Origin of the sequence: Microbacterium sp. HSID17254 (assembly GCF_003989315.1) — a bacterium.
Taxonomy (GTDB): Bacteria; Actinomycetota; Actinomycetes; order Actinomycetales; family Microbacteriaceae; genus Microbacterium.
This window is the reverse complement of sequence record NZ_RBLT01000001.1, coordinates 1-226357: the sequence shown is the minus strand read 5'-3', so window position 1 is coordinate 226357 and position 226357 is coordinate 1. Positions and strand designations below refer to the sequence as shown.

Here is a 226357-nt window from a genome sequence, read left to right as displayed (position 1 = left end):
TACCGGAGCCGGCGCGCCTTGGACAGCCGGATCCCGTCGATGATGGACGCGTGGTTCAACTCGTCCGAGATGATCGCGTCCTCGGCGGAGAACAGCGTCTCGAAGACACCGCCGTTCGCGTCGAAGCAGGAGGAGTAGAGGATCGCGTCATCGGTGCCGAGGAAGTCCGCGAGCCGACGCTCCAGTTCGAGGTGCTGCTCCTGCGTGCCGCAGATGAAGCGGACGCTCGCGAGCCCGTACCCCCACTCGTCCAGGGCCGTCCGGGCCGCAGCGAGGATTCGCGGGTCGTCGGCCAGCCCCAGGTAGTTGTTGGCGCAGAAGTTGAGCACCTCGGCGCCGTCGGCCGTGATCTCCGCCCGCTGCGGTCCGCGGATGCCGCGCTCGCGCTTGGTGAGCCCCGCCTCCTCGATTCCCGCCAGCTCCTGCGCCACATGGTCCTTGAAGGTCGCGTACATCACAGCTCCGTCCAGTCGAGGATGATCTTGCCCGTGCCGGCGGACTCCGCCGCCGCGAATCCGCGCTCCCAGTCGCGCGCCGGTACGACCTCAGCGATCACCCGGCCGATCGCTTCACGCAACGTCGCACTCGTCTGGAGCATCGCGCCCATGGCGTTCCACGTCTCGAACATCTCGCGACCGTAGATCCCGGTGATCGTGAGCATGTGCGTGACGAGCTTGCCCCAGTCGATGTCGAACCCGGTCGACGGCAGCCCGAGCATGGCGATGCGTCCGCCGTGGTTCATGTTGTCGATCATCGCCGGGAGCGCCGACGCCGCGCCGCTCATCTCGAAGCCGATGTCGAAACCCTCGCGCATGCCGAGCGCCCGCTGCGCGTCGCGGATCTCCTGGCGGGAGACGTCGACGACCTCGTCGGCTCCCATCCCGCGCGCCATCTCCAGGCGCGGCGCGCTCACGTCGGTCCCGACGATGAAGCGGGCGCCCGCATGCCGGGCGACGGCGATCGCCATCAGGCCGATCGGACCGCACCCGGTGACGAGCACGTCCTCGCCGACGAGCGGGAAGCGGAGGGCGGTGTGCACGGCGTTGCCGAGCGGGTCGAAGATCGCGCCGAGCTCCGGGGTGACCTCGGCGTGGTGGACCCACACGTTCGTCGCCGGCAGCGAGAGGTACTCGGCGAAGGCGCCGTCGCGCTGCAGCCCGAGTCCGATCGTGCGGATGCACATCTGCCGCCGCCCGGCACGACAGTTCCGGCAGGTGCCGCAGACGATGTGTCCCTCGCCGGACACCCGGTCGCCGACCGCGATGTCGTGGACGAGCGGCCCGACCTCGACGACTTCCCCGTAGAACTCGTGTCCCGGGATGAGAGGCGCGGCGATCGCGGAGGCCGCCCAGTCGTCCCATCGCCGGATGTGCAGATCGGTTCCGCAGACGCCGGTGCGGAGGACACGGATGACGACCTCGCCGGGACCCGCGACGGGGTCGGGACGCTCCACGAGCGCGAGGCCGGCGCCGGGTTCCTCCTTGAACAGAGCTCTCATGCTCTGATCTCATCGCATCCGTTGCTGTAGAACAATCGGCATCTTCTGCATCCTCCCTGTAGCAAGGACTAAACTGTCTTCGTGGAACTCCACCAGCTCCAGATCCTCCGCGAACTCGGAGCGCTGGGAAGCGCGCGACCGCCGTCGCCGAGGCGCTCCGGGTCACCCCCTCCGCGGTCTCGCAGCAGCTCGCCGCACTGCAGCGCTCCTTCCCGGCCCCGCTCACCCGTCGCCAGGGCCGTACCCTCGTGCTGACCGCCGCTGGCGAGGTCCTGGCAGCAGCCGGAGCCGAGGCCATCGACGCGATGGCGGCGGCGCGCCACGCCCTGGACGACTTCGAGGGCGCGGCGACGGGAGAGGTGAGCATCAGCGGCTTCCACAGCGTCGGTCAGGCGCTCTTCGGCCCACTCGTGCGGGAGCTGTCCGGCAAGGAGCACGCCCCGACCGTGCGTCTCACGGACGAGGACGTCGCGCAGAGCGAGTTCCCCGGGCTCACCGCGCGGTACGACCTCGTCCTCGCCCATCGGATGGAGCACTCCGCGCCGTGGCCGACCGAGGGTGTCCGCGCCGTGGGTCTCGTCCGCGAGCCTCTGGACGTCGCCGTCTCCGCCGAGCACCCTCTCGCCGGTCGCCGCACCCTCTCGCCGGACGAGATCGCCGACGAGCAGTGGGTGACGAGCCGTGTGGGGTACTCCCCCGACGACGTGCTCCGCGCCGTCGCCGCCGTCGCCCGCCGCCCGGTCGAGGTCCGGCACCGTATCAACGACTACGGTGCGGTGTCGGCGGTGGTCGCGGCCGGCGGCGTCCTGGGGATGCTTCCCCGGTTCACCTCGCGCAGCGTGGACGATCGCGCCATCGTGCGCATCCCGCTCCGAGGCGTGAGCACGCACCGCATGATCGACGTCCTGGCACGACCGGAGAACCTGCGCCGCCGCTCGGTCCGTGTCGTCGTCGATGCCCTGCGAGAGGTGATGACCCGTCTGAGCGCGGAGCGTTCCGGGGACGGCGATGGCTAGGCTCGGAGGATGAGCGACGCCACGAACCCGCTGCTGCAGCCGTCGACCCTCCCCTTCGGGCTCCCGGACTATCGGGCCATCCGTCCGGAGCACTACCTCCCCGCCTTCCGCGCCGGGTTCGCGGAGCAGCTCGCCGAGGTCGCGAACATCACCCGCGTGCGGTCGATGCCGACGTTCGAGAACACCCTCGAGGCGCTGGAGAGGTCCGGCGCGCTCCTCGACCGAGTGGCGCACGCGTTCTACACGGTGAGCTCCGCCGATGCCACGCCGGAGATCCAGGAGATCGACGAGGAGCTCGCGCCACTCATGGCCGCCCACCAGGACGCGATCACGCTCGATGCGGCCCTCTACGCGCGCGTGGCCCACGTGTACGAGCAGCGCGAGGCGCTCGACCTCGATCCCGAGCAGCGGTATCTCGTGGAGCGCTACCACCGCGAGATGACGCATGCCGGCGCCGCGCTCGACGACGAGGTGAAGGCGCAGCTCACGGCTCTGAACCAGAAGCTGTCGGTGCTCACGAACACGTTCGAGCGGAACCTGCTGAGCGATACGAACGACCTCGCCGTGGTCTTCGACGCCGCGGCCGACCTGGAGGGCCTGAGCCCGGGTGAGCTGTCCGCCGCCGCACGCGCCGCGGCCGACCGCGGGCTCGACGGCCGCTACTCACCCTGCCGCTGTTCACCGGCCATCCGGCGCTCGCCCGGCTCGCGGTGCGGGAATCCCGTCGCCGGATCATGGCGGCGTCCCGCGCGCGGGGCTCGCGGGACAACGGCAACGACAACCGTCCGGTGCTGCGCGAGATCGTGCGCCTCCGCGCCGAGCGCGCGCGCCTCCTCGGCTACGCCTCGCACGCCGCCTACGTCACCGCCGACGAGACGGCGGGCTCCCCCGAGGCCGTCGAGCGGATGCTGCGACGACTGGCCGCGCCCTCCGCGCGCAACGCCCGCGCCGAACGGGACGCGCTCCAGGCCATCGTCGACGAGACCGAACCGGAGCCTTTCCCCGTGGAGGCCCATGACTGGGCGTTCTACACCGAGCGCGTGCGCACCGCCCGCTACGACATCGACACCGCCGCCCTGCGCCCCTGGTTCGAGGCGGAGCGCGTGCTGCAGGACGGCGTGTTCTTCGCGGCGACCCGCCTGTACGGGGTGACCTTCCATGAACGACACGACCTCGCGGCCTACCACCCGCAGGCCCGCGTCTTCGAGGTGCGCACTGCCGACGACTCCCCGCTCGGGCTCTACGTGCTCGACCTCTACACCCGCGACTCCAAGCGCGGCGGCGCCTGGATGAACGCGATCGTCAGCCAGTCCGGTCTGCGCGGCAGCGCCCCGGTCGTGGTCAACAACCTCAACGTCCCGCAGCCCGGGGACGGCGAGCCCACGTTGCTGACGCTCGACGAGGTGACGACGCTGTTCCACGAGTTCGGGCACGCTCTGCACGGCCTGTTCGCCACGGTGACCTACCCGCACTTCGCCGGGACCAACGTGTTCCGCGACTTCGTCGAGTTCCCGAGCCAGGTGAACGAGATGTGGATCCTCTGGCCCGAGGTCCTCGACCACTACGCCCGGCACCACGAGACCGGCGAGCCGCTGGATCCCGCCATCGTGGAGCGGCTGCGGGCGACTGCGACCTTCGACCAGGGGCACGCGACCAGCGAGTATCTCGCCGCGGCGTGGCTGGATCAGGCGTGGCACCGACTCTCCGCCGAGGACACAGTGGACGATGTCGCAGGCTTCGAGGCGGCCGCGCTGGCGGACATCGGCCTCGACGACCCCGCCGTCCCGACCCGGTACTCCTCCACCTACTTCGCCCACGTCTTCTCCGGCGGCTACAGCGCCGGGTACTACTCGTACATCTGGAGTGAGGTGCTCGACGCCGACACCGTGGAGTGGTTCCGGGAGAACGGCGGCCTCACCCGCACCAATGGAGACCGCTTCCGCGACCGGCTGCTCGGCGTCGGCGGCTCGAAGGACCCGCTGGCCGCCTACCGCGACTTCCGCGGTCGGGACGCCGAGATCGAGCCGCTCCTGAAACGCCGTGGACTCGATTCCTGAGTCGTGAGACCCTGAGCGCATGGACGCATTCGCCGACGCTCCGTTCGGCCCCGCAGACACCCTGGAGCTGGGCGCCGTACCCCTGGCCGTCATCCGCCATGAGGGCATCCGGATCGCCGACCTCCGCGATGCCTTCGACTCCGGATACGCGGCGATCGGTGCCGCCTTCGCTGCGGGCACCCTGATTCCGGCCGGCCCGGCGCTCGCGATCTACCACGGCGATCCGATGGGCGTGTTCGACCTGGAGCTCGGCTTCCCCGTGCAGGCCCCACCGTCCGACCCGATCGCCACGGGCGACGGGGCAGCCATCATCCCCTCGACCCTGCCGACCGGGCAGGCCGTCGCGAGCAGCGTCTTCGGTTCGTACGACGGTCTCGGTGCCGGGTGGGCCGGGCTGGTCGCGCGCGCCGCGGAGGCGGGGCTGCACCCGCGCGGCGTCTGGATCGAGGTCTACGTCTCGGGCCCCGGTGTCGATCCCGACGAGCTCCGCACGGACCTGCTCATGCCCGTGGCCTGAGCAGGCGTTCAGGCGCTCTTGCGCTTGCGCTCCATCACGATGGTGGGCGGGGCGCCCTCGTCGACGGCGGCACGGGTGATGATCACCTTCGCGACGTCTTCGGCAGAGGGGATCTCGAACATCACCGGACCGAGCACGTCCTCGAGGATGGCACGGAGTCCGCGGGCACCGGTCTTGCGCTCGACGGCGAGGTCGGCGATCGATCGCAGCGCGTCCTCCTCGAACTCGAGCTGGACGCCGTCCAGCTCGAACATGCGCTGATACTGCTTGACGAGGGCGTTGCGCGGACCGGTGAGGATGTCGATGAGGGCGGCCTGGTCGAGCGGTGACACGTTCGTCACGACGGGCAGACGACCGATGAACTCCGGGATGAGACCGAACTTGTGGAGGTCTTCCGGGAGCACCTCGCTGAACAGGTCGAGGTCCTTGCCCTTGTCGTGCAGCGGAGCACCGAAGCCGACACCGTGCTTGCCCACGCGCGCCGAGACGATGTCCTCCAGACCGGCGAAGGCGCCGGCCACGATGAAGAGCACGTTCGAGGTGTCGATCTGCAGGAACTCCTGGTGCGGGTGCTTGCGACCACCCTGCGGCGGCACCGAGGCGACCGTGCCCTCGATGATCTTCAGCAGCGCCTGCTGCACGCCCTCGCCCGACACGTCGCGGGTGATCGACGGGTTCTCGGCCTTGCGGGCGATCTTGTCGACCTCGTCGATGTAGATGATGCCCTGCTCGGCGCGCTTCACGTCGTAGTCGGCGGCCTGGATGAGCTTGAGGAGGATGTTCTCGACGTCTTCGCCGACGTAGCCCGCCTCGGTCAGTGCCGTCGCGTCGGCGACGGCGAACGGCACGTTGAGGCGCTTGGCGAGCGTCTGCGCCAGGTAGGTCTTGCCGCAGCCCGTGGGTCCGATGAGCAGGATGTTGCTCTTGGCGATCTCGACCTCTTCGGCCTTCTGCTCAGCAGGCTGCAGGGTGCCGTGAGCGCGCACGCGCTTGTAGTGGTTGTAGACGGCGACGGACAGCGCACGCTTCGCGGGCTCCTGTCCGACGACGTACTCCTCGAGGAACGTGAAGATCTCGCGGGGCTTCGGCAGCTCGAACTCGGCGACGCCCTCGGCAGACGACTCCGCCATGCGCTCTTCGATGATCTCGTTGCAGAGCTCGACGCACTCGTCGCAGATGTACACGCCGGGTCCGGCGATGAGCTGCTGCACCTGCTTCTGGCTCTTTCCGCAGAAAGAGCACTTGAACAGGTCAGCGCTTTCACCGATGCGGGCCATGCGCGTCCTCCTCGGGGGGATCAGGATCGTTCTTCGAGCCTAACCGCTGCATACGACACCGGGCCGCATTGGCGACGAGTCGTTCGGCGGGTCCGGCGGACGACGGTGCCTCCACCGTCATTCCGCGGGGAGGCAGCCGCCGTCCATGATGTATCCGCCGACCTCGACACGGACCTCGTCGGGACGCAGTTCCCCGAAGACACAGCCGCCCTCCGGACCGTCGGCCCCGAACGCCACCGCGCGCGCATCTCCCCGGGCGACGTGATGGACGAGGCCGGCCTCGCGCAAGGCGTCCTGGACGGCGATCACGGAGATCGCGCTCTCCGTGCGCAGCGCTTCGAGACGCACGCGGAGATCCGCCACCGGCTGCTCGGCGGCCGCCCGTGCCTCGGCCGACATGTCCATCCGCTCACGATGTCGGTCGTTCTGCTCCATCGCGTGTTCCGGGTCGTACGGCGCGCACTCCGGCGGAAGCTCGGCGCCGTCCACCTGCGGGCAGGCGGCGGTGGGCGTCACGGTCGGCGTCGGCTCTCCGGCGGCGACGTCGGCCGGCGCCGCAGCGCAGCCGCCGAGAAGCAGGATCGCCGCCAGCACGAGCGTCACTCGCCCGGGGCGGGCGCGGACGCCGGAGATCGCCATCATGCCGCCATGAAACCACAGCACCGGCGTCACCCGCACGCTGCCCGCACGACGAGGGCCCCGCCGCGCGGTGCGCGACGGGGCCCTCGGTCATCCTGACGTGTCGTCAGACCATGCTCTTGGTGTGCCAGACCGTCTTGACCTCGGTGAACGCGGCGATCCGCTCCGGCGAGGCCACCACGTCGCCGGGGGCGAGCACGCGCTTCAGCGTCTCCGCCGCGGCGATCTGCATGTCGACCCACTCCAGCGCGCCCGCGCCGGCGAGATCGAGGGCGTTCACATCCTGGTGCGAGGCGAGCCACGGCGCGATCTCCGCCGGCGAGCCGGTGAGCACGTTCACCACGCCCCCTGGCACGTCACTGGTCGCGAGCACCTCGGCGAGACTGATCGCGGAGAGCGGGTACTGCTCGCTCGCGACCACGACGACGGTGTTCCCGGCGACGAGGGCCGGGGCGACCACCGACACCAGGCCGAGCAGCGCCGAGTCCTGCGGGGCCACGATGGCGACCACACCGGTGGGCTCGGGCACCGAGATGTTGAAGTACGGACCGGAGACGGGGTTCGCGTTTCCCGCCACCTGGGCGTACTTGTCGCACCAGCCGGCGTACCAGACCCAGAGATCGATCGCCTCGTCGACCTGCGCCGTGGCCGCCGAGGACGAGATGCCCTCCTGCGCCACGATCTCGTCGACGAACTGCGCGCGACGCCCTTCCAGGACCTCGGCGACCCGGTAGAGCACCTGGCCGCGGTTGTAGGCCGTCGCCCCCGACCAGCCTTTGACGGCGGCGCGCGCGGCGACGACCGCATCGCGGGCGTCCTTGCGGGAGGCCTTGGCGGCGTTGGCGAGGAAGGCGCCCTTGCGGGAGACGACCTCGTACGTGCGTCCGGACTCGCTCCGGGGGAAGGCCCCGCCGATCGCGAGCTTGTAGGTCTTCGGAACGGTCAGTCGCTTGCTCATGCTGCGGCTCCCTTGAGATAGGCGGTGAGGCCCTGGCGACCGCCCTCGCGGCCGTACCCGGACTCCTTGTAGCCGCCGAACGGGCTCGACGGGTCGAAACGGTTGAACGTGTTCGCCCACACGACGCCCGCGCGCAGCCGGTCGGCGACGGCGAGGATGCGCGAGCCCTTGTCCGACCAGATGCCGGCGGAGAGACCGTACGGGGTGTTGTTGGCCTTGGCGATCGCCTCAGCGGGCGTCCGGAAGGTGAGGACCGACAGCACCGGCCCGAAGACCTCGTCGCGGGCGATGCGGTGCGAGGCCTCGACGCCGGTGAAGATCGTCGGAGCGAACCAGAAGCCCTGCTCCGGGATCGCGCAGTCGGCGGTCCAGCGCTCGGCACCCTCGGCCTCGCCGATGTCGCTGAGCTCACGGATACGGGCGAGCTGCGCGGCGGAGTTGATCGCGCCGATGTCCGTGTTCTTGTCGAGCGGGTCACCGAGACGCAGCGTCGACAGCCGGTTCTTCAGCCGGTCGACGACCTCGTCATGGATGGACTCCTGCACCAGCAGGCGGCTGCCCGCACAGCACACGTGGCCCTGGTTGAAGAAGATGCCGTTGACGATGCCCTCGACGGCCTGATCGATCGGCGCGTCGTCGAAGACGATGTTCGCGGCCTTGCCGCCCAGCTCCAGCGTCAGCTTCTTGTTCGTCCCCGCCACGGCGCGGGCGATGTCGCGACCCACACCCGTCGAGCCGGTGAAGGCGACCTTGTCGACGTCCGGGTGACGGACCAGGGCGGCACCGGTCGCCCCGGCTCCGGTGACGATGTTCACGACACCGGCGGGGAGATCGGCCTGCTGCAGGATCTCGGCGAAGATCAGTGCCGTCAGCGGCGTGGTCTCGGCCGGCTTGAGCACGACCGTGTTCCCGGCCGCCAGCGCGGGCGCGAGCTTCCACGCGAGCATCAACAGCGGGAAGTTCCACGGGATGACCTGACCGGCGACACCCAGAGCACGCGGGTTCGCACCCAGCCCGGCGTAGTCGAGCTTGTCGGCCCAGCCCGCGTAGTAGAAGAACCAGGACGCGACGAGGGGCACGTCCACGTCGCGGCTCTCCTTGATGGGCTTGCCGTTGTCGAGGCTCTCGGCGACGGCGAGCTCGCGGGCGCGCTCCTGCACGAGGCGGGCGATGCGGAACAGGTACTTGCCCCGGTCGCGGCCGCTCATGCGCGACCAGACCTTGTCGTAGGCGCGACGGGCCGCGGCGACAGCGCGGTCGATGTCCGCGTCGTCGGCGGAGGCGATCTCGGCGATCTCCTTCTCCGTCGCCGGGGAGATGGTGCGGAAGGGGGTGCCGGAGCCGTCGACGAACTCGCCGTCGATGAACAGCCCGTAGCTGTCCTTGAGGTTCAGCACCGCCGTGGACTCCGGAGCCGGAGCGTATTCCAGGAATGACATGTCGGGTGTCCTAGTCGATCGTGACGTAGTCGGGGCCGGAGTAGTGGCCGGTGGTGAGCTTCTGGCGCTGCAGGAGCACGTCGTTGAGCAGGCTCGAGGCGCCGAAGCGGAACAGGTGCGGCTGGAGCCACTCCTCCCCCACGGTCTCGGCGACGGTGACGAGGTACTTGACCGCGTCCTTCGACGAGCGGATGCCGCCGGCGGGCTTCACGCCGATCCGCTCCCCCGTCCCGCGATACCAGTCGCGCACCGTCTCCAGCATGAGTAGCGTGGTCGGCAACGTCGCCGCCGGCTGCACCTTGCCCGTCGAGGTCTTGATGAAATCGCCGCCGGCGAGGATGCCGAGCCAGGAGGCACGCTTGATGTTGTCGTACGTGTTCAGCTCGCCGGTCTCGAGGATCACCTTGAGCGAGGCGTACGAGCCGTCCTCACGGCGGCACGCCTCCTTGACCTGAGCGATCTGATCGAACACCAGCCCGTAGCGGCCGGACAGGAACGCACCGCGGTCGATGACCATGTCGATCTCGTCCGCACCCGCGGCGACCGCTTCCGCGGTGTCGGCGAGCTTGATCGCGAGGGAGGACCGGCCGCTCGGGAAGGCGGTGGCCACCGCGGCGACCGAGATGAGGCCGTCGTCGGGGTCGCCGTGCAGGCTGCCGAGGGCCTCGACCGCTCCGGCGACCATGTCGCCGTAGACGCACACGGCCGCCACCCGAGGCGTGGACGGATCCGCCGCATCCGGGTTCTTCGCCTTGGCGACGAGCGAACGGACCTTGCCAGGGGTGTCCGCCCCCTCCAGGGTGGTCAGGTCGATCAGCTTGATGATCGTGTCCAGCGCCCACGCCTTCGACGTCGTCTTGATGGAGCGCGTGCCGAGGCCGGCAGCGCGCTGCTCCAGCCCGACGGCGTCCACGCCGGGGAGGCCGTGCAGGAAACGACGGAGGGTCGCGTCGTCCGGCTCACCGCCGAGGACGTCCACCGCCGTCCTGCGGCTGAGTTCTGTCGTCGTCACTGTTCCTCCAACAATGCTCGTGCTGTGGTCTCATCGGTCACCAGGACCCCGCACAGGCCGCTGGTCACGACCGTGCGCGCGATGTCGTGCTTGGCGGGACCCGCCGTCACGAAGATGGCCCGCGCGGCGCCGCGCAGGCGGTCGAGCGAGACGCCGACCGTGCGGGCGTCCAGCTGCGGGTCGACGATGTTGCCCTCGGCGTCGACGTAGCGCCCGAGGACGTCGCCGACGGCACCGCGACGTGCCAGCTCCTCCACGTCGGCGGCCGTGAGATAGCCGTTCTCGACGTGGGCGGAGGTCGCATCGCACGGTCCGGCGGTGAACAGGAACGCCTGGGCGTCCGCCGCCTCCTCCAGCACGGCCGCGACGGTGCGGTCGCCTTCGATGGCCTGCTTCGTCTCGACGTGCTCCAGGATCGCGGGGCTCGGCAGCAGCGAGACCTGGCCGGACGCGCGCTGGGCGATGGTCACCGCGAGTCCTGCGGCCCCTCCCGAGCGCCGGTTGAGGCTGACACCGCCGTTGAGCTGCACGACGGTGACGCCGTTCGCCCAGCCGTCGGGCAGGGCCTCGGCCACGGCGCGGAGGGTCTTGCCCCAGCTCACGCCGAGCGTGCGCGGAACCGGACGGAGGGCGGTCAGGAAGTCGGCCGCCGCCTGAGCGACGCGCTCCAGGGTGCCCTCGTCGCCCTCCGGCGAGGGGACGACCACCGCGTCGGTCAAGCCGAACCGCTCCACGAGCTCGCGTTCGAGGCCGAGCCGACGGGCGCGCGGGTGGACGATCTCGATGCGGACGATGCCGCGCTGACGCGCCTGCGTGAGGAGGCGCCCGACCTTCCAACGGGAGATCTTCAGGAGACCACCGATCTCGTCCTGCGTCTTGTCCTCGTCGTAGTACAGCTCGGCGACCCGGACCATGAGCAGATCTTCTTCCACGGTGTCCTCCTTCCTCCTCCAGGGTAGGCCGGATTCAGCGTTCGCGCACCCGTCTGCTCATATGCGCAGTCCCGCCATCCTCCCGCGCGCATCCGCCGGAGATGCGAGAAGGACGCCCGTCGATTCGACGGGCGTCCTTCTCTGCGGATGCGGACTACGCGCGCTTGCGCGAGGTGAGCACCTGGTCGACGATGCCGTACTCCAGCGCCTCGTTGGCCGAGAGGATCTTGTCGCGATCGATGTCGCGGTTGACCTGCTCGACCGGCTTGCCGGTGTGACGGGCCATGGTCTCCTCGAGCCAGGTGCGCATGCGGAGGATCTCCGCCGCCTGGATCTCGATGTCGGAGGCCTGACCGTGGCCGGCCTCCCCCATCGCGGGCTGGTGCATCAGCACGCGCGCATTCGGCAGGGCGAGACGCTTGCCGGGGGCACCGGCCGCGAGCAGCACGGACGCGGCCGAGGCCGCCTGGCCGAGCACGACGGTCTGGATCTGCGGCGCGACGTACTGCATCGTGTCGTAGATCGCCGTCATCGCGGTGAACGAGCCACCGGGCGAGTTGATGTACATGGTGATGTCGCGCTCGGAGTCCTGGCTCTCCAGGACGAGGAGCTGTGCCATGACGTCGTCGGCCGACGCGTCGTCGACCTGCACGCCGAGGAAGATCACGCGGTCTTCGAACAGCTTGTTGTACGGGTCCTGGCGCTTGAAGCCGTAGGCGGTGCGCTCCTCGAACTGCGGCAGCACATACCGGCTGGAGGGCAGGTTTCCGGCGGACTGGAACGTGGGTGTGTACATGGTGTCCTCTCGAATCCTTACTCGACGCCCGTGCCGCCGCCGCCGGTGACGTCGCTGGCGTGCTCGCGGATGTGGTCGACGAAGCCGTACTCGAGGGCCTCCTCCGCCGTGAACCAGCGGTCGCGGTCGCCATCGGCGTTGATCTGCTCGACGGGCTTGCCGGTCTGCGACGCGGTGATCTCGGCGAGGCGCTTCTTCATCGACAGGATGAGCTGCGCCTGGGTCTGGATGTCGCTCGCGGTGCCGCCGAAGCCGCCGTGCGGCTGGTGCAGCAGCACGCGGGCGTTCGGCGTGATGTAGCGCTTGCCCTTGGTGCCGCTCGTCAGCAGCAGCTGGCCCATGGACGCGGCCATGCCGATGCCGACGGTGACGATGTCGTTCGGCACGAACTGCATCGTGTCGTAGATCGCCATGCCCGCGGTGATCGAGCCGCCGGGCGAGTTGATGTAGAGGTAGATGTCCTTCTCGGAGTCTTCGGCGGCGAGAAGGAGGATCTTCGCGCAGATCTCGTTGGCGTTGTCGTCTCGCACCTCCGAGCCGAGCCAGATGATGCGGTCCTTCAGCAACCTGTCGAAGACGCTTGTCGCGACGAGGGGTTCAGCCATGTCAGCTCCTGCTTCCGTGTTTCAGTGATTCGAATCTACCGGCGCGCGCACAGCCCCTAGGTCGTGTTCGCCGTCGGCATATCAGGTGTCGCTGCCCGCGATCTCGTGCGCGTACGCCGTCATCGACCGGTGATAGCGCGGCAGGTGCGGGACGAGCGCGAGGATGGCCACCGACAGGCCCTGCGCGGGCCGGCCGGCACTCGCGAGGATGAGGGCGTGCACCACCGCGACCGCGTCCCGATACGGCCCGTCCGCCGCGATCTCCTCCTCGGCGCGGATCACCCGCAGCGCCTCGTCGTAGTCACCGAGGTTGCGCAGCGAGCTCGCGAGCTGGATCACGCACTGCGGGCGGTGCTCCTCGTCGAGGCCGAGCGCCAGGGCGCGGCGGTACAGCTCCACGGCCTCCGCCGGGCGCCCGGCGGAATCGCGAGCACCGGCGCGCTCGAACTCGGCCCTCGCGTCGTCCGCACCCCGTTCGGCGGCGAGGGCGTCGATGCGCGCGATCGTCTCGTCGCCGACCTCCTCTCCGGAGGCCTCCGCCCACACCTGCTCGATGCGGTCGTCCCAGCTCGTCATCCCGTCGTCCTTCCCTCGATGAGAAAGAGGGCGGATGCCGCAGCACCCGCCCTCTTCACTCGACCGCGCCGATCACTCGGCGGTGTCGGCGTCCTTCTTGGCCGGAGCCTTCTTCGCCGCCGGCTTCTTGGCGGCGGGCTTCTTCTCCGCAGCGGGCTTCTCGTCCGCGTCGGCATCCTTCTTGGCGGCCGCCTTCTTGGCGGGGGCCTTCTTGTTCGCGGCCGGCTTCTCCTCGGCCTCGGCGGGCTTCTCGTCCTCGGACTCGGCCTCGTCGTCGGTCACGACGAAGTCGGAGAGGTCGACGGCCTTGCCGTTGGTGTCCACGACCTTGACCTTGCCCAGGGCGATCGCGAGCGCCTTGTTCCGGGCGACCTCGCCGACCAGCGCGGGGAGCTGGTTCGAGGACTGCAGCGCCTCGACGAACTCCTGCGGCGCCATGCCGTACTGCGCGGCGGACTGGATGAGGTACTGCGAGAGCTCCTCCTGCGAGACCTGCACGTCGGCCTGCTCGGCGATCGTGTCGAGCAGCACCTGCGTGCGGAACTGCTTCTCGCTGGCCTCGGTCACCTCGGCGCGGTGCACGTCGTCCTCGAGACGGCCCTCGCCCTCGAGGTGGTTGTGCACCTCGTCCTCGATGAGCTGCGGCGGGACCGGGATCTCGATCTGCGCGAGCAGCGTCTCGACGAGCTTGTCGCGGGCGGCGGAGCCCTGCGTGAAGACGCCCTGCTGCTCGACGCGCTCGCGCAGGCTGTCGCGCAGCTCGGCGATCGTGTCGAACTCGCTCGCGATCTGCGCGAACTCGTCGTCGGCCTCGGGAAGCTCGCGCTCCTTGACGGCCTTGACGGTGACGGAGACCTCCGCCTCCTTGCCGGCGTGGTCGCCGCCGACGAGGGCGGAGCGGAAGGTGGTGTCCTCACCGGCGGTGAGCGACTCGACCGCGTCGTCGATGCCCTCGAGGAGCTCGCCGGAGCCGATCTCGTAGGAGACGCCCTCGGCGCGGTCGATCTCGGCGCCGTCGATGGTGGCGACGAGGTCCAGCTCGACGAAGTCGCCCTTGGCCGCGGGGCGGTCGACGGGGATGAGGGTGCCGAAGCGGGCGCGCATGTTCTCCAGCTCGGCGTCGAGGGCGGCCTCGTCGGCCTCCACGGCGTCGACCTCGAGGGTGATGCCCGCGTAGTCGGGGAGCTCGATCTCCGGCCGCACGTCGACCTCGACGTCGACGAGCAGGTCGCCCGAGAAGTCCTTCTCGTTCGGCCACTGCGTGATCTCGGCCGACGGGCGGCCGACGATGCGGAGCTTGTGCTCGGCGGTCGCCTCGCGGAAGAACTTGTCCAGGCCCTCGTTCACGGCGTGCTCGATGACGGCGCCGCGGCCGATGCGCTGGTCGATGATCGGAGCGGGCACCTTGCCCTTGCGGAAGCCGGGGATCTGGACGTCCCGCGCGATGTGCTCGTAGGCGTGCGCGATGCTGGGCTTGAGGTCGTCCGGGGTGACCGTGATGGTGAGCTTGACCCGGGTCGGGGTCAGCTTCTCGACGGTGCTGTTCGCCATGCTGGTGTGTTCTCCTTGTGGTTTCCGCGCAGAACGCGGCTGGAAGGTCGTGGGGTCGAGTCGGGGCGACAGGAGTTGAACCTGCGACCTCCCGCTCCCAAAGCGGGCGCTCTACCAAGCTGAGCTACGCCCCGGGGAATCCGCACGCAGATTCAGCCCAACCGAGTCTAACGGACAGGAGCATGCCCGACCGTCCGCTATGATCGATGGAGTCCGGACTCCGGTTCCGGGGGTGTAGCTCAATGGTAGAGTCTCAGTCTTCCAAACTGATTGCGCGGGTTCGATTCCCGTCACCCCCTCCACGTTGTCACCTCGGTCGAATACGCTGACAGGATCAGCTCCCGACCGGAAGGCCTGCCGAGATGAGCGCCTCGTGACCGCCCCTCCGCCGTCGGTTGCCGCGACCGCCATGGTGCCGGCTCCGGGTGGGCATCGCCTCCCGGCCGTCCTCTCCTCGCCGTCCGGCGTCCCCCGGCCGCCGCGCGACCGGCGATCGCTCAGGGGCGTCCTCGCCGGCACCGTCGGCACGGTCGCGGTGTTGACGGGTCTCGGCATCACGCAGCTCGTCGCGAACCAGGGGTACGACGAGGCCGCCAGCGGGGTCGAGGACGCCACTCGATCGGTGACCGCCCAGCAGACGGAACTCCGGCAGCGGACCGCCGATCTGATCGCGGCGACGGATGCCGGCCATGTCATCATCGACACCGGCGCGCCTGCCCTCGCCGTTCCGGAGGATCTCTGGGCGGCCCTGGACTCCGCCGTGGCGGAGGGCGAGACCACCGGCGGCGAGGCCGAGGACGTCCTCGCGACGCGGCTCCCAGCCGACGAGACGAAACCCGGCTGGTTCTGGGACCTCTTCGCCGCGACGAGCCGTCTCGCCGAGGACCAGAGCATCCTGCGCGACGTCGCCGAGTCGATGGACAGCGCCTCCGCGTCCGCCGCCGCGAGCGTGGACGCGGTGCGGACGACCGGCGTGTCCGTGCTCACCGCCGCGGCCGAGGCCGCGGGCGCCTTCGAGACCGCGCATCCGTCCACTCGCAACGCCGCCGTGATCGCTCTGCGCGGAGCCGCATCCGACGCTCTCGCCGTCACCGAGGTCGACGACGCGGCCGCGGCCGCCTATGTCGCCCTGCAGCAGGCCGCCACCGAGGTCGTCTCCGCGGAGAACGCCGAGCTCGCGGAGAAGGCCGGTCCGCTGCAGAACGCCCGCCTCGAGGTGGAGGCATTCGCGCGGTCTCTCGCGCCCGGCGTCCTGCTGGAATTCGACTGGGCCCCGCTCGTCAACGGCGCCGGGGACAACGGCAGCATGGGCGGGTACACCACCTGGTGGTGGGACGATCCGGGGCGCGCGGTCATCCAGCTGTCGGACTCGGTGGCGGAGCAGTGGCCCGCCGAACGCAGCCGCGCGCTCGTCGCCCATGAGGTGGGCCATGCCATCAGCGTGAAGTGCGAAGGCATGTACGACTCGTCCACCCAGGACAGCATCGAGAAGTGGGCGACGGCCTGGGCGATCAGCATGGGCTTCACGGACGACGCCAACGGGGTCTGGGCCTACGGGTATCCCCCGCAGAACTACATCGACGCGGCGGCCGGCTGCCGCTGAGACGGAAGAAGCCGCCGTGGTCACCACGGCGGCTTCTCCTCTCGCTCAGTCGGCGGTCACTGACCCCGACGCTCGCGAAGCTGGGTGAGGGCGTCCTCCAGGAGCTGGACGGCCTCCTCGTCCGTGCGACGCTCCTTCACGTAGGCCAGGTGCGTCTTGTACGGCTCGGCCTTGGCGACGGCAGGAGGGTTCTCCTTGTCGCGCCCGGCCGGAAGGCCGGACTGCGGGTGGTCGATGATCTCCGGGATCTCCTCCTCGGGGAGACCGGCGGCGAAGTAGCGGACCGTCTCGTTGCCGAGACCGTCCCAGTACGACACCGCGATGCGGTCGGCGTGGTAGCCGTGGTCCTGCTCCCCCATGGGACCGGAACCGACACGGGTACCGCGGATCGCGTTTCCACCGGTAGCCATCAGATCACCTCGAACTTCGTGATGAGGCCGAGCGCCACGATGGCGATGAACCACGTGAGCGCCAGGACGACGGTGAAGCGGTTCAGGTTCCGCTCCGCGAGACCGGAGGAGCCGACCGCAGTGGTCATGCCGCCGCCGAACATGTCGGACAGGCCGCCGCCGCGACCCTTGTGCAAGAGGATGAGGAGAGTCAGCAGGACGCTGGTGATGCCCAGCACGACCTGCAGGACGAACTCGAGAATTGCCACGGAAAGAGCCTTTCGCTGGGGCCGGAGCGCCCCCGTAACGGTCAAGTATACGGTGCAGCGGGGCCGGAGCCCCGCCGCACTCACACGCCGACGTGCTTCTCGAAGCGGATGATCGCCGCGAACTCGTCGACGACGAGGCTCGCGCCGCCGACCAGAGCGCCGTCCACGTCAGGCTCGCGCATGAAGCTGGCGATGTTCGCCGCCTTGACCGATCCGCCGTAGAGGATGCGGGTGCGGGCCGCCGCCTCGTCGCCGAGGACCTTCGCGATCACGCCGCGGAGCGCCGCGCAGACGTCCTGCGCCTGCTGTGGGGTGGCCGCCTGGCCCGATCCGATGGCCCAGACGGGCTCATACGCCACGACGATGTCGGCCGACGGGGAGACGCCCTGGAGCGCGGCCTCGAGCTGTCCGGCCGGAACGGCGCTGGCACCGAACTTCTCCAGGTCCTCCGCCGTCTCGCCCACGCAGATCACCGGGGAGAGGCCGTGCTTGAGCGCAGCCTTCACCTTGCCGGCCACGATCTCGTCGGACTCGGCGTGGTACTCGCGACGCTCGGAGTGTCCGATGATGACGTACTTCGCGTCGAGCTTCGCCAGGAACGCCCCGGAGATCTCGCCGGTGTACGCACCGGAGTCGTGCGCCGAGACGTCCTGCGCACCGAACGCGAACGGGATCTTGTCCGCGTCGATCAGCGTCTGCACGCTGCGGATGTCGGTGAAGGGCGGGAAGACCGCCACCTCCACGGATCCGTCCTCGTGCTTGGCGTCCTTCAGCGTCCAGTGCAGCTTCTGCACGAACGCCACCGCCTGCAGGTGATCCAGGTTCATCTTCCAGTTGCCCGCGATCAGCGGGGTACGGGAGCTCACGCCCATCCGAGGACCTCCAGCCCAGGTAGTTTCTTGCCCTCGAGGAATTCGAGGCTCGCGCCGCCGCCGGTCGAGATGTGCCCGAACTGATCGTCGGTGAACCCGAGCTGGCGGACGGCTGCGGCGGAGTCGCCGCCGCCGACCACGCTGAGGCCGTCGACCTCGGTCAGTGCCTGCGCGACCGCCTTGGTCCCCGCGGCGAAGGCCGGGAACTCGAACACGCCCATCGGGCCGTTCCAGAACACCGTCTTCGATCCGCGGATGACCTCGGCGAAGCGCGCGGCGGTCTCCGGCCCGATGTCGAGGCCGATGCCCGACGAGCCGAATGCCGTCTCCTCGATCGCGTCCGCGGCGGCCACCTCGTGGTCCGCGTCCGCACCGAAGGAGGCGGCGACGACCACGTCGGTCGGGAGCACGAGCTCCACGCCGCGCTCGGCCGCCTCGGCGATGTAGCCGCGCACGGTCTGGAGCTGGTCCTCCTCGAGGAGACTCGACGCGACGGCGTGCCCCTGTGCCTTCAGGAAGGTGAAGAGCATGCCGCCACCGACGAGGATGCGGTCCACCCGCGGCAGCAGGTGCGAGATGACTCCGAGCTTGTCGCTCACCTTGGATCCGCCGAGCACCACCGCGTACGGCCGCTCCGGGTTCTCCGTGAGGCGATCGAGCACATCGAGCTCGGTCGCGATCAGGAGCCCCGCCGCCGAGGGCAGCAGCTTCGCGAGGTCGTAGACGCTCGCCTGCTTGCGGTGCACGACGCCGAAGCCGTCGGAGACGAGCACGTCGCCGAGCTCCGCGAGCTGCGCCGCGAAGGCACCGCGCTCGGCGTCGTCCTTCGACGTCTCCCCCGGGTTGAACCGGAGGTTCTCGATCACGACGACCTGACCGTTCTCGAGGGACGCCACTGCGTCCTTCGCGGCCTCGCCCACGGTGTCGCCGGCGAAGGCGACCGGGGCGCCGAGCAGCTCGGACAGTCGCTGGGCGACCGGCTCGAGGCTGTACTGCGGGTCGGGCGCGCCGTCGGGGCGGCCGAGGTGCGAGCAGACGACGACGCGGGCGCCCGTGTCGATGAGGGTCTTCAGGGTCGGCAGCGAGGCGCGGACACGGCCATCGTCCGTGATGACCCCGTCCCGCAGGGGGACGTTCAGATCACAACGGACGATGACGCGCTTGCCCTCGAGCGAACCCAGTGAGTCCAGGGTGCGCAGAGTCATGTGTCGGAGCTCAGATGCGCTCGGCGACGTACTCGGTCAGGTCGACGAGACGGTTGGAGTAGCCCCACTCGTTGTCGTACCAGCTCGAGACCTTGATCAGGTTGCCGCTGACGTTGGTGAGCGTCGAGTCGAAGATCGACGAGTGCGGGTTGTGCACGATGTCGCTCGACACGATCGGGTCCTCGTTGTACTGCAGGTACCCGGCCAGACGCCCCTCGGCCGCAGCCTTCTTGTAGGCCTCGTTGACCTCGTCCACCGTGAGGTTCTCGCGGTCCGTGATGAGCGTCAGGTCGACGATCGAGCCCGTGGGGACCGGCACGCGGTAGGAGGAACCGCTGAGCTTGCCGTTCAGCTCCGGGAGGACGAGGCCGATGGCCTTCGCGGCACCCGTCGAGGCGGGCGTGATGTTGATCGCGGCGGCGCGGGCGCGGCGGAGGTCCTTGTGGGGACCGTCCTGCAGGTTCTGGTCGGCGGTGTAGGCGTGGGCCGTCATCATGAAGCCGCGGTCGATGCCGAAGGCGTCGTTGAACACCTTGGCCAGCGGCGCGAGGCAGTTCGTGGTGCAGGAGGCGTTGGAGATGATGTGGTCCGTCTCCGGGTTGTACGTCTCCTCGTTCACGCCCATGACGATGGTGCGGTCGTCACCCGTGGCCGGAGCCGAGATGAGGACCTTCTTCGCACCGGCGTCGATGTGCTTGCGCGCGGCGTCGGCGTTGGTGAAGAAGCCGGTCGACTCGATGACGATGTCCACGCCCAGCTCGCCCCACGGGAGGTTGGCGGGGTCACGCTCTGCGAAGGCCTTGATCTCCTTGCCGTCGACGGTGATGCTGTCGTCGTCGTACGTGATCTCGGCGTCGAGGACGCCGCTGACCGAGTCGTACTTCAGCAGGTGTGCCAGGGTCTTGTTGTCGGTGAGGTCGTTGACCGCGACGATCTCAAGGTCTGCTCCCTGCGCGAGAGCTGCGCGGAAGTAGTTGCGTCCGATGCGGCCGAAGCCGTTGATACCGATCTTGACAGACACTCAGGTCTCCCTGTTTCTCATGCGCCGAGCGCCGCCGTCGAGCGTGCGCCATGCGCGGGTTTTTTGGCTGAGATGGCGCCCCGACGAGCCGTGGGCCCGCCGGGACGCGACCCGATTACGACAGTACCAGCAGGCCGTTCGTCTGCTGACGGGCGACCTCGAGGCGCTGGGCGACGTTCTCCCAGTTGGCGATGTTCCACGCGGCCTTGACGTAGTCGGCCTTCACGTTGAGGTAGTCGAGGTAGAAGGCGTGCTCCCACATGTCCAGCTGGAACAGCGGGATGGTGCCCTGCGCGGTGTTCGACTGCTGGTCGAAGAGCTGCTGGATGATGAGGCGCGAGCCGATCGAGTCCCAGCTCAGGACGGCCCAGCCGGAACCCTGGATCCCGGTGGCGGCGGCGGTGAAGTGCGCCTGGAACTTCTCGAAGGAGCCGAAGTACTCGTCGATGGCCGCCTTGAGCTCGCCCTCGGGCTGGCCGCCGCCGTTCGGCGAGAGGTTGGTCCAGAAGATCGAGTGGTTGACGTGGCCGCCGAGGTTGAACGCGAGGTCCTTCTCGAGCTTGTTCACGTTCGCGAAGTTGCCGCTCTCGCGGGCCTCGGCCAGCTGCTCCAGGGCGGTGTTGGCGCCCGCGACGTAGGTCGCGTGGTGCTTGTCGTGGTGCAGCTCCATGATCTTGCCGCTGATGTGCGGCTCGAGAGCGGCGAAGTCGTAGGGAAGGTCGGGGAGCGTGTAGGTTGCCATATCGCATTCATCCAATCCGCGCCGCGCCGCGGCGCTTGCCGATGCTCCGCGTCGCCGATGTGCGACGGAGAGCGGACGACTTTCATCCTACTGACGACAACGCCTCGGGTGTCCGGATCCTTCCGGGGGTTGACACGCCGTCCAGGGCGGCGTCACCCGAGTCAGACGTCGAGACCGGCGGGGACGGCGGCCTCGGTCCCCGGGATGCCCTCCTGCTGCGCGCGCTTGTCCGCCATCGCCAGCAGGCGGCGGATGCGGCCGGCCACCGCGTCCTTCGTGAGCGGAGGGTTGGCGTGGTGACCGAGCTCGTCGAGACTGGCGTCGCGGTGTGCGAGGCGGAGCTCGCCGGCGACACGGAGGTGGTCGGGCACCTCGTCGGCCAGGATCTCGAGAGCGCGCTCGACCCGGGCGCATGCCGCCACGGCGGCCTGCGCGGAACGGCGGAGGTTCGCGTCGTCGAAGTTGACGAGACGGTTGACGCCGGCGCGCACCTCGCGGCGCTGTCGCAGCTCCTCCCACGCGAGAGCGGTGCGCTGGGCGCCCATCTCGCTGAGGATGGTGCGGATCGCCTCCCCCTCGCGCACGACGACGCGGGGAAGCCCGCGGACCTCGCGCGCCTTCGCGGCGACACCGAGGCGGTGGGCGGCACCCACGAGCGCCATGGCGGCCTCGGACGACGGGCAGGCGACCTCGAGCATCGCGGAGCGGCCCGGCTCGCTCAGCGAACCCGCGGCGAGGAAGGCCCCGCGCCAGAGGCCGGCGATCTCCGCACGGGATCCCGTGGTGAGGCGGTTCGGCAGTCCGCGGACCGGGCGGCGACGCTGGTCGAGCAGTCCGGTCTGGCGGGCAAGGGTCTCCCCCTGCGCGATGACGCGGACGGCCCAGCGGGCGCCGTCGTTGGCGGTGCTCGACTGCACCTGGGCGATCTCCGGGCGGACGCCGTAGATCTCGGCGAGGTCGCGGGCCACACGGCGGGCGAGGGTCTCGGCATCGACCTCCGCTTCCACCGCCACACGGCCGGCGATGGAGTGCAGACCACCGGCGAACCGCAGGATGGCCGTCACCTCAGCGACGCGCACCGTCGGGGGTGCATTGCGGATGCTGACGAGCTCAGCCTTGACGTCGGTGGTTAGTGCCACGAGACTCCTTCACGTTCACGCGCCGGGTCGCGACGCAAACCTCCAGCTTACTCGCTCGGGGGCCTATTCCCTGCCGAGGTCACGGTGGCGGACGTTGACCGCGACGCCCGGGATTCCCGCCAGTCGACGGGCGAGCTCCTCGGACATGGCGACCGAACGGTGCTTGCCGCCCGTGCACCCGATGGCGATCGTGGAGTGGCTCTTGTTCTCGCGCTGATACCCCTCGAGGACGGGCACGAGAGCCTTCGCGTAGGCGTCGAGGAACTCCTCCGCGCCGTCCCGGGAGAGCACGTACTCCCGCACGGTCTCGTCCTGCCCGGTGAGACCGCGCAGGTCCTCGTTCCAATACGGGTTCGGGAGGAAGCGCATGTCGGCCACGACGTCGACGTCGGTGGGCAGCCCGTACTTGAAGCCGAAGCTGAGCAGGGTGACCCGGTGCCGCGCCTCGCCCTCCTCCGAGAAGATGTCCGAGACCTTGGTCGCGAGCTGGTGGATGTTCAACGCCGAGGTGTCGATCACCAGATCCGCGGCCTCGCGGATCGGGGCGAGCCGGGCGCGCTCGGTCCGGATGCCGTCGAGGAGGGTGCCGTCGCCCTGAAGCGGATGCGGGCGCCGTACGGCCTCGAAGCGACGGACGAGGACGTCGTCCGAGGCGTCCAGGAAGAGCACGCGGATGGATCCCCTGGTGCGCAGCACGCGAGCGACACCCGGGAAGTCGTCGAAGAGGTTGCGGCCGCGCACGTCGACCACCGCCGCGACCTTCGGCAGCGCGTCGCCCCCCATGCCGGTGAGATCGAGCAGCGGTCGGAGGATCTGCGGCGGCAGGTTGTCGACGACGTACCAGCTGAGATCCTCCAGCGCGTTCGCCACCGTGGTCCGACCCGCGCCGGACATCCCGGTGACGATGAGGAATTCGCCCTGTTCCCCGTCAGACATCGCTCACTGCTCCTTCTCCCCCTCGGCCTCCCAGCCTAGCGAGTGGACAGGTGCGTATGGATGTTCTGGGCGAGCACCGGACCGATCCCCTGGACCTCCTGGATCTGCTGCGGTTCCGCGGCACGCAGCGCGGTGACCGACCCGAAGTGCTTGAGGAGGACCTTGATCCGCGAGGCCCCGAGACCAGGGACCTCGGCGAGCACCGTGGTGATGTCCTTCTTGCGCTTCTTGCGCTGGTGCGTGATGGCGAACCGATGCGCCTCGTCGCGAAGACGCTGGAGCAGGTAGAGGGATTCGCTGGTCCGCGGCAGGATGACCGGGAAGTCGTCTCCCGGCAACCAGATCTCCTCCAGACGCTTGGCGATGCCGCAGACCGCGATCTCCGTGTGTCCGGCGTCGCGCAGTGCTCGCGCGGCGGCTTCGACCTGCGGCTGACCGCCGTCCACGAGCAGCAGCTGCGGCGGGTAGGCGAACCGGGGCTTCCGGCGCACCCCCGCCTCGCCGACGTCTTCCGCCACCACCTCGTCGGTGGTGGGGTCGACGGTCTCCTGCTCTTCCGGGCGGTCGAGGTAGGCGAGCCGTCGCCGCAGCACCTGGTACATGGAGTCGGTGTCGTCGGTGGTCTCCGCGATGTTGAAGGTGCGGTACTGGTCCTTGCGCGGCAGCCCGTCCTCGAACACGACCATGGACGCCACCACGTTGGTGCCGCCGAGGTGCGAGATGTCGAAGCACTCGATCCGGAGCGGTGCCTCCTCCATCCCCAGCGCCTCCTGGAGATCGGTGAGCGCCTGCGTGCGCGCGACGTAGTCGCTCGTCCGACGCGTCTTGTGCCTGATCAGCGCCTGCTGGGCGTTCAGGGTGGCCGTGCGCATGAGGTCGGCGCGTTGGCCGCGATGCGCCACGGCGATCTCGACCTTCCGGCCCCGGCGCTCGCGCAGCCACACCTCCAGCTCGGAGGCGTCGTCGGGAAGCACCGGGACGAGGATGCGGCGCGGCACGTCCTGGGCCTCGCCGTACGCCTGCTGGAGGACCTGCTCCACGAGCTCCCCACCCGTGATGTCGATCTCCTTCTCGATCGTCAGGGCCCGGACGCCTCGAACGCGTCCGCCGCGGATGACGAAGTGCTGCACGGCGGCGGCGAGCTCGTCCTCCGCGATGCCGAACAGGTCGGCGTCCTCGTCGGCCGGGAGCACGAGGGCGCTCTTGCCGAGCACGGCCTCGATCGCCGAGAGCTTGTCACGGTATTTCGCGGCCGCCTCGTAGTCCATGGCCGCCGACGCCGCGAGCATGCGCTGCGTGAGCTCGCGGGTGAAGCGTTCGTCACCGCCCGCCATGAATGCGACGAAGTCGTCGACCATGGCGCGATGCTCCTCGATCGACACCGTCATCGAACACGGCCCGCCGCACTTGCCGATCTGCCCGGGGAAGCACGGACGCCCCGTCTGCATCGCCCGCTTGTAACTGGCGTCGCTGCACGTGCGGATCGGGAACGCCTTGATCATCAGGTCGATGGTCTCGTGCACCGCCCAGACCTTCGGGTACGGACCGAAGTAGCGGGCCCCGGGGATCTTCCGGTTGCGGGTGACCAGCACACGCGGCGCCTCGTCCCCGAGCGTCACCGCCATGAACGGGTACGACTTGTCGTCCCGGTACTTGACGTTGAACGGCGGATCGAACTCCTTGATCCACATGTACTCGAGCTGGAGGGAGTCGACGTCGGTGGGCACGACGGTCCACTCCACCGACGCCGCCGTCGTCACCATCCGGCGCGTGCGCTCATGCAGTGTCCGCAGCGGAGCGAAGTAGTTCGACAGCCGCTGACGGAGGTTCTTCGCCTTCCCGACGTACAGCACCCGGCCGTTGGCATCGCGGAACCGGTACACCCCCGGGTCGGTCGGGATCTCGCCCGCCCGGGGCTTGTACGGCAGCACGTCGGCCATCAGCTGGCCTTCCGCGCGGAGCGCCCCTCACCCAGGATCTCGGCGAGGAACTGGCCGGTGTGGCTCTCCTCGACCCGCGCGATCTGCTCCGGCGTGCCGGTGGCGAGGATCGTGCCGCCGCCGGAACCACCCTCCGGACCCAGGTCGATCACCCAGTCGGCCGACTTGATCACGTCGAGGTTGTGCTCGATCACGATGACCGTGTTGCCCTTGTCGACCAGACCGTTCAGCACCTCGAGGAGCTTGCGCACGTCTTCGAAGTGCAGACCCGTCGTCGGCTCGTCGAGCACGTAGATGCTCCGACCGTTGCTGCGGCGCTGGAGCTCGGTCGCGAGCTTCACGCGCTGCGCCTCACCGCCGGAGAGCGTCGTCGCGGACTGCCCGAGGCGCACGTATCCCAGCCCCACGTCGACCAGGGTCTTCATGTAGCGGTGGATGGCCTGGATCGGCTCGAAGAACTCGGCCGCCTCCTCGATGGGCATCTCCAGCACCTCGGCGATGTTCTTGCCCTTGTAGTGCACGGCGAGGGTGTCGCGGTTGTACCGCTTGCCGTGGCACACCTCGCAGTCCACGTACACGTCCGGGAGGAAGTTCATCTCGATCTTGATCGTGCCGTCGCCCGAGCACGCCTCGCAGCGTCCGCCCTTGACGTTGAAGCTGAACCGGCCCGGCTGATAGCCGCGGACCTTCGCCTCGGGCGTCTCGCTGAAGAGCGTGCGGATGCGGTCGAAGACACCGGTGTAGGTCGCCGGGTTCGATCGCGGGGTGCGGCCGATCGGCGCCTGGTCGACGTGCACGACCTTGTCGAGGTTGTCGAGCCCGGTCACGCGCGTGTGCTTGCCCGGCACCGTCCGCGCCCCGTTGAGCCGCGACGCGAGCACCTGATACAGGATGTCGTTCACGAGGGACGACTTCCCGGATCCGCTGACGCCGGTGACCGCGGTCAGCACGCCGAGCGGGAAGTCGGCCGTGACATTGCGGAGGTTGTTGGCGCGGGCGCCCACGACGCTGAGCATGCGCTTCTTGTCGATCTTGCGGCGCTTCGCCGGCATCGGGATCTCCCGACGGCCCGAGAGGTAGTCCCCGGTCATCGATTCGGTGTCGGCGAGCAGCGCCGAGTAGGGCCCGGAGTGGACCACGGCACCGCCGTTCACGCCGGCCCCCGGGCCGATGTCGACGACCCAGTCCGCGGCCTCGATGGTCTCCTCGTCGTGCTCGACGACGATCAGGGTGTTCCCGAGGTCGCGCAGCGTGAGCAGCGTCTCGATGAGCCGGCGGTTGTCGCGCTGGTGCAGTCCGATCGACGGTTCGTCGAGGACGTAGAGCACGCCGGTGAGACCGGAGCCGATCTGCGTGGCGAGGCGGATGCGCTGGGCCTCGCCTCCCGACAGCGAGCCGGCCGAACGGCTGAGGTTGAGGTAGGACAGACCGACCTGGAGGAGGAAGTCGAGGCGCAGGCGGATCTCACGGAGCACCTGCGCGGCGATCTTGGCCTCGCGGTCGGTGAGGTGCAGCTTCTCCATGAAGGCCCGGGCGTCGGCCAGGCTCAGGTGGGAGACCTCGGCGATGGAGTGACCGTGCACCTGCACGGCCAGCACCTCGGGCTTGAGACGGTCGCCGTTGCAGACCGGGCACGGGACCTCGCGGAGGTACTCGCCCCACCGGCTGCGCTGGGTGTCGGACTCGGCCTGCAGGTACTGCCGCTCGATGTACGGCACCACGCCCTCGAAACCGGAGGCGTAGCGCATCTCACGGCCGTAGCGGTTCCTCCACTTGACGGTGACCTTGTAGTTCTCTCCGCGCAGGACTGCTTCCTTGACGTCGGAGTGCAGTTCGCGCCACGGGGTGTCGAGGGAGAAGTCGAGGTCGCGGGAGAGTCCTTCGAGCAGGCGCTCGTAGTACTGGAAGAGCCCCTTGCCCTGCGTGGTCCACGGGATGATGACGCCCTCGCGGATCGAGAGGTCTTCGTCGCCGAGCATCAGATCGACGTCCACCGACATGCGGGTGCCGAGGCCCGAGCAGGCGGGGCAGGCACCGAACGGCGCGTTGAAGGAGAACGTGCGCGGCTCGATCTCGGTGAGGGTGAGCGCGTGGCCGTTCGGGCACGCGAGCTTCTCCGAGAACGTCTGCCAGGCGTCGTCGCCCTCGCCGTCCACGTAGTTGATCTGCACGACCCCACCGGCGAGACCGAGAGCGGTCTCCACCGAGTCGGTCACGCGTCCGAGGATGTCGGGCGAGGCGACGAGGCGGTCGACGACCACCGCGATGTCGTGCTTGTAGCTCTTCTTGAGCGTCGGAGGCTCGGCCAGCTGGATGAGCTCGCCGTCGACGATCGCCCGCGAGTAGCCCTTCGCCCCGAGCTCCCGGAACAGGTCGACGAACTCGCCCTTCTTCTGGGAGACGATCGGCGCGACCACCTGGTAGCGGGTGCGCTCCGGGAGCTCCATGAGCTGGTCGGCGATCTGCTGGACGGTCTGCCGCTGGATCTTCTCCCCGCACACCGGACAGTGCGGAACGCCGATACGCGCCCAGAGCAGACGCATGTAGTCGTAGATCTCGGTGATCGTGCCGACCGTGGACCGGGGGTTGCGGTTCGTCGACTTCTGATCGATCGACACCGCCGGGCTCAGCCCCTCGATGAAATCGACGTCCGGCCGGTCGACCTGACCGAGGAACTGCCGCGCGTAGGCGCTCAGCGACTCGACGTACCGACGCTGCCCCTCGGCGAAGATCGTGTCGAAGGCGAGGCTCGACTTCCCCGATCCGGAGAGGCCGGTGAAGACCACCAGCGAGTCGCGGGGGATGTCGATGTCGACGTTCTTGAGATTGTGCACGCGGGCGCCGCGGACACTGAGTTTTCCTGGGGAAGCAACGGGGACGATGGGCACCGAACAAGTCTACGAGGGGCCACGGACATCGGCTCCGAGAACGCCGAACGCCCCGGTTCCTGCGGCCGCCACGTCAGCCCGTCTCGCAGCGCGGACCGCGAGCAGGACCCCACCCAGCAGCATCGCCGCGGCGACCGGTGCCAGGAGCGCGGTCGTCCCGGTGATCTCCCGCTCGGTGAGCAGCCAGACTCCGAACGCGACCGGCTGGGTGAGCAGCTGGACCGTGAGGAAGCGGCCGGCGGTCGGAAGCAGGACCGGGAGGGCCACACGCGAGGACGGCGGCACCACGAGACTCAGCGACGCGCACACGTGCAGAGCGTGCACGCACAGCAGCGCCAGCGCCGTCCGGCCGGGATCCGGCTCCGTGAGTATCACCCCGAACGGCAGGCACGCGAGCGCCACCCAGGCGGCGAGGCTGCGCGGGATCGCGGCGGCGACGAGCGCGGCGAGCACCGCGATGCCCTGCCACAGCGGGAACGGGATGAGCAGCAGGGCCCCGCAGGCCGCCACGGCGACCATCGCGAGCCGGATGACGATGCCCGGCACCGCGGCGCCGGTGCGGAACGAGCGGACGGAACGACTCATCGGCGCCCCGTCCCCCGGCGCGTGAGACGACGCGCCGCCAGCCGCATCGCCGCATCGGCTCCGCTCGACCACGGCACCACCTCGACGCCCGCGTGGTCCAGCTCCGTCAGGATGTCGGCGCGTTCGGCGAGCAGCGTGCGAAGCGCGATCCGCTGTTCCCTGGTGAGGCGGGTCGCCTCCGGCACAGGGAGCACGTCGACCGCCACGACGGCGTGGCCCGCGGCACGCCAGCTCGTCGCCAGCCGCGCGGCGACCCCGTCGACGAACGTCGAGAGCACGAAGACGATCGAGCCGGGCGGCACCACCGGCGAGCGACGATACGAGGGGTCGGCGCCGAGGCCGGTGGCCGCGATGGCGCGGCGGAGACGGGCGAGGTGCCGCACTCCTCCACCGGACGGCAGCGACACCCCGTCCGGGGAGAGCGCGTGATAGGCGACCCGGTCCCCGACGCCGATGGCGGCCGTGGCGATCGCCAGGGCAGCCTCACGCGCGTGATCGAGCGACGTGACCCCGGAGCGATCGGCGTCGCCGCTCCCCCACGCGGCGACGACGGTACCCAGGTCTTCGGCGGTGTCGATCGCGATGACCACCGAGGAATCGCTCAGCGCATCGTCCCTGCGCACCAGCAGGTCGCCGGGGCGACGGGCGGCTCGCGCGGTCGCCCGCCAGTCCACCCGCCGGAGCTCATCCCCCGGGACGAAGGGCTGGATGTCGCGGAAGTCCCCACCCTGACCGGGGCGCGAGCCCGGATGGGCACCGTGGAGTCCGGTGAGTCGCGGCGCCACCGGGAGGGCGCTGATCCGCACGCCGCGCGGGGGCGCGTTCCAGACGACCGCCATCCGGGGAAGGAGCCCAGTGACCCACGCACCGTCGAGGTCGGATCCCCGCGCGGTCACGCCGAGCGGCTCGCTCGGACCGGAGTGCTGCAGAGCACTGCGGGCCGTGACGCACGCGGCGCCGGGCCGTACGTCCGCGAGGCCGGTGCGCCGCCCGTCCTGATCCACCGCGACCTGTACGGCGTCGGCCGTCAGCAGCACGTCCACGGTAGTCCGCACCTCCGGGCGGTCACCGTCGCCGACGGCCTGGGCCCGCAGCGCGATGCGTGCGTGTCCGGGACGGGGGCGCGAGAGGAGCGCCCAGCCCGCGGTCAGCGCCAGCGGCAGCCCGAGGGCGACGACGTCCGGACGCGAGGAGGCGAGCCCGACCGCCGCGAGGATCGCGGCGCCGGCGATGCCGAGCGCGATGACCGGCGTGCGCCGCCACGTGAGTGCGGCGGTGGACTCGGTCGCCGTCTCGTCCGTCACGGCGTCGTCGCGACCGTCGGAGGCACCGGCGTCCGAGCCAGCGCCGCGTCCACCACCGTCCGCGGATCGACGCCCTGCGCCCAGGCCTGCGGCGTCAGCGTCAGGCGGTGAGCGAGGACCGGCACCGCGATGCGCTTGATGTCGTCCGGCCGCACATACGCCCGGCCGTCCAGCGCGGCGAGCGCGCGGCCGAGGAGGACGAGCGCCTGCGAGCCGCGCGGGGACGCGCCCACGGCTACCGTCGCCGCCTCGCGGGTGGCGCGGGCGAGTTCGACGGCGTACCGCACGACGTCGGGATCGACGTGGATGCGCTCGACCGCGGCCTGGAGGCGCTGGAGGCCCTCCGCGTCTAGAACGGGTGCGACCTCGACATCCGGGCTCTGCCGCTCGACGCGGTCGAGGATGATGCGCGCCTCCTCCTCAGCGCCGGGATAGCCCACGGCGAGCCGCACCATGAACCGGTCGAGCTGGGCTTCGGGCAGCGCGTACGTCCCCTCGTACTCGATCGGGTTCGAGGTCGCGATCACGTGGAAGGGCCGTGGGAGGGCGAATCGATTGCCCTCCACCGTCACCTGGCGCTCGGCCATGGCCTCGAGCATCGCCGACTGCGTCTTCGGCGTCGTCCGGTTGATCTCGTCCGCGAGCAGCAGGCCCGTGAAGAGGGGGCCGGGGCGGAAGGCGAACTCTCCGGTCGAGGGCGAGTACACATACGAGCCGGTGACGTCGCCGGGAAGCATGTCAGGAGTGCACTGCAGCCGACGGAAGTCCAGGCCGAGGGCCCCCGCCAGACTCCGCGCGGCGAGCGTCTTGCCGAGGCCGGGGACGTCCTCGAAGAGCACATGTCCCCCGGCAAGGATCGTGGCGAGCGCCAGAGTCAGAGGCTCGTCCATCCCGACCACCGCTGTCCGGACGCCGGCGAGCACGCGGCGTCCGACGTCGGCGATCTGCGCGGTCTCATCGTTGGTCATGAAGTCTCCTCCGTGTCGGTCGGGATGCGGTCGAGGGCGTCGAGGACGCGCTCGATGTCGGCACGCTGCACGTCACGCGCGTGCAGGGACGCTCGAACGCCGTCCCCCAGAATCGCGTCGATGCGTGGGTGGTCGTCAGGATCGTCGAGGTCGAGGCCGCGATGGGCGAGGCGGCGCCTGACGACCCCCTGCACGCGCCGCACGACGACGTGCCCGGCGACGCCCGTGCGGGTGTTGATCGCCCAGGCCATCCGCGACACGTCCGAGCCGCGCGATTCCGCCCGCGGCGCCTCCGGCGGCCACACGATCGCCTCGTCGACGAAGACCTGCCGGGTGGCCGCGACCACCGCGAGCAGGAGGAGGGTCCAGGCCACGGCGAAGGCGGCAGGCACTCCGAGCACGAGGAGCACGGTGAAGAGAGCGGCCCCGATGAGGGCGCTGATCACCGTCACGACGATGCCCTTCACCGCCACCCCTCCTTGATGCCCCGGAGGGCGACCACGGCGCTCTGTCGGTCCTGCTCGTCTGCGACCAGCCCACCGAAGCGGACCCGCTCGTACAGCCCCTGGAGCCGGAGCACGTCGGCCGCGATGCTCCGGCGGGCACCGACCACCCGGGCCGTGAACTCCGCCGGCGTCTCGGCGGCTCCGCGACCGTGGCCGGCGTCGGCGGCGGATTCCTCCAGTCCGACCCACGCGGCGACGATCGCATCACCGGGATCGGGCCTCGCTGTCACGGTGCGCAACGCGGCGGAGACCCCGCGGCGGATGGCCTCCTCGTTCGGAGGTACCGCGGGAGTGCTGCCACCGTCCTCCCCGGCGGCAGCGGCGACCTCACGACGATCGAGCGGACGTGCCTGCCACAGCCGTCGGAGGAAGCGGAGGAGCTGACGCAGGACCACGAGGACGAGCGCGAGGACGGCCAGCGTCAGCAGCGCCCCGAAGACCACCCCGAGAATCTGTGCGAGAGCGGAATCACCCCAGGACTCCGGGTGCGGTGGTGTCCCGGTGGTCGACGGGACCGGGAGGACGAGGTCCTCCGGGGGCGGCGGCGTGCTCTCCGGTCGGGACGACGAGAACTGCGGGGTGCCCTGTCCCGCGGCAGCGAGCATGAGGACCCCGAACAGTCCGGCGATCGCGGCGAGGCCGAGCAGCGGCGCGGTCGCCCCTGACCGGCGCACGGCCTCCGGTGCACGGACCGGAGGCTCTGGGCGCGACATGCCTCCACCCTAGGGGCGCGGCCCGAGACGGCCCCGTTCCGCACCGGGGTGCCGCGGAACGGGTCAGCTCTGATCGGGGCGCCGCCCCGCGAAGGCCCCGAGCCCGTCACGGAGAGCGGCGATCTCGCCGATGCCCATCCCCACGGCGGCCATCACCTGCCGCGGCACATCCACGGCCCTCGCACGCAGAGCCGCTCCGGCATCGGTGAGCGTGATCTCCAGTCGGCGCTCGTCTTCACTGCTGCGCTGGCGCGTCACCAGGCCGTCGGCCTCGAGCCTCTTGACGAGGGGCGACGCGGTCGCGGGCTCCAGCGCGAGGTCGGCGGCGAGGTCGTTCAGGGTCCGCGGCGACCGCTCCCACAGGGCGAGCATCACCAGGTACTGCGGGTGCGTCAACCCGAGCGGCTCGAGGATCGGCCGGTAGATCGCCACGACGTTCCGCGCCGCCGTGACCACGGCGAAGCAGAGCTGATTCTCGAGCCGGAGCAGATCGTCGGTGTCAGTCACGGTCCCGACTATACATCTGCACGAATCATTAGTACACTAATGAACATGTCACGCGACTCCAGCCGCCCCCCTCTTCGCACCCGCATCCGCGAGGCGGGGGGCCTTTACGCCTGGGTGAACACCAACCTCGTGCGTCTCGCCGGTCCGGCCTCGGTCGGGCCGTACGAGAAGACGCCGCCGCCCAGCGCCGCGGAGCGCGCCGAACGGGCCTGTCCGCTGTGCGGCGCGCCGATGACCGAGCACGAGATCGATCGCTCGGGCCCGAAGACCCTGGTGCACTGCCCGTAAGCTCTCTCGGCGTCAGTCATCGTCATCGGCGAGCGTGGCGCCGACCGATTCTCGGGCCATGTCGATCCACGTCATGAGCGCGGCGTCGTCGGCGATCGCCGAGGCTGCGACATCGATCCAGCCGGACCCCATGGTGCGGGCTCCCATCACGGCACGCGCGGCCCCGGGCAGCGTCACGGCGACAGCCCCGTTCTCCTCATCCACGCGGACGAGAAGCGTCCCGTCCTTCCGGGCACCCACGAGGATGCGCCCCTCGTCGAGGAATGCCCTGGTCCCGAACATCCGGCGCTCCTCGATGGAAGGGTCGGCCCCGAGCAGTGCGCGGACGCGGTCTGCGAGTTCCTCTCCTGCGGCATCCATCTCGGCTCCGTCTACGCGTGCCCGGCCCGCTCCATCGACCGGAGCTCCTTCTTCAGATCCTGCACTTCGTCGCGCAGGCGCCCGGCGAGCTCGAACTTCAGCTCCGCGGCTGCCGCGAGCATCTGATCGGTGAGGTCCTGGATCGTGGCCTCCAGCTGCTGAGCGCCCTCGGCCGCGATCCCGGTGCGCCGCAGGTTCGGTGTCGGCGACTTGCCCTTGCCCGACGCGCGGCCCCGGCCGGACATCAGCTCCGCCGTATCCTGACCCTCGCGCGCCAGCACCTCTGTGATGTCGGCGATGCGCTTGCGCAGCGGCTGCGGATCGATGCCGTGCTCCTTGTTGTACGCGATCTGCTTCTCACGCCGACGGTCGGTCTCCTCGATGGCCTTGGCCATGGAGTCCGTCATGTTGTCCGCGTACATGTGGACTTCACCCGAGACGTTGCGCGCCGCGCGGCCGATCGTCTGGATGAGTGAGGTCCCGGAGCGGAGGAAGCCCTCCTTGTCCGCGTCGAGGATCGCGACGAGCGACACCTCCGGGAGGTCGAGTCCCTCGCGCAGCAGGTTGATACCGACCAGGACGTCGTACACACCGGCGCGCAGTTCGCTGAGGAGCTCGACGCGGCGCAGGGTGTCGACGTCGGAGTGCAGGTAGCGCACCCGGACGCCGTGCTCGCCGAGGAAGTCCGTCAGCTCCTCCGCCATCTTCTTCGTGAGCGTCGTGACGAGCACGCGCTCGTCCCGCTCCACGCGAAGCCGGATCTCTTCGAGGAGATCGTCGATCTGCCCCTTCGAGGGCTTGACGATGATCTCCGGGTCGACGAGGCCGGTCGGGCGGATGATCTGCTCCACCACGCCGTCGGCGATGCCCATCTCGTACTTGCCGGGGGTGGCGGACAGGTAGACGGTCTGCCCCACGCGGTTCTTGAACTCGTCCCAGCGCAGCGGTCGGTTGTCCATCGCGCTCGGCAGCCGGAATCCGTGGTCGACGAGGGTGCGCTTGCGGGACGCGTCGCCTTCGTACATCGCGCCGATCTGCGGCACCGTGACGTGGGACTCGTCGATGACGAGCAGGAAGTCGTCCGGGAAGAAGTCGAGGAGCGTGTGCGGGGGCTCGCCGGGCATGCGTCCGTCCATGTGACGCGAGTAGTTCTCGATGCCGGAGCAGAATCCGAGCTGCTGGAGCATCTCCAGGTCGAAGGTCGTGCGCATCCGGAGGCGCTGCGCCTCGAGGAGCTTGCCCTGACGCTCGAACTCCTTCAGCCGCTCCTCCAGCTCGTGCTCGATGGTGCCGATGGAGCGCTGGATGACGTCGGTGCCCGCGACGTAGTGCGAGGCGGGGAAGATCGGCACGGCGTCCAGCTTCTCGATGACCTCGCCCGTGAGCGGGTGCAGCGAGTAGAGCGCCTCGATCTCGTCGCCGAACAGCTCGATGCGGATGGCGTGCTCCTCGTACACCGGGATGATCTCGATCGTGTCGCCGCGCACGCGGAAGTTTCCCCGCGAGAAGTCGACGTCGTTGCGGTTGTACTGCATCGCGATGAACTGACGGATCAGGGCGTCGCGGTCGTACCGCTCCCCCACCTGCAGCGCGACCATGGCGCGCAGGTACTCCTCCGGAGCACCCAGGCCGTAGATGCAGGAGACGGTCGACACCACGACCACGTCACGCCGGCTCAGCAGGGAGTTCGTCGTCGAGTGGCGGAGCCGCTCGACCTCCGCGTTGATCGAGGAGTCCTTCTCGATGAAGGTGTCCGTCTGCGGGACGTAGGCCTCGGGCTGGTAGTAGTCGTAGTACGAGACGAAGTACTCGACGGCGTTGTTCGGCATGAGCTCGCGGAACTCGTTGGCGAGCTGTGCCGCGAGGGTCTTGTTGTGCGCGAGCACGAGCGTGGGACGCTGCACCTGCTCGACGAGCCAGGCCGTGGTCGCCGACTTGCCCGTTCCGGTGGCGCCGAGCAGCACGATGTCGGTCTCGCCCGCGTTGATACGGGAGGCCAGCTCGGCGATGGCCTGCGGCTGGTCACCGGCAGGGGCGTACTCGCTGATGACCTCGAAGGGGCGGACACTGCGGGTGGGCTGCATACATCAAGCGTATGCCGCCCCTCCGACATCGGGGCCGCGTCCGGCGGCGACACCGCTTCAGCTCGCGCGGAGCCGGTTCCAGAGCGCGTCCGTCTGGGCCAGCGTGTCCGCGATCGATCCTGCGGTGTCGATCACGACGTCGGCGATCGCGAGCCGCCGGTCGTCCGGAACCTGGGCGGCGATCCGTCCGCGGGCCTCGTCGGGCGTCATCCCGCGCAGGTGCACGAGCCTCTCGAGGCGAACCTCCTCCGGGGCATGGGCGACGACGATCGCATCCCAGGGGTCGTCGACACGAGCCTCCACGAGAAGCGGCACGTCGTACACGACGACGGCATCCGGATCAGCCTGGAAGGCGGCGTCGAAACGACGCTGGGACTCGGCCCGTACGGCCGGGTGCACGATGGCGTTCAGCTGTGCGAGACGGCCCGGATCGGCGAACACGGTCGCACCGAGAGCGGCTCGGTCGAGCGACCCGTCTTCGGCGATGACCTCGTCACCGAACGTCCGCGCGATCGCGCCGAGCACCTCGGATCCGGGCGCCTGCACCTCGCGCACGATCCGATCCGCGTCGACGACCACCGCGCCGAGTTCGGCGAGCCGGTTCGCGATGGTGGACTTTCCCGACGCAATGCCTCCGGTGAGAGCGATGAGCGGCATCCGACCATCCTGCCACGCCTGTCCGAGGGCGGCGCACGACGCTGCCGCGGAACAATCGGGAAAGCTTCGGTCCCTCTTGAGGAAGACTTGACGGTCCCCTGAGGTGCGCTGCGTAACGTCGAAGCCATGACGAACACGGATGCCCCCGCACGCCCTGACCGCACCGAGCGACGCTCCCGGCGGCGCCCGATCATGGCGTTCGCGCTGGCCGTGCTCGCGACCGGAGGGATCGGTGCCGCGCTCACGAGCGCCGCGTGGACCGACAACACCTTCTTCAGCGCCCCGGCCGCAGGAGCCACCTTCAACCTCCAGGGTTCCACCGACGGGACCACCTGGAAGGAGTCGGCCGCGAAGAACAGCATCGAGCTCGTCGTGCCCGCGGAGAAGCTGGCCAACCTGCTCCCGGGCGAGACCCGCACGATCAAGCTCTGGGTGAAGAACGCCAGCTCCGTCAACGCCGCACTCACCTCGACCGTCGAGTACGCCCCCGGCAACACGGCGACGGACTTCACGGTCAAGCCGACGGCGACGATCACCGGGCTCGCGGCGTCGCTGACCTCCTCCGGCTCCACGGCGACCGATGAGTTCGACCTCGTCGTCACCACCCCGGCCGACTGGCCGACGAGCAACCAGGGCAAGACCGGCACGATCCTCGTCACGGTCTCCGCCACCGCCACCAACTGACCCCTCGCCCCGCAGCAGAGAACGAAGAGACGAACCGTGGTGCAGATCCTCCGCCGGCTCGCCCTGCCCGTGCTCTGGGCGCTGGCTGCCACGGGCGTGGGCTGCGGCGTCGTCTGGGGCGCCACGGCGATCGGGCTCATCCAGCCGCTCGTCGTGATCTCGGGCTCGATGGAGCCCGGGATCATGACGGGCGATCTCCTCATCGCCACGAAGGTCCCCGCCGACTCTCTGGAGGTGGGCGACGTCGTCAGCCTTCGGAGCGCGCTGACCGACTCCCTGGTGACCCATCGCATCACCGCCATCGAAGCCGCCGACGGCGCGCGCACGATCACCATGAAGGGCGACAACAACGAGTTCTCCGACGCTCTCGACTATCCGGTCACCGGCGATGTCTGGAAGCCGGCGGTGCAGCTTCCCGGTTGGGGGACCGCCATCATGCGGATGACCACGCCCGCCGTCGCCGTCCCGCTGCTCCTCGGACTCCTGGGGCTGCTCGGCCTGAGCATGATGAGCCCTGGGGAGCGACCGGCGCGGAAGCCGCTGACCACGTGATGCCGGCACGACGGGTGTCCCCGATGGCCGGCTTCGCGGTCGCGATGGCGTTCGTCTTCCTGGCCGTCGCCCAGGGAAGCGTCTCGACCACTACCGCGGCGTGGACGGATCGGACCGTGGTCACGGCGACGGTGACGTCCGCCTCGGCATGGTTGTCGCCGTTCGCGGGGAACACGTGCAAGGCCTACAGCAGCCAGTCGGCAGCTCCCACCAGCTGCGCGATCACGGCGATCCGCTACGAGGAGATCAGCGACACCTCCGGCCACTTCTACATCAGCACGAACGCCCCGGGCGGGTCGCACCACGTCGACGTCGACGTGGATCTGAAGAAGGCGACGGGCCTTCCCCGGACGTGGACCTCGTGGACCGCTGCGGGGGTGCTCCCGGGCAGCCACGTCACGCCGGACCCCGCGTGGACGTGCTCCTCGTTGCCCCGGCTCACCGGCCGCAGCCTCGACTGGCACCTCACCGACCTTCAGGTTGCCGTGACGCTGCAGCGCACCACGGCGAACACGATCTGCACCTGAGCCTCCTGGGCACGGCGCGGCTCCCCTCAGCGCGCGAGCAGCTGCCGTCGGGAGCTGATCACCCCGGTGTCGAAGCCGGCGAGATGCAGGCCGCCGTGGAAGCGGGCGTGCTCGATCTTGATGCAGCGGTCCATGACCACCGAGAGCCCCGCCGCCTCCGCGATCGCGGCGGCTTCCTCGTTCCAGGAGCCGAGCTGGAGCCACAGGGTCTTCGCGCCGCTGTCGATCGCCTCCTGCGCGACCCCCGGGAGGTCGTCGTGACGACGGAACACGTCCACGATGTCGGGCTGCACGGGCAGGGCACTCAACGACGGGTAGACCGGCTGGCCGAGGATCTCGGTCTCCCTCGGGTTCACGAGATAGACGTCGTAGGCCGTGCTGGACAGCAGGTAGGTCGCGACGAAGTACGAGGCCCGTGACGGATTCCCGGAGGCACCGACGATGGCGATCGATCGCGCCCGCCGCAGCAGTCCGAACCGCTGCGGCTGCGAGGGCCCGGTCCAGGTGCGGCCCGGCTCCACGGCAGCGGGAAGCGCGCAGCTGGCGGCATCCGTGGTCGGCGGGATGGCGCAGGCGTCGCCGGCGGAGGTCGTGCTCATCGGTGGGCTCCCGTCGCGAGGGTGAGGGCCTGGTCGAGGTCCCAGATGATGTCCTCTGCGTCCTCCAGGCCGACGGAGATGCGGATCAGGTCGGGACGCACGCCCGCGGCGACGAGCTGCTCCTCGGTGAGCTGGCGGTGCGTGGTGGAGGCCGGGTGGATCACCAGGGTGCGGGCGTCGCCGATGTTGGCGAGGTGGGACGCGAGCTGCAGGTTCTCGATGAACGCCTCCCCCGCGGCGCGGCCGTCCTCGGCGGCGACCCCGAACGCGAACACGGATCCCGGTCCCAGCGGCAGGTACCGCGCGGCACGCTCGTGATGCGGATGACCTTCCAGCCCCGCCCAGGTGACGTAGGACACGCGGGGGTCGGCGGCCAGCCACTCGGCGACGACCCGGGCGTTGGCGATGTGGGCGTCGATGCGCTGCGGCAGCGTCTCGACGCCCTGCAGGAGCGCGAAGGCCGACTGCGGGCTCAGCGCCGGCCCGATGTCGCGCAGCTGCTCGGAGCGCAGCTTGGTGAGGAATCCGTACTCGCCGAAGTTCCCCCACCAGGAGATCCCGCCGTAGGAGGCCACCGGTTCGGTCATCTGCGGGAACTTGCCGTTCCCCCAGTCGAAGGTGCCCTTCTCGATGACCACGCCGCCGAGGGTCGTGCCGTGGCCGCCGAGGAACTTCGTGACCGAGTGGATGACGATGTCCGCCCCGTGTTCCAGCGGGCGCGCGAGGTACGGGGTGGCCAGCGTGGCGTCGACGACGAGCGGCACCCCCGCCTCATGCGCGACGGCGGCGAGACCCGCGATGTCGGCGATCTCGCCCGACGGGTTCCCGATCATCTCGACGTAGACGACCTTGGTCTCCGGACGGATGGCCGCGGCGAAGTCGGCCGGGTCGGAGGAGCTGACGAACGTCGTCTCCACGCCGAACCGTCGCAGGGTGACGTCGAGCTGCGTCACCGTGCCGCCGTAGAGCTGCGCGGCGGCGACGACATGATCGCCCGCGCCCACGAGGGCGGCGAACGTGATGAACTCGGCGCTCATCCCGGAGGCGGTCGCCACGGCCCCGATACCGCCTTCCAGCGAGGCCAGCCGCTCCTCCAGGGCGGCGACGGTGGGGTTGCCGATGCGCGAGTAGATGTTGCCGTACTTCTGCAGCGCGAAGAGGTTCCCGGCGTCGGCCGCATCGTCGAAGACGAACGACGTCGTCTGGTAGATCGGCACCGCCCGCGCTCCGGTGGCGGCGTCCGGTGTGCCGCCGGCGTGCAGAGCGCGGGTGCGGAACCCGAAGCGGTGGTCCTCGGTCATGATGTCCTCGATTCTGCGGCGAGAGCGCCGGCGATGTCATCGACGGCCCAGGGGTTCTGCAATGACGTCGTGTCGCCGAGGGCCTGCGGAGTGCGTCCCGCGCGCCGATCCTGTTCGGCATCCCAGAGCTGCGCGAGCAGGCGGCGCATGATCTTCCCCGAGCGTGTCTTGGGCAGGTCCGGCACGACGACGACGTGCTTCGGCTTCGCGACCGGACCGATCGCGCGGGCGACCTCAGCGCGCAGCGCGTGCGCGTCGATCTCCGCCCGGCCGGACGGGGTGACGAACGCCACGACCGCCTGCCCGGTGACAGGATCCGCCACGCCGGCGGACCCGGCTTCGCCGACCGTCTCGTGCGCCACGAGCGCCGACTCGATCTCGATCGTCGAGAGGCGATGACCGGACACGTTCACGACGTCGTCGAGCCGGCCCAGGATCCAGATGAACCCGTCGGCGTCCCGGGCCGCCCCGTCTCCGGCGACGTAGTAGCCGCCGTGCGCGCCCACGCCGGCGTACGCGGACCAGTACGCGTCGCGGTAGCGCTCCGGGTTCCCCCAGACGGTCCGCGCGATCCCCGGCCACGGGCGCCGGACGACCAGCGTCCCGGATCGGCCCGGCGCCACCTCGTCCCCGTTCTCGTCGACCACCGCGACGTCGATGCCCGGAAGCGGGACCGACGCAGAGCCGGGCTTCAGCGGCGTGATGCCGGGCAGGGGGGCGATCATCGCGGCGCCGGTCTCCGACTGCCACCACGTGTCGATGACGGGGAGCTCCTCCCGCCCGAAGTTCCGGCGGAACCACACCCAGGCCTCCGGATTGATCGCCTCGCCCACCGTGCCGAGCAGTCGCAGGGTCGACAGGTCGTGACCGCTCGGCAGCTCGTCGCCGAACCAGGTCATGAACGTCCGGATGAGCGTCGGGGCCGTGTAGTAGACCGTGACGCCGTAGCGCTCGATGATCTCCAGGTGCCGCTCGCGGCGCGGAGTGTCCGGCGTGCCCTCGTAGATGACCTGGGTGAGCCCGTTCGACAGCGGCCCGTAGATCTCGTAGGTGTGGGCCGTGACCCAGGCGAGGTCGGCCGTGCACCAATGGACGTCGTCGGGTTTGGCGTCGAAGTGCGCCCAGTGCGCCCAGCTCGCGTGGGTCAGGTAGCCACCGGAGGTGTGCACGAGGCCCTTGGGCTTCCCGGTCGTGCCGGAGGTGTAGATGATGAAGAGCGGGTGCTCGGCGTCGAAGGCCTCCGCCCGATGCGCGGTGGGAGCCGTGTCGACGACATCGTGCCACCACACGTCCCGGCCTTCGGTCCACGGGACGCTCTGTCCGGTGCGACGGAGCACGAGGACGTGTTCGAGGTCCGGCAGTCCCGCAGCGGCGGCATCGGCGGCGGACTTGACCTCGGTCGCCGTCCCCCGCCGGAACTGGCCGTCGCTGGTGACGAGCAGCTTCGCCCCGGTGTCCTCGAGCCGGAACCGCACGGCCTCCGCGGAGAACCCTCCGAACACGAGCGAGTGGACGGCTCCGATCCGCGCGCACGCGAGCGTGATGACCACGGTCTCCACGAGCACAGGGAGGTAGATCACCACGCGGTCCCCCGGTCGGATCCCGAGGTCTTCCAGCGCGTGCGCCGCCTGAGCCACACGACGCTGCAGGTCGGCGTAGGTCACCGAGATCCGGTCGCCGGGCTCCCCTTCGAAATGCAGCGCGACCTTGTCTCCGCGTCCGGCGTCGACATGACGGTCCACGCAGTTCACCGCGACGTTCAGCCGTCCGCCGAGGAACCACCGCGCCGCGGGGACGGCACCGTCGACGGGCGGCTCCCACTCGTGCACGGCCGTCCACGGCTCGGCCCAGTCCAGTCGGCGCGCCGCGTCCTCCCAGAAGGCCAGAGGATCAGCGGCCGCGCGCTCGTAGGCGTCCGCGGTCACGTTGGCGTCGAGGAACGCGGGCGACGGAGGATAGACCCGTTCCTCCTGCAGCCGAGCCTCGGTCGTCGTCACGTCCATCGCCGCAGCAGGTACTTCTCCAGCAGCGCGAGCACGCCGTTGGTGATCGTGCCGAGCAGCGCGAGCAGCACGATCGAGAGCAGGATGCGGTCGACGCGCCCCGTGCTCTGGGAGTCGGTCAAGAGGAAACCGAGCCCCATGGACGAGGCGATCAGCTCGGCGGCGACCAGGAACAGCCACGCCTGGGCGAGCGCGAGGCGCAGGCCCGCGACGACGGACGGCACGACGGCCGGGAGCTGCACGGTGCGGAACAGCGACCATCCGTGCAGGCTGAAGGAGCGTCCCGCCTCGACGAGCTGCGGGTCCACGTGCCGGAGCGCGGAGGCGACGGTCGTGTAGACCGGGAAGAACGCACCGATCGCGATGAGGGTCACCTTGGACTCCTCGCCGATCTGCATCCACAGGATCAGCAGCGGCACCCAGGCGAGCGACGGCACCGCGCGAACCGCGGCGAGGGTCGGGCTGAGCAGCACGTCACCCCAGCGTGAGAGCCCGACGATGCCGGCTGCGGCGAGGCCGACGACCGAGCCGATCGCGAACCCGAGCAGCACCCGCTGGACGGAGATGGCGATGTGGGTCCAGAGCTGTCCGGACTCGGCGAGTTCCACCCCGGCCTGGAAGACCGACGCCGGCGCCGGGAGGCGGTACGGCTCGATGAGACCGGCCGTCGTGACCACCTGCCAGGCGATGAGGATCGCGGCCGGGAGCAGGAGACCCGCGACGATCCGCACGACGGGCGGCAGACCACGCCGTGATCCTCCTGTCCCCCGCCGGGGAGCACCCTTCGCGAACTCGAGCGCGTCCCGCGATTCCGCCGGGACGACCACCCGATCCTCAAGACCGGTCACTCGTCTGCGCCCGCCTTCGTCGCGAAGGTGTCGTTGATGATGCTGGACAGCGCCTTGTCGACGGATTCCTGCCCACCCTGGACGTCGCCGGACTCGACGAGCACCGGAGCGATCTTCTCGAGCACCGCGAGCTGGTCGTCACCGGGGACGCCGTCCACGTCGAGGTTCGACCGCTCCTGGATGACCGTGGTCGCGACCTCGAGGTCGATACCGGCGACCTCTGCCAACAGGGCGGCGGTCTCCTCCGGGTTCTCCAGCGCCCACGCACGCGCCTCCTCGTAGGCGTCGACGACGGCCTGAGCGAGGTCGGGGTGGTTGTCGATGAAGTCCTCGGTCGCGTTGAGGAAGCCGTACGTGTTGAAGTCGACGTTGCGATAGATGAGCTTGTCGCCCGACTCCTGCTCCGCGGCGGCCATGATGGGGTCGAGACCCGCCCATGCGTCGACGGAACCGCCGTCGAGCGCCGCGCGCCCGTCGGCGTGCTGGAGGTTCTGCACCTCGACGTCGGCCAGCGACAGCCCGCCCTCCTCCAGGGCCTGGAGAAGGAAGAAGTAGGGGTCCGTGCCCTTGGTGGCCGCGACGGAGGCGCCCTTGAGATCCTCCACCGAGGTGATGTCGCTGTCGGGCCCGACGACGATGGCCGACCACTCGGGCTGGGAGAAGATGTCGATCACCTGGATGGGCGAACCGTTCGCGCGGGCGAGCAGCGCGGCCGAGCCCGCCGTCGATCCCACGTCGACCGAACCCGAGCGGAGGAGCTCGTTGGCCTTGTTCGAGCCGGCGGACTGCACCCATTCGACGGTGACGTCGTCGCCGAGGATGTCCTCCAGGATGCCCTGGTCGCGGATCACGAGGCTGAGCGGATTGTAGGTCGCGAAGTCGATGGACAGCGTGTCCGCCGACCACTCGCCGTTCCCGGCCGGGGTGGACTCGGCCTCGGCGGACGCGTTCTCCCCGGCGACGCAGCCGGTGGCGACGAGCATCATCGTCCCGGCGACGGCGATCGCAGGGATGATGCGGCGGGTGATGGTGCTCATCGGGTCTCCTCGGGGGTGTGGTGGTGCGTGTCGACGCCGAGCCCTTCGAGGAGCTCGGCGCGCAGGTCGGCGAGGCCGCGGTCGGCGCGATCTCGGGGGCGGATGCCGGGGACGCGGATCGTCCGCGCGACGGACGACGCGGTGTCGTCCGCGTCGCCGACGGTGCGCAGCAGCAGCACGCGGTCGGCGAGATAGAGCGCCTCCTCCACGTCGTGGGTCACGAGCAGCACCGTGGTGGGCTCGGCCGCGTGGATCTTCAGGAGCAGGTCGTGCATGCGGAGGCGCGTGAGGGCGTCGAGCGCGCCGAACGGCTCGTCGAGCAGCAGGACTCCGGGGTTCCTGGCGAGAGCCCGGGCGAGGGAGGCCCGTTGCGCCATGCCTCCGGATACTTCACGGGGGCGCTGGTCGGCGGCGTGCTCGAGTCCCACGAGCTGCAGGAGTTCGCGGACCCGGGCGCGTCCGGCGCGGCGGGAGACGCCCCGGGGAAGACCGAGCTCGACGTTCTGCGCGAGCGTACGCCACGGGAGCAGCCGCGGCTCCTGGAACGCGATCGCCGTGCGCTCGTCGACGTCGGCGACACCGGAGCCGTCCAGACGGATCGTCCCGCGCGTAGGGGTGTCCAGTCCGCCGATGAGGCGCAGCAGCGTCGACTTCCCACACCCGGACGGACCGACGACGGCGACGATCTCCCCTGCGGCGATATCCAGGTCGATGCCGCGGAGCACCTCGCGTCGCCCCTGAGCGAGCGGGAACGACCGCGCGACGCCGTCCAGGCGCACGGGTTGTGCGGAGCCCGACGTCGTCGGGGCCTCAGCGGTGCGCGACACAGCGGGCAGGAGGGCGGTCATGTCCCCATGCTGTCGGAGGCTCCGGAATGTTACGAATGCGGTCGTAACGTTGCGTCACGCAGCTGCTCCGCCGGATTCCGGCCATGCCAAAAGGGCCGCCACACCCGCCGTGAGGCGGGGTGACGACCCTTTTCGGAGTGGTGCTTAGGAGTTGCCGCCCGAGAGCTTCTCGCGCAGAGCCGCGAGAGCCTCGTCGTCGGCGAGCGTGCCGGCGCCGGCCGACTCGCTCGAGAAGGACTGGCCGCCGAAGTCGTCGCCGGCCGCAGCCTCGGCCTCGGCCGCCTTCGCGACCTGAGCCTTGTGCGCCTCCCAGCGAGCCTGGGCCGCAGCGTACTCCTGCTCCCATGCCTCGCGCTGGGCGTCGAAGCCTTCCTTCCACTGACCGGTCTCGGCGTCGAAGCCCTCCGGGTACTTGTACTCGCCGTTCTCGTCGTACTCGGCGAGCATGCCGTACAGGGCCGGGTCGAACTCGGTGCCGTTGGGGTCGACCGACTCGTTGGCCTGCTTCAGCGACAGCGAGATGCGACGACGCTCGAGGTCGATGTCGATGACCTTGACGAAGACCTCTTCGCCCACCGACACGACCTGCTCGGCCAGCTCGACGTGCTTGCTGGAGAGCTCGGAGATGTGCACGAGGCCCTCGATGCCGTCGGCGACGCGGACGAACGCACCGAACGGAACGAGCTTGGTGACCTTACCCGGCGTGACCTGACCGATCGCGTGGGTGCGGGCGAAGACCTGCCACGGGTCCTCCTGCGTCGCCTTCAGCGACAGGGAGACGCGCTCGCGGTCGAGGTCGACCTCGAGGATCTCGACGGTGACCTCCTGGCCCACCTCGACGACCTCGGAGGCGTGCTCGATGTGCTTCCAGGACAGCTCGGAGACGTGCACGAGGCCGTCCACGCCACCCAGGTCCACGAACGCACCGAAGTTGACGATCGAGGAGACGACACCCTTGCGGACCTGACCCTTGTGCAGGTTGTTCAGGAACGTGGTGCGCGACTCCGACTGCGTCTGCTCGAGCAGCGCGCGGCGGCTCAGGACGACGTTGTTGCGGTTCTTGTCGAGCTCGAGGATCTTCGCCTCGATCTCCTGGCCGAGGTACGGCGTGAGGTCGCGGACGCGACGGAGCTCGATGAGCGAGGCCGGGAGGAAGCCACGGAGGCCGATGTCGACGATGAGTCCACCCTTGACGACCTCGATGACCGTACCGGTGACGACGCCGTCGTTCTCCTTGATCTTCTCGACGTCTCCCCAGGCGCGCTCGTACTGCGCGCGCTTCTTGGAGAGGATGAGGCGGCCTTCCTTGTCCTCCTTCTGGAGAACCAGGGCCTCGACCTCGTCGCCGACCTTGACGACCTCGTTGGGGTCGACGTCGTGCTTGATCGAGAGCTCGCGCGAGGGGATGACACCCTCGGTCTTGTAGCCGACATCGAGCAGGACCTCATCGCGGTCGATCTTGACGATCGTGCCCTCGATGATGTCGCCGTCGTTGAAGAACTTCAGGGTCTTCTCGACCGCGGCCAGGAAGTCCTCAGCAGATCCGATGTCGTTGATGGCGACCTGCTTGGTGGCCGGGGCGGTCGTTGCGGTAGTCATGTAGTGGGTTGTCCTTGTGAATGGATACTCGGGCTGCGGAGCATGGCCGCGCACGGCCGGGATGTGCTTCGCAGCAGGTGGATTGTGGTGTGTTCGTCACCTGGGCATGCGTGTACACGCCACGAGTGACAGTTCAGGCTATCAGAAGTTGCCGTCCGCGAAAGAGCGGATTCGTGCGAGCTTCTCTGTGGATAACGTCGGCGCCGCTCCGTCCATTCCGCGTACGGTGGCCCGGTGATGTCGCCCACCGCTCTCCGCATGCTCGCCGTGCTGGCCCTCGGCGTCTCGGCCCTGTCCGCCTGCGCCCCCACTCCGGAGCCCACGCCGACCCCCTCCCCCGCCTTCGCCTCCGAGGAAGAGGCCTTCGCCGCCGCCGAGGCCACCTTTGCCGAGTATGTCGACGCGCTCAACCACGTCGATTTCTCCAATCCCACAACCTTCGATGCGGTCTTTGACGTCCTATCGGGGCAGGCTTCCGAGTCCACCAAGCGTGCCTTCAGCGAACTTCACGCGGAGGGAGTTCGCTCCTCGGGATCAACCAAGTTCACATGGGTAAAGGAGCTGTCTGCGGACGCCGACACTGGTGAAGTTCGAGCTCGCGTTTGCATCGATGTGAGTGGAGTGGATGTTGTCGACGAGCAAGGGGCATCAATCGTTGCCCCGGACAGACCCGCTCATCAGCCCACAGTGGTCACTTTTTCCGCCGGTGCCGAGAAAGCCTCAACCATCTCCGACTTACAAAATTCCGAGGAGTTCGCGTGCCCATCCTGAGGGTGATCGTCACCGCGACACTCTTCATGACCGGCTTCGTCGTGCCATCCAGCAACGGATGCAACGCCGCTGTGTCGTTCATCACAGGGTGCTCCGCAGGAAGCAGCCTGACGCTTGCCGCGAGCGACATGCACTCGGCTTCAACTCGGCCGGGTGCCGAGGTGTCAAAAGATCCCTCCGCCCCAGAACCAAAACGCGAACCGTGCAAGACGGACACGGCGCTGAGCCGGTCGTGCGGCATGTACGGAGTGCGGGTGACGGAGGAGTCCGAGCACCCGCTCACGATCGAGGACCTCGCACGGTTCGCGCCGGACCCCGTGACGACGACCGCGGAGCCCGGGAACGCCGGCGTCGTGGGGATGGCGACGAACTTCGTGGCGACCGTCGCGGCGCACACGGCGAGCGGCACACTCCTCGACCGGCCGGTGACGGTGCGCTTCACACCCGCACGGGTCGTCTTCGACCACGGCGACGGGACGACGGCCACCGCGCCGGACGGCGGCCGCACGTGGGCGACGCTCGGCCAAGCGCCCTTCACCGCGACCCCCACGAGCCACGTCTACACCCGACGCGGCATCTACACGACGAGGACGACGGTCGCCTACACGGCGGAGGTCGACGTCGGCGGGGGCTGGTTCCCGGTGTCCGGCGAGCTTTCGGTCGATGGCGCATCAAGGCAGATCCGCATCTACGAGGCGACCACCGCGCTCGTGGCACGGACGTGTGAAGAACGACCCGCGGCTGCGGGCTGCTGAGCACCCCGTGGGGCACGCTCTACCCTGAATCCATGACCCGCGCCGAACGCCTCATGCTGCTCGACACCGCCAGCCTCTACTTCCGCGCGTTCTACGGCGTCCCCGACAAGGTGACAGCCCCCGACGGCTCCCCCATCAATGCGGCGCGCGGCCTGCTGGACATGATCGCGAAGCTCGTGACCACCTATCAGCCGACCCACGTCGTGGCGTGCTGGGACGACGACTGGCGCCCGCAGTGGCGAGTGGACCTCATCCCCAGCTACAAGACGCACCGCGTGGTGGAGGTCGTGGCGGGTGCGCCCGACGTCGAGGAAGTGCCCGACCCGCTGGAGGCGCAGATCCCGCTGATCCGCGAGACGCTCGCGGTCCTCGGCATCCCGATCGTCGGCGTCGCCGAGCACGAGGCGGATGACGTCATCGGCACCCTCGCGACGCACGCGACGATGCCCGTCGACATCGTCACCGGCGACCGCGACCTGTTCCAGCTCGTCGACGACGAGCGCGACGTGCGTGTGATCTACACGGCGCGCGGCATGAGCAACCTCGAGGTCGTGACGGACGCCACTGTGGTCACCAAGTACGGGGTGCTCCCCTCGCAGTACGCGGACTTCGCGACGATGCGCGGCGATGCGTCGGACGGACTCCCGGGCGTCGCCGGGATCGGCGAGAAGACCGCCGCCACCCTGCTGCAGAAGCACGGCGACCTCGTCGGCATCCGGGAAGCCGCGGAAGCGGGCGAGGGCATGAGCGCCGGCATCCGCGCGAAGATCCTCGACGCGCAGGCGTATCTCGATGTCGCCCCCACGGTCGTCGCCGTCGCCACGGAGCTCCCGATCACCGCTCCCGATGTCGCGCTGCGAGCCCTCACGCCGGACGAAGCGGCGGAAGCCACGGCCCTCGCCGAGCGCTGGAACCTCGGAAGCTCGATGACACGGGCCGTCACCGCGGTCACCGCGGCCGCGAGCCAGATCACCGAGGGCTGACGCGGCCGGACCTCACTCCGCCCAGGCGAGGAGGCGCGACAGACCCCACGTCGTGACGATGCGCGACGCCGGCACCCCGGCGCGCTCCGCACGTTCGGCGCCGTGGTCCAGCAGAGAGAGCTGTCCGGGAGCGTGCGCGTCGGAGTCGATCGAGAAGAGGCATCCGGCCTCGAGCGCGATCGCGATGAGCTCGTCCGGCGGGTCCTGACGCTCGGGCCGCGAGTTGATCTCGACCGCCACCCCGTTCTCCGCGCACGCCGCGAACACCGCGGCGGCATCGAAGGCCGAGGGCGGGCGCGTGCCCCGGTCGCCCTGGACGAGCCGGCCGGTGCAGTGTCCAAGGACGTTCACCCGAGGATGCGAGACAGCCGCGATCATCCGCGCGGTCATCGCCCGTCCGTCCATGCGGAGCTTGGAATGCACCGAGGCGACGACGATGTCCAGGTCCGCGAGGAGGGCGTCCTCCTGATCGAGCGCTCCGTCTTCCAGGATGTCCACCTCGATGCCGGCGAGCAGTGTGAAGCCGTCCCCCGACTGCGCCCGCACCTGCGGGATCTGCTCGCGGAGCCGCTCCGCCGACAGCCCTCGCGCCACACGGAGGCGTGGAGAGTGGTCGGTGATGGCCTGGTACTCGTGGCCCTGCGCGCGGGCGGCAGCGGCCATCACCTCGATGGACGTCGTCCCGTCCGACCACTCGGTGTGGGCGTGCAGGTCTCCGCGCAGCTTCCCGCGGAGCACCGACACCTTCTCCGGTTCGACGTCACCGCGGAGCTCCACGAGGTACTCCGGCACCTCTCCTGCCTGCGCCTGGCGGATGACGGCGAAGGTCGACTCCCCGATGCCCTTGGCTGCGCGGAGACGCGTCGGGTCGCCCTGCACGTCGGACGGAAGATCCTGGAATGTGGCCGCCGCCTGGCGGAACGCCTTGGCCCGGTAGCGTGACGCCCGCTCGCGCTCCAGCAGCGAAGCGATCTCGAGCAGCGCGTCGACCGGGTCCATGCTCACTCCTTCGGCGCGGCCAGCTCGCGACTGACGCCGATCCACTGATCCAGCTTGGCCAGCGCGCGCCCGTCGTCCACCGCGGCGGACGCACGGGCGAGCGCATCGCGGAGCCGCTCGAGGATCGGCCGCTGCACCTGGGTCGCGTCCTGCGACAGCTCGAAGGCGACGATGCCGGCGGCGGCGTTGAGGAGCACGATGTCCCGTACCGGCCCCTGCTCCCCCGCGAGCGTCCGGCGGAGGATCTCGGCGTTGTGGGCGGGAGAGCCGCCGATGAGGTCGGAGAGGTCGGCGAGCGGGATGCCGAGATCACGGGGATCGAGGTCGTGCTCGTGGATGTCTCCACGGGTGACCTCCCAGATGCGGCTGTGCCCGGTGGTCGTGAGCTCGTCGAGGCCGTCGTCGCCGCGGAAGACCAGCGCCGTCGCTCCCCGCGTCCGGAAGACGCCGGTGATCAGCGGGACGCGCTCCATCTGGGCGACACCGACCGCGTTCGCCTCGGCACGCGCGGGGTTGCAGAGCGGGCCGAGCATGTTGAACACGGTCGGAACGCCGAGCTGCGACCGCACGGCACCGGCGTGCTTGAACCCGGGGTGGAACGCCCCCGCCCAGGCGAAGGTGATGCCCGTCCGGTCGAGGATCGAGGCGACCGCCGCGGGGTCGAGGGAGAGCTCGAGGCCGAGTGCACCGAGGACGTCGGAGGAGCCCGAGGCCGAGCTCGCGGCGCGATTGCCGTGCTTGACCACGGGGATTCCCGTGGCACCGATGATGACGGCGGCCGTCGTCGACACGTTCACCGTCCCGACGCGGTCGCCGCCCGTGCCCACGATGTCCAGCACGTTCGGGGAGACCGGCAGAGGCACGGCCGCCTCGAGGATCGCGTCGCGGAAGCCGACGATCTCATCGATCGTCTCCCCCTTCGCCCGCAGAGCGACGAGGAATCCGGCGAGCTGCGCCTCGGAGACGTCGCCGTTCATGATCTGGCGCATGGCCCACGTCGACTCCCACACGCTGAGGTCGCGACGCTCCAGGAGAGAGGTGAGCACATCGGACCAGGTCAGGGAATCAGCCATGTGTGCGATCCTATCGGCGCGGAGAAAACGTGCAGATCGATCCGGGCGAGCGCGCAGCCCGCGGAAGAGCGACGTTTCCCGCGTATTCACCGGGTATTCGCAGTGTTTTCTTAGGGTCCCCTAAGTCCTCGACGGGCGAATCGAGGGGCGCGGGTGCAAGAATCACGCCCGCGGATCGGCCATAATGGAGGGGTGACGACCTCAGCGACGTATGCCCCGGCGGCGAGAACCATCAAGCGGCCCAACCCGGTAGCTGTCGGCACCATTGTGTGGCTCGGCAGCGAGGTGATGTTCTTCGCGGGACTCTTCGCGATCTACTTCACCCTCCGCAGCACTTCCCCCGAGCTGTGGGCCGACCGTACCGAGCTCCTGAACGTGCCGTTCGCGGCAGTGAACACGGCGATCCTCGTGCTCTCCTCGTTCACCTGCCAGATGGGCGTGTTCGCGGCCGAAGACCTGCAGCCGTACAAGATCGGCAAGGGCCAGAAGAACGGCGCCGGCCGCCGTCGCCTGTTCGGCTGGGGCATGGTCGAGTGGTTCTTCCTCACCTTCGCCCTCGGCGCGATCTTCGTGTCCGGCCAGGTGTGGGAGTACGCCCAGCTCGTCGCAGAGGGCATGCCTATCCAGGCGGACTCGTACGCCTCGGCGTTCTACCTCACCACCGGCTTCCACGCCCTCCACGTCACCGGCGGACTCGTCGCGTTCCTCCTGGTGATCGGCCGCGCGTACGCCGTCAAGAACTTCCGGCACAAGGAGGCGACCTCCTCGATCGTGGTGTCCTACTACTGGCACTTCGTCGACGTCGTCTGGATCGTGCTGTTCTTCGTTATCTACTTCCTGAAATAAGAGCGGAGCTGATCCCCGAGATGGCACGAGAGAAGAAGCGCCGTTCGAGCGGTCGTCGCAGCCCACTGGCGGCGGCCGCGCTCATCGGAGCAGGCCTCATGATCACCGGCGCGGTGTACGCGGGTGCGACCGCGGCATTCGCCGCCAACGACGCCCCCACGGCATCGACGCAGCTGACGGTCGAGGACGGCGAGAAACTGTTCACGGCGAACTGCGCCACCTGCCACGGCCTCGACCTGGAGGGCACCCCCAACGGCCCGAGCCTCTACGGCGTCGGCGAGCTGGCGGTGGAGTTCCAGGTGTCGACCGGCCGCATGCCGCTGCAGATGCAGGGACCGCAGGCTCCGCAGAAGGAGCCGCAGTTCACCGAGGAGCAGATCCTCGCGATGGCGGCCTACGTGCAGTCCGAGGCCCCCGGCCCGACGTACCCCGCTGACGAGATCATCGACGGCGAAGGCGACGTGGCGCACGGCGCCGAGCTCTTCCGCGTCAACTGCGCGATGTGCCACAACGTGGCCGCCGCCGGTGGCGCTCTCACCGAGGGCAAGTACGCTCCGGCCATCACGGAGACCAGCGCGCTGCACATCTACGCGGCCATGGTCACCGGCCCGCAGAACATGCCGGTCTTCGGCGACATGAACCTGTCCGACGAGGACAAGCGCGACATCATCTCGGCTCTGCTCTTCCAGCAGCAGTCCGTCCAGATCGGCGGCTTCTCCCTCGGCTCGCTCGGACCGGTCTCCGAAGGCCTGTTCGTGTGGATCTTCGGTATCGGCGCTCTGGTCGCCATCACCGTGTGGATCACGGCGAAGTCCAACTGACGCTTATTCATCGAAGAGGAACGTACGAGGAGCACCATGGCACACGACGACGACTCGCAGGCTCTTGACAGGGCCTACCAGCCCTCTCCGGGGCTGGGTGTCGCAGTCAGCGATCCCGTGCAGAACCCCGGGCTTCCGCCGCACCGCGAGCGGATGACCGACAAGGACCCGCGCGCCGAGAAGGCCGCCGTCCGCACCGTCTACACGCTGTTCTACCTGTCGCTCGCCGGCAGCATCTGGGCGGTCGCCGCCTACATGCTGTTCCCGATCGAGAGCGGCGCTCTCATCGACATCCGTCAGAACAACCTCTTCATCGGTCTCGGCATCGCGCTCGCGCTGCTGGCCCTGGGCATCGGCGCGATCCACTGGTCGAAGGCCCTCATGTCCGACAAGGAGCACGTCGAGCTCCGCCACCCCACCCGGGGCAAGGACTCGACGCGTGAGGCGGCCATCAAGGCCTTCGCCGACGCCAACGAGGAGTCCGGCTTCGGTCGCCGCACGATGATCCGCAACTCGCTGTTCGCGGCGATCGTCGCGTCGATCATCCCCGGTGTGACGCTGTTCCGTGGCCTCGCCCCGCACTCCACGCCGGACGACCCCACCGCAGGCGACCCGGTCGCGCTGCTGAAGCACACGATGTGGGATGAGGGCATGCGCCTCGTCCGCGACCCCGACGGCACCCCCATCCGTGCCGCCGACGTCACGCTCGGCTCCGCTTTCCACGTGATCCCGGAGGACCTCGCGGAGCTCGGTCACGATGAGGGCTACCTCGAGGAGAAGGCCAAGGCCATCGTGCTGATGATGCGCCTCCGCCCGGAGCAGCTCATCGAGGCCGAGGACCGCAAGGACTGGTCCTACGACGGCATCGTCGCGTACTCCAAGGTCTGCACGCACGTCGGCTGCCCCGTCGCGCTGTACGAGCAGCAGACCCACCACCTGCTGTGCCCGTGCCACCAGTCGCAGTTCGACGTCACGGACCACGCGAAGGTCATCTTCGGCCCGGCCGCTCGGCCGCTGCCTCAGCTGCCCATCACCGTGGACGACGAGGGCTACCTCATCGCACGCAGCGACTTCACCGAACCCGTCGGCCCGAGCTTCTGGGAGCGCCATTGAGCACCGCAACGCTGTCCAAGGACGAGAAGGACACCAAGGCGCCTCTCGGCGGCCGCTTCGTCGGCGCCGCGTCGAACTACATCGATGAGCGCACGAGCCTCTCCGGCTTCGTCAAGGAGCTCGGTCGCAAGATCTTCCCCGACCACTGGTCGTTCATGCTCGGTGAGATCGCGCTCTGGAGCTTCGTCGTCGTGTTCCTCTCCGGAACCTTCCTGACGTTCTTCTTCCAGGCCTCGATGGTGGAGACCCACTACACCGGCGCCTACGCCCCCATGCGCGGTATCGCGATGTCCTCGGCTCTCGAGTCGACGCTGCACATCTCGTTCGACCTCCGCGGTGGCCTCCTGGTCCGCCAGATCCACCACTGGGCCGCGCTCGTCTTCATCGCCGGCATCGGCGTGCACATGCTGCGCGTGTTCTTCACAGGCGCGTTCCGCAAGCCGCGCGAGCTGAACTGGGTGATCGGCTTCGTGCTGTTCATCCTCGCGATGGCCGAGGGCTTCACCGGCTACTCGCTCCCCGACGACCTGCTCTCGGGCAACGGCCTGCGCATCATCGACGGCATGATCAAGGGTCTCCCCCTGATCGGCACCTGGACCTCCTTCCTCCTCTTCGGCGGCGAGTTCCCGGGCACCGACATCGTGGGACGCCTCTACACCCTGCACATCCTGCTGCTCCCGATGCTGGTGATCGCCTTCATCGCGGTGCACCTGATGCTCATGATCATCAACAAGCACACGCAGTTCGCCGGCCCCGGCCGCACGAACGACAACGTCGTGGGCTACCCGATGATGCCGGTCTACATGTCCAAGATGGGCGGCTACCTGTTCATCGTCTTCGGCACCATCGTGCTGATCGCGACGTTCTTCCAGATCAACCCGATCTGGAACTACGGCCCCTACGACCCCTCCCCCGTCTCGGCCGGTACGCAGCCGGACTGGTACATCGGGTTCGCGGACGGCGCGCTCCGCCTGGCCCCGTCGAACTGGGACATCGTGTTCCTCGACCACACCTGGTCGTTCGGAATCCTGGCCCCGGTGGCCGTGCTCGGTCTGTTCATCGTCATCGTCGCGATCTACCCGTTCATCGAGGCGTGGGTCACCGGCGACAAGCGCGAGCACCACATCGCCCAGCGTCCGCGCAACGCGGCCACCCGCACCGCGATCGGCGTCGCCGGCGTCATCTTCTACGCGGTCCTGTGGGCGGCGGCCTCGTCCGACCTCATCGCCACGCACTTCATGCTCACCATGGAAGGCGTCATCCACACGCTGCAGGCGCTGCTGTTCCTGGGCCCGATCATCGGCTACTTCGTCACGAAGCGCATCTGCATCGCGCTCCAGAAGAAGGACCGCGAGATCGTCCTGCACGGCTTCGAGTCCGGACGCATCGTCCGCCTCCCCGGCGGCGAGTTCATCGAGGTGCACCAGCCGGTCGACGTCTACGACCGCTGGAAGCTCATCGACGTCGACGGCTACGAGCCGCTGGTCGTCCGCCCGAACGCCAAGGGCCGCATCCCGTGGACGGAGAACCTCCGTTCTGCGATGTCCCGCTGGTTCTTCGAGGACCGTCTCGCCCCGCTCACGCAGGCCGAGATCGACGCCGCCGATGCGCACCAGCATCACGTCACTGCGGGGAACGAGGAGGCGGAGGCCGCCGAGATCCAGGGCGCTCACGAGCGTGCCGGGTTCCCGGACGCGCCGCTCACGGTCGACGAGACGCACGTCGACGAAACGCCGAACACACCCAGCACGGTGATCTCGACCGAGCCCGTCAAGAAGCCTCGGAAGAAGAAGTCGGAGGACGACGAGTAGTCGTCACTCCCCTTCGATGAAGGCCCCGTCCGTTAGGACGGGGCCTTCATCGTTCTCCCCTGATGAGAGGATCGTCTCATGTCTTCGGTCGTCCGCCTGCTCCGTGCTCCCCTCCTCGCCGACACCCCGTACGCGTACGCCGCCACCGCCCCCGCTGACGCGCGTCTGGTCTTCCTAGCCGGAGCCTGCCCGTTGGAGGACGATGGGACGACCACCGCCCCCGGAGACTACGCCGCTCAGGCGGCACGGTGTGTCGAGACGCTGCAGGGCGCGCTCACGGCTGCCGGCGCCACTCTGACGGATGTCATCAGCACGCGGGTCCTGGTGGCCTCCTCCGCGCAGCGGGACCTCGTCACGGCCTGGGACGTCGTCCACGCCGCGTTCGGGCCTCACGACGTCCCCAGCACCCTCCTCGGCGTGACTGTCCTCGGCTACGACGACCAGCTCGTCGAGATCGAGGCGGTCGCCGCTCTGCCCGCGGACCGTGCATGACCACCCTCATCCGACACGCGACGGATCAGGACCATGCCGTCCTGGAGGAGATCGAGCGCGCCGCTGACAGCCTTCTGACCGATCGCTTCGGTGCCGAGGACTGGCCCCCGCCGTCGACAGCCGACGACCGCCGGCGCGCCGAGGGATTCGTCCTGGTGGCCACCTCCTCCCCTACGACGGAGGCTTCCGGCGGACTCGAGGTGCCGGTCGGGTTCGTGCAGGTGCTGGAGGGACCCGGGTACGCCCATCTGGAGCAGTTGTCCGTCCACCCCGCCTCCGGTCGCCGCGGTATCGGTCGCGCCCTCGTCATGGCGGCCCAGGACGAGTCCCGCCGTCGGGGCCGCACACAACTCACGCTGCGCACATACGCGGACGTCCCCTGGAACGCCCCTTTCTACTCCCGCTGCGGCTTCACGGAGTCCACGCCGGACACCGACTTCCTCCGTGAGCTCGTCGCCGTCGAAGAGCGTCTGGGCCTGACCCGGTACGGACGGCGGATCCAGATGACCGCGGCGCTCTGACCGGCCACGACGGCAGGATTCGCGCGACGCACGACGGTATCCCTCGGTCGTCGGCGCCCGCGCGTCCCTAGTCTGGGCTCATGATCGATCGCCTTGACTACTTCGCCGCCCGCCTCGCCTTCGAGACCGACCCCAGCGACGTGCACGCCGACCGTGCCGCCGGCCGCGCTCTGGTCGTGGTTGACGTCCGCTCGAGCGAGGCGTTCGCTCAGGGGCGCGTGTCCGGCGCGCTCCACATGCCTCACAGCGAGATCGCGCACCGCGCCCCGGAGGAGATCCCGGCGGATGCCGAGGTCGTCGTCTACTGCTGGAGCCCCGGATGCAACGGCGGTGTCCGCGGCTCGCTCGAGTTCGCTCGTCTCGGCTATCGCGTGCGCGAGATGATCGGCGGTTTCGAGTACTGGGCCCGCGAGGGATATCCCGTCGAAGACGCCGAGGGTGTGCACCACCGTCCCGTCGACCCGCTGACCGGGATCCCCCGCATCCGCACCCGCGTGTGAGCGGATCGCAGGAACGACGAAGGCCCCCGGAGTGATCCGGGGGCCTTCGGGGTGTGAGGAGACTCAGCGGGCGAAGTTGCCGCGGTAGTACTCGTAGACCCAGCCGACGATCGCGACCACGAAGATCGCGAGACCGATCGGGAGGAGGAAGTGACCGACCGCCAGGCCGACGACGAACACTCCGGCGGAAGCCGCGAGCACCAGCGGCCACCAGGACCACGGGCTGAACTCGCCGAGCTCGGGGTCACCGTCGTCGATGTCCGACGTGAGGATGTCCTCGGGCAGCTCACCGTTCTGCGCCTTGTGCGTCCGGTCGAGGTAGAAGGCGACCATGGCGCCCATGAAGGCCGAGAAGAACAGGGCGACGGTACCGACCCACTCGACCTGGTTCACCAGCGGAAGCCCGGGGTGAGCCAGGATGTTCCAGCCCGTGTAGACGACGCCGACGAGGGCGAAGAACGCGGTCAGGACCCACCAGATGATGACGTTGTCGCGCATGGCTCAGTGGCCCTCTCGCTCGCCGGGTGCGGTGGTCGCGAACTCCGCGGCCTCCGGGTGGTTCAGGTCGAACGCCGGACGCTCGCTGCGGATGCGCGGGATCGACGTGAAGTTGTGCCGCGGCGGCGGGCACGAGGTCGCCCACTCCAGCGAGGCACCGTAGCCCCAGGGGTCGTTCACGGTGACCTTCGGCGCCTTGCGGGCCGTGATCCAGACGTTCAGGAAGAACGGCAGCATCGAGGCGCCGAGGATGATCGCACCGATCGTCGAGACCTGGTTCTGCCACGTCCAGCCGTCCGCCGCGGAGTAGTCCGCGTAGCGACGCACCATGCCGTCGACACCGAGCCAGTGCTGGATGAGGAAGGTCATGTGGAAGCCGACGAACAGCATCCAGAAGTGCACGTAGCCGAGGCGCTCGTTCAGCATGCGACCCGTCCACTTCGGCCACCAGAAGTAGAAACCGGCGAACATCGCGAACACGACCGTGCCGAACACCACGTAGTGGAAGTGCGCCACGACGAAGTAGCTGTCGCTGAGGTGGAAGTCCAGCGGCGGGGCCGCGAGGATCACACCGGTGAGGCCACCGAAGACGAACGAAACGAGGAAGCCGAGCGAGAACACCATCGGGGTCTCGAACGTCACCGAGCCGCGCCACAGCGTCCCGATCCAGTTGAAGATCTTCACACCCGTGGGCACCGCGATGAGCATCGTCATCAGAGCGAAGAACGGCAGGAGCACGGAGCCGGTGACGTACATGTGGTGCGCCCACACGGCGACGGACAGGGCCGCGATCGCGATCGTCGCGTAGACCAGGGTCTTGTACCCGAAGATCGGCTTCCGGCTGAACACCGGGAAGATCTCCGAGACGATGCCGAAGAACGGCAGCGCGATGATGTAGACCTCGGGGTGGCCGAAGAACCAGAAGAGGTGCTGCCAGAGCAGGACACCCCCGTTGGCCGGGTCGTAGATGTGCGCACCGAGCACGCGGTCGGCGGCGGCGGCGAAGATCGCCGCGGCGAGGACCGGGAAGGCCATCAGGATCAGGAGGCTGGTGATGAGCGTGTTCCAGCTGAAGATCGGCATGCGCCACATCGTCATGCCGGGAGCACGCATCGTGATGATCGTCGTGATGAAGTTCACCGCACCGAGGATCGTGCCGAAGCCCGAGATGCCGAGACCGAGCATCCAGAGGTTTCCGCCCGCTCCTGGCGAGAACGACGCGTTGGCCAAGGGCTGATACGCGAACCAGCCGAACGAGGCCGCACCCTGCGGGGTGAGGAAGCCGGCGACCGCGATGGTCGAGCCGAACAGGAACAGCCAGAAGGCGAAGGCGTTCAGACGCGGGAAGGCGACGTCCGGAGCACCGATCTGCAGCGGCAGGATCGCATTAGCGAAGCCGGCGAACAGCGGCGTCGCGAACATCAGCAGCATGATCGTGCCGTGCATCGTGAACAGCTGGTTGTACTGCTCCTTCGTCGGGACGATCTGCATGCCCGGCGCGAACAGCTCGGCACGGATCACCAGCGCCATCACGCCACCCAGGAGGAAGAACATCACCGAGGCGATGAGGTACATGTACCCGATCGTCTTGTGGTCCGTGGAGGTGATCCACTTGACGACGATGTTGCCCTTCTGCTCGACGCGGGAGGAGCTCATCAGAGCAGCCTGGCGCGCGGGCAGGGTGGTGGGACGGGAGCGAGGTGCCTCGTCGGTGCGAGGAGCTTCAGTGGTCGACATGGCTTACTCCTCTCCTTCCTCGGTGTCGGTCTTCCCGGAGGTGCCGGGGAGGTTCGAGAGACGGTCGTACGCGTCGGTGATGTCCCCGGTGTTGCCCTCTTCCTCGAGGGACTCGAGGTAGGCGGCGTACTCGTCCTGCGAGACGACCTTCACGTTGAAGAGCATCATCGAGTGGTACTCGCCGCAGAGCTCGGCGCACTTGCCGGCGTACTCGCCCTCACGGGTGGGGATGAAGGACCAGGAGTTGTCCTTCCCGATGAACATGTCCTTCTTGTAGAGGAAGTCGATGATCCAGAAGGAGTGGATGACGTCGCGCGACTGCAGGTTGATGGTGACCTTCTGGTCGACCGGCAGCACCAGGGTCGGCAGCTCCGCCTGGTCGATGTTGCCTTCCGCGTCGGGCTGGGCCTGGATGCCCATGGTCCACACGGTGTCTTCCTCGGTCTCGCCGTTGTACTGGAAGTCCCATGCCCACTGCTTGGCGATCGCGGTGATCTCGACGTCGGGGTCGTCCCACTTCGTCTCGATCTCGGTCTGGTCGCGAGCCGTGAAGAAGAACATGCCCAGCACGAGGATGAGCGGCACGATCGTGTAGAAGATCTCGATCGGCATGTTGTAGCGCATCTGCACCGGGAGGCCGGTCTGGCCCTTGCGGCGGCGGTACGCGATCGCAGCCCAGGCCATGAGGCTCCAGGTGACGACACCCACCGCGAGGAGCACGATCCAGGAGTTCACCCAGAGGGACGACACGCGCTCCGTCTGGTTGGTTGCTGCCGGACCACCATCCACGAAGCCCGGAAGAAAGCCGTTCAGCTCGGTGGGAGTACATCCCGCCAGAGCCACAGCTGCCACAACTCCCACAGGGAGTGCGGCCCAACGAAGGCGGCGTTTCGAGGGCACGATGCACCTTTCAGATCGCGGACAAGGCATGTCCAAGTCTAGAGCAACCTCACACCTGATTCATGCCAACCATGCAGGTTGAGAAGCGGAACGGCCGCCGTCACGGGACGTGACGGCGGCCGTTCGCGGGAAGAACGTGTCAGTGGAAGCTGTCGCCGCAGGCGCAGCTGCCCGCCGCGTTCGGGTTGTCGATGGTGAAGCCCTGCTCCGAGATGGTGTCCTTGAAGTCGATCGAGGCGCCGTCGAGGTAGGGAACACTCATGTTGTCGACGATGACCTCGACACCGTCGAAGTCGACGGTCTCGTCGCCTTCGAGGTAGCGCTCGTCGAAGTAGAGCTGGTAGATCAGGCCCGAGCAGCCGCCGGGCTGCACGGCGACACGCAGACGGAGGTCGTCGCGGCCCTCCTGCTCGAGAAGGTTCTTCACCTTCGTGGCGGCGGCGTCCGTCAGCTTGACGCCGTGTGCGCGGGTGGTCTCTGCGGACAGGGTGGTGTCGCTCATGTCGCTCCTCGTGACGGGTCCGGGTACGTGCTCTTCGACGATTCTACCGCCGGTGCGGACGGAAGGCTCAGATCTCCCGCGCGTTCATGCGGGCGAGGAGCAGGGCCTCGGTCGCCACGGCATGCCGGAAGGTGTCGAGATGCAGAGACTCGTTCGGGCTGTGCGCGCGGGAGTGCGGATCCTCCACGCCCGTCACGAGGATCTGCGCCTCCGGGAACTCGCGCACGAGGTCGGCGATGAACGGGATCGACCCGCCGACGCCCAGGTCCACCGGAGCGACCCCGTACCCGTCGCGCATCGCGTCGCGGGTGAGGGTGACCGCCCACCCGCTCGTGTCCACGAGGAAGGGGTTGCCGAGGTCGACGTCCGAGAAGGTCAGCTCGGCGCCGAACGGGGCGTGGGCACGGAGGTGCCGCTCGAGAGCCTCGTAGGCCTCCTGGCCGGACTGTCCGGGGGCGACACGTGCGCTGATGACCACGGTCACCTCCGGGAGCAGCGTGTTCGACGCCGCCGCGACGCTCGTCGCATCGATGCCGATCACGGTGACGGAGGGCTTGTTCCAGATGCGGCTGAGGATCGTGCCGTCGCCGATGGGCGTCGTCCCCGGGAGGAGCCCGGCCTCGTCGCGCAGCGTCTCCTCGGTGTACTCGGGTGTCTCGGCGTCCCGAGCGGTCATGCCCTCGACCGCGACGGAGCCGTCCTCGTTCCACAGGGTGGCGAGGAGACGCACGGTCGCCATCATCGCGTCGGGCACCGCGCCACCGAACATTCCAGAGTGGGACGCGTGGTCGAGCGTGCGCACCTTCAGGGTGAAGCGTGCGTTGCCGCGGAGGGAGACGGTCAGGCCCGGCGTGACGGAATCCCAGTTGCCCGAGTCCGCGACGACGATCGCATCGGCGCGGAGGGCGTCCTTGTTGTCGGAGAGGAATTGCGCGAAGGACCGCGAACCGTACTCCTCCTCCCCCTCGACGAACATCGCGATCCCGACGTCGAGGTCGTCGCCGAGCACGTCGGCGACCGCGCGGATCGCGCCGATGTGGGCCATGATGCCGGCCTTGTCGTCCGCGGCGCCGCGTCCGTACAGGCGGCCGTCACGCACCGTCGGCTCGAACGGCGGCATCTCCCACAGGGCGTCCTCCCCCGGAGGCTGCACGTCGTGGTGGGCGTAGAGGAGGATCGTCGGCTTCCCGTTCCGCGCCGCGCGCGTCGCGAGGACGGCGGGCTGGCCCTGCTCGTCGGTGCCGGGGATGTCGGCACGGAGCACCCTCACCTCGTCGAAGACACCGGTGCCGCGCGCGAGCGTGGCGACGGCGTCGGCGCTGCGCTCGAGCTGCGTCTGGTCGAAGGCCGGCCAAGCCATGCCGGGAATGCGCACGAGGTTCCCGAGGTCCGACAGCGCGGACGGGATACCGGTGGCGACTGCTTCGAGGACGGCGGCGTCGGACTCGCTGGGAAGTGCAGGTGAGGTCATGCGAGTAATCTTAAGGCGACCCACCCCAGCGAACCGAGGAACCTCGTGGCCACTACCCCCGCCTCCCCTTCGACGAACGACGACGCCCCCCAGACGCCTGCCGTCGGCAAGGGACGCGCGACGCCGACCCGCGCCGAGCAGGAGGCCGCCCGCCGCCGCCCCCTCGTGGCGAACACGAAGGAGGCCAAGGCCGCGGCCCGCGCCGAGCTCAACGAGCGCCGCGCGAAGGCACAGGCCGGCATGGCCGCCGGTGAGGAGAAGTACCTCCCCGCGCGCGACAAGGGCCCGCAGCGTCGGTGGGTGCGCGACTACGTCGATGCCGGCTGGCACCCCGCCGAGTTCGTCATGGGCGTCATGGTCCTCGTCATCCTGGCCTCGCTGCTGCCGACGAACATGATGATCTCGTTCTACGCGTACCTGTTCATGATGGCGTACCTCGTGATCGCGATCGGCGGCATGATCCTCCTCGGCATGCGGGTCAAGCGCAAGGCGGCCGCGAAGTTCGGCAAGGACCGCGTCGAGAAGGGTCTCGGCTGGTACGCCGGCATGCGGGCTCTGCAGATGCGCTTCATGCGCCTGCCCAAGCCGCAGGTCAAGCGCGGGCAGTACCCCGACTGACCAGTCCGCGGTTGATCTCGCGGCCCCAGAACGGGCCGCGGTAGAGGAACGCCGTGTAGCCCTGGACCAGGGTCGCCCCGGCATCCAGACGCTCCTGCACATCGGCGGCCGTCTCCACACCGCCCACCGCGATCACGCAGAAGTCCTCCGGCACCGCCGCACGGACGACCCGGAGCACCTCCAGCGACCGCTGCTTGAGCGGAGCCCCGGAGAGCCCCCCGGCACCCGCCGCTTCGACGACGGCCGCATCGGTCCGCAGGCCGTCACGGCTGATCGTCGTGTTGTGGGCGATGATGCCCGCGAGCCCTTCGTCGACGGCGAGCCGCGCGATCGCGGTGATCTCGTCGTCCGGCAGATCGGGGGCGATCTTCACGAGCAGCGGGGTGGACCCGGCCGCGTCACGGACAGCGCGCAGCAGCGGCGCCAGGGTCTCGACCGCCTGCAGGCCCCGCAGCCCGGGGGTGTTCGGCGACGAGACGTTGACCGCGAGATAGTCGGCGAGCGGAGCGAGTCTCGTGGCGGAGGCGACGTAGTCGGCGACCGCGTCCTCGACGTCCACCACGCGGCTCTTGCCGATGTTCACGCCGATCACCGTGTCCGGCGCGCCGCGGCGGAGCCGGGCGAGGCGGCGGGCTGCGGCATCCGCGCCCCGGTTGTTGAAGCCCATGCGGTTGATGACCGCCCGGTCCTCGACCAGCCGGAACAGGCGCGGCTTCGGGTTGCCCTCCTGCGGGACTGCCGTGATCGTGCCGACCTCGACGTGGCCGAAGCCGAGCGCCGCGAGTCCGCGGACCCCGACGGCGTTCTTGTCGAACCCGGCGGCGACGCCGAACGGGGACGGGAACGTGAGCCCGAGGGCCTCGACCCGCAGCGAGGGGTCCGGCCGGGTCATCGCACGGGTGGCCCACGAGAACGGCGGCACACCGAGGACGCGGATCACCGCCATGCCGGCGTGGTGGGCGAACTCGGGGTCGAAGCGCGAGAGGACGGCGCGGAAGAGCAGCGGATACATCCCTGCCAGATTACCGGTCCGCCGCCTCCGCCTTCGCGTGGTCGGCCCGGAGGTCGCTGATCGCGGACTCGAAGTCCTCGAGCGAGTCGAACGCCTGGTAGACGCTCGCGAAGCGGAGGAAGGCGACCTCGTCGAGCTCACGCAGCGGGCCGAGGATGGCGAGGCCGATCTCGTTCGTGTCGAGCTGGGAGACCCCCGTCTGCCGGACCGCCTCCTCCACGCGCTGAGCGAGGATCGCCAGGTCCGCCTCCGTCACAGGCCGCCCCTGGCACGCCTTCCGCACGCCGGAGATGACTTTCTCCCTGCTGAAGGGCTCCATGACGCCCGAGCGCTTGATGACGTTCAGGCTCGCGGTCTCCGTCGTGGAGAACCGTCCGCCGCATTCCGGACACTGACGACGCCGACGGATGGACAGACCGTCGTCGCTGGTGCGCGAGTCGATGACGCGCGAATCGGGGTGACGGCAGAAGGGGCAGTGCATCTGACAGATCCTACGCGGTGAAACGGGCCTCGATCGCCTCGCCGTGGGCGGGGAGCACCTCGGTGTCGGCCAATGCGACCACGCCCTCCCGGACCGCGGCCAGAGCGGCACGGTCGTACGAGACGACCTGCTGCGGGCGGAGGAACGTGTAGGCGCCCAGGCCAGGGGCGTAGCGCGCCTGCCCTCCGGTGGGCAGGACGTGGTTGCTCCCGGCCATGTAGTCGCCGAGGCTGACCGGGGTCTGATCGCCGACGAAGACGGCACCGGCGCTCGTGAAGGCGGCTGCCGCCTCCTCCGCATCCGCGAGGTGCAGTTCCAGGTGCTCCGGGGCGTAGGCGTTGCTGAACGCGACAGCCATCGCCCGATCGTCCACGAGAACGATCGCCGACTGCGGTCCGGACAGTGCGGCCGCGACGCGCTCGCTGTGCCGCGTGCGCCCCGCCTGCCGTTCGACCTCTCCCCTGACCTGCTCTGCGATCTCCACGGAGTCCGTGACGAGGACGGCAGAGGCCTGCTCGTCGTGCTCGGCCTGGCTCACGAGGTCGGCGGCGATGAGCCGCGGGTCGGACGTGGCGTCCGCGACGACCAGGATCTCGGTGGCCCCGGCTTCGGAGTCGGTGCCGACCACGCCCGCGACGGCGCGCTTCGCGGACGCGACGTAGTTGTTGCCCGGTCCGGACACGACGTCGACGGGATCGAGTCCCAGGCTCCCGACGCCGTGGGCGAGGGCTCCGATGGCTCCGGCTCCGCCCATGGCGTAGACCTCGGAGACCCCGAGCAGCGCGGCCGCAGCCAGGATGGTCGGGTGCACGCGGCCGTCCTCATCCGCCTGCGGTGGCGAGGCGAGGGCGATCTGCTGCACCCCGGCGACCTGCGCGGGCACGACGTTCATGACGACGCTCGATGGGTAGACGGCCTTGCCGCCGGGGATGTAGACCCCGACGCGGGAGACCGGCTGCCAGCGCTGCGTGATGGTCGCGCCGTCGCCGAAACGTGTGACCTGCGGGGCCGGCACCTGCGCGGCCGACGCCGATCGCACGCGTCGGATCGCCTCCTCCAGGGCCGCGCGCACTGTGGGGGCCAGCCCCTCCAGAGCTTCCTGGAGGTGGGACGCGGGCACCCGCACCGCGTGGCCGGTGACGCGGTCGAAGCGCTCCGCCTGCTCGCGGAGGGCCTCCTCGCCGCGCTCCCGGACATCGTCGACGAGACGCGCGGCGGTGTCCAGAGCCTCGGCCCGCGCCTGAGTCGCGCGCGGGACGGCCGCGAGCATGTCGGCGGGCGAGAGCTCGCGCCCCCGCAGATCGATCGTGCGCATGTCAGCCCTTCGTGATGCCGGCGATGTCGTGGAGGTAGCCGATGCGGCCGTCGTCATGACGGACCACGAACGCGCCGCCCCGATCCTCGATCACGAGGGCCCAGGCCGTCGGACCGATACGGAAGATCGGCTCGCCGCGCTCGTCGTGCACGTCGCGCTCCGTCGGCGCGAGGATCCAGAAGGGCTGCGCCACGTCCGCGCTCTCGCGCGGCGCGGCGTACCCGTCTTCACGGCTGTCACCGACGACCGGGTGCACGGCGGTCGCGTCGTCCGCCTCCGGTTCCCGGTATGCGGCGAGCTCTTCCTCGGTGAGCGCCTTGGCTCCGAGGAGGGACTCGATGCTGCCGGTGTCCGACACGATCTCGGGCTGCTCGCCACGGGAGCGACGCGAGTACGGCGGGGCGTACTCCGGCTCGGAGGAGACGGGAACGGTTCCGGTTCCCCCTCCCGAGGCGTGCGCGGTGAGCGGGACCCGACCCGCGTCGTCCGCGATCCCGTCGTCGGCGGCGTCATCGGAGCCTTCATCGGAGGCCGCATCAGCGGTGCGGGCCTCTGCAGGAGCGACTTCCGCCGTCGACGATGCGCTGTCGGGAGTCGCGATCACGGCGGTCTCATCCTCCGCCGGAGCCGCGGTGGCCACGGACGGCGACGCGTCGGCCTCCGCGGCGGCGGTGGTGTCCGTGGTCGTCTCGGGACGCGGACGAGGGATCACGGGACGGACCGGGTTCGCGTTGCGGTGCGCGAGAGTGACGAGCCGCCCCTGGAAGTCCTCCTTGACGCCCGGGATGAGCGGGGCGAAGACGGTGAGCACGACGAGCGCGGTCGACGTGATGACCTGCACGACGGCGTTCCAGGGCAGACCCCAGTTGCCGGTGGAGATGACGGCCGAGAGGGCGAGCCACAGGTTGCCGGCCCACACGCACGCCGAGACCGAGAAGGCCACGGAGGCGAACTGATCGATGCCGAGCGACCCCACGCGGCGGATGCCGTCGGGCGAGAACCGCCGGAGGACGAGGAGGAACACGGCGACCGTCGGCACGCCGATCGGCAGGATCCACTGGATGCCGATGCCCCAGAGCGAGATCCCCCCGCTGAGCGGGAAGAAGGACACGAGGAAGGAGACCAGCCAGACTCCGACGATCACCAGCTCGCGCAGCGTGAATCCGAGGATGCCGTACTCCGGCGTGACCTCGTCGTCGTAGAGGACGCCGTCCTCGTCGCTGAACACCGCCTCGGCATCCGGCTCGGGAAGATCCGTGCTCATAGTCGTCCTTTCCTCATCGGCGCACCACGACTTTCCGGTGCTCTCGACGGCTCCCGATCCTACCCGTTCACCCCAGACAGGTTGGTCCGAGCAGCGACTTGAGGTCGCCGAAGAGGTCGGCCGACACCTTCACGGGCATGGGCACCTCGAACACCTTCGCGGTGCCTCCGCGGTGCACGCGGAGCAGCACCTCGGTGTCGCCGCTGTGCCGTCGGAGCACCTCGGCCAGCTCGGTCATGACCCGTTCCGTCGCGCGCTGCTCGGCGAGGACGAGCGAGAGGGGCCCTGCCGCATCGAAGGAGCCGACGTCGGGGGCGAAGGCGGACTGGGCATGCAGGTTCAGGCCGTCGTCGCGGCGGGAGACGCGCCCACGCACGGCGAGGATCGCATCCTGCTGCAACGTGTGCTGGAACTCGAGGTATGTCTTTCCCATGAACATCACGGTGACCTCACCGTTGAAGTCCTCCACGGTGATCATGCCGTAGGGGTTGCCGCTCGCCTTCGCCACACGGTGCTGCACGCTCGTGACGAGGCCCGCCACGGTGACCTGATCGCCGTCCTGCAGATCCTCGGAGTTGTTGAGGTCGTGGATCGAGATCGAGGCGTGCTTGGCCAGCGGCACCTCGAGACCCGCGAGCGGGTGATCGGAGACGTAGAGGCCGAGCATCTCGCGCTCGAAGGCGAGCTTGTCCTTCTTGATCCACTCCGGACGCGGAGGGACCTTCGCGGGTGCCGCCTCCTCCATGCCGTCATAGAGACTGTCGAAGTCGAACCCGATGGCGCCCTGCGCCTCGTTGCGCTTCCTGTCGACGGCCGCCTCCACGGCGTCTTCGTGGATCTCGAGGAGCGCCCGACGGGTGTCCCCCATCGAGTCGAAGGCGCCGGCCTTGATGAGCGACTCCACCGTGCGCTTGTTGGCGACGTGCAGCGGCACCGTGTCGAGGAAGTGATGGAAGGAGGTGAACCGCTCATCCTTTCGCGACTGCACGATGCCGTCGACGACGTTCGTGCCGACGTTTCTGACCGCCCCGAGACCGAAGCGGATGTCGTCGCCGACGGCCGCGAAGAAGTTGATCGACTCCGAGACGTCCGGCGGGAGCACCTTGATCCCCATCCGGCGACACTCGTTCAGGTAGAGCGCCATCTTGTCCTTCGAGTCGCCGACGCTCGTGAGGAGGGCGGCCATGTACTCGGCCGGGTAGTGCGCCTTGAGGTAGGCGGTCCAGTACGACACGAGCCCGTAGGCAGCGGAGTGCGCTTTGTTGAAGGCGTAGTCCGAGAACGGCAGGAGGATGTCCCAGAGGGCCTTGACCGCTCCCTCCCCGAAGCCGCGCTCGGTCATGCCCGCCGCGAAACCGGCGTACTGCTTGTCCAGCTCGGACTTCTTCTTCTTTCCCATCGCTCGGCGCAGGATGTCGGCCTGACCGAGGCTGAACCCGGCCACCTTCTGCGCGATCGCCATGACCTGCTCCTGGTAGATGATGAGCCCGTAGGACTCCTCCAGGATCTCGGCGAGCGGCTCCGCCAGCTCGGGGTGGATCGGGGTGATCTCCTGCTGCCCGTTCTTGCGCAGCGCGTAGTTGGTGTGGGAGTTGGCTCCCATCGGCCCGGGACGGTACAGCGCGATGAGGGCCGAGATGTCACCGAAGTTGTCGGGCTTCATGAGCCGCATCAGCGAGCGCAGCGGCGGACTGTCGAGCTGAAAGACACCGAGCGTGTCGCCGCGGGCCAGCAGTTCGTAGACGGCGGGGTCGTCGAGACCGAGGTGCTCGAGATCGAGCTCCTCGCCCCGGTTCATGCGGATGTTGTCGAGCGCGTCCGAGATGATCGTGAGGTTCCGGAGGCCCAGGAAGTCCATCTTGATCAGACCGAGGGACTCGCACGACGGATAGTCGAACTGCGTGACGATCTGACCGTCCTGCTCGCGACGCATGATCGGGATGATGTCGAGCAGGGGCTCGGACGACATGATGACGCCGGCGGCGTGCACGCCCCACTGCCGCTTCAGCCCCTCGAGGCCGAGCGCGCGGTCGAAGACCGTCTTCGCCTCGGGGTCGGTCTCGATGAGAGCCCGGAACTCGCTCGCCTCCTTGTAGCGCGGGTGCGCGGAGTCGAACATGCCGTCGAGGGGCATGTCCTTCCCCATGACGGCCGGGGGCATCGCCTTGGTGAGCCGCTCCCCCATGCTGAACGGGAAGCCGAGGACACGACCGGCGTCCTTGAGGGCCTGCTTCGACTTGATCGTGCCGTACGTGACGATCTGTGCGACCCGCTCGGACCCGTACTTCCTGGTCACGTACTCGATGACCTCGCCGCGGCGGCGGTCGTCGAAGTCGACGTCGAAGTCGGGCATCGACACGCGGTCCGGGTTGAGGAACCGCTCGAAGATCAGACCGTGCTCGAGAGGGTCGAGGTCGGTGATCTTCATCGCATAGGCGACCATCGAACCCGCACCGGAGCCACGCCCCGGACCGACCCGGATGCCGTTGTCCTTGGCCCAGTTGATGAAGTCGGCGACGACGAGGAAGTACCCGGGGAAGCCCATCTGGAGGATGATGCCGGTCTCGTACTCGGCCTGCTTGCGCACCTTGTCCGGGATGCCGTTCGGGTACCGGTAGTGGAGGCCCTTCTCGACCTCTTTGATGAGCCAGCTGTCCTCGGTCTCGCCCTCGGGGACCGGGAACCGCGGCATGTAGTTCGCCGAGGTGTTGAACTCCACCTCGCAGCGCTCGGCGATCAGGAGCGTGTTGTCGCAGGCCTCCGGGTGGTCCCGGAAGAGCTGCCGCATCTCGGCCGCGGTCTTGATGTAGTACCCGTCGCCGTCGAACTTGAAGCGGTTCGGGTCGTCGAGCGTGGAGCCGGACTGCACGCACAGCAGGGCCGCGTGGGCGTCGGCTTCGTGCTGGTGGGTGTAGTGCGAGTCGTTGGTCGCCACGAGCGGGATGCCGAGGTCTTTCGCGAGACGCAGCAGATCCGTCATGACCCGGCGCTCGATCGACAGGCCGTGGTCCATGATCTCGGCGAAGTAGTTCTCCTTGCCGAAGATGTCCTGGAACTCCGCTGCGGCCGCGCGGGCGGCGTCGTACTGGCCGAGCCGCAGCCGCGTCTGCACCTCTCCGGACGGGCACCCCGTCGTGGCGATGAGTCCCTTGCCGTACGTCTGGAGCAGCTCGCGGTCCATACGCGGCTTGAAGTAGTACCCCTCCATGCTCGACAGCGAGCTCAGCCGGAAGAGGTTGTGCATGCCCTCCGTGCTCTGGCTCCACATGGTCATGTGGGTGTACGCGCCCGAACCCGACACGTCGTCGCTGCGCTGGTCTGCCGAGCCCCACTGCACGCGGGTCTTGTCGCTGCGGTGCGTGCCCGGGGTGACGTACGCCTCGAGACCCACGATGGGCTTGATGCCGGCGTTGCGCGCGGCGTTGTAGAACTCGAACGCCGCGAAGGTGTTCCCGTGGTCCGTCACCGCGATCGCCGGCATGCCGTAATCGGCGGCCGCCTGCGTCATCGCGTTGATCTTCGCAGCCCCGTCGAGCATCGAGTACTCGCTGTGCACGTGCAGGTGGACGAAGGAGTCGGATGCCATGCTTCGAGTCTACGTTCGGCCATCGACATCGGCCGGCCTCACGGCACCTCGTCCACCACCTCGGTGACGACGCTCGTCGTCGACTCCGGCGTGTCGCCGATGACCCCTCCTGACCCGTAGCCCTCCGCGATCGAGTCCACGAGTCCGTGATCCGTGTCGACGACGATGGTCGTCGTCCGGTGGCCGGGAACCGCATAGCGCAGCGTGGCCGTGCCGTCACCCTCGTCGACCAGCTCGAAGCCCGGGATCAAGGCGATCGCGCGGAAGAAGGCCGCTCTCAGCTCGGCCGGCATGAGGTTGATCGCGGACGGGTCGGAGAGGCTCGCCACCACCCACCGATCACCCTCCGCACCGGTCAAGCCGGAGCGGGCACGCAGCCAGTCCCGCAACGCCGACGGTTCCCGCGGCATCTCCTCGTAGTACGGGCGATAGCCGTCCGCCAGGTGCGGGACGGGTGCCGGATCGCCGTCGCCGACCGGCCAGGCGCCGCCCGGGAGGACCTGTACCGTGCCGCGCTCGCGGATCGCCGCTCCGGGTGACGAGGGCCACTCCTGTGCGGCGCGCGTGCCCTGCGCGCCGAACGACCGTACGACTTCGGCGTTCCCCCAGTCGTAGAACCAGTCCGCCGAGCGGTCGGCAGGGACGTACAGCACCCGCGTGTCCCTGACCAGGACGGCGGCGTCCCCCGTGTCGCGGGAGGCGTTGAAGGCGAAGGTGTCGTCGTCGCCGTCGTCGGCGGCGTCTCCATCCCAGAACTGGACGAACTCGTCGACGGTCTCGATCCGGATGTACTGTCCCGCGCCCGGGGCGAGGTCCTGGGCGTCGACGGTGACGCTCGCCGCCTGCTCGAGCACCGCCGCAGCGGCGGCATCGGGCATCACCGGGAACAGGAGGCCTCCGGCGCCCAGCGCCACCACCGCGGCTCCGGCCGTCAGCCCCCCGATGACGAGGCCGGTCCACACCCGCGCCCGTCGTCGCCCGCCCCGCGGAGCATGTGCGGCGGACACCGCGGTCGCCAGAGCGGCGCGGGCACGACGGACGCTCTCCTCCGACGGTTCCGCCTGATCCGCACCGAGGTCACGCACTCGTTCCATAAGCAGCATCGCTCTCCTCCTTCGCCATCCATGTCAGTCGGGTCTGCCCGCGCGAACCCGGCGGGGCGAGTCGTCGTCGCACCCGGTGGAGCCGCGACCGCACTGTCCCGACCGGGATGCCGAGGGCCTCGGCGATCTGCTCGTATGTGAGGTCGCCCCACGCATGCAGGAGAAGCACATCGCGGTCTCGGGCGGGAAGACCGGCGATGCGGGGTGCGAGCGCTCGCAGGGCCGCGTCGGCGTCCAGCCGCGCATCCGAGGCCGCGTACGGGTGCTCGCCGGGTCCGGCCGCGGCGGACGTGGCCTCGAAAGCCCGCCACTGCCGCACTTCGGCGGCACGATGCCGCTTGATCATCCGCGTGGCGATACCGAGGAGCCACGGGAGGGCCGACACGACATCGAGATCGAAAGACGCCCGACGGCGGAACGCGACCAGGAACGTCTCGCTGAGCACGTCGTCGACCGCATCCTCGCCGACCCGCCGCCGGATGTACCCGCCGACCGGGCGCACGTGCCGCTCGAAGATGGCGGAGAACGCCCGCGGCTCGTCGAGCGACCGGGCGATGACCTCGCTGTCTGTGTTCACACTCTGTATTGCCCGGGAAGCGGAATCCGGTTCACGCTTTCTCGCGGAGGTCCAGCCGCATGAGCACGCGAGGGAAGCCGTCGAGGACCGAACCCGTGTCCGCCGCCTTCTCGAACCCCGCGCCCTCGAAGAGCCGCCGGGTCCCGACGTACGCCATCGTGAGATTGACCTTCGCCCCGGCGTTGTCGACCGGATAGCCCTCGATCGCGGGCGCGCCTCGTTCCCTGGCATAGGCGACCGCGCCTTCGATGAGAGCGTGGGAGACCCCCTGCTTGCGGTGCCCAGGGCGGACCCGGAAGCACCACAGCGACCACACGTCGAGGTCGTCGACATGCGGGATGAGGCGATTGCGCGCGAAGCTCGTGTCGCGTCGAGGGTGCAACGCCGCCCAGCCGACCGGCTCGTCGTCGAGGTAGGCGAGCACGCCGGGAGGAGGATCCTGGTGGCAGAGCTCACGCACCCGCTCGGCCCGTGCGGGACCGCGAAGGGAGACGTTCTCCTTGTTGCCGATCCGATAGCTCAGGCAGAAGCAGACGTTCGACGTCGGTTTCTTCGGTCCCACGACCGCGGCGACGTCGTCGAAGACCGTCGCCGGGCGCACCACGATGCTCATGCGGTCAGTGTGGCGGAGACCACGGACACCGGCGCGCTGACGCCCCGGCGGATGGACTATTCCCCGCGCAGCACGTCCAGCGCGTGCTGGAAGTCCTCCGGATAGGGCGAGGCGAACTGCACCCACTCCCCCGTCGTCGGATGGGCGAAGGCCAGCTGATGCGCATGCAGCCACTGACGCGTGAGTCCGAGGCGGGCCGAGAGTGTCGGGTCGGCGCCGTAGAGCGGGTCCCCGACGCACGGGTGCCGGTGCGCCGCCATGTGCACGCGGATCTGATGCGTACGGCCCGTCTCCAGGTGGATCTCGAGCAGGGAGGCACCGGGAAAGGCCTCGAGCGTCTCGTAGTGCGTCACGGAGGGCTTGCCGTCCGGGACGACGGCGAACTTCCACGAGTGGTTCGGGTGCCGACCGATCGGGGCATCGATCGTGCCCACGAGCGGGTCCGGATGCCCCTGCACCACCGCGTGGTAGATCTTCTCGACCGTGCGCTCCTTGAACGCCCGCTTGAGAGCGGTGTAGGCGGCCTCGCTCTTGGCGACGACCATGAGTCCGCTCGTCCCCACATCCAGCCGGTGCACGACGCCTTGACGCTCCGGTGCACCGCTGGTCGCGACGCGGAACCCCGCGGCGGCGAGGGCACCGACGACCGTGGGGCCCTCCCACCCGAGCGAGGGGTGGGCGGCGACGCCCGTCGGCTTGTCGACGACGACGATGTCGTCGTCGTCGTAGACGATGCCCAGCTCAGGCACCGCGATGGGGACGATCTTCGGCCCCTCCTTCGGCTCCCACTCGACATCGATCCAGGCACCGCCCCGCAGGCGGTCCGACTTGTCGAGGGTGACGCCGTCCAGGCGGACGCCGCCGGACGCGGCCACCTCCGCCGCGAAGGTCCTCGAGAACCCGAGGAGCTTGGCGAGGGCGGCGTCGACCCGCGTGCCGTCGAGCCCGTCCGGGACGGGCAGCGAGCGGGACTCCACGCTCAGCGCCCCTCGGACGCGGCGGCGGCCTCGGCGTCCTCGTCGGTCTCGACCGGGGCGTGATCGCGCTCACGCGTGCCGTCGAACCGGAGGCCGAACACCACGAGCAGGGCGACCGAGATCATCCCGGTGACGATGAAGATGTCGGCGACGTTGAAGATCGCCGGCATCATCCACGGCATGGAGATCATGTCCACGACGTGACCCACGGGGAACCCGGGCTCCCGGAACAGACGGTCCGACAGATTCCCCAGCACGCCCCCGAGGAGGCAGCCGAGGACGACCGCCCAGAGACGCGACCGCAGGCCAAACGCCTTCCAGACGATGACGCCCGCGACGACCGCGAGGGCGATGGTGAAGATCCACGTCACGCCGGAGCCGAGCGAGAACGCCGCGCCGGGATTGCGCACGTAGTAGAGCTGCAGGAACTCTCCGAGAACCGGGACCGCCTCGTGCAGCGGCAGGTTCTCGATGGTGAGGTACTTCACAAACTGATCGGCGGCCAGCACGACCGCTGCGAGAATCGCAACGATCGCGCCGGCCGCCGACCGACGAAGGGGACGACGTCCTGACAAGAGGGCGCCTTACAGGCCGATCGCGGAGACCGGCGTCGAGTCCGTGGAGCCCGACTTCTCGTCCAGCTCGCGGAGCTGGCCCTCGATGTAGCCGCGGAGCTGCGAGCGGTAGTCGCGCTCGAAGTTGCGCAGCTCGGTGATGCGGGCCTCCAGCGTGTTGCGCTCGCGCTCGAGACGTGCGGTCTCCTCGCGCTGCTTCGCCTCGGCCTCGGTGCGGATGCGGGCGACCTCGGCCTCGGCCTCGGAGATGAGCTGGTCGCGCTTGGCCTCACCCTCGGCCACGTGCTCGTCGTGCAGACGCTGCGCGAGCTCGATGATGCCGGCGGTGGCGGTGGCGGAGCCGGTCGGTGCGGCGTCGGCGGCGGGGGCCTCGGCCGCGGGGGCCGGGGTGGATGCAGCGGCAGCCGGCTCGGCGGCGGCAGCGGGAGCAGGGGTGGAACCCGACTCGTACGCGGCGAGCTTCGCCTTCAGCTCGGCGTTCTCCTCGAGGGCCTTGCGCCACTCGATGACGATCTCGTCGAGGAAGTCGTCGACCTCGTCCGGGTCGAAGCCGTCCTTGAAGCGGACGTGCTGGAACTGCTTGGTGACGACGTCATCCGGGGTAAGTGCCATGGGTGGCTCCTCTTTCGATGAGTTCGATTGCCAGTACCGATGTATGGCGTGTTCGTGATGTGGCGCGAACCCGGGGCGCGCACCTGGGTGCCAGCATAGCCCCCGAGCCTTGGGGTCGCGATGCCACGACACCCAGGCTCGGAGAACTCGAGGCCGTCCCCGGGCGCGACACGCGGGGTGGTCAGCGGATGAACAACCGGACGATGTTCATCAGGATCAGGACGACCAGAAGGGTCAGCGCGAAGCCGAAGTCCAGCGAGAGCTGACCGATGCGCAGCGGCGGGATGATCCGCCGGAAGAACCGGATGGGCGGATCGGTGACGGTGTACACCGCCTCCGCGGCGACGAGGCCGAAGCCCTTCGGACGCCATTCCCGATTGAACATCGGGATGTAATCCAGGATGAGCCTCGCGAAGAGCACGAGGATGTAGACCAGCAGCACCAGATGGACGATGCTGGCGAGGACCGAGACCAGCTGCACGGTCTACGAGTGGTCGAAGCCCGCAGACTCGGCGTCTGCGTGCGCGATACCCCCGTGACCGGACACCGCGATGTTCTCCGGCGAGAGCAGGAAGACCTTGGAGGTCACCCGCTCGATCCGGCCGTAGAGGCCGAGGGAGAGACCGCTCGCGAAGTCGATGAGGCGGCGCGCGTCGGCGTCGCTCATCTGGGAGAGGTTGATGATGACCGGGACGCCCTCGCGGAAGCTCTCCGCGATCAGCTGGGCGTCGCGGTACTGCTTCGGGTGGACGGTGAGGATCTCGTTCACGGCTCCTGCTGCGGGCTGGCGGACGGCGACGGGACGACGGAGCGGCGTGACGGGGGCCGGAGCCGGCTCTTCGCGCTCACGCTCGCGCTCGCGCTGGGCGCGCGCGGGTGCCGGCGTCTCCTCTTCGTAGACCTCTTCCTCGTCGGCGAGGCCGAGATACACCATGGTCTTCTTCAGCGGGTTACCCATCGTGTCCTCCGGTTCGAACGTTTCGGGCTGGTCTTGTCACAGGTTAACCCCGGGCGGGGCGCGGTCCCGTGATTGCGGAACCGATCCGCAGGTGTGTCGCGCCGGCGGCGATGGCCTCGGCGAAGTCGCCGGTCATCCCGGCGGAGATCCACGTCGCGTCGGGAGCGACGGTCCGCACGTCGGCGGCGATGTGGTGCAGACGGGCGAAGGCGCTCGCGGGGTCCTCGTCGAGGGGCGCGACGGCCATCACACCCCGGAGCCGCAGCGAGGGCAGGCTGAGCACGTGCTCGGCCAACGCCACCGCCGACGCCGGCGCCACCCCTCCCCTGCCCTCGTCCTCGGTGAGGTTCACCTGCACGAGCACGTCGAGCACCTCGTCGGTCTCTGCGGCACGATGCAGGGCATCGGCGAACCGGTCACGGTCCACGGAGTGCACGACGTCGGCGCTCCGCCTGATCGCCGCGGCCTTGTTCGTCTGTCCCTGTCCGATGAAGTGCCACTCGAGGTCGAGCGCGGAGAGCTCGCCCGCCTTGGCGGTGAGCTCCTGCTGTCGGTTCTCCCCCACCGCGTGCACCCCGAGTGCGTGCAGATCGCGCACCAGCGAAGCGGGGTGGAACTTCGTGACGACGATCCGGGTGATCTCCGCGGGAGACCGCCCGGCGGCACGCGCGGCGTCGGCGATCCTGTCGTCGATCGCCGACAGCCGCGCGGCCAGATCCGATGGCGCCGAGGCGCCGACCGGTGTCGTCACTTCAGGAATTCGGGGATGTCGATGTCGTCGTCGGCGAAGGCCGGCTCGATGCTCGTCGCCGGCGTGCGCGGTGCCGCGGGCGCCGGGGCGGGCTCGGGCGTGCTCTTCTCGGCCGCAGGCTCGCTGGTCTCCGACAGCGCCACCTCGGGAAGGGACGCGGTCGAGGGACGCGAGACGACCATCGGGTCCAGTCGCAGCGAGGGCTCCCCGCCGTCGAAGCCCGCGGCGATCACGGTCACCCGCACCTCGTCGCCGAGCGTGTCGTCGATGACCGTACCGAAGATGATGTTGGCCTCGGGGTGCGCGGCCTCCTTGACGAGGTCCGCCGCGTCGTGGATCTCGAAGATGCCGAGGTTCGAGCCACCCTGGATCGAGAGCAGCACCCCGTGGGCACCTTCGATGGAGGCCTCGAGCAGCGGCGACTCGACGGCGAGCTCCGCCGCCTTGATCGCGCGGTCGGCGCCGCGGGCCGAGCCGATGCCCATCAGGGCGGATCCGGCTCCCTGCATGACCGACTTCACATCGGCGAAGTCCAGGTTGATGAGACCGGGGGTCGTGATGAGGTCGGTGATGCCCTGCACACCGGCGAGGAGGACCTGGTCGGCGGTGGCGAACGCCTCGATCATCGAGATGCCGCGGTCGCTGATCTCGAGCAGACGGTCGTTCGGGACGACGATGAGGGTGTCGACCTCTTCCTTCAGCTTCGCGACGCCCGCCTCGGCCTGGCTCTGGCGGCGACGCCCCTCGAAGGAGAACGGCTTCGTGACGACACCGATGGTGAGCGCACCGATCGACTTCGCGATGCGGGCGACGACGGGAGCGCCGCCCGTTCCGGTGCCACCGCCCTCTCCGGCGGTGACGAAGACCATGTCGGCGCCGGTCAGCGCCTGCTCGATCTCCTCCGCGTGGTCCTCTGCGGCACGACGACCCACCTCGGGGTCGGCGCCGGCACCGAGGCCGCGGGTGAGCTCGCGGCCCACGTCCAGCTTGACGTCGGCGTCGCTCATGAGCAGCGCCTGGGCGTCGGTGTTGACGGCGATGAACTCGACTCCGCGGAGACCGAGCTCGATCATGCGGTTGACGGCGTTGACGCCGCCACCGCCGACGCCGACGACCTTGATCACGGCGAGGTAGTTCTGGTTCTGGCTCATGGCCGGCCTCCGATTAGTAGAGCCTGGAAGGGGGAACCTTAAACCTCAACTAGAGGTGTAAAGTATTTCCCGGTATTGCGTTCTCTCAGATCGAAGGTAAGCGCCGCCCGCCCGCGCGCCCGCAACGCCGTGGGCGTGTCGCGCCATTCCTGCGGAAAGCGTTCAGCCGACGACCGCGACGTCGGGCGAGGTCACGTCGATCGACGAGGCCGTGGGGTTCTTCACGAGCGCCGCGGAGAGCGCGAGCGCCTTCAGCGCGCTGTCTTCCTCGCTCCCCCACACGACCGTGAGGCCGGAGTCGAGGGTGAGGGTCACGTCGTCCGCCGTCGAGGCACGGACGCCGGTGAGGGCGCTGCGGATGTCGGCGGGGAGGGCACGCACGACGAGCCCGGCGCTGCGGAACGCCGAGGACTCCACGCCGCCCTCGACCTCGACGAGCGGCTGACCTGCCGGGCGCTCCTCGGTCGTCGAGAGCGCGACGCCCGCGGCGTCCACGAGGGTGAAGCCGGCATCGGACTCGATCACGCCGATCGGTGTGCGCTCGACGATGCGGACCGTGAGGTCGTGCGGGGGTCTCGCCTCCAGCGCGTAGGTCTCGATGAGCGGGAAGGCCAGCAGCGCGGCCTTGACCTCACTGGTGTCGACGAGCGCGAGCGGCGTGCCCATCTGGTCCGCCAACGCACCCTCGATCACCGCCGGATCGATCGTGGTCGTCCCGGTGACCGTGATGCGCTCGACCGCGAAGAGCGGACTGTAGGCCGCCGCGACGCTTCCGCCGATCAGCAGCACGATCGCGCCGACGACGCTCAGCCAGGTGATGCGGCGCCGACGCGAGCGCTGGGTGAACCGACGGATCTCTGCGCGGAGGGCCTTGCGACGCGCGCGCGCAGCCCGCCAGACGTCCATCGAGGAGCTCGGGACGTCCGCTTCCTGCTCCCCCTCGACCCCGGGGGCGAGATCATCCTGGACAGCCTCGTCCGCCGGCGACGGAGCGGCACCGCGGCGGCGGAGGCTGCGCGCGGATGCGGCGTCCGTCTCCTCCGGTGCATCCGGGGCGCTCGGGAGCGGGGGCGGCCGGCGCATGGGCTACGCCCCGTCGGTCCGGCGCAGCGAGTCCAGCACCTGCGGGATGATCTGATAGACGTTGCCGCAGCCGAGGGTCACGACGAAGTCGCCGTCGGTCGCCACGGATGCCGTGTAGTCGGCCGCCTCCTGCCAGTCGGCGACGAAGTGCACGCGGGAGGGGTCGTGGAACGCGCCGCTCACCAGCTCGCCGGTGACGCCGGGCACCGGATCTTCTCTGGCGCCGTAGACGTCCAGCATCACGGTGTGGTCGGCGAGCTCCTCCAGGACGTCCGCGAACTCCTGGTACATGTGCTGCGTCCGCGAGTAGGTGTGCGGCTGCTGGATCGCGATCAACCGTCCGGAGCCGGCGATGCTGCGCATGGCTTCGAGCGCCGCACGCACCTCGGTCGGGTGGTGGGAGTAGTCGTCGTAGACCGTGACCCCGCGCTCCTCGCCATGACGCTCGAGACGACGGACGGTCCCCGCGAAGCCTTCGACGGCGCGCACGGCGTCGAGGAGCGGGTGGCCGAGCGCGAGCAGCACGGCGACCGCCCCGGTGGCGTTGATCGCGTTGTGCACGCCGGGGACGGCGAGCTGCATGCGCTCGGTCTCGCCGCCGTGCGAGACGACCGCGGCGACGGGACCTGCCGTGACGATCTCGCTGACCCGGACGTCGGCGCCCTCGGCCTGACCGAACGTCAGCACCCGTGGGTGGGACAGTCCTGCCAGCACCCGGAGCGCGCCGGGGTCGTCGCTGGAGATGACGACCGCCTCCGACGCGGCGTCCGCGAACCGCACGAAGGCGTCGTGGAAGGCCTCATCGGAGCCGTAGTGGTCGAGGTGGTCGGGGTCGACGTTCGTGATGAGCGCCACAGCGGTGTCGTAGAGGAGGAAGGTGCCGTCCGATTCGTCGGCCTCGATGACGAAGAGGTCGCCGCTCCCGGTCGCGCTGGACGTGCCGAGCTGCTCGATCACGCCGCCGTTGACGAAGTGCGGATCGGCGCCGAGGTCGCGCAACGCGGTGACGATCATGCCCGTCGAGGTCGTCTTGCCGTGCGCGCCCGCCACCGACACGAGACGCCGCGTGCCGATCAGCCAGTGCAGCGCCTGGGACCGGTGGATGACGTGGAGGCCCCGCTCCTTGGCGGTGACGAACTCGGGGTTCTCCGGCCAGATGGCGCCGGTGTGCACGACCGTGTCGGCGTCGCCGAGGTGGGCGGCATCGTGACCGACGTGGACCGTTGCCCCCGCGGCGGCCAGCGCCCGCAGGTTGTCGCTGTCGGCACGGTCGCTGCCGGAGACGCGGATGCCCGCGTCGAGGAACATCTTGGCGAGTCCGCTCATCCCGGATCCACCGATGCCGATGAAGTGCGCGGAGGTGATCGTGTCGGGGATGGGGAGGGAGAGGTCGGGTCTGATCATGTCCGCTTCAGTCTACTTTTCGTTCGCGTCCGGTCGGCGGCGTCACGCCGCACCGAGGGCACGATCGATCATCGCCACGACGTTCTCGGTCCCGGTGCGGGTGCCCGCGGACTCCGCGGCCTCCGCCATCCGCCGGATGCGGTCGGGATCGCCGAGCAGCGGCACGACGATACGCCGGACGGCGTCGCCGTCGAAGGTCGCGTCGTCGAGGAGCTGCGCGGCACCGGCGGCCACGGCCGACCCGGCGTTCAGACGCTGCTCCCCGTTGCCCACCGAGTACGGCACGTACAGCGCGGGGATGCCGAGCGCGCTGATCTCGCTGACCGTCGCCGACCCCGAGCGCGACACGATGAGGTCGGCCAGGGCGAACGCCAGATCCATGCGGTCGACGTACCGCCGGAGGGCATAGCCGGCGACGCCCGGATCGGGAAGGTCGCTGCGCTCCCCCGTCACGTGCAGCAGTTGCCAGCCGGCGGCGAGGATGTCGCGCCAGGAATCCGCCAGAGCGTCGTTCAAGCGCTGCGCTCCGAGCGAGCCGCCGAAGACGAGCAGCACGGGGCGATCGGGGTCGAGCCCGAAGTACTCCGCGGCCTCGGCGCGCCGTGCCACCCGGTCGAGCGTGATGACCTCGCGCCGCAGCGGCATGCCGACCACCTCGCTTCCGCGGAGGGGCGTCCCGGCGAACGCGACGCCCACGCCCGCGGCCGCACGGGCACCGAGCACGTTCGCCAGCCCGGGCTTCGCGTTGGCCTCGTGGACGACGAAGGGCACGCGCTCGCGACGCGCGGCGACGTAGGCGGGTGCGGAGGCGTAGCCGCCGAAGCCGACTACGACGTCGATGCCGTGCTGCCGGATGTGCGCGCGCACCTGCGCGATCGCCCGACGGAACCGCGCGGGGAACGCGGCGGCCTGCGCGTTCGGCCGCCGCGGGAACGGCACCTTGTCGACGATGAGCAGCTCGTAGCCGCGCTCGGGGACGAGGCGGGACTCCAGGCCTTCGGCCGTGCCGAGCACGAGGACCGTCGCGTCGGGGTCGCGCTCGCGGAGCGCGTCGGCGACGGCGAGCAGCGGATTGACATGGCCGGCGGTGCCACCGCCCGCGAGGAGGTACGAAGTCACCTCGCGACCCTACCCCGCTCGGCTGACTGCTTCTCGGCGACCGGGATGGTCCGCGCGAAGGCCAGCAGCACACCACACGCGATGAGCACCGCGAAGAGGGCCGTTCCCCCCTGGGACATGAACGGCAGCGGCACGCCCATCACCGGGAAGACCCCGATGACGACGCCGATGTTCAGGACCGCCTGGCCGACGATCCAGACCGTGATCCCCCCGGCCGCGACGCGGATGAAGGGGTCCGAGGTCTTGCGGATCACGTGGAACGCGCCCACCGTGAAGAACGTGAAGAGGGCGAGCACGACGATGCAGCCGATCAGCCCCAGCTCCTCGCCGACGATCGCGAAGATGAAGTCGTTGCCGGCGGCGGGCAGCCACCCGTACTTCTCCTGGGAATTGCCGAGACCGAGGCCGAAGACACCGCCGGAGGCCATGCCCCAGATGCCGTGGATCGACTGGTAGCAGTCCGTGTAGTACAGCGCCATGTCGTCGCAGGTGGCGGTGATGCGGCGCATGCGGTCCTCGCTGGAGAGCGCGTAGGCCAGCACCGCGACCACGCCCAGGATCATCGGGATGATGAACAGCCGCAGCTTCACGCCGGAGAAGAAGAGGCAGCCGAGGAGGATGAGGACCATCACCATCGCGGTGCCGAGGTCCTTGCCCGCGAGCACGGTGCCGATCGCCAGCGCGCCGACCGGCACGACGGGGATGAAGACGTGGTGCCAGGTGCCGAGCATGGTCTGCTTGCGCAGCAGCACCGCGGCGATCCACAGGGCGAGCGCCAGCTTGAGGAACTCGGACGGCTGCATCTGGAAGCCCGCCACCTGGATCCAGTTCCGGTTTCCGCCGTCGGCGATGCCGAGCGGCGTGAACACCAGGAGCTGGAGGGCCACTGCGCCGAACAGCGCCGGCCAGGCCATGCGCTTGAGGAAGTCCACGGGGAAGCGGCTGATGAGGAACATCATCGGGATGCCGAGCAGGGCGAACACACCCTGCCGGAGGGCGCCGTCCAACGGGTTCTGCGCGTTGGCCACGGCGGTGGCGCTCGTCGCGGACAGCACCATGACGAGGCCGAAGATCGTGAGGAGCAGGGCGGTCGACGCGATCAGCAGGAACTCGGTCGAGACCGGCGTGAACCGGCGCCCGAGCGAGACCCGGGCCGCGAGCCCGCCCGACTCAGACCGCGGAGGGCGAGCCACCTGCGTCATCGGTGCTCCCCCGATCGATCCATTCCTGCACCGCTTCGGCGAAGCGGTGGCCGCGATCCGCGTAGCTGGAGAACTGGTCGAAGGATGCGGCGGCGGGAGCGAGGAGCACGGTGCCCTCCCCGTCGACGATCCCCGCCGCGATCTCCACGACGCGGTTCATGACCTGTCCAGTGTCGCCAGCATCGACCTCGAAGACCGGCACCGTCGGCGCGTGTCGCTCGAATGCCGCGACGACGGCCGTGCGGTCCACTCCGATGACGACCGCCGCGCGCGCGGTCGAGCCGGCGTCCGCGACGAGATCGGCGATGTCGACGCCCTTGAGATCGCCGCCGACGACCCATACCGCGCCCGGGTACGCGCGCAGCGAGGAGGCGGCGGCGTGCGGGTTCGTCGCCTTGGAGTCGTCGATCCAGGTGATGCCGGCATGCCGCGCGACCACCTCGATGCGGTGCGCGTCCAGCCGGAAGCTCTGCAGCGCCCCGTGGATCGCCTCGGGCTCGACTCCGAGGGACCGGGCGAGAGCACTGGCGGCGAGGATGTTCTGCACGATGTGCGGGGCCGACAGACCGGCGGCCTCCAGGTCGGCGACCGTCGTCAGCTCCAGGGCACTGCGGGCCCGGTCGTCGAGGAAGGCCCGATCGACGAGCAGCCCCTCCACGACGCCGAGGTCGCTCGGGCCGGGGATGCCCAGGTCGAAGCCGATGGCACGAGCGCCCTCGACGACCTCGGCCTCCTCGACCATCCGCCGCGTGGCCTCGTCGGCCTTGTTGTAGACGCAGGCGACGCGGGTGTTCCGATAGACCAGGGCCTTCGCGTCCCGGTACGCCTGGGCGCTGCCGTGCCAGACGAGATGATCGTCGGCGAGGTTGAGGCAGACCGCGGCGTGCGGGAAGAGCTCCCCCTCCGGGCGCGACAGGCCGAGATACCAGAGCTGGTGGCTGGAGAGTTCGACGACGAGCACGTCGAAGCCGGCCGGATCCCTGACCGCGTCGAGCACGGGGACGCCGATGTTGCCGCAGGGTGCGGCACGCAGCCCGCCGGCGACGAGCAGCGTCGCCGTGAGCTGGGTCGTGGTCGTCTTGCCGTTGGTGCCGGTGATGAGCACCCAGTCGGCCGGCGTGCCGTCCGCGCGGAGGACCTTGTCACGCACGCGCCAGGCGAGCTCGACGTCGCCCCAGAGCGCGATGCCCTCGTCCTGGACCCAGCGGATGACGGGGTGCGACGGAGCGAAACCCGGGGAGGCGATGACGACCTCGGGCGCGAACGCCGTCAGCGCCTCGGGCACGGCGTCCAGCGGACCGAGCTCCAACCGGGCGCCGATGACGGGGAGCAGACGGGCGTACTCCTCCTCCGCCGACGCGCTGAGCACGAGGACGTCGGCACCGAGCTCGGCGAGGGTGTCGGCGACGGAGAAGCCGGTCATGGAGAGGCCGAGGACGGCGACGCGCAGGCCACGCCAGTCGGCGTGCCAGCTCGTCAGTCCGGCCAGGCGCTCAGCCGACACGGGTCAGCCATTCGACGTAGAAGAGACCGACGGCGGAGACGGCGAGCAGACCCGCGATGATCCACATGCGCACCACGATGGTGACCTCCGACCATCCCCGCATCTCGAGGTGGTGGTGGAACGGGCTCATGAGGAAGAGCCGCTTGCCGCGGGTGATCTTGAAGTAGGCGCGCTGCAGGATCACGGATCCGGAGGCGAGCACGAAGACACCGGCGATGATGAGGAGCAGCAGCTCGGTGCGGGTCATGACCGCCATCGCGGTGATGACGCCGCCGATGGCCATCGAACCCACGTCTCCCATGAACACCTTGGCCTTCGGGGCGTTCCACCACAGGAAGCCGATGAGGCTGGCGGCGAACGAGGCCGAGATGATGGCGAGGTTGAACGGGTCGCGCACCTCGTAGCAGCCGCCGAGGGAGCCGGGGTCTCCGCCGATGCAGGGCTGCTTGAACTGCCAGAACGCGATGAGGCTGTACGCACCGACGACGATCACGCCGGCGCCGGCGGCGAGGCCGTCGAGGCCGTCGGTGAGGTTGACGCTGTTGGAGGTCGCGACCCCGATGATCGAGATCCAGGCGAGGTAGAGGATCCAGCCGAGGATGACGCCGAACGCGAAGAGGTTCAGCCACGTGATGTCGCGGAAGAGGGAGATGGACGCACTGGCCGGCGTCTGCCCCCACTTGTTCGGGAAGTTCAGCGCCACGATCCCGAAGGGGATCACGACGATGAGCTGACCGATCACCTTGCGCCACCCGGAGAGCCCGAGGCTGCGCTGGCTGCGCACCTTCATGTAGTCGTCGATGAACCCGACCACGCCGAAGCCGACCATGAGCCAGATGACGAGGATCGCGGACAGCGCCGGGGTCTCGCCGCTGACGAGGACGCCGGTGAAGTAGCCGACGATCGAGCCGAGGATGAAGATGACCCCGCCCATCGTGGGCGTGCCGCGCTTGGCCTCGTGGCTCGGGTTGCCGGCGGCTTCCGGGGTGCGGATGACCTGCCCCCAGCCCCACTTCCGGAAGAGCCGGAGGAAGACGGGAGTCAGGAAGAGAGTGAAGGCGAGCGAGATGGCCGCCGCCATGATGAGGGACCTCACGAGAACAATTCTCCCAGACGATCGCCGAGATGCCGGAGGCCCACGGAGTTGGACGACTTCACGAGGACCCGGTCGCCGTCGCGCAGCTCGGTGCGGAGGTACTCGAACGCGGCGTCCTGGTCCGGCAGATGCACGGCCTCGCTGTCCCACGATCCCTCGCCGACGGCGGCGAGGTACAGCCGACGGGCCTCCGGGCCGACGACGACGATGCGCCGGATGTTGAGGCGCACCGCGAGGAGGCCGATGCGGTCGTGCTCCTCCCCCGCGCTCTCGCCGAGCTCGCTCATCGCGCCGAGGACGGCGACGGTGCGCTCGTCGGGGCCGGTGATCTGGGCGAGGGTCCGCAGGGCGGCTGCCATCGAGTCGGGGCTGGCGTTGTAGGCGTCGTTGATGATGCGGACGCGGTCGTTGCCCAGGGGCTGCATGCGCCAGCGCTCGGCGATCTCGACGGTCTCCAAGCGGGCGACGGCGTCGGCAGGGGCCACACCGAGCTCGACGGCCGCGGTGATCGCGGCGAGGGCGTTCGTGACGTGGTGCGCGCCGAGGACGCGCAGGCGCAGCGGCAGCCGCTGCCCCGCGACTTCGATCACGCACTGCGTGCCGGAGGCCGAGACCTCGATGTCGCGCGCGTGCACGGCGGCCGCGGCGGACTGGCCGAAGCCGACGACCCGGAGGCCGCGGCTCTCCGCGAGCTCGCGCATCGCCCACACCCGGGCGTCGTCGGCGTTGAGCACGGCCGTGCCGGGCACGCGGGCCGCGGCGACGAGCTCGGACTTGGCCTTCGCGGTGGCCTCGATGCCGCCGAAGCCCCCGGCGTGCGCCATCCCGACCATGAGCACGACGACGAGGTCGGGCTCGACGAGGCCGGCGAGCCGCGCGATGCTGCCCGGCGCGGCGGCGCCGAACTCGCTCACGAGGAAGCGGGTGTCGTGCGTGACGCGGAGCATCGTCACCGGGGCGCCGACCTCGTTGTTGAAAGACTTCACCGGAGCGACGGTCTCGCCCTCGTCCTCGAGGATGCGGGCGAGGAAGTTCTTCGTCGTCGTCTTGCCGTTGGAGCCGGTGATGCCGACGATGCGCAGGTTCCCGCCGGCGCGTACGCGCGCCACGACCTCGCGGGCGAGGTCGCCGAGCGCGGCGACGGCATCCGGGACGACGATCTGTGAAACCGCGACGTCGACCGGACGCTCGACGATCGCCAGCACCGCGCCGGCTTCGACGGCGGCGCCGACGAAGCGGTGTCCGTCCGTCTCGGCTCCGGGCTTGGCGACGAAGATCGACCCGGCCTCCATGGTTCGGGAATCGGTGTCGACGATGCCGTCGACCACCGTCTCCGGCGTGTGCTCTCCGGCCACGCGCAGCTCACCACCGACGGCGGCGGCGATCTCAGCGAGCGTCAGGGCGATCATGTCATCTCCATGCGCGGCTCTCGCCGGCTATCCGAACTTGGGGAGGAGCGCGTCCATCGGGACAGAGGACGGCATCACGCGATAGGTCTTCATCACCTGCGTCATCGCCTTCTGGAAGGCGGAAGCGGTGGCCGCGGACGATACAACCTTAGTCGGCTCGTCGAGGGTCACCACGACGACGTACTGGGGGTCGTCGACGGGAGCGAAGCCCACCATGCTGGTGTAGTAGACGCCCGCCTTGTAGCCGCCCTTGCCGTCGGAGACCTGTGCGGTACCGGTCTTGCTGGTCACGCGATAGCCGGGCACCTGGATGCGATCGGCGTTCCCGCCCTGCACGGCCACGTTCTCGAGCATGCGCGTCAGATCGGCCGCGGTCTGCTCCTTCACGATCTGCTCATGCTTCGGCTTCGGGGTCTCCGTGACCGTCCCGTCGGGTGCGGTGCAGGACTCGACCATCGTCAGGTCGATCTTCTCCCCGCCGTTGGCGATGGCCTGGTACGCGCCGGCGAGCTGGGGAGCCGTCACGGTGAAGTACTGGCCGAACGTCGTCGTGTAGAGCGACTGGCTGTCCCAGTCGCTCACCGGGTGGAGGATGCCCCCCACCTCGGAGGGGAAGTCCAGCGTCTTCTGACCGACGCCGAATCGCTGCAGGTAGTCGTAGCGGACCTCGGGGGCGACCATCGTGCCGAACTTCGACAGCGCCGTGTTGGACGAGTCGATGAGTCCGCCGGCCAGCGTGTAGTTGTACGCGGGGTGGCTGAACGCGTCGTTGACCACGGCGCCGTTGGGGAAGGTCTCCCGCGACGAGGCCGTGACGGTGCTGAGCGGAGTGAGGCCGGCACCCTCCATCGCCGCCGCCGCCGTGATCGCCTTGAACGTCGAGCCCGGCTCGAAGTCGCGGTGGAAGATCTGACTGTAACGCGTCTCCGGCGTCGAGGAGTCCAGGTCGTTGGGGTCCATGGCGGGCCACTCGGCGGCGGCGCGGATCTTGCCGGTGCCCACCTCGACCACCGTCACGGTCCCGCCCTTCGCGCCCTGCTTCTGGGCCTCCTCGCCGACCATCTGCTGGAGGTACCACTGGAGGTCGCTGTTGATCGTGAGCTGCACGGTGCCGCCGTTCACGGCGTCGGTGACGGACTCGCTGCCCGGGATCACGACCCCGTCCTTGCCCTTGCGGTACGTCTTCTCACCGTCCACGGGCGCGAGGCACGACTCCTCGAGCTGCTCCACACCGGCTTTGGCCTCGCCCGTGTTGTCGAGGAAGCCCAGCACGTTGCCGGCGACCGCGCCGTTCGGATAGACCCGCGTCTCGCGCGGCTTCAGCGCCAGGTAGGACCCGAGGCCGAGGTCGCGGAGCGCGATGTACTGCTCGGTGTTCAACCCGGTCTTCAAGGGCGCGTACTGGCTGTTCGGGTTCTCGGCCAGGGCGTCCGAGACCCGCTTGCGGATCTCGTCGCCCGGCACGCCCGTGATCTCGGCGATCTTCTCGGAGGCCTCGGCCCACGGCAGCGCCGGGTCCTTCTCCTCCGTGAGTCGGATCACCTGCGGGCTGAGCTGGGCGTCGTACACCATGACGCTCGACGCGAGGACGGTGCCCTCCGCGTCGACGATGGAGCCGCGCTGTCCGGGGATCGTCGACCCGTCCCCGATGTGCTCGAGGGATTGGCTGACGTGCTCGTCGGCGCTCACGACCTGGATGTCGATGAGGCGGACGACGAACGCCACCAGCACCGAGAGGATGACCGCCAGTGCGACGACGGTGCGTCGCCGCGGTCCGCGCGTGGCTCGTGTCGTCATGGGATCTCTCCGTCGATCGGGATGGTCAGTGGGTCGTGGGGCTGGGGAGGCCGTCGGTGAGGGCGGGCGGCAGATCCGTCGCGGGCGGAGTGCCGCCTGTGGACTCCTCCGCGGTCTGCTCCGCCGCGGGCGTCTCCTCGGTGACGAGGACGTTGCCGACGGCCGCCGGTCCGTGGGGGTCGACCGTCGAGATCCCCTCCGCGCCGGCACCGGCGCCGAAGACCGCGCCGTCGCTGAGACGCAGATACGAGGGCGCTCCCGCGACGACCATGCCGAGGTCGGCCGCATTGCCGGCGAGCACCTGCGGAGAGCTCAGACCCGTGAGCTCCTCCTTCAGTGCATCCGTGCGGAGATCGAGCTCGCGCTGCTGGGAGGTCAGCCCGGCGAGGGTGAACGAGTCCTGCGTGATGGCCAGGGAGAGTCCGACCTGCGCGGCACCGATCGCGAGGGCTCCGCCGAGGGCCACGAGCGCGTAGGCGAGCTTCGGCTTCCGCCGCCGCGCCGGTGCCGTCACGGGCTGGAGGCGGCGCTCCGGGGTCTTCTCCGGGACGACTGGCTGCAGCGGCAGGGTCGGCTTGCGGACTGCGTTCATGCTCATGCGCTCTCCCGCACCTTCTCGGCGGCGCGCAGGCGCACCGGTATCGCACGCGGGTTGCGTGCGCGTTCTTCGTCGTCGGCGAGTTCCGCCCCCTTGGTCAGGATGCGGAATCGGGGGGCGTGCTCCGGCAGCTCGACAGGGAGACCGGCGGGCGCCGTCGAGGAGGACGCGGCGGCGAAGGCCTGCTTCACCAGCCGGTCCTCGAGGGACTGGTACGACATCACGACGATGCGACCGCCGACGGCGAGAGCGTCCATCGCGGAGGGGATGGCGTCCGCGAGCACGTTCAGCTCCGCGTTGACCTCGATGCGCAGCGCCTGGAACACGCGCTTCGCGGGGTGCCCCGCACGCTGTGCCGCGGCGGGCGTCGCCGCCACGAGGATGTCCACGAGCTCCCCGGAGCGGGTGATCGGCTGCTTCTGGCGGGCGTCGATGATGAAGCGGGCGTACCGTGCGGCGAGCTTCTCCTCGCCGTACCGCTCGAAGATGCGGCGCAGATTCCCCTCGCTGTACGTCGCGATGACGTCGGCGGCGGTGATGCCCTTCGTCTGGTCCATCCGCATGTCGAGCGGAGCGTCCTTGGAGTACGCGAAGCCGCGTTCGGCCTCGTCCAGCTGCAGCGACGAGACGCCGAGGTCGAAGAGTATCCCGGCGGCGCCCTGGGCGTGCAGACCGATCTCGTCGTAGACCGTGTGGACGAGCGTGACGCGGTCGCGGAACCGGGCGAGCCGCTCCCCCGCGATCTTCAGCGCGTCAGTGTCGCGGTCCAGGCCGATCAGGCGGATGCCGGGGAAGCGCTCGAGCAGCGCCTCAGAGTGCCCGCCCATGCCGAGGGTGGCATCGACGAGCACGGCGCCGTCCTCCCGGAGGGCCGGCGCGAGGAGCTCGACGCAGCGGTCGAGCAGGACGGGGGTGTGGATGTCGCGGAGGTTCATGATCTCTCTCGGGTCCGACCTTCGGCTCTGATCCCCCTCCGCTTCTCGACCCGGCACCGGGGAAGTGTGTCGGGGCGGGAGCGGCGGGGCATCACAGCCGTGGTCAGAACAGTCCGGGAATCACCTCCTGCTCCAGCTCGGCGTAGGACTCCTCGCCGGCGGCGAGGTAGGCGTTCCAGCTCTCCGCATCCCAGATCTCGGCGTGGGCGCCGACTCCGGTCACGATGAGCTCCTTCTGAAGACCCGCGTACTGACGCAGGTGGGCGGGGATGGTGATGCGGTTCTGGCTGTCGGGCATCTCCGCACTGGCACCGGAGAGGAACATGCGCATGAAGTCACGCGCCTGCTTGTTGGCGAGCGGGGCCTGACGGATCCGCTCGTGCATCGCCTCGAACTCGGCCGTGCTGAAGACGTAGAGGCACCGCTCCTGACCCCGGGTGACGACGATGCCGCCGCCCAGGTCCTCGCGGAACTTCGCGGGAAGGATGACCCGTCCCTTGTCGTCCAGCTTCGGTGAGTGCGTGCCCAGCAGCATCGGCCATCACCCCCTCTCCGTCCGGCCAACTCGAGGTGCGCCCCACTTTACTCCACTTTCCTCCACATTCCTACGATGAATCCCGCGTATCGCGCCGCGGTTCGCAACCCGCACGCTCACGACCCGCGAGATTCCGCGGTGGAGCAAGGTGGAGGGCCAGTGGAGGGCCAGTGGAGGAGTCAGACGGCGTCAACGGACCGAAGACACGAAAAAGCCCGGATGCTCAGCATCCGGGCTTCGTGGTGGAGGAGAAGGGAGGGGGCTCAGTAACCGTCCTGGCGCCGATCCCACCGGTCGTTCATGCGATCCATGAAGGAGGAGGAGTCCTGCCGCTTCGGGGCGGTGCGCGTGCGGGTCTCTGCCGGACCGCTGCGCCGGACCGGGGTGACGGCCAGCATCACTCCGCCGAGCATGGCCGCGAATCCGATGACGCCGACCACGATGCCCCAGACGTCGCCGAGGATGACACCCACGACCAGTCCGCCGATGCCGGCGAGCAGGAGGAGGGCCCCGTAGACGAGGTTGCGATAGCTCAGCGTGCGATCACCCGACGGCGCGCTCACGACGTCGGCGTCATTGTGCAGGAGATGGCGTTCCATCTCGTCGAGCAGACGTTGCTCCTGTTCGGAGAGTGGCATCTCATCCCCCTCGGGTATCGTGCCCTCCAGTCTACGCGCGAGCAGCGTCCGGGGCTAGCGGTTCCCGCCTCACATCCTTTACGTATGCTGGGAGTCGTGCCGTCCCCCTCCCCCTCCGTCGCTGAGGCCGTAGCCGCGCGACTGGACCTCTTCCTCGACCGCATGCGAGCCGAGTCGGCCGAGTACGGCGAGGACGCCGCCGCCTTCCTCGCCGCGGCGGCGGACACCCTCTCCGGCGGCAAGCGCCTGCGCGCCCGGTTCTGTCACGCCGGGTGGCGTGCGGTCGCCCGGTTCCGCGATCGTCGCGCGGTCGAGGACGACCACCTGTGGGACGCCTGCGCCGCCCTCGAGATCTTCCAGTCCGCCGCTCTCGTCCATGACGACCTGATCGACAACTCGGACACCCGTCGAGGACGCCCCGCCGCCCACCGCGCACTCGAGTCCTCGCACCGCGCCGCCGGATGGTGGGGCGACGCCGCCGCCTTCGGGCGCGCCGGATCCGTCCTGCTCGGCGATCTCCTCGTGGCCTGGAGCGACGACCTCCTGGAGTCGGCGCTCGACGGGCACGCCGAGGCGAGGACCGTGCGGGCGGAGTATGCCCGGATGCGTCGCGACGTCACGACCGGGCAGTTCCTCGACATCGCCGAGGAGTCGGCGTGGAGCGTGAGCGACGACCGCGAGCACGCCGAGCGGGCGCTCCGCGTCGCCTCGCTGAAATCGGCGCGCTACAGCATCGAGCAGCCGCTGGTCCTCGGAGCGAGCCTGGCCGGCGCCGATGCCGAGCAGACGCGGGCGCTGCGCCGCTTCGGACATCCGCTCGGTCTCGCTTTCCAGCTGCGCGACGATGTGCTCGGCGTGTTCGGCGACGCCGCCGTCACCGGGAAGCCCGCGGGCGACGACCTGCGGGAGGGCAAGCGGACCGTGCTCATCGCCTTCACCAGGGAGCGCCTGGACACCTCCGCCCGCCGGGTGCTCGACGAGATGCTCGGCGATCCCGACCTGTCGGCGTCCCAAGTCTCCTTCCTGCAGGAGACGATCGCCGGGACCGGGGCTCTGGACCGCGTCGAGACGATGATCGCCGACTACGCCAGGGACGCCGACCGCGCACTGACCGGCGCGCGCCTCGACGACGCAGCGGTCGGCGAGCTGCGCGACCTCGCCAGGGCCGCCACCGTGCGCTCCTCCTGAGCAGGCTCAGGCGAGCGTGCGCGCGAGCCGGCGCACCTCGCTCTTGTGCCCCGCGAGGAGAGAGGCGATCGGCGAACGCCCGAGGGTCTCGTCCTCGGCGAGCAGCCAGTCGATGAGCTCGTCGTCGGAGAACCCGGCGTCCTGCAGCACGATGATCGTTCCGCGCAGCGAGCTCAGCGGCTGTCCGTCCACGATGAACACGGAGGGGACCGCGAAGACACCGCTGCGGCGCGAGCCGACGAGGTAGTGCTCGTCGATCAGGCGTCGCACGCGACCCAACGGCTCGCCGAGGACCTCGACGAGGTCGGGCATGGTCAGCCACTCGAGCGCGGAATCAGGGGTTGCAGCGACGTTCTCAGACACGGTGCCACTATCTCACCTCCACGGCCCGGTCGCATGTTCGTCACTTCCGTCCCATTCGTCACACCCGTCACTTCTGTTGACATCTCTATACATCCGTGTCAGCGTGAAGTGCTCGAAAAGGGGGCCCGACGTGATCCTGCAGACAGCCGTGGCCGGCGCTCTCGCCGCCACCCTGACGGCGACACCCGCCGCCGCACCCGCACCACCGCTCGCACCGCACGAACGCCAGCGCGTCGCTCCGACGCGCGTCGTCCCCACGCAGAACGTGCCGCCGGGGCACGTCGTGCAGCCGGGCGACACGGTCGCCGGCATCGCCGGTCGGTACGGGCTCCGGACCGCCGACGTCCTCAGCTGGAACGGGCTCTCGGTGCGCTCCGTGATCTACCCCGGGCAGACTCTCTCCCTGCGGGCACCTGCGGCGGCTCCGGCCCCGGCCGCGACGCCCGCCCCTGCCGCGGCGAAGACGCACGTCGTCGCGGCCGGCGACACGGTGTTCGCCATCGCCCGGACGTACGGGACCTCGGTGAGCGCCGTCCTCGCCGCGAACGGCCTGCCCCAGGGCGCGATCATCTACCCGGGCCAGAAGCTCGTCGTCTCCGCGGGCGCACCCGCCGCCCCCGCGGCCGCTCCCGCCGCAGCGCCGTCGACGCCCACCCCCGCACCGGCCGCCGCCACGCACACCGTGGCCGCCGGTGAGACGCTGTTCTCGATCGCCCAGAAGTACGGCACCACGACGCAGTCGCTCTTCGCCTGGAACGGCCTCGAAGCCTCCTCGATCATCTATCCCGGTCAGAAGCTCGCCGTCCAGGGTGCTCCGGCGCCGACGCCCGCCGCCGCCCCGAGCGGCCAGCGCACCGCCGCCCTGAATGCGGAGCAGGCGGCCAATGCCTCCCTCATCATCCGCATCGGCCGTGAGCTGGGCGCCTCCGACCGCGCGATCGCCACCGCGCTCGCGACGGGGATGGTGGAGTCGGGTCTGCGGAACCTCGACTGGGGAGACCGCGATTCGCTCGGCCTGTTCCAGCAGCGCCCCAGCACGGGCTGGGGCACGCCGGAGCAGATCATGGATGCGGAACGGAGCACGCGGGTCTTCTACGGCGGGACCGGCGACCCCAACGGCGATGTCACCCGCGGCCTGTTCGACATCCCGGGGTGGGAATCCCTCTCCTTCACCGACGCGGCGCAGGCCGTGCAGATCTCCGCCTACCCCGAGCGCTACGGGCAGTGGGAGACGCAGGCGTACGCGTGGCTCGCCCAGCACGGGTGACGATTCCGGAAATCCGGATGCGTCGAGGGGTGAGGCGTTCCCGGGGCTTTCAGCCAATCGTCCATAGACTTCTGTCGTGACGACCAACCATCAGGCCGACCCCCTCATCGGGCGGCTTGTCGACGGTCGCTACCGCGTCCGCGCGCGGATCGCCCGCGGCGGGATGGCCACCGTCTACGTCGCCACCGACCTGCGCCTCGAGCGCCGCATCGCCCTGAAGGTGATGCACGCGCACCTCAGCGACGACTCGGCGTTCCAGAGCCGGTTCATCCAGGAGGCCCGCGCGGCCGCCCGTCTGGCCGACCCGCACGTCGTCAACGTCTTCGACCAGGGGCAGGACGGCGAACTCGCCTACCTCGTCATGGAGTATCTGCCGGGCATCACCCTGCGTGAACTCCTCCGCGAGCAGAAGCGCCTGACGGTCGCCCAGACGATCACGATCATGGACGCTGTCCTCGCCGGACTGTCCGCGGCGCACCGCGCCGGGATCGTCCACCGCGACGTCAAGCCGGAGAACGTGCTGCTCGCGGAGGACGGCCGCATCAAGATCGGCGACTTCGGTCTCGCCAGGGCCACCACGGCGAACACCGCGACCGGCCAGCAGCTGCTCGGGACCATCGCGTACCTCGCCCCCGAGCTCGTCACGCGCGGCACGGCCGACGCCCGCAGCGACATCTACGCGCTCGGCATCATGCTCTACGAGATGCTCGTCGGCGAGCAGCCCTACAAGGGCGAGCAGCCGATGCAGATCGCTTTCCAGCACGCCACCGAGTCGGTCCCCCGCCCCAGTGTGCGCAACCCCGCGGTCCCGGAGCAGCTCGACGAGCTCGTGCTCTGGGCGACGGAGAAGTCGCCGGACGAGCGGCCCGACGACGCACAGCAGATGCTGGAGCGCCTGCGCGAGATCGAGCGCGAGATCGGCGTCGCCCCCGCGGTGACCCGGACGACCGGCTCCGCCCGTGACCAGGCGGACTCCGGCGACCTCACCAAGGTCATGCCGGGCACGATGGTGCTCCCGGAGCCGGCGACAGCGACCTCCCCGGGGATCGACAACGCCACCATCCTCCGTCGGCGGGCCTCGAAGCGCCGCGCCCGCGGCACCTTCCTGCTGTCCCTCGTGCTCCTGCTGGCGGTCCTCGCCGGCGGCGTGGGCTGGTGGTTCGGCTCCGGCCCCGGTTCGCTCATCGCGGTCCCCGATGTCGCGGGACAGACGTACGACGAGGCGGCGGCCGACCTCACGGAGGCAGGCTTCGAACCGACGCAGCGCGACGAGTTCTCCGTCGACGTCGACGAGGGCATCGTCATCGAGACCGATCCCGGTACCGGCGCCAGGGTCGACAAGGGCACCACGGTCGCCGTCGTCGTCTCCGCCGGCCCGGCCTCGCACGAGCTCGCCGCCGTCGCCGGGCAGTCGGCCGACGACGTCCGCGCAGCGCTGGAGGCGGCGAACCTGGAGATCACCGACGACGAGGAGTTCTTCACGGACGCGGCGAACGGCTCGGTGATCAACGTGCGCATCACGCCTCGGGACGGCGGAGACGCCTTCGGCTGCGAAGAGGGCTGCACGGTGCATGAGAAGGACACCGCGACCATGGAGGTCTCCCGCGGCGCCGTGCCCGACGTCACGGACATGACCGTCGCTCAGGCCACCGAGGCGCTGACCGGCAAGGGGCTCAAGGTCGCCGAGGAGAGCATCTACCGCGCGAGCGACTCCATCGGCAAGGACCGCGTCATCGGATACGCGGACCGCGCCGAAGAGGGAGCCTGGCGACCGGGCGAGACCATCCAGCTCATCATCTCGCAGGGGCCGCCGCTCTTCGACGTCCCCGATGTGTCGGGCATGACGCGCAACGAGGCCACCGCCGCCCTACGTGACGCCGGCTTCACGTGGAGCTACACGAGCAGCACCGGACTCCCCGACTCCGTCTGGGACCTCCTCGCGAACGAGAACACGCGGGTGGAGTCGTACAGCCCGACCGAACCGCAGCGCAAGGGCACGAGCATCACGCTCACCATGGGCTTCGCCGGCTGAGACCGAGACGACGAAGGGGCCGGAACATCGTTCCGGCCCCTTCGTGCATCCGCTTCGCGGATCAGCGCTTCTCGAGCTCCTCGGCCACGAGGAACGCCAGCTCCAGCGACTGCATGTGGTTCAGGCGCGGGTCGCACAGGCTCTCGTAGCGGGTCGCGAGCGCGGCCTCGTCGATCTGCTCCGACCCGCCCAGGCACTCGGTGACATCGTCTCCCGTCAGCTCGACGTGGATGCCGCCGGGGAACGTGCCCACCGCACGGTGCGCCTCGAAGAAGCCGCGGACCTCGTCGACGACGTCGTCGAAGCGCCGCGTCTTGTAGCCGGTCGGCGTGGTGATGCCGTTGCCGTGCATGGGGTCGGTGACCCACAGCGGCTGCGCGCCGGATTCCCGGACGGCCTCCAGCAGCGGGGGCAGCGCGTCGCGGATGCGTCCGGCGCCCATGCGCGTGATGAAGGTCAGGCGTCCGGGCTCGCGCTCCGGGTCGAGCTTGTCGATGAGCGCCAGCGCCGTCTCCGGCGTCGTGGTGGGACCCAGCTTCACGCCGATCGGGTTCCGGATCTTGGAGAAGTAGTCGACGTGCGCGCCGTCGAGCTCGCGCGTGCGCTCCCCGATCCACAGGAAGTGCGCCGAGGTGTTGTACGGGGTGTCCGTCCGGGAGTCGATGCGCGTCATCGGGCGCTCGTAGTCCATGAGCAGGCCCTCGTGCCCGGTGAAGAACTCGACGCGCTTGAGCTCGTCGAAGTCGGCGCCGGCGGCCTCCATGAACTTGATCGCCCGGTCGATCTCCGCGGCCATGCGCTCGTAGCGCTGGTTGGCGGGGTTCTGGGCGAAGCCCTTGTTCCAGGAGTGCACCTCGCGGAGGTCGGCGAATCCACCCTGCGTGAACGCCCGGATGAGGTTCAGCGTCGACGCCGCGGTGTGGTAGCCCTGCAGCAGACGACCGGGGTCGGCCTGACGCGAGCCTTCGGTGAAGTCGTAGCCGTTGACGATGTCGCCGCGGTACGCCGGGAGCGTGACCTCGCCGCGGGTCTCCGTGTCGCTGGAGCGCGGCTTGGCGAACTGCCCGGCCATGCGTCCCATCTTGACGACCGGCATCGAGGCGCCGTACGTGAGCACCACGGCCATCTGCAGCACCGTCTTGATGCGGTTGCGGATCTGCTCGGCGGTCGCGCCGGCGAACGTCTCGGCGCAGTCGCCGCCCTGCAGCAGGAAGGCCTGCCCCGAGGCGGCCCGGGCGAGACGGTCGCGGAGGTTGTCGACCTCACCGGCGAAGACCAGCGGCGGAAGGCTCGAGATCTGCCGGGAGACGTCGGCGACGCGGTCGGCGTCTGGCCACTGCGGCTGCTGCTTGATGGGAAGCGAGCGCCAGGCATCAAGGGCTTCGATGTGGTGCGGGAGCATGCGTCCAGCCTAGTGGGCGGCGACACCGCCGAGACGCGCCCTGGAGCCTATGTGACGCGGCTCGGGAGGCGGTCCTTGACGGTCGATGCGTAGACGTCCTCGTACTCCTGCTGACCGAGCCGCTGGAGCGCCACCATGATCTCGTCCGTGACCGAGCGGAGGATGTAGCGGTCGTTCTCCATGCCGGCGTACCGGGAGAAGTCGAGGGGCTCGCCGATGACGATCCCGACCCGCATGACGCGCGGGATCCGCCGGCCGATGGGCATGGCCGTGTCGGTGTCGACCATGATGACCGGGATCACGGGGACCTTGGCTTCGAGTGCCATCCGGGCGATGCCGGTGCGGCCTCGGTAGAGCTTGCCGTCTGGGCTGCGGGTGCCCTCCGGATAGATGCCGAGGAGGTCGCCCCCGCCGAGCACCTGGAGACCCGTGTTGAGCGATGCCTCCGAGGCCTTTCCGCCCGAGCGGTCGATGGGGAGCTGCCCGGTCGCCTTCATGAAGAAGCGGGTGGACCACCCCTTGAGGCCCCGCCCGGTGAAGTAGTCGCTCTTCGCGAGGAACGACATGGGCCGGTCGATCACGAGCGGGAGGAAGATCGAGTCCGCGAAGGAGAGATGATTGCTGGCGAGGATCGCCGCTCCGGTCGCGGGCACGTTCTTCCGCCCCACGATCCAGGGGCGGAACACGGCCTTGACCACGGGGCCGATCACGACGTACTTCATCAGCCAGTAGAACATCGAGGTGAAGTCTAGCGCCGTGTCGCGGATCGTCCCGCTGTTCCCCCTCGCCACCTCGGGAAAGCGACTCAGTTTCACCCTGACCGCGACCCGGTGCCATGCCCTAGACTCGGACCAACGCCCGTGCCCGACCGGTACCGAAGGAGCTGCCGTGGTCCAGTTTGAAGTCCCCGCGATCGTCCCCGCCGATCCCGACGCGAACGTCGCCGACCTGCTTGCGAAGCGCGTCGAGGCGACTCCCGACCGGGCGCTGTTCTCCGTCCCGCAGGGCGACGGATGGCGCGACATCACCGCCGCCGACTTCGAGACCGCGGTGATCGCGCTCGCGAAGGGCTTCGCCGCCGCGGGCATCCAGCCCGGCGAGAAGGTGGGCTTCCTCGCCCGCACCACCTACGAGTGGAGCCTCGTCGACTTCGCCCTCTTCTACGCCGGTGCGGTGATGGTGCCGATCTACGAGACGAGCTCGCCGTCGCAGATCCAATGGATCCTCGAGGACTCCGGCGCCATCGCCCTCCTGGTCGAGTCGCCGGAGCACTTCGCCCGCGTCGACGAGGTGCGCGGCGACCTGCCGCTGCTCCGGGAGGTCTGGCAGCTGCACCTGGGCGCGATCGACACGCTCACTGCCCAGGGGGCATCGGTCTCCGACGAGGAGATCCAGCGCCGCCGGAACCTCGCCGTCGGCTCCGACATCGCCACCCTCATCTACACCTCGGGGTCCACCGGGCGACCGAAGGGCTGCGTGCTCACGCACAGCAACTTCGTCGAGCTGTCCCGCAACTCCGCGAAGGCTCTCGACGAGGTCGTGCAGACGCCGGGGTCCTCCACCCTCCTCTTCATCACGACGGCACACGTCTTCGCCCGCTTCATCTCCATCCTCAACGTGCATGCGGGGGTTCGCACCGGCCACCAGCCCGACACGCGCCAGCTGCTCCCGGCCCTCGGCTCGTTCCAGCCGACCTTCCTCCTCGCGGTCCCCCGCGTGTTCGAGAAGGTCTACAACTCCGCCGAGCAGAAGGCCGAGGCGGGCGGCAAGGGCAAGATCTTCCGCGCCGCCGCCGACGTCGCGATCGAGCACTCCCGGCTGCTGGAGGAGGGCAAGAAGATCCCGTTCGGGACGAAGCTCAAGTTCGCGCTGTTCAACAAGCTCGTCTACTCCAAGCTCCGCGAGGCCATGGGCGGCAAGGTCGTCTACGCGGTGTCGGGCTCCGCTCCCCTGGGCGCCCGCCTCGGTCACTTCTTCCACAGCCTCGGCGTTGTCATCCTCGAGGGCTACGGTCTGACCGAGACGACCGCCCCCGCGACCGTGAACCTCGCCTCGAAGTCGAAGATCGGCACGGTCGGTCCCGCCCTTCCCGGCGTCGGGGTGCGTCTCGCCGACGACGGCGAGATCGAGGTGCGCGGCATCAACGTCTTCAAGGAGTACTGGAACAACCCGGAGGCCACCGCCGAGGCGTTCAGCGACGGCGGCTGGTTCCACACCGGCGACATCGGCAGCTTCGACGCCGACGGGTTCCTCACGATCACCGGACGCAAGAAGGAGATCATCGTCACGGCGGGCGGCAAGAACGTCGCCCCCGCGGCCCTGGAGGACCCGATCCGCGCGAACCCGATCGTCGGGCAGGTCGTCGTCGTCGGCGACCAGCGTCCGTTCATCTCGGCGCTCGTCACGCTCGACCCCGAGATGCTGCCGACGTGGCTCGCGAACAACGGTCTCGACGAGAAGATGACGCTGGCGGAGGCCTCGACCAACCCGCAGGTTCGGGCCGAGGTCCAGCGCGCGGTCGACGCAGCGAACGAGCGGGTGTCGCGTGCGGAGTCCATCCGCAAGTTCACGATCCTCGACTCGGAGTGGACGGAGGCCTCGGGCCATCTCACCCCGAAGCTGTCGATCAAGCGGACCATCATCATGAACGACTTCGCCGACGAGATCTCCGCGATCTACGACGAGCCCGTCGCCACCACCAACGTCGCGATCGGCGGCTGACGCCCCTCGTCGACCCACCCCCTTCTGACCGAACCGGCCCCTTGCGCTCGCGCGTAAGGGGCCGGTTCGTACGAGAAGGGGTGGGTCGACAGCTAGAACCAGGAGCTCTCGCGCACCTCGCGCATCGCGACCTTCCGCGTCTCCGGGTCGAGCCGGGAGAGGAAGAGCGTGCCGTCGAGGTGGTCGGTCTCGTGCTGGAGCGCCTGCGCGAGCAAGCCGTCGCCCTCGAGCACCACGGGCTGTCCGTCGAGGTCGATCCCCTCGACGCGGGCCCAGGGATGGCGCTGGGCGTCGTGCCAGAGTCCGGGGACGGAGAGGCAGCCCTCTCCCGTGGGCTCCGGCTCGCCGCGCACCTCCGTGAGCACGGGGTTGAGGACGTACCCGATCTCGCCGTCGACGTTGTAGCTGAAGGCGCGCAGCGCGACGCCGATCTGCGGGGCCGCCACGCCGGCGCGCCCCGGAAGCTCGACGGTCTCCAGGAGATCGGTTACCAGGGCGCGCACGCCGTCGTCGATCTCCTCGATGGGCGCGCATACCGTCCGCAGGACCGGGTCGCCGAAGATGCGGATCTCGCGAACCGTCATCAGGCGGCCTTCGTCCGGAGGCCCTCGACGAGGAGCGCGGCGAGTTCCCGCGCCGCCTTCCGGGTCTCGGGGAGGAGGTTCGCGAAGACGATCGTCCCGCCCGCGGCGATCTGCGGGTCGTACGGCACGCGCACGACGCTGCGGGCCCGCGACGCGAAGTGCGCCTGCAGCTCTCCGAGGCGGACGAGCGGCGTGCCCGGGGTCGACTGGTTGAGAACCACGATGGCGTCGCGCGCCTGGTGCGCGTACCCGTTGGTCTCGAGCCACGTGAGCGTCTCGGAGGCCAGCCGTGCCTCGTCGACGCTGAGACCGGAGACGATGACGATCTGGTCGGCGAGATCGAGGGTCGCCGACATCACCGAGTGGACGATCCCGGTGCCGGTGTCGGTGAGCACGAGCGAGTAGTAGTGCGCGGCGACGTCGGCGACATCGCGGTAGTCGCTGTCGCTGAAGGCTTCGGCGACACGGGGATCGGCGTCCGACGCGAGCACGTCGAGGCGCGTCGCATCCCGAGCCACGATCGCGGAGATGTCGTGGTAGCCGCGCACGTCGTCCCGGATGCGGACGAGGTCGCGCACGGACTTGCCGTGCGCGGCGCGCTGCACCCGGTCGGCGAGAGTTCCCCGATCGGGGTTCGCGTCCACCGCGATGACGCGGTCCTCCCGCGCGTCCGCGAGGGCCATGCCCAGGAGCGCCGTGACGGTGGTCTTGCCCACGCCGCCCTTGCGGGAGAGCACCGGCACGAAGCGGGCGCCGCCGGCGAGCGGGGCCGCGATGCGCGCGGTCAGCTCCTTGCGCTCGCGCGCACGGCGCCCGTCGCCGATGTTCAGCCGCCGACCGGACAACGTGTAGAGCAGGTGACTCCACCCGCCCTCGGGTTCGGGCTTGGCCACCCGGTGCGGGTCGAGGAGGCGATCGGTCGTGAGGAGGTCCGCGGACTCGCGAGCGGACTCCCCCAGCTCCCCCAGACGCTTCGCGGTGAGGGTCACATCCGTCCGGGGCGCCGGACGTCCGGGCGCGGAGGCGGCGGGTGTGTCGTCGGCTTCGGGCATCGTGGTCTCCTTCTGCACGGGCACCTGCGGGGCCCGCGCCGGTTTCGCGGCCGGGACCTCCGCACGGTCGGCATCGGCCTTCGCGAGGAAGAGGGCGGCCGCCTCCTCTTCGGCGGCCCGCTCCGGCGCGGCAACCACGGCCGGCACCGGCTCCTCCACCACGACCGCGTCGATCACCTCGTGGATGCGCGGCGGGTCGAGGACGGGCGTCGGCGCGGAGGGGAGGGTGAGGTCGTCGACGACGAGATCGATCCCGACCTCTCCCTCCACCACGCCGTCGTCGGCGAGGTCGTCGTCCTCCTCCGCCGGCAGGGTCACCCGCACCTGCGCGGTCCCGCCGAGGATGCCGATGCCGGCGGTGTCGACGGACGCGGCGTCGTCGAGCACTCCCAGCGGACTGTCCTCGGGGTCGGCGTTCTTCTTCGCGGTCACGTGTCACTCCCAACCTGTGCGGGCCTCGGGATGCGCCCAGGGTGCGCGGCCTCGCCCGCACAAGATTAGTGCGCCGGTCGGATCACGACCAAAAGATCACCCGCGTCCACCTGCTGCGTCTCGGCGATGGCATGCCGCTCCACGACCCCGTCCACCGGGGCGGTGATAGCGGCCTCCATCTTCATCGCCTCGATCGACGCGACCGGCTCGCCCGCCCGCACGGTCGCGCCCACCTCGGCCTTGAGCGTGACCACGCCGGAGAACGGCGCGGCCACCTGGCCGGGCACCGACGTGTCGGCCTTCTCCACCTCGTGCGCGTCGACCGCGATCGAGCGATCGCGCACGAACACGGGCCGGAGTTGACCGTTCAGAGTCGTCATCACGGTGCGCATGCCCTTGTCGTCCGCCTCGCCGATGGCTTCGAGACCGACGTAGAGCTGTACCCCTCGGTCGATCTCGATGAGGTGCTCCTGGCCGGGGACCAGCCCGTAGAGGTAGTCGCTCGTGTCGAGCACGGACAGATCGCCGTACTGCTCGCGCCGCTCCGCGAACTCGGCCGTGGGGGCGGGGAAGAGCAGCGTGTTCAGGCGAGAACGGCGCTGCGCGCTCGTCCCGGCCAGCTCCGCCTCGTCCTGCTCCGTCAGCGCCGTGAGCCCCGTGCGCACGGAACGCCCCGCGAGCACCTTGGAGCGGAAGGGCTCGGGCCAGCCACCGGGGAGGTCGCCGAGCTCTCCGGCCATGAACCCGACCACGGAGTCCGGAACGTCGTACTTCTCGGGGTTCGCCTCGAAGTCTGCGGGGTCGGCCTTCACTGCGGCGAGGTGCAGGGCGAGGTCGCCCACGACCTTCGACGAGGGGGTGACCTTCGGCACGCGTCCGAGGATGCGGTCGGCGGCGGCGTACATGTCCTCGATGAGCTCGAAGTCGTCCGCGAGGCCGAGAGCCTTCGCCTGCTGCCGGAGGTTCGACAGCTGTCCGCCGGGGATCTCGTGGTGGTACACGCGCCCCGTGGGCCCCGGCAGCCCGGACTCGAACGGCGCGTACTGGCGACGCACCGCCTCCCAGTACGGTTCCAGGTCGGAGACCGCGGCGAGGGAGATCCCGCTGTCCCGCTCCGTGTGGGCGAGGGCGGCCACGAGCGACGACAGCGACGGCTGACTGGTCGTGCCGGACAGCGGGGCCGACGCGGCGTCCACCGCATCGACGCCGGCGGCGCTGGCCGCGAGGAGGGTGGCGAGCTGTCCGCCCGGAGTGTCGTGGGTGTGCAGGTGCACGGGCAGGTCGAAGCGCTCCCGGAGCGCCGAGACGAGCTTCGCGGCGGCGGCGGGACGGAGCAGTCCCGCCATGTCCTTGATCGCGAGGATGTGCGCACCCGCGGCGACGATCTGATCCGCGAGGCCCAGGTAGTAGTCGAGGGTGTAGAGCTCCTCGGCCGGATCCAGCAGATCGCCGGTGTAGCAGAGCGCGACCTCCGCGACGGCCGTCCCCGTGGCGCGGACCGCCTCGATCGCGGGGCGCATCTGCTCCACGTCGTTGAGCGCGTCGAAGATGCGGAAGATGTCGACGCCGCTCGCCGCCGCCTCCGCGACGAAGGCCTCGGTCACCGCCGTCGGGTACGGCGTGTAGCCGACCGTGTTCCGGCCGCGCAGCAGCATCTGGATCGCGACGTTCGGCAGGGCCGCGCGCAGCTTGTCGAGCCGCTCCCACGGGTCCTCGCCCAGGAAGCGGAGCGCCACGTCGTAGGTGGCGCCGCCCCAGGCCTCGACCGACAGCAGCTCCGGTGTCAGCCGGGCGAGGTACGGCGCGGCGGCGACGAGGTCCTTCGTGCGGACGCGGGTCGCGAGCAGCGACTGGTGCGCGTCGCGGAACGTCGTGTCCGTGATCGCGAGCGCGCTCTGCGCACGCAGGCCGCGCGCGAACTTCTCCGGGCCGACCTCGAGCAGCCGCTGCCGGGAGCCGGGCGCCGGTTCGGCGGCCAGGTCGATCGGCGGCAGTTTGGTCGCGGGGTCGATGACGCCGGGATGCGCACCGTGCGGCTTGTTCACCGTCACGTCGACGAGCCAGTTGAGGATCTTGGTCCCGCGGTCCTTCGACTCGCGTCCGCGGAGCAGCTCCGGGCGCTCGTCGATGAAGGACGTGCTGACGTCGCCTCGGATGAACGCCTCGTCGTCGAGCAGCGCCTGGAGGAAGGGGATGTTCGTGGAGACGCCGCGGATGCGGAACTCGGCGAGGGCACGGCGCGCGCGGGCGACGGCGGCCGGGAAGTCGCGTCCGCGGCACGTGAGCTTCGCCAGCATCGAGTCGAAGTGCGGGCTGATCTGAGCGCCCTGGTGCACGGTGCCGCCGTCCAGGCGGATCCCCGCGCCGCCGGGCGAGCGGTAGGTCGTGATCTTCCCGGTGTCGGGACGGAAGCCCTGCGTCGGGTCCTCCGTGGTGATGCGGCACTGCAGTGCGGCACCGCGCAGGTGCAGGTTCTCCTGCTGCAGTCCCAGCTCGGCGAGGCTCTGCCCCGCGGCGATGCGCATCTGGCTCTGCACGAGGTCGACATCGGTGACCTCCTCGGTCACCGTGTGCTCGACCTGGATGCGCGGGTTCATCTCGATGAACACGACCTCGCCGGCGCGCTCCCCCGCCGTCTCCAGGAGGAACTCGACGGTCCCCGCGTTCTCGTAGCCGATCGAGCGGGCGAACGCGACGGCGTAGCCGTGCAGGGCCTGGCGCACGTCGTCGTCGAGGTTGGGGGCGGGAGCGATCTCGACGACCTTCTGATGCCGCCGCTGCACCGAGCAGTCCCGCTCGAACAGGTGCACCGTCTCACCGGTCTTGTCCGCGAGGATCTGCACCTCGATGTGCCGGGGCCGCACGACGGCCTGCTCGAGGAACATGCGGGGATCGCCGAAGGCGCTGCCGGCCTCCCGCATGGCCTCGGCGAGGGCAGGGCCGAGATCGCCCATCGTCTCGACGCGCCGCATGCCACGGCCGCCTCCCCCGGCCACCGCCTTGGCGAAGAGGGGGAACCCGATCTCCTCCGCCTGGGCGACCAGGGCGTCGACGTCGTCCGAGGCCTCGGTGGACCGGAGCACGGGGACGCCCGCTTCGACGGCGTGGCGCTTCGCCTCCACCTTGTTGCCGGCCATCTCGAGGACCTTCGCAGGCGGCCCGATGAAGACGATGCCGTTCGCCGCGGCCTTCTCCGCCAGCTCGGGGTTCTCCGAGAGGAAGCCGTAGCCGGGGTAGATGGCGTCGGCGCCGGCCTCGGTCGCGACGCGGATGATCTCGTCGACGTCGAGGTAGGCGCGGACCGGATGGCCGCGCTCGCCGATCTCGTACGCCTCGTCGGCCTTGAGCCTGTGGACCGAGCCGCGGTCCTCGTGCGGGAAGACGGCGACGGTGCGCGCCCCCACCTCCACGGCCGCTCGGAATGCCCGGATCGCGATCTCGCCACGATTCGCCACAAGGATCTTCTGGAACATGCACACCTCTGAGAGCTCGATGCACGGCCGAAGCACGCACATGGGGCGGGGCTGAGTGTTCCCCCAGCCTAGGGGAAGGTAACGTGGAGTCCGTGCACGTACTCAGCGTCAGCTCTCTCAAGGGAGGCGTCGGCAAGACGACCGTGACACTCGGGCTGGCCTCCGCGGCTTTCGCCCGGGGTGTCCGGACGCTCGTCGTCGACCTCGACCCGCAGTCCGACGTCTCCACCGGGATGGACATCCAGGTCGCGGGACGACTCAACATCGCCGATGTGCTGGCGAACCCGAAGGAGAAGACCGTCCGTCAGGCGATCACCTCCAGCGGCTGGGCCAAGGTCCACCCCGGCACGATCGACGTGCTGATCGGCAGTCCGTCCGCCATCAACTTCGACGGCCCGCACCCGAGCGTCCGCGACGTGTGGAAGCTCGAGGAGGCCCTCGCGGCAGTTGAGGCCGACTACGACCTCGTGCTCATCGACTGCGCCCCGTCGCTGAACGCCCTGACGCGAACGGCGTGGGCCGCCAGCGACCGCGTCATGGTCGTCACCGAGCCCGGCCTCTTCTCCGTGGCCGCGGCGGACCGTGCGCTCCGCGCGATCGAGGAGATCCGCCGGGGCCTCTCCCCGCGCCTCCAGCCGCTGGGCATCGTGGTCAACCGCGTCCGTCCGCAGTCGATCGAGCACCAGTTCCGCATCAAGGAGCTGCGGGACATGTTCGGTCCCCTCGTGCTCTCGCCCCAGCTGCCCGAGCGCACCTCGCTCCAGCAGGCCCAGGGCGCCGCGAAGCCTCTGCACATCTGGCCCGGCGACTCCGCACAGGAGCTCGCCGCCGACTTCGACCAGCTCCTCGACCGCATCATCCGCACGGGCCGCGTCCCGGTTCCGGAGAACGGACCGCAGAGCTGACCCCGCGGAACGACGAAACGGCCATCCTCTTCGAGGGTGGCCGTTCTTCGTGAAGCGGGAGGGGACGCGTCAGGCGGTGCGCTTGGCGCGACGGGCCGACAGCTCGTCGACGGGGTCCGGTGCGGTCGGATCGAACGCGACGAGCGTCGACTCCACCTCGCGGAGGACCTTGCCCACCGCGATGCCGAACACGCCCTGGCCGCGGCTGACCAGGTCGATCACCTCGTCGTTCGACGTGCAGAGGTAGACGGAAGCGCCGTCGCTCATGAGGGTCGTGCCGGCGAGGTCGCGGATACCCGCACGGCGGAGCTCGTCCACCGCGGTGCGGATCTGCTGCAGGGAGATGCCGGTGTCGAGCAGGCTCTTGACGAGCTTGAGCACGAGGATGTCGCGGAAGCCGTAGAGGCGCTGCGATCCGGAGCCGTTCGCACCGCGCACGGTGGGCTCCACGAGCTCGGTGCGAGCCCAGTAGTCCAGCTGACGGTAGGTGATGCCGGCGGCACGGGCCGCCACGGCGCCGCGGTAGCCGACCTCGTCGTCCATCGCGGGCAGACCGTCCGTGAAGAGGAGTTCGGTCACGAACCGCGGGTCGCCTGCGAGCTCATCCGCATTCATCTGAAATCCTCCCTGGAACGGTTATCTCCACGGTAGAGCAGGGTCCCGGCACCGGCAACGACATCCGTGCGACGCCGAAGGTGTGTCGCAATCAGTTCGTTACGAAAGGATCCGGGTGAGCGCGTCCTTCACGAAGAGCGTCCGCACATCGTCGATCCGCGTGGCCAGCTCCGGGGCCAATTCGTTGGCACGAGCACGGGACGCCGCGTCCGTGCGGCGCAGCAGCGTGGAGAGCGCCGACTCGATGAGCGACACCTCGCGCTCGGCGCCCTGCCGCAGGGAGCGCAGGTGCCGAGGCTCGATGCCATGCCGATCGAGGGCGACGAGCCCGCGGAGCAGCGCGACGGTGGATTCCGGGTACGTCTCCTGGGCGGTGATGACACCCGTGCTGATCGCGTCGTTGAGCAGCTGTGGTCCCGCGCCCGCCGCGGCGAGCAGCTCCTCACGGCGGTAGCGACGCGGCGCGGGGGCGATGGAGGGCGGCGGCGCGAGCGCGGCGGTCTCGCCGGACGCCTCCGCCTCATCGAGCTGCTCGCGGATCACGCTGAGCGGAAGGTAGTGATCCCGCTGCAGCGTGAGGCCCAGGCGCAGCCGCTCGATGTCGGACGCGGAGAACTTGCGGTAGCCGGATTCGGTGCGGGAGGGGCGGACGATGCCCTGCACCTCGAGGAACCGCAGCTTGCTGGAGGTCAGGTCGGGGAACTCCGGGGTGAGGCGGGCGAGCACCTGACCGATACTCAGCAGGCCCGCGGACGCCGAGCGTTCGCGGGCGGGAGTCGCCGCCATCAGGCGTTCGCCGCGCGGTCGAGCGGAGAAGCGAAGAAGTTCAGACGGAACTTGCCGACGCGCAGCTCGGAGCCGTCCGCGAGGGCGCTGCGATCGACGCGCTCCCCGTTCACGTAGGTGCCGTTGAGGGAGCGCTGGTCGATGATCTCGAACGTCGTCCCGGTGCGGGTGATCTCCGCGTGACGACGGGACACCGTGACGTCGTCGAAGAAGATGTCGGCCTCCGGGTGACGACCGACGGTGGTGACGTCGGTGTCGAGGAGGTATCGGGCGCCGGCGAGGGCGCCGGAGCGGACGAGCAGCAGCGCGGAGCCCGAGGGCAGCGCCGCGATGGCCGACTGCTCGACATCGGTCAACTCCACGCCGAACGGCACGAACGACAGATCGGAATCGTGTCCGAACGTCTGCGTCACATCGTGTCTCGGCTCGCCGGAGCGATGGATGGCGGCTTCACCGGCCGGTCGGCTGTCGCTGTCTGTCACTGTGCCCTCCTGGTGGTCCAGACTATCCGATCCGAAGGGGTGCGCGGGAGGCCGCTTTCGCACTCAGCGGTCCCATACCGGGGATTCATAGGCTGGACTCGTGAAGACCACAGCCCTGCGCCGCACGGCGGCCCCGATCGCCCTCGCGGCCACCCTCCTCGCCGCGTTCCTCGTCCTCTTCTCCCCGCTGTCGGCCTCGGCCCACGACGCCCTCGTGTCGTCGTCGCCCGCGGCGGACAGCAGCGTGGAGACCCTGCCGTCGGAGCTGACCCTGACGTTCAGCGCCAAGCTCATCGACGGGGAGGGTGCGACGGAGGTCGTCGTCACCGACCCGGAGGGCGAGTCCGTGACCGACGGCGCCCCGACGGTCGACGGCGCGATCGTGACCCAGCCCCTGACCGGTTCGGGACCCGCCGGCGAGTACCACGTCGTGTGGAAGGTCGTCTCGAGCGACGGTCACCCGACCTCTGAAGAGTTCTCCTTCACCGTCACCGTCGGCGACGAGGGCGCCGCGACGGACGAGCCCACCACCGCTCCCCCGACGGCGGCACCGACGACGGAGCAGACCGCCACCCCCGAGGCGACCGCGACGACGACGCCGGACGCCGGAGAAGACGCCGGAGCCGCTCCGGCATGGATCTGGGTGCTCGTGATCCTCGGCGCGCTCGCGGTGCTCGCCCTCGTCCTCTGGCTCACCCTGCGCGGTCGTCGGCGCCCCGCTCCGACCGATTCCGACGCCCCCTCGGAGCGATAGGCTTAAGGCATGCCACATTACGACGTCGTCATCCTTGGTGCAGGTCCTGGCGGATACGTCGCTGCGGTTCGCAGCGCACAGCTCGGCCTGTCCACCGCGATCATCGAGGAGAAGTACTGGGGTGGTGTCTGCCTCAACGTCGGCTGCATCCCTTCCAAGGCGCTCCTGAAGAACGCGGAGATCGCGCACACCCTGAACCACAAGGCCGACTTCTTCGGGATCTCCGGAGAGTTCACGATCGACTACGGCAAGGCGTTCGACCGCAGCCGCGTCGTCGCGGACGGCCGGGTCAAGGGCATCCACTTCCTCATGAAGAAGAACAAGGTGACCGAGTACGACGGCCGCGGCACCTTCACCGGCCCCAAGGCCATCTCCGTCGCGAAGGCGGACGGCTCCACCGAAGAGGTCACGTTCGACAACGTGATCATCGCGACCGGCTCCAAGGTGCGCCTGCTCCCGGGAGTGCAGCTCAGCGACAACGTCGTGACCTACGAGGAGCAGATCCTCTCCCGTGAGCTGCCGAAGTCCATCGTGATCGTCGGCGCCGGCGCCATCGGCATGGAGTTCGCCTACGTGATGACGAACTACGGCGTGAAGGTCACGATCATCGAGTTCCTCGACCGCGCCCTCCCCAACGAGGACGCCGACGTGTCGAAGGAGATCACCAAGCAGTACAAGAACTACGGCGTCGACATCCTCACCTCCACCAAGGTCGAGTCGGTCGTCGACAACGGCTCCTCCGTGACCGTCTCGTACACGGGCAAGGACGGCCAGCAGGCGTCGATCGAGGCCGACAAGGTGCTCATGTCGGTCGGGTTCGCCCCGAACGTCGAGGGCTTCGGACTCGACAAGACGGGTGTGAAGCTCACGGAGCGCGGCGCGATCGACATCGACGACCACATGCGCACCAACGTCGAGGGCATCTACGCCATCGGCGACGTCACCGCCAAGCTGCAGCTCGCCCACGTCGCCGAGGCGCAGGGCGTCGTCGCGGCCGAGACCATCGGCGGCGCCGAGACCATGACGCTGGGCGACTACCGCATGATGCCGCGGGCGACGTTCTGCTCGCCGCAGGTGGCCTCGTTCGGACTGACCGAGCAGCAGGCCAAGGACGAGGGGCGCGAGATCAAGGTCGCGACCTTCCCGTTCATGGCCAACGGCAAGGCCCACGGCCTCGGCGAGCCGGTCGGCTTCGTCAAGCTCATCGCCGACGCCGAGCACCTGGAGCTCATCGGCGCGCACATGATCGGCCCCGACGTGTCGGAGCTGCTTCCCGAGCTCACGCTCGCACAGAAGTGGGACCTCACGGCTCTCGAGCTGGCCCGCAACGTGCACACGCACCCGACGCTGTCGGAGGCGCTGCAGGAGGGCTTCCACGGCCTCGCCGGCCACATGATCAACTTCTGATCCGACGCCTCGAGAAGGCCCGGTCCGCGCATCGCGGACCGGGCCTTCTCGCGTCACAGACCGCGCATGGTGATGAGGCCGGTCGTCCACCCGCGCAGCGCTGAGGAGCCGAGCACGCCGACCAGGCCCTCCCGCGCGGCGACGACCGGCGCGATCGCCGGAGCACCCATCGCCATGAAGAACGCGGAACGACGATGCGCCTTCCGCGCGGTCCGCTGGACCTCCCGGGCGAAGCCGTCCAGGACGGGGACGGCGCCCCGGTCGGTCCGGCGCAACGCGTCCCGGAGCCGGAGCGCATCCGCCCAGCCGAGGTTCATGCCCTGACCACCGATGGGGCTCACCTCGTGCGCGGCGTCCCCGAGCAGGACGATCCGTCCGCGGTGCAGCCGTCGAGCCGCGTGCTGAGCGGCGCGGAACGACGAGACCGCCGCCGCGGGGTCCACGTCGAGGAGGTTCCCCGTCCGGCGCCCGACGATGTCCGCCAGCTCGCCGGCGGACGCCACCGTCCGGTCGCCGTCTTCGCGCACCACCCAGCGGCGCCGTCCACCCGGCAGCGGGAAGGACTCGACGAGACCGTCCGGCTCGAAGTACAGCACGGCGCGATCGTCGGCCTGCGGATCGTCGACGTCGAGCATCGCGTAGCCGGCACTCCCCGACCGCCGACCCCAGCCGGCGCCGAACGCCGCCCGCAGAGGACTCCGCACACCGTCGGCGACCACCACGACCGACGCCGTCTCCTCGACGGGCCCGTGCTCACCGTCGATCCCGACCCGGACGAGCGGACCGTCGTCCTGGACGGACCGGACGGCGGAGCCGAACTGCAGCGCATCGGGTCGCAGCGTCCGCAGGCGGTCGCGCAGCAGCTCCTCGGTGCGGGGCTGCGCCAGCGTGAGGATGGGACGCTCGGGAGGGAAGGTCAGGGCGGCGAGCCGTCGCCCGCGGCTGCGGACCTCGCCGCTCGACAGGCGGAGCGCCGCGGAGCGGACGTCGGCGCCCACTCCGGCGGCGTCGAGGGCATCGAGCCCCGGACGATGGATCCCGATCGCCCGCGTCTGCAGGCCGGGCGCGGCGCGACGCTCGCATACGCGCACCCGACGACCGTCCTGCGCGACGAGACAGGCGAGGAGCAGCCCGACCGGACCGCCCCCGACCACGAGGACGTCATGGTCGACCATCCCCACCCTCCCAGCGCAGCTCCAGACGAGCGGGCAGGTGCGAGCGCACCTCCCAGCCCGGCGGGGCGACGGCCGCGAGCTCCTGCGGCGTGTACGAGCGGCGGATACTCAGGAGACCGTCGACCCGGATGAAGGACCCGGCGAGGAGGTTCCGCGCGAACGGCCAGGTTCCTGCCGCGAACGCCCCGTAGGCCAGGCGGCTGCGGGCGATGTCGTGGTGGGAGATGAGTCCTCGGTCACCCACCAGCGCACGGGAGTCGTCGAGCACCGCGTGCAGTGCTGCGGCGTCGAGGTGGTGGAGGACGTGGTTGGAGAGCACGACGTCATAGGTGTCGCCCGCCGCCACGAGGTCGCCGGAGAGCGCATGGCGATAGTGGATGCCTGCGCCGTCGTCGTGCGCCGAGGCCCAGCGGATCGCACGCTCGTCGGCGTCCAGAGCGGTGATGTCGGCGCGGAGGCCGTCGCGTCGCAGTCTCCGGACGAGGTCGCGGCACAGGTCTCCCCCACCGGCACCGATGTCGAGGATGCGCAGCGGACGCCCGGCCACCGCCCGCGGGCGGATGTCCCGCCGATACAGCCGCCCGGGGCGGGAGACGACCGCGTTGACGGCGCTGAAGCGCCCGTACGTGCGACCGAGCGCCTCCTCGTCGGCGGCGGGGTCGTCCATGAGCTCGACGAGGTCGACGGCGCGCGCCGACAGATCCACGCTCACGGTGCGGGTGCGACGACGGTCAGCAGCGCGCTCTCGGCGGTGAGCCCCGGGCCGAAGGCCATCGCCGCCACACGGTCGCCGGGTTCCGCATCCTCCTGCTCGAGGATGCGCTTCAGTACGAACAGCACGGTCGCACTCGACATGTTCCCGTACTCCCGGAGCGTCTCCCGCGCCGGTCGCAGCTGCCCGTCACTCAGCGCCATCCGCTCCTGCACGCGATCGAGGATGCTCCGCCCGCCGGGGTGGATCGCCCAGTGGCGCACCCGGTCGCCCACCCGCCCGGCGGCGAAGGCCTCCGCCAAGCCGTCCTCCCGCCCGTAGAGCGGCGCGAGTGCCCCGATGATCGACTCGCCGATGATCTGCGGGACGGCGGTGGAGAGGATCATCTCGAAGCCGGAGTCGCCGATCGTCCAGGCCATGTCGTCCACGCCCTCCGGCACGATCGCCGTGTGGAAGCCGTCGAGCCGGAGCGCGGGGACGGTCGTGGGAAGGTCCCGTGCCGTCACGATCCCGGCGGCCGCCCCGTCGGCGAACAGGGAGGAGGCGACGATGGTGTCCGGGTCCTCGGAGGACCGCAGGTGCAGGGTGCACAGCTCGACGCTGACGACGAGGACGACGGCGTTCTCGTCGGCCGCGCAGAACTGGCCGGCGGCGCGGAGGGCCGGCATCGAGGCGTAGCACCCCATGAAGCCGAAGTGATAGCGCTGGACGGCGTCGGACAGGCCGAGCTCGCGCACGATCTCGTACTCGGGGCCCGGGGCGTGGAAGCCCGTGCAGGAGACCGTGATGACGTGCGTCACGTCCGCCGGGCTCAGGTCGGGGTCCGCCTCGAGGGCGCGGCGCGCGACCTCGACGAAGAGACGGGAGGCCTCGCGCGTGTAGACGTCGTTGCGTGCCCTCGTACCCGGCGCCAGCAGCTGCCCGGAGACGCGATCGTAGAACAACGGGTCGTCCGGGGAGGCGTCGTCGGCCAGCTCCGCGATCACGGTGTGGCGCGTGTCGATGCCGGAGACGTTGAACGACGTCGCCACGATGCGCTGCGCCAGCCGTCCCAGGCCGGGCTGGGCGGCGAAGACGTCGCGCACCTGCTCCTGCACGAGGACGGTCTCGGGGACGATCGTCTGCAGCGATCGGAGCACGGGCGGTCGACTCATGTGGTCACTCAACCACCCTGCGACCGCACGCGGAAAGGGGTTGCATCCGAGGAGTCGGCGGCCTAGAAGCCGAGAGCCCGGGCGAGCTTCGAATCGGAGCCCGCCTCACGGCCGCCGGCGGCGTGCACCGCACGCTCGATCGCCGCGAAGAACGCCGCACGACCGGCGTCGTCGGAGGGGCCTGCGGGGCCGAGCTCGACCTCCCACTCCCGCCAGGCTCGGCGAGTCCCGCTGCGCAGGTCGGTCGCGCGCACGTGGTCGTCCACGAACTCCGCCACGACGCCGTCCGGTCCGGTGAGGAGGTAGGCCGTTCGGTCGTTCTCGATGCGTGCGAGAGGCTCCAGCGGCGCAGTGGTCCAGGCGGCGATCACCGCGCGCACCGCCGTCGGGACATCCTCGCCGCCGAGGGGCCAGCCCTGCTCGACCCGGCCGTCGCCCTGCCGCGGGCCCTTGATGTGCCAGCCTTCGTCCGGTCCCCCGGAACGACGGCGCACCGCGACGCCGGCACGGGCCAGCGTTCCGTCCGCGGTGTCCAGGTAGCGGGCGTCGAGAGCGCGATGCTCACCGGGCGAGACCGCATCGACGCCGGGGATCGCCGTCCAGTCGGGCAGGGGCGTCCCGTCGTCGACGTCGTACTTGCGCTCGACCTCGACGGTGCGAGAGGGCTCAGTCATCCTCGAGCGTGAGGTCTTCGAGGGCTTCCTCGAACCAGTAGTCGATCTCGGTGGGGCCGTCGCCCTCTCCCGTGTTCTGCGGCTCGCCGCGGCGGTTGTAGACCACCTGCGTCTCGCTGTAGGGGACGATCAGCTTGTCGTCCGCATCGTCGTCGAGGGGGATGATCTGCCCGTCCAGCGGGCCGCCGTGAAGTCGCGCGAGTGCCATGTGCCCAGGGTAGCGCCGCCCTCCCCCATTCGGGGCGACCTGCGCGGTCAGCCGCCGAGGACGCCGAGGACGGCCCCCGCGATCATCCACGGCCCGAAGGCGATGCGGGTCCTCCGATCGGCCCGGCCCGCGGCGAGGAGCACGAGCGCGTAGACCGCTCCGAGCACGAAGGCGGACACCGCGCCGAGGAGGAAGGCCCCCCAGCCGTGCCAGGCGAGGACGAGCCCGATCACCAGGGCGAGCTTCACATCGCCTCCGCCCATGCCCGCCCGGCTGAGCAGCCGCAGGGCCGCATAGAAGCCGCCGAGCACGAGGGCTCCGAGCAGGCCCCGCCCCAGAGCGGCGGCGTCGGTGGTGACGACGGCGTCGGCGACCGCCGCCAGGAGCAGCAGGAACAGGGTCGGCAGCACGATGCGGTTCGGGAGCCGGTGTGTGCGCGCATCGATCACGGTCAGCAGGATGCCGATCGCGAGGAGGCCGCCGTGCACGAGGCCGAGGAGGGCGAGACGGATGTCCATCCCGGCAGGGTAGGGAGATCCGGGACGGCGCGGAGCGCCCTGTGGACAACCCGGAGGGCGATGTCGGATGTACGAACTAGCGTCAGTCGCGTCACTTGCTTTATTCGTACATATCTTCGAGGATGGACACATGGGGATCGGGCTCGATGCGATGACCGCGCTCTCTCCGACCAGCGATACCCGCGCCGGAGAGGTCCTGCGACTGCGCCGCGAGATCAGCCGGATGCAGCGGCGGCGCAGCGAGCACACCCTCCTCCCCCTCGATCCCGCCTTCGCCGCGCTGCTGCCGGACGAGGGACTGCAGACGGGAACCTCGTACACCGTCTCCCCCTCGCCCGCCCTCGTGCTCGCCCTGCTCAGCGCCTCCTCCGGCCGCGGGCACTGGTGCGCGGTGATCGGCATGCCCACCCTGGGGGTCGAGGCCGCCGCCGCCTACGGCATCGATCTGAGCCGCCTGATCCTCGTCCCCGACCCGGGAAACCGCTGGCTCGCCGTCGCATCCGCGCTGGCCGAGGTGGTGCCCCTGATCGTCGTGCAGCCCACGACGAGGGCACGCGACGCCGATGTGTCCCGGCTCAGTGCCCGTCTGCGCGACCGCGGGTCCACGCTGCTCGTGGCGGAGGAACCGGGTGCGGGGCGCTGGGCGCAGAGCGAGGGGACCATCCGGCTCCACGACCCGGACTGGCATGGGCTCGGCGAGGGGTGGGGGCTGCTCTCGGACTGCACGGTGACGGTCACGGCGCGGACCAGGCACAGCCCTCGCGCCTCGAGCGTGCGCGTCCGACTGCCCGGCGGACACGGAGCCGTGGAGACCGCGGCCGCGGAGCTGACCGCTCTGCCACCGCTCGCTCCCTCTGCGACGGGCAGCGCCGTGGCGACAGACGATGCTGTGGCCGGGTCGTCCGACCTCCTCTTCTGGGCGGAGGCAGGATGAACGCCCCGCTCCGCGTCCTCGTGCTCTGGTTCCCCGACTGGCCGCTGCGAGCGGTGCTGGGCGGAGGCCCGCACCCGCCGACGGCCCTGGTGCAGGCGAACACGGTCGTCGCCTGCACCGCATCGGCCCGCGCACACGGCGTCCGCATCGGCCAGCGCCGCCGCGTCGCCCAGGGCCTCCTCTCCTCCTTGCAGGTCCTCCCCCACGACGCCGAGAAGGACGAACGCGCCTTCGTCCCCGTGCTGCAGCTCATCGAGAAGCACGCCCCGGGTGTGACGCTGCTGCGCCCCGGCCTCGCGATCCTGCGCGCCCGCGGCATCGCCCGCTATCACGGCGGGGAGACCGAGGCGGCGACAGCCCTGTCCGCGGTCCTCGCCGCTGCAGGCTTCCCCGAAGTGCGTGTCGGCGTCGCCGACGGACCCTTCACCGCCGAGATCGCGGCCCGAGGAACGGCGTCCTGCACGGTCGTGCCCCCGGGCGGCTCCCGGGAGTTCCTGGCCCCCTACCCCGTGCAGGTGCTCCGCGACGAGCAGATCAGCGATCTCCTCCTCCGCCTCGGCGTGCGCACTCTCGGCGAGTTCACCGCGCTCGCCCCTCTCGACGTCCGCGACCGCTTCGGCGAGCATGGTGCCCGCCTGCAGGCCCTCGCCGCCGGCGCCGACTCCCGGCCCCTGGCTCCCCGGCCGCCCGACCCCGAACTGGCCAGGACCATCGAGTTCGAGTCCCCTCTCGGGGGCACCGACCAGGTGGCCTTCGCCGTGCGGCAGACCGCCGATGCCGTGATGCTCGCCCTGGCGGACGCGTCGCTCGTGTGCACCGAGGTGCGGATCGACCTGACCGACGACGACGGCGCCGTCCACTCCCGCACCTGGCTGCACCCGACGAGCTTCGACGCCGCCGACCTCGTGGACCGCGTGCGCTGGCAGCTGGAGGCGCTGGCCGCCCTGACCGCGAGCGCGCCCGTCGACGAGGCGAGGGCATTCGGGGGCATCGTGGCCGCCCGTCTCCTCCCCGTCGCGGTGGATGATGCGGCCCACCACCAACCGGGGCTCTTCGGCTCGGGTACCGATGAGCGACTGCATCACGCGGTCTCCCGGGTGCAGACCATGCTGGGGCATCAGGGCGTGGTCACCGCCGCCCTCTCCGGAGGGCGCTGGCTCGCCGATCGTCAGGTGCTCACGCCGTGGGGCGAACGCCCGGTCCCGCCTCGTGATCCACGGTCCCCCTGGCCGGGGAGCCTCCCCGACCCTCTCCCCTCCGAGGTGTTCCGCCCACCGCGCCCCATCGGCGTCGTCGCCGCGGACGGGAGCACGATCGACGTCGACGATCGCGGCGCCCTCACGCATGACCCCGCCCGCATCGACGGGGCGACCGTGCAGGCCTGGGCCGGGCCGTGGCCCGTGCACGAGCGGCGGTGGAGCACGGGCGGCGGCAAACGAGGCCACCGGCTCCAGATCGTCGACGACCGTGACCGCGCCTGGCTGGTCTTCCTGGCCGGCGAGCGCTGGTGGGCCGAGGGGAGGTACCGCTGATGGGCTGGCACAATCCGCCGTTGACCTGGGATCAGCTCGAGCGCACCCTCAGCGGCGAGCCCACGCCCGAAGCGACCTCCGCACCGCGGGGACTCCGCCCGGATCCCGGACCGGTGAGTCGTCCGCGGAAGCTCGTCCCCCCGATCCTCCCGGAGCGCCCGGAAGAGGCGGTGCCCTATGCCGAGCTGCACGCGCACTCGTCCTACTCCTTCCTCGACGGGGCGTCCTCCCCCGAGGATCTGCTCGCGGAGGCCGAGCGTCTCGGCCTGAGCGCGCTCGCGCTCACCGACCACGACGGGTTCTACGGCGCCGCGCGCTTCGCCGAGCTGGCGGAGCTCATGGAGCTGCGGCTGCAGACCGTCTACGGCGCCGAGCTCTCCCTCGATCTGCCCTCCGCTCCGCAGGGGGCCGCCGACCCGCCGGGCACGCATCTGCTCGTGCTCGCCCGGGGCCTCGAGGGGTACCACCGCCTGTCGGGGGCGATCACCGCGGCCCAGCTCCGCGGCGGAGAGAAGGGACGCCCGGTCTACGACCTCGACGAGCTCGCGGCGACCGCCGACGGGCACTGGACGATCCTCACCGGCTGCCGCAAGGGGGCGGTACGGCAGGGGCTGGAGGCCGGGGACGCCGCCGCGCCGCTGCGCCACCTCGTCGACCTCTTCGGACGCGACAACATCGCCGTCGAGCTCTTCGACCACGGCGATCCGCTGGACACCCGGCGGAACGACGCCCTGGCCGACCTCGCCCGCCGGATGCGGCTGCCCGTCGTGGCGACCAACAACGTGCACTACGCCCGCCCGGATCAGGCCCCTCTCGCCGAGGCGGTGGCCGCGGTCCGCGCGGTCCGGAGCATGGACGAGCTCGACGGCTGGCTCCCGGCCCATGGCGGCGCGCACCTGCGCAGCGGCGCGGAGATGACGGCGCGCTTCCGGCGGTACCCCGGTGCGATCTCGCACGGCCTGGAGCTGGCTGCGGCCTCGGCCTTCCCACTTCGGATGGCGCGCCCGGCCCTCCCCCGCCAGGACGTGCCGACGGGACACACCCCGATGAGTTGGCTGCGGCACCTGGTCTGGGAGGCGGTTCCGTCGAAGTATCCGCGGCTGGACGAGGACGGCCGTCGGCGCATCGCCCGCGAGCTCGACGTGATCGAGGAGAAGGACTTCCCCGGATACTTCCTCATCGTGCACGGCATCGTGGCGGAAGCCCGGCGACGCGGCATCCTCTGCCAGGGCCGGGGTTCCGCGGCGGCGAGCGCGGTCTGCTACCTGCTGGGCATCACCGCGGTCGATCCGATCCTCTACCGTCTCCCCTTCGAGCGCTTCCTCGCCACCACCCGCACGGAGGAGCCGGACATCGACGTGGACTTCGACTCACGGCGCCGGGAGGAGATCATCCAGTGGGTCTATCGGGAGTACGGCAGGGAGCGGGCGGCCCAGGTGGCGAACGTCATCCAGTACCGTCCGAAGAACGCGGTCCGCGACATGGCCAGAGCCCTGGGGCACTCCCCGGGGCAGCAGGACTCCTGGTCGCGGCAGGTGGACGGCTGGGGATCGGGACTCGAACCCGTCGAGGGCCACGACATCCCCGAGACCGTGCTCGACTACGCAGCCGAGCTGCTGAAGGCTCCGCGGCACCTGGGGATCCACTCGGGCGGCATGGTCCTCACGGCCCGGCCGGTCGGCGAGGTGGTGCCGGTCGAGCACGCCCGCATGGAGGACCGCACCGTCATCCAGTGGGACAAGGACGACGCCGCCTTCATGGGGCTGGTGAAGTTCGACCTCCTCGGCCTGGGCATGCTCGCGGCGCTGCAGCACTGCTTCGACCTAGTCCGGGAGGCGACGGGCGAGGAGTGGACGCTGGAGACCCTGCCGAAGGAGGAGGCCGGCGTCTATGACATGCTCTGTCGGGCCGATTCGATCGGCGTCTTCCAGGTGGAGTCCCGCGCGCAGATCGGGCTGCTCCCGCGGCTGCAGCCGCGGCGCTTCTACGACCTCGCCATCCAGATCGCCCTCATCCGCCCCGGGCCCATCCAGGGCGGCGCCGTGCACCCGTTCGTCCGTCGGAAGATGGCGAAGGACAAGGTGGACGAGGCCAACCGGGAACGGGAGGCCAGGGGCGAGCCCCCGGAGGAGTTCCCCATCCCCTACCCGCACAGCGACCTCGAGGACATCCTCGAGCGGACACTCGGCATCCCCATCTTCCAGGAGCAGCTCATCCAGATGGCCACGGCCGTCGGGGACTGCACGGCCGACGAGGCCGACCTGCTGCGCCGGGCGATGGGGTCGAAGCGGGGTCTGGAGAAGATCGAGAAGGTCAGGGACAAGCTGTACGCCGGGATGGCCCGCCGCGGGCTCGTCGACGAGGCCGCCGACCGGATCTACGCGCAGATCCAGGCGTTCTCGAACTTCGGCTTCGCGGAGTCCCATTCGCTGTCCTTCGCCCTGCTCGTCTACGCGAGCTCATGGTTGAAGCTGCACTATCCGGCCGCGTTCCTCGCGGGCCTGCTGCGGTCGCAGCCGATGGGCTTCTACTCCCCCGCGACCCTCACGGCGGATGCCCGTCGGCACGGCGTGGAGGTCCGGCGCCCGGATCTCCACCTCTCCGGCGCCACCGAGACCCTCGAACCCCTCACGCCCGACGCCGCAGGGACGACCGGGAGGGACGACTGCCTGGCCGACCCGCAGCCGCCCGTGCATCGGTTCGACCGGAGCGCACCGGACGAGTCCGCGGCGCACCGGCGGGACGGACGGTACGCGGTGCGCCTGGGGCTCAGCGGCATCCGCGGGATCGGAGTGCCGATGGCAGAGCGCATCGTCGCCGAGCGGGAAGCGCACGGCCCTTACCGCGATCTGCACGACCTCGTGCGCCGGACCGACGCCACGGCCGCGCAGTTGGAGGCCCTCGCCACCGCCGGAGCCTTCGCGTGCCTCGGGTTGGAGCGCCGGGAGGCCATCTGGCTCGCCGGGGCCGCTGCGGAAGACCGCGCCCGATTCCTCCCGGGGACCACGGTGGCGGTGCAGCCGCCGCTGTTCGCCGACCAGACCAGCTACGAGCGCCTCTCGGCCGATCTCTGGGCCACGGGCATCTCGACCGACGACCACCCGATGACGCACTTCCGCGACGACCTCCGGGCTCGCGGCGTCCTGACGGCCGCAGACCTGCAGCGCCACGAGACCGGACGACGCGTCGAGGTGGCCGGTCTCGTCACCCATCGACAGCGCCCCGCCACGGCCGCCGGCGTCACCTTCGTCAACCTCGAGGACGAGAGCGGGTTGGTGAACGTGATCTGCTCGACGGGGGTCTGGGGCCGGTTCGGTCGCATCGCCCGGGAGTCCCCGGCGCTCATCATCCGCGGCATCCTCGAGCGCTCCCCGGAGGGGGTCGTCAATGTGCTCGCCGACGCCTTCGAAGACCTCCGCACGGGGGTCATGCACCGCTCGCGGGACTTCCGATGACCCCGGTGCGGGAGGGGCCCCGGCCTCCGGCGGTCACCAGAAGCGTTCGGGCTCCTCCGGCGGGGGACGGTCCGATCCACCCCAGCGATCCGCCTCGGCCTTGGCCGCGTTGACCGCCGCATCCGCGCCGCGCAGAGCGATGCCCGCGCCGCTGGCCGACGGCCCGATGGGGTCGATGAGCAGCGACGTCCGCGGAGCGACGCCCACCGCCACCGTGCAGTCGAGGACACGGCCAATCCAGTGCGTCACCTCAGCTCGGGGCTCCTCGGCGCGGCGGTAGCGGATACCGGTGTCCAGGTCGAGCAGCGAGAGGACGACGGGCTCCTGCGTCTGGGGGTCGACGAGTTCGGAGACCTCGACCCGGTGCCCGACCGGGAGTGCGACCTGACCGGCGAAGACGAGCATCCTGTCCATGTCCCCACCCTACGGAACGGTCCGTATCGGCGACAGGGCCGGGAGCCGAGCAGAATTTTCGAAGAAACTTTTGTCCCCCAAATGGCGGACAAGAGGATTAAGGGATATTCTGCTCTTCGTAGCGGGGGCTACCGGCTGAATCTCTGGGGGATCGGCCGTAGAGACAGCGAGACTTCGCCGCCTCCCCAACCGTCCGGGTAGGACGGTGAGCCCTCTCGGCAGCACCGGGTTGGGGCGGTCCCGTCGAGAGGGCATACCCCGCGGCTAGCCATCGTCCCGCTGAGCGTCAACCCCGGCGAGGGAGCGCACCGCTCGGGCTACGGTCGTTCGTCATGACGCCTCTCCCCTGTCTCGAACGCCGCCCCGGCGCACCTGCTGCCGGAGGCCGTCAGTCGTCGGCGGGCTCGTCGAGGCCGTCCTCATCCAGCGGCACTTCGATGCGCTGCTCCGCGGCGTCCGCCGGGTCCGCCTCGATGGGGTGCAGCTCCGGCGCCGCGGGGGTCGGCGCTTCCGGATCCTCGGGAACCTCCTCGGCAAGCCGCTCCTGCTCCTGCAGGTCGGCCTCGGGCTTCACATCGTCGATCGGATGGTCATTGAGCGACATGGCTCGTCCTCCTTCGGTGTGGATGCCTCCAGCCTGCCGAGGCCGCACGACAGCGGCAAGGGGCTTGACCCGACGGAGCCGGCCATGAAGAGGAAGAGCACGCAGGGCCGGGTACGCATCGGCGTCTCCGGGTGGCGGTACGCCCGGTGGCGCGGCGACTTCTACCCGCGCGGCCTCCCGCAGCGTCGAGAGCTGGAGCACATCGGATCGCAGTTCCCCACCGTCGAGCTCAACGGCTCGTTCTACTCCCTGCAGCGGCCCGAGAGCTACCGCCGGTGGGGCGCGAGCGTTCCCGACGACTTCGTGTTCGCGGTCAAGGGCTCACGCTACGTCAGCCACATGCTGCGACTGCGGAACGTCGAGCAGGCACTGGCGAACTTCTTCGCGTCGGGCGTCCTCGCCCTCGGTCCCCGCCTCGGCCCGATCCTGTGGCAGCTCCCCGAGCGCCAGCGCTTCGACCCGGAGCTCCTGGAGTCCTTCTTCGACGCGCTTCCCCGGACGACGGCCGACGCTCTCGCGCTCGCCCGGCGGCATGACGAGCGGCTGCAGGACCGGGCGTGGCTGGAGATCGATGCCGACCGCCCGCTCCGCTATGCCCTCGAACCGCGCTCCGATTCCTTCGCCGACCCCTCGAGCCTGAGGCTCCTGCAGCAGCACGGGGTTTCCCTCGTCATCGCCGACACCGCAGGCAAATGGCCGCGATTCGATGCCCTCACCGCGGACTTCGTCTACATCCGTCTCCACGGCGCGCAGATGCTCTATCACAGCGCCTACACCGAGACCGAGCTGCGGGAGTGGGCGGCGCTCATCCGCGGGTGGGCCGACGGGACCGGCGCCGACGACGGGAGACCACGCGACGTCTTCGTGTACTTCGACAACGACGCCCGCGGGCACGCGCCTCACGACGCCCTGGCGTTGAGCGCGCTCGTGGCGGACGCGCCTTCCTGACGCGGCGAGCGCGGCGGCTACCGGTCGCCGACGTGACCCGGAGCGGTGAGCGACAGCACCCGCTCGACGAACGCCGCGTACTCCTCCATGTAGTGCGCGAGGAACTTCTCGGTGTCGGCGTCGTGCACCTGACCGTCGGCGCCGAAGACCTCGGGCCGGAACGTGATGTACGCCTCCGGGGCGTTCAGCTGCGGCGCGTTGAGGAAGCTCAGCACGCTCCGCATCGACGACTGCATGACCGCGGTGCCGATGGCTCCCGTCGAGGCGCCGATGATGCCGGTGGGTTTGCGTGCGAACGAGTTGTGACCCCAGGGTCGCGAGCCCCAGTCGATGGCGTTCTTCAGTGCCCCGGGGATCGAGCGGTTGTACTCCGGCGAGACGAGCAGCAGACCGTCCGCCTCCTCGATCGCGCTCTTGAACGCGGTGACCGCAGCGACGGGTTCGAGCTCGTCGTCGCGGTTGTAGAGGGGGAGGTCGCGGATCGGGATCTCCACGAGTTCGAGGTCCGGCGGGGCGAGCCGAACGAGCGCCGTGGCCAGGACGCGATTGATCGAGTCCGATGCGAGGCTGCCGATGAGGTAGCCGATCCGATGGGTCATGGTGAGGTCCCCTCGTCTCCGTGCATCTCCAGGATATCGCCGGGGTGGGGGCTTGCCACAAGGCCCCCCTCGGGAGGCAGAATCGACGGCTCGCGTGCCCCCGCATGCCCTCGCGAAGGAGATGTCCCGTGCTCGACCCCTTTGATCTGTCCGACGACCACGCGGCGAAATCCGCAGACGACCTCGTCGCCGCCGACCGCGCCCACCTCCGGCGCCTCGGCGCCGCTCTGTCCCGGGAACAGGACGCCCTGACCGCTCGTCTCGCCCTCGTGCGCCGGCAGGCCGCCGACGCGGGCGTCACGGCGGTCGATCGCGACCTGGAGATCCGCCGCCTCAGCGCGACGCTGCGCCTGCGGGAGCGCTACGGCATCGACATGTGCCTGGGCCGGATGACCCCCGCGGCCGGACCGCCGGTGTACATCGGTCGCGCCGGGGTGTCCGATGCGGACGGCACCCGCCTGCTGGTCGACTGGCGGGCTCCGGCAGCGGAACCGTACTTCGCCGCGACCTGGGAAGACCCCCGGGGCCTCCTCTCCCGGCGACGGTACCGGTGGAACCGAGGCAGGATCACGGACTACTGGGACGAGGCGCTGTCGCCGGAGGGCCTCGACGGCGCCGCCTCCCTCGACGACCAGTCCGCTTTTCTCGCGAGCCTCGACGCACACCGGACCGGGCGCATGCGGGACGTGCTGGCGACGATCCAGGCGGATCAGGACGCCATCGTGCGCGCCCCTTCGCCCGGCGCTCTGGTCGTGGACGGCGGCCCCGGCACCGGGAAGACCGTCGTCGCGCTGCACCGGGCGGCGCACCTCCTGTATGCCGAGCCGCGGCTGACCACCGGCGCCGGGGGCATGCTGCTCGTGGGACCGAACCCGCAGTACCTCGGCTATGTCGAGGACGTGCTGCCGAGCCTCGGCGAGGACACGGTGCGGCTGTGCACTCTGCGTGATCTCACTCCCGAGGGGGCGGGCGCCATCCCGGAGGCGGACCCCCGCGTGGCTGAGGTCAAGCAGCGCCTCGACCCGGAGCAGGTGCTCGCCGCGGCGATCTCCGCCCTGACCCGGCCGCCGCTGCACGCGCTCCGCCTCGAGGCGCCGTGGGCCGATCTCTGGGTGAGCCGAGAGGACTGGGCCGATCTGTTCGCCCGTGCGGATCCCGCGTCGCCGCACAACGAGGCTCGTGACGAGGTGTGGGAGGAGGTGCTGGAGATGCTGGTGGACCAGGTTCGCGATCCCGAGGTCCCGGAGTCCTCCGTCCGTCGGTGGCTGCGGCAGGACGACGATCTCACGACGACGTTCGTACGCGCGTGGCCGCTGCTCTCTCCGGCGGCGGTGGTCGCCGCCCTGTGGGCGTCTCCGGCGCTGCTCGCCCGGTGCGCGCCGGATCTCCCGGCGGAGGAGCTCGCCTTGCTGCACCGCGCAGAGGGGGCGCCGTGGACGGACGCCGACCTTCCCCTGCTCGATGCCGCGCACCGTCGGCTGGGCGACCCGGAGGCCGTGCGGGAGCAGCACCGCCGGCAGGTCGCGGCCGCGGCGGCGCGGGAGCAGATGTCCGCCGTGGTCGACCACCTCGTCGAGAGCGATGACAGCGAGATGAAGGTGATGTCGATCCTGCGCGGTGCCGACGCGCGGACCGTGCTCGCCGGAGCGGACGTTCCTCCTCCGCTCCCCCCGGACGAGCTCGCCGGCCCGTTCGGGCACATCGTCGTGGATGAGGCACAGGAGCTCACCGACGCGCAGTGGCGCACCTTGATCGCACGGTGTCCGTCCCGCAGCTTCACGGTGGTGGGCGACAGAGCCCAAGCACGGAGGGCGTTCACGGAGTCGTGGAGTGAGCGTCTGGAACGCCTCGGCCTGCGGAACGTCCGGGTCTCCTCGCTCCGGGTGAACTACCGCACGCCCACGGAGGTGATGGCGGTCGCCGCACCGAGTATCCTCGAGGCCCTGCCCGATGCCAACGTCCCGGTGTCCGTGCGGGAGAGCGGCATTCCGGTCCGGCACGGGAACGCCGTCGAGCGTGACGAGGTGGTGGCGGAATGGCTCGCAGCGAACCCGGAGGGAGTCGCCGCCGTCATCGGCGACCCGGGGTTCGCTCCGCGGCCCCGGGTGCGCGCGCTGAGCCCGGAAGGGGCGAAGGGACTCGAGTTCGATCTCGTCGTCCTGGTGCGCCCGGAGGCGCTCGGCGAGGGCCGGACGGGAGCGGTCGACCGCTACGTCGCCATGACCCGCGCGACCCGAGAACTGGTCATCCTGCGGTGAGCACCCCCTGGTCCCGACGGACCGGGAGCTCTAGCCTGGGGCGATGACGAACGGCGAGGGGGCGGCACCGCATTGCCCTGAGGACGATGTCGTGATGCTCGCCATCCACGGCGGCTGGAGGTGTCCGGAATGCGGACACCTCCAGCAGCCGCAGGATGTCGAGGAGCCGGAGGCTCCGGACGAGTTCACGCCGCGGCGGTGACGATCAGGCGTCGTCGGGTGCGCCGCCGTCGGTGATCGTGCCCGTCGGCTCACTGTGCTCGATCTCATGGCGGGCACCGTGCTCCGCCGCGAGGGCTTCCCCCTCCTCGATCGCCTCGTCGCGGCTGGTGTAGCTGCGAGAGAGTTCGGGGGCGCCGTCCACCTCGTTGACCCATTGCCCGTTCTTCGACCGGGTGACGATCGTCGTGATGGCCATCAGACGTCCCCCGGCCCCAGGTCGCCCTGACCTTCTTCGCCGAGATCAGCGAGGACCGGGTCCTCCCCCTGGCTCTCGGGCTGCGGGGCGGAACCCGGCAGGTCCTCCGCCGGCACCTCATCGTCGGGGTCGGGGATCTCGTCGGGATCACGGCCGGTGGCGGTCGACGCCTCCAGATCCTCCGGTGCCGCACCGTCGTCGAGGGCTTCCGTGCGCTCCCATTCCGCCTGCGCGGGATCGTTGCTCGGGTCGGCCTCGGTGGTCGCGTCGCCGTCGCGCAGCGGCTGACCGCCGACGTCGTCGGGTGTCGATTCCATGTCTCCTCCTTCGATCGGGCTGCCCCCAGTCTCCCGGCTGGAATCAGAGTGGCCGAGGGGCTTGAGGAGACCTCGCCGAGCAGCTAGGTTCCGGAGCCGGATGGGACGGTCAGGAGCGGGTCAGGCGTAGCCGAGATCGGGAGCACCCACCCAGAAGAGGCCCTCCCTCGCGCCGGCCGGGAGCAGGCCTTCTATCCATTCGGCGACGACCACGAGGACGGCTTCCTCCAGGCGATCCCGCGTCCATCCGCGCGGGCGCGAGGGCACCGCGGGCTCCCAGCCGTCCGCGGTCCACTCCACACCGAACAGGTGGCGCTGGTCGTCGAACCGCCGGTCCAGGTCGAAGGCGTCGGCCCCGTCGAACCGCGCCCAGACGTCGAAGGGGCCCTCGCCGTCCTGGTCGACGAAGACGTCGATGAGGATCGCTTCCACACCGCTCTCCGCTTCGACGGCGGCCCGATGTAGGGCACCCAGCGCGGCGGCGACGCGCTCGCTCTCCCGGTCGAGCACGGTTCGCAGGGCGCGGGCGTAGGGCTCGGTGCCGTCCGCCTGCTCTGCTGTCTCCGGAGCGCTCATGGAAGGTGTCAGGCCTCGGAGTCGATGAGCTCGAGGAGCTTCCGCAGCTCGTCCCTGATCTCCGTGTGGTCATACTGCCCGGCGCGGCTCTCCCCCGAGATCACGCCGGAACGACGCACCTTCCGGAAGTCGCCGAACGGAAAGCTGTACGCCTTCTTCGTCTCGAGGTTCTCGCTCTTGTCGATGCCGAGATGCCAGTGGGCGAACTCCGTCCACCCGTGCTCGTCGATGAAGCGGTTCTCTTCTTCGGCGCTGGGCGCCGCCTCTGACCAGTCGTCGCGTTCGTCCCGCACGACCTTGCCGTCGCGGACGAGGGAACGCGCGAGCTTCAGCGCCGGTCGGTTCAGTTCGATAGCCATGACTCCGACGTTAGGACGCGAGGCTGTGGCGTCGCACCCCCTTGACCCGTTCCACCGCGGCGGACGGAAAGCGGCGGCCTCCGGCTCAATCGCCGATCTGCGTGCGCACCGTCCGTCCTGCGAGCACGGCGTACAGGCCGATCGAGACCAGGAGTCCGACCGGCACCGAGAGGTCGAGCCCGCCCAGCGCCGCGCCGAGCGGGCCGGTCCACACCGTCGTCGACAGGAACATCGCGGTGGCGAAGCCACCGGCGACCACGGAGACGAGACCCGGGATGCCGAAGCCGCCGGTGTACCAGAACCTGCCGCCGGGCCGCTCGTCGAACAGGTCGGTCCCGGAGTACCGGTTGCGGCGCAGGACGATGTCGGCGACGTAGACGCCCATCGTGGGCACGGAGATGATCAGCAGGAACTGCAGCATCAGGTTGACGGCGCTGATCAGGTCGGATGCCACGACGAGCACGATCGTGAACGCGCAGCCGAGCGCACCGATGAGGATCGCGGAGGGGATGCGGCGGATCGGCACGCCGATCGACTGCAGCGCCATGCTCGCCGTGTAGGTCGTCATGCCGTTGAGCGAGATGCAGTTCACCAGGACGCCGAGCACGAACAGCGGTGCGAGCCACACCGGCAGCTTCTCGAGCAGGGAGTACTCGATGCCGTTCGCGAGACTGTCCGGCCCGATGGAGCCGCCCAGCACGACGCCGAAGGCGGTGATGAGCACCGCGGGGAAGAGCTGCCCCAGCGCGGTCGCGCCGATGATGCCGGACGCTTTGGTGTCGCGTGGCAGATAACGGGCCATGTCGGCGCTGTTGCTGAACGACAGCGGCGACGATGCCATCAACGCGAACGCGATCGTGACGCTCACCCACAGCGGCAGCCCGCTGATCGGTTCGGGCTGCGCGAATCCCCCATCCAGCGCGGGGGCGATGAAGCCGATGACGAGTGCGAAGATCACGAACAGCCCGATCGAGATCGCCAGGTAGGCCTTCAGGATGAGGGCGTGACCGTACACGGCGACGACCACGGTGATCGTCGAGACCACGACCGCCACCAGGATCGATGCCGCGATCGGATCGGGGAAGCCCCACCGCACGAGCAGTTCGCCGCCGATGAATGACGCCGCCACCCAGTTCAGCGCGAGGAAGACGCCCGAGATGAACCAGCCGTAGAACGCGATGGACGATCTTGTTGCCGTGGATGCCGTAGATCGCTCGCTGGACCACCGAGCCGGAGGTGCCGGCTGCCGGTCCGGAGATGGCGACGATACCCGGCAACAGAGCGAGCGCGCTCGATGCCAGAATCACGAGCAGCGCCTGCCAGATCTCCAGGCCGAGCACGAGCGTCATCGAGGCGCCGACCGTGATGTTCAGCACGCTCACGCCCGGTGCGCTCCAGACGAAGAACAGATCGCGCGCTCTCCCGTGTCGTTGGGCGTCGGTGATGAGTTCGATGCCCCGCGTCTCGGGGGTGCTCGCGGAGTCGACGAAGTCGGATTCGGATCCGGGCGCGACGGCACCAGGAGCGGGGATGGCGGATGTGTCGGACATGACGGTCCTTCCAGGACGGGCACCCTCCTGCGTCACTGCAGGGGGCGTTCGGGATTCAGGAGCGGGAGCTCATGGCCGCCGGTAGGCGACCTCGCCGTGCACGAGGGTGAGCAGCACGGCACCGGTGAGCAGGTCGTCGGTCGGCGCGGACAGCGGGTCGATGTCCAGCACGGCGACGTTCGCGAAGAAACCGGGCGCGATCCGGCCGTAGGCGTCGTCGATCGCACCGACGTGGGCCGCGCCGGACGTCGCCGCAGCGAGTGCCTGCGCGGCGGTGAACGCACGCTCGGGGTGGTACGGCGGCAGCGCGCGGTCGATCGAGGATCGCCCGGACATCGCGATGAACAGGTTGTGCAGAGCCTCGTGGGGTGCGGTGGGGGCGTCGGTACCCAGCGCGATGGGAACATCGACGTCGCGGAACCAGTTCCACGGGAAGCCGTCCTCGGCGCGCTGATCTCCGAGCATCGCCATCCAGTTGTCCAGGATGGCGGGGTCGCAGTGCACCGGCTGCATGGATGCCGCGATGCCGTGCGCGCGCATCCGTGCGACTGTCTCGGGCGCGACCGACTCCAGGTGCTCGATGCGCGGGCGGCGGGCGGTGCCGGTGCCGTTCGCCCGCTCACAGGCCTCGACGAGGTCGACGGCCAGTGCGCTCGCCGCGTCTCCGATCGCGTGCATCGCGAGCTGCAGGCCGGCGCGGTCGGCGGCGATCGCGACCGGCGTCGCGGCCTCGCGGCTCCAGATCGGGTCGGCGTTCGAGCCGTCGGCGTACGGGCGCACCATCGCGGCGGTGCACGCGTCGATCACGCCGTCGAGGATGAACTTCACTCCGACGACCTTCAGCCATGGCGTGCCCGTGGCCTCGAGCTCGTCACGCAGCTGGACCGCACGCTCGACCTGGGCGAGATCGGATGCCGGGTCGCCGGTGGAGCTCAGCCACCAGTGCGCGGTGACCGGGAACGGCAGCCGACCGTCGCGGTCGAGCCGACGCCGCAGCGCCGCCATCGACTGCTCTGTCATCCCCATGTCGGCGGCACCGGTGACGCCGGCCGCCAGATACGCGGCGAAGGCGAGCTCCAGGTGGCCGTCGACCTCCTCCTCGGTCCGGATGCCGTCGAGATAGTCCGCGAGCAGATCCATGGCCGCGGTCTCGAGCAGGAACCCGGTCGCCTCTCCGTCGCCGTCCCGCACGACCTGGCCGCCGATCGGGTCGACGGTGTCGCGGTCGATTCCGGCAGCGCGCAGCGCGGCTGTGTTCACCCAGCTGCTGTGGAGGTCGTTCGCGTCGAGGAAGACCGGGATGTCGTCGATCACCTCGTCGATCATCGCCGCGGTCGGCTGGGTGACGCCGTCAGGCAGAGCGTCGAACAGCCAGCTGACGCCCTCGATGATCGTCGCGTCCGGGTTCATCGCCCGCGCCTCGAGCAGCCGCTGCTGGATCTGTGCCACCGAGGTGCAGTCGCGGAGTTGCACCTTGCCCTGCGCGTGGCCGAACATCGCCAGATGCGCGTGCGCCTCGATGACACCGGGCATCACGAAGGCCCCGTCAAGGTCCACGACCGCGGCACCCTCCCCTGCCGCGGAGCGGATCTCCGTCTCCGTGCCGACAGCGAGGATGCGATCGCCGCGCACGGCGAACGCGGACTGCACCGGAGCATCCGCGAGCCCGTCGAAGACGGTGGCGTTGCGATAGACGGTGGCGGTGTCGGTCATGGTGGTCCCTTCGATCGGGTCAGAGCGCGAGCGCCAGATGCGGGCGGGTGGCGGTTTCAGCCGGAGTGCCGTCGAGCACGTCGGCCCGACGACCGACGGGGTCGAGCACGACGGTGGCCAGGCTGGCCCACCGCTGTCCCATCGGAAGCGCGAGGTCGGGTACGCAGGTCACCGGAGGCTCGCCGTCGCCGGTCACGAGCATCGCGCGCAGCTGCTCGGCATCCGTCGGCGCGCCGACGGACAGCAGTCGGTCTCGCAGGAACTCCCATCGCAGACCGGAGTCGGGCTGGTACAGCCAGGTCTTCTCGTGCGCCGCCGGCGCTTCGGTGAGGAAGTGATTCGTGCGCAGCCAGGTGCCCTCGGTGATGGCAGGCGCGGAGAACACGCCTTCGGGACTGATGTCGAGCAGCACCGCGTCGCCCGCGGCGTCGAAGAGCGCGAACGAGCCCGAGCTCGTGACCGGCGCCTCGCGCACCAGCTCGACGGCGTGCGCGACACTGGAGGCCTCCTCGAGCACGAGAGCGGCGAGCACGTGCATCGGCATGCCCTCGGGCCGGTCGGACCGGTGCCCGAGGATGTTGAAGTGCAGCGCGACGGCGGCGCTGTTCAGGCCGATCTTGCCGAGGATGCCGCATTCGGTGAGCCCGGCGTAGTCGTGGACGCCGCCGCGCGAGATGATCGTGTGCCAGTACGGCGCGATCTCCATGTGCCAGTCCCACGTCTGCACGCCGAGGGTGCGCGCGCGGCCGTCCGCATCGCGCATCGAGCGCACGATGGTCGAGCACTCTCCCGGCGGTACGGCGACGCTGCGGGACAGGATCTCCGTGCGGCCGTTCAATGCGGCGACGCGCCAGATCTCGGCGTCCGCACCGGCGGCGATGCCCTCGATCTGCGCGCGCAGCGCCGGACGATGGGCGTCGACCGCGTCGAGCAGCCGTTCGGCGTCGTCGCGCACGGTCTTCTCGTCGACGGCGCCGAGGCGGAAGAGCCGATCATACGCGTCGATCGTGCCGGGCAGAGTCTCCCGCAGCTGCATGCCGCGCTCGACGCCGCGCTGGAGCGGATCCGAGGCATCGGCCGTGATCTGCAAGCGCCGCTCCGGGCGCGGAAAGGGCGACGTCACGAGAGTTCCTCTCCGGGAAGAGCGGGAGTGCGCGGCGGTGCCGTGCGGCGCTCGCCGGTCGCCTCGAACGCGGCGGCGAGGCGCAGCAGGGCGGTGTCGTCCCAGCCGCGGCCCGCGATGGTCAGCCCCACCGGCATCCCGATGTCTGCCGTCGTGCCCATCGGCACCGTGACGGTCGGGATGCCGAGGTGACGGATAGCGAGATTTCCGTTCGCGACCCACACCCCGTTGCGCCAACCGGCGTCGGCGGATGCCGGGTTCACGTCCATGTCGGCGGGGCCGATGTCGGCGACGGCGGGGAAGATCACGGCGTCGAGGCCGAGCGCGTCCATCCACTCCTCGAGGTCGACGCGACGGGTCTCCTCGAGCCCGCGCACACCCTCCTGGAGATGCGGGATGTCGGTGAATGAGGCGTACGGGCGCTCGCGGATGAAGGCCGGATACCCGGCGATCTCGTCATCGAAGCCGGTGTAGCGATCCGGGAGGGCGCCTCCCGGATGCGGGAAGATACTCGCGCCGTCGACGAGTTCGAGCCGATCGAGCGCGGGGTCGCCGTTCGCGCGCAGGAAGTCGTCCCACGCCCAGGCAGAGAGATCCTCGATCTCGGAGCGCAGGAACCGCTCGGACACCAGTCCCCTGGTGCGCACGGTCGGCGCCCCGGCGCGGTCGCCCTCGTAGTTGGTGACGACCGGGAAGTCGACGTCGACCACGTGGGCGCCGGCGTCTTCGAGGTCTCGGCGCGCCTGCTCCCAGAGGTCGATGACGGACGCCCTGGTCACGATGCGCTGCCCGGTGGCGCCTCCGATGGTGGTGCCGGTGCCGGCATCCGGATCGGCATTGACGTACATGCGCGGCACGCCGAAGCGCCGGCCTGCAAGAGCGGAACGAGGGTCGGCCGCGGCGAGGTCGCGGTACGACGCCGGACGCACCTCGGATGCCGCAGGAATACGCACCCACGGCTGGGCGCGCCAGAAGTCGCCGCGGACGTCGGCGTCGTCGGCGACGATCACGTCGAGCACCTCGAAGAGATCGGCCATCGTACGGGTATGCGGCACCACGACGTCCATCGTGGGCACGAGCGGCCAGTTGCCGCGCACCGAGATGACGCCGCGGCTGGGCGTGTATGCGCAGAGGGCGTTGTTCGACGCCGGTGCCCGACCGCTCGACCAGGTCTCCTCGCCGAGTCCGAAGGCCGCGAAGCTCGCGGCGGTCGCGGTGCCCGATCCGTTGGAGGAGCCGGATCCGAATGCACTGGTCAGCCAGTCGGCGCTGTACGGGCTCTCCGCCCGTCCGTACACACCGCGCTGCATCCCGCCGTTCGCCATCGGCGGCATGTTGGTCAGCCCGAGGCAGATCGCCCCGCCGGCCCTGAGCCGTTCGATCGTGAACGCGTCCCGCTGCGCGACCAGATCCGCGAACGCCGGGGATCCACATGCCGCGGTGAGCCCGGAAACGAGGTAGCTGTCCTTCGCCGTGTACGGGATGCCGTCCAGCGGGCCGAGCGAGTGCCGGGCCGCCCTGCGGGCATCGGACGCCGCGGCTTCGGCGAGGGCGTCGGGGTTGCGGACGACGACCGCGTTGAGTGCGGTCTCGGTGCCGGGTGCGTCGTACGCGTCGATGCGGGCGAGATAGGCCTGCACCAGCGCGACGCTCGTCGCTGCACCGGACTCGAGTGCTCGCCGCAGGTCCGCGATGGATGCGTCGACCACGTCGATCATGCGGGCGCCTCGCTCGTTGCCGGCTGCTGCTGGGTGATGCAGTGGATGCCGCCGCCGCGCGCGAAGATCGGGCGCGCGTCGACGGTCACGATCTGTCGCCCGGGGTACGCGGCTCCGAGGATGTCCCGCGCACGGGCATCAGCGGCGTCCTCACCGAACCCGCACGCGATCACGGCGTCGTTCACGATGAGGTGGTTGATGTAGCTCCAGTCCACGAAGCCGTCGTCGTCGCGGAGGGTCTCGGGGGCCGGGACGTCGATGATCTCGAGCGGGCGGCCCGCGGCATCCGTCTGGTCCTGCAGGAACGCCCTCAGCTCCCGCGTGACGACGTGGTCGGGGTGTCCCGCGTCGTCCTGGCGGTGCAGCAGCACCCGGCCCGGAGCGGCGAACGCGGCGACGATGTCGACGTGCCCATTGGTGCCGAACTCGTCGTAGTCGCGCGTGAGGCCTCGGGGCAGCCAGATGGCTCTGGTCGCGCCGATCGTGCGTGCGAGTTCGGCTTCGACGCGGCCTCTGTCGGCGTAGGGGTTGCGGTTCGGGTCGAGCTGCACCGTCTCGGTGAGCAGCACCGTGCCCTCGCCGTCGACGTGGATACCGCCGCCCTCGTTCACGAGCACCGAGCTGATGTGCTCCGCTCCCACGTGTGCGGCGACGATGCGTGCGATGTCGGCCGACACCTGCCACTCGGCCCATGCGGGCGCACCCCAGCCGTTGAAGATCCAGTCGACCGCGCCGAGGACGCCTGGCCGATCGTCGTCGAGGACGAAGGTCGGGCCGAAATCGCGCATCCAGAACTCGTCCAGCGGCGACTCGACGATCTCGACGGCCGAGCCGAGCATGTCCCGCGCCCGCGCCATCTCGGTCGGGTCCACGACCATCGTCACCGGTTCGAACTCGGCGATCGCCAGGGCGACGTCGGTCCACGCGCGGTACGCGGTGTCGCGCCAAGCAGCACCGTCGCCCAGGGTGACGCCCACGCGCGGAAACGCCATCCAGGTGCGTACGTGCCGATCGCCCTCGTGCGGCATCCGCCAGCCCATGTCATCTCCTTTGCCGACAACGGCTTGTTGGTCACGTGACCAATACAGGAATGTTCCTACACTGGAGGCACCATGTCAACATCCGATACGCGTCCACGAACCAGGAAGACGCCGGAGCAGCGCGCCGGCGAGATCTACGACGCCGCGATCGCGATCGCCGGGGAGAAGGGACTGTCCGCACTGACGCTGCGGGCAGTCGCCAGCAGGGCAGGGGTGGCGCCGGGGCTCGTCTCGCACTACGCATCGAGCATGGATGAGTTGGTCGCGCGCACCTTCCGCGAGCTCACGGCATCCGAACTGGACGACGTCCGCACCCAGGCCGAGACCGAGAGCGAGCCGGCGGCACGGGTGGCACGGATGATCTCCACGGTCCTCAGCAGCGATCACGACGACATCACGCTCGTGTGGGTGGACGCCTGGTCCCTCGGCCGCGGCAGTGCAGCGCTGTCGGCGGCCATCGACGAGCAGATGGGCGCCTGGCAGTCGTTCATCGCGCAGCTCATCGAGGAGGGCCGGAGCTCCGGCGTGTTCCGCACCGACGACACGGATGCCGTGGCCTGGCAGATCCTCGCCATGATCGACGGCATCGCAGCACATGCGCTGACCCGCCGCACCGACGCGGGGCTGTTCGCCGCCCGGTTGGCACAGGCCTGCGAGACGCTGGTCGGCGCGCCCCAGGGGACGATCGCGGAGCTTCTTCCGACGCGCTGACGGTCGCGGAGGCCCGCGGAGGGCGTGCCCTCTTCGTGCCCTCGGCGATCCCAGGAATGCAGAAGGGCCGGAACCTCGTGCGAGATTCCGGCCCCGAAATGGTGGGCTGTTGGCACAACCCGCTGTGGCAAGGCTACGTACGTCGAACGTGAGGCCACTTTCCCATGAACCCCTCACCATTTTCCTGTGGTGCCGCCAGCCTCCGCAGCATCGTCCGGGCACGGGGACCAGTCCCGCTCCTGGGCAGTCAGACTACGGCCTGGTCACAGCTCCCGCGCCGGTTGACCATAGGTCTGCCTACGCGGTCACGCAGACGACGGATGCCGCTGGCTAGGAATGCTTCGAGATCTCGTCCACACTGATGGGAGCCTCATAGCTTCGACGCTCCCAGCGCAGTCCTACGGAGTCAGTGAACCGGACAACACCTTTACTCTCGGCGGGAGCGAAGAAGTCGACGAAGGGAACCGTCGCCGCTAGCGAGAAAGTCTGGGACACGCTTCCGAGGTCCTGCATGCTCTTCACCTCTGTGACACGCTCACCGTTCTTGACAGCCCACACCTCGAGCTGGGAGATGAGCAGCCCGCTGGTGTTCTGAACTTCCACCGTCGCTCCGTGGGTCAAGCCACCGCTGAACTCACCCCGCCACGACACGACTACCGCGAGAGCCTGCCTCATGACATCTCGCTGGTGGGCTAGTTCGAAGGTCGCTCGCTCATACTCCGCGGTCTTCTGTGCTGCGTCGGCAGCGTTGGCCGCATGCTCGGCCGATTTCTCGCCGACCCGCGCTGCGTCTCGAGCGGCGGTAGCGGCACGCCACGCGGCGACAGCGGCGAAGAGGCCGACGACGGCGGCAATTACAGACACTGCCAGCCCCAGTATTGCGAGGAACTCGTCGCCCACCACCTCCACTTGAACGGGCGGCGCCGCCATCGCGAACGGAGCGCTAGTAGGAGAAGGAAAAGGGCCGAAGATCACGGTCACAGTCTGCCAACACCATTCTTCGCGAACGTCCGTTCGACGCCTGAGCGAATGCATGTTCTCCTCGGTGCTGCGAGTCCATCGGTAGCGCGGGTGACCTCATCATCCCTGCCTCCGTCATTGGAACGAAGACGGTCCACCACAAAGTCGAGCATTCCTCGAATCCGAGCACTCAGTCTCTTGTGCCTTGGCAGTCGTCTAGCTAGCGAGGGGCTAAGCGCGTAGTACGTTGCGATGAAAGTTCGGCCAAGCGCCGTGCGCCGAAGGCGTTCGTCTCGGAACTCACGAAGCACCATCACCTCAGGCGCGTCGTAGCTTCCGTAGACGGCCGTAGCGATGTAGCACCCGCCTGTCGACTTCGGGGTCGCTGCAGACGTATCAACTGTTTCTCGCACGTTGGTTGCGCGAAGGTCGGCAACGATTTGCCGATATGGCCTAGGAAGCACGTAGTTGGGGTTCCCTGAAAAGTCGCGAAGCCGCGATGCGCACGACTCCTCTGTCTGCAAAGCGCCGAGAACGTCTGCCAGATCGTCTTGCGGCGGGTATGGCAACTGCTCGTACAGCCTCGCTGCGTCGTAACGCTCGTAGACAGAAACGGCGGCCCTAATGAGGGCGACCGCCCCTCGGGCATCACCGCCGCAGAGAGTTGTTTTCCACAAGTTCCTGAGGTTGCCGAGGTCAAAGTGGCCTTCTAGCCGAAAGGACTCGATGAGCTTCTCTGCGGACGCGAGGTACTCACCTCTGCGCTTCATAGCTGTGGCTTCGAGCCGGAGAGCCGCAGGATCGGAGTAAGTGAAGAGCATGCTCGGCTCAGCGCCAGACGAAGCCGCAAGTCCCCACCCGAGCTTTCCCGATGCTCTGTCAGCATCGGACATCTGTGTGAGCGTGACCGTCTCAGTCAAGCCTTCGTTGATGTAGGGCATTGCGGCTGTATCCAGCTCAGTTGCGAATGCACTCACGAGGGCCTTGAGCTTCTCGACCTGTGTGCTGTCGTACACCATCGCCTATTCCTTTCCTACTCGCGCGAGAACTTTGCCTCGAGCTGCTGCCATCATCATCGAAGTCCGTAGGCCGATGGCCGACTGCGTCACTTAGCTGGTGGTGCCGACAAGGTATCGCCGGATTCGGCGAGAACCCCGCGGGCAACGGCGCGGTCGACAGCTGCATTCACGCGCTGGTCTACGATGGCGCCCGTCCGCGTCCAGCCGAACTGGCGCGCGATGGCGTTCACCACCTCTGAACGTGACGCTCCACCGACGTCTCGTACGAGCATCTCGGCGGCGAGCGCGAACTCGTCGAGGTGGACCTGGTCTGGCTTGCGGTTGTGGTCGCGTGACCGCACCTTGGTTACCGCGCGGTCTTTCACATCGACGAAATCGCCTTCTCGGGCGAGGCCCGCTTTGGTGATGGCTAGGTCGATGTTTTCCTTGAGTCGAGCGGTGACTCGCCCGACGGACCACCATTCTCGGATCCGCTCGCTGACGGTGTCGAGGTGCACAGGGCCTTCAACCAGGACGAGCGCCCTGAGGGGTTCAACCAGGTGGAGATGGTTGCCGGGCTCTGCTGGCTGAACCCAGTAGGGCAACGCGACCGGTTCCGCCTCGATGTAGTCGACAGCCCAGGTGAAGGGCACTTCGACTTCCGCCGCGGTCGTCTCAACCGTCGCGCGCGGAATTGTGAAGTTCCGCTTACGGGTCGCAGTTCCCGTGACCGCGGCTTCGATGGCCGCCCGGAGGCGTTCTTCTTCCTGATGACGGTCTCGGTACCATCCGGTGCCCCAGATCCGGTGGAGGGTCCACCCGAGGCCTGAGAGCACTTGGTCCCTGAGCCGATCCCGGTCACGTGCGGCGGGTGCCGAGTGGTACTGGTAGCCGTCGCACTCGACGCCGAGGGCGAAGGAGCCGGGCTTGGCGGGGTGTCGCACACCGATGTCGATGCGGAAGCCTGCGGCCCCCACTTGGGGCTCCACGACATAGCCCCAGGACTGTATCGCCCGGATTACGGATTCTTCGAACGGGGAGTCCGGCATGAGCCCCGTCACTGAGGCTTGCGTGCCGAGTACAGAGATGCCTCTGCGTGCGAAGTCTAGATACGAGCGCAGGGCTTCAACGTTCTCATTCGTGGATTGTGGGATATCGCCTGCGTCTATGGATGCGACGACCTCGATGCGTTGCCTTGCGCGTGTGACTCCCACGTTGAGGCGACGCCATCCCCTGTCTTTATTGAGGACACCGAAGTTGGTGGAGATCTTGCCCGCTTCGTCTGGGCCGTACCCGATGGAGAAGACGATGACGTCGCGTTCGTCACCTTGAACCGACTCGAGCGACCTGACGAAGAATCCATTGAGTCGGTCGCTCTTGTCGAAATGAGGATCGAGATCTCTGTGCTGCCCACGAAGCTCGTCGACCGCGGCCACGACGGCGTCGGCCTGCGCGACGGAGAAGGTGACGACGCCGAGGGAGAGCCCGGGTCTTGTCCGGTAGTGCTGAATGACTCTTTCGGCGACGGCTTTGGCTTCCTTCGGGTTGTCTGCTCCCCCGCCTCGGCGATACATCCCGTCTACGTGGAAGAACTCGACTCCGACGTCTGGTCCTTCGTCCTGCGCGGACGGGTAGGTGACGAGGTGCCCCTCGTAGAACCGGTAGTTCGAGAAGGCGATGAGGGCTTCGTGACGTGACCTGTAGTGCCATCTGAGGCCCAGGTTTCGGAAGGCACCGGAGGACTTGGCGAGTTCGAGGATCGAGGTGAAGTCTTTGACGTCCGAGTCCTCTTCGTCGGAGTCGTCGGATTCCACCGCCCGTTCGAAGAATTGCGACGGTGGAAGCTGCTTGTCGTCGCCGGCGAGGATGAAGGATCTGCCGCGGTAGATGCAGTTGATGGAGTCGCCCGGGGTGACCTGGGATGCCTCGTCGAAGATGACGACGTCGAACTTCAGGTCGTGCGGAAGGTACTGCGAGACCGCCAGTGGAGACATCATGAAAACGGGCTTGATGGCTTGAATCGCGGTGCGCGCCTGGGTGATGAGGTTGCGAACCGCCATGTGGCGTTTCTGCTTCATGCCCTCCCGCCGGATGAGGGCGGGCTCTCCCAGCGAGGTGTTCGCGGGCCGCCGCGTGTTCGCGGACTGGATGATGTCGCTGGTGGCTGCTGCGACGATCTCTCGGTCGAGCTTCTGGAACTCGGCGACGAGGGCTTCTCGGTCTGCGGCGAGTAGTGGATGCAAGCGGGTGTCAGTTCGAATGTGCTCGTCCGCCCACGCGCGCAGCAATGCACGCTCGATGACTTTCGGAACGTCCGCAGCCTGCAAGCGCTGCTCGATACAGAAGTTGACGGTCTCATCGAGGTCGAGTTCGCGAAGCTCGGCGCGGATTGCCTGATAGTCGAACCACTCCTGTTGACCGATGGTGTCGGACTGGAAGTCGCTCAGAAGCTCGAAGGCAGTCACGAAGTCGCCGAAGTCCTCCCTCAGCTCGTCCGTCCGCGACGAGTCGAACGCGTTGAGGATCTCGTCGCGCGCGCTCTCCCACTTGCGGAGGACAGACTCAAGGCTGCCTACGGGAGAGGACTGGACCAGAGCAGAAACTTGGTGGGGCGATAGCGCAGCGCCCGCAAGCTCGCGAACTCTCCCCGCCCATCCCAGGGCCACGTCCACGACGGTGAGGTCGGTGCGGGCGCCTTGGTAAAGGTCTCCGAACTGGGCGCTCAGGTCGGTCGTCGCCAAGTCCAGCTCTCGCGTACAAGCGCGCACATCCTGGACTGCAGCGATGACCGCGTCAGCATCTTCAAGAGTGTGCTCTCTGCCGGTGTGGGCTGACACCGACTCGATCCGCTCAGCGGCGCTCCTCATGGGGGCGACGTGCGTGGACAGCCACGCGACCGAAGTCGCCGGTTGCTCGACGAGCAGTTCCGGTCGCCCGGCCAGAGCAGGAGGCGATGCAACAGTTGCTCGCCAGTTGACGAGCTCGAGACGCACGGACTCCGCAACTGCCGCCTCAGCGGGGTCAACCGTCGCGGAAGCCAGGTAGGCGACCGTCGAGCGAGAGACCATGTCACCGCTGAGAGTTATGGCTTCCTCGGCCGCTCCGAGGTATCGGTCGACCGCTTCCCAGTCGGTGGACCGTCCCTGCCACCATCGCCCGAGCAGATGCCCGGAGGCGACGCCGGCGGCCTCGAACTTTCCGACGGCATCGGACCAGGCGATGGCATCCGAAAGGTGGGCGATGCCTGACTTCACCTCCTTCGCGTCGGCGAGGAGCGCTCCGAGCGCCTTCTTGTCGGTACGGTACGCGCCGGACAGTTTTCGGAGTCCGGTGTGGAGGTTGGCGAAGCGCTCCTGGAGATCCCGCAGCGGTGCCGTGAGAGCGCTCGGGGTGAAAAGTCCGCTCGCTTGTGATTCGCTTCGCTCGAGCGCGAGAGCTTCGAGACGAAGAGTGTTTGCGGCTTCGCGGGCTGCGTGGAGACCGGAGGCTGTGAGCCAAGCGGCTTCGATGCCGGGGAACTCGCGATGTATTTCAGTGATGCGCACGACACGGTCTGCGTCAGCGAAGGAAAGAGGGGTGCCCACCCCGACGAGGTGCGCGAGGTTGCCGACGGCGTTGATCGCGGCTGTGAGCGATACCGCCCTGGCTGCGAAGGAGTCTGCGGTGCCTCTCAGCGTCTGCGCGGTGAGCCCGGCGAGGTCAACTGCCCCGCGAACGGCGATGGCCTCCGAGTGCGCGGGGAAGTCGATGGGCAGCTGCTCGTGGCCGACACCCGCCAGTTCGAGAACGAGGTCAGCAGCGCGCTGGTACGTGGTGACCAGATCGCCTAGGCGTTGACGATCTGCGTGGATGGAAGTCTGGTCGACTGCGGTCAGCCATGCATCGTTGACGAAGCCGGGACGGTGAACGTGTTGGAGATCCAGCAACTCCATCAACGTCGTCGTTTGGCGAGGCGTGCGCAGTCCGAACGAATCGACGACATCGTCATTGAGGCGAATCGTGCCTTGGAGCTCTTCCAGGGCGCTGACTGCGGAATAGAGGCGAGATTCGAGCGAGGAGGGATCCGTGACAGCGCGCCAAAGGAAAGTCGAGCCTTGCGCAGCGGGGCGCCATGTTCGTTCAAGGCGACTGAGAGTGTCGCCGAGTGCTGCGCGCCCCTCTTCTGACAGTTGGAGAGGTGGGCGACCCGGAGCGGGAGCAACGGGCACGTGGACGAGCTCGGCGAGTTCACCAAGGACATCGTGAAGCGATGCCTGCAGTGGTGAGCGAAGCTCGTTCATCGCCAGCGCGTAGGAGTTGAGTCGGCGGCGACGGTCTTCAAGGGCTGAGCGAGATGGGGCGCTCATCGCGTGGGGCGGTTGGGCGACGTTGTCGAGGGTGCGAAGGAGTTCGGATGCGACGTCTTTGCGGTTTGTCTTGTGAGAGTGCAGCTCGAGCAGGTAACTCTCGAGACCGCTGTCTTTGAGGCGGTTCTTCACCACATCGAGTGCGGCGATTTTCTCCGAGACGAAGAGCACCGACTTGCCGGCGTGCATGAGCGCGCCGATCATGTTGGCGATGGTTTGAGACTTCCCCGTTCCTGGCGGTCCGTCCATCACGAAGCTGCGTCCGGCCAAGGCGGCTGCGACAGCGGCACGTTGAGAGGAGTCCGCGTCGAGCACGAGCGGTGTGCGCTCCGGCGGGGCGACCTCGTCGATGTCGGCGGGATCAACAGGGTCGAACTGGAACTCATCGCTCTGACTCGTGGGACCGCCGTTCGCCAGTGCACGGACCACCGGGTGTTCGAGGATGGTCGCTTCGTTGTCGAGGAGGTCCTTATACATGGCCTCCTTGGCGAAGGAGAATGTGGCGAGATGAACTTCCGGCTCCAAGCTCCAGTCCTTGAAATCCTTCGCCTTGCCGAGTTCTGCGGTGAAGCGGGACAGGATCTCCGAGACGGTCAGCCCCTCGACCTCTTCGTACGTCGGAAGAGTGATCCCGAACTCGTTGAGGCGCAGCGGAAGGGCAGGGTTGAGGACGGCGTCGTCCTCACCGCCCTTGATCCTCGGGGTAGCTCGAGGCCCTTCCGGGACCAACTCAACGGGGAGCAGGTAGAGCGGACTGGTCATGTCCGTCTTGTCTACGTCTTGCCACTTCAGCATGCCGAAAGCGACGTAGAGCACGGAGAGGCCGCGGTCGAGGAACTCTTCGTTCGCGCGGCGCATCAGAGTGCGGACCACAGGACCGATCTCCGCGTCTGCGCGAGGAACGTGAAGAAGCGGCCCGGAGCGTGCCGGGCGCGCTTCGCCGCTGTTCGCGTCGATGATGTCGCCGACGAAGCTCTGCAGCTTTCCGGAACGGAGCAGTTCGAGGATGGCGTCCGCGGAGGGAGCATCGAAGCTCAGCGAGGATGTCCTGGGAGCCTTGAACCGAAGGAGACGGCTTCGTCGATCCAGTCCGATGAGCCCCTCGCGCCATGTCTTCAACGCAGCACGAGTCTCGGTGGTAGTGCCCATGTCGCCCCTCCAGTGTGCCGTCGGCCGACGGTGAACCCTCACCCGACGCGATGCTTCCCCACATCGTATCGACGCGGCCGCCTCACCCGGAGAAGAAGCTTCTCCGCTCACCCCGTCGCCCGGCAGACGCACACTGTGTGATGCCAGATTCCACCTCCAGGCGCTGAGCTCACCCACGCACAACGCGCAACAAGCGTCGAAGCAGCGACCCCACGAAGGTTTCACACCGTATGGCGCACTGTATGTTGGTGGAGTACAGCACTTGAAGTAGGATCTGCAACATGAGCAACCTCATCACCATCGACGTACCGTCGGAAATCGCCGACGAAGTGCGAAGGTTCGCGGCTTTTCTCATCACCGACCAGCCGAACCGCCTCCCACGAACAGCCGTTCCGGACGACGGGATTCCCGACTATCCGCTATGGCCTGACGAACAAGTCGAGCGGTTCGCATCAGCCCCCACGACGACAGCGCGTGTTTACGTCAAGATCATGGATGCCGTCGTAGAGCACGGCGCGGCGGGCCAGTGGCTCAGCATCGCTGAACTGGCGGAGTGGACCGGACAGACGCCATCGGTGATCTCGACTTTCCGCACACACCTCTACCGCTACATCAACGCGCACCTGCCAGAGGGAACACTCGCGCCGTTCACGAGGGCAACCGGCCAAGACCTCCGCCCGGCCCGAGGACGCGAGGTCTACTACCGCATCAGCCCCGCATGCGCCGAGCAGTGGACGCGATTGCGCGGCGAAATCGAGAGAACGAGCCTCTTCGCTGGTAAGGAGTCCTAATGGTCCTCTTCAAAGACATGCTCATCGACACGCCCTACCCGATCCTCGACATCGAAGACCGCGGCGATGACAAGGATCCACTGACAAGCGAATGCACCTACTGTCGCCGCGAAGAGTGGGGACGGAACCACAGCACGCAGGACATCGTCGTGGTCCGTCGCTGGCGTGAACGCAGCGTCTGGGCCCCCGACCTCGACGGGCTCGCCAATGGCGGCTGGTTCGAATGGCGTTGCTCAAAGCACCCGTACAGATGGGAGAGTTCGCCGTACGCCGCGAATGCCCCCGACCGTCTCCGTCCAGCACCAAGTGCGCGGTGTGAGCACGTCAGCCTCGGGGACCGGTGTCGGACGCGGACGGGCGAGAACTTCGATGGCCAGTGGCTTTGCAGCGAGCACTCCACATCGGTCGTCGCGCGACTCCGGATCGAGGAGCGCATGCGCGAGATCGGCGAAGCAATCGCCGAGTCGGACCAGCACATGTGAAGCAGATGGTGGTGCCGCGTACGGCCCCACAGCACGCATGCATGCCCCCGGCAAATAGCGCAGCGCCGCGCTCGTCGTCGTCGTCGAACGTGGCCGTCACCTCACTGACGAGGGCGCTCCGACCCCAGTCCCGATGGAGCTCTACGACGGATAGGCTCACGGCATGACGATGGTCGAGCCGCCTCCTCTGGATCCGCTGACCGGAGACGAGAAGTTACTCGGACTTGACGCGTCGGTGTCTGACTTCTGGCGGTTCGCGTTGCCCGACGTGACGACGAACAATGTCCGTGGGTGGCTGGCCGAGTACCTTGTGTGGCGTGCCACCGGGGTCGAGCGGCCGGTGCGCGTCGAGTGGGACGCGTTCGACGTCCTGTGGGGCGACATCCGCATCGAGGTGAAGTCCAGCGCATTCGTGCAGCGGTGGGCGCAGCGCCAACCGTCCACGCTCGCATTCTCAGGTCTTCGTGGAAAGCTCCTCGACCCTGTGACGAACACATACGCCGCCGAGTCGACCTACAACGCCGACGTGTACGTTCTCGCCGCGAATCTCGCCGGGCGAGAGCAGTTCGATCAACTCGACATCGGGAATTGGCGATTCGCCGTGGTCTCGCGCGTTGCGCTAGAGGCAACTGGGCAGTCAACTCTCACCTGGGTGCGAGCGCAACAGCTCGCTACCGCGGTCGTCGGTTACGACGGCCTCGCGGCGGCGATCCAAGAGGCCGCCACGGGTTAGTGTTCGGGCCGGAGGCGTCGACGGGCGAGCTCCAACTCGTCACACCCGCTGATACCTCCAGGTTCGGGAGATCATCAAGGTTGTTCCGGGTGGCGGGCTTTCAGTCTGTTCGCCTGCCTGACGCGCGCCCTGAGCAACGCGTACTTACGTGCGCTTCTCCCGCCACTGCGCGAAGTCGAAGCGAACCCGAGATGCGATGTCACCGTTTTTCGCCGACCGGCAGAGATCATCCCTTCCGAAAGCCCACTGCACTGCGGACGGGCGATGCTAGACGCTGGCTTCGGCGGACGCAGAGAGAGGCGCCTCCAGAGCCTCAACGGCTGAGATCATGTCGGCGATGGAGCCAAACCGCGCGGACTCGTCGAGACTGGTCGCGCGGTTCACAATGTCACCGACCGGGCCGCTGGCGACACCCAGTCGGGTCTTGCCAGTGAAGATGAACGAGATGATTACCCCTGCGGCGTAGATGTCGTTTGTGGGCTTGAAGTCTCTGAAGGATTCCAGGAGCGGGTCGATGATCGATCCCTTCATCTCCGTCTCCGTCCGCGTGAACTCAGAGTCCCGATGCTTGTGCAGTCCGAAGTCTGACAGCTTCACGAGCACGGCGCCCATGTCGTACTTCTTGATGAGGATGTTGTTGCGGCTGATGTCCCGATGGAGCGTGCCGCGGAGGTGGAGGTAGTTGAGCCCGTACAGGAACTGGAGGGTCACACGCTTGCGTGTTGGCCAGGTGATAGTGGAATTCCCCTTACGTATGTACTCGCCCAAGGTCTCATCGCAGTACTCCATGGTGAATGAGTTGCGGTTCGGATCGTAGTCATAGGCCTCGACGATGTAGGGGAAACGGATTGACCGCAGCAGTTCGAATTCTGCTCGGAAGCGAGCGAGGTCTCGCTCGGAGATGTTGGCCTTGGCTCGCTTCACCGCGAACGTTTCGTTGTACAGTGCGTCGTCGTACTTGTGTACCAGCGCGAAGGAACCTTCCCCGACGAGTGTGAGGACCGGCGGGGCATCGCTCCTGCGTTGTGGAGCTGGCGCTGAGGTGAACATCACGGCCTCGTAGCGCTCGATCTCTATTCGTTCGACTGAGTCCGGGATCGGACTTCCTCCCGAGTAGACCAGGAACGATTTGCACTCTTCGATGAGCTTTCTGTAGTCCTCGCGCACCTCGAAGGTCACACCGGCACGCTTGAGCGATTTCCTCATGTCGCTGATCTGCTGGATCAGGTCCATGAGGTCACGACTGTCGCCCGCGTTGAAGTGACGCCCAATGGTCATCTTCGTGTTCATGAACCGGAAGTGGCCGTTGAGCCTCTCGTGTAGGACCGCGAAGATGCCATCGAGCGGTGGGGCCTCCGCTGAATACAACGCCAGGTATTCCGGCTCGGCATCATCGGGGTCGATATCTGTCGCCAGCCCGCGCGCGACATCGTCCAGCGTGACCATATGCTCATCCTGGCAGAACGGGAGCGGGCGCCTCGGTACCGCAGCGTTCGCTGAAGCAGCGTCAGCGCTGCCGCCGGTACGAGAGACTGGGCGGATGACCACCCTGCCTGACATCACTCTCCTGCCGGTTCGGCACCTGCTACAGCTAGAGGCGAGGGTCGTGCATGAACTTCGGCGGCGCGACCTGGTACGGACGAACAACAAGCCGTTGGGCGATATCGCAGAGCACGTTGTCTGGCTGGCCCGTGGCGGAGTACTGGAACCCAACTCGACCAAGTCGCACGACATCACCACCGCCGCTGGCTGGCGCATCCAGGTGAAGGCGATGGCCAACCGCGCAGCCGGGCCCGGCGCGCGCTTTAGCCCGTTCCGGAGCGCGGACTACGACACCGCAGTGTTCCTCGTTTTCGGTGCCGAGTTCGACATCGTTGAGGCCATTGAAGTCGAAGCGGCCCTGATCGAGGAGCGCGTGCGGTTCGTCGCGCACGTCGCGGGCCGCCAGCCCAGCCTCACCCAGGTGCGCGCGCTCGGCAACGACGTGACCGCAGAGATGCAGTCGGCGTATGAGCAAATCGATGATCAGCCGCTTGCGGGGCGCGACAGCGTCCGCTCTGGCCAGGCGGGCGACGGCGCCGGCCCTGGCGAAGTTCGTCGGCAGAGGCCTTAGGCGTCCGAGAGACAACGGATTCCCGCGCCGTTGCGGCACTGTCGGCCGGTTGTCATAGACGTGCTCTACGTTGGGACCCATGCAAGAGAAGAAATCTGCGCTTGAACAGCACATCGCCGTGTTCGGGGAAAGCGGAAGCGGCAAGACCGTGCTGGTGTCGTCCTTCTATGGCGCGGCGCAGGAAGCATCGTTCTTGAAGCAAAGCCTCTATCGCGTCGTGGCCGAGGACATCGGTCAAGGCGCCCGACTGAACCGCAACTATCTCGGTATGCGAGACGAAGCCAGAGCCCCCGACCTCACCCGCTTTGCGGCGACGTCATACGCCTTCTCGATCAAGTTGAAGGATCCGCCAAACCAGAAGGCGTCCAAGGCGCAACCGTTCCACGCGTTGCGACTTGTCTGGCACGACTACCCCGGTGATTGGTTCGAGCAGGGTGCGAGTGGCGAAGAGGCACGGCGCCGCGTCGACACGTTTCGCTCACTCCTCGGGTCAGACGTTGCGTTGCTGCTCGTCGATGGTCAGCGCCTACTGGATCATGCAGGCGACGAAGAACGCTACTTGAAGTCACTCTTCAGCAACTACGCCAACGGACTCCTCGCGCTCAAGGACGATCTGCTCGAGGAGGGGACGCCACTTGCGCAGTTCCCGCGCATCTGGATCGTGGCGCTGTCGAAGGCGGACCTGCTTCCTCACATGGACGTTTTCAAGTTCCGAGACCTGCTCGACCTGAACGCCGCCGACGACCTCGACGAGCTGCGTAAGGTGCTCGCTGGCTTCGTTCAGAATCCAAGCGCGATGTCAGTCGCCGAAGACTTCCTCTTGTTGTCATCAGCGAAGTTCGAGCCGAACAAGATCGAAGTCGACAAGCGCGTCGGGATCGACCTCGTTCTGCCCGTGGCCGCATTGCTTCCGCTTGAGCGCCATGCGAAGTGGGCGAGGCTCGGGCAGCTTCCGACCAAGGTCGCTCAGAGCATCATCAGCGGCGGGTCAAAGCTTCTAGCCGCCGCGCTCCTCGGCAAGCAGAATAAGGGCAAGCTCGGTGCCGTCCTCGCGATGCTAAGCCCAGACGTCATTGATGAAGCAGCTCAGATGGCCGGCGACAAGCTCCGTGAGCTGAACGCGCAGGCGCTTGCCAAGCACAATTTCGTCACTGCGACGCTGACGCAGTTCCAGATGGACTTGGATAAGGGGGAGGAAGATGATGTTCTCCTTCGGAGCCTGACGTGATGCTTCAGCCGGGTTCATACATCTGGGCGACGCGAGGTCGAGAGTGGGGCTTCCGTTTCCTCCGCGATGGCGGGTACGACGATCCCCTCCCGGTCTACGAAGACGCGTTCGATGGGGTGGCTGAGCAACGCACGGTCATGAGACGAGTTGGTGATGTGCTGGCGATTCGCTTCTTGGATCCGGAAGGAAGGGAAGACCACGCGCGTCGGCCCATTTCTCACGACTTCGTTGTCCGCGCGACAGGCTCCTCCCGTCTGCCGGACATGACCATTGCAGCGCGAGTCGCCTGGGAGTCCGTGGCCGAGGAGTACGCCGGTATGTGGAATGCGGAGGCGCCGTAGCACTGGGCACCGCTCAGGGCATAGGTGCGACGTGACCCGTCCAGCCCGTTCCGTCCCACCACCGGATGGAACCGACCCTGTCGTCGTACCACCCTGCAGGAATCGTAGGCGCCGACTGACGGTGCTCCGTCCATGCGGCGCCGTTCCACCAACGTAGCCCGACACTTGCGCCGTCGGTGTACCAGCCTGCTGAGGGCATCATCGGCGTTGCGTCAACGACTGTCCCAGGGCTGTCTGCGTCGGCATTTTGGGAAGATTGATCCGCGGCTTCACCTTTGCCTTCGCGCCGCTTCTGGAATAGTCGTACAGTGCCGTACGCGAGGCCTCCAATGGCGGCGATAGCTGCCAGGTCTCTCAGCCTGAGGTCCGCTTCGCCCGCTCCGGACGAGTCATCGACGGCGCCTTCGACGCTCTCGCAGTCGCACTCATACTGTAGGCATTCCCACTCGTGCGAGTGCCAGCACCAATGCTCACATTCACCTTCGCACTCCCACGACCACTCGTGCGTGCAGAAGTCCGCCACCGTCATCGACACAGCGGTCTACTAGGACGAGCGCGTTCCTGAGGCACGGCCTGATCTTATCGGTCTGAGGATGTGCCGTTGGTATGTGAGCTCCTAACCCGCGAGCCTCAGCTAGCAGGGCCGACTCAGGCCTGCAGGACGTGCTCAGCGTCTTGCAGACCGGGGCGAACGACCCTTGGACCTGGGCGCAGTGGTAGAACGTGGCGCTGCCCGAAGCGGCTTCATCCCGCAACATCACGCAGCTCTGCGAAGGGCGTCTCGAGGAGTCGCTACTGGCTGCCCGACACGACGCCTGGTCGTGGAGCAGCTGAGCCCGTGGCGGACGTCACGCCTCCGCTGTCCCGAACGGTCAGCATGCATGCGCACTAACGTTGGAGCGGCAGAGAGGGCCCTCGCTGTCAGCGGAGCGTGCGGTTGCGGAACTCGTCGCCCACTTCGGTCAGCAGCAACAGACCTTCCTTGAACGGGAGGTTGAGGTTACGGATGACGCTCTCGATCTTCTTCTTCTCGACCGAAAGCTCACTCTTGTAGGTGGCGCGGTGCGCGGCGTTCAGAGCCTCTCGGATCTTCCGAGCCTTCCGGTCTTCCCCCGTAGGTGGAGCCTTCACGTACTCGAGTTCGGCGACGCCTTCGAACCAGAGTCGGGTAGCGATGCCGTCGGTGCGCTTCGGCAAGTCGCGACGCGCGACCTTCTCCTCCGGCGACATCCCGACACCTCGCCTTACTGCTTCTACGTCCTCGGCTCGGCGGTCACCCTCAAGGTCCACCGGAGCGCGAGCTGGTGCGGGAGCCGTCACGGCCTCGGGCTCCACCTCGGTCGTGGCGAGCCCGAGCTCAGATCGGAGCTTGGCTACTTCGGCGCGGAGCTTGACGACTTCAGTATCCACTCCGGCCGGGGCGGGAGTGGGAACTGGCGAAGCTAGCGTCGTGGGGGCCGCGGTGTGCCCCTTGAACGACGCGTTCAGCGCGCTCCTGTACTCGCGTGGAGACCCTGAGAAGTGCGCGATGTTCCCGTCGCGGAAGTTGATGCGGAACTGTACCGTGTCGTCTTTGAAGGCCTTGGGCACCAGTCCGCCAACCAGGGCTCCGACGGGCCCGGCGATGATGCTGCCAGCGACGATCCCGGCGCCTCCTGCGGCGTAGTTGTATTCCTTGCCGGTTCCGACGATGTCAACGGAGGAGACGGTGTTGGCGTTCAAGTCCCAGCTCCCCGAGGGGAGGCGGGTGAGCGAGCCGAACCCGATGGCGTAGACACCGATCTTCGGCAGCGTGCCACCAATGTACTTGAGGGTCATGGCATGAGCTTACTGACGATGACCCCGTCAATCAGGGCAGGGCGCATACACGTTCTCCACTGCCTTTCCCCACACCCAGCACCAGAACACCTGCTCCTCGGCCCCGAACTCGACGCCCGCGGCGAGCGGCGTGGACCTGGGTACCAACGAGGACGGCTACGCAATGGTGTTCGATGTCTTCAAGGCCGAGGATGGCTCCGAGCGAGCCTGTCTAGGCTCCGGCCTGGTGCACGAAGCGGTCTGCAGTGCCGGGGCGCGCGGCCGATAACGTCGCAAGATTCGACCTCGACTCGCTCTGACTCGCCTGCCGGGGGTCCTGACCCCTGATGAGTGGTGCCGACGCTGCGGCGCCGAGGGCGCTGCTCGGGACACGGTCATCCGTCGACTCGCGCACGAGCCGCTGGGGTGGCGACCCACCGTCCTTGAGGTCGCGGTGCGTCGTCGCGGACAAAGGTGTCGGTGCTTCCGCGGGCTACCTCACCGCCGCACTGCACGCAGCCACCAACGTGACCCCATCGCGACGAGTCCAGAGTTGCGGGCCACCCCCGCGATTGGGAGACATGCCCTAGCTCTGGGCCTCGCCGAGGCGCGCTTCGTGCGTGAGCTCGGCGCGGAGACCGCCGCCGGTCGCAGCCCGGGCAAGAGCGCGACCCAGCGCAGGTGCCTGCTTGAACAAATTGTGACCGGCCACAAAAAGGACAGAGCCTGCCTCCCACACGGCCACGCCGTCCTCACTCCACGGGAGATCGGTCACCCAGCAGTGAAGGAAGTCGCGCGGCTCCGGGTGGAGACCGGGCAGCGCCCGTGTCACGTACTCGCGTGCGCGTTCGTCCAGCGATCGAATCGCCGCCGGGTCGATGAAAGTTCCGTCGTCGCGGACGCGGACGGTGTCGCTGAGTCCGACCGAATAGCTGCTGTTGCCCGGTAGCGGCGTCGCGTAGACGCCGACTTCGCCGAAGACGCCGCTGCTGTCCTGCAGGCACGCGACTCGTTCCGGGGCGGCGGCTTTCACGTCGAAGGTCAGCCTGACGTGAGCGGCAAGGCGAACCGGCAGCGACAGGCCGACGCTGCGTGCCAGGCGGGCGGTTTCGCGGCCGGCGCACACGATCACCTTGGAGTAAACAGCCCGGTCGGTGACGCTGCGCACCTCGACCGTCCCGTCGGCGCGGGGATCGATGGAGATGACCTCACCGGTGGTGACCGCATCTGCGAGGGCACCCGTTAGTGCCGTGATCGCGGCGCGGGTGCGGATCGCGCCGCCCGACTCGTCGAGCACCGCTGGCCCCGAGTACCCAGCAAGCAGCGGCATCCGCTGGGCGACCTCGGCCGCATCGATCTCGTGCGCTACCACGCCGCCGACCTGGTCGAGCACCCGCAGCCGCGCCAGGGCGCTGTCTCCGATCGCCAGGACACCGTCTGATGAGACCAGCTCGACGTCGAAGTGTTCGGACCACTCATCCCATACGCCGCGGCTTTCGCGCGCGAAAGCGACGAGTCGCGGGTCGTCGTGGGCATGCCGGAAGATCCGCGACTCGCCTGCGGACTGACCCGTCCCGGGCACACCAGCCTCGTACAAGCGCACCGGCACGCCCTGCTCCCGCAGCGCGTACGCCGTCGAGAGACCGACGATCCCGCCCCCGATCACTGCTACCTCGGGTGAACGCGTCGTGGCAACGCCGTCGTCAGTTCCTGTCATCGCGGTTTCCCGATCTGTTGGTGATCAGCGGTAGGCCGAAAGGGAAGGGGCCGCTGCCACGATGTCAGCGGGCTGTGTAAGCCCGAAGTCACCGCGCGCCGCGACCCCCCCCCCCCCCCCCCTTTCTGGGTCAGTACTCCCGGTCTGTGGTTTCAGGCGGGGAGTTTGGAGCCCAGGACGTCGAGCTTCTCGATCGTCGGCTCGCTGAACAGTTTGCCCGTCTGCTCGCCGAGAGCGGTCGCAACTGCGCCGGACAGGTGCGCGTCGCGGCCGGCGTCATCGGGGAACACGTCGAAGATCCCGAATGAGGACGGGCCGAGACGGATCGCGAACCACGCGGTGGTGGCCGGTTCCTCCTCGACGAGCCCTCGCCCGATGCCGAGAAACTCCTGGACCTCGTCTTCCTTGCCGGGCAGGGCCTCCAGCCTGACAAGCAGTCCCTTCGTGACGCTCATGACGTCACCTCTTCCTGGGTCGAACTGCTCGCAAATTTCGCCACGATCGTATCGCAGAACGCAGGCAGGTCGTCGGGTGAGCGGCTGGTGATCAGGTTCCCGTCGACCACGACATCCTGGTCAACGACCTCCGCTCCGGCGTTGCGCAGATCCGTGCGGATGCTCGGGAAGGACGTCAAGGTGCGACCTCCGACCACGCCAGCCTCGATCAACGTCCAAGGCCCGTGACAGATCGCGGCAATGGGCTTGCCAGTTTCGACGAAGTCGCGGACGAAGGAGACGGCGTCCTTGTCGACCCGGAGCTGGTCGGGGTTCACCGTGCCGCCGGGAAGCAGCAGGGCGTCGTAGTCGCCCACCGAGGCGTCGGCGACCAACCCGTCGACGGTGAACGTGCCCGCTTCATCCAGGTCGTTCTTACGGGCCTTGATCTCGCCGTCGTGGATCGAAAGGACCTCGGTCTGAGCGCCGGCCCGTTCCAGTGCTTCGCGGGGTTGCTCGAGCTCAACGCGTTCGACTCCGTCGGCGGCGAGGATCGCGACCCTCTTGCCCTGAAGTTCTGCTGCCATCTCAGTTTTCCTTCGTTCCGTTTGACATGCCGGGCTTGATGAGGACCTTAGTCCAACCCTTGGACCTGGCGTCGAAGTTCTTGTAGGCATCGGCAGCCTGGTCCAGCGAGATCTCGTGGGAGACGATCCACGAAGGGGTCGCCTTGCCGGCCGCGATCAAGTCCCGCAGCTGGCGGTTGTACCGCTTGACCGGGGCCTGACCGCTTCCCATGGTCTGCCCCTTGAACCAATGTGTGCCGAAGTCGATGGCCGCCTTGCCCTGCTTGGCCAATTCGCCCTCGGCCCCCGGGTCCTGGGGGACGAACACGCCGACGGTGCCGATCCCTCCGGTGAAGCGGACCGCGTTGATGAGCATGTTCAAGGTGGCGGCGGTGTCCTCGTTGCCCTGCGGATCGTGGGCCTGGTAGCCCACGCATTCGCAACCACGGTCAGCTCCGAGCCCCATAGTCTCGTCCAGCACAGCCTGCACGGGGTCGACCTTGGAGTCGTCGATGGCAATCGCACCGATCTGCTCGGCCAGCGCGAGCCGGTCAGGGTGGCGATCGACCACCATCACCTTTGCTGCGCCCTTGATCATCGCGGACAGGGCGGCCATCAATCCGACCGGACCCGCCCCAGCGATCACAACGCTGTCGCCGGGGATCACGCCGGCCATCTCGGTGGCGTGGTAGCCGGTGGGGAAGATGTCAGAGAGCATGACGTAGTCGTTCTCCCTATCCTCCGCATCCTCGCCCAGGCGCAGCGCGTTGTGGTCACCGAAAGGCACGCGGAGAAGCTCCGCTTGGCCACCGCCATAGGGACCCATGTCGGCGAACCCATAAGCCGCACCGGCGAGTGATGGGTCGGGCTGAGTGGTGAGGCAGTAGTTGGTCAGGCCGCGTTCGCAGTTCTTACAGAACCCGCACGAGATGTTGAACGGGAGCACAACCCGGTCTCCGACCCTGACCTTCTCCACGCCACTACCGACCTCGATGACCTCCCCCATGTTCTCGTGCCCGAACGTCCGGCCCACCTCGAAGGAGGTCCTCCCCTCGTACATGTGGAGGTCCGAGCCGCAGATGTTCGTCGTCGTCACCCTGACCAGGACATCGGTGGGCCGCTCGATCTTCGCGTCCGGGACCTCCTTCGTGCTGACCTGACGGGGTCCCTCGTACACCACTGCTTTCATGTCTACTCCGATCTGATGGTGTTGCTCGGTAGCCTTCTGGCCTTGATAGCCTCCTGGCAGAGCCTTGACAATGCAGCCCTTCGCGAGGTAGCGGACACCCTCGGGAACCACGTGTCAAGGGGCTCGCCTTGCGTTGATGTGTGTAGCGATCGAGCCGGGGTGGTGCCCGGGTCCCGCTGCGCGGAACCCTCTCCCCCAGTCTCAGGGCATGGGGTTCTCGGATCAAAAGAGCCACAGTCGACACCCGACCAGCGTCGTCGATGCCTGGGATACCGCACTCGCGGATCACAGCAAGGAGATATTGATCCGACTGCGGGCCGAGGTTGAGCAGATTCAAGCCGAGGCTGACGCCTCGGACGACCTGGCGGACGAGCACACGAAATAGAACATCTGTTCTAAAATCGATAACCTGGCGGTCCGCAAGGAGGATCGGCAGTGGGTACATCGAAGCGATACGCGTCGGCGGCCGATCGCAGGATGGATACGCGCATCCTCGAGCGGATCGCCGCGGAGGCCGGCCCCCTGCAGTCGCTCTCGAGCGCCGACCTGCGCTTAGACGTAGAACCGGTGACGATCGACCCGCGGCCGAAGCCTGCGAAAGCGTGGGTGCGCTTCGGCGCCACGCCGGCGCTCGTCGACGCGGAGGTCTGCCGGTCGACAGCGGATGCCTGCGCGATCAGGTTCCGCGTGGGCGAGACGGAGATGAAGGCATGGGTATGGGCCTCGGCTGTCACCCCGGCCTCTCCTGCAAGGCGCTGAACGTCCCCTGTGGACGGTTTCTGCAGCGCCGCCAGCATCCTGGTTGCCTGGCATCGTGGATGACGACGAATGGCCGGGCTTCTCCCCTACCTGTGAGCGCTGCCTGGTGCAGCTGCAACCGTCGTGGAACCCGCCGACTTCCCCGGTCTGGCGGTGCCCGAATTGCGGCCTGGTGCGCATGTTCTAGCCGATCTGGCGGACGGCGAGCAAAGCAAGCCCGAAAACGTCGGACGACGGTAGGTCGCTATTCACTCGCAAGGAGCGTGCAGCTCCGAGGTACTATCCGCTCCTTCAGTCAACGAGCCATCTGATCGTGTCCCGGTTCAATACCGGGTCTGAACACGGGCTTTGCGGGGGAAATGACGTAGCTCAACGTTACAATCCCCGCCGCGATCAATCCAACACGCCAATTCCAGAACGCCAAGCCGAATGCCGCCCAATAGGCAGCGGCGGTAAGACCATACTTGATGGTAAGGCGGCGAAGATAAGCCTCGGTTAGCCTTCGATCGGGAAAACCTCTGGCGGTGGCGTACACCCACCGAAGAAACCACCAGGTCGCCGGTGCCGCTGCTATGCCCAGGTACCAAAGGGCGGCGGTCGTGCTGTCCGCATCTCCACCGAAATGTTCGACCAACTGGCGCGCGGGAAATGGAGTGATACTGACCGCAGCCAAAAAGCCGATGGTCAGCAGGTTGTAGCCGTGGTCGGTCTTCTCCAGCAGCTTGCCGCTGAAATGACTGTGGGACCAATAGAGGCCGATGAGGATCACGCTGAGGACGTAGGCGGCGTAGTCCGGTGCCAGCTTCAGGTAGGCCGCGGCGAGGTCGCCATCCTCAGGCCTCGGTGCGCGCAGTTCCACCACAGGGACGGTGATCGCGATCGCAAACACCGCGTCGCTGAACACCTCGAGCCGATCCGTCTCATGTTCGGTTCCCTTGAGAGAGAAGACCGCCATTCGAGCTAGAGCATCTCGAGCGGGCGACGGTCGCGTGGCCGAGGAAATGCCGCGTCGAGTGTCGCAAGATCGGCGTCGGAAAGGACGATATCTGCGGCTGCCCGGTTCTCCCGCACATGTGCGATCGAACTCGCCTTCGGAATCGCAATGAGGCCATCGTGCCGCAACGTCCAGGAAAGTGCGACCTGCGCAGGGGTAGCACCAACCTTAGCTGCGATCTTCACAAGGGAGGGATGGCTCGAGAGTCGTCCCTGCTCGACGGGACTATAGGCCATGACAGGCATTTCATGAGCGACGAGCCACGGCAACAATTCCAACTCAGGGCCTCGACGGACGAGATTGTAGAGAACCTGATCGGTCACGCAGCCATCCCCGCCGGCAGCAACAAGCTCGTCCATGTCGTCAGTATCGAGGTTGCTGACACCCCAATACCGAATCTTCCCGGCCGATTTCAGCGCCTCCATCGCTTCTATCGTCTCAACGAGCGGCACCGATCCCCGCCAGTGGAGCAGGTAGAGGTCGAGCCGGTCGGTGCCGAGACGTCTCAAGCTCGCCTCGCATGCGCGTGAAAGGCGTGCGCGCGAGGCGTTCTGCGGATACGCCTTGCTGACGAGGAACAACCGGCCGCACCGGTCGCCTAGCGCTTCGCAGATCAGCGCTTCCGCCGCGCCGTCGCCGTACATCTCGGCAGTATCAACGAGTGTCATGCCCAGCTCGACACCGGCGATCAACGCGGCGATCGGCAAGGAGAGACGGCGCAAGGACCGAGCGCGCAACCGTCGGAACCTGGACCCAGGAACGACGATCCTCCTTGAGCAGGGCAGCCCTTGGAGCGACGCTCCGACTGCGAAGATCGAGCAACTCGTCATCGCCATCGCGCCGACGGTAATGGGAGCAGGACGCCTCGCTGCCTACCTCCGCAGCGCGCCCCCGCTCGCTTCGTCAAGGGATCAGGCCATGCCACGCGCGGCACAGCGGCTCCTCCGGAAAGCTCGCACCGCAGACCTGAAAGTCGCCCTGCCCGCCTGTGGACAGTGCGGCGAAGAGCGCTTCCTGGAACAGACAAGTCCGACCGGAGAACGGCTCGGCGGGCGCTGCACGAAACGCCGCTACGCTGCGCCCTGCTCTATATGCGACAGGCTTCTACCAATCACGCGCCGCATTGGTGAGTCACAATTCTGCGCCAACTGCTGGCGGCGCGACCCGAGGTCGCGAAGGGAATGCGCGGAGTGTGGGCGGCTACGCACGACCCACTCCATCGTCGGCGACAAGCCGTACTGCAACGACTGCGTGCCGAAACCGCGGATCGTATGTTTCATCTGTCACGAGGTCCGGCGGCTTTACTCCGCACGCATCGGTACTGGAGTCTGTGAGAGCTGCTACATCTCGACCGCCGGGTTTATGAAGCCGTGCCCTGAGTGCGGTGACAAACGTGTGATCGCCCACGACAAGGACGACAGACTGGTGTGTGCAGACTGTGCCGGGAACGCACCACTTTTCACCTGCAATGAATGCGGAGGCGAACGGGGGGCACGGCGGACGCTGTGCTCGGGCTGCGATCTGGTGAAACAAGTCGAGGAGCTATTCTCCGAAGCGTCGGATAGCGACGCGCGTGCTGCCCTCGAACCTCTACGCCACTATCTCCTTTCCTACAAGCACGACGCGGACCGGCTTCTGCGCTGGATGAGCCGCAGCACTAGCATCGCGATCCTGCGGCGGATTCTCGATGGCGAGATCCCCATCAGTCAACGCGCGTTGGAGATGCCCGAGCATCCGCATGCAGCATTGCGCGTTCGGGCTCTGCTTGAAGTCACGGGATGTCTGACAGAAGAACGCGACCCCTGGGCGTCATATGAACAATGGGCGGATCAACTCATCGCGATTTGCCCAAAGGCGAACCGAGAGCAATTTACGATCTTCACCCGTTGGATCGTTCCTGCCACCGCGCGCGTGCAGATTCGACGACGAGGCATCACCGATAGCACCCTCAGCCGGGCCAGAGAGATGAGCCGCGCGGCGCTCGAATTCCTCCAGATGCTCGAAGCGCGGAACCTGTCGTTGCAATCCGCCCCGCAGTCGATCTTCGACGAGTTCGCTGCCTCGCGCCGCAGCAGAGCAATCGCGATCCGTCCTTTCATCCGATGGGCGAAACAGACCGGCGCGATGCGCCGAATCTCCGCCCCGGTACGACCCAAGTCCGCCCCGTCGCTCGCCTACAGCGAGGCCACCCATCATTCTTGGGTGTCTCGCTTCCTCGAAGACGATCAGCTGAACGAGGGAACGAGGCTCGTCGGATTGATGGTCGGTCTCTACGCAGCGCCGATCACACGGCTCGTCAAACTCCAAGACAAGAACATCGTCTATCGAGGCGAAACGGCGACGCTTTCCCTCGGGAACGCTCCGCTCCACCTAGCGCCACGCGTCACCGAACTGCTCGGCATGCAACTGGCGCAGCGCGCTATATCCCCGGAAGGATGGTTATTCCCATCACCCGCCCTTCCTGGCCGACACATCGACCCCTCGACGCTTACCAAACGCCTGAGAGACCTCGGCTGCGAGACCATCCTGCTGCGCGGCGCTGCGATGATCAACCTGACCGCTACCGTCCCGCTCGGACCCTTGGCGGATCTCACAGGGCGATCACTATCGGCGACAGGCAGATGGATCAAGTCATCGGGTAGCACCTATCTGGTGTACCCGGCGATCCGGGATCCCTCCCGTCCTGGTGTGTCCAGCCAGTAGAACACTGCCGGGAACTCGCGGCCTTCGTGTCCTCAGATGCTGTTGAGTAGGCTGAGATCGAGTCCGTGCCACTCGCGCACACGCGAGAACGGACTCGTTCTTGTCCTGCCAGAAGGAGCCCGCCCATGTCGCGCTTGTCGGACCTGCTGCGCACCGTCAATCAACTCGATCCGCAGCTCGCTAAGGACCTCGACAGCGAGATCCAGCCACTCCAGAAGCGTCTACCGTTCGGGCTCAACTTCGAGCGTCATGCGCCGGAGGCGGTGGAGCTTCCCGCGCACAAGATTCGCAAGATGAGCAAGGTTCGAGTGCTCCCTCCGAGAGGGGTGACGGGGCACGGCGACCAGCGCATCTGGACTGTCGATGGAATCAACGGAGAGACCGCCGACATCTCGACGCCGAACGGCGCGAAGATCGAGGCCGCCTCGGTGGCATTGGATGACCTGGTTCTCGTGGCCGAATTCCGTGACCGCATCTACCCCGGCCTGCGCCCCGACGGGACCATCGAGCGCGGCGGCAATAAGCCGTTCCATACGGTCATCAATGGCGAGAACTTCCACGTCCTGGAGCAGCTCACGTTCACGCACGAGAAGTCCGTGGATGCGATCTACATCGACCCGCCCTACAACACAGGATCGCGCGACTGGAAGTACAACAACGATTACGTCGAGGGCGACGACCTGTACCGGCATTCGAAGTGGCTGGCGTTCATGGAGCGGAGGCTGAAGCTCGCCAAGCGGCTCCTGAAGCCCGCGAGCTCCGTGTTGATAGTCACGATCGACGAGAAGGAGTACTTGCGCCTTGGCCTGCTACTGGAGCAGACGTTTCCCGAAGCGCGTATCCAGATGGTGACGAGCGTCATCAGTAGTCAAGGCTCAGTGCGTGACGGAATGTTCAGTCGGTCTGACGAATACATCTTCTTCGTGTTCATGGGGCAGATGGCAGCCGCCCGCACGACTGACGACATGCTGAACGAAGGCCAATCCGAGAGCAAGTCTCAGGTGTGGTTTCAATACGTTCGGACTGGCAAGGGGAACTTGAGGGCAGACTCGCCCAACTTGTTCTTCCCGATTTTTGTAGAGGAAGCAACCGGACGCATTGTTCGGGTAGGGGCGCCGATTCCGCTTGGGACGAGTGTCGAGACGGTGCCAGTCCCAGCGGGTGAGGTCGCGGTATGGCCGAAGACCGCCACGGGCGCGGAAGCTCGCTGGCGCACAGGGGTCGAGGTCGCGCGACGGCGGGTCGAGAAAGGGCTGATCAGAGCCACCAAGTCCCAGCGACGGGGACGAGGCTACTCGATCATGACGGTGAACCAGGGCACCGAGGATCAGATCGAAAAGGGCGAACTCAGTGTGACCGGCCGCAACCCTTTGACTGGCGCAGCCATCATAGACACGTCGATGGTGTCTCGTGATCGTGCAGCAAAGACAACTTGGAACAGGGTCTCTCATAATGCGGGATGGCATGGCTCGAAGCTCGTTGCGGGCCTTCTGCCGGGTCGTTCATTCCCATACCCGAAGAGCCTCTACGCAGTGGAGGATGCCCTGAGGTTCTTTCTATCCGACAAACCAAACGCGGTCATTCTCGACTTCTTCGCTGGTTCCGGGACGACAGCTCACGCTGTCATGCGCTTGAACAAGCAGGACGGCGGCCGCCGTCAGTGCATCTCGGTGACGAACAACGAAGTCTCGGCCGACGAACAGGCCGCTCTGCGCAGGAAGGGCGTGCGGCCTGGCGATCCCGAGTGGGAGAAGCTGGGCATCTGCGACTACATCACGAAGCCGCGCATCCGCGCCGCGATCACGGGCGAGACGCCCGACGGCGCCCCGATCAAGGGCGACTACAAGTTCGTCGACGAGTTCCCGATGGCTGAGGGGTTCGAGGAGAACGCCGCCTTCTTCACTCTGACGTACGAGTCGAAGTGGCTCGTCGGCGTGGACCGCGCGTTCGCGGCGATTGCTCCGATGCTGTGGCTACGCGCCGGTGCGGTCGGCTCTCGCATCGACTGGATCGAAGGCGGATGGGCGATCGCTGACAGCTACGGCATCCTTCGCGACCTTGACCAGGCCGCCGAGTTTGTCGAGGCACTGCGCGGGAAAGGCGGCATTCGGATCGTGTACGTCGTCACGGACGACGAGGGGCGGTACCAGCAGGTCGCCGACGAGATCCGCGGCGTCGAAACCGTCCGCCTATATGAAGACTACCTCCGCAACTGCGAGATGACGGGGGACTTCTGATGCGCTTCACGCTGAAGGACTACCAAGCAGACGCGGTCGGTGACACGCTGCGCGAACTGACCTCTGCGCGGGACTTCTACCGCAGCGCGAGCAGGCGAGTCTCGTCGGTGGCGCTGACGGCTACGACGGGCGCCGGTAAGACGGTCATGGCTGCGGCCGTGATCGAGTCGCTGTTCTGGGGCAGCGACGACTTCAGCATCGCGCCGGACCCCGGCGCCGTCGTGCTGTGGTTCAGCGACGACCCGGCGCTGAACCAGCAGACCAAGCATCGGCTGGAACAAGCGTCGGACCGCCTGCGCAACCGTCTCGTCACGGTCGAGCACCCGTTCAGATACCAGAAACTCCAGTCGGGCAACGTCTACTTTCTGAACACCTCGAAGCTGTCGAAGAACAGCCTGCTCGTGCGGGGCCGCGACGACTCCAACACCCTGCCTGGCTTCGACTCGCATGCAGACACAGTGCCGTTCACGTTCTGGGACACCCTGCGGAACACGATCGAGGACAACGACCTCACGCTCTACATGGTGCTTGACGAAGCACATCGGGGCATGGGCAAACGCCCGTCGGAGACGCCGACCATCGTGAAGCGCCTCATCAACGGCCACAATGACGTGCCGCCGGTGCCGATCGTCTGGGGCATCTCGGCGACTGTGCAGCGGTTCGAGGCTGCAATGAGCGAAGCCGAGGTGCAATCGAATCGTGTGCACCTCGCGACGGTGCAGGTGGACCCTGTGCGTATCCAGGAGTCGGGTCTACTGAAGGACGACATCGTGCTCGACTTTCCCGCGGAGACGGGTGATTTCAATACAGTGCTGCTGCGCCGGGGCGTCCGGAAGGTGAAAGGAATTTCTGCGGCCTGGACGGCGTACGCGAACGATCAGAACGAGGAGCCCGTCAGGCCCCTCATGGTGCTTCAGGTGCCGAACAAGCCGTCGCCGACGGAGGTCGCCTCGGCTATCGACGTGATCCGTGACGAGTGGCCTGAACTGGAGGCGGACGCGATCGCCCACGTCTTTGGCGAGCACACTGCGCAGACGTTCGGCTCGCACAGCGTGCCTTACATCTCCCCGGAGCGCGTGCAGGACGCCTCCTACGTCCGTGTGCTGCTTGCCAAGGACGCCATCAGCACGGGCTGGGACTGCCCGCGCGCTGAGGTCATGGTCTCGTTCCGCCCAGCGAGGGACGAGACGCACATCACGCAGCTTCTCGGCCGGATGATCCGTACACCGCTCGCCAGGCGTATCGAGGGCGACGACCTGCTCAACAGCGTCGAGTGCATCCTGCCGAAATTCAACAAGGCGACGGCCAGCCTCGTGCTGGAGCGGATCATGGGCAACGACCTGACCACGGGCGGCGGGACGGGACAGCGTGTCCTCGTCGACCCACAGGTCATGACGCCGAACCAGGCCGTCCCGGACGAGGTCTGGGAATTGTTCCAAGCCTTGCCTGCCGAGACACTGCCTCGCAAGCATGCGAACCCGATCAAGCGACTCACTTCGCTGGCACACGCGCTCGCGGCTGACCGGCTGCTAGCTGACGCGGGGAAGCTCGCCCACGAGCGCCTCCACGGTGTTCTGAACGGACTCTCGGCTCAGTATGCAAACGACCTGACGAAGGCGCTCAAAGACGTTCAGACGGTTGCTGGCGGCACCGTTCGCGGACAAGCACGCCACGGGCTCCGCCAGGACGAGTCGTGGACGGAGTACGCGGACGACCGCGCCATCCAGGACGCATATCGCACAGGCGCGCGGTCGATCACGCCAGACATCGCCCGTACCTACGTCGAACATCTCGCCGCGGACGCTGAGGACGAGGACGCCTACCGCGACGCGAACGTCCGAGTCGCAGCCCTCGCTATGCTGCCGCAGACCCGTCCCGCGCTCGATACCGAGGCCGACCGCATCGCACACGAGTGGCTCGGCAAGTACCGTGTCGCGATCAAAGACCTCTCCGAGTCAAGGCAGAGCCTCTACGCAGAGATCACCGCCATGAGCACGGACCCTCAGCTCATCTCAATGGCGTTGCCGAAGAACCGCCAGGAGGAGACGAAACGCGTCACCGGCGACTCCGAACAGCTCCTTGAACGACGGGCACTGCACTTGTTGGCCGACGACGAGGGCATGTTCCCGGTCGGGAAGCTGAACCCCGACGAGATCGAGGTGCTGGACGCCGAGATGTCGAGGGGCGGGGCTCTGGCCTGGTATCGGAACCCAACAGGCGGCCGCGATTCGATGAGCATCGCCTACCAGGACCGTCACGGCGAATGGCGCACACTGCGCCCCGACTTCCTCTTCTTCGCCAACGGCGAAGACGGAGTGCGAGCGAGCATCGTGGATCCCCACGGCCACTGGCTCCCGGACGCGGCGTGGAAGCTACACGGCATGGCGAGGTTCGCCGAGGCCTACGGGGACCAGTTCCACAGGATTGAGGCAATCAGCCGGATAGACGGGAAGCTCAGAGTGCTCGACTTGAAGCTCGCCGACGTGCGCGCGAAGGTGCTGAACGAATCCGACGCGCGGTTCGCCTACGACCGCGCCGCCGTGGACTATTGAGCGCAGGATCGTCTGCCACTCGTAGTCGTTACTCACCGGCTGAGATCGCGAATCAATGTCGTTGGTAACCGAGAATCTCAACCACAGGGACGGGGCGTGAGCGATGACAGATCCTGAGGCAACGCAGATGCCGATCTACAGTCAGGCGGAGGCATTCGCGAAGCGGCCTGGAATGTACATTGGACGGCCAATCCGAATCGACCGAGTGATGATCTTTCTGCACGGCTACGAGGTCGCGATCTTCCACGTCCGCTTGGCGCGCTTCCCCGAGATCGCCAAGGTGCACCAGTCGGGCGGTCCACTGTCACAGTTCCGCGCTCAGATGCGGGATGAAGGACGGTTGCGATGGGACAGCGTGGAGCTCACTGCGGTGGCCGAAGCAATCGGCTGGACAGGTGAAGAACCGCCCGTGCTAGATGATCTGACCGAAGAACAGCACCACGCCGCGATCTGGCGTCTTGTACCCCTGCTGGAGCGAATGTTTACATTGCCTGCTGCCGTCGTTGAATCTTGATGCGATGAGCGAACCAAAAATTGAGAACGATCTCGCCCTAATCGAGAAGGCCCAGCAGCTCGCCGGACACTTCCCTGACGCCGACGCACTCGACCGCGCCCGCCGCATCCTCAACGGCAGCACCACCCCGGCCGAGGCATACGCCGAGCTGGACGAGAAGTACGGGTCGAACGTCGAGGACGGGCGAAAGAAGTACGTCCGATGACACGCCCTGCTCAGCGTCAGCGCCCTAACGCCTCCCGAGGTCGCGCGAGCACATTCTGACTGGCCCGAGCTGTTCGAGGGACTCAGCGCTGAGCAAGTAAACGCCGTGCGCACAGTGCTAAGCATCCGGCTGCGCAGCGGGCAGAACCTGGACTACGGCACAGTGCGAGAGCTTGCGGTCCACGCACAGACCTGCCCGTTAGTTCACGCGTAGCACGCCTGCCTCACCCCTTCGAAGGTGCGTCAGCCTCTTCCGGTGGAACGGAGAACTATGGGGTAACAGTTCTCGCCTGGGTATGTCACTTCCACCAGTAGACCACAATCCCCTGCTCGTTCGTCTCTTCATCCCCTTCCCTGATCAACCGTTTTTCTTCGCCTTCCGGCAGACAGAGATAAAACGGAGGCGGAGCGCGCAGCGCGCGCAATGTCGAGCGATATAAGCCCGTAGGGCGCGTTCGAGATTGTAGGAACGGAGTCGCGGGAGCCGACGTATTCTCGACAGCCGGAAAGGTCAAAGAAACAGAGCTTCTGCTGCGCCGTGTCAGCGGCTCCTTCGCGCGTTCGCGCGCTCGTCGTTTGGTTTTCCACGGGATCACCGGATGGGGAGTTCCGTGCCGTCGATCGGGGGGCGGTTGCAGGCGCCCGCGCCGCCGCACAACTCCATGCCGTAGAGGGCGTAGAACGCCTCCGGGTTGACGAAGCTCGCGTAGACGCCCGGGGCCCCTTCCGGCCTGCGAGAGAACCAGCGTGTCGAGCTGGGCGTTGGTGTTGTGCCTCCCGTCCGTCACCGGTCGCGCCGCGACCCGCGTGTCAGCCGTTCTTCGCGGCCAGTCGGTCCGTCTCGCTGTCGTTCCGCCACCCGGCGGTCGCGCCGCCGTCGACGCTGTAGTTCTGTCCGGTCACCCAAGAGGACTCGTCGGAGGCCAGGTAGAGCGCCATGTACGCGATGTCCTCGCCCGTGCCGGGGCGTTGAATGAGCGCGTTGCCGACCTGCCAGGCCTTGCCCTCCGCGTCCACCGCCTTGTCCGTCGCCGGGGTGCTGACGATCGGCGCTTCCGACCCGCCGTAGTGCAGTGTGCCCATGGTGGACGACATCCATTCTCGGAATGACAACTCGGTCACATCGGCGAGAGGCTCGCTATGCCTACGGTTGCCCTTCCAGGTTAGTGGGCGGGTACCAGACCCGCTGCCCGTCCACCGACGCGAACGACGTGAGTGTGTGGGGTTTGGTGGAGGTGGCGCTCATGATGTCCTTCACAGAAATGTGGCGAACGAGCAGCGCATCCGCGATGAGAGACCGGTGGCAGCGCCACGGGACCGCTTCCGCGCACATGATCGCCACAATCTTCTCTTTTGCTCGATCGATCAGACGGTCTATTCCACGCGCGAAGGGCTCGGTTTGCATGTAGTCGGCGTAGCTTCGGAAGCTTTTGTTGCGCCAGGCGCCGTTGATGCTCTCCACATTCACTGGGGTGTGGCGGAGACCGCCGAGTTCTTCCATCCGCGCATAGTGCAGGCCTGCGTGCGTCAGGCTTTCCTCAAGCGCCTGCGCGCCGAATTGCGGGTTATGTCGGGAGCCGGGAACCGTCCGCACATCGATGAGTTGTTGCACGCCGTTGTTTTCGAGCAGCGCTATGAACTCCTCGATCGGGTGTGTGGAGTGACCGATGGTGAACACTGTCGAGGGTTGCATCCTGCTCCTGAACGGTTGCGAGCGGTCGGTGGAGCCTGACCCGGTTTCCCGGACGGTTTCTCTGTGTTGATCATGCCGCGGTTGCGGCGGGGTTGTGAAGTCGTTCGAACTCCACGGGGCTGAGGTTGCCGAGCGCGGTGTGCGGGCGGGTGGGGTTGTAGAAGCCCTCGATCCACTCGAATATCGCCGACGACAGCTCGGTCCGGGATGTCCAGGTTGAGCGGTCGAGGAGCTCGCGTTGCATCGTGGACCAGAAGGACTCGATGAGCGCGTTATCGACCGATGAGGCGACTCGCCCCATCGAGCCGAGCAGTCCGGCTTGCCTGAGTCGGTGGCCGAAGAGCCACGACGTGTGTTGCGCTCCTCGGTCGGCGTGGACCACGGTGCCAGGCTCGGGTCGGCGGCGCCAGCGAGCCATTTCGAGCGCGTCAACGACGATCTCCGCGGTGATTCTGTCTGAGATCGACCAGCCGACGACGCGGCGGGAGAACGCGTCGATCACTGCGGCGCAGTAAACCCACCCGTCTTTCGCGCGATGCTGCGTGATGTCACAGAACCAGAGCCGGTTCGGCTCGTGCGCGCGGAACTGTCGCTTCACGAGGTCCTCGTGCGTCGCCGTGTCCGGCTTCCAGCCTCGTCGTTTGCGTCGATGAGACACCCCGGTCAGGCCATCCAGGCGCATCACCCGGGCGACGCGCTTCTTGCCCACGTGGACACCGAGCCCGAGCCGCAGCTCGGCCAGCACCCGCGGGGCACCATAGGTGCCGCGCGAATCGCGGTGAACCCGCCGGATCGTCGCCGGGGGCGCCCTATCAGCGATCGTCCGCGGCGATGGCGGACGCGACGCCCACTCGTAGTATCCCGAGGTCGACACCCTGAGGAACCGGCAGGCCACCGCGACGGGAACCCCATCCGCGGCAAGCTCCTGGACCAACCGGAACCCTATTTTGGGAGTACGTTCTCCCGAGCGAGATAGGCGCTGGCGCGCTTGAGGATCTCATTCTCCATCTCCAGCACGCGGTTGCGGCGACGCAGCTCGACCAGCTCCATATGCTCGTCGGTCGTGATCCCGGCCTTGCGGCCGGAGTCGATCGCGTCGCGGTTTATCCAGTTCCGAAGGCACGACTCGCTGATCCCCAGATCACGAGCGGTCTGACCGACAGGGTTTCCCTGGGCGACCAGATCCAGGGCTCGACGCCGGAACTCCGGCGAGTGGGCAGCAGGCATCTCACGGGCTCCTTCCGAGACGATCATCGCCTCAACTCAGGTGTCCGGGAAACCGTGTCAGGCTCCCCCCACGCTCGGCGTTTGCGCAGGTCAGCGGCTCGTTCGCCCAGTGGGCACATCAAGCGATAGACGCAAAGCCGACGTGATGAGGTCGTCGGTTCGATTCCCACAGGGGGCTCCGGCGAACAGCCCCTGACCTGCGGAAACGCAGGGCAGGGGCTGTTCGGGTCTGGTGGTCGCGCGATGCGCTGGCCTCACGGCTCTGCCCGACACCGACGTCGCTCTCCTCTGCGACGGACCCCTCGCGGCCGGCATCCTGTCCGTGTGTCGATAGGCCTCGCACCGCTCGGCAACGCAGCGTGACGTTGCGTCGCGACCTGGCTACGGCTCGGAGGGGCGCGGTTGTCTCGTGCGTTGGCGGACTACGGGAGCTTGGACGCGAGGAGGTCGGCCGCCATGATCTCGGGTGCTGCGCCGAGGAGGTGCTGGTTGGCCGTCAGGTCCGAGCCGTGACCGGCTACGTCGACGACGCACGCATCCAGCCTCGTGCCGGCCGGGGGCCGGGTTCGGTGCGGGTCGGTCTCAGAAGGCGCTGGCGGCGGCTTCGGCGACGGCCTGGTCTTGGACGCCGGTTCCTCCGCTGACGCCGACGGCGCCGACGACCTGGCCGTCGCGCTCGAGCGGGATGCCACCGGCGAAGATCATCACCCGACCGTTGTTGGAGGCGTTGATGCCGTAGAACTGCTCACCGGGTTGGGCGAGGTCGCCGAGGTCTTTGGTGGCTGTGTCGAACGCTCGGGCCGTGAAAGCTTTGTTGATCGAGATGTCGATGCTGCCCAGCCACGCTCCGTCCATCCGTACGTGAGCGACGAGATTGCCGCCGGCATCGACGACGGCGATGTTACTGGGCTGACCCTGCGTGCTGGATTCAGCTTCTGCTGCCGCGATGACACGTTTGGCGTCGTCCAACGACAATGTAGGAATAGATGGCATCAATTGCTCCTTCGAATGTGGCGTGCGCTTTGTGGCTCGAGCCGCTCCATAGCCGCCCGTTGGTTTGCCTGTTGAGTTTGTGACCGGCAGCGCTCGTGTTGTGTTCGCGTTGCGGACGTGCGTTGGCGGACTACGGGAGCTTGGACGCGAGGACGTCGGCCGCCAGGATCTCGGGTGCTGCGCCGAGGAGGTGCTGGTTGGCCATCAGGGCTGCGACGATGGCGCCGTCGGCGTGGGCGTCGCGAGCGGCCTCGTCGGGGAATGCATCGAAGATCCAGAAGGTGTCGGCGTGGGTCCTGACCGCGAACCAGACAATCGTTCCTACTTCTTCGTTGGCGAGTGCGACAGCGCCGGCGAGCAGATCGGCGACCGCGTCGTGCTGTCCATCGGCCGCGACGATCTTGGCGACGAAGGCATACGGAAGTGATGCGGGTGTGGACATGAGGGACTCTCCTTGAAATCGGGGTTCTTCGTGGGACGAGTTCAGCGTATGACGAGCGAGGGCCGGTGGGGAGTGGCGTATACGGCAGTATTGCTATTGTTTACGTCATGCGTATTGGACTGATCGCGATCGACGGCTGCTTCGGTTCGGCTATCGCGTCGATCATCGACATCGTGCGGGTGGCCGAGGGTGCCCGCGGCGATGTCGACCCGCGGATCGACCCGATCGAACTCGCCATCCTCGGACCGAAACGGCGAGTGACCACGACGGCATCGATGACCCTGTCGGTGGACCACCCGCTGTCGGAGTCCGGAGAGTTCGACGTGGTCGTTGTCCCTGCGCTTGGAACCCTTACGGCCGCCGCTACCAACGACGCCCTCCAGAGCCGAGATGCTCGTTCGGTCATCGCCTCGCTCGGGCGCCTCGACGAGGCGACCACCCGGATCGCCGCGGCGTGCACCGGCGTGTTCGCCGTCGCCGAGACCGGACGGATGCATCATCGGCGGGCGACGACCAGCTGGTTCCTGGGGCCGGAGTTCCTGAAGCGCTATCCGACCGTCGCCCTCGATCTCGACACCATGGTCGTGACCGACGGGAACCTCGTCACCGCCGGCGCCGCGTTCGCCCACATCGACCTCGCGCTCTCACTCGTGCGATCGATCAGCCCCGACCTGGCCCAACATGTCGCCAAGCTCCTCATCATCGACGAGCGCCCGTCGCAGGCGGCCTTCGTCGCTTACGAACATCTCCGGCACGAGGACTCGATCGTCGTCGAGTTCGAACGCTTCGTGCGCGCCCGCCTGGACGAACCGTTCAACGTCGCCTTCGTCGCGCAGTCACTTGGCACCAGCCGGCGCACCCTCGAAAGACGAGTCCGTGCGGCGCTCAACCTGACTCCGCTCGGCTTCGTCCAACGGCTTCGCATCGAACGAGCTCGGCACCTCTCAGCAACCACGGACCTCACCTCCGCCGAGATCGCGCTACGAGTCGGCTACGCGAACGCCGAGACTCTGCGCTCCCTCCTGCGTAGGGAGCGACACCGTTCCTGACCTATCGCCATGCCTGTAGCCGGTGTGCCAGTGCTCGACTGGAATCACCTCTCAGCACGTCGCGTCGACGCTCCTGCGTCGCCCCCTGAACGACCCACTCGACACGCCCGCAGCACAGGCCATGTGACGTGTCCCGGCTTCCCGGACGGTCGGAGTTGGGTGGCTGCGATGTCGCTGCGTTCTCGTCGAGAGCATCAGCAGACCCGATCAGAGTCGATTGGGATAGGACGCGAAGGCGGTCAGGTCAGGGCGGCCGAAGCCGGCCGGCGGGGTAGCGTCGGACACGTCGAGGTCTTTCGGATGGATGGCGTAGGAACCTCCATCGTCGGGAGACCTCGACGTCTATCCCGGGACCGCCACGCCAACGCCAACTACACCCTCATCTGGGAAGAGCCCGTTTACGGCACCTTCACCGGGCATTTTTGCGGGACAGTCTTACGGGAATCGAAGGCTTAGGTAGTTGCTGGGTTCTGGTCGTTCACCCGGATGGTCCGCACCTGTACCGGTGGACGACCGGCTATCGGGACAGCGGAAGCGGTGTGCGCGGGGCAGACCCGTCAGGAGCGGTCGAGTTCCTTCGCGAAGAACACGCTCGCGGCCTTGAAGACTTCGTTCGCCTTGCGCAGCTCAGCGTTCTCACCCCGCAGGCGCTTGTTTTCCTCGGCAACATCGGTGGGCACACCGGGACGCTGCCCGCCGTCGACTTCGCGACGGCGATGCCACACCCGCAACGTCTCCGCGCTCATACCAAGAAGCCCAGCGACATGGCGCACCGCGGTTATGAGATTCGGATGCGAGGGCTTCGCCTCGTCCAGCATCCGCAACGCCTTCTCCCGCATCTCGGGCGACTACTTCTGATTCATCAATTCCATCCTTGCTTGAAGAACGGAACGGAACGAAACCCAGAGCGATTCACCTTACCCGGCCAACGACGCACCCTCGACGTCTACACCCCCATCTGCAAAGAGCCGGTTATGCCCCTGACGTCAGCGTCGCGGCCTCGGCGAGGGCGGCGGCGAGATACGGTGCTGAAGCGCTGTTTCTCGACGCGGCGACCTCTGCTGGCGTTCCGGACGCGACCACTGTGCCGCCGTCGTCACCGGCTCCCGGCCCGAGATCGATGACGTAGTCGGCTGCGCCGACCACCCGCATGTCGAGTTCCACCATCACGACCGTGTTGCCCGCATCGACGAGAGTCTGAAGGTGGGTAACTAGACGGTCTGCGTCGGCACAGTGCAATCCGGAGGTCGGCTCATCGAGCACATACAGAGTGTCGCCGCGCTGCGCTCGTTGCAGTTCGGTGGCCAGCTTCACACGCTGCGCCTCCCCACCGGAGAGCTCTGTGGCCGGCTGTCCCAAGCGCAGATAACCGAGCCCGACATCAACCAGCGAGGTGAGTGAGCGCATCACGTCGTACTCGCCGGCGAAGAGCTCGTGAGCCTCTTCGACGCTCATCGCGAGGATTTCCGCGATGTTGCGCCCTCGCCAGGTGATCTCCAGGGTGCTCGATTGATAGCGGGTGCCATGGCAGTCGGGACACACGGTGTAGACCGAGGGCAGGAAGAGCAGCTCGACCATCACGGAGCCTTCACCCTCACAGGTCGGGCAACGGCCGCCTGCGACATTGAAGGAGAACCGACCGGGCTTGTATCCGCGTGTCCGAGCTTCCGGCGTCTCGGCGAACCGGCGCCGCACATGATCGAAGAGTCCTGTGTAGGTCGCGACGTTGGAGCGGGGCGTGCGGCCGATGGGTTTCTGGTCGATGCTCACCACACGCCGGACCGTCGTGAGGTCGCCCTCGACCGACCCTCCGAGTTCATCGGACTCGTCAGTGAGGAGCAGGGTGTCGGCCTCTGCGTTGTCCTCCTCGATGCGACGGGTGTCTCCTTGCCTGGCGCCGATGAGGGCTGGCAGGACTTGACTGACAAGGCTGGACTTCCCCGACCCTGACACGCCAGTGACAGCCGTGAGCGTTCCGAGCGGTAGCGCCACAGATACGTCCCGCAGGTTGTTGCGGGTGACGTGCTCCAGCTGCAACCAGTCGTGGGCGGCACGGGGCTGGTGCGGTGGGAGGCCGCTGCCTCCGAAGATGTATCCGCGCGTCACCGACTCGTCGACCTCCGCGAGCCCGTCCGTGGGGCCGCTGTAGATCACGCGCCCGCCGCGTTCCCCGGCTCCGGGGCCGATGTCGACGAGCCAGTCCGCGTGCCGCATGACGTCGACGGAGTGTTCCACGACGAAGAGGCTGTTGCCGCGCTGCTTGAGGCCGTCGAGGATACCCAGCAGCGCGGTGACGTCGTGCGGATGGAGACCGGCTGACGGTTCGTCGAGGACGTAGACGACACCGAACAGTTCCGACGTGAGTTGCGTGGCGAGTCGAAGTCGTTGCAGTTCCCCCCCGGACAGTGTCGGCGTCGTACGGCTCAGCGAGAGGTAGCCGAGTCCGAGGTCGATGATGGGGCGCAGGCGGTCCAGCAGCTCGGCACCGAGGCGGGCTGCCGCGGCGCGCTTCTCGGCGGACCGATTCGGCGTGCGACGGACATCGGGTGCAGCGGAGTGCGCAGACCCGCCTGCAGCGACGCGTTGTGCGACGGCCTCGCGCCTGGTCTCGACGTCTATCGTTGCGCCGGAGGTCTCGTCCTCGAGGTCGGATTCGGCGACGACGGGCACGAGAAGTTCTGCCAATTCACGCAGTGGCAAGGCTGAGAAGTCGGCGATGTCCAGTCCTTCGAACGTGACCGTCAGCGCTTCGGGCTTGAGCTTCTTCCCCTGGCACACCGGGCACACCGCTGCGCTCATGAACTGGGCTACGCGGCGCTTCATCGACGCGCTCTTCGTGTTTGCGAAAGTGTCGAGCACGTATCGTCGCGCGCCGACGAACGTGCCTGAGTAGCTCGGTTCGATCCCCGCTTGGATCGCCCGTCGAGCCTCAGCGAGCGTGAGTCGCGAGTGAACCGGGACGAACGGAGTCTCGTCGGTGTAGAGGATCCAGTCCCGATCCTTCTTCGGCAGATCTTTCCACGGCACATCCACGTCATAGCCGAGCGCGACCAGCACATCGCGCAGCTGGTGGCCGTGCCAGGCGGTCGGCCACGATGCGATGGCGCGTTCCCGGATGGTGAGTGAAGGATCGGGGACCATCCGCTCCTCGGTCACCGCGTACACTCTGCCAATGCCGTGGCACTCGGGGCACGCGCCCTGCACGGTGTTCGCGGAGAAGTCCTCGGCGTAGAGCATCGGCTGACCATCTGGGTATGCACCTGCTCGCGAATAGAGCATCCGAACCACACTCGACAGCGTGGTGATGCTGCCTACAGAGGAGCGCGCGCTGCGCCCTCCGCGCTGCTGCTGCAAGGCGACTGCGGGCGGCATCCCAGTGATGGAGTCGACGTCGGGGACACCCGCCTGGTCGATCAGTCGCCGCGCGTACGGGGCAACTGACTCTAAGTAGCGCCGCTGCGACTCCGCGTACAACGTGCCGAAAGCCAAGGAGGACTTCCCGGATCCGGACACGCCCGTGAACACGACCATCGCGTCACGCGGAACCGTGAGATCGACGTCCTTGAGGTTGTGTTCCCGGGCACCACGCACCCGGACATCGGGCTGGACGTGGGGGGACGCTGAGGAAAGGTGATCCATTTCGGAACTGTACCAAGCGGCTCTCGTGGTAAGCAGGTTCATCGACCGTGGGAGGCAAGATGATGCGGCTGTCTACCGGCTCTTCAAGGTTCGTGGTGAAGGGCGCTTCGTCGGCATCGTCTTTACCAACACGTTCGAGGATTCCCTCCCCTCTACGGGAGCAGATGGGGCAACAGCGATACTCGCGCTGCTTCTTGGTCTCGGCATCCTTGGCGGGGGCGCCTGGCTGGTGACGACAAGTAGGAGGAGACGTCTCACGCGATGAAGAACCTCCCCACCGTCGCCGCCGGACGGAGATCACCGCGGTAGGTCCCTGTCGTCGATCTCACGCCAACCGCATCCGGCTCACTAGGTGGGCGTCTGTCCTGAATGCTCCTTGTAGAACCTCCGGGTTATCACTCAGTTACCGCAGCCCTACACCGAAAATCGACGACGATGGCGATCCTTGCTGGCGTCAAGAGCCACAAAACACATCGCGGATGTTCGACGTGCGGCGGACTCCTCCGCTCCTTGACTTTGTCGATGGCCACGGCACTGAGAATCAGTGCAGGCACGCCAAGCACGCTCCGCATGCTGCCCTGGAGCAGCACCACGTTCAGCTTGGGCGCGAGCTCCAGCAGCCGCAGGATTGTCTGGACACCGGCGTCCAGTTGGGCGATGTTCGGTGCCCGGTTGATGTACCAGGAACTCGGCACACTTGTGCATGCACGAGGAACCCGGGAAGTTCGTCGTCAGTCTTATGAATCTGGCGCTGCCGCACGCCGCACGCCGCACGGGCATGGTCATGGAGTTCACAGACGTACACGCTCCGAGCGTCACCCGCACACCACGAATCAACCTTTAGCAACACGCTCTAGTGGCGGTGGCTAATGGGCCCGAGATGGTCGACACGCCGGAGACGAGGCCGCGTAGAGCTGGGCGACAAGCAGCCGACTACCGGGTCAGAAGGCGACTTCGCCCGCCGGGGTAGCGCCGGCACCCTTTCCGCTCTCCTCCAGGTACCGTGCGTAATCCTCTTCGGGGTCGTACCGGTTCGGGTGGCCGTCGCCCCACAGTTCGTACTTCGTCTCGATCCTGCCGGGCGGGAATGAAGGCCAGCTCCAGTCTTCGCCGCGTGCGTGTGCCCACACCGCAGTTTCCAAGGCGGCGCGCGCGAAGTCGATGGCGGCGAGGACCGAGTCTACGAAGGCACTCCAGCGGTCTCGGTTCGAAGTGGGCCAGCCCCCGGATTCTTCGTCCCAGGAGCGATCTCGGTCTGTGTAGGAGATGCGCTGCGTCGAGAAGGTGGCGAGCTGCGACGCCCAGTCGGCCGGCAATCCCCGGGGAATGCGGAAGTGGATGGTTGCGTACTCGTCCGTCTCGTTGGTAAGTACGCGAACGCCGTAGCCGTCCCAGGTACCGATGACATAGCGAGTGCATGCGAGATGCGAGTAAAGAGGCGACGGGTCGATGTCTCGCACGTACTCGTCAGTGGTGGGGCGGGGGAAGTCCGGCAGTTCGATGTCTGACTGCGGCGTAGTCGAGGCGTGGATGTTAGTCATAAGCAGCTTTCTCTGAGTGGTTTGGACGCCTCCCTATGCGCGACAACATCGAGCCGGCAAGGCTCAGCTGTAGGTCGTCAAGCACGCGTGTTGAGACACCCGCGTTGGACAGAGCTCGCGTCGAGAATCGCCGAACGGAGGACAACGCTCCATGCGAACAGACTCGACGCATGTTTGCTTGAGATGCTTGCAGGATCGCCCGGTGCACGGCCGTGGTGCTCGCCGCTGAACGGAGTCGGGATGAGATTGTCTGAACACACAGAAAGGATCTCTTTGCCCGATCGGCGCGTCGCGGTGTGCGGCGACTGGCACGGCAATGCAGATTGGGCTCGTGTGGTCGCCCGGGCACTCCCGTCGCTGGCACCCGATGTGACGACGCTGCTGCACCTAGGGGATTGGCAGATGTCGCCGCGCGAGGTCGACGCGATCTTCGCCGACACGAACATCGACCGCTTCTACGTGGTCCTCGGGAATCACGACGACTACGGTCAGATCACTCCGCTGCTCGATCGACATCCCGGGGAAGCCGTAAGGGTATCCGAGCTCACCTGGATCCTCCCACGGCCAGCCCGCCTCACCATCGGCGGACGCTCTGTTCTGGCGCTTGGCGGCGCCGCGTCCGTCGATCGCGAGTCCCGCCAAGAAGGGCGGACCTGGTGGCCAGATGAGACGATCACCGATGACCACGTCGCGACAGCTGTCGCCGGTGGGCGGGCGGATCTGATGCTTACCCACGAGTCGCCGGCCAACAACCCCGTCCGCGCCGTTCGCCAGGTCTTGCGCACAAACCCGCACCGGTTTCCGAGGATGGCACTCGAGGCTTCCGCAGCATCACGCGCGCGCGTGAGCGAAGTCTGGGACGCTGTGCACCCGGAGCTTCTCATTCACGGGCACATGCATATCGCAGGAGGCGGACAGACCGATGATGGACGGCGGGTCGCTAGCCTCGGACGCGACGGCCACGAGTGGAACCTCGGGATCCTCGACATGCAGAACCTTCGGATGGCAACGCCGAGTCTCGCCGTCCTCCGCGGACTGGCGAACGACCAAGCTCCCCGCCTCACTCGTGCGCAGCGAATCAACGGCGCCGCAGAAGCCCTGCACTCGGGTGTCTTGGACGGACTCAAGCCGACGCCTCGTGCCCTCCGTGACGCCCAGGACTACGTCGACGGTGTCCGCAGTCTCGAGGAGATACTCGAAGAGGTCCGCCGCCGCCATACTCGAACCCGCCACGATGAGCCTTGACCGAGGAGAAGCCCCTCGCTTCAGGTGCGACCCTGCGCGGGCTAGCTGCAAGCATTCAGCTAGTCGCAGTCGCCACGCGAACAGCATCGACGCTGTTTCCCTCGACGGACGGCCGCAAGTATGTCTGTCGCTGTGCCAACCGTTTTGGTCAGGCTTATACATCGCGACTGTATAAGCCTGCGCCACGGCTCCCGCCGCATCCACCCTCCCCGCTATACGGCACCGCTGGGTGAGAGGCCATCTCCTGTTGCTTCAGCGGGAGGGCGGGAGCGGCAAGGTTCGAGCAGCGTCGAGCACGCATTCGACGGACCAGCAATCCTCCCTGACGAGTCTCTCTGGAGACGAGTGAACGCCTGGGCGTGAAGGTCTGACGAAAGCTCCAGTGCACGAGCAGCCCATCGCGGGACGAAGGCTATGTTCGCCGTGCTTCAGGCGACGAGGAAGAGCGAGCCGACGCTCGCGGCCGTCGAGATGAGTAGTCCGCCCGCGGCGGTCAAAAAGTCGCGCCGAGTCGAGTTGAGCACTCGTACGCCGCAAGAAGGCTTTGTTGTCGTAGGTAGGACGTGTGAGCCCATGTTCGGCGCAAATCGCGTCCCACTTCTCGTCCCTACCGATGAAGAGAACCATTGACGAGGGGTCGCCGGGAGGTGCGAGTTGTCCTCGAACTCGGCCTTCGCGAGCTCTTCCATCTTGCCGATCCGCGCCTGGGCATGATCGAACTCCTTGCGCGCGCCGATGGGCCCCCGGCAACGACTTCCGCCTCGCCATCGTAACCTGAAGCGAACGGACCTACTACCGGCGCCGTCGACAGCGAGCCCTCGGCAAGTTGCGCCCGTCGAATTCGAAGCCATCATGACCACACAGGCCGCATCCGCGGCCTAACACGAAGAGTCACCAAGACCCTCGGCAGTCCCACGGAGCTTCGATCAGACCGGGAGCTCGTCGTACAGCACAATCCACCCGCGGCTCAACGCTTCGGGACAACGGGGGCTGGCACTGGACGCTCCCCATTGACCTGAAGCTTCAGATCACGCCAGCGTTCCAAAGCGAGCCCAGTTGCGGTTTTGTATTGGATCCGCGATCATCTTGAATCAGTCTGCGAAACCAGTCGAAGGATGCTTAGCTAACGCCATGGACGACAACGCGCCTGAGGGCGCCCACCGCAACGAGCCTCACTCTGGCGATCTCGGTGGGCGATTGAACTGGCTGCGGGCAGGCGTACTTGGCGCCAACGATGGCATCGTTTCGGTTGCGTCGCTCGTCGTGGGCGTCGCCGGGGCGACGACGGATTTCGCGCCTCTGGTGACGGCGGGTATCGCAGGGCTGGTCGGTGGGGCGGTCTCGATGGCGCTGGGCGAGTACGTCTCGGTCAGCAGTCAGAGCGATAGCCAGCGGGCGCTGATCGCGAAAGAACGCCAGGAGCTGGTCGATGATCCCGCTGCGGAGCTCGAAGAGCTCACCGGTATCTACCAGGCGAAGGGGCTCACTCCCGAGACAGCACGCAAGGTCGCGGAAGAACTGACCGCCCACGACGTCCTCACCGCGCACCTGGAAGCAGAGCTCGGAATGACCGAAGACCACGTGGTGAGCCCGTGGGCTGCCGCTGGAGCGTCGGCTCTTGCGTTCACTATCGGTGGGTTGCTCCCGTTGCTGGCGATCTTGCTGCCGCCCGTCGACCTGCGCGTCCCGATCACGTTCATCGTTGTCCTGCTCGCGCTGGCGCTGACGGGGTTCGTGAGCGCGAGGATCGGCGGGAACCCTGCGGTCCGGCCGACGGTTAGGGTCGTGGTCGGCGGGGCGCTCGCTCTCGCCGCGACGTTCGCACTCGGGTCGCTTCTCGGAACGACCGGCGTTGCCTGAGAATCACCTATGACAGCTTCAGGTGCACAGCTTTCTTAAAGCTCTCTCAGAGGGCCGCGTGGACGATGGCGTCATGAGCACCCTCCGCACCGCCTCAACGTTCACGCCGACCTTGCGTGTATCGAAGCCCCGGGTCGCCACTTCGTGGTGGCGGGTCGCCGCACTCTGCGTGATCTGGGCGACGAGCTTGTTCGTCGTCGCACTGTGGGTGGCCGGGGGCGGGGTGACCGCCGTACTCAGTTTCTCTGCGGAGAGCGTGACCACTCTGGGACGGCTCTCCGGGCTTGTCGCAGCGAACCTGTTGCTCTATCAGGTGTTGTTGATGGCGAAGGTTCCGCTGTTCGAGCGGGGGTTTGGGCGTGAGGGGATCACGCGGTTTCATCGACAGGTCGGCTTCTGGTCGTTCTGGTTGATGGGTCTGCACATCCTGCTGCTGGTCATCGGGTACGCTGCGGCGGCGGGTGTGGGACTGTGGGATCAGCTGTGGAGTTTCGTCTGGGATTACCCGGGGATGCTGCTGGCAACTGCGGGAACCGGTCTGCTCGTGATGGTCGTGGTCACCTCGATCCGCCGTGCCCGCCGTCGCCTGCGGTACGAGTCATGGCATCTGCTACACCTGTACGCGTACCTGGGCGTCTTCCTCGCTCTGCCGCACCAGTTATGGACGGGAGCCGACTTCCTCGCATCAACACCGGCCACGATCTACTGGTGGTCGCTGTGGGCTATCGCAGCGGCAGCCGTCATGGTGTTCCGCGTCGTCGCACCGCTTGTCCGTTCCCATCGACACGCTCTCCGCGTCGACACCGTCGCACTCGATGGGGCAGCCGGTGTCACCGTGCGCATGTCCGGTCGGGACCTCCGTGCGCTGAAGGCACGGGCGGGCCAGTTCTTCGTGTGGCGGTTCTTGGATGGGCCAGGATGGATGCGAGGGCACCCTTTCTCCCTCTCGGCCGCTCCGGGCGACACCTACGCGCTTACGGCGCGCCTCGTCGGCGACGGCACGACACGACTCGCGTCGCTGCGTCCGGGCACCCGAGTGTTGGTGGAGGGTCCGTTCGGGGAGATGACCGGAGATCGCCGCAGCGGCCGGAAGCTCCTCATGATCGGTGCGGGAGCCGGAGTGGCCCCGCTCGTCGCGCTTCTCGAGGCGGAGCGATACGAGCCAGGTGACGCGGCCCTGGTCGTCCGGGACAGTGCGGACTCTGACGCTCTACTGCGGGAGCCGATCTCGTCGCTGATCCGTGAGCGCGGAGTGCGCCACTTCCCGCTCACCGGCCCCCGCGCGGGCGGCAACTCCCCGTGGCTGCCGGCCACCCACACCGCCTGGAATGGCCCCGATCTGCTCCGCTACATCGCCCCTGACCCGGACGAGTACGACGTCTACCTGTGCGGCCCCGACGGGTGGATGCGCGCACTACGAGAAGACCTCCAAGGCGCCGGCTTCACCGTCGACCGCATCCACTCCGAATCCTTCACTTCCTGAGCACCGAGGGAGCAACGCCATGAAGAAGATCATCTACGCACTCCTCGCGACACTGAGCGGGATCGTCCTCCTGTTCAGCTACCGCACCTCCCTCGACGCTGTTCCCCCCTCCGACATCGCCAGCCCCGCCAGCAGCACCACCCAGGGCACCAGCGGGTCGGCATCGACCACCACCGCCGGGACTACGACGGGGCTCGCGGACGGGACGTTCACCGGCGACACCACCCACACGCGCTACGGGCCCATCCAGGTGCAGATCACCGTGTCGGGAGGGAAGATCACCGACGCGCAAGCGCTCCAGTATCCCGACAGCAACGGTCGAGACCAACAGATCAACGCACACGCGATCCCGCTGCTGGTCTCCGAGACCGTCCAGGGCCAGAGCGCACACATCCAGATGGTGTCCGGCGCGACCTACACCAGCGACGGATACACGAGCTCGCTGCAGAGCGCTATCGATCAGGCACAACAATGACCACGCCAGACATCCACGTGCACGTGGAGCACATCATGGGCACCGCCATCAGCATCCACATCGTCGACCCGCGTGACGACGCTGCGGTCCGGGATGCGGTGCGGGCGTGCGTCTCGGAGCTCCGCGACATCGACCGCGTGTTCTCGCCCTACCGGGCCGAATCCGACATCAGCCGCATCCGGGCCGGTGACCTCCGCATCCAGGACGCTGACCCGCGCGTGGCAGAGGTCGCTGCCGCGTGCGCCGACTACGAACACGAGACCGGCGGGCTCTTCTCCGCATCTTGGCGGGGCGGGTTCGACCCCACCGGGTACGTCAAGGGGTGGGCGGTGGAACACGCGAGCAGACGACACCTCGCCCCTCTCCTCGTATGGTCACGGGCCGTCGGCATCAACGCCGGAGGAGACCTGCAACTGTTCACCGCACAGGGCTCGGACTGGGTCTGGGACGTGGGAATCGCAGACCCGTGTCGCCCCGGGAGCGTTGTCGCGACGATGCAGGTGACGAATGGTGCTGTGGCCACGTCCGGTCCCGCCGAACGTGGCAGGCACATCATTGATCCACGCACCGGTCACCGCGCGCACGGCATCGCCTCCGTCACCGTCGTCGCCGACACTCTCGCTCACGCAGACGTCTGGGCTACGGCCGCCATCGCCGCAGGCTCCTCCGACACCACCTGGATCGCCGCCTCCCGCACGAGGACCGGGCTGCTCGTCACGGATACTGGAGCCACCACACGGTGGATCGGGTCGACGCCCGTCGAGGTCACCTCGGCGTCGTCGTGGGCAGCGTAAGAAGGAACACTGTCCTTCCCGGGGACGTCGATTCGACGACAACGCTCCCTCCGGCGCGCTGTGCGACATCCCGCACCAGCGAGAGCCCGATCCCGAATCCGCGTCCACGGCCGCTGTCGGGAGAGCGAGCGAACCTCTCGAACACCTGAGCGGGGTCGATACCGGAGATCCCAGCCCCGTGGTCGGTCACACGTATCTCCACCCCGCTCGCCGACCGCCGTGCTGAGAGCTCGACCGAGCCGCCTGCCGGTGAGTGCGCGACCGCGTTATCCAGGAGTGCGACCAGAGCCCGCACGAGGGTCACCGGCAGCACCGGCACGACAGCGTCCACGACGTCGACGTCGATCCTCACAGCCGTGTCGTCCGCCAGGGAGCGGATCGCGGCTGTGGCGCCGCGAGCGGCGTCGGCGAGGACCGCTGATTCTCCGGCGAACGACTGTCCTTCTGCGGCGAGGAGCATGTCGGAGAGGACGTCGCGCATGCGATCCGCGTCTTCTCGCAGCTCGCGCGCCGTCGCGGTCACGTCCTCGCCGCGGTCCAGACGGCGCTGCAGGATCTGGATACGGCTCGTCAACGCCGTCAACGGCGTACGGAGCTCATGGCTCGCATCCGCGACGAACTGTCGTTGCCGCCGCAGAGCATCGCTCAACGGGAGTGCTGCTCGCCGCGCGGCGATACTCGCAACCACGGCCAGCAACAGCACCCCCACCGCACCGAGCAGGACCACGGCGGGCACGAGAACACTGATGTCGACGACGAAATCGTCCCCACCCGCACCCGGGAACCACCCGCCCTCGTGCCTCTCGCCCTCACGGCGCGACGACGACAGCACCACCGCGAGAAGAATCAGCACACCTCCGAGGACGATCACCCCGGACGAGACGCCCACCCAGACCGCGACGACCCGAGCCGCCCGCCGCACCTTCTCCGCATCCGGGTCTCTCTGCGCACTCATGACGGGTTCCCCGCACGATACCCGCGCGCTCTGACCGTCTCGATCATCTCCGGAGTCGTCTTCTTCCGCACATAGTGCACATACGTGTCCACGGAGCTCGCGGAATCACCGGCAGGGAACACCGCCCGGAGGATCTCCTCTCGACTGAACACATGGTCCGGACTCCCGCTGAGCACCTCCAGCAACGCGCTCTCCGTCGCCGTGAGCGTGATCCGGTACCCCGACGGGTCAAAGACCGCCTGTGCTGTCGGGGCGAAACTCCACTCACCGAGCTCGCGCCGCGCCCCACCCGACTGGAAAGCCCGCTGCAATGCGCGCAACCGCGCCAGGAGTTCCTCGTAGTCGAACGGCTTGACGAGATAGTCGTTCGCCCCACCGTCGAGCCCCGTGACCTTGTCGTCCACCGCGCCCAGGGCAGTCAGCATGAGCACCGGGGTCGTGATGTGCGCCGTGCGCACCGCGCGAACAAGATCGACACCGTCCATCCCCGGCAGCCGCCGGTCCACCACCATCAGGTCATACCGGGTACCCAGCGCCAAACGCAGGGCGACCTCGCCGTCGGACGCATGATCGACCCGATACGTCTCCGACAACACCTCGACCGTCATCGCCGCGATCAGTGGATCGTCCTCGACATACAGCACAGACGCGAGCTTCGAGGATCCCACCATGAGGTGATACTGCCACGCGCCACGGGCATCACGCTATGACTCACGACAAGCGCACAACGGAATCGAGCATCTCACTCACACAGCAGATGCCGTGCTCACGTCACTGCCAGGCAGCCGTCGGAGTCTCGCTGAGACGTTCCCGAGTAGGGGTGCGGCGGAACGGTGCCGTGAGAGTGGGCAGGATGTGTGCGCGGTGCGCGATGAGCATCCCCACGGCGATCAGCACCTGGATTGCTGAGAGGATGTAGCGGCCGGTGGTGTCGGTGACGAAGAACTGCACAGCGAAGATCGCTGCGAGGGCGACGGCCGAGCGCCAGTGGAAGCGCAGCGCGATGATGATCGCGACGCCCATGAGGGTCTGTGTGCCGGTGAGGACAAACTCTTCGATCTGGCGGGAGTCGAGTGGCAGGTCGCCTCCTCCGCCTCCGAAGAAGTGCGCGATGGGGAGGGATCCGACGAGCAGGCTCCACTGGTTGACCTTCGAGGCGATGAGGGTGCCGATGGCGGCGGCGCCCATGCCGCGCAGCGCGAAGAGCACGGCGATGATGAACTCGGGAGCCTCGGAGGCGAGTGGGGCGAGCCACTGGACGAGGAAGTAGCTGTCGATGCCGAGCGACGTCCCCGAATCCACGAGCGCGGTAGCGAACGGTTCGGCGCAGGCGAGGATGATCGCGGCCGACACGACGAACATCGAGATGACGGTGACGCGGCGGGCACGCGTCGGCATTCCGGCGATGTCGGCTGCCGCTCCGACGAACTCCTCTTCGCCGTCGTCTTCGACCCGGCTCGCGCGCCATAGGTACAGCACGAATCCGGTGATCAGGACGAGGCCGAACCAGATCGGGATGTTGCCCAGCAGCGGGATCGCGAATGCCAGCACCGCGAGGATGCCGAGGAATCCGACGTCGAGGCGCGCAGTCACGGGAAGGCCCAGACTCGACACCCGGCGCGTGTCGCCACGGCCAAGACCTCGATTGGCGACGATGAGGGCGACGATCACGACCAGCGGCCAGCCGAAGCCGAGCAGCAGCCGGTTGGACCCGGTCATGTTCGCGGCGGCGTACTGGGCGTAGTCGGGGTCCGAACCCGAGCGGAACGCGTAGTACAGGTCGACGGCGTACTCGGGGAGCACGGCGATCAGGGCGAGGATCGCAATCGCGAGGGCGCCGGAGATGTCCTTCTGCGCGGCTTCGGCGGCCCAGGCGAGCAGGAAGCTCGCAGCGACCACCGCGGCACCGAACACGAACAGGTCGACTACGGGGTTCGGGTGGAATGCGAGGATGCGGAACACAACGGCCGGGGCGGCAATCGTCAGGCACAACAGGATGCGGGAGATGAGGGCGCGAGGCATCGCGCTCTCCTTTCGGTCGGGCGCGACCGAAGAGACGACACAGCGGAGCTTCGGCCACACAGAGAGGCCGAAGGTCTCGCTCATCCCGGATCGGGACGGGGCACCGGACGATCTCCGTGAACGTCAGTATGTCGATGCACCCTCAGGCGCTACGGCCCGGAGCTACTCCCCTTCGATACCCCCAGTCTTCCGGCCGGCGAGCTTCGAACATGGCCGAGAGAACGGATTCGGAGCTTTTCGGGAGACCTGAAGCGGAATCGTAAGGCCGAAGCTAAGACACTTCTTATCTTTTCGCTGCGCCGAAAGCATGAGCGAGCGTTTCTCAAGCGCCACAGCCGGCGGCGCAGCCACTCAGAGCAACGGATGGCAGCATGACATGGCCTCGCCCAGACTAGCGATTCGGGGTGCGGGGTCGCCCACGGCAATGACGCCGAGACCCGAATGATAATGCTGGCACTTGACGTTCTCGCGTCTGGTAGACAACCATCCTGCAGCCCGACCACTGCTGGATGCGATCAGGCCAGGATTGCGAAGCGTGCACGAAATTCAGCATGTGGGACCGCTCGGGTGCGGCCGGGGTTATGTTCGGCGCGCTTCTCGAATAAGTCGGAGCAACTTCTGAGTACGAGCACGTTCAAGTCGTCCGTTTCGGAGTCGCAGCAATTGACGGCCGAGCCATCGCGCGAGCACGAACTCTGCCCGATCTGCCGCGTGCAATCGAGGAAGGGTGCGATGCGCTGCGACGAATCGTTCGCATTCTTCGAACCTTTCGTTCCACGCGCGATCCAGGGGATCCCACTCGAAAGCGGGTGAGACGTCGAGTCGAGCGCGCTGGTACGCGTTCAGGCCGCCTTCGAAGCGACGCTGATACCGAGCCCACTCGCCGAGATGGCGTTCCTCGTCCATGAGGGTCGTCCTCGCGCGAGTGTTCTCGCGTGGCGCGCGACCGTGGTGTCGCCAGTGATCTTCGTAGGCATGGAGAGAACGGATCCAGGTCGCTGCGCGGCGCTGAGGTACGACTTGGTCGTCAAGAACCAACGTCACCGCCGCGGCGAACCGGTCGGCGACGGGATCGACGGGCCCCTCCGCCCGTCGTAGTTGTTCAGCTTCTTGGTGGAGTTCTGCAGGGGTCGACGCGCGCACAGGGTCCTTTCATGGGCGAGACGGCTCGCCCAATGGACCTATGCGCGGTGTGCACCCGTCGTCAGACCGCGCCGAGCACACGCGTCGCTGTCGCTGAGTCGGCGGAGTCGCCCTAGACGGCTTCGTAGGGTTGCTGACATTTAAAGGAGGCGTCATCGTGCAGATCGACGACGAGCCGCAGGTCCGGGTGCTCGACGAGATGGACGGCGTCTTCGTCGTGACCACAGATGATGGAGTCGAGTACTGCCTCGACATGAACAACCGACAGGTCACCCGCACGGTAGAAGTGCGCACAGGGGTCCGTACGGTGCTCGACCCAGAATCCGCCGCGCTGGTCGCTGTCGCGACGTGCCGAGTCGGCGTTCCGATGGTGCTCCTCATCGACCGAGACGTCCCCGGAGTGTTGTTCACTCGCCGCACGTCCGCCACGGTGTTGAGCATCAACCAGGTGTCACGAACACCACTCCCGCAGTAGGAACAGCTGGACCATGGCCGATACCAAGGTCGACGATGAGGCCGACGACGGAGCCTTCGCGCCGAAGAAGGCGGCACGGTACTGGACGACGCTGGGGCCGGTCGTGACGGCTGCGGTGAACAAGACGGCGAGTCGGACGGGTCGGGAGGCGCGTTCGCTGTATCCGGTCGCGACGGCGTTCGTGCTGTGGGCGTGGCAGACCAAAGGCCTGGAACTCGACGTCGCACAGATGTTCCGGCGTCGACTGGTCGAAGAGTACGTCCACCGAGGGATGGAATCGTTCACGCGCGGGAGCCGGGCCACGTATCGCTCCGTCCTCCTCACCATCGTCGACACCGTGACCCCACCCTCAGAGGCCCCCTTCCCTATTCCTCGGTCTGATCCCACTCCGCCATACAACTCAGCTGAGATCGCTGCCCTCCGGAGCTGGGCCGGCGCCCAGGGGTCGACTGTCCGCCGTCGTGACGCGGCCGCCCTCCTCGCGATGGGGTTCGGAGCAGGCCTCGCGACCCGTGAACTTCTGTCGGTGCGCACCGGGGACATCGACGTGCGCGGGGACGACGTTCATATCCTGGTATGGTCGGGGCGACCACGGCTCGTCCCGGTTCTCCCTGCATGGCAACCCGCACTCCGAGAAGCGATAGAAGAGCTGGGCGACGACCAGTGGGTATTCCGTATTGGACGCACGGGGGTGCGGTCGGCTCAGGTCACCGACTTTTTACATCGGGGGCACAAGACAGAGCTGGATGTTAGGCCGGCGCGGATGCGGACGACTTGGTTGCTCACCCATCTGCAGGCCCGGACACCTCCGGGGGAACTCCTTCGTATCGCAGGGCTCGAGCACCTTGCGGCGCTGGATAGGATTCGACGGTTCCTTCCGTCGCGGGCACCACTTCCGCCATCGAAGTCCGACTTCGAGCGCTCTCGGGACTAGGCCGGTGCGCTGTGCTGCGGGAAGTGCGACACGCCGTACGCACGCTTTGGCGACTGGCCGCGTACACGGTGGTCATGAACCCAAACCACCGACTCAGCGACAACCTCGACGAGACCGCAGCACTACTCGCATCCCACCCGCAGCTGCCCGAGCTGGCCGCGCCCATCATCGTCAAGTACCGGCCCAACAGCGCCGCCCTGGCTGGCGCCTGGACGGCCACACGCTCCTTCACCGTCGAGACCGCAGCCGCGATGCTGCCGCACTCGTTCGATGTGGCTCGCCGGCTGATGACGATGTCCGCGTCGTTCCACATGTGGGTGTGGGCGCGGACGGGTACAGAGCTGACGATCCGTCGGGTCTACACGCAGAGCAACATCGACCGGTTTCTCGAGACGGTCCATAAGAACCGATCCGCGGGTCACCGGTGGGGCGTATCCCGTCAGCTGGTGAAGATCGGTCGCGAGCTCGCCGACGCCGACCTCATCGCCATCACGGCACCGCACGGCAAGGTCCGCTCCCCGTTCACGACGAAGCAGATCGCGTCGATGCACAGCTGGGCGAACTCGCTCACCACCGTGAAGAAGCGCCAGAACGCTCAGGCGCTCCTCGGACTGGCCGGCGGCGCTGGACTGACCGCGGCCGAGATCGTCAACGTCCGCGTCGCCGACATCCACCGCGACGGCGACGTCGTCTTCGTCGATGTCGTCGGCAAGCGTGCCCGACGCGTACCTGTGCGACACGCCTGGGCTCGGGTGCTGCTTCGCAGCATCGACGGCCGGGCCGACGCCGACCAGCGTCTGTTTCGTGGACCGCGGATCGCCGAGTACCCGCCCCGCATCATCCAGTCCTTCCTCACTGACCACCCCGCGCCCGTCCGTCCCACCCCGGCAGCGCTTCGTGCGGCGTGGTTGCTGCACCACATCAACAACAACGTGCCGCTGCCCGTGCTCCGTGAAGTGGCCGGGTTCGAGCACTACTCGACCCTCGTTCGGTACTACGAGCACGCGAACGTGCTGGATGTCGCTGACTTCACTGCTCAGCTCGTCGGAGCGGAGGTCGCACGATGACCTCCGTCGACATCGACTACTACCGCGCCTTCGACGACAACGACGACTGCGGCATCACCGAGCGCGAGGTCCTCGGTCGCGGCCGCGACCTCCAGCAGTTCGACGACTCCACTGTGGCCTTGGCGGAAACCCGCGTCCGGCAGTCCGGCATCCTCGAGCAACTCGACCGTTGGGCCGCTGAAGATGCCAAACGCGACGGTATGGGCGGACGACCCGCGATGATCTCCTACCGCGCCCTGCTCACCGCCCTCCTTCTTCTTGCTCAGGAAGGGGCCCCGCTCCACATCCGGCGTGCCGCGTACGTTCTTCAGCACAGGCTCTCCACGAAGTCCAGCGACCTCCTCGACCTGCCCGAGACGCCCACGAGCTTTGCTACCCATGTCGCCACAACGAAGCGCTGGTACACGAACACGATTCGCGCGTTCCACCGAATGAAGACCCTGATGGACCCCTACCCGCAGGAGCTCTACACTGCCAAGACCCACACTCAGATCCAGGAGATCCTTCGCAATCACGACGCAGAGCGCGCGGAGAAGTACAAGGCGCGCCTGGACGAGTACACCCGCCTTTTTATCCGCATGACGTTCATGCTCCAGCCGCGAGAAGTGCGTCGGGCTTCGAAGCAGATGGATCTCTCCTTCGACCAGACCTACATCGGCACACCCACCACCAAGGGGTACAGCCGCAAGCATCTCGCGAGCAAGGTCAAGGCTGAAAAGGGAGCCGATTTCGGCGAGGTCTCCCCTGGCCCCGTGGACGCCTTCGCCGGGTGGCACGTCAAGAGCGGCAAAGCTGAGCGCGTCGACAACCAGAAGGGCGAGGTCGACCAGACCGCACCTGAACGCGGGAAGTCGGGAGACTACGACTGGGGATGGGTGGCGAACCTGGCCGTTCGCGTCGACGCCGAGCAGCCCAGCTCAAAGCGGTTCCCGAGTCTCGTGGTCGCCGCGTCCCTCAGCATCCCGAACATGGAGGTCGCCGAAGAAGCTGCGCACCTCCTCGAAGCCGCAGCGATGCTCGACCTCGCCCCTGGTGTCGCCGACGCTGACAAGCAGTACTGGGCCAACGCCAAGCCCTTCCGACTCCTGAAGCCGGCATTGAAAACCGGCTTCACTCCGTCCACGGACTACCGATCCGACCGCGTCGGCGTCAAGGGTGGCCAGCACGGCGCCTTGTTCGTCGAAGGCGACGCGTACTGCCCGAGCACGCCGAAGCCCCTCCTGAACGCCACTCCGGATCGTCTCGGCGACGTGATCGACGTCGCAACGCATCGAGCCCGAATCGAAGAGCGGAAGGCCTTCCAGCTGCACGTCAAAGACAAGGCGAAGACGCCTGACGGAAAAGTGATGCTGCGCTGCCCGGCCCTCGGCCCCAGTCCGACGGTCACCTGCCCACTCCGCGAGATGATGCTCAGCGCGGCTAAGAAGGCCCGCCCCGAGGTCGAGCCCGAGACCCTGGAAGAAGAGTTCCTCGACACCATCTGCAAGAAGCACTCGGCCGCGTTCGACCTCACTGAGATGCAGGCCCCGCAGCAGGCCTTCGCCTACGGCACCGAAGAGTGGGAGACCTTCCACGACCACGCCCGCAACACCGTCGAGTCCGGAAACCATCAGCTCAAGGCATCAGGCGACGCAGACATCGAAACCGCCGGTCGCCGCCGCGTCCGCGGAATCGCCGCCGCACAGATCCTCGTCACACTCCTCATCGCGGCCCACAACATCCGGAAGATCGCAGCCTTCTTCAGCGACCGAGAGATCGAACGAGCGCGCACGACTCCACGTGTCCACACCATCCGCCGCCGCGACCGCGTCTGGGCCAATCGCTACACGAAGACCACAGGCAACGGCGACCTCAGTATCCCCCGAGGCGGTCGAGCATCGTCGCTGACGAACACACCGCCCGGCCAACCGAGCGAGCTCGCGCTGACACCAATGCGCACCTGAACGGCTCCGTACACTGACGACGCCCGCCGGCGGCACGCCCGGCACGCTCCCCGCTACACCAGGACAATCGAACGCGCCCGAAAACCGGGCGCGTTCGTGTTTTCGTCCCCAGAATCGTGCGGACTCGACCATATGAACTCGAATCCGATCTCGCAGACGCAGAAAAGGGAAGGGCACCTGCTCGAAGCAGGTGCCCTTCCCTTTTCTCTAGCTGTTCTGCAATCAGTATTGCCAACAGCCCAATGGTCGGGCTGACAGGATTTGAACCTGCGACCCCTTGACCCCCAGGCGTCCAAACGGCTTCGGCCTGCCCGGATTCCGCGTGATTCCGGGCGTCAGATCATGCAGAACACGTCACGGGATGCATGGATTGCATGATTCTGGTCCCCTTCTGGTCCCCCTCGTAGGCAAGCTCAGTTCGCGGCCAGAGCCGCGAGAGGCGCTACGGCGGCGTGGAACCTGTTGCCCACGAGCAGCACGACGATCTTGTGTCTGGCTCTGGAGAAGACCACGTAGAGGAGCCGACTTGTTGTGGGGAACGGTTCTGATTCGTAGCCCATGAAGTCTCCCTCCCGCAACACCACGACGGTTGCGTCGGCCTCGCGTCCCTTCGTCTGGTAGAGGTTCATTAGTTGAACCTCTCGCGGGCTCAGCGCCGAGTCCGTGAGCGCCGCGTAACTCGCCTCACGAGCTTCCGCACAGATCGCTGCAACCATCTGACGGTCATCGCGGGCGCTGCTCGTGCGTGCCGCTCGCGCGTACATCACCGAGAGCAGGGTTGCTGCTTGCTGCCAGGCGCCCGACTTCTGCGGTAGTCCGAGCGCGTCGTGTGCCGTCGCCGCTACCTCGATTACCTCCCGAATGGACCCCGCCTCGGAGAGACGCTCTCGAAGAGCGCTCAGGCGAGCTTGCAGGGTCGTGGGGCCTGAACCGTTCATCACCTGGTACGCGATGGGGGGCGCCTTCTGCCCACGTTGCGCGCTCGTCAGGAACACGGCTATCGCTTCGAGAACAATTCCCCAGGTGCCATCGCCGGTGTGGAATCGCGCCATCGCAGTCTGGGCGTCGAGGGCGGCGGCGAGCGCGTCACTGAGACCGGCAACTTCATGTTCGATCCCGTCGGCTTCAAGTGCATCCGAGAGAGCCGCGAGCATGTCGTTATGGTGCGTGAATACTGCCACGCCCATATCTTTCGCGGCTAACTCGCTAACGACCCGTGCGACGTGACTGGTCTCGTCGGAGAGTGGTATTCCGTCTTGGATGACCAGTCTTTCGTCCTGGATGGCGGCCGCGATGGCCTCTGAGTCGAACAGGCGTCCCCTGATGGCGTTGGCGACGGCCGGGATGATCCCGGAGGGGTCTCGGAAGGAGGTTTCTGGCAGCAGGATGGTGTTCTCTGTCCCAGCGGCCGAGCAGGCTTCATCGATGCGCTCCACTCTGACGCCGTCTTCGGCGAGGAACGTGTAGATGCACTGGTTCGGGTCGCCGAGCAGTATCAGCCTGCTGTCGCGGGCAATCAGCTGAAGGAGGTCTTGCTGCGCATCGCCGGTGTCCTGAAATTCGTCGACGATAACGAGGCCCCATCGGGTGCGAAGGTGTTCTGCGACAGCAGGTGCGGCCTGAGCGATTTCGAGTGTGAGCGGGATGAGCCTGCTGTATCCGATCTCGTGCTGGGCCAGCCCGAGCTTCTCGCGAGCGGGGCTGACGAGGACGGCGTCGCCGTGTCCGACCAGATTCCCGAATCTCCGGACCACGGAGAACGCGAGCGAGTGGAACGTCATGATGTCCACCTGGGAGCCTCGGCGGCCGAGAATCTCATTTGCGCGGGAGGCTATGCGCGCCACCGAGGAACGAGAGAACGAGAGGAACAGGACCCGATCGTGGGGTTCGCTTTCTGCTACTCGTTCAAGATGGGCGTGAGCTGCGGCGAGCGCGCTGGTCGTCTTTCCGACACCCGCTCCGCCGAGCACGACAGTGAGTTCGGCCTGCGTCGCTACGACTCGCTGCTGCTCCGGGTTCTGCGGGGCGAATGTCATGGTAGATCAGGGATGTCGATGCGTCCGAGCGTATCGCCGCAGACTGCTTCGATCGCGGACCGCGCGATCGGCGGCTGTCGTGTCAGTGCGTGAGCCCAGGCTGCCCCTAGCCCCTGTTTCTTGATCACTTTCGTCGCGATGAGGTGGTCCGCGATGTCGTCGTCGCCGAGATCGGGTGGCAGGGCGGGCATGCCGAAGTCTTCCAGGGTCTCGACCGTCTCTCGGAGCTGATCTCCGGGTACGCCGCGGATGAGTGCGGCCTCCACGGCGGTGCGAGTGGGAAGCACGACGAGTTGTTCGATCATTCCTGCAAGGACTCCGACTGCTGGATCTTCGTGTCCTGGCTTGTCATTGTCGACGATCGCTCGGACGTGGAATCCGAGTTCAAGGGCGATCTCGGCAATGGCTGGGAGCCGGGTAACTCCTCCGTCTGACCCTGGCGGGGCGACCAGGCGGATGCCGTTAGCGGGGAGGCTGTGGTGCGGTTCGTTCGTCTTCCGGAAGAGCCGCGACGCGAGCGCGCCGTACCCCTCGACATCGAGCGGCCCCTCCAGGAGGACAACGGTTCTCGCGCTCAGCGCTGCGAGAAGCTGCTCCAGGATGAGCCTCCGGTTGACTCGGCCCGTCTTGTCCGTGACTGCAGAGAGCTGGTGCTGTCGTCTCTCGCCGTGGCTGACCGTGAGCCGAACCAGCTCACCGGGATCGAATGCTCGTACTACCTCAGGACGGCGCGTTGTGAGGATCGCTTGCCCTGCCGTTACGTGGATGAGCCGCGCCATGTGTTCAGATGACGATGCGTCAAGGCGATCTCCGAAGTCATCGCCGATGATGACGACGCCTGATTGTGCATCTCGCGCGGCTGCGATGGCTTCAGCGGCCGAGAGCACACTCTCGAGAGTCGACCCCTGGGAACGGACGGGAAGGGCCCCGGCCGCACCCATCGAGATCGCTGGTTGAAGCGCTCTGAGGAGGGCAGCCATAGAACCGTCATCCGCCAGAAAACTGATGTCGGCGGAGTCATCGATACCGAAGAGAGTCTGCGGTCCGGAATCAATGACCTTATCCAGAACGCTAGTGACCACCTCCGTCTCAGAGAACGACCCGGTTGCAGCATGGACGGCCGAATCCAGATCGGTGAGGGCGCTGTCCAGGCCACCAGGATCGGCATCAGCAAGGAGTGCTCTCAGGACTCCCTCTGCCCGCAGCTGGAGAGCCGGCGCACTGTCAACGAACTGGACAGGCAGAGACTCACGCTCGATCCGGCTCGCCTTCTTGAACACACCGGCAGCGGGATCACTTCGCGCCGGGTAATCGACCCAGTGCTCGCCGGTGTCCGTATCGAGGTCATATCGTGCGCGATAGCACAGACGTACGCCCAGAACCGCGTCGCCCGCGTTGCTTGGCGTGGCGATCTCCCCGGTTGCCCGGTCGAACGTTTCCAGATTCTCGCTGAGAAGAGTTTCGAGGTCCTCCCCGAGGTCGAGGAGAGTCACCTCTACCTCCGTCAAGGACTCTTCATCGCCGTCAGCAGGTCGGTAGACGTCGAGAGGATTCACGCGGGACCGAGTACTGCGGGCGTCGAGAACCCGGCGCAGGGCCTCGACGATGTCAGTGCGGCCCGCCTGCGGCTCACCTGCAAGCACCATGTTCTCTGGCACCACGAGCGCTGCATGGCGATAACCCCGGAAACGTCCGATACGGATGCGCGCGACCCTCATTGGCTACTCCTTGCATGCCCCCCAATGCAAGCTGAGCGCTCGGCTCGCAACGGGACGATGAGCGTGAATCAACGGACCTTCTCCCGCTCGGAACCGGCGGCTCCCATGCCTATCGTCCCACGGACTGTGGTCAGTACCAGGCGGCGACGCACCATGGCCGTCCCGTGAAGACACGCGACGACAGGTTCCGTACAAGCGTCCGAAGTGGCAGCTCGGCCTCGTTTCCGTCTGGTTCCGCAGTTCACGCGACCACGCGGCGTCGCCGGCAGGCTGCATGGTTTGCATGACCGTGGTCCCGTGCCTGGGCGCCTGCCCGCGTCGAGAACTGTCACGGCGTCACGGGCGCCTATGGCAACCAGTTCGTGCGTTCGCGCGTCAGAGGAGCTTCGGTTGATGCGCCTCGACGTGTCTCAGCCCGATCGCGAAACAGCGCGGCTACAGTTGGGACTGAACGACAGCTCTCGTCCGTTCGGCACCGAGGGCGTAGATCGCCGGACGGATCATCGAGACGAGGCTGGACATGGCTTACGAGCAGCTACCCATCGTGGAGGTCGAGCTGAGCCGGCTCCTGCTCGACCTGGAGAACTACCGCATCCCGACTCGTCGCGACGATGAAGCCGGAGCCTTGAAGTATCTGTTCGCTTCCGAGGACGTCCTCGGCGCGGCGCGGCTGATCCTTCGCGACGGCTACTTCGACAACGAGGTGCCGATCGTGATCGCGGCGGAGTCACGGGACGAGCCGCCTTCGTACATCGTCCTGGAAGGCAACCGGCGCGTCAGCGCACTCAAGGCTCTCTACGACCCGACGATCGTGCCTGGTCACGAAGCCGAGGTTCGCTCACTGCTCAAGCGGTACGCAGTCGAGGCAGAAAACCTCCCCGAGCGAATCCGCGTGATCGTGGCGCCTGATCGCGCGACCGCCGCCCCGCACGTTGCCCGACTGCACACTGGCATCTCCAAGAAGCGGTGGAGCCGCGACCAACAAGCAACCTTCTACTACTCACTCGTGGACGACCAGACGACTGTGGAGGACGTCAAGGCGCAGTACCCCGATGTCGAGGTCGCAAGGTTCATGAAGATGGCTGTGATGCGACGCTTCCTTGCCGCTGCGCCATTCTCCGATCACACCCTCCGGCAGTACGCCGCCAGCGACGACTTGGCGATGTCGGCCTTTGAGTACGCGTACCGAAGTAAGGACATCGCGGCTGCGATCGGGGTGGAGTTCGATAGAGACGGCATGTTGCTTCCTCGGTCCTCAACTCCCGAAAAGATCGCGTCGAAACTTCCAAAGAAGAAGCTCGGTGCATTGGAGTATCTAGTCGGGGAGTTTCGCGCTGGAAGGCTCAACACCCGCTCTCCGGAGCTCAAGAAGCGTGATGACGCCTACCAGCCGTTCGTGGACCGTCTCAACGGTGTACCCACTACAGCAACGCCGACACCATCACCCGCCGCGCCCGCACCACCGACTCCGCCTGGACCGTCGCAAGGTGTCAGCCACGGAATGCCTCCAAGCGGTCCCGGTAGCGCGACCGGCGGGGCAACGCCACCCCAGCCTGAGCCTCCGAGCGGAGCAGGAAGCCGTGGACCGAACCATCCAGACACAAAGGACACGCTCGATCTGTCTGGCCTCGACTACGAGAACGCACCACTGAACCTCAAACTGCGCTACTTCGAGCTACGACGGATCAACCTGGGAAACTTGCCTATCGCGTCCGCGATCCTATTGCGCTCTGTTCTCGAAGCCACCATCAAGGTCCATTTCGAGGGCTCTGCAACGCCCGCGACAGGCGAGTTGAGTGCGGTTTTCAAAGTGGTCGCGCAAACCTATGGCTCGGAGAAGACTCTCAAATCGACCATCGGCGCCATACAGTCGGGAAACGCCCACAAACATGGCTCTATCCAGTGGTTCAATCTCATCGCGCACAGCGCAGATGCGTCAGTGACCGCAGAGGACGTTCGGCAGGCGTGGAAGGTGGTCAATCCGCTGCTCAGGCGCTTGTTGCGTCCGCCATTACAGTCTGCCCCTGCAACGCCTTGACCACACCGGCGACCGCGGGCGATGCAACGAGTAGTTCTTCGGCCTGCCCCGGATACCGCGCGGAGTAGGTCAGTTCCAAGCGGCATTGGAAGTGCTCGCGATACAGCTTCTCAATCAGTGGAGCCGTGTCATACGTCATGAGCCAGTGCGCCTTCTCCACCGTATTGACGATCGCCGCGAGGGCTGCGTGATCGCGCCCGTCGAACGCGTTGAGGTAGAGCTGAGACCCCGCCTGAACATAGGGCGGATCGATGTACATAAATGCTCGATCGTCCTGAGCGTAACGCTGGATCACTGTCCTGCCGTCAAGGTCTGAGACCGTGATCTGATCGGCCAAGCCTCCGATCGCAGTCAATCGTTCGATGAGCGTTTCGCGATTGAAGCGGGCGTCAATCTTGTATCTCCCTTCCTGCCGCTGACCGCCGATAACTCCGGCATTCAGAATCCCTGAACGATTGGTCCTGTTCAGAAAGAAGAAGGCGAACCCGAGGCGGAGTGAATCTCGCTCATCGCGCGATCTGTATATCTCTCGCTGCTTCTGCCATTCAGCGATCGTAAGTGGGACGGACGCAACCATTTCAACGAAGCTGGCATTGTCTCCGACCGCAGATTTCCAGAAGGCGTACACCGCAGGGTCAATGTCGTTGACAACCAGTTCTTCGACAATGCCCTCACGGAGCAACGCAATCCCAGCTCCCACGCCACCGGCATATGGCTCGATATAACGTGCACGCTCGACCCTGAGAGCATCGATGATGTCGCCAAAGAAGCCAGCGAGCGCCGCCTTTCCTCCCGGATAGCGGAGCGGCGAGAGCGTTCCGTACCGACGTGACGCGACAACCCGCAGCGTGTCACTCATCAGGACTCCTTCCCCGCTCGATGCGCGGCGACTCGACAGCGAGCCGAGCAGAAGCGCGCATCACCTCGCCCGAGGAACGCCTGATCGCAGCGCTCGCAGTTACGCCACGCCTTACGGCGACGTAGCCGCTCATGACGCAGCGCTCGATCAACGTCAGTGAGGCCCGCGTCGCTCAGGCTCGTGAAGTCCTGCATGTAACGGATACTACTCGTAAGGACATCACAGAGCCATCGACACGCCGAATCGATGCGGTACACCGTGAAGGGACGCGCCAACCGAATGCGACTGTGTCGTGGTCAGTGCCCTATGGCGCGGTGGGCTCGCCTGCGCGTCACCGCGAGGACGGCACCGGTTGCCGTTCGCGACGCTCCCCCGCACGGACACTTATGAGCTGGATCAGACTGACGGGGCCGATCCAAAGGAACTTGAAGGCGTTCCAGACGAACACCAGGACCAGCAGGTAGAGCCAACCGGGACCCCCGTCGTTGATGATCGTGGTGCAGATCGCCGCGGCGTAGAAGTAGACCCCGGCGAGCAGCATCGCGGGGACGCCCCACTTCAGGCCGCGCCGTGTGCGGATCGCGTTGAGCAGCAGGTTCGTGGGTGCGTAGCGGAGTACGCCATAGCCTCGTGCGCTGAGCGCCACGGACGTCCGGAGCATTGCAGGCCTCTTTCCTCGTCATAGCGCGACGGTGTTCCGTCGTGGAGGCGGCTATGAACCGAGTGCCCGCGAAGGGCCGTCCCGAAGGACCCGCATAGTTTGCTGAACCTGCCTCGCTACCGAGTTTACGACTGTCCTATGGCAGAGGGAACCCCATCGGCAGGCGGGCGTGTACCTCGTCGGTGACCTTGGAGCGAGAGGACACCGATCATGGCCACGTTGGCGGAGCAGGTGCAGGGTGAGCGGATGGCGCGGGTCGCGTTGTCGATGATCGCCGAGCCGAACGACCCGATCACGGGGTACGTCCTGGCCCGTCACGGCGGGGTCGAGGCGCTGCGGCTGATCGAGTCCGACGACGAAGTGCCCGGCCTGGCACGCGCCGACACACTGATGTGGCGCGAACGACTGACGGCGCGGGTCACACCCGGCCTGCTGGATCAGATGGCTCAGGCGGAGCGGCATGGATTCGGCACGCTCATCCCCGCCGACAAGGAATGGCCCGCCGGCCTGAACGACCTGAGCGATCGTGCGCCGTACCTGCTGTGGACTCGCGGTGCGGTCTCGTTCTTGATGACGGCGCTGAGCGATCGGGCCACGATCACGGGCGCTCGCGCTGCGACCGCCTATGGAGAGCAGGTCGCGGGCGAGCTGGCGGCGGGTCTTGCCGATGAGGAACGGGTCGTCGTCTCCGGTGGCGCCTATGGGATCGAAGGGGCCGCGCACAAGAGCGTGCTTGCCGCGAGCGGTCAGACGATCGCCGTTCTGGCCGGCGGGTTGGACCGCCCCTACCCGGCCGGGCACAGCGAGCTGCTGAATCGCATTGGGGATGTCGGCTTGCTGGTGAGCGAGCTGCCGCCGGGAGCCGCACCGACCAGACACAGGTTCCTGGCCCGCAACCGCCTGCTGGCGGCGCTCTCGGGTGCGACCGTGATCCCCGAGGCCGGTCCTCGGTCCGGGTCGATGACCACTGTCATCGCCGCACGCGAACTCAGCCGGGGCGTCGGTGCGGTGCCCGGCCCGGTGACCAGCGTCGCGAGCGCGGGGCCGAACGAACTCATCAAGCAAGGCTTCGCCTCGCTCGTCACCCAGCCCAGCGACGTGATCGACCTACTCGACGCCGACAGAACCCCGGACCGGACTGTGACGCGGCCCGAGGTCGGACGCGAGTTCGGGCACCGGCACCCGTCGCCGGGCACGCCGGGGCGCTCTCTCTGACGGCCGCCCTCGCTGGACGGGTTCACAAGCTCGGTGCGGGGCGTGATGTGGTCGCTGGCCGCACCGCATCAGCCGTCGTGCCTTCGTGAGCGATCGCCTGGGCGCGGTTGAGGGCGGCGCGGGCGCGGATGGCGTCGATCTTCTGGCTGGTGCTCTCCGGCGTCGGGCCGAGCGGGGTCCGGTCGTCGGTGATGCCGTAGCGGTCGCGGTAGGCGGCGACGGTGCGAGCGGCACGCCACCACGCCGCCTTCTGCTTGTGGCCCCTCGGAGCCGCGCCGAGGTCGGCCGTCCACGGCTCCTCATCGGTGAGGTAGCCGCGGAGCACGGCGTCGGCGCGGCCTTCGATCAGCTCGCGGCGCTCGTCCAGGGCTCGCCGCATGTCGTCTGCCATCTGCCCGCCGGCGTGCGGGATCAGTCCGACGATCAGCCTCGGGGCCTTGCGGGTGCGGCCTGATACGGCGGGCCGGGCGGTGGCGCGTGCCACGCGGGCGTGCAGGAGGGAGGCGATGTCATCGGCATCGTCCAGACTCCGCGCGGCGACCAGCCGCGGGAGCAGCGCGTCGAGGTCGTGGTGGTTGGCCTCGGCGTGACGCAGCTCGGCCGACAGCGCGCCGTAGGCGTCGGAGCCGAGCACGTCTTCGATCTGCTCGGCGGTGATCCCGGACGCGGCGAGCAAGGTCGCCCAGCGGTCGTGCTGGGCGGCTTGCGCGATCGTGTCGTACTCGGCCGCGAGCTGCGCGATCGAGCCCCAGCGGTCCTGCTCGGCAGCGACCGTCTCGTGCGCAGACAGCTCGGCGCCGATGTGCTGCAACACGCCGTAGAGGATCGAGCGAGCGGTGACGTTCGGGTTGTCTCCGGGATGCGGCACCGCGTGTTCTGCGTCCTCTCGGTCGACGGTGACATAGGCGTGGTTGCTGTGGGCGCCGCGGGTCATGGAGACGTAGAAGTTCTCCCGCGTCGTGGTGGCGGTGACGACCGCGTGCGCGGTGTCGGTGGTGACGCCCTGGGCGCGGTGCGCGGTGATCGCGTAGCCGAGGTCCAGGTGCTCGGCCACATAGTCGGCCGGCAGGACGATCCCGCCGCCGAACCTGCGCCCGGCCGGGCGGATGCTGACCGACCCGTCCTCGCGAACTCCGGTGACGGTCCAGCGGGAGCCGTTGCGGACCCAGGTTCGGCCGTTGCGGAGCCGCCGGTCGTTCTCGCGGGTGATGACCAGATCGCCCTCGGAGACCGCGGTGCCGTCGCGCAGCGGCAGTTCGCGGGTCGGGTTTACGGTGCCGTCGATGATCCGATCCGCCCGCGCTCTGGCGTTCAGCTCGGTGACGGTCGCGTGGGTCTCGGTCACCAGGATCGACGCCCGCCCGGCGGCAAGATCGGCCCGCCATTCTGTGTAGGCGGCGTCGATCATCGCTTCCTCGTCGCCGCCGGTGATCCGGCCGTGCTCGATCAGGGCGTCGATCGCCTCGGCACGGCCGTGGCGTAGCTGGAGCGAGGTGGTCTTCTCCCATTCGTTGGTGAAGCGGTGCAGATCGGTCAGCTCGGGGGCGTCATCGCGGGCGTGCACGAGCATGGCGAAACTGCCGCCGGCGCCGGGTGATTGGAGCTGGCCCCAGTCGCCGACCAGGAGGACTTTCGCGCCGGCCTTCTCGGCTTCGTGGGTGAGCCGATCCAACGACATCGTGCCGGCCAGGCTCGCCTCGTCGATGATGACGAGCTGCCCGGCCGTGAACGTAGTCCCGTACATGAGGTGGTTCTGCCACCACTTCGCCGTGTTCTCCGTGGCGATGCCGAGGTCATCGGCGAGGACCTGCGCGGCGACCGCCGAGGGGGCGAGCCCGATCACCGACCCTGTGCCGTGCTCCTTCTCCCACGCCCTGCGGAGCCCGTTCATCGCCGTCGTCTTCCCGGCCCCAGCCGGGCCGACCAGCACGTCCACGACCCGACCGGAGACCGCGATCGCGGCAAGGGCCGCGGCCTGATCCTCGCCGAGCACCCGGCCGCGTGCGTCGGGCTTGCGGGCGATCCTCTCAACCGTCTCCAACGGCACCACCGGCCCGGCCGTTGTGGCGGCACGCGCCAGGAGTCGGTCTTCGGCGGCCAGCAGGACTTCGGATGAGAACAGGGTCGAGGCGTGCGGCCGGAACCGAGAGGTGCCGTCCACGCGGCGGAACTGCAACGGGCTGGACGCCAGCTCCGGCGGCGTCAGCCGCAGCGAAGCGTGCTCGGCGGCATCGACCACGAGCCCGGTGATCGCCTCCCGGTCCTGGATGCTGGCGAACCGCCACCCCATCAACTGCCGGGATGCTTCGGCATGCAGGTTCCAGCGGGTCCAGGTCGAACGCTTCTCGCCCACCGTCTCCATCACGGTCTGCCCGACCTCGCGCACCACATCCAGCGGCACGTCGTCGGCGCGCAGCACCCGCCGCGGTGCGTCTGCGGTGGATGCGGTGAACGTGCGCGCCCAGCCGTTCGCGTCCCGGCGCAGCACCCGGCCGGCGCGCTGCCGCCACTCGGCGGTGAGGTCGGCCAGCGACCGGACCTGCTTCTCCGGCCTCGTGGCGAGCGTCGCCTGCGCCCGAAGTTTCAGCACCGTTCGCGCGGAGGGCTGCCTGCCGTGCTTGGCGACGTACCCGGCGATGAGGCGGTCTTTCTCGGCCTCGATGTGTCGGGACCGGGTGGAGAACTCGGTCACCAGCTCGTCGGGCACGCCCTCGATTTCCCATGCCGGGTTCCGGTCCCTGCCCCGTTCGCGTGCTTCCCATTCGACGCCGAGGACGCGGGTGAGCTGGTCGGCCAGCGCGGCGTTGTAGAGCTCGGAGACTGCGACGACCACGGAGTGCATCGGCCGGCCGGCGAGGGTCCGCCAGCGGCCGTCCTGCACGGTCAGGACCTTGTTGCTGACGACGACGTGGGTGTGCAACTGCGGGTCGCCCGCACGGCTGTCGTAGTGATCGAATGCCGCGGCCACGACACCGGCGACGTCGACGTGCGCAACCGCGCCGTCCGGCCCGGTTGCACCGACGCGGGTTGCGGCAACCTCGCGTTCGAGGAACGCAACCAGCTCTGCAACCGCCGCATGATGGGCGTCCGCGATCAGGGCTTGGGTGCCGGCGTCCGCGACCGCCCAGATCGTGGAGACTGACTTGGGCACGCTGAATGTGAAGTCGTAACCGGCTACTGCGCGGCGGGTGCCGCGCTCGGCTTCCTCCGCCTCGATCGCGGCCACTTCCTGCGCTCGAGTCGCCGGCCCCAACTCGGGGTCGAGGGCGTCGACGCGCTGCTTGATCCGCTCGGTGATCGACGCGAACTGCTGGTAGGCGCGGCCCAGCGGCTCGCCCGTGATCGGGTCATGGCCCATCCCGACCAACAGCGCGAGCTGAGCTTCAGAGACCTGCCCTCCCTCGACCAGGTCGCCGTGCCCGAGACGACCCAGCCCCGAGCCCATCCAGAAGCCCGGCGGCGTGCCCGCCTCCGCGTAGTAGCGGGTCAGCGGCGTGCTCAGGCTCCGGTCGCCGTCGCCCGCGGCGATGGACTTCAACAGGTACTTGTATCCATCGCCCGCGCTCATCACGCGCATCGAAACCGTCACCTCGGCTGCTCCTTCCGGCCGCGCTCGGAGAGCAGGTGAGCCCGCGAGACCGGTCGCATCAGATGCGACAAAGCCCGAAACGGCCTCGTCTGAAAGACGTGTGATGGCTCGGTGGGCCGGCGAACGAGAGCTGGCGGCGCCGCCTGAGTCACGGATTCCGAAGTACGCGGGGGTGGTGCGCCGCGCGCGGGTCACGGCATCGGCGACGAGGCAAGCGGTGGCGGTTCGAGTGGTCGCGCACCTGGTCGCTGACCAGCCCGGTGGTGACCTCATGCGTGAAGTCCGACCGGGATCACCCGTCAACCGGAGCCCTCATGCACGACCCTCACGACCGGACTCGCCCACTCAGGGTCGGATCACTGTTCTCCGGGTACGGCGGTCTCGACCTCGCCGTCGAACACGCCTTGGATGGCGAGACGATCTGGTTCTCCGAGAACAACGAACACGTCTCCCGCATCTTCGCCCACCACTGACCCGACGCCCCCAACCTGGGCGACATCACCACCATCGACTGGCGCACCGTCGAGCCGGTCGATGTTCTCTGTGGAGGCTTCCCCTGCCAGGATGTCTCGACCGTGGGCAAGCGCGCCGGCCTCGCGCCCGGCACCCGCTCCGGGCTCTGGTCGTACATGGCCGCCGCGATCGACGCGCTGCAACCCCAGCTCGTCGTCATCGAGAACGTGCGCGGCGTGCTGTCCTCACCCGCCGTCCGCGCACCCCTAGAAGAAGACGACGATGCGCAAAGCAATCCCGACCACGCAACCCCCGGCGATGCAGCCCTTCGCGAAGTGGAACCCGACCCGTGGGGTCTGGGAGACCTCGCAGCTCGACCTCTCCGGGCAGTCGGCGCCGTACTCGGCGATCTGGCCGGCCTGCGGTATGACACGCAATGGATCGGCCTACCAGCGTCCCTTGTCGGCGCTCCTCATCCCAGGCTTCGCGTCTTCGTCCTCGCCCGCAGCCGGGGCACTGTTCAGGACGCCGCTCGCCACGGACTCGACTGGTGGCGGCGAGTCACTGGAACAGGTGAGGGCGAGGCGGGGGACGATCGCGCTCTCGCATCAGATCATCGACCTCGCGCTAAACGGGCCGGCTGGCTTGCAGAGCAAGAGCAGCGAACCCGAGATGCTGTGGTTCCTGATCGAGGACATCTTCGCCGCTGGGGACGCTACGCCCGCGCCATCGCCCGATGGGAGCATGTGACAGGACGAATCGCGCCAGCGCTGCTAGACAGGACTAGTGGACCGCGGCCGTCGCCCGAGTTCGTGGAGTGGTTGATGGGTCTCCCCAGTGGTTGGATCACTGATCCGATCCATCAACTCACGGCTAATCAGCAGATCGCTGCGCTCGGCAACGGCGTTCTTCCGCTACAAGCGCTCTCGGCGATGCGCGTCGGCGCACTCGTGCAGGCCGATGCTGCTTCGTTGGCTGGAGTCCAGCACCCGATGGTGTCGCGAGGATGCACGGTCTCGCAGGAGGAGGAAGGCGAGGACGAGAAAGCCGGCGAGAGTGCCTGAGACGATCAGCGTGTTGATCGACTGCGCCAACATGACGGCGGCGGTGAGCCCGTCCCGGAGCTCAAGGTCGGCGATCATGAGTCCGGGTTCGTCCGCGGCTAGTGCGGCCAGCGTGGCGCCGTTCGGGGCGAGTACCTGGCTGGTGCCGGTGGTGGAGAGGTTGACGACGCTGCGGCCGGTCTCGATGGCGCGCATGCGCGCGAACGCAAGCTGTTGCAGGTTTTCATCGGTGTCGCGAAAGTCGGCGTTGTTCGTCTGGAACATGAGCACCTGGGCACCGCTGTGCGCGCCTTCGTGAATGACGTCATCGAAGGCCACGTCGAAGCAGATCGCCAGTCCCACCTCTACGCCGTCGACCTCGATGGCGGGTGTGTCGACGCCGGCGGCGTACTCGCGTTCTAGGAGGTCTACCAGGCTGGGCACGAGCGCGCCGTAGAACCACCGGTCGGGCACGTACTCGCCGAAGGGGACGGGATGGCGTTTGGCGTGCGCGGCCGTCGGCCCGTTCGAGGTCCAGAGGAAGGAAGTGTTGTAGACGAGGTGGCCGTCTGCCGCGGCGGCGTTGAGCAGGATCGGGGCGTCGTATCGGGCGGCTGCATCGTCGAGCGCGTGAGCGGTGGCCTCGTCGGCGAGGGGATCACTGTCGACGCCGCCCTCGGGCCAGAGCACGATGTCGACCTGTTCGTCTTCGAGAGGGGCGGAAGCGGCGAGCTGAGATTCCAGGACCGCGCCCGGTTCGTGCTCATCGACGTACGCGGCGGGGCCGTTGCCCTGCACAGCGCCCACCCGGATGGTGCCCGCGTGACTGGTCGGGAACTGCGGCACCAGGACCATCACCGCTGCGAGACCGAGCACGGGGATCGACGCCGCCCACGAGGCGAGAGGTGTTCTCGGGTGCTCGGTGGCGTTACCGCGTGCCGGTTGCGCGCGCACGATCCAACGGACTGCTTCGATCGCGGCGGCGCACACGGCGACCATCAGGAAGCCCAGGCCGGAGACGCCGACCCATGACGCGACCGGAGCGATCGGGCTTTCCGATTGGCTCATCGCCACCCGTCCCCACGGGAATCCGCCGTAGGGCCAGGAGCCCATGATGAGTTCGCGGATCGTCCAGGCTCCCGCTACCAGCAGCGGCAGCGCCAGCAGCCGCATCGCGAAGGCGTTGCGCCGGCGCGGCAGCCATCGGTAGGCGAGGGCGATCGGCACCGTCAGCACAGCCGTGTAGATCGTCAGCGCGCCAGCCAGGGCCACCCACGGGACCCAGCTCAGCGGATGCTCCCCGAGAAACTGCGCCGACCAGGACACGTGAGGAAACCAGAACGCTGCGCCGAAGACTGTCCCGACCAGCAGCGCCCCCCAGGACCGTCGCCCGATGAGAGTGACCAGGGACAACGTCACCGAGACGAACGCCAGCGGCCACCACCCGAGTGCGGGGAACGCCGCATCCATCGCGAGCCCGGCCACGCCGGCGACTGGCATCGCGGCCCATAGCGGCAAGGGCGCAGTCTCGGACGCCCGCGTCCGCGTGTCGGCCGATGTCTCGACTCTGAGCCCGGAAATGATGCGCTCCCTGTTCTAGCGAGGGTCGGACGCCTGCATTTGCGCGCGCACGTGGTCCATGTCGAGGTCGCGGATTTTGCCGATCAGGTCGTGGAGCGCTTTGGCCGGGAGCGCTCCGGGCTGGGAGTAGACCAGGACGCCGTCTTTGAAGCCCATCAGCGTGGGGATGGAGGTGATCTGTGCGGCGGCGGCCAGGGATGCCTGGGCCTCGGTGTCGACCTTGGCGAACAGGATGTCGGGATGCTCGGTGGACGCGGCCTCGAAGACGGGGGCGAAGCTGCGGCATGGTCCGCACCAGGCGGCCCAGAAGTCGACCAGCACGATGGGATGGTCGGTGATGGCGGCTGAGAATGCGTCTTCGGTGAGGTCGATGGTTGTCATGAGGGTGGGGCTCCGGAGTCTGGTCGGCGACGGTGTGTTGTGAGGTGAAGTGGTTCAGCCCGGGGTCGGCCGGGCTAGGCCGAAGGGACAGTTGAGAGCGGTCAGCCGGCAGACGAGGACGAGGACCACCGTGATGAGTCCGAGGCCTCCGGCGGCGATCGCCCAGGCCGGCGGCAGCTCGATCACGAGCACGAGCGTTCCGGTGAGCAGGACGAAGACGCCGAAGACCTTCTGGAGGGCGTCGGCTGGTATGCGTCCTGACAGGCGCGCACCGAGGAGCGCTCCGAGCACGGCCATCGCAGTGACCGCGGCCACCAGGGGCCAGTCGAGGGTCACCGTGGTCAGGTAGCCGGCGAGTCCGGCGAAGGACTTCATCGCGATCACCAGCAGTGAGGTGCCCACGGCCACCGGCATGCTGAGGCCGCCCAGCAGCACGAGGGCGGGGACGACGAGGAAGCCGCCGCCGGCGCCGACGATCCCGGTGATGAGGCCGACGACGATGCCTTCGAGCATGGTCCGCAGCATCGGCAGCGAGTGGGCGCGCTCGGTCCCGGCATCGGCCGTGGGTTGGTCGGTGTCGCGCCTGGGCTTTCTGGTGACCATCGCGATCGCGGTGGCGATCATCATGATCGCGAAGGCCACCATCAGCACGGCACCGGGGAGCTGGCCTCCGATGAGTCCTCCGGCGAAGGCGCCCACCATGCCAGCGGCTCCGAAGATGAGCCCGGTGCGCCATCGGACTCGACGGTGCCGGGCGTGCACGACGAGGCTGGACAACGAGGTCACGCCGACGATCAGCAGCGAGGCCGCGATGGCCTCTTTCGGGGGCATGCCCGCGATGTAGGTGAGCAGCGGGACGGTCAGGATCGACCCGCCACCGCCGAGCGTCCCTAGCGCGAGCCCGACACCCACGGCGAGCACGAGGGTGAGGATCAGGGTGCCGCTCACTCGTGCTCACCGGGCATCGTGGTTGGTGCTGCGGGTCGTGACGCCGACCGTGCCGATGCCGGTCCTAGATGCGGGGTCGTTGCAGTTGAACGCCGTCGGAACGTCGGAGCACGCCAGGGCATCACAGTTCCTGGGTCGCGACCGGGATGGATGCGATCGCGCTCCGTGCGGTGGGGCTGGCCGTGACCTTGTTCCAGGGCATGCGGGAGAGGATGCGGCCCATCAGGCAGGAGCCGGTGAGCGCCGCGACGACGAGCCCGGCGCTGAGCGCGAACGCGATGAACCGGGACTCCGGCCAGAGGAACTCGGCCACGAGCAGGCTCACCAGGACGATCAGCCCGGCCGTGAACCGCACCCTGGCGCTCGATGTCCCAGCGAGCTGCGCTGCGGACCACCTGGCCGCCAGCGGCCTCGAAGGCGGGCACGCCGCCGGTGAGCACGTTGGCCGTCCGCACGCCGGCGGCAGCGAGATGCTGCTGGGCCTGGGTGGCGCGGTTGCCGGACTGGCACACGAGTACCGCGCGGTGCCCGAGCCGCTCTGCCAGATCCGAGGCGTGTTCGGTCAGCAGCGGCAGCGGGACGTTGTACGAGCCGTGAATGTGGAGGGTCTCGAACTCGGCCGGGGACCGCACGTCGATGATCATGAGGTCGTCGTGGAGCTGACGCCACTGGGCGAGCTCCTCGGCGGTGAGCGTTCGGAGCTCGGCGGAGGGATCGGTCATGGGGTGGTTCCTCGTCAGGTCTGGCCGCGGGCAGCGGAGATGCGAATGGAAGGGGCTGGGGCCGACCGCCCGTCGGAGGATGCGATCGTTCTGCTGTGCGTCAGGCCAGCGCGGTCTCGCTGGTGGTCTCCTGCCATGCGCGCCAGGCGTTATAGCTGCCGTCGAGCTCGACGACGGCGTGCCCGGCGCGTCGTAGGGCACTCGCGGCGACGGTGTTCCGCATCCCGGACTGGCAATAGGTCACGATCGTGCCGGAGCGCGGCAGCTCGTCTTGGTGCCAGAGGACGCGTGCGGCGCTGAGCTGTGTGGCGCCGGGGATGTGCCCGGCGGCGTACTCGCCGCGCTGGCGCACGTCCAGCAGCAGCGCGGCATCGAAACCTGCCAGCTCTGCCGGCTCGATGAGGGGCGGGACGAACCGGGGAAGCCCGTCGATGGTGGTGACGTAGCCGGCGGTCTGGTCGATGCCGACCCGCAGCAGCCGATCCGCGATCGCCTGGGCGGCGGTCTGGTCCTCGGCCAGCAGCACCAGCGGACGCGAGTCGGCCTCGGGATCGTAGGCCCAGGCGGCATAGGTGGCGGTCTTGGAGCCGTCGGGGATGTTGAGCGAGCCGGCAACGGTGCCCTGATGGGCCTGCGCCGGCGGGCGGGTGTCGACGAAGGTGATCTCGTCGGCCTCCAGCCGCCGCGCCACCTCCGCTACGGCCAGCTCGGGCACCGGGCCGCGCTCGCCCAGCACGGCGGGACCCTCGCGGTTCTGCTTCTTCATCCTCGCGAAGTAGGCGTGCGCGTCGGGCTGCCCGTCGAGCAGCTCCTCGATGAACCCCTGCTCGTCGTCGGCAGCCAGGTGGCGCGACCACCAGGCGTTCGCGCGTTCGTAGCCGACCGTGGTCGAGGGCAGCGCGCCGAGCGCCTTGCCGCACGCACTGCCGGAGCCGTGCCCCGGGTGGACCTGGACGTGATCCGGCAAGGTCAGGAACACCTCACGCAAGCTGGTGAACAGTTGCCGCGCGCCCTCGAAGCGGGTGTCGACCCCGCCCGCGGCCTCGTCCAGCAGGTCGGGGCGGCCCAGGTCCCCGGCGAACACGAAGTCGCCGGAGATGAGGTAGCCGGGCTCGCTGGCGAAGGCGCCGTCGGTGACCAGGAACACCAGGTGCTCAGGAGTGTGACCAGGCGTGTGCCGGGCCTGGATCGTGATGTTGCCGATCGTGATCGTGTCGCGGTCGTACAGACGCCGGGCGTCGAACCCGTACTGCCAGTCCGCGCCGCCCTCGCCGGAGACGTAGACCTCGGCGCCGACCGCCGCAGCCAGCTCGCGGGTCCCGGACAGGTAGTCAGCGTGGATGTGGGTCTCGGTCACTGCGACGATCCGCATGCCGTGCTTGGCCGCGAGCGCCAGGTAGTCCGCGATGTCGCGGCGCGCGTCGATCACCACCGCCTCGCCCTTGGCCTGGCAGCCGATGAAGTACCCGGCCTGCGCCAGGTCCTCGTCGTAGATGCGTTCGAGAAGCACTGTTCATCCTTCCGTCGATGCCATCGATACCCTGGGGGGTATTGTTACCGTCTCATACCCCCTGGGGTATTTCAAGTCGAGTGTGCGACCCGAGCGCCCACGATCGACATGCCCGCGTGGCTGGCCGTCGGAGAGGACTCGTTCAGAGGGGACTCAGCGATCGTCGCCACCAGGTGCCGTCGTTCCTGGAGGAGGAGTGCAGCGCCGTTGATGGTGATGTGGGTGGGCACGATGATCGGTCCTTGGCCGTCGGGTTCGTAGGCTTGGGCGACATCACCGGTGAGGACGTTGTGGACCCGGATCGCCCCGTCCTCTCGCAGATAGAGGAAGACGCCGCCGATCGCCGCGATGGTGGTCTCGGCAGCAACAGGCAGGGACCACAGTGGTCGGTCGTCGGCGTCATAGCCGTGCAGGCCGGTGTCGTCCAGGGTGACGAGGGTCCCCGTGGTGGGGTCTACGGCGGCGTCGCGGGCGGTGCTGCTCACGATGCTGCCCTGATCCAGGTCGAGGAGCGCGCCGGTGGTCTCGGAGGTGGCGACGAGCGCGAGCCCGTCTCCCGGTGCAGGGCGCAGGGACGCGCTGATGGACGCCGCCGTCCAGCCGTGCTCGGCGAGGGGGACGCGCCAGAGCTCCTGATCGTCGGCCGTGTCGCGCGCGATCAGAGCGTCCTCGTGGGTGAGCAGCACGATGCCGTGGTACTCGCCGATGATGCGGATACCTTCGGGGCTCGACTCGTCGGCCGCGACGTCTCCGGTGGTGGGGTCGAGCGCGACGCGTGGGCCGGTCTCGCCCATGAAGCCTTCGGGAGGTGCGGCGAAGACCAGCCCGGGGCCTTGGTAGGGGCCGGGCACCTCGACCGGACCCCAGACCCGTTCCCCGGTCGTCAGGTCGTAGGCGGTGGCAGTCGTCGCGGCCAGGGCGTCGGCCGTGGTCTGGAGGTCGCCCAGGATCGCGAGGGCTCGGCCGTGCGCGTCGGTGGTCACGACGAACCCGGTGCAGCTCGCTGGACGTTGCGCGGCCCACAGCACGTCCCCGTGGACGTCCACGGCGGTGAACTCCAGCACACCGTCGCGTTCACCGGCGGCCAGATACACCCCGTCCGCGTACTGCGGAGTGATGTCCCACCCGGGGTCCACGACTTCCAGCTCCTCGAACGGCGTCGGCAGCCGCATGCCCGAGGTGTCCACCACGGGTAGCGACCCATCGACCGAGTAGGGGTCTCTTACGGGCTCGGGCTCGGATGCCCCGCAGCCGGTCACCAGCAGCGCGGCCACGGCGGCGAGGGCAAGGCTGGAGCGTCGCCGGCGCGGCGTCATGACTGTTCCGCGCGGTGCTCGCCCGCCTGGGCGTCAGCGCGAGCGTGGGTACGGCGGCGTCTGGCCCAGAGCACGAGCACGATCCCGGCGATGAGGACGACGGCGAGGATGTCCAGGATCGGGTTCGCCAGGATCGCGGTGTTCTCCTGGAGCCAGGCCTGGGCGTCGAGCGGAACCAGTTCGGGAGCCCCGACCAGGCCGTTGGTGGTCCAGAACAGCACCCCGACGCCCACGATCAGCAGCCCGGTGACCACCGAGGTGGTGTGCAGCTCCCGGCCCAGCACGGTGAACGATCGCCCGCGCAGGAACCGGCGTCCACGGGCGCCCAGGCGCTGCCAGAGCGCGGCGATCAGCAGCAGCGGCAGCACCATGCCCGCGCCGTACACGGCGAGCATGACGCCGGCGGCGAGGGTGTCGCCGCGGGCGGCGGCCAGGGTGAGCACGGCGCCCAGGATCGGGCCAGCGCAGAATCCCGCGATGCCGCTGGCAGCGCCCAGCAGCACCGTCTTGACGAGTCCGGTCTTGGACGCCGCTTGCGCGTGCAGGTCTGCCCCGGCCGGTAGCAGCCGGGCAGGGTCGAACCCGAACCCGAGCGCCTGCGCCGCGCCGAGGACGACCAGGACCAGCGAGGCGACGAGCACGATCGCCTGCCGGTGAGTCACGAACAGCGTCCCCAGGGCGCCGGCTCCGACCCCCACGGGGACCAGGACGGTCAGCAGGCCGACGTAGAACACGGCTCCGTGCAGCAGCAGCCGGGGCCCGCTGCCGATCGTGGAGGCGAAGAACGCCGGCATCAGCAGCGCCGCGCACGGGCTCAGCAGCGCGAGCGTGCCGCCGGCGAACGCGGCGAGCAGTCCGATGTCCACGCCGCCTCACTCCGCCGCGTCGAGCGCGCTCTGGAACGCTTCCTGGAACACCTCGGTGGGCTGCGCCCCGACGATCGGCTGTCCGCCCAGGATGAAGATCGGGGTGGAGGTGGCGCCGAGGTCGAACCCGAACTGCTGGTTGGCGGCGATCACCTGCGCCGTCTCCTCCGAGCCCAGGTCGGCGGCGAACTGCTCGGTGTCCAAACCGAGTTCGCCCGCCAAGGCGACGAGGGCTTCCTCGCTCAGCTCGCTCTCGGACCTGCGCTCCCCGTCCTCGAACAGGGCGTCGTGGTACTCCCAGAGCGCCCCCTGGAGGGCGGCGGCGTACGAGGCCCGCGCTGCGCGCTCGGACGCGGGACCGAACACGTTGATGTCGCGCCACTCGATCCGCAGATCCCCGGCGTCGACGTGCTCCATCATCGACGGCAGTGTCTGCTCGCTCCACCGCGCGCAGAACGGGCACTGATAGTCCGAGAACACCACCAGCACCACCGGCGCATCCACGGGCCCGGCCGCGAGCAGGTCCGCCTCGTCCCTGGTCTCGGCCGCAGACAGGTCCGGTTGCTCGGGGTTCTGCACCTCCGTCGGCGCGCCGCTATCCGACGGCGAGCCCCCCTCCTCGGCCGTCGTGCCACTCCAGTTCACCGCCACGATCACGGCGATCAGGACAGCAGCCAGGGTCAACACGGCGACCGGCACGACCCATGACGACCTCGAACGGTTCGACGGTTTCGGGCGGTTCGTGGTCTCGGTGGGCATAGGGATTCTCCTGTCACTGTCGCGGGCACCGACCTCTACTATCTCAGATAGTCGACTATGCGTGGTAGTCGAGTCGTGTCAGAATGGGTTCCATGACCTCTCCCACGACTCGATCCCGCCAGGGCATCGGCGAAAGCTTCCGGTTGGCGGTCCAGGCGCTTCGAGGGTGGACGGGCAGGCAGGTGCTGGCCGCGATCGCTGCCTCGGCGGTTGTCGCGGTGGTGATCGGGGTGGCGACGGTGCTGATCCCCAACCCGCTGTTCGGTCGAGACATCCCGCCGGTGTGGTGGAACTATCCGGTGTGGCTGGTCACCTCGGTGCTGTCGGGCATGCTGGTCGCTACGTATATCCGCCCGTACCGCGCCGCCGCGGACGAGCAGCAGGCGAATGCGGTCAGCGAGGACGGCGCCGCCACCGACGCGGCCGATGAGGCGCAGGCTCGGCGCAGCAGCCGGATGGGAATGGCCGGCGGCATCCTGGCGTGGTTCGCGGTGGGGTGCCCGGTGTGCAACAAGCTGGCGCTGCTGGCGCTGGGGTACTCGGGAGCGATCACCTGGTTCACCCCCGTGCAGCCGTTCCTCGCGCTCGGCGCGCTGATCCTGACCGGCGTCGCACTGGTGTGGCGACTACGCGGGCAGGTCGCTTGCCCGGTCCGCCCCGAGCCGGTGGCGGCTGTGCGATGAAGGCCGCCGATGGGCGCTCCGGCGACCTGCTGCGCCTGGGTGCGTTGGAAGCGCAGGTGATGGACGTGCTGTGGGACCACGGCCCGGCTACCGTGCGCGAAGTGATCGAGCACCTGCCCTCCGACCCCGCCTACACCACCATCGCGACCGTGCTCACCAACCTGGATCGCAAGCGCCTGGTGACCATCACGAGGCAGAACCGGTCCACCCGGTACGGCGCCAAGATCACCAGGCACGAGCACGCCGCGGGGCTGATGGAGCAGGTGCTGGAGGCTAGCCGCGACCGGGCCGCCTCGATCCTGCAGTTCGTGGACTCGATGCCCGAGAACGACCTGGACCTGCTGCGCGACTACCTGGAACGCCGCGACCGGGGAGACATGCCATGACCGCGGGCATCCTCACGATGGCTCTGTGCACCGGACTGGTGGCATTGGCGGTGTTCGGGCCGTGGTTGCTGCGGCACGCTGCCCCCGCCCTGGTGCGCGTCCCGCGCTTGGCGATCGTGGTCGTCGCCGGCGGCATCGGGGTCTGGCTGGTCACGCTGCTGGCGATCGGCCCGGTGCTGGCCTGGGCCGGAGCCGGCCCCGCGCTGCTGCCCGAACGCGCGGCCGAGGTCTGCCAACGGTGCCTCACCGCCGCGAACCCGTTCTCCGCCGACACCACCGAAACCCTGATCCCCGCGGTGCTGCTGCTCGCCCTGCCGGTGGCGCTGGCCCTTGCTCTGGGAGCAGGTCTTGCCCGCCAGATGGTTCGGCGCAGCTCTCGCTCCCGGGACGCCGCCCGCACGCTGCTGCACGGCGCGCGGCGGCAGCTCCTTCACGGGCACGAGGTGGCACTGGTCGACGCCGAGCACCTGTTCGCGCTTACCTTCCCCGACCGTCACGGCGGGATCGTGCTCTCCACCGGCGCGGTGCGCGCGCTGGGGCCGGGCGAGCTGGCCGCCGTGCTGGCCCACGAGCACGCCCACCTGCACCAACGCCACCACCTCATCACCGCGCTAGTGGACAGCATCGCCGCCTACCTACGGTGGGTGCCGCTGATCCGCGCTGTCGCCGACGCGCTGCCGCACTACCTGGAGATCGCCGCGGACGACCAGGCCCGCCGTCACGCAGGAACCCCGGCGCTGGTCAGCGCCCTGGTCAAGCTCGGCGAACGCACCCACCCCGCCATGCCGCAGCACTCCTGCCCTGTCGCCTTGCACGCCGCCGGTCCCGAACGCATCCGCCACCTCGTCCACCCCAGCGCCGGGCTGGCAGGCGCCCTGCCCGCCGTCGCGATCGCCGCATACCTGGTCGGCATGACCGCCCTTGCTGCCCTCGTCCATCTGCCCTACGTCTCGGCCGCCCTCACCGGCTGCACCATCTGACCCTGCCGGAAACCAAGAGAGAACACCAAACAATGAATGAGAACACTCGTGAGGTGATCCTGCACGTGGCCGACGACCCCGCCGACGTGCAACGGGCGCTGGACGCCGCCGCCGGACTCCACGCCGCCGGCCTGGGAGTGCGGGTGCGGGTGATCGTCAACGGCCCGGCTCTGGCCGGCCTGACCGGCACCGATGCCGTCCAGGTGCCCGAGCACACCGAGGTGGCCGCGTGCAGCGTCGGGCTCGGACGGCGCGGCATCGACCCCGGCGAGTTGCGACCCGAGGTCGGCACGGTCCCCTCCGCGGTCACCGCGATCGTCCATGCGCAACTGGCCGACGCCGCCTACATCCGCATCTGACCGGACCAGAAGGTGGCAGATGGAGCGCCGATGAGGACCATCGGGTTGCTGCACGGGATGAGCAGCGTCGCGATGGTGGACTACTACCGCCGGATCAACGACCGCGTGAACGAGCTGCGTGGCGGGCACGAGCGAGCCGAGCTGGTGCTGTCCTGCGTGAACTTCGGCGTCATCGAACGATGCGTGCGCGCCGAAGCCTGGGATGAGGCCGGACAGTATCTGGCAGGCAAAGCCCGGGGCCTGCAGCGGGCGGGAGCGGACTTCATCGCCTGCGGGAGCAACACGATGCACCGAGTCGCGCCCGTCATCGAGGCGGCGATCACCGTCCCATTCCTGCACATCGCCGATGTGGTCGCGACCACAGCGACCGACATCGCATCGGGGTGACCCGGCTGGGACTGCTCGGCACCGCGCCGACGATGGAACAGGACTTCTACCGGAGAAGACTCGAGCGAGCGGGCTTCACTGTGCTGCCCCCGGAGCCCGTCGACCGGACCACGGTCGATCAGATCATCTTCGACGAGCTGACCAGACACGTGTTCCGGCCTGAGTCTCGGGAGACCTACATCCGGGTCATGACAGACCTCCACGCGGCCGGGGCCGAGGCGATCGTGCTCGGATGCACCGAGATCATCCTCTTGGTCGGCCCCGACGACGTGCCGGGACTGCCGCTGCTTGACTCGACCACGCTGCACGTCGAAGCCATCGTCCAGACCGCGATGTCCCGCGGCTAAGCCGCCCCACAGCGGGTCCGCCGCGCCGGGACGAGCCGGTCACCGGCGCTGGAGGAGAAGTACCCCGTCGGTCAGCTCGGCGGCCTCGCCGGAAGGGGCGGTGGCGTGTCGGGTGTGCGTCTGGATGCTCAGGACGAGCCAGTCGTGCTCGTTGAGGTTCAGCTCCACGAACTGTCGTGCCGGGCTGGGAAAGCTGTGCGCGGGATGATCCGCGGCGTCGACCCAGGGTGGGAGTGCGGCGTGGGAGAGGACCACGAGGTGACCGCCGGCGCGCACCGTGGTGGCTGCGCGTTGCAGGATCGCGATGCGCGGGAGCGGGACAGGCGAGTGCAGGAAGCTGGCGGTCATCAGATCGTAGGGGCCGTCGTCCGGCTCCCACCGTGCCAGGTCGGCAGTGACGAACCGGGTGGCCGCGCTGGCCTGTTGACGCTGAGCCTCGCGGCGTGCGCGGGCGATAGCGGTGGCGGAGATGTCCACGCCGGTGACGAGCCAGCCCTGGGTGGCGAGCCAGATCGCATCGGCGCCCTCCCCGCACCCCAGATCCAGCGCTTTCCCCGGAGCCAAGTGCTGCACAGCGTTGACCAGGCTAGGGTTCGGGGCGGCCCGACCACACGCGCTCGGCGTCCCGGTAGCGGCCCTCCCAGAACTCCTGAGGATTCTGAGAGGGCGAGTCGTGGCGCGTGGCGCCTGTCATCGTCCGAACAGGCGGGCGAAGAACCCGCTCGTCGCGGCTGCCTTCTCCTTCTCCTTGTCGTGTCCGGGGCACCACTGGCCCGCCGGCACGGTGCGCTTGACCTCGGCGATGTGCTGGCCGCAGCCGGCCCAGGTGGTCTTGCCGCAGGTCTTACAGGTCACAGCTCGGCACATGGATTGCTTCTTCCTTCGAGGGCTGTCTGTCGGTTGGTCGTGAGGATCGCTCGTTCAGGCGAGCGTGAGGAACAGCTTCTCCAGCTCCTCGGTGGTGATGTCGTCGGCACGGTTGGTGCCGTCGGGGTCGGCGATGCAGTCCTTCATCGCGGTGGAGATGATCGCGAACCCGGCACGGTCAAGCGCCGAGGAGACCGCCGCGAGCTGGGTCACCACCTCCCGGCACGACCCGCCGCCTTCGACCGCGTCAATGACGGCGTTGAGCTGGCCGCGGGCGCGGCGGAGCCGGTTGAGGATGCGGCGCTGGGCGTCGGGGTCACTCGTGGACATGAGAACTCCTGTTCGGGACGGGGGCGCTCGTCAGGTCGACGTGCTGCCGGGCATCGGGGATGTCGAGTGTGTGCTGCGGCGTCTGAGGCTGCCGACGAGTGGTGAGCCAGCTCGTCGGGCATGTTCCTGTGACCGCCATGACCGCGATGACGGTGGCCATCACGCCGGCGGCTACCGCGATCGCCGGGTCCGTCGACAGCATGGATGCACCGAACGCGCCGACGATCAGGGCGACGGCTCCACGGCTCAGCCGCCCCCATACGCCGGCGCGGCATGCCGGGGCGCAGGTGAGCTGTCGGTCAGACATAGGCGAAACTCCTCTGACTGTCAGGAACGTCGTCGAGTGGGTGGTCGGCCCAAAAGCCCAGGATCGGCACCGAGCTCTCCTCGACCACCCGGGTCGGGTTCTCTCGCCTGATCTCGGTCGCGCCCATGACTCCACTATACCCCCGGGGGTATCGCGATCTCAACCTTGTCATCGCAGCGTCGCGAACGAGGTCTCCGCGACAGAGGCAAGCGGACTCTCCGGACGGTTGTGCAGCGCCCGCCGATCGCTCCTCGCGCAGCCCACTCCTCTCGGACCGCGTGGGCCGCAGAGGTCACGAACCGGGCGGGAGACGGCTACCCCACGGCGGCCGGCGAAGACAGGCTGAACCATACGACTATGCTAGATAGTAACTATCATGGATAGTCGAACATGAGGTTGGTCAACGTGCGGAACGGGGTTCGGAGCATGCGGGAGACAGTCGGACGGAGTAAGCCACCGCCGCGGCGCTGGCATGGGTTCCTCAGCGCGGCGGCGGGGACGGTCCTCGTCCTCGCTGGCGGGGCGCTGCTGGTAGGCCTTCTCGCCGCGCCGGAGCGGGTCGAGTATGTGTACGGGACGGTGAAGACGGCGGTCACGGGAAGCATCCATGCCGCGCGGGAGGACGCGTTCGGAGACCTGCCCACCGTGGACTTGGGCGCCACGGGTGGCGTGCACGAACTAGACGGCTGCGACGGAACGTTCACGGAGATGAGTTCCTACGAGCGGGAGGGCGTTCCGCCGGTATGGGCAGCTCACAACAATTGTCAAGGCGACGTCCTGCTCCCCTGGGAGATAGGCCAACTGGTGCAGGTCGAGGGTAGCGATCAGGTGTATCAAGTGGTTGATATCCGCCACACGCCAAAGACCTGGGCGACCACCGATGACCTACTTGGCCTCGACGGTTCATTCGCCTTGCAGACATGCTTCTACGGCGAGGACCGGATGAAGTTCGTTGGGCTCGAACCGGTCGATTAGTCGCGGGATTGTCGAGACCCGCCCGTCGCGCAGTCCTCAGCGCGGTCCGTCTGGTGCCCGCGAAAGAGGTGGTCAGGAATCCCATCCCAGGAATGCGGTTGATGAGCCCGAATCGGTCGCGGCGTCGAACCAACACGAGTCCTGCAGTCTCCGCGGTTTCGCACCCATCCTCGCCCGGAACCGCATCATCGTCCAGCCGGTCGGGCCGTTGGCCTACGACTGCGTTCAGGTCATCGTCGTTCGCGATGGAAGCGCTATCCTGTTTAGCGAGTTCAAGCAGAAGCTGGTCAAGTTTGGGGACGTGATTCTCCTGGGGGCCAACACACTGCTTGGGGGTGAGCCCGAGGGTCGTGCAACTGTGACGACGGTCTATCTCGACACCGACTACTTGATTGACCAGATTTTCTGGCAACACGTCGGCATATTACGGGACCGCCTCGACGCGCAGTGCTTTGCCGAGACTATGTATGCCGAGCCTGCGCAGGTACTTCATATCGGCGAAGATCGAGCGGGTATGCTGATGCCGCGTCTCGATGAGCTGGTTGCTCTCAGTATCGATGGCCGATTCGCGGAGAACTTCAATCGAATGCAGGCATTGTGGTTCAGCATCGCTCATGTCGTGACTCCCTTTGTCAAGACCTCACCGATCCGTACATCCCCGACGCAGCGCGCGACCGCGATACCCTCCCTACCTCGTGTTCGTCGGTTTGCGCCATTGCGCACAGAAGCGCGCAAGGTCGCTGAACTCTTACGGACGGACCCGGCGCGGCGTTGGTCCGTGTCGGACTTGGCAGATGAAGTACATCTGTCGAAATCACAGGTCAACCGCATCTTCGTTGAGGCGTACGGGAAGTCACCGATCGCTTACCTGACCATGCAGCGAGCCGAGCGGATGGCGCATCTTCTACGCACGACGTCCCGCTCTGTTGCGGCGATCGCTCAGGAGGTGGGCTGGAGCGATCCTGACTTCGCCGCTCGCCAGTTCCGCCGCGGCGTCGGCCTTACTCCCAGCGACTACCGGACGATGCATCGGGTGACGTCCACGCAAGTGGCCGGGTGAAGGACGCATCTGTCCGGGTGATAGCCGCGGGATCGGTGGCCGCAGGCCCCAGGGCCAGTTCCGATCCGGTAGGCCGGTAGAGACTCGTCGGGTTCGTCGCGGAGCTGACGGTCGCCAGTCTTGTTCCGTCGTCCGTCTTGTCTTCCTGATCCGCCCGGCGTACCTCGCGGTCGCACGGTTGCTCCCACTCGGAGTGGCCCTGGCGGAGGGAGGTCAGGCGATGGCTGCGAACGAGGACAAGCAGGCGGCGCGGCAAGTGACGCTCGATGCGCTGGAAGAACGCATCGTGCGTTCGGTCGAGGAACTGGTGTCGGGCGATGACTGGCGGCGTGCGATCGAGTTCGCCGCGAGGTTCCGGACCCGCTCGTTCAACAACACGCTGTTGATCTGGGCGCAGCATCTCGAAGCCTACGAACAGGGCCGGGTGCCGACACCGACGCCGACCTGGGTTGCCGGGTACAACGACTGGCAGAAGATGGGCCGCTGGCCGGAGAAGGACGGCGGCTATCGGATTCGCGGTCCGGTCAAGGCGAGGTTCGCATCGGCGACCCCGCGCGATCCGGCGTCGTGGCGGCGGCTCGGGAAGTGGGAGAAGCCCCGACCGGGCGAAGTCGTGCGCAGGCGGATCGTCAGCGTCGTCCCGGCCTATGTGTGGGACGTGTCGAGGACGCACGGCGCACCGCTTCCCGAGCTGCCCCGTCCGAGGCTGCTGGAAGGCGAAGCCCCGGCCGGGCTGTGGGAGGGCCTGACCGAGCAGGCGGAGTCGCTGGGGTTCGAGGTGCTGCGGATGCCGCGCGACCGCATCGAACGGGGCGCGAACGGCTGCATCCACTTCGAGACCCGGCAAGTGATGGTCTGCGCGGACATGGACCCGGCCGCGCAGGTCAAGACCCTCGCGCACGAGCTGGCGCACGTCCGGCTGGACGGCCCGAATCAGCGGGACGACGCCCGCGAGCATCGAGGAATCAGCGAGGTACGCGCGGAGTCGGTCGCGTTGATGATCGCCGCCGCACACGGCATGGACACCAGCGACTACACGATCCCGTATGTCGCCGGATGGGCGAGCAACGTGGACGGGAAAGACCCCGTGGCGGTGGTCCGCGCCACGGGCGAGCAGGTGCGCAGCACCGCATTCGACATTCTCGACAAGCTCGACACCACACAGCTCGGGAACGGCAACCCGCTGTCCCTGCGTGTCGATGGCCCGGAGCACACGCCGCAGGCCCAGGAGACGCCAGAGCAGGCCGCGCGCCAGGTCGAGCCGCTGCCGGAGCGGGAGACGCCGGCGGCCTCAGTCGGCTCGGGACGGGGCCTGTGATGGTCACCCCCGCCACGGCTGCCGCCGTGTTCGGTCAGCTCGACGGGGCACCGTTGCCGGTCGCGGCTGGTGAGCTGGCGCGGGCCGGAGTTCCGGTGTTCCCCTGTGCGCCGGCCGGGAAGCGGCCGATCCCGGAGCGCGGATTCCACGAGGCCAGCATCGACCCGAGCCGTGTTGAGGCGTGGTGGCGGGCGCGGCCGGCCGCGAACATCGGCATCCCGACCGGTGCCGTCTCGGGGCTGGTAGTGATCGACGTGGATGTGCACGGCGTCAACGGGTACGCCGCCTACGCGCGGTCAGCCCGGGCCGGGCTGATCCCCGAGCCGCTGGCGGTCGTGCGCACACCCACCGGCGGCCAGCACGCCTACTTTCCAGCCGACCCGAACCAGGCGCAACGGTCCTGGCAGGCAGGGAAGGTCGGCATCGACTGTCGCGGGGACGGCGGCTACATCATCGCCCCGCCCTCGCTGCTACGGCTCGACGGCCTGCGCACGCCGTACCGGGTCGAGCAGCTCGCGGCCGGTGCGGCCTGGCCGATAGATGCGGGCCGGCTGCGAGACTTCCTTGATCCTCGGCCCGCGCCTCGGCCGCGCCTCGGTGGGCCAGTGCGGCGCGAGGATGCGGAGCGGCTGGCGACGTGGCTGGGGCGGCAGGCCACAGACCGCAACCTCAAACTCTTCTGGGCCTCGTGCCGGTTGTCCGAGGGCGGGGTGCCGCTCACGGATGCCCTGGACGCGATGGTGACGGCCGCACAATCCGATTTCGGGGAGCGGGAGATCACCCGCACCGTCTACAGCGCCTATCGCAGCGTCGGCGCCGGAGCCCGCCGGGACCGTCCGGCCGCATCGGCTTCGGGCGAGTTCGCTCGCGGGAACGCGCAGCAGCGGGCGCCCGCCACGCGGGGGCTGTCATGAAGGAGCTACGCGGCCGCCGGTGGGCGGTCATCACCTCGGTCGCCGGGACGGTGTTCATCGCTGCCGGCGCGTTCTGGTTGTCGTTCACGTCCCTGGCCGACCTTGCCCGCCGCTCCGGGATCGGGGCCGGGCAGGCGTGGGCGTGGCCGCTGATCGTCGACGGCGTAATCGTGGTCTCCACGGTGGCCGTCGTTGCCCTCGCCGGTGAGCGAGCGGCGTGGTATCCGTGGGCGTTGCTGGTCGGCGGTGCCGCGGTGTCGGTGACGGCGAACTCGCTGCATGCGGTGGTCGCGGCCGACGCCGACGTGCCCGGACCGCTCGCGGCCGCGGTCGCTGCCGTGCCGCCGGTCGTGCTGCTGGCGATCACGCATCTGACCGTTGTGCTGACCCGCGCCACCGCACGCCCGGCTACTGCGCTCGAGTTGCCGCCGGCGGTCGAGCCGATCACCCCGTTGCCCCAGAGCGAGACGGCATCTCTTGACCCGCCATCTACGGCGGCAGGCGTCACCGCTGCGGACACGGACGGCGGGCCGGATCGTCGGGCGCTGGCGGCAGAGCTGCGAGAGCAGGACTGGTCGAACAAGGCCATCGCCCGGCATTTGGGCGTGCATCCCTCGACGGTGGGTCGCTGGCTGCCTCGTGCTCACCAGTCCGATGAGGCCGACCCGTCCGGGTCGCAGCCCGAGATGGAAGGAGCCCTGCCATGAACGATCAGGACCGGATGCGGGAGCAGCATCGCTCCGAGCCCGAGCCGCCACCCCGTAAGCGGAACGACCTGAACCCAACCGAGGCGACCGAAGCAGCGGGGACGCCGGATGCGGTCAAGGCCGCCGCGTCCCGCACGGCGGCGAAGGAGAAGCTGGCGCGGGTACGGGGCCGGGGCGTGGATTGGGTGCGCCCGACCGACCTGATCGCCCAAGGCGGCGGCCGGCTGTCCCGCCGGGGCATCGACCGGACCGCCGATATGAACCGGCACGTTCGCGCCCCGATCGAGAAGGGCGCCCGCTGGGTCGCCGAGCGAGCCAAGCGTCTGCCGCCTCTGAGCGCCTTCGGCCGTCGCGGCGGCGCCGAGCAGGGACCGCACCGCTCCGGGGTCGGGATGAGGTAGCCGGGTGGTGATGAGTCATGGGCGCTCATTCCGTCAAGGCGAGCCCCGCAGTCGTCTGCGGGTGCACCTCGCCGTCGGGAGGTGCCCAGACCATGACCAACGACACCAGCACCATGAGCGAGACCAGCGGCCGGACGGCTGAGGACTACCGCACCAGCGAGGGCCTGCGTGCCCTGCTGAAACGGCTGCACGCCGCCGGCCAGCGCGCCTGGGAGCACGACCCGGTAGCGGCAGAGCTGATGGCGTTCGCGGCCGAGAAGTACGCGGCGCTGGCGCACAAGCACCGGCTCGATCCGTGGGAGGCCGCGTCGGCGGCGTTCGACGTGATGCGCACCAAGGCCGCCCGCACCGCCGATGACCCGTGGGCGGTCATCACGCACGCGGTACGGATCACCTGCATCGCCGAGGAACGCGGCCAAGGGCTGCTGTGCTCGACCCACCAGGCACGCCGGCCCCGCTACTCGATCTTCCACGACCCCGAACGGCTCTCCGACCGCGAGAACGTCCTGAGCGACTACCATCCCGCGTTCCAGATCAAGGACGCCCACGACCGCGACAACACCCCGGAGCAGGCACCGGCCGAGCCGGCGGCAACCACCGCGGCGTCGGCGGTCGAGGACGCGATCACGCTGCTGATGCTGCTGGACTGGCCCGAGGGCACGGCACGCCCGGCGGTAGAACACGTCTGCGTGGCGCTGACGCGCGTCGGGAACCGGCACACCGCCTACGAGACACTGCGACGCGACAAGCACGCCCGAGCCCTGATCGACCTTCCTGGCCGGTCCTGGGCGGTGCTGCTGCGCGCCCTGCTCGGCTGCCCGGACCCGGCGCTCGCGGCGACCGGCGCGGGACGCGGCATCCTGCTGCGGCTGCTGATCGGCGAGACCCTGCCGGTGCTGCTGCGCGATGACGACCTCGTGCTCACCCTCTCCCTGGCCGCACCGGGCATCAGCAAGCCGGGCGCGAGAAAGGCGCGAGGTGCGGGATGAGCGCACCGGCCGGACACATCGAGCTGGAGCGGGCGGTTGACTCCATCACTGTCGGCCGCCGGCACCGCACGGACCTGGGCGACATCGACGCGCTCGCGGCGTCGATCGACCGGGACGGTCTGTTGCAGCCGCCGACGATCACCCCGGACGGGGTGCTGGTGTGCGGGGCGCGCCGGATGGCCGCGATCAAGAAGCTCGGCTGGCGCCGCGTCAGCGTGTGGGTGCGCTCCGGTATCTCGGACCGGCTGGGGCATCTGCTGGCCGAGCAGGACGACAACCAGCTCCACAAGCCGCTCACCGCGATCGAGGCCGCCGCCTTGTACCGGGAGATCAAGGAACTCATGGCCGAGGACGCCGCACGCCGCAAGGCCAAGACCCAGTTCCACGAGGGCCACGAGCCCGGAAAGCATGGTCCCGCCGATTCGGCGGGACCATCGGACTCGCACCAGCTCGGAGACGCTCGGACACAGGCGGCGCGGATGGTGACCGGCTCGGCGTCCTACAGTCGGCTGGAACAGATCGGCTACCTGCAACACCTGGCCGACGATCCGAGCACCCCGGAGACGATCCGCGTCCAGGCGCGGGACGGGCTGACGCAGATCGAGGCCGGTGCGGCGGTCAACCCGATCTTCCAGCGCCTCCGCGACAGCCAAGCCAAGGCCGACAGCGAGCGGGACCAACGGTTGCACGAGCTGGCCGACGAAGCCCTGGCCCGCGTCCACGCCGCCAAGACCAGCAAGGCCAGCAAGGTCAGCAAGCCGGCCACGCCGAAGCGTCGCCCCGTCGTTGAGGACGAGGAACCGACGCGGTACCCGCTGCGGGCGTTCGTACTGACCTGGGGCGACCTGGAAGCGTGGTGGACCCACTACGACGTGGACGAGCTGGCCGTCGAGCTCACCGACGAGCAGGCCGAGGCGTTCTTCGCCACCGTCGAGGGCACCACCGAGTTCGCCGACCGGCTCCGCACCGCCCGCACAACCGTCGCTGAGTCGGCGGGCCGGCCGCTGCTGCGCGCCCTCTGATGCACCGGTAGGGCCAGTCACCGGCGGGCTCACCTCTGGGCATGAAGACGAATCTCGCTTCCTGGTCCCGTGGCCGACTCATCGCGGTGATCGCCGCCGGCCTCGTGCTGCTGCTCCTGATCGGCGTCGGCGTGTATGGGCTCATCACCGGCCCACGACAGCCCACCGATCGCGCGCCCGATCCGGCTCCGACCATCACCGCTCCGGGTGAGTCCGAGCCCGGCAAACCGGGGCCGCCGCGGGTGATCCCCTCGCACGACCCGGATGAGTTCGCCCGCAATGTCGCTGAGGCGCTGTTCGCCTGGGACACCGGCTCCGGGCTGATGCCGCTGGATTACTCCGCCGCGATCTTGGAGGTCGGGGACCCCTCCGGCCATGAGCAGGCGGGCCTCGCCGCCGACATCGCGTCCTATCTGCCGTCGCGGGAGGCGTGGATCGAGCTGCGCAAGTACGCCACCACCCAGCATCTCACCATCGAGTCCTCGTTCGTGCCCCAAGCATGGGACACCGCGGTTGAGCAGGCCCAGTCCGGCCAGCTCCCGCGTGGTGCGACCGCGATCACGATCGAAGGAACCCGGCACCGCGAGGGCGTCTGGAACGGCGAACCCGTCACCAGCGAGCACCCCGTGGCCTTCACCGTGTTTCTGGCCTGCCCGCCCCCGGCGCCGGAGTTCCGCACCGGCCCGTGTCACGTGCTGCGCCTGTCGCAGCTCGACAACCCGCTGCGATGACAGAAGGCACGCCGTGGTCAAGAAGCTCCTCATCCTCGGACTCGCCTTCGTCCTGTTCGGCCCTGCCTGTGTCCTGATGGCGATCGGCGTGCTGATGAACCCCGCCGCCGCGAACTGCGCCGTCCCCGGCGGCAGCGTCACCGTGGGCAACGTCCCCGATTCGTTGACCGTCACCACGCAAGACGGCACCACGTTCACGCTGAACAAGACCCAGCTCACGCACGCGGCCACGATCATCACTGTCGGCGGCGGCATCGAGGGCGTCGGCCGGCCCGGCATCAAGATCGCGCTGATGGCCGCGCTCACCGAGAGCACCCTGCGCCAGCTCGCCAACACCAGTGCCTACCCCGAGTCCGCGAACTACCCCAACGACGGCAACGGCGGCGACCACGACTCCCTCGGCCTGTTCCAGATGCGCCCGCAATCCGGGTGGGGAACCGTCGCGGAGCTGATGGACACGAACTATCAGGCCCGCGCGTTCTACGGCGGACCCGATGGACCTAACTATCCCTCGCCGCGGGGCCTGCTGGACATCCCCGGCTGGGCGCAGATGGACCCCGGCGAGGCCGCGCAAGCCGTCGAGGTCAGTGCCTACCCTGACCGCTACCGCAACTACGAGCCGGTCGCCGAACGCATCCTCGACGCTCTCACCGGCGCGACGGGTGCGGCTGGCCCGGCCACCGCCTCGGTGGTGGCCGGTCCGGTCGCGGAGTCCTCGCGGGTCGTGTTCCCGCTCCCCGAGGGAACTTGGGTGCTCACCAGCGAGTTCGGGCCGCGTATCCATCCGATCACCGGGGAACCGTCGTTCCACACCGGCACCGACTTCGCCGCACCGGACGGCACGCCGATCCTCGCCGCCGCAGACGGGACCGTGACCGTGGCCGAGTTCTCCGGCGGCTACGGCGGACTCATTGTCATCGAGCACCAGATCGACGGGCAGACCGTGGCGACCGCCTACGCGCATATGTGGCAGTCCGGCATCCTCGTCGCGGCCGGAGATCGTGTGACCGCGGGCCAGCACATCGGCGATGTCGGCAGCTCCGGGAACAGCACGGGGCCACACCTGCATTTCGAGGTCCGGCCCGGCGGCACGAGCGGCGAGGCCGTCGACGCGGCCAAGTGGCTTAACGACCACAACGCGGTCGACCTGCCCGAAGCCACGGTCGGCAGCCCGAACGAGTGCAGTTCCGGTGGAGCGCCGGGCGATCCCGCCCCGCTGGACGGCGACCCCGACCAGAAGGTCGATGACCCCACCAGCGACGGGCAGATCACCGCGCGGATGGCGCACGTCATGGCCCAAGCCCGTGCCGCGTTCCCCGACAGCTCCTGGGCCTGCTACTCGCCCCGGCCCGGCACAACGTCAGAGCACCCGCTGGGCCGGGCGTGTGACATCACGTTCGGGAACCCGATCGGGACGCACCCGATGCCCGCGCAGCTCGAGGACGGGTGGCGGGTGACGAACTGGATGAAGGACCACGCCGAGTCGCTGGGCGTGGAGTACCTGATCTGGCAGGGCCAAATCTGGTCCCTGGCCCGCGACGCCGAAGGCTGGCGCCCCTACAACGGCGGCGGGATGCACGACCCCGGCGACGTGACCGGCGGCCATTACGACCACCTGCACGTCACCGTCAGGGCCGGTTCGTGATGGAAGTGTTCCCCGACTTCGACGGGCTCGGAGGCATCGGTGATCTGAAACAGGTCATCGGCGCCCTGCTGATGTTCGTGCTCATCGTCGCGGTGCTCATGGTCATCGTCTCGGCGATCTGCTGGGCGCTGGGCGCCTCGCACGGCAACCACTCGCTTGCCTCCAAGGGCCGGGTCGGGGTGCTCGTCGGCGTCGGCGCCGCCGCGCTCGCCGGCGCGGGGGTGGCGTGGGTGAACTGGCTCATCGCCCTCGGCCAACAGCTCTGATCCTCCGTCGCCAGCAGGCCCGCTCTCTGCGTTGGGAGCGGGCCCTTCGTCTGCCCGGTCTCGCCAGTCGCTCCCTGGTTCACCTCGTCGCCACAAGCCATTCGCTCAGCGAGGGAGTAACCGCCGTGATCGACATCGACCCCAACAGCTCGGGACTGCCCGGCATCGACCAGCTCCGCACCATCGTTGGCGCCGTGATGACGGTCGGCCTCATCCTCTCCGTACTGGCGCTAATCGTCTCCGCGATCGTCTGGGCCTACGGCGCCAACAGCTCGAACCCGCATCTGGCGGGCAGGGGCAAGCTGGGCGTTCTCATCTCCTGCGGTGCCGCGGTGATCTGCGGCGCGGCGGTGACGCTCGTAAACTTCTTCTGGAACGTCGGCCAGGCTGTATAGGGCCGCCGGTCACCGCAGGAGATTTGAGATGGGTGTCTGCGACGTTCCCGTGATTTCGACCGTCTGCGACGTGGCGGGCCAGGCTGCCGCGACGGTCGTGGCTGCCCCGTTCGACTGGCTCGCCCAGGCGATGGGCGGCGCGGCCGGCTGGCTGATCGAGGCGATGTGGGCCGTGTTCGACACGACCACGCTGGTCGATGTCCAGACGGACGGGTTCACCAGCGTCTACAACCTGATCTTCGGCATCGGCGTCTTCCTCGTCCTGATCTTCTTCTGCCTGCAACTCATCACCGGGCTGATCCGCCGCGACCCGACCGCGCTGTCCAGAGCCGCGCTCGGCGCGGCGAAATCGGTGCTGGGCGCGTTCGTGGTCGTCACGCTGACCGCGCTCGCACTGGAAATCGTGGACCAGCTCAGCATCGGCATCATCCAGACGTCCGGCGAGACCACCGAGACGATGGGCGACAAGATCATCCTGCTCGCCGCCGGGCTCAGCGGCATCAACATCGCCGCGCCCGGCGTCGGCGCGATCGTCACGATCTTCCTGGCCGGGCTGATGATCGCCGCCGTCGCGATCGTCTGGTTCAGCCTGCTGATCCGCAAGGCGCTGCTGCTGGTCGGCGTGGTGCTGGCACCGATCGCGTTCGCCGGCGCGTCCTGGGACGCCACCAAAGGATGGATCGGGAAATGGGCGGCGTTCGTGATCGCCCTCATCATCAGCAAGCTCGTGCTCGTCGTCATCTTCTTGCTGGCGATCACGCAGATCGCCACCCCGATCGAGCTGGACATCGCCGCCGTCACCGAACCGATCACCGGCATCGTGCTCATGGGCATCGCGGCCTTCGCGCCCTACATGGTCTACCGCTTCGTGTCGTTCGTGGGCTTCGACCTGTACCAGCAGATGGGCACCGAGCAGGAGGCCAAGAACGCGCTCAACCGTCCCGTCCCGATCCCCTCCAAGCCCCAAGGCGGCGGCGAGCCCAAGAAGGTTCTCGAAGACCCCAATGACGGCGCGTCGGACGCAGGATCAGGTGGCACGCCTCCGCCGTCGCCCGCCCCGGCGCAGGCACCTGCCGCGGC

Annotated in this window: 219 protein-coding genes, 2 tRNA genes and 6 pseudogenes (1 of these 227 cut by a window edge); 81 read left to right on the top strand and 146 right to left on the bottom strand. The window is 68.3% G+C overall.

Annotated elements, in window-relative coordinates:
* Together D8M34_RS01095 and tdh are read right to left on the bottom strand one after the other, a co-directional pair.
* Positions 1–455 carry the beginning of a glycine C-acetyltransferase gene (locus D8M34_RS01095; protein ID WP_062766754.1) on the bottom strand. It extends 724 nt beyond the left edge of the window, so 455 of the gene's 1179 nt are visible here — the first part of the coding sequence; it begins with the start codon at positions 453–455; the stop codon falls past the left edge of the window.
* A complete protein-coding gene (gene tdh / locus D8M34_RS01090; RefSeq protein ID WP_062766758.1) occupies positions 455–1498 on the bottom strand; it encodes an L-threonine 3-dehydrogenase in 1044 nt (347 codons plus the stop codon). The genes D8M34_RS01095 and tdh overlap by 1 nt, the downstream gene beginning before the upstream one ends.
* A 197-nt stretch (positions 1499–1695) precedes the next feature.
* Here tdh and D8M34_RS01085 point away from each other — a divergent pair, with 197 nt between their 5' ends.
* From D8M34_RS01085 to D8M34_RS01075, 3 genes and pseudogenes are all read left to right on the top strand, one after another.
* Positions 1696–2514, top strand: coding sequence for a LysR substrate-binding domain-containing protein (locus tag D8M34_RS01085; RefSeq protein ID WP_342343175.1), 819 nt, complete (start codon positions 1696–1698; stop codon positions 2512–2514).
* Positions 2515–2523: 9 nt separating this feature from the next.
* A pseudogene (locus tag D8M34_RS01080) lies at positions 2524–4571 on the top strand (M3 family metallopeptidase).
* A 19-nt stretch (positions 4572–4590) separates the two neighbouring features.
* Entirely contained in the window at positions 4591–5088 is a 498-nt protein-coding gene (locus D8M34_RS01075; RefSeq protein WP_062766772.1) for a GyrI-like domain-containing protein, read from the top strand.
* Positions 5089–5096: 8 nt separating this feature from the next.
* Here D8M34_RS01075 and clpX read toward each other — a convergent pair whose 3' ends face one another.
* From clpX to D8M34_RS01020, 11 genes are all read right to left on the bottom strand, one after another.
* Positions 5097–6365: an ATP-dependent Clp protease ATP-binding subunit ClpX gene (gene clpX / locus D8M34_RS01070; RefSeq protein ID WP_025105011.1), complete on the bottom strand. Its 1269-nt coding sequence runs from the start codon at positions 6363–6365 to the stop codon at positions 5097–5099.
* A 117-nt stretch (positions 6366–6482) separates the two neighbouring features.
* Complete coding sequence (locus D8M34_RS01065; protein WP_062766775.1) at positions 6483–7007, bottom strand: hypothetical protein; 525 nt, start codon at positions 7005–7007, stop codon at positions 6483–6485.
* A 103-nt stretch (positions 7008–7110) separates the two neighbouring features.
* Positions 7111–7962, bottom strand: coding sequence for an aldehyde dehydrogenase family protein (locus D8M34_RS01060; protein ID WP_025105013.1), 852 nt, complete (start codon positions 7960–7962; stop codon positions 7111–7113).
* Positions 7959–9401 carry an aldehyde dehydrogenase family protein gene (locus D8M34_RS01055; protein WP_062766778.1) on the bottom strand — a complete coding sequence of 481 codons (1443 nt, stop codon included), beginning with the start codon at positions 9399–9401 and terminating at the stop codon, positions 7959–7961. The genes D8M34_RS01060 and D8M34_RS01055 overlap by 4 nt, the downstream gene beginning before the upstream one ends.
* Before the next feature lie 10 nt (positions 9402–9411).
* Complete coding sequence (gene deoC / locus D8M34_RS01050) at positions 9412–10413, bottom strand: deoxyribose-phosphate aldolase (RefSeq protein ID WP_025105015.1); 1002 nt, start codon at positions 10411–10413, stop codon at positions 9412–9414.
* Positions 10410–11345, bottom strand: a complete 936-nt coding sequence (locus tag D8M34_RS01045) for a sugar-binding transcriptional regulator (RefSeq protein WP_060921184.1) — start codon at positions 11343–11345, stop codon at positions 10410–10412. The genes deoC and D8M34_RS01045 overlap by 4 nt, the downstream gene beginning before the upstream one ends.
* Before the next feature lie 154 nt (positions 11346–11499).
* On the bottom strand, positions 11500–12141 hold the full coding sequence (locus D8M34_RS01040) for an ATP-dependent Clp protease proteolytic subunit (RefSeq protein ID WP_025105017.1): 642 nt from the start codon (positions 12139–12141) through the stop codon (positions 11500–11502).
* A gap of 17 nt (positions 12142–12158) precedes the next feature.
* A complete protein-coding gene (locus tag D8M34_RS01035; protein WP_025105018.1) occupies positions 12159–12746 on the bottom strand; it encodes an ATP-dependent Clp protease proteolytic subunit in 588 nt (195 codons plus the stop codon).
* Positions 12747–12827: 81 nt separating this feature from the next.
* Complete coding sequence (locus D8M34_RS01030; protein WP_025105019.1) at positions 12828–13322, bottom strand: tetratricopeptide repeat protein; 495 nt, start codon at positions 13320–13322, stop codon at positions 12828–12830.
* A 72-nt stretch (positions 13323–13394) separates the two neighbouring features.
* Positions 13395–14873 carry a trigger factor gene (gene tig / locus D8M34_RS01025; RefSeq protein ID WP_126892928.1) on the bottom strand — a complete coding sequence of 493 codons (1479 nt, stop codon included), beginning with the start codon at positions 14871–14873 and terminating at the stop codon, positions 13395–13397.
* A 60-nt stretch (positions 14874–14933) separates the two neighbouring features.
* Positions 14934–15007: transfer RNA gene (locus D8M34_RS01020), tRNA-Pro, on the bottom strand.
* A gap of 94 nt (positions 15008–15101) precedes the next feature.
* On the opposite strand from D8M34_RS01020, the gene D8M34_RS01015 reads away from it, so the two are divergent.
* Both D8M34_RS01015 and D8M34_RS18720 read left to right on the top strand, forming a co-directional pair.
* Positions 15102–15175: transfer RNA gene (locus D8M34_RS01015), tRNA-Gly, on the top strand.
* Positions 15176–15246: 71 nt separating this feature from the next.
* Positions 15247–16476, top strand: a complete 1230-nt coding sequence (locus D8M34_RS18720) for a hypothetical protein (protein WP_153244973.1) — start codon at positions 15247–15249, stop codon at positions 16474–16476.
* Between the two features lie 56 nt (positions 16477–16532).
* On the opposite strand, the gene D8M34_RS01005 is transcribed toward D8M34_RS18720, so the two are convergent.
* The 16 genes from D8M34_RS01005 to D8M34_RS00930 all read right to left on the bottom strand — a co-directional run bounded on the left by D8M34_RS01005 (position 16533) and on the right by D8M34_RS00930 (position 32460).
* Positions 16533–16886 (bottom strand): RNA polymerase-binding protein RbpA, encoded by a 354-nt coding sequence (locus D8M34_RS01005; RefSeq protein WP_025105022.1) that lies wholly within the window; start codon positions 16884–16886, stop codon positions 16533–16535.
* Complete coding sequence (gene secG, locus D8M34_RS01000; protein ID WP_025105023.1) at positions 16886–17134, bottom strand: preprotein translocase subunit SecG; 249 nt, start codon at positions 17132–17134, stop codon at positions 16886–16888. Before secG ends, D8M34_RS01005 begins: the two co-directional genes overlap by 1 nt.
* Before the next feature lie 80 nt (positions 17135–17214).
* On the bottom strand, positions 17215–18006 hold the full coding sequence (gene tpiA, locus D8M34_RS00995; protein ID WP_025105024.1) for a triose-phosphate isomerase: 792 nt from the start codon (positions 18004–18006) through the stop codon (positions 17215–17217).
* Positions 17997–19211 carry a phosphoglycerate kinase gene (locus D8M34_RS00990; protein ID WP_062766786.1) on the bottom strand — a complete coding sequence of 405 codons (1215 nt, stop codon included), beginning with the start codon at positions 19209–19211 and terminating at the stop codon, positions 17997–17999. The genes tpiA and D8M34_RS00990 overlap by 10 nt, the downstream gene beginning before the upstream one ends.
* A 10-nt stretch (positions 19212–19221) precedes the next feature.
* A complete protein-coding gene (gap, locus tag D8M34_RS00985; protein ID WP_025105026.1) occupies positions 19222–20232 on the bottom strand; it encodes a type I glyceraldehyde-3-phosphate dehydrogenase in 1011 nt (336 codons plus the stop codon).
* 115 nt (positions 20233–20347) lie between these two features.
* Positions 20348–20974 carry a superoxide dismutase gene (locus D8M34_RS00980; RefSeq protein WP_126892927.1) on the bottom strand — a complete coding sequence of 209 codons (627 nt, stop codon included), beginning with the start codon at positions 20972–20974 and terminating at the stop codon, positions 20348–20350.
* Positions 20975–21135: 161 nt separating this feature from the next.
* Positions 21136–22113 (bottom strand): DNA-binding protein WhiA, encoded by a 978-nt coding sequence (whiA, locus tag D8M34_RS00975; RefSeq protein ID WP_062766792.1) that lies wholly within the window; start codon positions 22111–22113, stop codon positions 21136–21138.
* A 63-nt stretch (positions 22114–22176) separates the two neighbouring features.
* Positions 22177–23049 (bottom strand): RNase adapter RapZ, encoded by an 873-nt coding sequence (gene rapZ / locus D8M34_RS00970; protein WP_025105029.1) that lies wholly within the window; start codon positions 23047–23049, stop codon positions 22177–22179.
* 35 nt (positions 23050–23084) lie between these two features.
* Positions 23085–24989: an excinuclease ABC subunit UvrC gene (gene uvrC, locus D8M34_RS00965; RefSeq protein ID WP_062766796.1), complete on the bottom strand. Its 1905-nt coding sequence runs from the start codon at positions 24987–24989 to the stop codon at positions 23085–23087.
* On the bottom strand, positions 24989–27877 hold the full coding sequence (gene uvrA, locus D8M34_RS00960) for an excinuclease ABC subunit UvrA (protein ID WP_062766799.1): 2889 nt from the start codon (positions 27875–27877) through the stop codon (positions 24989–24991). Before uvrA ends, uvrC begins: the two co-directional genes overlap by 1 nt.
* Before the next feature lie 9 nt (positions 27878–27886).
* A complete protein-coding gene (locus tag D8M34_RS00955) occupies positions 27887–28462 on the bottom strand; it encodes a hypothetical protein (RefSeq protein ID WP_025105032.1) in 576 nt (191 codons plus the stop codon).
* Complete coding sequence (locus D8M34_RS00950; protein ID WP_062766802.1) at positions 28459–29766, bottom strand: DUF58 domain-containing protein; 1308 nt, start codon at positions 29764–29766, stop codon at positions 28459–28461. The genes D8M34_RS00955 and D8M34_RS00950 overlap by 4 nt, the downstream gene beginning before the upstream one ends.
* Positions 29763–30734, bottom strand: a complete 972-nt coding sequence (locus tag D8M34_RS00945; protein WP_062766806.1) for an AAA family ATPase — start codon at positions 30732–30734, stop codon at positions 29763–29765. Before D8M34_RS00945 ends, D8M34_RS00950 begins: the two co-directional genes overlap by 4 nt.
* Complete coding sequence (locus D8M34_RS00940) at positions 30731–31201, bottom strand: hypothetical protein (protein WP_231729463.1); 471 nt, start codon at positions 31199–31201, stop codon at positions 30731–30733. The genes D8M34_RS00945 and D8M34_RS00940 overlap by 4 nt, the downstream gene beginning before the upstream one ends.
* Complete coding sequence (locus D8M34_RS00935; protein ID WP_062766812.1) at positions 31198–31953, bottom strand: DUF4129 domain-containing protein; 756 nt, start codon at positions 31951–31953, stop codon at positions 31198–31200. Before D8M34_RS00935 ends, D8M34_RS00940 begins: the two co-directional genes overlap by 4 nt.
* A 63-nt stretch (positions 31954–32016) precedes the next feature.
* On the bottom strand, positions 32017–32460 hold the full coding sequence (locus tag D8M34_RS00930; protein WP_025105037.1) for a MarR family winged helix-turn-helix transcriptional regulator: 444 nt from the start codon (positions 32458–32460) through the stop codon (positions 32017–32019).
* A 39-nt stretch (positions 32461–32499) separates the two neighbouring features.
* Between D8M34_RS00930 and D8M34_RS00925 the strand changes: the two genes are divergently transcribed.
* Positions 32500–32748: a hypothetical protein gene (locus D8M34_RS00925; RefSeq protein WP_025105038.1), complete on the top strand. Its 249-nt coding sequence runs from the start codon at positions 32500–32502 to the stop codon at positions 32746–32748.
* Between the two features lie 12 nt (positions 32749–32760).
* Here the strand turns inward: D8M34_RS00925 and D8M34_RS00920 are convergent, their stop codons facing one another.
* Genes D8M34_RS00920 through coaE form a run of 3 tightly spaced genes read right to left on the bottom strand, consistent with a single transcriptional unit; the run spans position 32761 to position 35849 of the window.
* The gene (locus D8M34_RS00920) at positions 32761–33108 is read right to left on the bottom strand and encodes a TfoX/Sxy family protein (RefSeq protein WP_062766815.1); all 348 of its coding nucleotides are present in this window, start codon (positions 33106–33108) and stop codon (positions 32761–32763) included.
* An 11-nt stretch (positions 33109–33119) separates the two neighbouring features.
* Positions 33120–35192 (bottom strand): excinuclease ABC subunit UvrB, encoded by a 2073-nt coding sequence (gene uvrB, locus D8M34_RS00915; RefSeq protein WP_025105040.1) that lies wholly within the window; start codon positions 35190–35192, stop codon positions 33120–33122.
* Positions 35193–35249: 57 nt separating this feature from the next.
* Positions 35250–35849, bottom strand: coding sequence for a dephospho-CoA kinase (gene coaE / locus D8M34_RS00910; RefSeq protein WP_062766818.1), 600 nt, complete (start codon positions 35847–35849; stop codon positions 35250–35252).
* 126 nt (positions 35850–35975) lie between these two features.
* Between coaE and D8M34_RS00905 the strand changes: the two genes are divergently transcribed.
* Genes D8M34_RS00905 through D8M34_RS00895 form a run of 3 tightly spaced genes read left to right on the top strand, consistent with a single transcriptional unit; the run spans position 35976 to position 37612 of the window.
* Positions 35976–36533 (top strand): hypothetical protein, encoded by a 558-nt coding sequence (locus tag D8M34_RS00905; RefSeq protein ID WP_062634042.1) that lies wholly within the window; start codon positions 35976–35978, stop codon positions 36531–36533.
* Between the two features lie 36 nt (positions 36534–36569).
* Complete coding sequence (locus tag D8M34_RS00900; protein ID WP_231729464.1) at positions 36570–37085, top strand: signal peptidase I; 516 nt, start codon at positions 36570–36572, stop codon at positions 37083–37085.
* Positions 37086–37108: 23 nt separating this feature from the next.
* Complete coding sequence (locus tag D8M34_RS00895) at positions 37109–37612, top strand: hypothetical protein (protein WP_062766821.1); 504 nt, start codon at positions 37109–37111, stop codon at positions 37610–37612.
* Between the two features lie 26 nt (positions 37613–37638).
* Here the strand turns inward: D8M34_RS00895 and D8M34_RS00890 are convergent, their stop codons facing one another.
* The 7 genes from D8M34_RS00890 to rpsA form a co-directional block, all read right to left on the bottom strand.
* A complete protein-coding gene (locus tag D8M34_RS00890) occupies positions 37639–38211 on the bottom strand; it encodes a CoA-binding protein (protein WP_082758503.1) in 573 nt (190 codons plus the stop codon).
* Positions 38208–39512: an O-acetylhomoserine aminocarboxypropyltransferase/cysteine synthase family protein gene (locus D8M34_RS00885; protein WP_062766824.1), complete on the bottom strand. Its 1305-nt coding sequence runs from the start codon at positions 39510–39512 to the stop codon at positions 38208–38210. Before D8M34_RS00885 ends, D8M34_RS00890 begins: the two co-directional genes overlap by 4 nt.
* A complete protein-coding gene (acs, locus tag D8M34_RS00880; RefSeq protein ID WP_062766827.1) occupies positions 39509–41515 on the bottom strand; it encodes an acetate--CoA ligase in 2007 nt (668 codons plus the stop codon). The genes D8M34_RS00885 and acs overlap by 4 nt, the downstream gene beginning before the upstream one ends.
* Positions 41506–42363, bottom strand: a complete 858-nt coding sequence (locus tag D8M34_RS00875; RefSeq protein WP_062766830.1) for an ABC transporter permease — start codon at positions 42361–42363, stop codon at positions 41506–41508. The genes acs and D8M34_RS00875 overlap by 10 nt, the downstream gene beginning before the upstream one ends.
* A complete protein-coding gene (locus D8M34_RS00870) occupies positions 42360–43400 on the bottom strand; it encodes an aliphatic sulfonate ABC transporter substrate-binding protein (protein ID WP_126892926.1) in 1041 nt (346 codons plus the stop codon). The genes D8M34_RS00875 and D8M34_RS00870 overlap by 4 nt, the downstream gene beginning before the upstream one ends.
* A complete protein-coding gene (locus D8M34_RS00865) occupies positions 43397–44248 on the bottom strand; it encodes an ABC transporter ATP-binding protein (protein WP_062766836.1) in 852 nt (283 codons plus the stop codon). The genes D8M34_RS00870 and D8M34_RS00865 overlap by 4 nt, the downstream gene beginning before the upstream one ends.
* Positions 44249–44392: 144 nt before the next feature.
* A complete protein-coding gene (rpsA, locus tag D8M34_RS00860; RefSeq protein WP_025105051.1) occupies positions 44393–45847 on the bottom strand; it encodes a 30S ribosomal protein S1 in 1455 nt (484 codons plus the stop codon).
* A gap of 234 nt (positions 45848–46081) precedes the next feature.
* On the opposite strand from rpsA, the gene D8M34_RS00855 reads away from it, so the two are divergent.
* From D8M34_RS00855 to D8M34_RS00845, 3 genes are all read left to right on the top strand, one after another.
* Complete coding sequence (locus D8M34_RS00855) at positions 46082–46618, top strand: hypothetical protein (RefSeq protein WP_126892925.1); 537 nt, start codon at positions 46082–46084, stop codon at positions 46616–46618.
* A 254-nt stretch (positions 46619–46872) separates the two neighbouring features.
* Positions 46873–47373: a hypothetical protein gene (locus D8M34_RS00850; RefSeq protein WP_126892924.1), complete on the top strand. Its 501-nt coding sequence runs from the start codon at positions 46873–46875 to the stop codon at positions 47371–47373.
* 32 nt (positions 47374–47405) lie between these two features.
* Positions 47406–48356 carry a 5'-3' exonuclease gene (locus D8M34_RS00845; RefSeq protein ID WP_062766845.1) on the top strand — a complete coding sequence of 317 codons (951 nt, stop codon included), beginning with the start codon at positions 47406–47408 and terminating at the stop codon, positions 48354–48356.
* Between the two features lie 12 nt (positions 48357–48368).
* Here the strand turns inward: D8M34_RS00845 and D8M34_RS00840 are convergent, their stop codons facing one another.
* Entirely contained in the window at positions 48369–49355 is a 987-nt protein-coding gene (locus D8M34_RS00840; protein ID WP_025105055.1) for a PHP domain-containing protein, read from the bottom strand.
* Between the two features lie 2 nt (positions 49356–49357).
* A complete protein-coding gene (gene trpD / locus D8M34_RS00835) occupies positions 49358–50428 on the bottom strand; it encodes an anthranilate phosphoribosyltransferase (protein WP_062766848.1) in 1071 nt (356 codons plus the stop codon).
* A gap of 192 nt (positions 50429–50620) precedes the next feature.
* Here trpD and ctaE point away from each other — a divergent pair, with 192 nt between their 5' ends.
* From ctaE to D8M34_RS00800, 7 genes are all read left to right on the top strand, one after another.
* Positions 50621–51274 carry an aa3-type cytochrome oxidase subunit III gene (gene ctaE, locus D8M34_RS00830; protein ID WP_025105057.1) on the top strand — a complete coding sequence of 218 codons (654 nt, stop codon included), beginning with the start codon at positions 50621–50623 and terminating at the stop codon, positions 51272–51274.
* Positions 51275–51294: 20 nt separating this feature from the next.
* A complete protein-coding gene (gene qcrC, locus D8M34_RS00825; protein ID WP_025105058.1) occupies positions 51295–52095 on the top strand; it encodes a cytochrome bc1 complex diheme cytochrome c subunit in 801 nt (266 codons plus the stop codon).
* A gap of 36 nt (positions 52096–52131) precedes the next feature.
* A complete protein-coding gene (qcrA, locus tag D8M34_RS00820) occupies positions 52132–53208 on the top strand; it encodes a cytochrome bc1 complex Rieske iron-sulfur subunit (RefSeq protein WP_025105059.1) in 1077 nt (358 codons plus the stop codon).
* Positions 53205–55019: a cytochrome bc1 complex cytochrome b subunit gene (gene qcrB / locus D8M34_RS00815; protein ID WP_025105060.1), complete on the top strand. Its 1815-nt coding sequence runs from the start codon at positions 53205–53207 to the stop codon at positions 55017–55019. Before qcrA ends, qcrB begins: the two co-directional genes overlap by 4 nt.
* A 78-nt stretch (positions 55020–55097) precedes the next feature.
* On the top strand, positions 55098–55511 hold the full coding sequence (locus D8M34_RS00810) for a RidA family protein (protein WP_062766851.1): 414 nt from the start codon (positions 55098–55100) through the stop codon (positions 55509–55511).
* Positions 55508–56032: a GNAT family N-acetyltransferase gene (locus tag D8M34_RS00805; protein ID WP_062766854.1), complete on the top strand. Its 525-nt coding sequence runs from the start codon at positions 55508–55510 to the stop codon at positions 56030–56032. Before D8M34_RS00810 ends, D8M34_RS00805 begins: the two co-directional genes overlap by 4 nt.
* 80 nt (positions 56033–56112) lie before the next feature.
* Complete coding sequence (locus D8M34_RS00800; RefSeq protein WP_126892923.1) at positions 56113–56532, top strand: rhodanese-like domain-containing protein; 420 nt, start codon at positions 56113–56115, stop codon at positions 56530–56532.
* 63 nt (positions 56533–56595) lie between these two features.
* On the opposite strand, the gene D8M34_RS00795 is transcribed toward D8M34_RS00800, so the two are convergent.
* The 5 genes from D8M34_RS00795 to D8M34_RS00775 all read right to left on the bottom strand — a co-directional run bounded on the left by D8M34_RS00795 (position 56596) and on the right by D8M34_RS00775 (position 61640).
* Positions 56596–57030 (bottom strand): cytochrome c oxidase subunit 4, encoded by a 435-nt coding sequence (locus D8M34_RS00795; protein ID WP_126892922.1) that lies wholly within the window; start codon positions 57028–57030, stop codon positions 56596–56598.
* 3 nt (positions 57031–57033) lie between these two features.
* On the bottom strand, positions 57034–58767 hold the full coding sequence (gene ctaD / locus D8M34_RS00790) for an aa3-type cytochrome oxidase subunit I (RefSeq protein WP_025105065.1): 1734 nt from the start codon (positions 58765–58767) through the stop codon (positions 57034–57036).
* A gap of 3 nt (positions 58768–58770) precedes the next feature.
* Complete coding sequence (gene ctaC / locus D8M34_RS00785) at positions 58771–59697, bottom strand: aa3-type cytochrome oxidase subunit II (protein WP_051582271.1); 927 nt, start codon at positions 59695–59697, stop codon at positions 58771–58773.
* A gap of 109 nt (positions 59698–59806) precedes the next feature.
* Positions 59807–60169, bottom strand: a complete 363-nt coding sequence (erpA, locus tag D8M34_RS00780; RefSeq protein WP_025105067.1) for an iron-sulfur cluster insertion protein ErpA — start codon at positions 60167–60169, stop codon at positions 59807–59809.
* 67 nt (positions 60170–60236) lie between these two features.
* A complete protein-coding gene (locus D8M34_RS00775; RefSeq protein WP_126892921.1) occupies positions 60237–61640 on the bottom strand; it encodes a dipeptidase in 1404 nt (467 codons plus the stop codon).
* A 45-nt stretch (positions 61641–61685) separates the two neighbouring features.
* Between D8M34_RS00775 and D8M34_RS00770 the strand changes: the two genes are divergently transcribed.
* Positions 61686–62258 (top strand): DUF3043 domain-containing protein, encoded by a 573-nt coding sequence (locus D8M34_RS00770; protein WP_060921218.1) that lies wholly within the window; start codon positions 61686–61688, stop codon positions 62256–62258.
* Here the strand turns inward: D8M34_RS00770 and D8M34_RS00765 are convergent.
* The 27 genes from D8M34_RS00765 to D8M34_RS00635 all read right to left on the bottom strand — a co-directional run bounded on the left by D8M34_RS00765 (position 62233) and on the right by D8M34_RS00635 (position 90553).
* A complete protein-coding gene (locus tag D8M34_RS00765) occupies positions 62233–63270 on the bottom strand; it encodes a quinone-dependent dihydroorotate dehydrogenase (protein WP_062766860.1) in 1038 nt (345 codons plus the stop codon). The genes D8M34_RS00770 and D8M34_RS00765 overlap by 26 nt on opposite strands.
* A 10-nt stretch (positions 63271–63280) precedes the next feature.
* A complete protein-coding gene (nrdR, locus tag D8M34_RS00760) occupies positions 63281–63751 on the bottom strand; it encodes a transcriptional regulator NrdR (RefSeq protein ID WP_025105071.1) in 471 nt (156 codons plus the stop codon).
* Between the two features lie 10 nt (positions 63752–63761).
* Positions 63762–65066 (bottom strand): histidinol dehydrogenase, encoded by a 1305-nt coding sequence (hisD, locus tag D8M34_RS00755; RefSeq protein ID WP_062766863.1) that lies wholly within the window; start codon positions 65064–65066, stop codon positions 63762–63764.
* 1 nt (position 65067) lies between these two features.
* Entirely contained in the window at positions 65068–66330 is a 1263-nt protein-coding gene (locus D8M34_RS00750; protein WP_126892920.1) for a hypothetical protein, read from the bottom strand.
* Between the two features lie 67 nt (positions 66331–66397).
* Complete coding sequence (gene dnaE / locus D8M34_RS00745) at positions 66398–69916, bottom strand: DNA polymerase III subunit alpha (RefSeq protein WP_025105074.1); 3519 nt, start codon at positions 69914–69916, stop codon at positions 66398–66400.
* Positions 69917–69954: 38 nt separating this feature from the next.
* Positions 69955–71019, bottom strand: a complete 1065-nt coding sequence (locus D8M34_RS00740; RefSeq protein ID WP_126892919.1) for a hypothetical protein — start codon at positions 71017–71019, stop codon at positions 69955–69957.
* On the bottom strand, positions 70994–71596 hold the full coding sequence (locus D8M34_RS00735; RefSeq protein ID WP_062766875.1) for an RNA polymerase sigma factor: 603 nt from the start codon (positions 71594–71596) through the stop codon (positions 70994–70996). Before D8M34_RS00735 ends, D8M34_RS00740 begins: the two co-directional genes overlap by 26 nt.
* Positions 71597–71627: 31 nt before the next feature.
* Positions 71628–72209: a GNAT family N-acetyltransferase gene (locus D8M34_RS19405; protein WP_062766878.1), complete on the bottom strand. Its 582-nt coding sequence runs from the start codon at positions 72207–72209 to the stop codon at positions 71628–71630.
* 56 nt (positions 72210–72265) lie between these two features.
* A complete protein-coding gene (locus D8M34_RS00725; RefSeq protein WP_062766881.1) occupies positions 72266–73186 on the bottom strand; it encodes an RluA family pseudouridine synthase in 921 nt (306 codons plus the stop codon).
* Positions 73187–73188: 2 nt separating this feature from the next.
* Positions 73189–73761 carry a signal peptidase II gene (gene lspA / locus D8M34_RS00720; protein WP_036293163.1) on the bottom strand — a complete coding sequence of 191 codons (573 nt, stop codon included), beginning with the start codon at positions 73759–73761 and terminating at the stop codon, positions 73189–73191.
* Positions 73762–73770: 9 nt separating this feature from the next.
* On the bottom strand, positions 73771–74373 hold the full coding sequence (locus tag D8M34_RS00715; protein ID WP_085607877.1) for a DivIVA domain-containing protein: 603 nt from the start codon (positions 74371–74373) through the stop codon (positions 73771–73773).
* 181 nt (positions 74374–74554) lie between these two features.
* Entirely contained in the window at positions 74555–74854 is a 300-nt protein-coding gene (locus D8M34_RS00710; RefSeq protein ID WP_025105081.1) for a YggT family protein, read from the bottom strand.
* Positions 74855–74857: 3 nt separating this feature from the next.
* Positions 74858–75331: a cell division protein SepF gene (locus tag D8M34_RS00705; RefSeq protein ID WP_025105082.1), complete on the bottom strand. Its 474-nt coding sequence runs from the start codon at positions 75329–75331 to the stop codon at positions 74858–74860.
* Between the two features lie 43 nt (positions 75332–75374).
* Positions 75375–76082 carry a YggS family pyridoxal phosphate-dependent enzyme gene (locus D8M34_RS00700; RefSeq protein WP_025105083.1) on the bottom strand — a complete coding sequence of 236 codons (708 nt, stop codon included), beginning with the start codon at positions 76080–76082 and terminating at the stop codon, positions 75375–75377.
* On the bottom strand, positions 76079–77233 hold the full coding sequence (gene ftsZ / locus D8M34_RS00695) for a cell division protein FtsZ (RefSeq protein WP_025105084.1): 1155 nt from the start codon (positions 77231–77233) through the stop codon (positions 76079–76081). Before ftsZ ends, D8M34_RS00700 begins: the two co-directional genes overlap by 4 nt.
* Positions 77234–77395: 162 nt before the next feature.
* The gene (locus tag D8M34_RS00690) at positions 77396–78316 is read right to left on the bottom strand and encodes an FtsQ-type POTRA domain-containing protein (protein ID WP_082758505.1); all 921 of its coding nucleotides are present in this window, start codon (positions 78314–78316) and stop codon (positions 77396–77398) included.
* Between the two features lie 3 nt (positions 78317–78319).
* Positions 78320–79720, bottom strand: coding sequence for a UDP-N-acetylmuramate--L-alanine ligase (gene murC, locus D8M34_RS00685; RefSeq protein WP_062766886.1), 1401 nt, complete (start codon positions 79718–79720; stop codon positions 78320–78322).
* A 42-nt stretch (positions 79721–79762) separates the two neighbouring features.
* Complete coding sequence (locus D8M34_RS00680; protein WP_062766888.1) at positions 79763–80839, bottom strand: UDP-N-acetylglucosamine--N-acetylmuramyl-(pentapeptide) pyrophosphoryl-undecaprenol N-acetylglucosamine transferase; 1077 nt, start codon at positions 80837–80839, stop codon at positions 79763–79765.
* Entirely contained in the window at positions 80836–82041 is a 1206-nt protein-coding gene (gene ftsW / locus D8M34_RS00675) for a putative lipid II flippase FtsW (RefSeq protein WP_062633985.1), read from the bottom strand. Before ftsW ends, D8M34_RS00680 begins: the two co-directional genes overlap by 4 nt.
* The gene (murD, locus tag D8M34_RS00670) at positions 82010–83545 is read right to left on the bottom strand and encodes a UDP-N-acetylmuramoyl-L-alanine--D-glutamate ligase (protein WP_062766891.1); all 1536 of its coding nucleotides are present in this window, start codon (positions 83543–83545) and stop codon (positions 82010–82012) included. Before murD ends, ftsW begins: the two co-directional genes overlap by 32 nt.
* The gene (mraY, locus tag D8M34_RS00665; RefSeq protein WP_025105090.1) at positions 83535–84641 is read right to left on the bottom strand and encodes a phospho-N-acetylmuramoyl-pentapeptide-transferase; all 1107 of its coding nucleotides are present in this window, start codon (positions 84639–84641) and stop codon (positions 83535–83537) included. Before mraY ends, murD begins: the two co-directional genes overlap by 11 nt.
* Positions 84638–86050, bottom strand: a complete 1413-nt coding sequence (locus D8M34_RS00660) for a UDP-N-acetylmuramoyl-tripeptide--D-alanyl-D-alanine ligase (RefSeq protein ID WP_062766894.1) — start codon at positions 86048–86050, stop codon at positions 84638–84640. The genes mraY and D8M34_RS00660 overlap by 4 nt, the downstream gene beginning before the upstream one ends.
* Before the next feature lie 27 nt (positions 86051–86077).
* Positions 86078–87847, bottom strand: coding sequence for a peptidoglycan D,D-transpeptidase FtsI family protein (locus D8M34_RS00655; RefSeq protein WP_025105092.1), 1770 nt, complete (start codon positions 87845–87847; stop codon positions 86078–86080).
* A 25-nt stretch (positions 87848–87872) separates the two neighbouring features.
* Positions 87873–88445, bottom strand: coding sequence for a hypothetical protein (locus D8M34_RS00650; RefSeq protein ID WP_025105093.1), 573 nt, complete (start codon positions 88443–88445; stop codon positions 87873–87875).
* Positions 88442–89380 carry a 16S rRNA (cytosine(1402)-N(4))-methyltransferase RsmH gene (rsmH, locus tag D8M34_RS00645; RefSeq protein WP_062766897.1) on the bottom strand — a complete coding sequence of 313 codons (939 nt, stop codon included), beginning with the start codon at positions 89378–89380 and terminating at the stop codon, positions 88442–88444. The genes D8M34_RS00650 and rsmH overlap by 4 nt, the downstream gene beginning before the upstream one ends.
* Before the next feature lie 103 nt (positions 89381–89483).
* Entirely contained in the window at positions 89484–89915 is a 432-nt protein-coding gene (gene mraZ, locus D8M34_RS00640) for a division/cell wall cluster transcriptional repressor MraZ (protein WP_025105095.1), read from the bottom strand.
* A 263-nt stretch (positions 89916–90178) separates the two neighbouring features.
* The gene (locus D8M34_RS00635; protein WP_062766900.1) at positions 90179–90553 is read right to left on the bottom strand and encodes a DUF3040 domain-containing protein; all 375 of its coding nucleotides are present in this window, start codon (positions 90551–90553) and stop codon (positions 90179–90181) included.
* 162 nt (positions 90554–90715) lie between these two features.
* On the opposite strand from D8M34_RS00635, the gene D8M34_RS00630 reads away from it, so the two are divergent.
* Positions 90716–91741, top strand: a complete 1026-nt coding sequence (locus D8M34_RS00630) for a polyprenyl synthetase family protein (protein ID WP_374460731.1) — start codon at positions 90716–90718, stop codon at positions 91739–91741.
* Between the two features lie 6 nt (positions 91742–91747).
* Here the strand turns inward: D8M34_RS00630 and D8M34_RS00625 are convergent, their stop codons facing one another.
* On the bottom strand, positions 91748–92104 hold the full coding sequence (locus tag D8M34_RS00625) for an Rv2175c family DNA-binding protein (RefSeq protein ID WP_025105098.1): 357 nt from the start codon (positions 92102–92104) through the stop codon (positions 91748–91750).
* Between the two features lie 130 nt (positions 92105–92234).
* Between D8M34_RS00625 and D8M34_RS00620 the strand changes: the two genes are divergently transcribed.
* Positions 92235–93371, top strand: coding sequence for a LysM peptidoglycan-binding domain-containing protein (locus tag D8M34_RS00620; protein ID WP_231729465.1), 1137 nt, complete (start codon positions 92235–92237; stop codon positions 93369–93371).
* A 76-nt stretch (positions 93372–93447) separates the two neighbouring features.
* Positions 93448–95403 (top strand): Stk1 family PASTA domain-containing Ser/Thr kinase, encoded by a 1956-nt coding sequence (gene pknB / locus D8M34_RS00615; RefSeq protein WP_126892918.1) that lies wholly within the window; start codon positions 93448–93450, stop codon positions 95401–95403.
* Positions 95404–95464: 61 nt separating this feature from the next.
* Here pknB and D8M34_RS00610 read toward each other — a convergent pair whose 3' ends face one another.
* Complete coding sequence (locus tag D8M34_RS00610) at positions 95465–96805, bottom strand: class II 3-deoxy-7-phosphoheptulonate synthase (RefSeq protein ID WP_029989865.1); 1341 nt, start codon at positions 96803–96805, stop codon at positions 95465–95467.
* A 47-nt stretch (positions 96806–96852) separates the two neighbouring features.
* Positions 96853–97542, bottom strand: a complete 690-nt coding sequence (locus tag D8M34_RS00605) for a lysophospholipid acyltransferase family protein (protein WP_029989867.1) — start codon at positions 97540–97542, stop codon at positions 96853–96855.
* 151 nt (positions 97543–97693) lie between these two features.
* Between D8M34_RS00605 and D8M34_RS00600 the strand changes: the two genes are divergently transcribed.
* Positions 97694–99526 carry an AMP-dependent synthetase/ligase gene (locus D8M34_RS00600; RefSeq protein WP_062766911.1) on the top strand — a complete coding sequence of 611 codons (1833 nt, stop codon included), beginning with the start codon at positions 97694–97696 and terminating at the stop codon, positions 99524–99526.
* A 92-nt stretch (positions 99527–99618) separates the two neighbouring features.
* On the opposite strand, the gene def is transcribed toward D8M34_RS00600, so the two are convergent.
* The 3 genes from def to D8M34_RS00585 all read right to left on the bottom strand — a co-directional run bounded on the left by def (position 99619) and on the right by D8M34_RS00585 (position 105067).
* Entirely contained in the window at positions 99619–100110 is a 492-nt protein-coding gene (gene def / locus D8M34_RS00595; protein WP_025105102.1) for a peptide deformylase, read from the bottom strand.
* Complete coding sequence (locus tag D8M34_RS00590) at positions 100110–101594, bottom strand: MinD/ParA family ATP-binding protein (RefSeq protein WP_062766914.1); 1485 nt, start codon at positions 101592–101594, stop codon at positions 100110–100112. The genes def and D8M34_RS00590 overlap by 1 nt, the downstream gene beginning before the upstream one ends.
* 65 nt (positions 101595–101659) lie before the next feature.
* Complete coding sequence (locus D8M34_RS00585) at positions 101660–105067, bottom strand: pyruvate carboxylase (protein ID WP_126892917.1); 3408 nt, start codon at positions 105065–105067, stop codon at positions 101660–101662.
* Between the two features lie 92 nt (positions 105068–105159).
* Here D8M34_RS00585 and D8M34_RS00580 point away from each other — a divergent pair, with 92 nt between their 5' ends.
* On the top strand, positions 105160–105972 hold the full coding sequence (locus tag D8M34_RS00580; protein WP_025105105.1) for a ParA family protein: 813 nt from the start codon (positions 105160–105162) through the stop codon (positions 105970–105972).
* A 69-nt stretch (positions 105973–106041) separates the two neighbouring features.
* Here the strand turns inward: D8M34_RS00580 and D8M34_RS00575 are convergent, their stop codons facing one another.
* The 3 genes from D8M34_RS00575 to D8M34_RS00565 form a co-directional block, all read right to left on the bottom strand.
* Positions 106042–106587 carry a MerR family transcriptional regulator gene (locus D8M34_RS00575; protein ID WP_025105106.1) on the bottom strand — a complete coding sequence of 182 codons (546 nt, stop codon included), beginning with the start codon at positions 106585–106587 and terminating at the stop codon, positions 106042–106044.
* Positions 106588–106686: 99 nt separating this feature from the next.
* The gene (gene ftsR / locus D8M34_RS00570; RefSeq protein ID WP_062633956.1) at positions 106687–107373 is read right to left on the bottom strand and encodes a transcriptional regulator FtsR; all 687 of its coding nucleotides are present in this window, start codon (positions 107371–107373) and stop codon (positions 106687–106689) included.
* Positions 107373–107855, bottom strand: a complete 483-nt coding sequence (locus D8M34_RS00565) for an FHA domain-containing protein (protein ID WP_025105108.1) — start codon at positions 107853–107855, stop codon at positions 107373–107375. The genes ftsR and D8M34_RS00565 overlap by 1 nt, the downstream gene beginning before the upstream one ends.
* Before the next feature lie 100 nt (positions 107856–107955).
* Here D8M34_RS00565 and D8M34_RS00560 point away from each other — a divergent pair, with 100 nt between their 5' ends.
* Together D8M34_RS00560 and lpdA are read left to right on the top strand one after the other, a co-directional pair.
* A complete protein-coding gene (locus D8M34_RS00560; RefSeq protein ID WP_126892916.1) occupies positions 107956–108609 on the top strand; it encodes a copper resistance CopC family protein in 654 nt (217 codons plus the stop codon).
* A gap of 9 nt (positions 108610–108618) precedes the next feature.
* The gene (gene lpdA / locus D8M34_RS00555; protein ID WP_025105110.1) at positions 108619–110016 is read left to right on the top strand and encodes a dihydrolipoyl dehydrogenase; all 1398 of its coding nucleotides are present in this window, start codon (positions 108619–108621) and stop codon (positions 110014–110016) included.
* Positions 110017–110069: 53 nt separating this feature from the next.
* Here the strand turns inward: lpdA and D8M34_RS00550 are convergent, their stop codons facing one another.
* The 6 genes from D8M34_RS00550 to D8M34_RS00525 all read right to left on the bottom strand — a co-directional run bounded on the left by D8M34_RS00550 (position 110070) and on the right by D8M34_RS00525 (position 114457).
* A complete protein-coding gene (locus tag D8M34_RS00550) occupies positions 110070–111191 on the bottom strand; it encodes an FAD-dependent oxidoreductase (RefSeq protein WP_126892915.1) in 1122 nt (373 codons plus the stop codon).
* Positions 111178–111903, bottom strand: coding sequence for a methyltransferase domain-containing protein (locus D8M34_RS00545; protein WP_126892914.1), 726 nt, complete (start codon positions 111901–111903; stop codon positions 111178–111180). Before D8M34_RS00545 ends, D8M34_RS00550 begins: the two co-directional genes overlap by 14 nt.
* Positions 111900–113057 (bottom strand): type III polyketide synthase, encoded by a 1158-nt coding sequence (locus D8M34_RS00540; protein ID WP_062764521.1) that lies wholly within the window; start codon positions 113055–113057, stop codon positions 111900–111902. Before D8M34_RS00540 ends, D8M34_RS00545 begins: the two co-directional genes overlap by 4 nt.
* Before the next feature lie 62 nt (positions 113058–113119).
* Positions 113120–113731, bottom strand: coding sequence for a CYTH domain-containing protein (locus D8M34_RS00535; RefSeq protein ID WP_062764524.1), 612 nt, complete (start codon positions 113729–113731; stop codon positions 113120–113122).
* Positions 113724–113939, bottom strand: a complete 216-nt coding sequence (locus tag D8M34_RS00530; RefSeq protein WP_025105115.1) for a hypothetical protein — start codon at positions 113937–113939, stop codon at positions 113724–113726. The genes D8M34_RS00535 and D8M34_RS00530 overlap by 8 nt, the downstream gene beginning before the upstream one ends.
* A 47-nt stretch (positions 113940–113986) precedes the next feature.
* On the bottom strand, positions 113987–114457 hold the full coding sequence (locus D8M34_RS00525; protein ID WP_025105116.1) for a prepilin peptidase: 471 nt from the start codon (positions 114455–114457) through the stop codon (positions 113987–113989).
* Between the two features lie 130 nt (positions 114458–114587).
* On the opposite strand from D8M34_RS00525, the gene D8M34_RS00520 reads away from it, so the two are divergent.
* Genes D8M34_RS00520 through D8M34_RS00510 form a run of 3 tightly spaced genes read left to right on the top strand, consistent with a single transcriptional unit; the run spans position 114588 to position 120378 of the window.
* Positions 114588–115391, top strand: coding sequence for a hypothetical protein (locus D8M34_RS00520; RefSeq protein WP_062764527.1), 804 nt, complete (start codon positions 114588–114590; stop codon positions 115389–115391).
* Positions 115388–116923: a DNA polymerase Y family protein gene (locus tag D8M34_RS00515; protein WP_025105118.1), complete on the top strand. Its 1536-nt coding sequence runs from the start codon at positions 115388–115390 to the stop codon at positions 116921–116923. Before D8M34_RS00520 ends, D8M34_RS00515 begins: the two co-directional genes overlap by 4 nt.
* Positions 116923–120378, top strand: coding sequence for an error-prone DNA polymerase (locus D8M34_RS00510; protein WP_062764530.1), 3456 nt, complete (start codon positions 116923–116925; stop codon positions 120376–120378). The genes D8M34_RS00515 and D8M34_RS00510 overlap by 1 nt, the downstream gene beginning before the upstream one ends.
* 33 nt (positions 120379–120411) lie before the next feature.
* On the opposite strand, the gene D8M34_RS00505 is transcribed toward D8M34_RS00510, so the two are convergent.
* Both D8M34_RS00505 and D8M34_RS00500 read right to left on the bottom strand, forming a co-directional pair.
* Complete coding sequence (locus D8M34_RS00505) at positions 120412–120792, bottom strand: hypothetical protein (protein WP_025105120.1); 381 nt, start codon at positions 120790–120792, stop codon at positions 120412–120414.
* Between the two features lie 388 nt (positions 120793–121180).
* Positions 121181–121396, bottom strand: a complete 216-nt coding sequence (locus D8M34_RS00500) for a hypothetical protein (protein WP_025105121.1) — start codon at positions 121394–121396, stop codon at positions 121181–121183.
* An 84-nt stretch (positions 121397–121480) separates the two neighbouring features.
* On the opposite strand from D8M34_RS00500, the gene D8M34_RS00495 reads away from it, so the two are divergent.
* Positions 121481–122344, top strand: a complete 864-nt coding sequence (locus tag D8M34_RS00495; RefSeq protein ID WP_062764533.1) for a DUF72 domain-containing protein — start codon at positions 121481–121483, stop codon at positions 122342–122344.
* A gap of 17 nt (positions 122345–122361) precedes the next feature.
* Here the strand turns inward: D8M34_RS00495 and D8M34_RS00490 are convergent, their stop codons facing one another.
* A complete protein-coding gene (locus tag D8M34_RS00490; protein WP_062764536.1) occupies positions 122362–122943 on the bottom strand; it encodes an NADPH-dependent FMN reductase in 582 nt (193 codons plus the stop codon).
* Between the two features lie 128 nt (positions 122944–123071).
* On the opposite strand from D8M34_RS00490, the gene helR reads away from it, so the two are divergent.
* Together helR and D8M34_RS18715 are read left to right on the top strand one after the other, a co-directional pair.
* Positions 123072–125201 carry an RNA polymerase recycling motor ATPase HelR gene (gene helR / locus D8M34_RS00485; protein WP_231729466.1) on the top strand — a complete coding sequence of 710 codons (2130 nt, stop codon included), beginning with the start codon at positions 123072–123074 and terminating at the stop codon, positions 125199–125201.
* Positions 125202–125244: 43 nt separating this feature from the next.
* Positions 125245–125403 carry a hypothetical protein gene (locus D8M34_RS18715; protein WP_153244972.1) on the top strand — a complete coding sequence of 53 codons (159 nt, stop codon included), beginning with the start codon at positions 125245–125247 and terminating at the stop codon, positions 125401–125403.
* 3 nt (positions 125404–125406) lie between these two features.
* Here the strand turns inward: D8M34_RS18715 and D8M34_RS00480 are convergent, their stop codons facing one another.
* From D8M34_RS00480 to D8M34_RS00440, 10 genes and pseudogenes are all read right to left on the bottom strand, one after another.
* Positions 125407–125619, bottom strand: a complete 213-nt coding sequence (locus D8M34_RS00480) for a DUF2188 domain-containing protein (protein ID WP_062764542.1) — start codon at positions 125617–125619, stop codon at positions 125407–125409.
* The gene (locus D8M34_RS00475; protein ID WP_062764545.1) at positions 125619–125936 is read right to left on the bottom strand and encodes a hypothetical protein; all 318 of its coding nucleotides are present in this window, start codon (positions 125934–125936) and stop codon (positions 125619–125621) included. The genes D8M34_RS00480 and D8M34_RS00475 overlap by 1 nt, the downstream gene beginning before the upstream one ends.
* Before the next feature lie 120 nt (positions 125937–126056).
* Positions 126057–126512, bottom strand: a complete 456-nt coding sequence (locus D8M34_RS00470; protein ID WP_202976244.1) for a DUF6389 family protein — start codon at positions 126510–126512, stop codon at positions 126057–126059.
* Positions 126513–126520: 8 nt separating this feature from the next.
* Positions 126521–126871: a hypothetical protein gene (locus D8M34_RS00465; protein ID WP_062764551.1), complete on the bottom strand. Its 351-nt coding sequence runs from the start codon at positions 126869–126871 to the stop codon at positions 126521–126523.
* 85 nt (positions 126872–126956) lie between these two features.
* Complete coding sequence (locus D8M34_RS00460; RefSeq protein WP_274543238.1) at positions 126957–128000, bottom strand: cytosine permease; 1044 nt, start codon at positions 127998–128000, stop codon at positions 126957–126959.
* A gap of 118 nt (positions 128001–128118) precedes the next feature.
* A pseudogene (locus tag D8M34_RS19720) lies at positions 128119–128421 on the bottom strand (cytosine permease); the annotation flags it as partial.
* A gap of 69 nt (positions 128422–128490) precedes the next feature.
* The gene (locus D8M34_RS00455; protein WP_126892913.1) at positions 128491–130134 is read right to left on the bottom strand and encodes an amidohydrolase; all 1644 of its coding nucleotides are present in this window, start codon (positions 130132–130134) and stop codon (positions 128491–128493) included.
* A 19-nt stretch (positions 130135–130153) separates the two neighbouring features.
* A complete protein-coding gene (locus tag D8M34_RS00450) occupies positions 130154–131257 on the bottom strand; it encodes a C45 family autoproteolytic acyltransferase/hydolase (protein ID WP_202976243.1) in 1104 nt (367 codons plus the stop codon).
* Positions 131254–132975 carry an amidase gene (locus D8M34_RS00445; protein ID WP_126892912.1) on the bottom strand — a complete coding sequence of 574 codons (1722 nt, stop codon included), beginning with the start codon at positions 132973–132975 and terminating at the stop codon, positions 131254–131256. Before D8M34_RS00445 ends, D8M34_RS00450 begins: the two co-directional genes overlap by 4 nt.
* Positions 132972–134015 carry an agmatine deiminase family protein gene (locus tag D8M34_RS00440; RefSeq protein ID WP_126892911.1) on the bottom strand — a complete coding sequence of 348 codons (1044 nt, stop codon included), beginning with the start codon at positions 134013–134015 and terminating at the stop codon, positions 132972–132974. Before D8M34_RS00440 ends, D8M34_RS00445 begins: the two co-directional genes overlap by 4 nt.
* A gap of 72 nt (positions 134016–134087) precedes the next feature.
* Here D8M34_RS00440 and D8M34_RS00435 point away from each other — a divergent pair, with 72 nt between their 5' ends.
* On the top strand, positions 134088–134726 hold the full coding sequence (locus D8M34_RS00435) for a TetR/AcrR family transcriptional regulator (protein WP_126892910.1): 639 nt from the start codon (positions 134088–134090) through the stop codon (positions 134724–134726).
* Between the two features lie 330 nt (positions 134727–135056).
* On the opposite strand, the gene D8M34_RS00430 is transcribed toward D8M34_RS00435, so the two are convergent.
* The 3 genes from D8M34_RS00430 to D8M34_RS00420 all read right to left on the bottom strand — a co-directional run bounded on the left by D8M34_RS00430 (position 135057) and on the right by D8M34_RS00420 (position 142179).
* Complete coding sequence (locus tag D8M34_RS00430) at positions 135057–135656, bottom strand: hypothetical protein (protein WP_126892909.1); 600 nt, start codon at positions 135654–135656, stop codon at positions 135057–135059.
* 47 nt (positions 135657–135703) lie between these two features.
* Positions 135704–136705, bottom strand: coding sequence for a CFI-box-CTERM domain-containing protein (locus D8M34_RS00425; RefSeq protein ID WP_126892908.1), 1002 nt, complete (start codon positions 136703–136705; stop codon positions 135704–135706).
* 86 nt (positions 136706–136791) lie between these two features.
* Positions 136792–142179, bottom strand: coding sequence for a DUF3320 domain-containing protein (locus D8M34_RS00420; protein ID WP_126892907.1), 5388 nt, complete (start codon positions 142177–142179; stop codon positions 136792–136794).
* 281 nt (positions 142180–142460) lie between these two features.
* Between D8M34_RS00420 and D8M34_RS00415 the strand changes: the two genes are divergently transcribed.
* The 3 genes from D8M34_RS00415 (at position 142461) to D8M34_RS00405 (ending at position 144185) form a co-directional block, all read left to right on the top strand.
* A complete protein-coding gene (locus tag D8M34_RS00415; protein WP_105950077.1) occupies positions 142461–142970 on the top strand; it encodes a hypothetical protein in 510 nt (169 codons plus the stop codon).
* The gene (locus D8M34_RS00410; protein WP_105950078.1) at positions 142970–143452 is read left to right on the top strand and encodes a hypothetical protein; all 483 of its coding nucleotides are present in this window, start codon (positions 142970–142972) and stop codon (positions 143450–143452) included. The genes D8M34_RS00415 and D8M34_RS00410 overlap by 1 nt, the downstream gene beginning before the upstream one ends.
* Before the next feature lie 163 nt (positions 143453–143615).
* On the top strand, positions 143616–144185 hold the full coding sequence (locus D8M34_RS00405) for a hypothetical protein (protein WP_105950079.1): 570 nt from the start codon (positions 143616–143618) through the stop codon (positions 144183–144185).
* A 267-nt stretch (positions 144186–144452) separates the two neighbouring features.
* Here the strand turns inward: D8M34_RS00405 and D8M34_RS00400 are convergent, their stop codons facing one another.
* Entirely contained in the window at positions 144453–145631 is a 1179-nt protein-coding gene (locus D8M34_RS00400) for a protein kinase family protein (RefSeq protein WP_158698549.1), read from the bottom strand.
* A gap of 94 nt (positions 145632–145725) precedes the next feature.
* On the opposite strand from D8M34_RS00400, the gene D8M34_RS00395 reads away from it, so the two are divergent.
* Positions 145726–146298 (top strand): hypothetical protein, encoded by a 573-nt coding sequence (locus D8M34_RS00395; protein ID WP_199787649.1) that lies wholly within the window; start codon positions 145726–145728, stop codon positions 146296–146298.
* Positions 146299–146377: 79 nt separating this feature from the next.
* The gene (locus D8M34_RS00390; RefSeq protein ID WP_126892906.1) at positions 146378–147526 is read left to right on the top strand and encodes a TRAFAC clade GTPase domain-containing protein; all 1149 of its coding nucleotides are present in this window, start codon (positions 146378–146380) and stop codon (positions 147524–147526) included.
* Between the two features lie 354 nt (positions 147527–147880).
* On the opposite strand, the gene D8M34_RS19490 is transcribed toward D8M34_RS00390, so the two are convergent.
* The 6 genes from D8M34_RS19490 to D8M34_RS00355 all read right to left on the bottom strand — a co-directional run bounded on the left by D8M34_RS19490 (position 147881) and on the right by D8M34_RS00355 (position 153570).
* Positions 147881–148066 carry a DUF2510 domain-containing protein gene (locus tag D8M34_RS19490; RefSeq protein ID WP_105950811.1) on the bottom strand — a complete coding sequence of 62 codons (186 nt, stop codon included), beginning with the start codon at positions 148064–148066 and terminating at the stop codon, positions 147881–147883.
* A 722-nt stretch (positions 148067–148788) separates the two neighbouring features.
* Positions 148789–149685, bottom strand: coding sequence for a hypothetical protein (locus D8M34_RS00380; RefSeq protein ID WP_105950083.1), 897 nt, complete (start codon positions 149683–149685; stop codon positions 148789–148791).
* Between the two features lie 565 nt (positions 149686–150250).
* Positions 150251–151381, bottom strand: coding sequence for an NAD(P)/FAD-dependent oxidoreductase (locus D8M34_RS00370; protein ID WP_174235357.1), 1131 nt, complete (start codon positions 151379–151381; stop codon positions 150251–150253).
* 152 nt (positions 151382–151533) lie between these two features.
* Positions 151534–151836, bottom strand: coding sequence for a putative quinol monooxygenase (locus tag D8M34_RS00365; RefSeq protein ID WP_105950085.1), 303 nt, complete (start codon positions 151834–151836; stop codon positions 151534–151536).
* Positions 151833–152402, bottom strand: a complete 570-nt coding sequence (locus D8M34_RS00360) for a type 1 glutamine amidotransferase domain-containing protein (RefSeq protein ID WP_126892905.1) — start codon at positions 152400–152402, stop codon at positions 151833–151835. Before D8M34_RS00360 ends, D8M34_RS00365 begins: the two co-directional genes overlap by 4 nt.
* A gap of 1 nt (position 152403) precedes the next feature.
* Positions 152404–153570 (bottom strand): glutathione-independent formaldehyde dehydrogenase, encoded by a 1167-nt coding sequence (locus D8M34_RS00355; protein WP_105950087.1) that lies wholly within the window; start codon positions 153568–153570, stop codon positions 152404–152406.
* Positions 153571–153778: 208 nt separating this feature from the next.
* Between D8M34_RS00355 and D8M34_RS18710 the strand changes: the two genes are divergently transcribed.
* Together D8M34_RS18710 and D8M34_RS00350 are read left to right on the top strand one after the other, a co-directional pair.
* Positions 153779–153955, top strand: coding sequence for a hypothetical protein (locus D8M34_RS18710; protein ID WP_153244971.1), 177 nt, complete (start codon positions 153779–153781; stop codon positions 153953–153955).
* 92 nt (positions 153956–154047) lie between these two features.
* On the top strand, positions 154048–154329 hold the full coding sequence (locus tag D8M34_RS00350) for a hypothetical protein (RefSeq protein ID WP_199787650.1): 282 nt from the start codon (positions 154048–154050) through the stop codon (positions 154327–154329).
* A 295-nt stretch (positions 154330–154624) separates the two neighbouring features.
* On the opposite strand, the gene D8M34_RS00345 is transcribed toward D8M34_RS00350, so the two are convergent.
* Both D8M34_RS00345 and D8M34_RS00340 read right to left on the bottom strand, forming a co-directional pair.
* Positions 154625–155284, bottom strand: coding sequence for a TMEM175 family protein (locus tag D8M34_RS00345; RefSeq protein WP_105950089.1), 660 nt, complete (start codon positions 155282–155284; stop codon positions 154625–154627).
* Between the two features lie 5 nt (positions 155285–155289).
* Positions 155290–156030, bottom strand: coding sequence for an aldo/keto reductase (locus D8M34_RS00340; RefSeq protein WP_238695569.1), 741 nt, complete (start codon positions 156028–156030; stop codon positions 155290–155292).
* On the opposite strand from D8M34_RS00340, the gene D8M34_RS19485 reads away from it, so the two are divergent.
* From D8M34_RS19485 to D8M34_RS00315, 5 genes are all read left to right on the top strand, one after another.
* Entirely contained in the window at positions 155990–158026 is a 2037-nt protein-coding gene (locus D8M34_RS19485) for a hypothetical protein (RefSeq protein ID WP_162604560.1), read from the top strand. The genes D8M34_RS00340 and D8M34_RS19485 overlap by 41 nt on opposite strands.
* A gap of 125 nt (positions 158027–158151) precedes the next feature.
* Positions 158152–160263 (top strand): site-specific DNA-methyltransferase, encoded by a 2112-nt coding sequence (locus tag D8M34_RS00330; protein WP_105950092.1) that lies wholly within the window; start codon positions 158152–158154, stop codon positions 160261–160263.
* Positions 160263–162815, top strand: a complete 2553-nt coding sequence (locus D8M34_RS00325; protein ID WP_105950093.1) for a DEAD/DEAH box helicase — start codon at positions 160263–160265, stop codon at positions 162813–162815. Before D8M34_RS00330 ends, D8M34_RS00325 begins: the two co-directional genes overlap by 1 nt.
* A gap of 103 nt (positions 162816–162918) precedes the next feature.
* The gene (locus tag D8M34_RS00320; protein ID WP_126892903.1) at positions 162919–163329 is read left to right on the top strand and encodes a hypothetical protein; all 411 of its coding nucleotides are present in this window, start codon (positions 162919–162921) and stop codon (positions 163327–163329) included.
* A 4-nt stretch (positions 163330–163333) separates the two neighbouring features.
* Positions 163334–163534, top strand: a complete 201-nt coding sequence (locus D8M34_RS00315) for a hypothetical protein (RefSeq protein WP_105950095.1) — start codon at positions 163334–163336, stop codon at positions 163532–163534.
* A gap of 809 nt (positions 163535–164343) precedes the next feature.
* On the opposite strand, the gene D8M34_RS00310 is transcribed toward D8M34_RS00315, so the two are convergent.
* The 7 genes and pseudogenes from D8M34_RS00310 to D8M34_RS00280 form a co-directional block, all read right to left on the bottom strand.
* The gene (locus D8M34_RS00310) at positions 164344–164628 is read right to left on the bottom strand and encodes an SDR family oxidoreductase (RefSeq protein WP_199787651.1); all 285 of its coding nucleotides are present in this window, start codon (positions 164626–164628) and stop codon (positions 164344–164346) included.
* Between the two features lie 49 nt (positions 164629–164677).
* A complete protein-coding gene (locus D8M34_RS00305; RefSeq protein WP_105950096.1) occupies positions 164678–165226 on the bottom strand; it encodes a DUF488 domain-containing protein in 549 nt (182 codons plus the stop codon).
* Between the two features lie 70 nt (positions 165227–165296).
* Positions 165297–166121 (bottom strand): IS3 family transposase, encoded by an 825-nt coding sequence (locus tag D8M34_RS00300; RefSeq protein ID WP_234024242.1) that lies wholly within the window; start codon positions 166119–166121, stop codon positions 165297–165299.
* A 47-nt stretch (positions 166122–166168) separates the two neighbouring features.
* Positions 166169–166453: a transposase gene (locus tag D8M34_RS00295; protein ID WP_158698552.1), complete on the bottom strand. Its 285-nt coding sequence runs from the start codon at positions 166451–166453 to the stop codon at positions 166169–166171.
* 422 nt (positions 166454–166875) lie between these two features.
* A pseudogene (locus D8M34_RS00290) lies at positions 166876–166953 on the bottom strand (antibiotic biosynthesis monooxygenase); the annotation flags it as partial.
* Between the two features lie 82 nt (positions 166954–167035).
* Positions 167036–167422: a GlcG/HbpS family heme-binding protein gene (locus D8M34_RS00285; RefSeq protein WP_234024130.1), complete on the bottom strand. Its 387-nt coding sequence runs from the start codon at positions 167420–167422 to the stop codon at positions 167036–167038.
* Between the two features lie 154 nt (positions 167423–167576).
* Positions 167577–167888, bottom strand: a complete 312-nt coding sequence (locus tag D8M34_RS00280; RefSeq protein ID WP_105950100.1) for a putative quinol monooxygenase — start codon at positions 167886–167888, stop codon at positions 167577–167579.
* A 107-nt stretch (positions 167889–167995) separates the two neighbouring features.
* Here D8M34_RS00280 and D8M34_RS00275 point away from each other — a divergent pair, with 107 nt between their 5' ends.
* Positions 167996–168937 carry a GlxA family transcriptional regulator gene (locus tag D8M34_RS00275; RefSeq protein WP_105950101.1) on the top strand — a complete coding sequence of 314 codons (942 nt, stop codon included), beginning with the start codon at positions 167996–167998 and terminating at the stop codon, positions 168935–168937.
* A 557-nt stretch (positions 168938–169494) separates the two neighbouring features.
* On the opposite strand, the gene D8M34_RS00265 is transcribed toward D8M34_RS00275, so the two are convergent.
* Together D8M34_RS00265 and D8M34_RS00260 are read right to left on the bottom strand one after the other, a co-directional pair.
* The gene (locus D8M34_RS00265) at positions 169495–169755 is read right to left on the bottom strand and encodes a transposase (RefSeq protein ID WP_126892901.1); all 261 of its coding nucleotides are present in this window, start codon (positions 169753–169755) and stop codon (positions 169495–169497) included.
* A 154-nt stretch (positions 169756–169909) separates the two neighbouring features.
* Positions 169910–172576 (bottom strand): excinuclease ABC subunit UvrA, encoded by a 2667-nt coding sequence (locus D8M34_RS00260; protein ID WP_126892900.1) that lies wholly within the window; start codon positions 172574–172576, stop codon positions 169910–169912.
* A gap of 25 nt (positions 172577–172601) precedes the next feature.
* On the opposite strand from D8M34_RS00260, the gene D8M34_RS19830 reads away from it, so the two are divergent.
* Entirely contained in the window at positions 172602–172841 is a 240-nt protein-coding gene (locus tag D8M34_RS19830) for a hypothetical protein (RefSeq protein WP_158698553.1), read from the top strand.
* Between the two features lie 130 nt (positions 172842–172971).
* Here D8M34_RS19830 and D8M34_RS00255 read toward each other — a convergent pair whose 3' ends face one another.
* Together D8M34_RS00255 and D8M34_RS00250 are read right to left on the bottom strand one after the other, a co-directional pair.
* Entirely contained in the window at positions 172972–173271 is a 300-nt protein-coding gene (locus D8M34_RS00255) for a hypothetical protein (protein ID WP_105950104.1), read from the bottom strand.
* A gap of 246 nt (positions 173272–173517) precedes the next feature.
* Complete coding sequence (locus tag D8M34_RS00250; protein WP_105950105.1) at positions 173518–174117, bottom strand: hypothetical protein; 600 nt, start codon at positions 174115–174117, stop codon at positions 173518–173520.
* Positions 174118–174390: 273 nt separating this feature from the next.
* Between D8M34_RS00250 and D8M34_RS00245 the strand changes: the two genes are divergently transcribed.
* The 6 genes and pseudogenes from D8M34_RS00245 (at position 174391) to D8M34_RS00225 (ending at position 179974) form a co-directional block, all read left to right on the top strand.
* Complete coding sequence (locus D8M34_RS00245; protein ID WP_234024131.1) at positions 174391–175362, top strand: metallophosphoesterase; 972 nt, start codon at positions 174391–174393, stop codon at positions 175360–175362.
* A 730-nt stretch (positions 175363–176092) separates the two neighbouring features.
* A pseudogene (locus tag D8M34_RS19480) lies at positions 176093–176244 on the top strand (IS3 family transposase); the annotation flags it as partial.
* 249 nt (positions 176245–176493) lie between these two features.
* Entirely contained in the window at positions 176494–177222 is a 729-nt protein-coding gene (locus tag D8M34_RS00240; RefSeq protein ID WP_105950107.1) for a VIT1/CCC1 transporter family protein, read from the top strand.
* Between the two features lie 73 nt (positions 177223–177295).
* Positions 177296–178705 carry a ferredoxin reductase family protein gene (locus D8M34_RS00235; RefSeq protein WP_105950108.1) on the top strand — a complete coding sequence of 470 codons (1410 nt, stop codon included), beginning with the start codon at positions 177296–177298 and terminating at the stop codon, positions 178703–178705.
* 19 nt (positions 178706–178724) lie between these two features.
* Positions 178725–179180, top strand: coding sequence for an FMN-binding protein (locus D8M34_RS00230; protein WP_105950109.1), 456 nt, complete (start codon positions 178725–178727; stop codon positions 179178–179180).
* Positions 179177–179974 (top strand): FAD:protein FMN transferase, encoded by a 798-nt coding sequence (locus tag D8M34_RS00225; protein ID WP_105950110.1) that lies wholly within the window; start codon positions 179177–179179, stop codon positions 179972–179974. The genes D8M34_RS00230 and D8M34_RS00225 overlap by 4 nt, the downstream gene beginning before the upstream one ends.
* Here the strand turns inward: D8M34_RS00225 and D8M34_RS00220 are convergent.
* The 3 genes from D8M34_RS00220 to D8M34_RS00210 all read right to left on the bottom strand — a co-directional run bounded on the left by D8M34_RS00220 (position 179946) and on the right by D8M34_RS00210 (position 182951).
* Positions 179946–180929: a sensor histidine kinase gene (locus D8M34_RS00220; protein ID WP_105950111.1), complete on the bottom strand. Its 984-nt coding sequence runs from the start codon at positions 180927–180929 to the stop codon at positions 179946–179948. The two genes, D8M34_RS00225 and D8M34_RS00220, sit on opposite strands and share 29 nt — an antisense overlap.
* Positions 180926–181600, bottom strand: coding sequence for a response regulator transcription factor (locus D8M34_RS00215; protein WP_105950112.1), 675 nt, complete (start codon positions 181598–181600; stop codon positions 180926–180928). Before D8M34_RS00215 ends, D8M34_RS00220 begins: the two co-directional genes overlap by 4 nt.
* A gap of 100 nt (positions 181601–181700) precedes the next feature.
* Positions 181701–182951: a sodium:proton exchanger gene (locus D8M34_RS00210; RefSeq protein WP_199787652.1), complete on the bottom strand. Its 1251-nt coding sequence runs from the start codon at positions 182949–182951 to the stop codon at positions 181701–181703.
* Between the two features lie 1300 nt (positions 182952–184251).
* On the opposite strand from D8M34_RS00210, the gene D8M34_RS00205 reads away from it, so the two are divergent.
* The 4 genes from D8M34_RS00205 to D8M34_RS00190 all read left to right on the top strand — a co-directional run bounded on the left by D8M34_RS00205 (position 184252) and on the right by D8M34_RS00190 (position 188513).
* Complete coding sequence (locus D8M34_RS00205; protein WP_105950114.1) at positions 184252–184569, top strand: hypothetical protein; 318 nt, start codon at positions 184252–184254, stop codon at positions 184567–184569.
* 13 nt (positions 184570–184582) lie between these two features.
* A complete protein-coding gene (locus D8M34_RS00200; RefSeq protein WP_105950115.1) occupies positions 184583–185503 on the top strand; it encodes a hypothetical protein in 921 nt (306 codons plus the stop codon).
* 74 nt (positions 185504–185577) lie between these two features.
* A complete protein-coding gene (locus D8M34_RS00195) occupies positions 185578–186570 on the top strand; it encodes a tyrosine-type recombinase/integrase (protein WP_105950116.1) in 993 nt (330 codons plus the stop codon).
* The gene (locus D8M34_RS00190; protein WP_105950117.1) at positions 186567–188513 is read left to right on the top strand and encodes a hypothetical protein; all 1947 of its coding nucleotides are present in this window, start codon (positions 186567–186569) and stop codon (positions 188511–188513) included. Before D8M34_RS00195 ends, D8M34_RS00190 begins: the two co-directional genes overlap by 4 nt.
* Positions 188514–188926: 413 nt before the next feature.
* Here the strand turns inward: D8M34_RS00190 and D8M34_RS00185 are convergent, their stop codons facing one another.
* The gene (locus tag D8M34_RS00185) at positions 188927–190549 is read right to left on the bottom strand and encodes a UvrD-helicase domain-containing protein (protein WP_036542739.1); all 1623 of its coding nucleotides are present in this window, start codon (positions 190547–190549) and stop codon (positions 188927–188929) included.
* Positions 190546–192267: a hypothetical protein gene (locus D8M34_RS00180; protein WP_051619731.1), complete on the bottom strand. Its 1722-nt coding sequence runs from the start codon at positions 192265–192267 to the stop codon at positions 190546–190548. The genes D8M34_RS00185 and D8M34_RS00180 overlap by 4 nt, the downstream gene beginning before the upstream one ends.
* 520 nt (positions 192268–192787) lie before the next feature.
* Here D8M34_RS00180 and D8M34_RS00175 point away from each other — a divergent pair.
* Positions 192788–194305: a hypothetical protein gene (locus D8M34_RS00175; RefSeq protein ID WP_026529634.1), complete on the top strand. Its 1518-nt coding sequence runs from the start codon at positions 192788–192790 to the stop codon at positions 194303–194305.
* Here D8M34_RS00175 and D8M34_RS00170 read toward each other — a convergent pair.
* Positions 194256–195164 carry a DNA adenine methylase gene (locus tag D8M34_RS00170; protein ID WP_102209892.1) on the bottom strand — a complete coding sequence of 303 codons (909 nt, stop codon included), beginning with the start codon at positions 195162–195164 and terminating at the stop codon, positions 194256–194258. The genes D8M34_RS00175 and D8M34_RS00170 overlap by 50 nt on opposite strands.
* A gap of 331 nt (positions 195165–195495) precedes the next feature.
* The gene (locus tag D8M34_RS00165) at positions 195496–195825 is read right to left on the bottom strand and encodes a hypothetical protein (protein ID WP_026529636.1); all 330 of its coding nucleotides are present in this window, start codon (positions 195823–195825) and stop codon (positions 195496–195498) included.
* 210 nt (positions 195826–196035) lie between these two features.
* On the opposite strand from D8M34_RS00165, the gene dprA reads away from it, so the two are divergent.
* Positions 196036–197040 carry a DNA-processing protein DprA gene (dprA, locus tag D8M34_RS00160; RefSeq protein ID WP_126892899.1) on the top strand — a complete coding sequence of 335 codons (1005 nt, stop codon included), beginning with the start codon at positions 196036–196038 and terminating at the stop codon, positions 197038–197040.
* 22 nt (positions 197041–197062) lie between these two features.
* Here the strand turns inward: dprA and mobF are convergent, their stop codons facing one another.
* Positions 197063–200617, bottom strand: coding sequence for a MobF family relaxase (gene mobF, locus D8M34_RS00155; RefSeq protein WP_246322522.1), 3555 nt, complete (start codon positions 200615–200617; stop codon positions 197063–197065).
* 500 nt (positions 200618–201117) lie between these two features.
* Between mobF and D8M34_RS19475 the strand changes: the two are divergent.
* Positions 201118–201270: pseudogene (locus tag D8M34_RS19475) on the top strand (DNA cytosine methyltransferase); the annotation flags it as partial.
* A gap of 94 nt (positions 201271–201364) precedes the next feature.
* Positions 201365–201832, top strand: a complete 468-nt coding sequence (locus tag D8M34_RS19325; RefSeq protein WP_174235354.1) for a hypothetical protein — start codon at positions 201365–201367, stop codon at positions 201830–201832.
* A gap of 164 nt (positions 201833–201996) precedes the next feature.
* Here D8M34_RS19325 and lnt read toward each other — a convergent pair whose 3' ends face one another.
* From lnt to D8M34_RS00110, 9 genes and pseudogenes are all read right to left on the bottom strand, one after another.
* Positions 201997–203625: an apolipoprotein N-acyltransferase gene (lnt, locus tag D8M34_RS00145; RefSeq protein WP_174235356.1), complete on the bottom strand. Its 1629-nt coding sequence runs from the start codon at positions 203623–203625 to the stop codon at positions 201997–201999.
* 96 nt (positions 203626–203721) lie between these two features.
* Complete coding sequence (gene trxA, locus D8M34_RS00140; RefSeq protein ID WP_036542724.1) at positions 203722–204087, bottom strand: thioredoxin; 366 nt, start codon at positions 204085–204087, stop codon at positions 203722–203724.
* Between the two features lie 54 nt (positions 204088–204141).
* Complete coding sequence (locus D8M34_RS00135) at positions 204142–205035, bottom strand: sulfite exporter TauE/SafE family protein (protein ID WP_036542721.1); 894 nt, start codon at positions 205033–205035, stop codon at positions 204142–204144.
* A gap of 121 nt (positions 205036–205156) precedes the next feature.
* Complete coding sequence (locus D8M34_RS19805) at positions 205157–205390, bottom strand: YgaP-like transmembrane domain (protein ID WP_218871006.1); 234 nt, start codon at positions 205388–205390, stop codon at positions 205157–205159.
* Between the two features lie 112 nt (positions 205391–205502).
* A pseudogene (locus D8M34_RS19800) lies at positions 205503–205679 on the bottom strand (rhodanese-like domain-containing protein); the annotation flags it as partial.
* Positions 205680–205857: 178 nt separating this feature from the next.
* The gene (locus tag D8M34_RS00125) at positions 205858–207267 is read right to left on the bottom strand and encodes an MBL fold metallo-hydrolase (protein WP_036542718.1); all 1410 of its coding nucleotides are present in this window, start codon (positions 207265–207267) and stop codon (positions 205858–205860) included.
* A 71-nt stretch (positions 207268–207338) separates the two neighbouring features.
* The gene (locus tag D8M34_RS00120) at positions 207339–208583 is read right to left on the bottom strand and encodes a hypothetical protein (RefSeq protein ID WP_126892897.1); all 1245 of its coding nucleotides are present in this window, start codon (positions 208581–208583) and stop codon (positions 207339–207341) included.
* Entirely contained in the window at positions 208580–209449 is an 870-nt protein-coding gene (locus D8M34_RS00115) for a cytochrome c biogenesis CcdA family protein (protein ID WP_102209895.1), read from the bottom strand. The genes D8M34_RS00120 and D8M34_RS00115 overlap by 4 nt, the downstream gene beginning before the upstream one ends.
* A gap of 6 nt (positions 209450–209455) precedes the next feature.
* The gene (locus D8M34_RS00110) at positions 209456–210208 is read right to left on the bottom strand and encodes a DsbA family protein (protein ID WP_102209896.1); all 753 of its coding nucleotides are present in this window, start codon (positions 210206–210208) and stop codon (positions 209456–209458) included.
* Between the two features lie 92 nt (positions 210209–210300).
* On the opposite strand from D8M34_RS00110, the gene D8M34_RS00105 reads away from it, so the two are divergent.
* Genes D8M34_RS00105 through D8M34_RS19710 form a run of 6 tightly spaced genes read left to right on the top strand, consistent with a single transcriptional unit; the run spans position 210301 to position 213350 of the window.
* Positions 210301–210891, top strand: a complete 591-nt coding sequence (locus D8M34_RS00105) for a hypothetical protein (RefSeq protein WP_051016936.1) — start codon at positions 210301–210303, stop codon at positions 210889–210891.
* Positions 210888–211277, top strand: a complete 390-nt coding sequence (locus tag D8M34_RS00100) for a BlaI/MecI/CopY family transcriptional regulator (RefSeq protein WP_036542093.1) — start codon at positions 210888–210890, stop codon at positions 211275–211277. Before D8M34_RS00105 ends, D8M34_RS00100 begins: the two co-directional genes overlap by 4 nt.
* Positions 211278–211294: 17 nt before the next feature.
* On the top strand, positions 211295–212257 hold the full coding sequence (locus tag D8M34_RS19470) for a M56 family metallopeptidase (RefSeq protein WP_238695568.1): 963 nt from the start codon (positions 211295–211297) through the stop codon (positions 212255–212257).
* 32 nt (positions 212258–212289) lie between these two features.
* Positions 212290–212616 (top strand): hypothetical protein, encoded by a 327-nt coding sequence (locus tag D8M34_RS00090; protein WP_036542089.1) that lies wholly within the window; start codon positions 212290–212292, stop codon positions 212614–212616.
* 57 nt (positions 212617–212673) lie between these two features.
* Positions 212674–213003 (top strand): aspartate/glutamate racemase family protein, encoded by a 330-nt coding sequence (locus D8M34_RS19715; protein WP_202976242.1) that lies wholly within the window; start codon positions 212674–212676, stop codon positions 213001–213003.
* Positions 213000–213350: an aspartate/glutamate racemase family protein gene (locus D8M34_RS19710; protein ID WP_202976241.1), complete on the top strand. Its 351-nt coding sequence runs from the start codon at positions 213000–213002 to the stop codon at positions 213348–213350. Before D8M34_RS19715 ends, D8M34_RS19710 begins: the two co-directional genes overlap by 4 nt.
* A gap of 39 nt (positions 213351–213389) precedes the next feature.
* Here the strand turns inward: D8M34_RS19710 and D8M34_RS00080 are convergent, their stop codons facing one another.
* The 5 genes from D8M34_RS00080 to D8M34_RS19705 form a co-directional block, all read right to left on the bottom strand.
* Positions 213390–213923: a class I SAM-dependent methyltransferase gene (locus D8M34_RS00080; RefSeq protein WP_202976240.1), complete on the bottom strand. Its 534-nt coding sequence runs from the start codon at positions 213921–213923 to the stop codon at positions 213390–213392.
* A 117-nt stretch (positions 213924–214040) separates the two neighbouring features.
* A complete protein-coding gene (locus tag D8M34_RS19230) occupies positions 214041–214217 on the bottom strand; it encodes a hypothetical protein (RefSeq protein WP_164498150.1) in 177 nt (58 codons plus the stop codon).
* Positions 214218–214271: 54 nt separating this feature from the next.
* Positions 214272–214547: a metal-sensitive transcriptional regulator gene (locus tag D8M34_RS00075; RefSeq protein WP_026529653.1), complete on the bottom strand. Its 276-nt coding sequence runs from the start codon at positions 214545–214547 to the stop codon at positions 214272–214274.
* A complete protein-coding gene (locus D8M34_RS00070; RefSeq protein WP_028850586.1) occupies positions 214534–214854 on the bottom strand; it encodes a hypothetical protein in 321 nt (106 codons plus the stop codon). Before D8M34_RS00070 ends, D8M34_RS00075 begins: the two co-directional genes overlap by 14 nt.
* Complete coding sequence (locus D8M34_RS19705; protein ID WP_257996725.1) at positions 214847–214981, bottom strand: hypothetical protein; 135 nt, start codon at positions 214979–214981, stop codon at positions 214847–214849. Before D8M34_RS19705 ends, D8M34_RS00070 begins: the two co-directional genes overlap by 8 nt.
* A gap of 263 nt (positions 214982–215244) precedes the next feature.
* Here D8M34_RS19705 and D8M34_RS00065 point away from each other — a divergent pair, with 263 nt between their 5' ends.
* The 13 genes from D8M34_RS00065 to D8M34_RS00005 all read left to right on the top strand — a co-directional run.
* Positions 215245–215829, top strand: a complete 585-nt coding sequence (locus tag D8M34_RS00065) for a hypothetical protein (protein ID WP_102209899.1) — start codon at positions 215245–215247, stop codon at positions 215827–215829.
* 208 nt (positions 215830–216037) lie between these two features.
* A complete protein-coding gene (locus D8M34_RS00060) occupies positions 216038–216889 on the top strand; it encodes a helix-turn-helix domain-containing protein (RefSeq protein WP_164498149.1) in 852 nt (283 codons plus the stop codon).
* Between the two features lie 220 nt (positions 216890–217109).
* Complete coding sequence (locus tag D8M34_RS00055; RefSeq protein ID WP_102209900.1) at positions 217110–218207, top strand: ArdC-like ssDNA-binding domain-containing protein; 1098 nt, start codon at positions 217110–217112, stop codon at positions 218205–218207.
* Positions 218207–219121, top strand: coding sequence for a bifunctional DNA primase/polymerase (locus D8M34_RS00050; RefSeq protein ID WP_026529656.1), 915 nt, complete (start codon positions 218207–218209; stop codon positions 219119–219121). Before D8M34_RS00055 ends, D8M34_RS00050 begins: the two co-directional genes overlap by 1 nt.
* Entirely contained in the window at positions 219118–219828 is a 711-nt protein-coding gene (locus D8M34_RS00045; protein ID WP_036542085.1) for a helix-turn-helix domain-containing protein, read from the top strand. The genes D8M34_RS00050 and D8M34_RS00045 overlap by 4 nt, the downstream gene beginning before the upstream one ends.
* A complete protein-coding gene (locus D8M34_RS00040) occupies positions 219825–220229 on the top strand; it encodes a hypothetical protein (RefSeq protein WP_026529658.1) in 405 nt (134 codons plus the stop codon). Before D8M34_RS00045 ends, D8M34_RS00040 begins: the two co-directional genes overlap by 4 nt.
* A 92-nt stretch (positions 220230–220321) precedes the next feature.
* Positions 220322–221218 (top strand): hypothetical protein, encoded by an 897-nt coding sequence (locus D8M34_RS00035; protein ID WP_026529659.1) that lies wholly within the window; start codon positions 220322–220324, stop codon positions 221216–221218.
* A complete protein-coding gene (locus tag D8M34_RS00030; RefSeq protein WP_026529660.1) occupies positions 221215–222240 on the top strand; it encodes a ParB N-terminal domain-containing protein in 1026 nt (341 codons plus the stop codon). The genes D8M34_RS00035 and D8M34_RS00030 overlap by 4 nt, the downstream gene beginning before the upstream one ends.
* A gap of 41 nt (positions 222241–222281) precedes the next feature.
* Positions 222282–222971 (top strand): hypothetical protein, encoded by a 690-nt coding sequence (locus D8M34_RS00025; protein WP_036542082.1) that lies wholly within the window; start codon positions 222282–222284, stop codon positions 222969–222971.
* Between the two features lie 13 nt (positions 222972–222984).
* Positions 222985–224616, top strand: a complete 1632-nt coding sequence (locus D8M34_RS00020) for a M23 family metallopeptidase (RefSeq protein WP_126892896.1) — start codon at positions 222985–222987, stop codon at positions 224614–224616.
* Complete coding sequence (locus tag D8M34_RS00015; protein WP_026529667.1) at positions 224616–224882, top strand: DUF6112 family protein; 267 nt, start codon at positions 224616–224618, stop codon at positions 224880–224882. Before D8M34_RS00020 ends, D8M34_RS00015 begins: the two co-directional genes overlap by 1 nt.
* Positions 224883–225007: 125 nt before the next feature.
* Positions 225008–225277 (top strand): DUF6112 family protein, encoded by a 270-nt coding sequence (locus tag D8M34_RS00010; RefSeq protein WP_026529668.1) that lies wholly within the window; start codon positions 225008–225010, stop codon positions 225275–225277.
* A 28-nt stretch (positions 225278–225305) separates the two neighbouring features.
* The coding region (locus D8M34_RS00005) for a conjugal transfer protein TrbL (protein WP_126892895.1) at positions 225306–226357 on the top strand (1052 nt) is incomplete at its 3' end.

Excerpts from the sequence above, each read along its gene's own strand:
- tdh (WP_062766758.1), bottom strand. The coding sequence starts at position 1,498 with ATGAGAGCTCTGTTCAAGGAGGAACCCGGCGCCGGCCTCGCGCTCGTG.
- D8M34_RS01075 (WP_062766772.1), top strand. The coding sequence starts at position 4,591 with ATGGACGCATTCGCCGACGCTCCGTTCGGCCCCGCAGACACCCTGGAG.
- clpX (WP_025105011.1), bottom strand. The coding sequence starts at position 6,365 with ATGGCCCGCATCGGTGAAAGCGCTGACCTGTTCAAGTGCTCTTTCTGC.
- D8M34_RS01065 (WP_062766775.1), bottom strand. The coding sequence starts at position 7,007 with ATGATGGCGATCTCCGGCGTCCGCGCCCGCCCCGGGCGAGTGACGCTC.
- D8M34_RS01060 (WP_025105013.1), bottom strand. The coding sequence starts at position 7,962 with ATGAGCAAGCGACTGACCGTTCCGAAGACCTACAAGCTCGCGATCGGC.
- D8M34_RS01055 (WP_062766778.1), bottom strand. The coding sequence starts at position 9,401 with ATGTCATTCCTGGAATACGCTCCGGCTCCGGAGTCCACGGCGGTGCTG.
- D8M34_RS01040 (WP_025105017.1), bottom strand. The coding sequence starts at position 12,141 with ATGTACACACCCACGTTCCAGTCCGCCGGAAACCTGCCCTCCAGCCGG.
- D8M34_RS01035 (WP_025105018.1), bottom strand. The coding sequence starts at position 12,746 with ATGGCTGAACCCCTCGTCGCGACAAGCGTCTTCGACAGGTTGCTGAAG.
- D8M34_RS01030 (WP_025105019.1), bottom strand. The coding sequence starts at position 13,322 with ATGACGAGCTGGGACGACCGCATCGAGCAGGTGTGGGCGGAGGCCTCC.
- tig (WP_126892928.1), bottom strand. The coding sequence starts at position 14,873 with ATGGCGAACAGCACCGTCGAGAAGCTGACCCCGACCCGGGTCAAGCTC.
- D8M34_RS01005 (WP_025105022.1), bottom strand. The coding sequence starts at position 16,886 with ATGGCTACCGGTGGAAACGCGATCCGCGGTACCCGTGTCGGTTCCGGT.
- tpiA (WP_025105024.1), bottom strand. The coding sequence starts at position 18,006 with ATGGGCGTGAGCTCCCGTACCCCGCTGATCGCGGGCAACTGGAAGATG.
- D8M34_RS00990 (WP_062766786.1), bottom strand. The coding sequence starts at position 19,211 with ATGACTCTGCGCACCCTGGACTCACTGGGTTCGCTCGAGGGCAAGCGC.
- D8M34_RS00980 (WP_126892927.1), bottom strand. The coding sequence starts at position 20,974 with ATGGCAACCTACACGCTCCCCGACCTTCCCTACGACTTCGCCGCTCTC.
- rapZ (WP_025105029.1), bottom strand. The coding sequence starts at position 23,049 with ATGTCTGACGGGGAACAGGGCGAATTCCTCATCGTCACCGGGATGTCC.
- uvrC (WP_062766796.1), bottom strand. The coding sequence starts at position 24,989 with ATGGCCGACGTGCTGCCGTACAAGCCCCGGGCGGGCGAGATCCCGACC.
- D8M34_RS00955 (WP_025105032.1), bottom strand. The coding sequence starts at position 28,462 with ATGAGTCGTTCCGTCCGCTCGTTCCGCACCGGCGCCGCGGTGCCGGGC.
- D8M34_RS00945 (WP_062766806.1), bottom strand. The coding sequence starts at position 30,734 with ATGACCAACGATGAGACCGCGCAGATCGCCGACGTCGGACGCCGCGTG.
- D8M34_RS00935 (WP_062766812.1), bottom strand. The coding sequence starts at position 31,953 with ATGTCGCGCCCAGAGCCTCCGGTCCGTGCACCGGAGGCCGTGCGCCGG.
- D8M34_RS00925 (WP_025105038.1), top strand. The coding sequence starts at position 32,500 with ATGAACATGTCACGCGACTCCAGCCGCCCCCCTCTTCGCACCCGCATC.
- D8M34_RS00920 (WP_062766815.1), bottom strand. The coding sequence starts at position 33,108 with ATGGATGCCGCAGGAGAGGAACTCGCAGACCGCGTCCGCGCACTGCTC.
- uvrB (WP_025105040.1), bottom strand. The coding sequence starts at position 35,192 with ATGCAGCCCACCCGCAGTGTCCGCCCCTTCGAGGTCATCAGCGAGTAC.
- coaE (WP_062766818.1), bottom strand. The coding sequence starts at position 35,849 with ATGCCGCTCATCGCTCTCACCGGAGGCATTGCGTCGGGAAAGTCCACC.
- D8M34_RS00905 (WP_062634042.1), top strand. The coding sequence starts at position 35,976 with ATGACGAACACGGATGCCCCCGCACGCCCTGACCGCACCGAGCGACGC.
- D8M34_RS00895 (WP_062766821.1), top strand. The coding sequence starts at position 37,109 with ATGGCCGGCTTCGCGGTCGCGATGGCGTTCGTCTTCCTGGCCGTCGCC.
- D8M34_RS00890 (WP_082758503.1), bottom strand. The coding sequence starts at position 38,211 with ATGAGCACGACCTCCGCCGGCGACGCCTGCGCCATCCCGCCGACCACG.
- D8M34_RS00885 (WP_062766824.1), bottom strand. The coding sequence starts at position 39,512 with ATGACCGAGGACCACCGCTTCGGGTTCCGCACCCGCGCTCTGCACGCC.
- acs (WP_062766827.1), bottom strand. The coding sequence starts at position 41,515 with ATGGACGTGACGACGACCGAGGCTCGGCTGCAGGAGGAACGGGTCTAT.
- D8M34_RS00870 (WP_126892926.1), bottom strand. The coding sequence starts at position 43,400 with ATGAGCACCATCACCCGCCGCATCATCCCTGCGATCGCCGTCGCCGGG.
- D8M34_RS00865 (WP_062766836.1), bottom strand. The coding sequence starts at position 44,248 with ATGACCGCCCTCCTGCCCGCTGTGTCGCGCACCGCTGAGGCCCCGACG.
- rpsA (WP_025105051.1), bottom strand. The coding sequence starts at position 45,847 with ATGACTACCGCAACGACCGCCCCGGCCACCAAGCAGGTCGCCATCAAC.
- D8M34_RS00845 (WP_062766845.1), top strand. The coding sequence starts at position 47,406 with ATGACCCGCGCCGAACGCCTCATGCTGCTCGACACCGCCAGCCTCTAC.
- D8M34_RS00840 (WP_025105055.1), bottom strand. The coding sequence starts at position 49,355 with ATGGACCCGGTCGACGCGCTGCTCGAGATCGCTTCGCTGCTGGAGCGC.
- trpD (WP_062766848.1), bottom strand. The coding sequence starts at position 50,428 with ATGGCTGATTCCCTGACCTGGTCCGATGTGCTCACCTCTCTCCTGGAG.
- qcrC (WP_025105058.1), top strand. The coding sequence starts at position 51,295 with ATGGCACGAGAGAAGAAGCGCCGTTCGAGCGGTCGTCGCAGCCCACTG.
- qcrA (WP_025105059.1), top strand. The coding sequence starts at position 52,132 with ATGGCACACGACGACGACTCGCAGGCTCTTGACAGGGCCTACCAGCCC.
- D8M34_RS00810 (WP_062766851.1), top strand. The coding sequence starts at position 55,098 with ATGTCTTCGGTCGTCCGCCTGCTCCGTGCTCCCCTCCTCGCCGACACC.
- D8M34_RS00805 (WP_062766854.1), top strand. The coding sequence starts at position 55,508 with ATGACCACCCTCATCCGACACGCGACGGATCAGGACCATGCCGTCCTG.
- D8M34_RS00800 (WP_126892923.1), top strand. The coding sequence starts at position 56,113 with ATGATCGATCGCCTTGACTACTTCGCCGCCCGCCTCGCCTTCGAGACC.
- D8M34_RS00795 (WP_126892922.1), bottom strand. The coding sequence starts at position 57,030 with ATGCGCGACAACGTCATCATCTGGTGGGTCCTGACCGCGTTCTTCGCC.
- ctaD (WP_025105065.1), bottom strand. The coding sequence starts at position 58,767 with ATGTCGACCACTGAAGCTCCTCGCACCGACGAGGCACCTCGCTCCCGT.
- ctaC (WP_051582271.1), bottom strand. The coding sequence starts at position 59,697 with ATGCCTTGTCCGCGATCTGAAAGGTGCATCGTGCCCTCGAAACGCCGC.
- erpA (WP_025105067.1), bottom strand. The coding sequence starts at position 60,169 with ATGAGCGACACCACCCTGTCCGCAGAGACCACCCGCGCACACGGCGTC.
- D8M34_RS00775 (WP_126892921.1), bottom strand. The coding sequence starts at position 61,640 with ATGACCTCACCTGCACTTCCCAGCGAGTCCGACGCCGCCGTCCTCGAA.
- D8M34_RS00765 (WP_062766860.1), bottom strand. The coding sequence starts at position 63,270 with ATGTATCCGCTGCTCTTCCGCGCCGTCCTCTCGCGCTTCGACCCCGAG.
- nrdR (WP_025105071.1), bottom strand. The coding sequence starts at position 63,751 with ATGCACTGCCCCTTCTGCCGTCACCCCGATTCGCGCGTCATCGACTCG.
- hisD (WP_062766863.1), bottom strand. The coding sequence starts at position 65,066 with ATGCGCACGATCGATCTGCGGGGGCGCGAGCTCTCGCCCGCCGACATG.
- D8M34_RS00750 (WP_126892920.1), bottom strand. The coding sequence starts at position 66,330 with ATGAGCACGGATCTTCCCGAGCCGGATGCCGAGGCGGTGTTCAGCGAC.
- dnaE (WP_025105074.1), bottom strand. The coding sequence starts at position 69,916 with ATGGCATCCGACTCCTTCGTCCACCTGCACGTGCACAGCGAGTACTCG.
- D8M34_RS00740 (WP_126892919.1), bottom strand. The coding sequence starts at position 71,019 with ATGCTGCTTATGGAACGAGTGCGTGACCTCGGTGCGGATCAGGCGGAA.
- D8M34_RS19405 (WP_062766878.1), bottom strand. The coding sequence starts at position 72,209 with ATGAGCATCGTGGTGCGCCCGGCGACGGTCTTCGACGACGTCGCCGCG.
- D8M34_RS00715 (WP_085607877.1), bottom strand. The coding sequence starts at position 74,373 with ATGGCACTTACCCCGGATGACGTCGTCACCAAGCAGTTCCAGCACGTC.
- D8M34_RS00705 (WP_025105082.1), bottom strand. The coding sequence starts at position 75,331 with ATGGGTAACCCGCTGAAGAAGACCATGGTGTATCTCGGCCTCGCCGAC.
- ftsZ (WP_025105084.1), bottom strand. The coding sequence starts at position 77,233 with ATGAGCCAGAACCAGAACTACCTCGCCGTGATCAAGGTCGTCGGCGTC.
- D8M34_RS00690 (WP_082758505.1), bottom strand. The coding sequence starts at position 78,316 with ATGCGCCGGCCGCCCCCGCTCCCGAGCGCCCCGGATGCACCGGAGGAG.
- murC (WP_062766886.1), bottom strand. The coding sequence starts at position 79,720 with ATGATCAGACCCGACCTCTCCCTCCCCATCCCCGACACGATCACCTCC.
- ftsW (WP_062633985.1), bottom strand. The coding sequence starts at position 82,041 with ATGACGCAGGTGGCTCGCCCTCCGCGGTCTGAGTCGGGCGGGCTCGCG.
- D8M34_RS00660 (WP_062766894.1), bottom strand. The coding sequence starts at position 86,050 with ATGATCGCCCTGACGCTCGCTGAGATCGCCGCCGCCGTCGGTGGTGAG.
- D8M34_RS00655 (WP_025105092.1), bottom strand. The coding sequence starts at position 87,847 with ATGACGACACGAGCCACGCGCGGACCGCGGCGACGCACCGTCGTCGCA.
- D8M34_RS00650 (WP_025105093.1), bottom strand. The coding sequence starts at position 88,445 with ATGAGCATGAACGCAGTCCGCAAGCCGACCCTGCCGCTGCAGCCAGTC.
- rsmH (WP_062766897.1), bottom strand. The coding sequence starts at position 89,380 with ATGAACCTCCGCGACATCCACACCCCCGTCCTGCTCGACCGCTGCGTC.
- mraZ (WP_025105095.1), bottom strand. The coding sequence starts at position 89,915 with ATGCTGCTGGGCACGCACTCACCGAAGCTGGACGACAAGGGACGGGTC.
- D8M34_RS00635 (WP_062766900.1), bottom strand. The coding sequence starts at position 90,553 with ATGCCACTCTCCGAACAGGAGCAACGTCTGCTCGACGAGATGGAACGC.
- D8M34_RS00630 (WP_374460731.1), top strand. The coding sequence starts at position 90,716 with ATGCGAGCCGAGTCGGCCGAGTACGGCGAGGACGCCGCCGCCTTCCTC.
- D8M34_RS00610 (WP_029989865.1), bottom strand. The coding sequence starts at position 96,805 with ATGCTCCCGCACCACATCGAAGCCCTTGATGCCTGGCGCTCGCTTCCC.
- D8M34_RS00605 (WP_029989867.1), bottom strand. The coding sequence starts at position 97,542 with ATGTTCTACTGGCTGATGAAGTACGTCGTGATCGGCCCCGTGGTCAAG.
- def (WP_025105102.1), bottom strand. The coding sequence starts at position 100,110 with ATGACGGTTCGCGAGATCCGCATCTTCGGCGACCCGGTCCTGCGGACG.
- D8M34_RS00585 (WP_126892917.1), bottom strand. The coding sequence starts at position 105,067 with ATGTTCCAGAAGATCCTTGTGGCGAATCGTGGCGAGATCGCGATCCGG.
- D8M34_RS00575 (WP_025105106.1), bottom strand. The coding sequence starts at position 106,587 with ATGAATGCGGATGAGCTCGCAGGCGACCCGCGGTTCGTGACCGAACTC.
- ftsR (WP_062633956.1), bottom strand. The coding sequence starts at position 107,373 with ATGGCGGCGACTCCCGCCCGCGAACGCTCGGCGTCCGCGGGCCTGCTG.
- lpdA (WP_025105110.1), top strand. The coding sequence starts at position 108,619 with ATGCCACATTACGACGTCGTCATCCTTGGTGCAGGTCCTGGCGGATAC.
- D8M34_RS00550 (WP_126892915.1), bottom strand. The coding sequence starts at position 111,191 with ATGGTCGACCATGACGTCCTCGTGGTCGGGGGCGGTCCGGTCGGGCTG.
- D8M34_RS00540 (WP_062764521.1), bottom strand. The coding sequence starts at position 113,057 with ATGAGTCGACCGCCCGTGCTCCGATCGCTGCAGACGATCGTCCCCGAG.
- D8M34_RS00535 (WP_062764524.1), bottom strand. The coding sequence starts at position 113,731 with ATGACTGAGCCCTCTCGCACCGTCGAGGTCGAGCGCAAGTACGACGTC.
- D8M34_RS00530 (WP_025105115.1), bottom strand. The coding sequence starts at position 113,939 with ATGGCACTCGCGCGACTTCACGGCGGCCCGCTGGACGGGCAGATCATC.
- D8M34_RS00525 (WP_025105116.1), bottom strand. The coding sequence starts at position 114,457 with ATGGACATCCGTCTCGCCCTCCTCGGCCTCGTGCACGGCGGCCTCCTC.
- D8M34_RS00520 (WP_062764527.1), top strand. The coding sequence starts at position 114,588 with ATGGGGATCGGGCTCGATGCGATGACCGCGCTCTCTCCGACCAGCGAT.
- D8M34_RS00515 (WP_025105118.1), top strand. The coding sequence starts at position 115,388 with ATGAACGCCCCGCTCCGCGTCCTCGTGCTCTGGTTCCCCGACTGGCCG.
- D8M34_RS00510 (WP_062764530.1), top strand. The coding sequence starts at position 116,923 with ATGGGCTGGCACAATCCGCCGTTGACCTGGGATCAGCTCGAGCGCACC.
- D8M34_RS00505 (WP_025105120.1), bottom strand. The coding sequence starts at position 120,792 with ATGGACAGGATGCTCGTCTTCGCCGGTCAGGTCGCACTCCCGGTCGGG.
- D8M34_RS00500 (WP_025105121.1), bottom strand. The coding sequence starts at position 121,396 with ATGTCGCTCAATGACCATCCGATCGACGATGTGAAGCCCGAGGCCGAC.
- D8M34_RS00495 (WP_062764533.1), top strand. The coding sequence starts at position 121,481 with ATGAAGAGGAAGAGCACGCAGGGCCGGGTACGCATCGGCGTCTCCGGG.
- D8M34_RS00490 (WP_062764536.1), bottom strand. The coding sequence starts at position 122,943 with ATGACCCATCGGATCGGCTACCTCATCGGCAGCCTCGCATCGGACTCG.
- D8M34_RS18715 (WP_153244972.1), top strand. The coding sequence starts at position 125,245 with ATGACGAACGGCGAGGGGGCGGCACCGCATTGCCCTGAGGACGATGTC.
- D8M34_RS00480 (WP_062764542.1), bottom strand. The coding sequence starts at position 125,619 with ATGGCCATCACGACGATCGTCACCCGGTCGAAGAACGGGCAATGGGTC.
- D8M34_RS00475 (WP_062764545.1), bottom strand. The coding sequence starts at position 125,936 with ATGGAATCGACACCCGACGACGTCGGCGGTCAGCCGCTGCGCGACGGC.
- D8M34_RS00470 (WP_202976244.1), bottom strand. The coding sequence starts at position 126,512 with ATGAGCGCTCCGGAGACAGCAGAGCAGGCGGACGGCACCGAGCCCTAC.
- D8M34_RS00465 (WP_062764551.1), bottom strand. The coding sequence starts at position 126,871 with ATGGCTATCGAACTGAACCGACCGGCGCTGAAGCTCGCGCGTTCCCTC.
- D8M34_RS00455 (WP_126892913.1), bottom strand. The coding sequence starts at position 130,134 with ATGACCGACACCGCCACCGTCTATCGCAACGCCACCGTCTTCGACGGG.
- D8M34_RS00445 (WP_126892912.1), bottom strand. The coding sequence starts at position 132,975 with ATGATCGACGTGGTCGACGCATCCATCGCGGACCTGCGGCGAGCACTC.
- D8M34_RS00440 (WP_126892911.1), bottom strand. The coding sequence starts at position 134,015 with ATGGGCTGGCGGATGCCGCACGAGGGCGATCGGCACGTACGCACCTGG.
- D8M34_RS00435 (WP_126892910.1), top strand. The coding sequence starts at position 134,088 with ATGTCAACATCCGATACGCGTCCACGAACCAGGAAGACGCCGGAGCAG.
- D8M34_RS00430 (WP_126892909.1), bottom strand. The coding sequence starts at position 135,656 with ATGGCGGCGCCGCCCGTTCAAGTGGAGGTGGTGGGCGACGAGTTCCTC.
- D8M34_RS00425 (WP_126892908.1), bottom strand. The coding sequence starts at position 136,705 with ATGGTGTACGACAGCACACAGGTCGAGAAGCTCAAGGCCCTCGTGAGT.
- D8M34_RS00420 (WP_126892907.1), bottom strand. The coding sequence starts at position 142,179 with ATGGGCACTACCACCGAGACTCGTGCTGCGTTGAAGACATGGCGCGAG.
- D8M34_RS00415 (WP_105950077.1), top strand. The coding sequence starts at position 142,461 with ATGAGCAACCTCATCACCATCGACGTACCGTCGGAAATCGCCGACGAA.
- D8M34_RS00410 (WP_105950078.1), top strand. The coding sequence starts at position 142,970 with ATGGTCCTCTTCAAAGACATGCTCATCGACACGCCCTACCCGATCCTC.
- D8M34_RS00405 (WP_105950079.1), top strand. The coding sequence starts at position 143,616 with ATGACGATGGTCGAGCCGCCTCCTCTGGATCCGCTGACCGGAGACGAG.
- D8M34_RS00400 (WP_158698549.1), bottom strand. The coding sequence starts at position 145,631 with ATGGTCACGCTGGACGATGTCGCGCGCGGGCTGGCGACAGATATCGAC.
- D8M34_RS00395 (WP_199787649.1), top strand. The coding sequence starts at position 145,726 with ATGACCACCCTGCCTGACATCACTCTCCTGCCGGTTCGGCACCTGCTA.
- D8M34_RS00390 (WP_126892906.1), top strand. The coding sequence starts at position 146,378 with ATGCAAGAGAAGAAATCTGCGCTTGAACAGCACATCGCCGTGTTCGGG.
- D8M34_RS19490 (WP_105950811.1), bottom strand. The coding sequence starts at position 148,066 with ATGCCCTCAGCAGGCTGGTACACCGACGGCGCAAGTGTCGGGCTACGT.
- D8M34_RS00380 (WP_105950083.1), bottom strand. The coding sequence starts at position 149,685 with ATGACCCTCAAGTACATTGGTGGCACGCTGCCGAAGATCGGTGTCTAC.
- D8M34_RS00370 (WP_174235357.1), bottom strand. The coding sequence starts at position 151,381 with ATGACAGGAACTGACGACGGCGTTGCCACGACGCGTTCACCCGAGGTA.
- D8M34_RS00365 (WP_105950085.1), bottom strand. The coding sequence starts at position 151,836 with ATGAGCGTCACGAAGGGACTGCTTGTCAGGCTGGAGGCCCTGCCCGGC.
- D8M34_RS00360 (WP_126892905.1), bottom strand. The coding sequence starts at position 152,402 with ATGGCAGCAGAACTTCAGGGCAAGAGGGTCGCGATCCTCGCCGCCGAC.
- D8M34_RS00355 (WP_105950087.1), bottom strand. The coding sequence starts at position 153,570 with ATGAAAGCAGTGGTGTACGAGGGACCCCGTCAGGTCAGCACGAAGGAG.
- D8M34_RS18710 (WP_153244971.1), top strand. The coding sequence starts at position 153,779 with ATGGGGTTCTCGGATCAAAAGAGCCACAGTCGACACCCGACCAGCGTC.
- D8M34_RS00350 (WP_199787650.1), top strand. The coding sequence starts at position 154,048 with ATGGATACGCGCATCCTCGAGCGGATCGCCGCGGAGGCCGGCCCCCTG.
- D8M34_RS00345 (WP_105950089.1), bottom strand. The coding sequence starts at position 155,284 with ATGGCGGTCTTCTCTCTCAAGGGAACCGAACATGAGACGGATCGGCTC.
- D8M34_RS19485 (WP_162604560.1), top strand. The coding sequence starts at position 155,990 with ATGCCCAGCTCGACACCGGCGATCAACGCGGCGATCGGCAAGGAGAGA.
- D8M34_RS00330 (WP_105950092.1), top strand. The coding sequence starts at position 158,152 with ATGTCGCGCTTGTCGGACCTGCTGCGCACCGTCAATCAACTCGATCCG.
- D8M34_RS00325 (WP_105950093.1), top strand. The coding sequence starts at position 160,263 with ATGCGCTTCACGCTGAAGGACTACCAAGCAGACGCGGTCGGTGACACG.
- D8M34_RS00320 (WP_126892903.1), top strand. The coding sequence starts at position 162,919 with ATGACAGATCCTGAGGCAACGCAGATGCCGATCTACAGTCAGGCGGAG.
- D8M34_RS00315 (WP_105950095.1), top strand. The coding sequence starts at position 163,334 with ATGAGCGAACCAAAAATTGAGAACGATCTCGCCCTAATCGAGAAGGCC.
- D8M34_RS00310 (WP_199787651.1), bottom strand. The coding sequence starts at position 164,628 with ATGTCGTCCACCATGGGCACACTGCACTACGGCGGGTCGGAAGCGCCG.
- D8M34_RS00305 (WP_105950096.1), bottom strand. The coding sequence starts at position 165,226 with ATGCAACCCTCGACAGTGTTCACCATCGGTCACTCCACACACCCGATC.
- D8M34_RS00295 (WP_158698552.1), bottom strand. The coding sequence starts at position 166,453 with ATGCCTGCTGCCCACTCGCCGGAGTTCCGGCGTCGAGCCCTGGATCTG.
- D8M34_RS00280 (WP_105950100.1), bottom strand. The coding sequence starts at position 167,888 with ATGTCCACACCCGCATCACTTCCGTATGCCTTCGTCGCCAAGATCGTC.
- D8M34_RS00275 (WP_105950101.1), top strand. The coding sequence starts at position 167,996 with ATGCGTATTGGACTGATCGCGATCGACGGCTGCTTCGGTTCGGCTATC.
- D8M34_RS00265 (WP_126892901.1), bottom strand. The coding sequence starts at position 169,755 with ATGCTGGACGAGGCGAAGCCCTCGCATCCGAATCTCATAACCGCGGTG.
- D8M34_RS00260 (WP_126892900.1), bottom strand. The coding sequence starts at position 172,576 with ATGGATCACCTTTCCTCAGCGTCCCCCCACGTCCAGCCCGATGTCCGG.
- D8M34_RS00250 (WP_105950105.1), bottom strand. The coding sequence starts at position 174,117 with ATGACTAACATCCACGCCTCGACTACGCCGCAGTCAGACATCGAACTG.
- D8M34_RS00240 (WP_105950107.1), top strand. The coding sequence starts at position 176,494 with ATGGACGACAACGCGCCTGAGGGCGCCCACCGCAACGAGCCTCACTCT.
- D8M34_RS00235 (WP_105950108.1), top strand. The coding sequence starts at position 177,296 with ATGAGCACCCTCCGCACCGCCTCAACGTTCACGCCGACCTTGCGTGTA.
- D8M34_RS00230 (WP_105950109.1), top strand. The coding sequence starts at position 178,725 with ATGAAGAAGATCATCTACGCACTCCTCGCGACACTGAGCGGGATCGTC.
- D8M34_RS00225 (WP_105950110.1), top strand. The coding sequence starts at position 179,177 with ATGACCACGCCAGACATCCACGTGCACGTGGAGCACATCATGGGCACC.
- D8M34_RS00220 (WP_105950111.1), bottom strand. The coding sequence starts at position 180,929 with ATGAGTGCGCAGAGAGACCCGGATGCGGAGAAGGTGCGGCGGGCGGCT.
- D8M34_RS00215 (WP_105950112.1), bottom strand. The coding sequence starts at position 181,600 with ATGGTGGGATCCTCGAAGCTCGCGTCTGTGCTGTATGTCGAGGACGAT.
- D8M34_RS00210 (WP_199787652.1), bottom strand. The coding sequence starts at position 182,951 with ATGCCTCGCGCCCTCATCTCCCGCATCCTGTTGTGCCTGACGATTGCC.
- D8M34_RS00200 (WP_105950115.1), top strand. The coding sequence starts at position 184,583 with ATGGCCGATACCAAGGTCGACGATGAGGCCGACGACGGAGCCTTCGCG.
- D8M34_RS00195 (WP_105950116.1), top strand. The coding sequence starts at position 185,578 with ATGAACCCAAACCACCGACTCAGCGACAACCTCGACGAGACCGCAGCA.
- D8M34_RS00190 (WP_105950117.1), top strand. The coding sequence starts at position 186,567 with ATGACCTCCGTCGACATCGACTACTACCGCGCCTTCGACGACAACGAC.
- D8M34_RS00185 (WP_036542739.1), bottom strand. The coding sequence starts at position 190,549 with ATGACATTCGCCCCGCAGAACCCGGAGCAGCAGCGAGTCGTAGCGACG.
- D8M34_RS00180 (WP_051619731.1), bottom strand. The coding sequence starts at position 192,267 with ATGAGGGTCGCGCGCATCCGTATCGGACGTTTCCGGGGTTATCGCCAT.
- D8M34_RS00175 (WP_026529634.1), top strand. The coding sequence starts at position 192,788 with ATGGCTTACGAGCAGCTACCCATCGTGGAGGTCGAGCTGAGCCGGCTC.
- D8M34_RS00170 (WP_102209892.1), bottom strand. The coding sequence starts at position 195,164 with ATGAGTGACACGCTGCGGGTTGTCGCGTCACGTCGGTACGGAACGCTC.
- D8M34_RS00165 (WP_026529636.1), bottom strand. The coding sequence starts at position 195,825 with ATGCTCCGGACGTCCGTGGCGCTCAGCGCACGAGGCTATGGCGTACTC.
- dprA (WP_126892899.1), top strand. The coding sequence starts at position 196,036 with ATGGCCACGTTGGCGGAGCAGGTGCAGGGTGAGCGGATGGCGCGGGTC.
- mobF (WP_246322522.1), bottom strand. The coding sequence starts at position 200,617 with ATGCGCGTGATGAGCGCGGGCGATGGATACAAGTACCTGTTGAAGTCC.
- D8M34_RS19325 (WP_174235354.1), top strand. The coding sequence starts at position 201,365 with ATGCGCAAAGCAATCCCGACCACGCAACCCCCGGCGATGCAGCCCTTC.
- lnt (WP_174235356.1), bottom strand. The coding sequence starts at position 203,625 with ATGCCAGTCGCCGGCGTGGCCGGGCTCGCGATGGATGCGGCGTTCCCC.
- trxA (WP_036542724.1), bottom strand. The coding sequence starts at position 204,087 with ATGACAACCATCGACCTCACCGAAGACGCATTCTCAGCCGCCATCACC.
- D8M34_RS00120 (WP_126892897.1), bottom strand. The coding sequence starts at position 208,583 with ATGACGCCGCGCCGGCGACGCTCCAGCCTTGCCCTCGCCGCCGTGGCC.
- D8M34_RS00110 (WP_102209896.1), bottom strand. The coding sequence starts at position 210,208 with ATGCCCACCGAGACCACGAACCGCCCGAAACCGTCGAACCGTTCGAGG.
- D8M34_RS00105 (WP_051016936.1), top strand. The coding sequence starts at position 210,301 with ATGACCTCTCCCACGACTCGATCCCGCCAGGGCATCGGCGAAAGCTTC.
- D8M34_RS00100 (WP_036542093.1), top strand. The coding sequence starts at position 210,888 with ATGAAGGCCGCCGATGGGCGCTCCGGCGACCTGCTGCGCCTGGGTGCG.
- D8M34_RS19470 (WP_238695568.1), top strand. The coding sequence starts at position 211,295 with ATGGCTCTGTGCACCGGACTGGTGGCATTGGCGGTGTTCGGGCCGTGG.
- D8M34_RS00090 (WP_036542089.1), top strand. The coding sequence starts at position 212,290 with ATGAATGAGAACACTCGTGAGGTGATCCTGCACGTGGCCGACGACCCC.
- D8M34_RS19715 (WP_202976242.1), top strand. The coding sequence starts at position 212,674 with ATGAGCAGCGTCGCGATGGTGGACTACTACCGCCGGATCAACGACCGC.
- D8M34_RS19230 (WP_164498150.1), bottom strand. The coding sequence starts at position 214,217 with ATGTGCCGAGCTGTGACCTGTAAGACCTGCGGCAAGACCACCTGGGCC.
- D8M34_RS00075 (WP_026529653.1), bottom strand. The coding sequence starts at position 214,547 with ATGTCCACGAGTGACCCCGACGCCCAGCGCCGCATCCTCAACCGGCTC.
- D8M34_RS00070 (WP_028850586.1), bottom strand. The coding sequence starts at position 214,854 with ATGTCTGACCGACAGCTCACCTGCGCCCCGGCATGCCGCGCCGGCGTA.
- D8M34_RS19705 (WP_257996725.1), bottom strand. The coding sequence starts at position 214,981 with ATGGGCGCGACCGAGATCAGGCGAGAGAACCCGACCCGGGTGGTCGAG.
- D8M34_RS00065 (WP_102209899.1), top strand. The coding sequence starts at position 215,245 with ATGAGGTTGGTCAACGTGCGGAACGGGGTTCGGAGCATGCGGGAGACA.
- D8M34_RS00055 (WP_102209900.1), top strand. The coding sequence starts at position 217,110 with ATGGCTGCGAACGAGGACAAGCAGGCGGCGCGGCAAGTGACGCTCGAT.
- D8M34_RS00050 (WP_026529656.1), top strand. The coding sequence starts at position 218,207 with ATGGTCACCCCCGCCACGGCTGCCGCCGTGTTCGGTCAGCTCGACGGG.
- D8M34_RS00045 (WP_036542085.1), top strand. The coding sequence starts at position 219,118 with ATGAAGGAGCTACGCGGCCGCCGGTGGGCGGTCATCACCTCGGTCGCC.
- D8M34_RS00040 (WP_026529658.1), top strand. The coding sequence starts at position 219,825 with ATGAACGATCAGGACCGGATGCGGGAGCAGCATCGCTCCGAGCCCGAG.
- D8M34_RS00035 (WP_026529659.1), top strand. The coding sequence starts at position 220,322 with ATGACCAACGACACCAGCACCATGAGCGAGACCAGCGGCCGGACGGCT.
- D8M34_RS00030 (WP_026529660.1), top strand. The coding sequence starts at position 221,215 with ATGAGCGCACCGGCCGGACACATCGAGCTGGAGCGGGCGGTTGACTCC.
- D8M34_RS00025 (WP_036542082.1), top strand. The coding sequence starts at position 222,282 with ATGAAGACGAATCTCGCTTCCTGGTCCCGTGGCCGACTCATCGCGGTG.
- D8M34_RS00015 (WP_026529667.1), top strand. The coding sequence starts at position 224,616 with ATGGAAGTGTTCCCCGACTTCGACGGGCTCGGAGGCATCGGTGATCTG.